This is a genomic window from Streptomyces sp. CY-1, assembly GCF_047218265.1.
Classification (GTDB): Bacteria; Actinomycetota; Actinomycetes; order Streptomycetales; family Streptomycetaceae; genus Streptomyces; species Streptomyces niphimycinicus.
This window is the reverse complement of record NZ_CP178393.1, coordinates 799987-1030672: the sequence shown is the minus strand read 5'-3', so window position 1 is coordinate 1030672 and position 230686 is coordinate 799987. Positions and strand designations below refer to the sequence as shown.

The 230686-nt window shown below is 72.1% G+C and carries 157 protein-coding genes and 5 pseudogenes (2 of these 162 running past the window's edge); 86 read left to right on the top strand and 76 right to left on the bottom strand.

What is annotated here, in order from left to right; genetic code table 11:
• The 4 genes in view from ACK1X7_RS04475 to ACK1X7_RS04460 are tightly spaced (at most 32 nt apart) and all read left to right on the top strand, a layout consistent with a single transcriptional unit that may run on beyond the window.
• Nucleotides 1-1541, top strand: partial view of a protein kinase domain-containing protein gene (locus tag ACK1X7_RS04475; protein ID WP_398161056.1) — the 3' portion only. The gene continues 1099 nt to the left of window position 1, outside the view; 1541 of the gene's 2640 nt are visible here — the last part of the coding sequence; the start codon falls outside the window, past its left edge; the stop codon is at nucleotides 1539-1541.
• A complete protein-coding gene (locus tag ACK1X7_RS04470) occupies nucleotides 1538-3196 on the top strand; it encodes a hypothetical protein (RefSeq protein WP_390795679.1) in 1659 nt (552 codons plus the stop codon). The genes ACK1X7_RS04475 and ACK1X7_RS04470 overlap by 4 nt, the downstream gene beginning before the upstream one ends.
• Nucleotides 3193-5262, top strand: a complete 2070-nt coding sequence (locus tag ACK1X7_RS04465) for an AAA family ATPase (RefSeq protein WP_413114658.1) — start codon at nucleotides 3193-3195, stop codon at nucleotides 5260-5262. The genes ACK1X7_RS04470 and ACK1X7_RS04465 overlap by 4 nt, the downstream gene beginning before the upstream one ends.
• Before the next feature lie 32 nt (nucleotides 5263-5294).
• Nucleotides 5295-5843 carry an FHA domain-containing protein gene (locus ACK1X7_RS04460; protein WP_385152419.1) on the top strand — a complete coding sequence of 183 codons (549 nt, stop codon included), beginning with the start codon at nucleotides 5295-5297 and terminating at the stop codon, nucleotides 5841-5843.
• A gap of 52 nt (nucleotides 5844-5895) precedes the next feature.
• Here the strand turns inward: ACK1X7_RS04460 and ACK1X7_RS04455 are convergent, their stop codons facing one another.
• The 3 genes from ACK1X7_RS04455 to ACK1X7_RS04445 are packed head-to-tail and all read right to left on the bottom strand — an operon-like array spanning nucleotide 5896 to nucleotide 10978.
• Nucleotides 5896-6522: an RES family NAD+ phosphorylase gene (locus ACK1X7_RS04455; RefSeq protein ID WP_382947832.1), complete on the bottom strand. Its 627-nt coding sequence runs from the start codon at nucleotides 6520-6522 to the stop codon at nucleotides 5896-5898.
• A gap of 26 nt (nucleotides 6523-6548) precedes the next feature.
• Nucleotides 6549-7229 (bottom strand): hypothetical protein, encoded by a 681-nt coding sequence (locus tag ACK1X7_RS04450; RefSeq protein ID WP_385152413.1) that lies wholly within the window; start codon nucleotides 7227-7229, stop codon nucleotides 6549-6551.
• The gene (locus ACK1X7_RS04445; protein ID WP_413114657.1) at nucleotides 7226-10978 is read right to left on the bottom strand and encodes a CHAT domain-containing protein; all 3753 of its coding nucleotides are present in this window, start codon (nucleotides 10976-10978) and stop codon (nucleotides 7226-7228) included. Before ACK1X7_RS04445 ends, ACK1X7_RS04450 begins: the two co-directional genes overlap by 4 nt.
• A 330-nt stretch (nucleotides 10979-11308) precedes the next feature.
• Here ACK1X7_RS04445 and ACK1X7_RS04440 point away from each other — a divergent pair, with 330 nt between their 5' ends.
• Nucleotides 11309-12196 carry an MHYT domain-containing protein gene (locus ACK1X7_RS04440; protein WP_385152407.1) on the top strand — a complete coding sequence of 296 codons (888 nt, stop codon included), beginning with the start codon at nucleotides 11309-11311 and terminating at the stop codon, nucleotides 12194-12196.
• 153 nt (nucleotides 12197-12349) lie between these two features.
• On the opposite strand, the gene ACK1X7_RS04435 is transcribed toward ACK1X7_RS04440, so the two are convergent.
• Together ACK1X7_RS04435 and ACK1X7_RS04430 are read right to left on the bottom strand one after the other, a co-directional pair.
• The gene (locus ACK1X7_RS04435; RefSeq protein WP_413114656.1) at nucleotides 12350-13486 is read right to left on the bottom strand and encodes a carboxylesterase/lipase family protein; all 1137 of its coding nucleotides are present in this window, start codon (nucleotides 13484-13486) and stop codon (nucleotides 12350-12352) included.
• The gene (locus ACK1X7_RS04430; protein ID WP_385158313.1) at nucleotides 13477-14373 is read right to left on the bottom strand and encodes an MBL fold metallo-hydrolase; all 897 of its coding nucleotides are present in this window, start codon (nucleotides 14371-14373) and stop codon (nucleotides 13477-13479) included. Before ACK1X7_RS04430 ends, ACK1X7_RS04435 begins: the two co-directional genes overlap by 10 nt.
• 88 nt (nucleotides 14374-14461) lie before the next feature.
• On the opposite strand from ACK1X7_RS04430, the gene ACK1X7_RS04425 reads away from it, so the two are divergent.
• Nucleotides 14462-17254 carry an ATP-binding protein gene (locus ACK1X7_RS04425; protein WP_398161044.1) on the top strand — a complete coding sequence of 931 codons (2793 nt, stop codon included), beginning with the start codon at nucleotides 14462-14464 and terminating at the stop codon, nucleotides 17252-17254.
• Here the strand turns inward: ACK1X7_RS04425 and ACK1X7_RS04420 are convergent.
• Nucleotides 17229-18215, bottom strand: a complete 987-nt coding sequence (locus ACK1X7_RS04420; RefSeq protein WP_413114655.1) for a sensor histidine kinase — start codon at nucleotides 18213-18215, stop codon at nucleotides 17229-17231. The genes ACK1X7_RS04425 and ACK1X7_RS04420 overlap by 26 nt on opposite strands.
• A gap of 202 nt (nucleotides 18216-18417) precedes the next feature.
• Here ACK1X7_RS04420 and ACK1X7_RS04415 point away from each other — a divergent pair, with 202 nt between their 5' ends.
• On the top strand, nucleotides 18418-18855 hold the full coding sequence (locus tag ACK1X7_RS04415) for a TIGR03618 family F420-dependent PPOX class oxidoreductase (protein WP_385157982.1): 438 nt from the start codon (nucleotides 18418-18420) through the stop codon (nucleotides 18853-18855).
• Between the two features lie 19 nt (nucleotides 18856-18874).
• Here ACK1X7_RS04415 and ACK1X7_RS04410 read toward each other — a convergent pair whose 3' ends face one another.
• The 4 genes from ACK1X7_RS04410 to ACK1X7_RS04395 form a co-directional block, all read right to left on the bottom strand.
• Nucleotides 18875-19930, bottom strand: coding sequence for a lipoate--protein ligase family protein (locus tag ACK1X7_RS04410; RefSeq protein WP_390795453.1), 1056 nt, complete (start codon nucleotides 19928-19930; stop codon nucleotides 18875-18877).
• 90 nt (nucleotides 19931-20020) lie between these two features.
• Nucleotides 20021-20497, bottom strand: coding sequence for a hypothetical protein (locus ACK1X7_RS04405; RefSeq protein WP_385144961.1), 477 nt, complete (start codon nucleotides 20495-20497; stop codon nucleotides 20021-20023).
• 186 nt (nucleotides 20498-20683) lie between these two features.
• Complete coding sequence (locus ACK1X7_RS04400; RefSeq protein ID WP_385144963.1) at nucleotides 20684-21070, bottom strand: tautomerase family protein; 387 nt, start codon at nucleotides 21068-21070, stop codon at nucleotides 20684-20686.
• 106 nt (nucleotides 21071-21176) lie between these two features.
• Entirely contained in the window at nucleotides 21177-21740 is a 564-nt protein-coding gene (locus ACK1X7_RS04395; RefSeq protein ID WP_364012469.1) for a TetR/AcrR family transcriptional regulator, read from the bottom strand.
• 110 nt (nucleotides 21741-21850) lie between these two features.
• On the opposite strand from ACK1X7_RS04395, the gene ACK1X7_RS04390 reads away from it, so the two are divergent.
• The gene (locus tag ACK1X7_RS04390) at nucleotides 21851-22411 is read left to right on the top strand and encodes a GNAT family N-acetyltransferase (protein WP_216340572.1); all 561 of its coding nucleotides are present in this window, start codon (nucleotides 21851-21853) and stop codon (nucleotides 22409-22411) included.
• Between the two features lie 50 nt (nucleotides 22412-22461).
• On the opposite strand, the pseudogene ACK1X7_RS04385 reads toward ACK1X7_RS04390, so the two are convergent.
• Nucleotides 22462-22713, bottom strand: a pseudogene (locus tag ACK1X7_RS04385) (methyltransferase domain-containing protein); the annotation flags it as partial.
• Nucleotides 22714-22828: 115 nt separating this feature from the next.
• Here ACK1X7_RS04385 and ACK1X7_RS04380 point away from each other — a divergent pair.
• A complete protein-coding gene (locus ACK1X7_RS04380; protein WP_385144967.1) occupies nucleotides 22829-23251 on the top strand; it encodes a DUF4186 domain-containing protein in 423 nt (140 codons plus the stop codon).
• Nucleotides 23252-23255: 4 nt separating this feature from the next.
• Here ACK1X7_RS04380 and ACK1X7_RS04375 read toward each other — a convergent pair whose 3' ends face one another.
• Entirely contained in the window at nucleotides 23256-24647 is a 1392-nt protein-coding gene (locus ACK1X7_RS04375; RefSeq protein WP_390795455.1) for a 2-oxoadipate dioxygenase/decarboxylase family protein, read from the bottom strand.
• A 280-nt stretch (nucleotides 24648-24927) separates the two neighbouring features.
• Between ACK1X7_RS04375 and ACK1X7_RS04370 the strand changes: the two genes are divergently transcribed.
• The 8 genes from ACK1X7_RS04370 to ACK1X7_RS04335 all read left to right on the top strand — a co-directional run bounded on the left by ACK1X7_RS04370 (nucleotide 24928) and on the right by ACK1X7_RS04335 (nucleotide 33316).
• Nucleotides 24928-25974, top strand: coding sequence for a tetratricopeptide repeat protein (locus ACK1X7_RS04370; protein ID WP_385144969.1), 1047 nt, complete (start codon nucleotides 24928-24930; stop codon nucleotides 25972-25974).
• Nucleotides 25971-27095, top strand: a complete 1125-nt coding sequence (locus tag ACK1X7_RS04365; protein ID WP_385144971.1) for a polyprenyl synthetase family protein — start codon at nucleotides 25971-25973, stop codon at nucleotides 27093-27095. Before ACK1X7_RS04370 ends, ACK1X7_RS04365 begins: the two co-directional genes overlap by 4 nt.
• Nucleotides 27096-27289: 194 nt before the next feature.
• A complete protein-coding gene (locus tag ACK1X7_RS04360) occupies nucleotides 27290-28225 on the top strand; it encodes a fumarylacetoacetate hydrolase family protein (protein ID WP_385144973.1) in 936 nt (311 codons plus the stop codon).
• 159 nt (nucleotides 28226-28384) lie between these two features.
• Nucleotides 28385-29011 carry an alpha-ketoglutarate-dependent dioxygenase AlkB gene (locus ACK1X7_RS04355; RefSeq protein WP_385144975.1) on the top strand — a complete coding sequence of 209 codons (627 nt, stop codon included), beginning with the start codon at nucleotides 28385-28387 and terminating at the stop codon, nucleotides 29009-29011.
• 79 nt (nucleotides 29012-29090) lie between these two features.
• Nucleotides 29091-29687 carry an HD domain-containing protein gene (locus ACK1X7_RS04350; protein ID WP_413114654.1) on the top strand — a complete coding sequence of 199 codons (597 nt, stop codon included), beginning with the start codon at nucleotides 29091-29093 and terminating at the stop codon, nucleotides 29685-29687.
• A gap of 217 nt (nucleotides 29688-29904) precedes the next feature.
• Entirely contained in the window at nucleotides 29905-30339 is a 435-nt protein-coding gene (locus ACK1X7_RS04345) for a septal ring lytic transglycosylase RlpA family protein (RefSeq protein ID WP_413114653.1), read from the top strand.
• Between the two features lie 185 nt (nucleotides 30340-30524).
• A complete protein-coding gene (locus tag ACK1X7_RS04340) occupies nucleotides 30525-32468 on the top strand; it encodes a serine/threonine-protein kinase (RefSeq protein ID WP_385144979.1) in 1944 nt (647 codons plus the stop codon).
• On the top strand, nucleotides 32465-33316 hold the full coding sequence (locus ACK1X7_RS04335; protein ID WP_413114652.1) for an FHA domain-containing protein: 852 nt from the start codon (nucleotides 32465-32467) through the stop codon (nucleotides 33314-33316). Before ACK1X7_RS04340 ends, ACK1X7_RS04335 begins: the two co-directional genes overlap by 4 nt.
• Before the next feature lie 30 nt (nucleotides 33317-33346).
• Here ACK1X7_RS04335 and ACK1X7_RS04330 read toward each other — a convergent pair whose 3' ends face one another.
• Nucleotides 33347-35872, bottom strand: a complete 2526-nt coding sequence (locus tag ACK1X7_RS04330) for an ABC transporter permease (RefSeq protein WP_413114651.1) — start codon at nucleotides 35870-35872, stop codon at nucleotides 33347-33349.
• 203 nt (nucleotides 35873-36075) lie between these two features.
• On the opposite strand from ACK1X7_RS04330, the gene ACK1X7_RS04325 reads away from it, so the two are divergent.
• Together ACK1X7_RS04325 and ACK1X7_RS04320 are read left to right on the top strand one after the other, a co-directional pair.
• A complete protein-coding gene (locus tag ACK1X7_RS04325) occupies nucleotides 36076-37392 on the top strand; it encodes a sensor histidine kinase (RefSeq protein WP_385144985.1) in 1317 nt (438 codons plus the stop codon).
• 20 nt (nucleotides 37393-37412) lie between these two features.
• On the top strand, nucleotides 37413-38138 hold the full coding sequence (locus tag ACK1X7_RS04320) for a response regulator transcription factor (protein WP_385144987.1): 726 nt from the start codon (nucleotides 37413-37415) through the stop codon (nucleotides 38136-38138).
• Between the two features lie 32 nt (nucleotides 38139-38170).
• On the opposite strand, the gene ACK1X7_RS04315 is transcribed toward ACK1X7_RS04320, so the two are convergent.
• Entirely contained in the window at nucleotides 38171-39127 is a 957-nt protein-coding gene (locus tag ACK1X7_RS04315) for a LysR family transcriptional regulator (RefSeq protein ID WP_385144989.1), read from the bottom strand.
• 201 nt (nucleotides 39128-39328) lie between these two features.
• On the opposite strand from ACK1X7_RS04315, the gene ACK1X7_RS04310 reads away from it, so the two are divergent.
• On the top strand, nucleotides 39329-40024 hold the full coding sequence (locus tag ACK1X7_RS04310) for a type 1 glutamine amidotransferase domain-containing protein (protein WP_413114650.1): 696 nt from the start codon (nucleotides 39329-39331) through the stop codon (nucleotides 40022-40024).
• Nucleotides 40025-40084: 60 nt separating this feature from the next.
• Here ACK1X7_RS04310 and ACK1X7_RS04305 read toward each other — a convergent pair whose 3' ends face one another.
• On the bottom strand, nucleotides 40085-40687 hold the full coding sequence (locus ACK1X7_RS04305; RefSeq protein ID WP_385144993.1) for a TetR/AcrR family transcriptional regulator: 603 nt from the start codon (nucleotides 40685-40687) through the stop codon (nucleotides 40085-40087).
• 150 nt (nucleotides 40688-40837) lie between these two features.
• Here ACK1X7_RS04305 and ACK1X7_RS04300 point away from each other — a divergent pair, with 150 nt between their 5' ends.
• On the top strand, nucleotides 40838-41962 hold the full coding sequence (locus ACK1X7_RS04300; RefSeq protein WP_413114649.1) for an FAD-dependent oxidoreductase: 1125 nt from the start codon (nucleotides 40838-40840) through the stop codon (nucleotides 41960-41962).
• Nucleotides 41963-41994: 32 nt separating this feature from the next.
• On the opposite strand, the gene ACK1X7_RS04295 is transcribed toward ACK1X7_RS04300, so the two are convergent.
• Entirely contained in the window at nucleotides 41995-43020 is a 1026-nt protein-coding gene (locus ACK1X7_RS04295) for a LacI family DNA-binding transcriptional regulator (protein WP_413114648.1), read from the bottom strand.
• Between the two features lie 249 nt (nucleotides 43021-43269).
• Here ACK1X7_RS04295 and ACK1X7_RS04290 point away from each other — a divergent pair, with 249 nt between their 5' ends.
• Complete coding sequence (locus tag ACK1X7_RS04290) at nucleotides 43270-44052, top strand: TIM barrel protein (RefSeq protein ID WP_390795462.1); 783 nt, start codon at nucleotides 43270-43272, stop codon at nucleotides 44050-44052.
• A gap of 92 nt (nucleotides 44053-44144) precedes the next feature.
• Nucleotides 44145-45167, top strand: a complete 1023-nt coding sequence (locus tag ACK1X7_RS04285) for a Gfo/Idh/MocA family oxidoreductase (RefSeq protein ID WP_390795463.1) — start codon at nucleotides 44145-44147, stop codon at nucleotides 45165-45167.
• Nucleotides 45168-45171: 4 nt separating this feature from the next.
• Here the strand turns inward: ACK1X7_RS04285 and ACK1X7_RS04280 are convergent, their stop codons facing one another.
• From ACK1X7_RS04280 to ACK1X7_RS04240, 9 genes are read right to left on the bottom strand one after another with little or no spacing between them, the layout of a single operon-like run.
• On the bottom strand, nucleotides 45172-45915 hold the full coding sequence (locus ACK1X7_RS04280) for a class I SAM-dependent methyltransferase (protein ID WP_390795464.1): 744 nt from the start codon (nucleotides 45913-45915) through the stop codon (nucleotides 45172-45174).
• Nucleotides 45916-45932: 17 nt separating this feature from the next.
• The gene (locus ACK1X7_RS04275) at nucleotides 45933-47186 is read right to left on the bottom strand and encodes an MFS transporter (protein ID WP_385145007.1); all 1254 of its coding nucleotides are present in this window, start codon (nucleotides 47184-47186) and stop codon (nucleotides 45933-45935) included.
• On the bottom strand, nucleotides 47183-47674 hold the full coding sequence (locus ACK1X7_RS04270; RefSeq protein ID WP_385145009.1) for a pyridoxamine 5'-phosphate oxidase family protein: 492 nt from the start codon (nucleotides 47672-47674) through the stop codon (nucleotides 47183-47185). Before ACK1X7_RS04270 ends, ACK1X7_RS04275 begins: the two co-directional genes overlap by 4 nt.
• Nucleotides 47671-48879, bottom strand: coding sequence for a PLP-dependent aminotransferase family protein (locus ACK1X7_RS04265; RefSeq protein ID WP_385145011.1), 1209 nt, complete (start codon nucleotides 48877-48879; stop codon nucleotides 47671-47673). The genes ACK1X7_RS04270 and ACK1X7_RS04265 overlap by 4 nt, the downstream gene beginning before the upstream one ends.
• On the bottom strand, nucleotides 48876-50633 hold the full coding sequence (locus ACK1X7_RS04260; RefSeq protein ID WP_385145013.1) for a non-ribosomal peptide synthetase: 1758 nt from the start codon (nucleotides 50631-50633) through the stop codon (nucleotides 48876-48878). Before ACK1X7_RS04260 ends, ACK1X7_RS04265 begins: the two co-directional genes overlap by 4 nt.
• On the bottom strand, nucleotides 50617-52011 hold the full coding sequence (locus ACK1X7_RS04255) for a condensation domain-containing protein (RefSeq protein ID WP_413114647.1): 1395 nt from the start codon (nucleotides 52009-52011) through the stop codon (nucleotides 50617-50619). Before ACK1X7_RS04255 ends, ACK1X7_RS04260 begins: the two co-directional genes overlap by 17 nt.
• A complete protein-coding gene (locus ACK1X7_RS04250) occupies nucleotides 52008-53072 on the bottom strand; it encodes an LLM class flavin-dependent oxidoreductase (RefSeq protein ID WP_385145017.1) in 1065 nt (354 codons plus the stop codon). The genes ACK1X7_RS04255 and ACK1X7_RS04250 overlap by 4 nt, the downstream gene beginning before the upstream one ends.
• A 4-nt stretch (nucleotides 53073-53076) precedes the next feature.
• Complete coding sequence (locus ACK1X7_RS04245; RefSeq protein ID WP_078638652.1) at nucleotides 53077-53790, bottom strand: class II aldolase/adducin family protein; 714 nt, start codon at nucleotides 53788-53790, stop codon at nucleotides 53077-53079.
• Between the two features lie 9 nt (nucleotides 53791-53799).
• Nucleotides 53800-55131 (bottom strand): SUMF1/EgtB/PvdO family nonheme iron enzyme, encoded by a 1332-nt coding sequence (locus ACK1X7_RS04240; protein ID WP_390795468.1) that lies wholly within the window; start codon nucleotides 55129-55131, stop codon nucleotides 53800-53802.
• A gap of 735 nt (nucleotides 55132-55866) precedes the next feature.
• Between ACK1X7_RS04240 and ACK1X7_RS04235 the strand changes: the two genes are divergently transcribed.
• Nucleotides 55867-56964, top strand: a complete 1098-nt coding sequence (locus tag ACK1X7_RS04235; RefSeq protein ID WP_413114646.1) for a LacI family DNA-binding transcriptional regulator — start codon at nucleotides 55867-55869, stop codon at nucleotides 56962-56964.
• Here ACK1X7_RS04235 and ACK1X7_RS04230 read toward each other — a convergent pair.
• The 8 genes and pseudogenes from ACK1X7_RS04230 to ACK1X7_RS04195 form a co-directional block, all read right to left on the bottom strand.
• Nucleotides 56958-57896: a carbohydrate ABC transporter permease gene (locus ACK1X7_RS04230; protein ID WP_385149595.1), complete on the bottom strand. Its 939-nt coding sequence runs from the start codon at nucleotides 57894-57896 to the stop codon at nucleotides 56958-56960. The two genes, ACK1X7_RS04235 and ACK1X7_RS04230, sit on opposite strands and share 7 nt — an antisense overlap.
• A gap of 7 nt (nucleotides 57897-57903) precedes the next feature.
• Nucleotides 57904-58854 carry a carbohydrate ABC transporter permease gene (locus ACK1X7_RS04225; RefSeq protein ID WP_390795469.1) on the bottom strand — a complete coding sequence of 317 codons (951 nt, stop codon included), beginning with the start codon at nucleotides 58852-58854 and terminating at the stop codon, nucleotides 57904-57906.
• 31 nt (nucleotides 58855-58885) lie between these two features.
• Entirely contained in the window at nucleotides 58886-60193 is a 1308-nt protein-coding gene (locus tag ACK1X7_RS04220; protein ID WP_385149601.1) for an extracellular solute-binding protein, read from the bottom strand.
• Nucleotides 60193-62085 (bottom strand): glycoside hydrolase family 2 protein, encoded by a 1893-nt coding sequence (locus ACK1X7_RS04215; RefSeq protein WP_385149604.1) that lies wholly within the window; start codon nucleotides 62083-62085, stop codon nucleotides 60193-60195. The genes ACK1X7_RS04220 and ACK1X7_RS04215 overlap by 1 nt, the downstream gene beginning before the upstream one ends.
• 123 nt (nucleotides 62086-62208) lie before the next feature.
• Nucleotides 62209-62442, bottom strand: coding sequence for a hypothetical protein (locus ACK1X7_RS04210; protein WP_043236480.1), 234 nt, complete (start codon nucleotides 62440-62442; stop codon nucleotides 62209-62211).
• 86 nt (nucleotides 62443-62528) lie between these two features.
• The gene (locus ACK1X7_RS04205) at nucleotides 62529-63545 is read right to left on the bottom strand and encodes a hypothetical protein (protein WP_398161020.1); all 1017 of its coding nucleotides are present in this window, start codon (nucleotides 63543-63545) and stop codon (nucleotides 62529-62531) included.
• Nucleotides 63546-64433, bottom strand: a pseudogene (locus ACK1X7_RS04200) (sulfatase-like hydrolase/transferase); the annotation flags it as partial. It lies immediately after the preceding gene.
• Nucleotides 64434-64454: 21 nt separating this feature from the next.
• On the bottom strand, nucleotides 64455-65645 hold the full coding sequence (locus tag ACK1X7_RS04195) for an ROK family transcriptional regulator (RefSeq protein ID WP_398161018.1): 1191 nt from the start codon (nucleotides 65643-65645) through the stop codon (nucleotides 64455-64457).
• A 326-nt stretch (nucleotides 65646-65971) separates the two neighbouring features.
• On the opposite strand from ACK1X7_RS04195, the gene ACK1X7_RS04190 reads away from it, so the two are divergent.
• Nucleotides 65972-66739: an NPP1 family protein gene (locus ACK1X7_RS04190; RefSeq protein WP_385149613.1), complete on the top strand. Its 768-nt coding sequence runs from the start codon at nucleotides 65972-65974 to the stop codon at nucleotides 66737-66739.
• Between the two features lie 70 nt (nucleotides 66740-66809).
• Here the strand turns inward: ACK1X7_RS04190 and ACK1X7_RS04185 are convergent, their stop codons facing one another.
• The 4 genes from ACK1X7_RS04185 to ACK1X7_RS04170 all read right to left on the bottom strand — a co-directional run bounded on the left by ACK1X7_RS04185 (nucleotide 66810) and on the right by ACK1X7_RS04170 (nucleotide 69971).
• The gene (locus ACK1X7_RS04185) at nucleotides 66810-67280 is read right to left on the bottom strand and encodes a hypothetical protein (protein WP_413114645.1); all 471 of its coding nucleotides are present in this window, start codon (nucleotides 67278-67280) and stop codon (nucleotides 66810-66812) included.
• A gap of 49 nt (nucleotides 67281-67329) precedes the next feature.
• Nucleotides 67330-68382 carry an alpha/beta fold hydrolase gene (locus ACK1X7_RS04180; protein WP_385149639.1) on the bottom strand — a complete coding sequence of 351 codons (1053 nt, stop codon included), beginning with the start codon at nucleotides 68380-68382 and terminating at the stop codon, nucleotides 67330-67332.
• Between the two features lie 128 nt (nucleotides 68383-68510).
• On the bottom strand, nucleotides 68511-69065 hold the full coding sequence (locus ACK1X7_RS04175; protein WP_385149619.1) for a DoxX family protein: 555 nt from the start codon (nucleotides 69063-69065) through the stop codon (nucleotides 68511-68513).
• Between the two features lie 51 nt (nucleotides 69066-69116).
• Nucleotides 69117-69971, bottom strand: coding sequence for a polysaccharide deacetylase family protein (locus tag ACK1X7_RS04170; protein ID WP_390795473.1), 855 nt, complete (start codon nucleotides 69969-69971; stop codon nucleotides 69117-69119).
• Between the two features lie 160 nt (nucleotides 69972-70131).
• Between ACK1X7_RS04170 and ACK1X7_RS04165 the strand changes: the two genes are divergently transcribed.
• Complete coding sequence (locus ACK1X7_RS04165; protein WP_385149625.1) at nucleotides 70132-71793, top strand: APC family permease; 1662 nt, start codon at nucleotides 70132-70134, stop codon at nucleotides 71791-71793.
• On the opposite strand, the gene ACK1X7_RS04160 is transcribed toward ACK1X7_RS04165, so the two are convergent.
• On the bottom strand, nucleotides 71774-74350 hold the full coding sequence (locus tag ACK1X7_RS04160; protein ID WP_390795474.1) for a polysaccharide lyase family 8 super-sandwich domain-containing protein: 2577 nt from the start codon (nucleotides 74348-74350) through the stop codon (nucleotides 71774-71776). The genes ACK1X7_RS04165 and ACK1X7_RS04160 overlap by 20 nt on opposite strands.
• A 195-nt stretch (nucleotides 74351-74545) precedes the next feature.
• Here ACK1X7_RS04160 and ACK1X7_RS04155 point away from each other — a divergent pair, with 195 nt between their 5' ends.
• The 4 genes from ACK1X7_RS04155 (at nucleotide 74546) to ACK1X7_RS04140 (ending at nucleotide 78142) form a co-directional block, all read left to right on the top strand.
• Entirely contained in the window at nucleotides 74546-75214 is a 669-nt protein-coding gene (locus tag ACK1X7_RS04155; RefSeq protein ID WP_385149630.1) for a GntR family transcriptional regulator, read from the top strand.
• Between the two features lie 65 nt (nucleotides 75215-75279).
• Nucleotides 75280-76041 carry a 4-carboxy-4-hydroxy-2-oxoadipate aldolase/oxaloacetate decarboxylase gene (locus tag ACK1X7_RS04150; protein WP_413114644.1) on the top strand — a complete coding sequence of 254 codons (762 nt, stop codon included), beginning with the start codon at nucleotides 75280-75282 and terminating at the stop codon, nucleotides 76039-76041.
• Nucleotides 76038-77099, top strand: a complete 1062-nt coding sequence (locus ACK1X7_RS04145; protein ID WP_413114643.1) for a 4-oxalomesaconate tautomerase — start codon at nucleotides 76038-76040, stop codon at nucleotides 77097-77099. The genes ACK1X7_RS04150 and ACK1X7_RS04145 overlap by 4 nt, the downstream gene beginning before the upstream one ends.
• Nucleotides 77100-77260: 161 nt before the next feature.
• Nucleotides 77261-78142, top strand: a complete 882-nt coding sequence (locus ACK1X7_RS04140) for a triphosphoribosyl-dephospho-CoA synthase (RefSeq protein ID WP_413116843.1) — start codon at nucleotides 77261-77263, stop codon at nucleotides 78140-78142.
• Here the strand turns inward: ACK1X7_RS04140 and ACK1X7_RS04135 are convergent.
• Nucleotides 78139-78789 carry a TetR/AcrR family transcriptional regulator gene (locus ACK1X7_RS04135; RefSeq protein WP_398159739.1) on the bottom strand — a complete coding sequence of 217 codons (651 nt, stop codon included), beginning with the start codon at nucleotides 78787-78789 and terminating at the stop codon, nucleotides 78139-78141. The two genes, ACK1X7_RS04140 and ACK1X7_RS04135, sit on opposite strands and share 4 nt — an antisense overlap.
• 117 nt (nucleotides 78790-78906) lie before the next feature.
• Nucleotides 78907-79080 (bottom strand): hypothetical protein, encoded by a 174-nt coding sequence (locus ACK1X7_RS04130; RefSeq protein ID WP_361510994.1) that lies wholly within the window; start codon nucleotides 79078-79080, stop codon nucleotides 78907-78909.
• Nucleotides 79081-79356: 276 nt separating this feature from the next.
• On the opposite strand from ACK1X7_RS04130, the gene ACK1X7_RS04125 reads away from it, so the two are divergent.
• Nucleotides 79357-80565: a glycoside hydrolase family 64 protein gene (locus ACK1X7_RS04125; RefSeq protein WP_390795852.1), complete on the top strand. Its 1209-nt coding sequence runs from the start codon at nucleotides 79357-79359 to the stop codon at nucleotides 80563-80565.
• A 17-nt stretch (nucleotides 80566-80582) separates the two neighbouring features.
• Nucleotides 80583-82049, top strand: a complete 1467-nt coding sequence (locus tag ACK1X7_RS04120; protein WP_413114642.1) for a glycoside hydrolase family 76 protein — start codon at nucleotides 80583-80585, stop codon at nucleotides 82047-82049.
• A 16-nt stretch (nucleotides 82050-82065) separates the two neighbouring features.
• Here the strand turns inward: ACK1X7_RS04120 and ACK1X7_RS04115 are convergent, their stop codons facing one another.
• Nucleotides 82066-82974: an NADP-dependent oxidoreductase gene (locus ACK1X7_RS04115; RefSeq protein WP_385157905.1), complete on the bottom strand. Its 909-nt coding sequence runs from the start codon at nucleotides 82972-82974 to the stop codon at nucleotides 82066-82068.
• A 562-nt stretch (nucleotides 82975-83536) separates the two neighbouring features.
• Between ACK1X7_RS04115 and ACK1X7_RS04110 the strand changes: the two genes are divergently transcribed.
• The 3 genes from ACK1X7_RS04110 to ACK1X7_RS04100 all read left to right on the top strand — a co-directional run bounded on the left by ACK1X7_RS04110 (nucleotide 83537) and on the right by ACK1X7_RS04100 (nucleotide 86861).
• A complete protein-coding gene (locus tag ACK1X7_RS04110) occupies nucleotides 83537-84421 on the top strand; it encodes a LuxR C-terminal-related transcriptional regulator (protein ID WP_413114641.1) in 885 nt (294 codons plus the stop codon).
• A 95-nt stretch (nucleotides 84422-84516) separates the two neighbouring features.
• Nucleotides 84517-85122 (top strand): GOLPH3/VPS74 family protein, encoded by a 606-nt coding sequence (locus ACK1X7_RS04105; RefSeq protein ID WP_390795850.1) that lies wholly within the window; start codon nucleotides 84517-84519, stop codon nucleotides 85120-85122.
• 161 nt (nucleotides 85123-85283) lie between these two features.
• Nucleotides 85284-86861, top strand: coding sequence for a class I adenylate-forming enzyme family protein (locus ACK1X7_RS04100; protein WP_385156374.1), 1578 nt, complete (start codon nucleotides 85284-85286; stop codon nucleotides 86859-86861).
• A gap of 137 nt (nucleotides 86862-86998) precedes the next feature.
• Here ACK1X7_RS04100 and ACK1X7_RS04095 read toward each other — a convergent pair whose 3' ends face one another.
• From ACK1X7_RS04095 to ACK1X7_RS04055, 9 genes are all read right to left on the bottom strand, one after another.
• Complete coding sequence (locus ACK1X7_RS04095) at nucleotides 86999-88273, bottom strand: cation:proton antiporter (RefSeq protein WP_413114640.1); 1275 nt, start codon at nucleotides 88271-88273, stop codon at nucleotides 86999-87001.
• A gap of 13 nt (nucleotides 88274-88286) precedes the next feature.
• A complete protein-coding gene (locus ACK1X7_RS04090; protein ID WP_413114639.1) occupies nucleotides 88287-89777 on the bottom strand; it encodes a cytochrome P450 in 1491 nt (496 codons plus the stop codon).
• Nucleotides 89774-90907: an alpha-hydroxy acid oxidase gene (locus ACK1X7_RS04085; protein WP_385156365.1), complete on the bottom strand. Its 1134-nt coding sequence runs from the start codon at nucleotides 90905-90907 to the stop codon at nucleotides 89774-89776. Before ACK1X7_RS04085 ends, ACK1X7_RS04090 begins: the two co-directional genes overlap by 4 nt.
• A gap of 9 nt (nucleotides 90908-90916) precedes the next feature.
• Nucleotides 90917-92521 (bottom strand): NAD(P)-binding domain-containing protein, encoded by a 1605-nt coding sequence (locus ACK1X7_RS04080; protein ID WP_385156362.1) that lies wholly within the window; start codon nucleotides 92519-92521, stop codon nucleotides 90917-90919.
• A gap of 183 nt (nucleotides 92522-92704) precedes the next feature.
• Nucleotides 92705-92899, bottom strand: coding sequence for a ferredoxin (locus ACK1X7_RS04075; protein ID WP_361513519.1), 195 nt, complete (start codon nucleotides 92897-92899; stop codon nucleotides 92705-92707).
• A gap of 33 nt (nucleotides 92900-92932) precedes the next feature.
• Nucleotides 92933-94162, bottom strand: coding sequence for a cytochrome P450 (locus tag ACK1X7_RS04070; protein WP_413114638.1), 1230 nt, complete (start codon nucleotides 94160-94162; stop codon nucleotides 92933-92935).
• Between the two features lie 85 nt (nucleotides 94163-94247).
• Complete coding sequence (locus ACK1X7_RS04065) at nucleotides 94248-94901, bottom strand: TetR family transcriptional regulator (RefSeq protein WP_385158591.1); 654 nt, start codon at nucleotides 94899-94901, stop codon at nucleotides 94248-94250.
• Between the two features lie 180 nt (nucleotides 94902-95081).
• The gene (locus tag ACK1X7_RS04060; RefSeq protein WP_390795846.1) at nucleotides 95082-95741 is read right to left on the bottom strand and encodes a response regulator; all 660 of its coding nucleotides are present in this window, start codon (nucleotides 95739-95741) and stop codon (nucleotides 95082-95084) included.
• 15 nt (nucleotides 95742-95756) lie between these two features.
• Nucleotides 95757-96938: a sensor histidine kinase gene (locus ACK1X7_RS04055; protein WP_390795845.1), complete on the bottom strand. Its 1182-nt coding sequence runs from the start codon at nucleotides 96936-96938 to the stop codon at nucleotides 95757-95759.
• A gap of 159 nt (nucleotides 96939-97097) precedes the next feature.
• On the opposite strand from ACK1X7_RS04055, the gene ACK1X7_RS04050 reads away from it, so the two are divergent.
• Nucleotides 97098-97337, top strand: a complete 240-nt coding sequence (locus tag ACK1X7_RS04050; protein ID WP_385157923.1) for a hypothetical protein — start codon at nucleotides 97098-97100, stop codon at nucleotides 97335-97337.
• A gap of 44 nt (nucleotides 97338-97381) precedes the next feature.
• On the opposite strand, the gene ACK1X7_RS04045 is transcribed toward ACK1X7_RS04050, so the two are convergent.
• Complete coding sequence (locus ACK1X7_RS04045) at nucleotides 97382-99961, bottom strand: alpha-L-arabinofuranosidase C-terminal domain-containing protein (RefSeq protein ID WP_413114637.1); 2580 nt, start codon at nucleotides 99959-99961, stop codon at nucleotides 97382-97384.
• A 106-nt stretch (nucleotides 99962-100067) separates the two neighbouring features.
• Entirely contained in the window at nucleotides 100068-101075 is a 1008-nt protein-coding gene (locus ACK1X7_RS04040; RefSeq protein ID WP_390795843.1) for a LacI family DNA-binding transcriptional regulator, read from the bottom strand.
• A 112-nt stretch (nucleotides 101076-101187) separates the two neighbouring features.
• Between ACK1X7_RS04040 and ACK1X7_RS04035 the strand changes: the two genes are divergently transcribed.
• From ACK1X7_RS04035 to ACK1X7_RS04020, 4 genes are all read left to right on the top strand, one after another.
• Nucleotides 101188-102342: a Gfo/Idh/MocA family protein gene (locus ACK1X7_RS04035; protein ID WP_390795842.1), complete on the top strand. Its 1155-nt coding sequence runs from the start codon at nucleotides 101188-101190 to the stop codon at nucleotides 102340-102342.
• A 146-nt stretch (nucleotides 102343-102488) separates the two neighbouring features.
• Entirely contained in the window at nucleotides 102489-103502 is a 1014-nt protein-coding gene (locus tag ACK1X7_RS04030) for a permease (RefSeq protein WP_398160996.1), read from the top strand.
• Nucleotides 103499-104233 (top strand): TIGR03943 family putative permease subunit, encoded by a 735-nt coding sequence (locus tag ACK1X7_RS04025; protein WP_385155502.1) that lies wholly within the window; start codon nucleotides 103499-103501, stop codon nucleotides 104231-104233. The genes ACK1X7_RS04030 and ACK1X7_RS04025 overlap by 4 nt, the downstream gene beginning before the upstream one ends.
• A gap of 135 nt (nucleotides 104234-104368) precedes the next feature.
• A complete protein-coding gene (locus tag ACK1X7_RS04020) occupies nucleotides 104369-105379 on the top strand; it encodes an alpha/beta hydrolase (protein WP_413114636.1) in 1011 nt (336 codons plus the stop codon).
• 91 nt (nucleotides 105380-105470) lie between these two features.
• Here ACK1X7_RS04020 and ACK1X7_RS04015 read toward each other — a convergent pair whose 3' ends face one another.
• The gene (locus ACK1X7_RS04015) at nucleotides 105471-107204 is read right to left on the bottom strand and encodes an IlvD/Edd family dehydratase (protein ID WP_385155508.1); all 1734 of its coding nucleotides are present in this window, start codon (nucleotides 107202-107204) and stop codon (nucleotides 105471-105473) included.
• 317 nt (nucleotides 107205-107521) lie between these two features.
• Here ACK1X7_RS04015 and ACK1X7_RS04010 point away from each other — a divergent pair, with 317 nt between their 5' ends.
• The gene (locus tag ACK1X7_RS04010; RefSeq protein WP_385155511.1) at nucleotides 107522-108262 is read left to right on the top strand and encodes an SDR family NAD(P)-dependent oxidoreductase; all 741 of its coding nucleotides are present in this window, start codon (nucleotides 107522-107524) and stop codon (nucleotides 108260-108262) included.
• A 17-nt stretch (nucleotides 108263-108279) separates the two neighbouring features.
• Here the strand turns inward: ACK1X7_RS04010 and ACK1X7_RS04005 are convergent, their stop codons facing one another.
• A complete protein-coding gene (locus tag ACK1X7_RS04005) occupies nucleotides 108280-111267 on the bottom strand; it encodes a SpoIIE family protein phosphatase (RefSeq protein WP_390795840.1) in 2988 nt (995 codons plus the stop codon).
• Nucleotides 111268-111423: 156 nt separating this feature from the next.
• Between ACK1X7_RS04005 and ACK1X7_RS04000 the strand changes: the two genes are divergently transcribed.
• The 5 genes from ACK1X7_RS04000 to ACK1X7_RS03980 all read left to right on the top strand — a co-directional run bounded on the left by ACK1X7_RS04000 (nucleotide 111424) and on the right by ACK1X7_RS03980 (nucleotide 116747).
• Entirely contained in the window at nucleotides 111424-112620 is a 1197-nt protein-coding gene (locus tag ACK1X7_RS04000; RefSeq protein ID WP_385155517.1) for an acyl-CoA dehydrogenase family protein, read from the top strand.
• A 33-nt stretch (nucleotides 112621-112653) separates the two neighbouring features.
• On the top strand, nucleotides 112654-113112 hold the full coding sequence (locus ACK1X7_RS03995; RefSeq protein ID WP_385155520.1) for an RrF2 family transcriptional regulator: 459 nt from the start codon (nucleotides 112654-112656) through the stop codon (nucleotides 113110-113112).
• A 33-nt stretch (nucleotides 113113-113145) separates the two neighbouring features.
• The gene (locus ACK1X7_RS03990; RefSeq protein WP_385158797.1) at nucleotides 113146-114237 is read left to right on the top strand and encodes an IS630 family transposase; all 1092 of its coding nucleotides are present in this window, start codon (nucleotides 113146-113148) and stop codon (nucleotides 114235-114237) included.
• Nucleotides 114238-114292: 55 nt separating this feature from the next.
• Nucleotides 114293-115501 carry an IS701 family transposase gene (locus ACK1X7_RS03985; protein ID WP_413114635.1) on the top strand — a complete coding sequence of 403 codons (1209 nt, stop codon included), beginning with the start codon at nucleotides 114293-114295 and terminating at the stop codon, nucleotides 115499-115501.
• A 154-nt stretch (nucleotides 115502-115655) separates the two neighbouring features.
• A complete protein-coding gene (locus tag ACK1X7_RS03980; RefSeq protein ID WP_385158797.1) occupies nucleotides 115656-116747 on the top strand; it encodes an IS630 family transposase in 1092 nt (363 codons plus the stop codon).
• Nucleotides 116748-116791: 44 nt separating this feature from the next.
• Here ACK1X7_RS03980 and ACK1X7_RS03975 read toward each other — a convergent pair whose 3' ends face one another.
• Entirely contained in the window at nucleotides 116792-117514 is a 723-nt protein-coding gene (locus ACK1X7_RS03975; RefSeq protein ID WP_413114634.1) for a TetR/AcrR family transcriptional regulator C-terminal domain-containing protein, read from the bottom strand.
• Between the two features lie 98 nt (nucleotides 117515-117612).
• Between ACK1X7_RS03975 and ACK1X7_RS03970 the strand changes: the two genes are divergently transcribed.
• Nucleotides 117613-119319, top strand: a complete 1707-nt coding sequence (locus ACK1X7_RS03970) for a CocE/NonD family hydrolase (protein ID WP_413114633.1) — start codon at nucleotides 117613-117615, stop codon at nucleotides 119317-119319.
• A gap of 125 nt (nucleotides 119320-119444) precedes the next feature.
• Here ACK1X7_RS03970 and ACK1X7_RS03965 read toward each other — a convergent pair whose 3' ends face one another.
• The gene (locus ACK1X7_RS03965; RefSeq protein WP_413114632.1) at nucleotides 119445-120431 is read right to left on the bottom strand and encodes a D-2-hydroxyacid dehydrogenase; all 987 of its coding nucleotides are present in this window, start codon (nucleotides 120429-120431) and stop codon (nucleotides 119445-119447) included.
• A gap of 418 nt (nucleotides 120432-120849) precedes the next feature.
• Here ACK1X7_RS03965 and ACK1X7_RS03960 point away from each other — a divergent pair, with 418 nt between their 5' ends.
• The 5 genes from ACK1X7_RS03960 to ACK1X7_RS03940 all read left to right on the top strand — a co-directional run bounded on the left by ACK1X7_RS03960 (nucleotide 120850) and on the right by ACK1X7_RS03940 (nucleotide 126897).
• Complete coding sequence (locus tag ACK1X7_RS03960; RefSeq protein ID WP_385150203.1) at nucleotides 120850-122217, top strand: MFS transporter; 1368 nt, start codon at nucleotides 120850-120852, stop codon at nucleotides 122215-122217.
• A 67-nt stretch (nucleotides 122218-122284) separates the two neighbouring features.
• Nucleotides 122285-122950 carry an HAD-IA family hydrolase gene (locus ACK1X7_RS03955; protein ID WP_385150206.1) on the top strand — a complete coding sequence of 222 codons (666 nt, stop codon included), beginning with the start codon at nucleotides 122285-122287 and terminating at the stop codon, nucleotides 122948-122950.
• A 48-nt stretch (nucleotides 122951-122998) separates the two neighbouring features.
• Nucleotides 122999-124393 carry an NAD(P)/FAD-dependent oxidoreductase gene (locus tag ACK1X7_RS03950; RefSeq protein ID WP_385150209.1) on the top strand — a complete coding sequence of 465 codons (1395 nt, stop codon included), beginning with the start codon at nucleotides 122999-123001 and terminating at the stop codon, nucleotides 124391-124393.
• Between the two features lie 96 nt (nucleotides 124394-124489).
• Nucleotides 124490-126094, top strand: a complete 1605-nt coding sequence (locus tag ACK1X7_RS03945) for a PucR family transcriptional regulator (RefSeq protein WP_385150212.1) — start codon at nucleotides 124490-124492, stop codon at nucleotides 126092-126094.
• The gene (locus ACK1X7_RS03940) at nucleotides 126091-126897 is read left to right on the top strand and encodes a class I SAM-dependent methyltransferase (protein ID WP_385150215.1); all 807 of its coding nucleotides are present in this window, start codon (nucleotides 126091-126093) and stop codon (nucleotides 126895-126897) included. The genes ACK1X7_RS03945 and ACK1X7_RS03940 overlap by 4 nt, the downstream gene beginning before the upstream one ends.
• Nucleotides 126898-126959: 62 nt before the next feature.
• Here ACK1X7_RS03940 and ACK1X7_RS03935 read toward each other — a convergent pair whose 3' ends face one another.
• Complete coding sequence (locus ACK1X7_RS03935) at nucleotides 126960-128420, bottom strand: PucR family transcriptional regulator (protein ID WP_385150218.1); 1461 nt, start codon at nucleotides 128418-128420, stop codon at nucleotides 126960-126962.
• Nucleotides 128421-128531: 111 nt separating this feature from the next.
• Here ACK1X7_RS03935 and speB point away from each other — a divergent pair, with 111 nt between their 5' ends.
• From speB to ACK1X7_RS03895, 8 genes and pseudogenes are all read left to right on the top strand, one after another.
• Nucleotides 128532-129494 (top strand): agmatinase, encoded by a 963-nt coding sequence (gene speB / locus ACK1X7_RS03930; RefSeq protein WP_385150221.1) that lies wholly within the window; start codon nucleotides 128532-128534, stop codon nucleotides 129492-129494.
• Complete coding sequence (locus tag ACK1X7_RS03925; protein ID WP_385109532.1) at nucleotides 129487-131028, top strand: purine-cytosine permease family protein; 1542 nt, start codon at nucleotides 129487-129489, stop codon at nucleotides 131026-131028. Before speB ends, ACK1X7_RS03925 begins: the two co-directional genes overlap by 8 nt.
• Nucleotides 131029-131035: 7 nt before the next feature.
• Complete coding sequence (locus ACK1X7_RS03920) at nucleotides 131036-131680, top strand: cyclase family protein (protein WP_361512267.1); 645 nt, start codon at nucleotides 131036-131038, stop codon at nucleotides 131678-131680.
• 26 nt (nucleotides 131681-131706) lie between these two features.
• Entirely contained in the window at nucleotides 131707-132114 is a 408-nt protein-coding gene (locus tag ACK1X7_RS03915; protein ID WP_385150224.1) for a YybH family protein, read from the top strand.
• A complete protein-coding gene (locus ACK1X7_RS03910; protein ID WP_385150227.1) occupies nucleotides 132111-133559 on the top strand; it encodes a gamma-aminobutyraldehyde dehydrogenase in 1449 nt (482 codons plus the stop codon). The genes ACK1X7_RS03915 and ACK1X7_RS03910 overlap by 4 nt, the downstream gene beginning before the upstream one ends.
• 167 nt (nucleotides 133560-133726) lie before the next feature.
• Nucleotides 133727-134239: a GNAT family N-acetyltransferase gene (locus tag ACK1X7_RS03905; RefSeq protein ID WP_385150230.1), complete on the top strand. Its 513-nt coding sequence runs from the start codon at nucleotides 133727-133729 to the stop codon at nucleotides 134237-134239.
• Nucleotides 134240-134370: 131 nt separating this feature from the next.
• Nucleotides 134371-135351 (top strand): annotated as a pseudogene (locus ACK1X7_RS03900) (alpha/beta hydrolase family esterase); the annotation flags it as partial.
• A gap of 256 nt (nucleotides 135352-135607) precedes the next feature.
• Nucleotides 135608-135919: pseudogene (locus ACK1X7_RS03895) on the top strand (SAM-dependent methyltransferase); the annotation flags it as partial.
• Nucleotides 135920-135922: 3 nt separating this feature from the next.
• On the opposite strand, the gene ACK1X7_RS03890 reads toward ACK1X7_RS03895, so the two are convergent.
• A complete protein-coding gene (locus tag ACK1X7_RS03890) occupies nucleotides 135923-137752 on the bottom strand; it encodes a ricin-type beta-trefoil lectin domain protein (RefSeq protein ID WP_413114631.1) in 1830 nt (609 codons plus the stop codon).
• A 254-nt stretch (nucleotides 137753-138006) separates the two neighbouring features.
• On the opposite strand from ACK1X7_RS03890, the gene ACK1X7_RS03885 reads away from it, so the two are divergent.
• A complete protein-coding gene (locus ACK1X7_RS03885; protein ID WP_385150235.1) occupies nucleotides 138007-138708 on the top strand; it encodes an alpha/beta fold hydrolase in 702 nt (233 codons plus the stop codon).
• A gap of 107 nt (nucleotides 138709-138815) precedes the next feature.
• Here ACK1X7_RS03885 and ACK1X7_RS03880 read toward each other — a convergent pair whose 3' ends face one another.
• The gene (locus tag ACK1X7_RS03880) at nucleotides 138816-139460 is read right to left on the bottom strand and encodes a hypothetical protein (protein WP_385150239.1); all 645 of its coding nucleotides are present in this window, start codon (nucleotides 139458-139460) and stop codon (nucleotides 138816-138818) included.
• Nucleotides 139461-139923: 463 nt separating this feature from the next.
• On the opposite strand from ACK1X7_RS03880, the gene ACK1X7_RS03875 reads away from it, so the two are divergent.
• The 7 genes from ACK1X7_RS03875 to ACK1X7_RS03845 all read left to right on the top strand — a co-directional run bounded on the left by ACK1X7_RS03875 (nucleotide 139924) and on the right by ACK1X7_RS03845 (nucleotide 157439).
• Nucleotides 139924-141597 (top strand): ABC-F family ATP-binding cassette domain-containing protein, encoded by a 1674-nt coding sequence (locus ACK1X7_RS03875; RefSeq protein WP_413114630.1) that lies wholly within the window; start codon nucleotides 139924-139926, stop codon nucleotides 141595-141597.
• 435 nt (nucleotides 141598-142032) lie between these two features.
• The gene (locus tag ACK1X7_RS03870) at nucleotides 142033-149265 is read left to right on the top strand and encodes an SDR family NAD(P)-dependent oxidoreductase (protein WP_413114629.1); all 7233 of its coding nucleotides are present in this window, start codon (nucleotides 142033-142035) and stop codon (nucleotides 149263-149265) included.
• On the top strand, nucleotides 149262-153782 hold the full coding sequence (locus ACK1X7_RS03865) for a beta-ketoacyl synthase N-terminal-like domain-containing protein (protein WP_413114628.1): 4521 nt from the start codon (nucleotides 149262-149264) through the stop codon (nucleotides 153780-153782). The genes ACK1X7_RS03870 and ACK1X7_RS03865 overlap by 4 nt, the downstream gene beginning before the upstream one ends.
• Nucleotides 153779-154120, top strand: coding sequence for an acyl carrier protein (locus ACK1X7_RS03860; protein WP_385151882.1), 342 nt, complete (start codon nucleotides 153779-153781; stop codon nucleotides 154118-154120). Before ACK1X7_RS03865 ends, ACK1X7_RS03860 begins: the two co-directional genes overlap by 4 nt.
• Nucleotides 154121-154123: 3 nt before the next feature.
• A complete protein-coding gene (locus ACK1X7_RS03855) occupies nucleotides 154124-155065 on the top strand; it encodes an alpha/beta fold hydrolase (protein ID WP_385151886.1) in 942 nt (313 codons plus the stop codon).
• Entirely contained in the window at nucleotides 155062-156336 is a 1275-nt protein-coding gene (locus ACK1X7_RS03850; protein ID WP_413114627.1) for a glycosyltransferase, read from the top strand. The genes ACK1X7_RS03855 and ACK1X7_RS03850 overlap by 4 nt, the downstream gene beginning before the upstream one ends.
• Nucleotides 156333-157439, top strand: coding sequence for a class I SAM-dependent methyltransferase (locus ACK1X7_RS03845; RefSeq protein WP_385151893.1), 1107 nt, complete (start codon nucleotides 156333-156335; stop codon nucleotides 157437-157439). The genes ACK1X7_RS03850 and ACK1X7_RS03845 overlap by 4 nt, the downstream gene beginning before the upstream one ends.
• A gap of 107 nt (nucleotides 157440-157546) precedes the next feature.
• Here the strand turns inward: ACK1X7_RS03845 and ACK1X7_RS03840 are convergent, their stop codons facing one another.
• The 5 genes and pseudogenes from ACK1X7_RS03840 to ACK1X7_RS03820 form a co-directional block, all read right to left on the bottom strand.
• Nucleotides 157547-158341 (bottom strand): SDR family NAD(P)-dependent oxidoreductase, encoded by a 795-nt coding sequence (locus tag ACK1X7_RS03840; RefSeq protein WP_385151896.1) that lies wholly within the window; start codon nucleotides 158339-158341, stop codon nucleotides 157547-157549.
• Nucleotides 158342-158503: 162 nt separating this feature from the next.
• Nucleotides 158504-161032, bottom strand: a complete 2529-nt coding sequence (locus ACK1X7_RS03835) for a beta-glucosidase (protein WP_413114626.1) — start codon at nucleotides 161030-161032, stop codon at nucleotides 158504-158506.
• Between the two features lie 154 nt (nucleotides 161033-161186).
• Nucleotides 161187-161948 (bottom strand): annotated as a pseudogene (locus tag ACK1X7_RS03830) (GNAT family N-acetyltransferase).
• 132 nt (nucleotides 161949-162080) lie between these two features.
• A complete protein-coding gene (locus tag ACK1X7_RS03825; RefSeq protein WP_385155841.1) occupies nucleotides 162081-163217 on the bottom strand; it encodes an amidase domain-containing protein in 1137 nt (378 codons plus the stop codon).
• A gap of 155 nt (nucleotides 163218-163372) precedes the next feature.
• Nucleotides 163373-164596 carry a cytochrome P450 gene (locus ACK1X7_RS03820; RefSeq protein ID WP_385155844.1) on the bottom strand — a complete coding sequence of 408 codons (1224 nt, stop codon included), beginning with the start codon at nucleotides 164594-164596 and terminating at the stop codon, nucleotides 163373-163375.
• 173 nt (nucleotides 164597-164769) lie between these two features.
• Between ACK1X7_RS03820 and ACK1X7_RS03815 the strand changes: the two genes are divergently transcribed.
• Nucleotides 164770-165378, top strand: a complete 609-nt coding sequence (locus tag ACK1X7_RS03815) for a TetR/AcrR family transcriptional regulator (protein WP_385155848.1) — start codon at nucleotides 164770-164772, stop codon at nucleotides 165376-165378.
• A gap of 86 nt (nucleotides 165379-165464) precedes the next feature.
• Here the strand turns inward: ACK1X7_RS03815 and ACK1X7_RS03810 are convergent, their stop codons facing one another.
• On the bottom strand, nucleotides 165465-165929 hold the full coding sequence (locus ACK1X7_RS03810) for a hypothetical protein (RefSeq protein WP_385155851.1): 465 nt from the start codon (nucleotides 165927-165929) through the stop codon (nucleotides 165465-165467).
• A gap of 122 nt (nucleotides 165930-166051) precedes the next feature.
• Between ACK1X7_RS03810 and ACK1X7_RS03805 the strand changes: the two genes are divergently transcribed.
• Entirely contained in the window at nucleotides 166052-167536 is a 1485-nt protein-coding gene (locus ACK1X7_RS03805; RefSeq protein ID WP_385155854.1) for a helix-turn-helix domain-containing protein, read from the top strand.
• Between the two features lie 179 nt (nucleotides 167537-167715).
• On the opposite strand, the gene ACK1X7_RS03800 is transcribed toward ACK1X7_RS03805, so the two are convergent.
• On the bottom strand, nucleotides 167716-168675 hold the full coding sequence (locus tag ACK1X7_RS03800) for a DMT family transporter (RefSeq protein WP_398160372.1): 960 nt from the start codon (nucleotides 168673-168675) through the stop codon (nucleotides 167716-167718).
• Nucleotides 168676-168881: 206 nt separating this feature from the next.
• On the opposite strand from ACK1X7_RS03800, the gene ACK1X7_RS03795 reads away from it, so the two are divergent.
• The 5 genes from ACK1X7_RS03795 (at nucleotide 168882) to ACK1X7_RS03775 (ending at nucleotide 176650) form a co-directional block, all read left to right on the top strand.
• On the top strand, nucleotides 168882-169901 hold the full coding sequence (locus ACK1X7_RS03795) for a glutathione S-transferase family protein (RefSeq protein WP_413114625.1): 1020 nt from the start codon (nucleotides 168882-168884) through the stop codon (nucleotides 169899-169901).
• A 464-nt stretch (nucleotides 169902-170365) separates the two neighbouring features.
• The gene (locus tag ACK1X7_RS03790) at nucleotides 170366-170584 is read left to right on the top strand and encodes a type A2 lantipeptide (protein ID WP_216345195.1); all 219 of its coding nucleotides are present in this window, start codon (nucleotides 170366-170368) and stop codon (nucleotides 170582-170584) included.
• A 105-nt stretch (nucleotides 170585-170689) separates the two neighbouring features.
• Entirely contained in the window at nucleotides 170690-171496 is an 807-nt protein-coding gene (locus ACK1X7_RS03785; RefSeq protein WP_385155866.1) for an HlyD family efflux transporter periplasmic adaptor subunit, read from the top strand.
• Complete coding sequence (locus ACK1X7_RS03780; RefSeq protein WP_390794580.1) at nucleotides 171493-173775, top strand: NHLP family bacteriocin export ABC transporter peptidase/permease/ATPase subunit; 2283 nt, start codon at nucleotides 171493-171495, stop codon at nucleotides 173773-173775. Before ACK1X7_RS03785 ends, ACK1X7_RS03780 begins: the two co-directional genes overlap by 4 nt.
• 1 nt (nucleotide 173776) lies before the next feature.
• Nucleotides 173777-176650: an NHLP bacteriocin export ABC transporter permease/ATPase subunit gene (locus ACK1X7_RS03775; RefSeq protein WP_398160375.1), complete on the top strand. Its 2874-nt coding sequence runs from the start codon at nucleotides 173777-173779 to the stop codon at nucleotides 176648-176650.
• Between the two features lie 15 nt (nucleotides 176651-176665).
• Here ACK1X7_RS03775 and ACK1X7_RS03770 read toward each other — a convergent pair whose 3' ends face one another.
• On the bottom strand, nucleotides 176666-178234 hold the full coding sequence (locus ACK1X7_RS03770) for an MDR family MFS transporter (RefSeq protein WP_385151777.1): 1569 nt from the start codon (nucleotides 178232-178234) through the stop codon (nucleotides 176666-176668).
• 227 nt (nucleotides 178235-178461) lie between these two features.
• Here ACK1X7_RS03770 and ACK1X7_RS03765 point away from each other — a divergent pair, with 227 nt between their 5' ends.
• Both ACK1X7_RS03765 and ACK1X7_RS03760 read left to right on the top strand, forming a co-directional pair.
• Nucleotides 178462-180153, top strand: a complete 1692-nt coding sequence (locus ACK1X7_RS03765) for a phospholipid carrier-dependent glycosyltransferase (RefSeq protein WP_390794578.1) — start codon at nucleotides 178462-178464, stop codon at nucleotides 180151-180153.
• Between the two features lie 348 nt (nucleotides 180154-180501).
• Nucleotides 180502-181017 carry a CAP domain-containing protein gene (locus tag ACK1X7_RS03760; RefSeq protein ID WP_385151771.1) on the top strand — a complete coding sequence of 172 codons (516 nt, stop codon included), beginning with the start codon at nucleotides 180502-180504 and terminating at the stop codon, nucleotides 181015-181017.
• Between the two features lies 1 nt (nucleotide 181018).
• Here ACK1X7_RS03760 and ACK1X7_RS03755 read toward each other — a convergent pair whose 3' ends face one another.
• Complete coding sequence (locus tag ACK1X7_RS03755; protein WP_390794577.1) at nucleotides 181019-181702, bottom strand: TetR/AcrR family transcriptional regulator; 684 nt, start codon at nucleotides 181700-181702, stop codon at nucleotides 181019-181021.
• A gap of 90 nt (nucleotides 181703-181792) precedes the next feature.
• Between ACK1X7_RS03755 and ACK1X7_RS03750 the strand changes: the two genes are divergently transcribed.
• Both ACK1X7_RS03750 and ACK1X7_RS03745 read left to right on the top strand, forming a co-directional pair.
• Entirely contained in the window at nucleotides 181793-182752 is a 960-nt protein-coding gene (locus tag ACK1X7_RS03750; protein WP_390794576.1) for an NAD(P)-dependent alcohol dehydrogenase, read from the top strand.
• Nucleotides 182753-182889: 137 nt separating this feature from the next.
• Nucleotides 182890-185157, top strand: a complete 2268-nt coding sequence (locus tag ACK1X7_RS03745) for a HelD family protein (protein ID WP_413114624.1) — start codon at nucleotides 182890-182892, stop codon at nucleotides 185155-185157.
• Nucleotides 185158-185231: 74 nt separating this feature from the next.
• On the opposite strand, the gene ACK1X7_RS03740 is transcribed toward ACK1X7_RS03745, so the two are convergent.
• Nucleotides 185232-186032, bottom strand: a complete 801-nt coding sequence (locus ACK1X7_RS03740; RefSeq protein WP_385151762.1) for a TetR/AcrR family transcriptional regulator — start codon at nucleotides 186030-186032, stop codon at nucleotides 185232-185234.
• Nucleotides 186033-186122: 90 nt separating this feature from the next.
• Here ACK1X7_RS03740 and ACK1X7_RS03735 point away from each other — a divergent pair, with 90 nt between their 5' ends.
• The gene (locus ACK1X7_RS03735) at nucleotides 186123-187259 is read left to right on the top strand and encodes an FAD-dependent oxidoreductase (RefSeq protein ID WP_398160379.1); all 1137 of its coding nucleotides are present in this window, start codon (nucleotides 186123-186125) and stop codon (nucleotides 187257-187259) included.
• Between the two features lie 137 nt (nucleotides 187260-187396).
• Here the strand turns inward: ACK1X7_RS03735 and ACK1X7_RS03730 are convergent, their stop codons facing one another.
• Nucleotides 187397-188914 (bottom strand): glycoside hydrolase family 28 protein, encoded by a 1518-nt coding sequence (locus ACK1X7_RS03730; protein ID WP_398160380.1) that lies wholly within the window; start codon nucleotides 188912-188914, stop codon nucleotides 187397-187399.
• Between the two features lie 202 nt (nucleotides 188915-189116).
• Between ACK1X7_RS03730 and ACK1X7_RS03725 the strand changes: the two genes are divergently transcribed.
• The 4 genes from ACK1X7_RS03725 to ACK1X7_RS03710 all read left to right on the top strand — a co-directional run bounded on the left by ACK1X7_RS03725 (nucleotide 189117) and on the right by ACK1X7_RS03710 (nucleotide 196034).
• The gene (locus ACK1X7_RS03725) at nucleotides 189117-189581 is read left to right on the top strand and encodes an SRPBCC family protein (protein ID WP_385151753.1); all 465 of its coding nucleotides are present in this window, start codon (nucleotides 189117-189119) and stop codon (nucleotides 189579-189581) included.
• 224 nt (nucleotides 189582-189805) lie between these two features.
• Nucleotides 189806-191785: a beta-N-acetylglucosaminidase domain-containing protein gene (locus ACK1X7_RS03720; RefSeq protein WP_413114623.1), complete on the top strand. Its 1980-nt coding sequence runs from the start codon at nucleotides 189806-189808 to the stop codon at nucleotides 191783-191785.
• Between the two features lie 109 nt (nucleotides 191786-191894).
• On the top strand, nucleotides 191895-193214 hold the full coding sequence (locus tag ACK1X7_RS03715) for an NAD(P)/FAD-dependent oxidoreductase (protein WP_413114622.1): 1320 nt from the start codon (nucleotides 191895-191897) through the stop codon (nucleotides 193212-193214).
• A gap of 132 nt (nucleotides 193215-193346) precedes the next feature.
• Complete coding sequence (locus tag ACK1X7_RS03710; RefSeq protein ID WP_413114621.1) at nucleotides 193347-196034, top strand: SMI1/KNR4 family protein; 2688 nt, start codon at nucleotides 193347-193349, stop codon at nucleotides 196032-196034.
• A 71-nt stretch (nucleotides 196035-196105) separates the two neighbouring features.
• On the opposite strand, the gene ACK1X7_RS03705 is transcribed toward ACK1X7_RS03710, so the two are convergent.
• Nucleotides 196106-196699, bottom strand: a complete 594-nt coding sequence (locus tag ACK1X7_RS03705) for a TetR/AcrR family transcriptional regulator (RefSeq protein ID WP_385149221.1) — start codon at nucleotides 196697-196699, stop codon at nucleotides 196106-196108.
• A 135-nt stretch (nucleotides 196700-196834) separates the two neighbouring features.
• Between ACK1X7_RS03705 and ACK1X7_RS03700 the strand changes: the two genes are divergently transcribed.
• The gene (locus ACK1X7_RS03700; RefSeq protein WP_385149224.1) at nucleotides 196835-198025 is read left to right on the top strand and encodes a cytochrome P450; all 1191 of its coding nucleotides are present in this window, start codon (nucleotides 196835-196837) and stop codon (nucleotides 198023-198025) included.
• Nucleotides 198026-198030: 5 nt separating this feature from the next.
• Complete coding sequence (locus ACK1X7_RS03695; protein ID WP_059148357.1) at nucleotides 198031-198246, top strand: ferredoxin; 216 nt, start codon at nucleotides 198031-198033, stop codon at nucleotides 198244-198246.
• 21 nt (nucleotides 198247-198267) lie between these two features.
• Here ACK1X7_RS03695 and ACK1X7_RS03690 read toward each other — a convergent pair whose 3' ends face one another.
• The 5 genes from ACK1X7_RS03690 to ACK1X7_RS03670 form a co-directional block, all read right to left on the bottom strand.
• Nucleotides 198268-199131, bottom strand: coding sequence for an SAM-dependent methyltransferase (locus ACK1X7_RS03690; protein WP_385149228.1), 864 nt, complete (start codon nucleotides 199129-199131; stop codon nucleotides 198268-198270).
• 152 nt (nucleotides 199132-199283) lie between these two features.
• Nucleotides 199284-199487 carry an MbtH family protein gene (locus tag ACK1X7_RS03685; protein WP_382947424.1) on the bottom strand — a complete coding sequence of 68 codons (204 nt, stop codon included), beginning with the start codon at nucleotides 199485-199487 and terminating at the stop codon, nucleotides 199284-199286.
• Nucleotides 199488-199550: 63 nt separating this feature from the next.
• Complete coding sequence (locus tag ACK1X7_RS03680) at nucleotides 199551-200807, bottom strand: MFS transporter (protein WP_385149231.1); 1257 nt, start codon at nucleotides 200805-200807, stop codon at nucleotides 199551-199553.
• Nucleotides 200804-220858 carry a non-ribosomal peptide synthase/polyketide synthase gene (locus ACK1X7_RS03675; protein ID WP_413114620.1) on the bottom strand — a complete coding sequence of 6685 codons (20055 nt, stop codon included), beginning with the start codon at nucleotides 220856-220858 and terminating at the stop codon, nucleotides 200804-200806. Before ACK1X7_RS03675 ends, ACK1X7_RS03680 begins: the two co-directional genes overlap by 4 nt.
• 11 nt (nucleotides 220859-220869) lie before the next feature.
• A protein-coding gene (locus ACK1X7_RS03670) for a non-ribosomal peptide synthetase (RefSeq protein ID WP_413114619.1) crosses the window boundary here: on the bottom strand, nucleotides 220870-230686 show its 3' portion. It continues 8819 nt past the right edge of the window; the window shows 9817 of its 18636 coding nt (coding positions 8820-18636); its start codon lies off the right edge, out of view — the gene reads right to left on this strand; it ends in the stop codon at nucleotides 220870-220872.

Sequence of the window (230686 nt, the reverse complement as noted above, 5' to 3'; positions counted from 1 at the left end):
TCACCGACCACCGGCTGCGGCTGCTGTGCAGGGGGCTGCTCACCCGCGACCCCGACCACCGCTGGGGAACCGACGAGGTGGCGCAGTGGCTAGTGGGCGGCTCGCCGCCGATCGCCCCCTGGGAGGCGGGTACGGCCCCCGGCGCCTCGGACCCGGATGACGCCCCGGACATCGAGCCGTTCGCCTTCCTCGATGAGCGTTACACCAGGCCGAAGCAGCTCGCCAGGGCGTTCAGCGAGAACTGGCGGCCCGCCCGGCAGCTCCTCTCCCGACGGCGCGGCCGCGCCGAATTCACCCGCTGGCTACGGCAGTTCGAGGGCGCCCCCGACCGCGACGCGGGTGAACTGGCGGCGCTGCTGGACCTTCTGGAGCCGCAGCCCCCCGCGACTCCGCCACGTGAGCCGAAGCCGGTCACCATGGTGCGGCTGATCTCCTGGCTCGGCCCCACCCTCGACGCGTCCTACCGCGGGGTGCCGCTGGACCACGCGGGGCTGGGGGAGCTGCTGCGGGAGGCCGGGCGCGGCGATGAGTTCGCCCTCTCCGTCGTGGCGGATCTGCGGGACCACACCATCCTGCCGCTGCTGGACTCACGGCCCGGCGGCGATGGGCTCGCCGAGGTGCAGCAGCGCTGGCTGACGGCCCGCTCCCGCTGGCAGCACACCGTCGACGAGGTGCTCCACGAGTCGCCCCGGCTGCGCGACCACCGCGCCGAGGTGCGCGCCGCCACCCGGCTCGACCGCTCCCGGCTCGCCGCCCTCCTGTCGCTCGCCGCCGCCCCCGCCGCGCACCGGCGCAGGCTCCAGGAGCGGACCGCCGGCATCCAGGCCGCGCTGCCGCAGCCGGTGGCCTGGTACGGGCGGCTGCTGCGCGACCCCGACGATCTGGTGCGGCTGCAACTGGCCGAGTGGCTGGCCGGATTCGCCGAGCAGGAGTCCTCGGAGACCCAGGGGCGGCTCGACGGCGAGCGCGCCCTCCTCCGCCAGGAGCGCGATCTGGACGTGGCCACGCTGTGGGTGCGCAGACAGGACATGCTGCCCACCCTCGGCTGGGCCCTCGGCGGGGCCGTCGCCTTCGTCTTCCCGTGGATCTTCGTGATCGGCCTGGGCGATCTGGTGGGCTGGCCCGCCCAGCGCGCGGTGGTGACGGCGTGGATGCTGGCCGTCCCGGCGGCCGCCGCCGTCCTGGCCCTGGAGCTGTGGACGGCGTACCGCATCGGCAGCCCCGGCTACCACCCGGACCGGTCCCTGGCCGGGCTCTTGATCGACCGTGCGCTGCCCGTGGCCCGGTTCATCCGCCGCCCCGGCTCCCGCTTCCCCGTCCAGGGCCTGCTGATCCTCCCGGTCATCGCCCTGTTGTGGGCCACCGTGGCATACGCCCCCTGGGTGTGGCCGCTGGCCACCGTGGCCGTCCTCATCTGGTGGACCTGGCACCGACTGCGGTGCTGGCGCCGCTATGTGGCGGAGCTGCGCGGCCGGGACGAACGGCACCGCCCCGGCCACCCGAGGGCGGCCGCCCCGCCGACGCCAGGGAGGCTCATATGAGTTCAGGACAGGCGATCGCCAGCATCGGCGATGTGATGCCGGATGTGTACTTCCCCCCGCCGCCGACCGTTGAGACCATCCAGCACACGGTCCCCGACACCGTCACCAACACCATCCCGAACACCGGAGTGCCGCACCAAGCGGTCCAGGGCACCGGGCTGTCGGACCACTTCGGCACCCAGGCCGGGCAGCACTTCGCCGACGCCGTGCACCACACCACCGGCCATGCGCTGAACGCCGCCATGGACCAGGTGCACGACCTGATGGTGCCCGCCCTGATCGGCCTCGGCTCGCTCAGCGGGGCGCTGCTCGTCGGCCGCGCCACCATGGCCGGGGCGCAGGTGCTCGCGGCCGCCGCCATCCGCGCCGCCGAGGACCAGGCCGAGCTGCGCCGACAGCAGTTGAACGCCCGGCAGGCCGCCGCGTGCTGGCGGGACGCCGCCTTCGCCGCCGTCCGGGCCAACGCCCGTATCGACACACTGCGCGCGCGGATACGGCGGGCCGGCCCCGACGGACCACCGGAACCGCCCGACCTGCCACCGCCGCTGGCCCTGACGGGCAAGAAGCTGGACGAGGCATGGCGGCAATTGGCCGACACCGACCGCCGGTTGCGCCATGCGGAGGCCGCCTACGCACGGGCCACGATGGAGGCGGCCGCCCGCCCGGTGGCCGGAGCGCACCCCGAGGACACCGGCTGGCACGCCACCCTGCGCGCCCGCCGCCGCCAGGCGCTGGAGGCGTACGAGGAGGCCGGCACCGAAACCGAGGCGCGCGGTTCGCTGCCGCAGCCGCCGCCCGCCGCCACCGTGGCCCCCACCGAGGAGGAGGTGCTGAGGCTGGGCGCGGACCTGCTGGCCAGGCTTCCGCGGAATGTGTCGGTGGCCGACTACCGGCTGGTGGAGGAGCGGGTCGCCGTCGCCGCGGAGGTCGCCGCCCGGCGGCCCACCGCGGCCAAGCGCCATCTGCGGGAGGCCGCCGCGTTCGCCGAGCGGATGACCCGCGACGCCGAGCGGCGGCAGGAGACCGAGGAGTGGGCCGCCCAGCAGCTCGCCTTCCTCCGCGACGACCACCCCGGCACACCCGGTGGCGGCCACTTCGGCACCCCCGTTCCGCTGCCCGACGCCGGGGCGGAGATCGCGGTTCTGGAGCGCTTTCTGTACCAGGGCGGGACATTGACGGAGGCCGAGCGCGTCCGCGTCGCGGCCCGCGTCGGCGAGTGGGTCGACGCGTATCAGCGGATGTACGCCACGGAGGTGATCCGCGCGGCGGTCCGGCGGTCGGGTCCCGAGACGGCCGGATGCACCACCTCCGGAGCGGTGCAGATCATCGACTGGACCCCGCCGGGCTGGGGGGAGGAGCACTGGCTCCGCGTCAGCGTGGACGCCGGGGGCACCGCCCGGGTCGCCACCATGCACCGCGAGCGCGACCCCGCCGAGGAGACCGACGACGATCTGGACCTCGACCGGCAGCGGTGCCGTGAGGCCCCCGAGCATCTGGGGAAGCTGCGCGAGATGGCCGAACGGGCCGGGCTCAGCGTGCCGTTCGACTTCGGCAGGCCACCCGCGCGGCCCGTCCGGCGCACGGCGGACCGGCCCGCTGACGACCGCCGCCCCGGACCCAAGGCCCGCCGCCGTGACCAGGAGAGGCAGTCATGACCGAGCCGGTGACGTCCCCGGGCCGCGACGACCGCAGGCTCCCGGCCTTCGCCGAGGAGCTGGTCGGCACGCTCAGCGTCCAGTCCCAGTACGTTCTGCACGGCAGCATCCGGGACATCCACCTCGTCCGCCACGACAAGGACCCCGACGAGGGCGGCCCCGAGACGACCTACGACGATCACCACACCCTCACCGAGGTCCTGTGGAACGCCCTGTGGCAGGAGGGGTACGAGGCCCTGATCCGCTTCGACATCGCGGACGGCTTCACCGTCGTCGTGGGCCCGGCGGCCCAGGAGGTCCGCGAGCTGCTGCACGGGCGGGACGCCGCCAGGCCCGGGCGCGCCCGGCGCGCCGACACCCCCGTCCACCTGGCCGACGCGGAGCGGACGCTGCGCGACATCGTCACCGGCTGGAAGCAGCGGGGGCGGCAGCAGAAGACACCGGACGGCCGGCCTCGCACGGACCCGGCACCGCGCCAACAGCCCTACCGGGTGGCGTTGTTGATCGACTACGCCGCCCGGATCCCCACCGATGTCACCCGGCTCAGCGATCCGGAGCGGGACTTCTTCCTCAACTGTCTGAAGCTGGCCGAGGACGCGCGGCCGATCTCCTCCCCGGGAAGCGGACGGTTGCTGTTCAACCCCGTGATCTGGCTCGCCGACGGGGAGCGCGATCTGCCCACCTGGCTGGTCGCGGGCAGCGAACGGGTCCGTACCATCGGCATCCCGCTGCCCGACCTGGGCAGCAGGCGGCGCATGGCCGAGCTGCTGGCCGAGGAGCACACCGCCGCGTCCGCGTCCGAGGGCGAAGAGGACGGCGGGCCGGTCCGGCTCGCCAAGCGACAGCCGCTGGACGAGCACGATATCGACACCTTCGCCCGGGCCACCGCCGGGCTGACCCTGCGCGCGATGCGGGAGAGCGCCCGTATGGCGCTCGACCGAGGACTGTCGTTCGCCGAGATGCGGGACGCGGTCCGCGTCTACCAGCTCGGCGTCAAGGACAACCCGTGGCAGGCGGACTACATCCGCAGGCAGATCAAGAAGGGCGAGGCGGATCTGCGGGCGCGGGTGAAGGGCCAGGAGAAGGCGGTCGGCAAGACCCTCGACATCCTCAAGCGCGCCGCGCTCAGCCTGTCCGGCGCCCAGGCGTCCCACCCCGGCAGCCGGCCGCGCGGTGTGCTGTTCTTCGCCGGGCCGACCGGCACCGGCAAGACCGAGCTGGCCAAGTCGGTGGCCAAGCTGCTGTTCGGCACCGAGGACGCCTGTCTGCGCTTCGATATGAGCGAGTTCTCCGCACCGCATTCGGTGGACCGGCTGCTCGGCGCACCACCGGGATATGTGGGCTACGAGGCCGGTGGCGAGCTGACCACGGCGGTGCGCAACGACCCGTTCCGGGTGGTGCTGTTCGACGAGATCGACAAGGCCGACAAGGGTGTGCTCGACAAGTTCCTCCAGGTGCTCGAGGACGGCCGGCTCACCGATGGGCAGGGCGTCACCACGTACTTCAGCGAATGCGTGCTGATCTTCACCTCCAACCTCGGGGTCAGGAAACGGCCCGGCGAGGGCGGACGCGCACACGAGGGGCGGGTGGCCGAGCCCGGGATGCCGTACCACCAGCTCGAGGAGATCATCCTGGCCAATGTGAAGGAACACTTCGTCGAGGAGATCGGCCGCCCGGAGCTGATGAACCGGCTCGGCGGCAATGTGGTGGTCTTCGACTACATCGACGCCAAGGTGGCCGCCGAGATCTTCGACTCGCAGGTGGGCAACATCCAGCGGGTGCTGCGGGAGGAGCAGGGGGTGCATCTGCGCCTCTCGGATGAGGCGCATCGGGCGCTGTCCGCCTACTGCACGGCGGATGTCGACAACGGCGGCCGGGGGATCGGCATGCTGCTGGAGACGCATCTGATCAACCCGCTGGCACGGGCGCTGTTCGACCAGGAGCGGCTGGCGGGCACGGCGGTCACCGTCACCGGTGTGCGGCCCGCCGGGGACGGAACGGTGGCCCTGGACCTGCGGGTCGTGCACACGGGGAACGCGGATCCCGGTCCCGGGGACGGCCGATGAGCGAGAGGCCCACTCCTCCGGGGTGGGCTCGTGTGCCGGACGGCGAGGAACTGGAAGCACCGGAAGAAGCGGAGACGGCGCGGACGCCGGGCGAGGCGCCGGAGCCCGGCCCGACGGCGGAGCCCGCACCCCGGCCCGCGCCGGGCCCGGCCGGTGTCGAGGTGTCCGCGCCCTGCTGGAACTGCCGTGCGCCGGTGGCCCCCCGGGACGCCCGCTGCGCGTCCTGCGACCGTACGCGCACCCATGTGCTGCTGGTCTGCGCCGAGCCCTGTCTGGAGCTCCGGCACGGCCCGGGCCCTCCGCTGCACATCGGCCGCCACCCGGACTGGGCGCCGCGGACCGCCGCCGCGTTCGCGGGCTGGAACAAGGTCTCCCGGCGTCATGCGTCGCTCACCGTGGAGCCGGACGGAAGCGCCTGGGTCGAGGAGCCCGCCGAGGGCTCCCGCAATGGCACGTATCTCAACGGCGCCCGGATCGCGCCCGGCGTGCGCACCCCCGTCCGCGACGGCGACCAGCTCCGGCTCGGCCAGCGGGTCGGCTTCGCCGTACGGCTGTACGGACCGGGGCCCGGCACCGACTGAGCCGGTGCCGGGTGGTGTCGCGGGGCGGCGACCCCCGGGCCGCCCCGCGTGCTCATGCCCGCGCACCGGGCGGAATGACGACCGCCCGCAGCGGCGCCAGCAGCCGGTTGGCCTCGCCCGCCCCCTCGAACGTGCCCAGGTTGTGGGCCTGGCCGGGCACCGCCTTCAGCGGCTCCTCCCCGCAGCGGTCGCCGAACAGCACCATGGCGGGGTGCGGGCGGTGCCGCCGCGACTGCCACACCAGCCCCTGGGCGTCCGGCACCTGGCGCCGGATCTCCCGCGCCCAGGCGCGGGTCTGCGCGTACTCGTCGGTCTCCAGCAGCCAGGAGGTCTGGAACACCGCGGCCAGATCCTCCTCCCGGACCAGCCGCACCAGGACCAGATCCTCGGTCACCCGCACCTTGGACAGCGAGCGGGTGGCCGCCAGCGCCCACGGCACCTGACGCCGCGCCTCCGGCCCGGTGAACTCCATGTCCCGCAGCATCACTTCGGCGAGGGTGGTGGCCGGTTCCACGGCGGCGTACAGATAGGGATACCGGTCCTCGGCGGTGGCGTCGAAACGGTTGCCACCGAAGAAGGAGTGCGCGGGCTTCGGGTTGAACTCGGTGCAGGCGTAGGCGGTTTCATGGCACCTCCACAGCTCGGTGCCCGCGCTCAGGGTGAACAGGTTCGGGCTCATGCGCGCGCCCTCGGGGGGCGCCTGCCTCACCATCCGCCGTCTCCCAACAGCGCGGCGGCGGCTTCGGTCAGCCGTGCGTCCGGCACCTGCCCCACCAGGGCGGCCGGTGCGTCGCGCAGCCAGGTGTTGCCGCCGAGCCACCAGTCCGCGGCGCCCCAGGGGTCCTGGTCGGACAGCAGCATTCTGTTGATCCGCTGCACCACCGGCCGTGGCTCACCGGTGTCCGGGTCGAACTGGAAGTCCGGGTAGCGATCGCCGCGCTCCGGGTCGGAGAGGCGGATGAGCCCGGCCCCGGCGGGATTCTCGGCGGCGGCGCCGGTGAGCCGCTCCGGCCCGCGCGCGGGGGCGGTCAGCAGCCGGTCCCGTACGGCCCGGGCGATCTCGGCGCTCGCGGGGTCCAGCGCCGGCCAGTCCACGGACTCCAGCAGCCGGATCAGCTCGGCCAGCCGGTCGGCGTCCGGCAGGACCGCGGAGGGAGCGGCGCCCCGGAACTGGTCCAGCTTTCCGCGCAGTTCGTTCTCGCGGGGGAGGGGCCGCAGCGCCAGTCGCACCTCCCGCAGCGCGGCGCGCACGGCCCTGGCGTCGTCTCCGGCGGCCCGCAGCCGCAGCACGCTGTCCTGGAACCCGCTGAACTGCGCGGCGGTCAGCGAGGCGCGGATCTCCGGCAGATGCCGGCGCAGCAGCTCCAGGAGATCGTCGGTGGTCATGGCTGTCGTCCTTCCGCGGATGCGTGGGGAGCGGGATTGCCCTGGTGGATGAATCCGGCCCAGGAGACGATCCGGGCCAGGCTCCCCGTATCGCTCTGCGTCTCGGCCAGCAGAAGGCCGGTCAGCCCGGGGACGGGATGGCGGTCGTGGTCGAGCATCCACAGTTGGGCGGCGCGCAGGGCGTCCGGCGGGGCCAGTCCGGCGACGGTCAGATGGTGGTGGAAGACCACCATCAGCGCGGCGGACGCGCTGTCCGAGACCTTCCACCGCGAGCCGACCACATCCGTGGCGCCACGCGCCAGCAGTGCGGTGGTCGGGGTCAGCGCCTCGTCGTGGTCGCGGCTGCTGAGGTCCGTCTCGCAGGCGCTGAGCACGATCAGCGGCCCGGTGGCGGCCCGTTCGCCGGCGGGCACGTCGAGAATGCGGGTCACCGTCAGCCTGCCCGGGGCCGCGATGTCCGCGGGGTCCTGGGCGTCCTCGGGCTGCGGGGCGTCTTCGGGGTCCGGACCGGCCAGATGGAGGGCCGAGTCGGTGGGCCGCAGCCCGGCCAGGCCGTGCACCACCAGATGCAGCAGCGAGGCGGCGGGCTCGGCCGGGCCTCCGGGGAGGTGGGAGAGCACATCCTCGGGGGTGCCCAGCGCGTTCTCGGGCGCGTCCTCGTGCCAGCCGTAGAGCAGGGCCGTGCTGTAGTACGCGGTGCGAAGGGCCGACACCTCGTCCTGCGCCCACGTCAGATCCCCGCTCGGGTCGGCCACCAGCACCGCGCGCTCGCTCGCGGGCACCCGGCCGCGCCGGGCGGCCCGCAGGAACTCACCGCCGGACGCGGCGTACGAGACGACCGCGTCTTCGCAGGCGTAGCTGTACGGACGCCGCGCACCGGTCCGTGGCCCGGGGAGGCGGGCGGCGTGCCAGGGAACGGCACCGAGGTTGCCGCACGGCACGAGGACCAGCCGGACCGGCTGCGTGGCGTGTTCCCCATGCCCCTCCGCCCGGGCGTCCTCCAGCGCGTCCAGTACGGGGGCGAGGACGGCCGGGCCCGCCCAGTCGCACAGCCCCTCAAGCGCCGCCTCCCAGCGCCGATGCGCCTCGGCGTACGCGTCCATGCCGTCCCCGGACACGGCGGACCGCCGGGCGCCCGCGTCCAGATAGCACTCCAGCGGCTCCCGGCCGGACGCGCCGAGCCCCGGCAGCGCCAGCGCCGTCGGCTCACCGGCGCTCCGCACCAGGACGGCCACGCCGTCGGCGGTGTCCCGCCCGGGCACCAGATACACCAGGGCGTCGGTGCCGGTGGCGCACAGCCCCTCCCGCAACTCCCCGATGCCGGGGGCGCCGAGCAGCCCGCGCAGCGGCGCCTCGCCGCTGTCCCGCCGCAGCACGTCCAGCGCGCGGCGGCGCAGCCTGCTGGGGATCTCGACGCCGGGGGCGGCCCCGGCCGACATGACCCGCGCGAGCGCGCTCCGGACCTCGTCCGGGGTACCGCCGCCGATGCCCGGCGCCACTCCGCCGCCGATGCCCGGCGCCACTCCGCCGCCGATGCCGGGCGCGACTCCGCCACCGACGCCGGGCGCGACTCCGCCGCCGGTCGGCGCGGTCCGGGGCGGGAGGTCCCGTACGGCGGTCCGCCACTGCTCGGCCAGCTCCGCCTCGCCCCGGGCGGCCAGTTGCTCGGGGACCCCGGCGGCCGCGGCCGCGGCCCGCAGCACCAGGCCACGTCCGTTCTCCAGCGACGCCACGGCCTCCTCGATCCGGCCGTCCACGGCGGCCCAGTGGGCGGCGAGCAGCCCACGGCTGGCCCCCGCCCTGGCCACCTCCAGGCCGTGCTCGGCGCCCAGTTGCAGCAGTACGTCCTCGGCCAGCACCCACAGCGAGGCATGGGCGGTGGCGACGGCCGCCCCCGTGTCATCGCGCTCCCGGTCGTCGCGGAGCCGGTACGCCTCGGCCAGCTCCCACAGCAGCTTCTGCCGGATGGCCGGGCTGGTGCGCTCGGTCAGTTCCCGCCTGGCCTGCTCCAGCTCCCCGACCGCCTCCTCCAGGGCGGAGCGCTCGCCGGTCGACCTGTGGATGGTGAGCAGCGCCATCCCGATGCCCTGCCGGATCCACACTCGCTGGTCGGGGGTCGAGGCGGGGCCGTCCAGGGCCCGGCGGGCCCTGGACACGGCCTCGGAGACCCGTACGGGATCCGGTTCGATCATGGAGACGAGGGCCAGCAGTGGCGCGCATTGCGCGTCCATGAGGGGCTGCGCGAAGGCCGGGAGCCTCGGGTGGTTCGCCGCCTCCTCGAAGTAGGCCACGCCCGCCCGCAGCGCGGGGATCCCGCCGTCCAGCGTGGCCAGGCACAACTGGGCCTGACCGAGCAGGAAGAGCACCAGGAATTGCCATTCGCTGCTCTCGCCGGTCTCCTCCAACAGGTCGAGCAGCTCGTCCAGCAGACCCTCCAGCGTTTCGGCGTCCCGCTCGTCCAGCGCTTCGTCGAGGCGCAACTGGAGGTGCATGCTCCGGGAGCACAGCCGTAGCCCCTCCGCGCCGGGCCCGGTCGCGTGTGCGGAGTCGAACACCGCGGAGGCGGGGCCGAAGAGCGCGTCGAGGCGGGCACGCGCCTGGTCGCGGTCGGTGAGGTTGCCGCCCAGGATGTTGGCCGCGGTGAGCAGTCCGGGCGAGATGACCCCGGCCATCCAGTCCACCCGTCCGGATCCGGTACCGGCGGCGGTGCCGATCAGCTCGGCCGCCTCGGCCAGCCGGTCGGCGTCACCCGTGCGCACGCCGTGTGCCATGCGGCTCATCGCCGCGCGCATCGCGGTCTCCGCCTCCTCACCGGCCGGCCCCTTGCTCACCTCATCGACCAGGGCCTCCAGATCCTCGGCCCGGACGGTGCCGGGCACTTCGAGCTCCAGCATGAGGGCGGCCTGAGCGAAGGTGAGGGCGGTCTCCTCCGCGGTGAGCTCCTCCAGCCGCTCGGTCTCATCGCCTCCGCCCGCCCCGGCCGCGGCGAACTCGGTGACCAGCCCGCTCAGGGCCCGTATCAGCGGGGAGTCGCGGTCCGGCATCCGCTCCGCCAACTGCGTGGCCAGGTCGGCCATCTGCTCGAAGTCCCCGGAGCGGGCGGCGGCGGGCACCCGCTCCAGGGCCTCGGCCGCCCACGACAGGGGTTCGGCCATGCCCTCGGGCAGGGTCGGCACCAGGTCGGTCAGCAGCCCGCGCAACTCGGCCAGATCGGCGGTGAGTTCGGACTCGCCCACGACCACCTGGCGGCCCACGTCGAAGGATTCGAGGAGGCGGGACAGCGTGCCGTCCCATCCGGCCATCATGCCGGGCGTCAGCAGCAACCGCACCAGATGGAGGGCGGAGGCCCGCTCGTCCGCTGGGTCGAGCGTCCCAGGGGCGCGCGCCGCCCTCAGTACTCGCAGGCCCCGGCTCCGGTTGTCGACCGTGGGGTTGCGCCGGTAGCGCTCGGCGTACAGGCCGCCGAGCCGGGCGCGCACGGTGCACAGCAGCGCGTCCCCGTCCGGCACGGCCGCCGCCAACGCGGCCTCCAGCTCGTCCAGTTCGGCGATGAAGCGGTCGAGCGACGCGGGGTCGGCGTCGGCGGGCGACTGATCGCCGTCGGACCGGTCCTTGGCCGCCGGGCCGTCGGACGAGCCCTCGGCCGCCGGACCGCCCGGCGGGGGCGGGGGCGGGACGATCCACGCCAGCGCGTCCGCCGCGGCTCGTTCGGCTCGGTCGCGTAATGCCGCGAGATCCCTGCTGTGCATGAAACGTCCCCCTTCGTCATGCCCCACTCATCATCCGCCCGTCCGCGCGAGCACAGGAGCCCTTTGATCGCTCTTCCCGGAAACCGCCCGGAAGACGTCCGCGAATCGCCCAGTCGGATACGCGTGTTCGGGGTCGCGCGGGAACTCCCGCCCCGTGGCCAAGGCGAAAACGGACATGGGGTGAATGATGCGACATGCTGTCACGCCCGGTGAGGCACCTTTATCGATGCGTGACCAAATGTGTGGGTGGCGTGCTTGCGCGCGCCCTACTCTCGCCGGTGACTCAACGTTTCTGCACAGAATTCCCGCGGCGAGAAGGGCGGAACGTACATGTACGGGACGATCGACGGGTTCAACTACGGGGCCACCACCCCGCTGGCGGCCTACCTCATGGCCTGTCTCGGGGGAGCCCTCGGCTTACGCTGCACCGCCCGTTCGGTACGTACTCAGCGTTCCTGGAAGCCGGGCTGGCTCGCGCTCGGCTCCGCGTCGATCGGCTCGGGCATCTGGACGATGCACTTCATCGCCATGATGGGGTTCCATGTGAAGGAGACCCCGGTCGGCTTCGACATACCGATCACTCTGCTCAGCCTTCTGGTGGCGATCGTCGTCGTCGGCATCGGCGTCTTCATGGTCGGCTACCGGGGCGTTTCCCCAGGGGCGCTGTTCTCGGCCGGTGTGTTCACCGGACTCGGTGTCGCGGGCATGCACTACATCGGTATGTCCGCGATGCGCATGCAGGGGCATCTGGAGTACTCCGTGCCGACCGTCCTGCTCTCCGTTCTGATCGCGGTCGTGGCCGCGACCGCCGCCCTCTGGGCCGCCGTGACCATCCATGGTTTCCGCGCCAGCCTGGGATCGAGCATGGTGATGGGGGTGGCGGTGACCGGGATGCACTACACGGGCATGGCCGCGGTCAGTGTGCGGCTCGACGATGTGCTCGGCGCCTCCGTGGGCGGTAACGCACCGGCTTCGCTGATCCTCCCCATGCTGATCGGCCCGGTGGTCTTTCTGGTGATCGCGGGGACCATCATCATGTTCGATCCGCTGCTGGTCCTGGGCGAGGGGGAGTGGAACGAGAAGAAGTCGGACAGCTCGCGCCTGCCCCCGCCGCCACCTCGGCCGGTCTGGCCGGCCCGGCCGCCGGAGGACCACATTCAGGCCCCGGCGAGCCGCCCGGCCCCGCCCCACAGCGGTCAGGAGTACGGCGGTTGGTGACGCCGTGGCCGGTCGGCCGGTCCGGGGCGCGACGAGGCGGCCGTGACTCACCCGCGGCGCGGACACCGATCCGCCGCCATGGCCGTCTCACCACGCCCCGTGGGCGCTAGGGTCCTTCTGGCGGATCTCCGTGGGAGATCCGCCAGAAGGACCCTAGTGGAACCGGCGCGTCCCCGACCAGCCCGGATCCCCGGTGGTGGCGAACCGCACCCAGGCGCCGTGCATCTCGGTGGCCAGCGACGGCGGGATGTCCGGTCCGAGCAGTCCGTTCGCCGTACGGAGCGCGGGCAGAGCGGTGTTGTCGAACACGAACGGGAGCTCAGCGGTGTGGCACGCGCCGAATGGCCCGCCCCGCCAGTCGAAGTCGTAGCCGAACACCTTGTCGTAGCGGGACACCAGCCGCTCACGGGCGTCGCGGAACATGGCATCGATGCCCGCGCTGTGTTCCGGCCGCTGGTAGAGCAGCGACTCCTGGGTGTTCGTGCCCACCAGCAGATCCACCGGATGTGGCGGGGCCACCTCATCGGGCTCATCGAGCACCACACCGAGCGGTGAGAGCCTCGGACCCAATCCGGGCAGGCCGGCGAGCGCGGACAGCAGACGCTCGTCGGGGATGGCGGCGAACGCCTCGGCCGTGGCCGGAACGCCCAGCCGGTCGGCCAGGGCCCCGGTCGTCTTCGCCGCCTCCGCGCCGGTCAGGGTGTGCAGCCCACCGCTCTGGCTGATCGCACCCCGGAACAGCCCGGCGGCCTCGGGAGTCACCAGCAGCGCGCTGATGATCATCCCTCCCGCCGACTGCCCGAACACCGTCACCCGGTCCGGGTCCCCGCCGTAGTCCGCGATGTGCTCGCGCACCCACCGCAGCGCCGCGAGCACGTCCAGCAGACCCCGGTTGCGCGGCGCGCCCGGCAGATCGAGCCAACCCGGCGCGCCCAGGCGGTAGTTGAGGGTGACCAGGACCACGCCGCCGCGGGCGAAGGACGTCCCGTCGTACAGCGGCGCCTGGCCGGTGCCGGAGAGGAAGCCGCCGCCGTGCACGAAGACCATCACCGGGGCGTTGCCATCGGTCCGGGGGGTCCAGACGTTGACCGTCAGATAGTCCTCGCCACGTACCCAGCCCTGACCCAGCACCGGGCTCAGATCCAGCGCGAACCGCCGCTCGGGCACCGGAGCCGTCGGCCCCGGCCCATCGGCGCCGGGCGCACCGTGTACGGGAGTCGGCGCAGCGAACCGCGCGGCGCCGGTCGGCGCGGCGGCGTACGGGATGTTCCGGAACACGCTCACCGCCATGCCGCCCACTCCTTCACCGCGAACCGCTCGCCGTCTCGCCGCACCTCGGCCGCGCTCGCGCCGGGGAGGTGCGCGGGGAAGAGCAGCGCGCCCTGCTCCGCGGCCTCTCCCAGCACCCGGCGCCGGGCGACCCGCGCCCGGGGCTCGTCCTCGTCGAAGCAGGGGCAGGCGTCCGGCTCCACGATCTGTAGCGGGCTGTGCAGCAGATCGCCCGCGAAGATCGCCCGATCCGTACCGGACCGCAGCCGCACCACACAGGAGCCGGGGGTGTGGCCGGGGGCGGGCTCGAGGCGCAGTTGGGCGTCGATGTCGTAGTGGTCGCCCTCCCACAGCACGGTCTGCCCGGCCCGGTGGACGGGGGCGACGCTGTCCTCGAACACGTTCGCCATCCGGGGGCCGGAGCGGGTCCGGTGCCCGTTCTCCGGGTTCCAGTAGTCGAAGTCGGTCCGGGTGAACACATACTCCGCGTTGGGGAAGGTCGGCCGCCACTCACCGTCCGTCCACGAGGTGTTCCATCCGACGTGGTCCCCGTGCACATGGGTGCAGATCACCAGGTCCACATCGGCCGGGCGGACCCCGGCCGCGGCCAGATTCCCGAGGTAGTCCGTGTGCAGATGGTGGAAGTGCGGCACATCCGGCCGCTCCCGGTCGTTGCCGATACCCGTATCGATCAGGATCGTCCGGCCCTCGCTGCGGAGCAGCCAGGTCTGGATCATCGTACGTACCTCATCGGCGGCCGGATCCAGGAATTCGGGCGCCAGCCAGCCCTCGTGCGCGCGCCAGTGCTCCATGGCCACGTCGGGAAAGATGAAGTCGCGCGGCAGACCCCTCGGGGCCACCTCTACCACGCGGGTGATCTCGACGTTTCCAAGCGTGATGGTGTCCATGACTCCAGCCTGCGCCCCGGCGGGCGCCGGCGGTATCCGTCATATGACTGCACCAGGGGCTGACTGCACCACGGGCTAGAGTCGAGGGATGACCATGGTCGGGCGGGAGAGCGAGAGCGCGGCCGTACTCGGTCTGACCAGCGGTGTGCTGATCCTCACGGGGGAACCGGGTGCGGGCAAGAGCACCCTGCTCGGCCTCGCGGCGGATCGCCACCGGGGCCGGGTGCTGCGGATGACGGGCAGCGAGAGCGAGGCGAACCTGACGTTCGCGGGGCTGCACCAGTTGCTGCGGCCGGTGCTGGGCGAGACCGCCGGGCTGTCGGCCCGGCAGCGGTCGGCCCTGCTCGGCGCCATCGGCCTGGGGGACGCCGAGCCCCACGACACGGGCCTCGCGGAGGCCGGGCCCCACGGCACGGGCTTCGGGGACGCCGGGCCCCACGACACCGGCCTCGGAGACGCCGAGCCGCACGACACCGGCCTCCGACAGACCGAGTCCGGCGGTGTCGAGAGCGGACACGGCGGCCCGCCCGACCGGTTGCTGCTCGGCGTCGCACTGCTCAATCTGCTGTCGGACCTCGCCCGGCGATCGCCCGTCCTGGTGGTCGCCGACGATGTGCAGTGGATCGACGCCGGCTCGCTGGAGCTGCTCGCCTTCGCCGCCCGGCGCATCGGCGACGAACCCCTCGCCGTGCTGGCCGCGGCCAGGGACACGGCGGGTGAGGGCACCCGGGGCGGGGCCACGGCGCCGTTCTCCGGCTTTCCCCTGCGCACACTGGGCCCGCTGGACGCGACCGCGGCGGGCCTCCTGCTGGACCGGCAGCCGCATCCGCCGACCGGCCGCGGCCGGCTGCGCATCCTCGACCAGGCCGCCGGGAATCCGCTGGCGCTGGTCGAACTGGCCCGGGCGAACGGCGCCTGCGGCGCGGGCTCGGCCGACTCCGCCGAAGCGGAGCTGCTGCCGCCCACCGACCGCCTGATGCGGGTCTTCGCCGCCGACCTCGAAGCCCTGCCCGAGGCCACTCGGCAGGCGCTGCTCCTGGTCGCGGCGGACGACCGGGCGGTGGCGGGCCGGGTCGAGGCGCTGGCCCCGGCCGAGGCCGCCGGACTGCTGCGACTCACCGGTGGCGGCCACGACGGCTGGCGCGCCCGCTTCCGGCATCCGCTGATCAGGTCCGCGATCTACCACTCCGCACCGCTGGCCGCCCGCCGTCGGGCCCACCGCGACCTCGCCGCGCTGCTCGGCGCCGAACCCGACCGCCGCGCCTGGCATCTGGCCGCCGCCGCGGAGGGGCCGGACGAGGAGATCGCCGCCGCCCTGGAGGAGTCGGCGGCCAGGGCCCGGGGGCGTGGCGGATACACCGCCGCCACCACCGCGCTGGAACGTGCCGCCGAGCTGAGCCCCGGGCGCCGCGACCGCGCCCGCCGTCTGGTGGCCGCGGCGGGTGTGGCGGTGTCCACCGGCCAGCCGCACTGGGTGCGCGGGCTCGCCGCGCGGGCCGTGGAGCTCACCGACGACCCGGCGCTGTCGGCCGAGGCATCGCTGCGGGTGGGCCAGGTGCTCACGCTGAGCACGGAGCACGACGCCGCGCTGTCCCTGCTGCTGCGGGCGGCGGAGGATCCCGGGCTGCGCCGGGTCGCGCTCGCCTCCGCGTCGGTGGCGGGCTTCTACTCGGGCGACGAGGAATACCGCCTCGCCGTACGGGCCCGGGCACAGGACGATCCCTGGACGCTGGCGGTGACCGACCCCACCGCACACCGGTCCGAGCGGGTGGCGGCGATCCCGGCGCTGGTCGAGCGGGCGGACGGCGACCCCGCCAGGCTGATCTCGCTCGGCGCCATGGCCTGGTTGCTCGACGAGACCGCACTCGCGGTACGGATCTTCGACGACGCCCTCCACCGCTGGCGGCTCGGCGGCACCCTGCCCATCGGGCTCGGCTGCTCGGCCGGTTGGGCGTATCTGGACCACGGGCTGTGGGCGCAGGCCCGTACCGCCGCCGTGAACAGCAACTCCGCGGGCGCCGGGCTGCCACACCTCGACGCCGCCGCACGGTCGCTCGAAGCCGCGGCCCTCGCGCTGACCGGCCGGACGGACGAGGCCCGCACCGCGGGCTCCGCCGCGCTGGCCCTCGTCGACCCGCACCGCAGCCGCGCCGTCGCCGTCCGGGCCAGGTGGGCGATGGGCATGGCTGCGGTGGCCGACGGTGACCACGTCGGCGCGTACGAACAGTTCCGCCTGCTGTTCACGGCCGACGGCGACCCCGTCCACTACGCGTGCTCCTTCCCCGGAGTCGCCGAACTGGCCGCCGCGGCCGTCCGCACCGGCCACGGCACCGAGGCCATCGCCATCGTGGAGCGCACCGCCGACCGGCTCGCCGAGGACCCCTCGCCCCGGATCCGCATACTGATCCACCGCGCCCGTGCGCTGCTCGACCCGGCACATGCCGAGCCGCACTTCGCCGCGGCCCTCGCCGAACCCGAGGGCGGCCAATGGCCCTTCGAACGCGCACAGCTTCTGCTGGACCACGCCGAATGGCTGCGCCGCCGCCACCGCATCACCGAGGCCCGCCACCAGTTGAACACCGCGCTGGAGACCTTCCGCCGCCTCGGCGCCCGCCCCTGGATCGACCGCACCCAGGCCGAACTGCGCGCCGCCGGGATCGAATCCGCCCCCACCAGCCCCGACGCCCTGACCTCCCTGTCCCCGCAGCAGCAGCACATCATCCGCCTGGCGGCGCAGGGCCTGAGCAACCGTGAGATCGGCGAACGGCTCTTTCTCTCCCCCCGCACCGTCGGCTCGCACCTCTACCGAAGCTTCCCCAAACTCGGCGTCACCGCCCGCTCCCAGTTGCGCGATCTCATCGAGGCGTCCTGCCCGTCGTAGTGGCGGTGGCCGCACGGGCTCCCGGCGATCGCCACCGGCAGGGCAGCTCCACCGCGACGACCGTCGGCCCGCCCCGCGGGCTCGTCACCGTCACCGTTCCATCGAGCGCGGCGACGCGGCGGCGTATCCCGAGCAGTCCGGAGCCACGTCCGGAGCCACGTCCGGAGCCACGTCCGGAGCCACGTCCGGAGTCGCCTCCGTAGTCCCGTCCGGAGTCATCTCCGGAGCCGAGCCCGGGGGAGCCACCTCCGGAGCCACTCGTCTCGTCGGCGCCCGATACGCCCGTGACGGCCTCGGCGCCACCTCGTCCCTCGTCGCGCACCGACACACCCAACCCGCTCGGTGTCCGGGTCAGCCGGACCTCGGCCCGGTCGGTGCCACTGTGCCTCGCCACGTTCGCCAGCGCCTCCGCCACGACGAAGTACGCGGCCGTCTCGACCGCCGCCGGCGCCCGTATCCCGTCCTCCAGACCGTCCATCCGCACGGTGACATCGAGCCCGCTGTTCGCGGCGAGCGCCCGTACCGCCCCGGCCAGGCCACGGTCGGTGAGGACCGGCGGATGCATGCCACGCACCACCTGGCGCAGCTCGGTCAGCGCCTCTTCGGCCAGGTCCTGCGCGTCGTCCAGCATCCTGCGCGCCGCCGTCGGATCCCGGTCGTAGGCCCGCTTCGCGAGGCCGATCCGCAGGGACAGGGAGACCAGCCGCGCCTGGGTGCCGTCGTGCAACTCCCTTTCGATACGGCGTAGTTCGGCACCGTGCGCGGCGATGGCGCCCGCCCGTGTTTCCGCCAGCTCCGCCACCCGCTCGGTGAGCCGCGCCGTGTCCGTGGCCGCATCCGTATGCGCGTCCGTGTCCATCGGGCCGGGCCGCCGACGGCGCAGATACGAGCCGAACGCCAAGGCGAGCGTGCACACCAGCAGGGCCATGGCCCGCACCGCGTGCCGCATCGTTCTCCCCATGCCGACGAGGCTAGAAGACCGGCCGGACGCACGCGGGAGAGCGAGCCGCCCCATCGACGGTGGAGCCCGCTACACCCCCGCCCCGGCGGCGAGCCCACGCCCGCCCGCGCGGTCCGGGATTCACCGGCATGGACGCATCAGGGTGCGGTAGCGCGCCGAGGAAGCCATGGTGGACGGACCGGTCCGCCGAGAAAGGCACCCGATGACGGATCTTCAGGAAGTGGACCGCATCGCCACGGCCGACCACCATTTGGCGGTCGTGACGACGACGCGCGCCGACAGCTCGGTCCAGGCATCGGTGGTCAACGCCGGGATCATCGGCCATCCGGTCTCCGGTGAGCAGGTGGTCGCCTTCGTCACCTACGGCCGCGCCAAACTCGCCCATCTGCGGGCACGACCGCGGGCCACCCTGGTCTTCCGCGCCGGATGGAACTGGGCCGCCGTCGAGGGCCGCACCGAGATCGCGGGGCCCGACGACCCGTTCCCCGGGGTCGATCAGGAGCGTCTGCGGCTGCTGCTGCGCGAGATCTTCACCGCCGCGGGCGGCGCGCACGACGACTGGGGCACCTACGACCGGGTGATGGCCGAGCAGCGCCGCGCCGCGGTCTTCGTCCACCCCGAGCGCGTCTACAGCAACTGACCCCCGAGGGCGGCCCTGGTCACGGCACCCGTGATGTCCACTCCGGCGAGCCGAACTTCCCGGCCGCCAGCAGCCGCGCCGCCGCCGACTCCTCGTCCGTCACCTTGCCGTCCGTGAGCCCGTACCGCCCGCGGAACGCGGCCACCATGCGGTCGATGACGGCCGGGCGCGGCAGCCCGGTCTGGCGGCGCAGCGGGTCCACCCGCTTGTCGGCGCTCGCGATGCCCTTGCCGGACAGCTTCTCCCGCCCGATGCGCAGCACCTCCACCATCTTGGCGGCGTCGATGTCGTACGACATGGTCACGTGGTGCAGCACCGCACCGCCGTGTGCCGCGATCCGCTTCTGCGCGGCCCCGCCGACCTTCCCGGCCTCCGTCGCGATGTCGTTCAGCGGCTGGTACCACGCCTTGACGCCCATCTCGCCCAGCGCGCCCAGCACCCAGTCGTCCAGATAGGCGTAGCTGTCGGCGAAGGACAGGCCGGAGACGAGCGACTGGGGGACGTACAGCGAGTACGTGATGGTGTTGCCCGGTTCGACGAACATCGCCCCGCCGCCGCTGATCCGCCGGACGACCGTCACCCCGTGCCGCTCGGCGCCCGCCGGGTCGACCTCGTTGCGCAGGGACTGGAAGCTGCCGATGATGACCGCCGGACGGTCCCATTCCCACACCCGCAGCGTCGGCGGCCGCCGCCCGGCGGCCACCTCGTCGGTCAGCACCTCGTCCAGGGCCATGTGCAGCGCCGGATCCTGTGGCCCCTCGTGGATGAGCTGCCAGTCGTAGTCCGTCCAGTCGGTGGCACGGGCCACCGCCCGCCGCACCGCGATGCCCACGGCCTCGGCGGAGAAGCCGAACATCACGGTGTCCGCGGGCAGTGCCGCCTCGATGCGGGCGGCGAGCGCCTGCGCGTCCGCGTCGGTGGGCGCGCCCTCCAGGGCCCGGTCGATGGCGTGCAGCGCCTCGTCCGGTTCCAGGAAGAAGTCGCCCGCGACCCGCACCCCGCGCAGCACGCCGTCGTGGACTTCGAGATCCACGACGACCAGCTTGCCGCCCGGCACCTTGTACTCACCGTGCATGCCTGCACCGCCTCCTGTTTCCGCCCCGGCGCTCTCGATCATTATCCCGCGCCGGGGGCGGCTTCGGTCGGCACCGGTGATCCGGCGGGGTCAGGCGCCCGTGGTCGAGCCCGGCCGGACGATCATGAGAATGGTCACCGTCGCCCACAGCAGGTTGAACGCGCCTGTGAACATGGCCAGTTGGGCGGTATCGGCCCGTTCCAGGGCCTTGCCCCCGCCGAGGCTGTCGATGAGCTCGTCCTGGCGGGGCAGGACGAAGGCGACCAGGACGCCGGCGGCCGCGGCCGTCAGCGCGATGGAGGCGGTGAGCCAGCCGCTGCTGAGGACGCCCATCACGGCGGCCGTGGCGAATCCGAAGACGGGCACGGTGAGGCCCAGCTTGGCGTAGACGCGGCAGATGCGGTGCAGAAGCCGGACCGTGCCCAGGTCGGCCTCGCCCTCGGCGGCTGTCGCCGCGGCAGCGTGGGCGTTGCGGGCCGCGGGCGGGAACATGCTGGCCGCGACGGTGACGGGGCCGATCGCGACGATGGCGGCCAGGACATGCAGGGAGAGCAGGATCTTGGTCATCGGGTGGTGTCCGGCTCCCTTTCGAACGTGGCAGGCACCGCGTCTCCTTCCGAGCGTGGGGCGGCTGGTGCGCGCCCCACGCTAGGGAGTCGCGAGAAGATCACCCAGGGGCTGGAACGACAGAAGTCAACGGATTCTCGCCAAGTCGGTCCCATCGGTCACCGGTGTGGAGACAGGGGAAGGTGGTCATCCGTCGATGTACTGCGCCACCCCGTGGCCGAACGACCAGTCGGCCGACTCGTTCTCGGTCAGGGTGATGAAGACATTTCGCGGCTCGGTCCCCGCGTACTCCTGGGCGAGCTCGGCGATCCGCCGGTACAGCGCCTGCTTCTGTTCCGGTGTGCGCCCCGAGCGCATCGTGAGCGCGATGTAGACGATGCCGTTGTCGCGGGGCACACCGAGGTAGTCGTCGTAGCGCAGTATGCCGCTGGTGCCGTCATGGCTGGTCAGGACCTGGAACCGGTCGTTGGGCGGGAAGCCGATGGTTTCCACCAGGGCGTCGTGCACGGCACGGCCGAGCGCGTCGAGCCGGTCGGGGCCGGCCCGCAGCGCGTCGATGCGGACGAAGGGCATGTCGGGGCTCTCTTTCGGGCGAGTCGGTCGGCGGAAGGTCACGGGCTCAGGGGCCACGGGCTCAGAGGACATGGGCTCAGCGGGCATGGGCTCAGCGGGCATGGGCTCAGCGGACATGGGCGGTGAGCAGGCCGAGCGCTCCGTCCATGGCCCGGGCGTACACCTCGGCCGAGTCGGCGGCGCGGGCCAGCACATAGCCGCCCTGCAACACCGCGACCAGCGCGGTGGCCGTGCTCGCCGGGTCGAGCCCGGTGTCCAGCTCGCCGTTGGCCCGGCCCTCCGCCAGCAGCCCGGCCAGCCGGTCGGTGAGCCAGGCGAAGGTCTCCTCGACCGGTCGGCGCAGATCCGGATCGGCCATCACATCCGGGTCCTGGGTGAGGCGGCCGACCGGGCAGCCCTTCAGGGCGTCCCGCTCCCGCCGCAGATAGGCGCTGATCCGCTCGACCGTGGTGCCGGGACCGCTGAACTCGGCCTCCGCCCTGCCCCTCAGCTCCTCGGCGCTGCGGCTGATCGCGGCGAGCGCCAGATCGGGCTTGCCGCGGAAGTGGTGGTACATGCTGCCCTGGCCCGCTCCGGATCGCTCCTGGATCGCCTTCGGGCTCGTGCCCACATAGCCGCGCTCCCACAGCAGCTCGCGGGTGCTTGCGATGAGTCGCTCCCGGGTGTCCATGAGGCAAGATCATACATACTAGTAGGTACAAATTGAAGCGCGCGGACGGCCCTCTGGGTGAGAGGATCACGCCGTACTGGGTGGGCTGGACCGGACGGTGGAAGGTGACGATGTACGCGATATCCCTGGGCGACGACGGTGCGGAGCTGCGCCCGCTCGAGCCGTGGCAGGCCGAGGAGTTCCTTACGCATATGGACCGGGGACGGGAATCCATCGGCCGGTACATCCCGCTGGCGGACGCCGTCTCCGACCTGGAGTCGGCCCGGGCGTTCCTCCAGGGATACGCGGACAAGGCGGCCTCCGACACCGGGCGGATCTATGGCATCTGGACGGACGGCAAGCTGGTCGGTGGAGTCCTCTTCCGGACGATGGACATCAACCAGGGCACCGCGGAGGCGGGTTGCTGGCTGGAGCCCTCGGCGGTGGGCAAGGGGCTGGTGACCCGGGCCTGCCGCGTGATCATCGACTGGGCCGTCGAGGAGCGGGGCATCCACCGCGTGGAGTGGATTGCCGCCGCCGCGAACGAGGCCAGCATCGCCGTGGCCCGGCGGCTGGGGATGACGAAGGACGGCGTGCTGCGGGAGAGCTATCTGCGCCGGGGCGAGTGGCAGAACAGGGAGATCTGGTCGGTGCTCGCACCGGAGTGGCGGGCGCACCGGAAGCCCTCCTGAACGGCGGCCCGGAAACCGTCCTGAACCCTGCGTCATGCACGCTGACGGCGGGGTCGGCGGGCAACGGTGATGCGCGCCACCTCCAGCATCCCCACCCCGGGGTCCAGCCCGCACAGCCGCCCCTCGTGCCCGTCCTCCCGCGCCCTGCGCAGCAGCGCGCCCGTTCCGCACCCCACGTCCAGGACGGAGCGGGCGGACATCACCAGGGGCAGGTAGAACGTGAAATCGCCGCGCTCGTCCCAGGGGCAGAACAGGTCGTACAGCGCGGCCAGCCGGCGATCGGAGAACTGTGTGTCCACCATGGCCGTCACAGTGCCCGTGGCCCGGCGGAGCCGCAAGGCCCGGCACCCGTCCGCGGCGTCGTGGGCGGGCCGTCCTACGATCGAAGGGGGCCCTTGCCGTCTCCGGGAGTTCTCGATGCCCGACCCGATGCCCGACTCGTCCGATCCGACGCCCGACTCGTCCGACCCGATGCCGGAATCGCTCGACCAGCGGCTGGAGACCATCGCGCGCCACCCCTTCCGTGCGAAGTTCCATCTGCGTGGTCGTGATCGGGCCACGGCCGAGCTGAATGGCCCGTCGACGATGCGCTGGCACGCGTACGACCTGATCGCCAAGCGGCTGGCCCCCGCCGAGCCGTACAAGGACGGCAAGCAGACGCCCTACCGCGGCCACCCCGTGTTCGTCGCCCAGCATGCGACCGCCACCTGCTGCCGTACCTGCCTCGAGCGCTGGCACCGGATCCCCAAGGGACGGGAGCTGAGCCGCGCGGAGCGGGCGTATGTGGTGGGGGTGATCTGCCGTTGGATCGAACGCGAGGTGGCGGCGGGCGGACGGTGAGGGATCAGCCCGGGACGCCGTCGAGCCCCAGTTCGCGGGCGGCGCGCGCGAGGGAGTCGTTCTGCTGCCGCGCGTAGAGCGCGAAGGGGTCCAGGACATCACGGCCGATGGCGCCGGAGAGCCATGCCGCGTCGTGGGCGGTGCCCTCCTGGCCGTTGTCCCGTACGCCCTCCCCGCTGAGGTTGGACTGGAAGATGCCGGCGGCGGAACGGGGCAGGAAGTCCTCGTAGACGATGGGCTCGGCCCGCAGCCAGCCCCGTTCCAGCAGTTCGCCGAGGGTGGCGGGCGGACGGCTGCCGTCGCGCGGGCGGTCCGGTGCCATGTGGTAGGTGAACCACCCCAACCCCCGGGCGGCCAGCTCCCGTTCGGTGTGGGGCAGATGCTCCTCCCATACGCCGCGGGCCAGTTCGCCCCGGTCCACCCCGGGGTGGCGGGCCACTTCATGGTCGACGAGGGTGAGCAGCCGGTCGTACAGGGCACGGCCGTCGTGGGTGAGGGCGATACCGCGGGCCTCGACCTCGCCGAAGCGCACCCGCAGGGCGCCGGTGGTGACGCCGCCGTCCGCGAGGCGCATCGCGCGGGGTTCGTCGAGGGCGCGGAAGGAGGTCTGGCGCAGCAGGACGTCGGGGCCCTTCCAAGCCGGTGGCCCCTGGATGGTGTCGATCATCCGGATGCCGCGGTCGGTCATCCGCCGGTAGAGCTCGTCGATGTCCAGGACACGCGGGGTGAGGTGGTTGATGTGGGTGCTGCGGACACCGCCGATGTCCGCGGCGACGGCGGAGATCCTCTCCAGGGTCTCGTACCAGACCTTGTCCACCGGCTCGGGTGACAACTCGAAGGCGGACACGGCGAGGTGGAGGAAGCGCTCGGCGCCCTCCTCGGGCAGCCCGTGCTCGGCCGTCGCACGGTCGGCCAGGGCGAGCAGCTCCGGCGGGAACAGCTCGCGGCCGGCCAGGAAGGTCTCCAGCCGGGAGCGCAGATCGGCGTCGAAGAACCGCGGGTCGGCGGTGGTGAGCAGGGAGGTGAAGACGCGGAAGGGGTTGCGCGCCAGCTCCTCCCCGTCCACCGGGCGGAAGGCGGTCGAGACCACGGGGACCGCGCTGGCGGCGGCCTCGCGCAGATCGTAGAAGCCGACCGGGTGCATGCCCAGGGCGCCGAAGACGCGGGCCACCTGCCCCAGCTCCTGAGGTGTTCCGACCCGGATGGCGCCGTGGCGTTCGGCGGTCACCCGGCCGATGGACCCCAGACGCTCGGCGTCGGCGCCCCGTGCGCGCAGCACGTCCTCGTTGACCTCGCGCGAGACGTCCACGAGCGTGGTGTACGCGGGGACTTCCCGGCCGTACATGTCGGAGAGCCGTGCCGCGAAGGCGGCGCGCAACTGCCACTGGCTGACCATGGGTGAATTCTGCCTTTCCGTCGGGGACGTGCCGGATCGGGGCGGGGATGCCGAGCCCGGTCCATAAGTTTTTTGCCACCCGCGGAGCCGATCGGTAAACCTCTCCGGCCCCGACCGCGTCTTGATCGGCAACGGACGCACAGCACCGGTGACCTTGGCAAGGCCGGTTTCCTGTCATCTATACACGACATGTATACATGGACTGCATACTCGCAGTGTATGCACTCGGTGTATAGCGGACAGCCGTGTGCTCCTGGGAACAACAGACGGAAAGGCATCCATGTACGGCAAAGCATTCGCTCCTGAGTACCAGGGCTCCCTCACCACCCTGTCTGTGAACTCCTCGCTGGTCGACGTGCTGGCGGCGGGCACCGAGCAGTTGCGGGCGGCCGAGCGGGGCGGCTCCCCGGGCGAGGCGGCCCGTGCGGGGCTCGCGGTCGCCGAGGCGCACCGGAGGCTGGGGCAGGTGGGCGAGGCCGACCGCGAGTGGAAGGCCAGTTACCGTGCGGCCCGTGCGGCGGGGGACGTCGGAGCGATGGCGTGGGCGCTGTGGAGCGGAGGCACGCTCGCCCGGCAGCGGGGCGCGCTGGCGCTGGCGTGGCGGCTGCTCGGACTCGCGGCCGAATTCGGCGAACGCGGCGGGGACATCGTCGTCCGTGGCTACTCGCTGGCCGGGATGGCGGAGACCGGCCGCATCCAGGGCGACTACGAGGCCGTGGGCGCGCTGCACGAGCGGCTCCTCGCCGAGGCACGCAAGCGCGGCGAGGCACGGCACACCGTATGGGCCCTGGAGGGCATCGCCCAGATGCACCGCAACACCGGGTCGTACGACTCGGCCTACGCGATGTTCCAGGAGGCCGCGGAGATAGCCGCGGGCGCCGACGACCGGCGCGGACACGCATGGGCGCTGCGCGGCATGGCCGACATCGTCTCCGTACGCGACGGGGATGTGGAGCGCGCACTGGAGCTGCTCTCCGGGGCCGAACTGACCTGCCGCGAGATGAACCTGGTGAGCGCGCTCGCGTACAACCACAAGATGCGCGGCAATGTGTTCTACCGCGCGGGGCGTTACGAGGAGGCCCGCGCGATGTACGAGCAGGCCCTGGAGGAGTTCCGCGATATGAGCGAGCCGCGCGGCGAGGGTCTCGCCCGGCTCGGGCTCATCAAGTCCCTGGCCCGGCTGGGCCGCGACCGCGCCCGGACCGACGAGGACCTGACCGAATTGGCCGCCGTGCTGGAGCGGATCGGGCTGCGGCACGCCCGCCGGATGGTGGACCGTGCCCGGGAGGAGTTCGGCCTCACGGAGGCGATGGAGGTGGCACTGTGACGACGGCGTTCCCCGTGCTCCTCGGGGCATACGAGACCACCACGGCTGCGCACGAGCCCACCGCGACCACGGACGGAACCGCCGCGACCGCCGGCGAAATCCTGCACCGCTGCCGGGAGTTGGTGCGCCCGGCGCTGACCGAGACGGTCGGCCGGCTGCACCCGTGGGTCGGCGAGATGGCCGCGTACTCCTTCGGCTGGTGCGATGTGGGCGGTACGCCCGCCGAGGGAACGGGCGGCAAGGGCGTGCGCCAGGCACTGGCCGTGCTGTGCGCGGAGGCCGCCGGGGCATCCGGCGAGGCTGCGGTGGCCGGAGCGGTGGCGGTGGAGCTGGTGCACACCTTCTCGCTGCTGCACGACGACATCATGGACGGCGACCAGACCCGGCGTACCCGCCCCACCGTGTGGAAGGCGTACGGGACCGGCCCGGCCGTGCTCGCCGGTGACGCCCTGTTCGCGCTGGCCGTGGAGGCACTGGCCGCTGTGCCCGGCGCCGGAGCCGCGGCCGCGGTGCGGCGCCTGAGCGTGGCCCTGGGCGACCTCGTCCGCGGCCAGGCGGACGACCTGCTCTTCGAATCGCGCCCCTGGACCGGCCCCGAGGCGGTCGGACCGGAGGAGTACCGCACGATGGCCGAGCACAAGACCGGCGCGCTGCTCGGCTGCGCCGCCGCCCTGGGCGCCGCGCTCGCCGGGGCGCCGGAGAGCACCGCGGCCACCCTGGACCGGGCCGGACGGCATATGGGCGTGGCGTTCCAGGTGGCGGACGACCTGCTGGGCATCTGGGGCGACCCCGCGGTCACCGGCAAACCCGTCCACCGCGATCTGCGGCAGCGCAAGAAGACCTTCCCCGTACTCGCCGCCCTGAGCGCCCGCGGCCCCGGCGCCTCGGCCGCCGGGCAGTTGGCCACGCTCCTGGAGGAGTCCCCGGACACCCCGGACGACGCCACCACGCGCCGGGCCGCCGATCTGGTCGAGCGGGCCGGTGGCCGCTCGGCGGCCTTGGCGGAGGCCGACCGTCACATCGCCGCCGTGGAGAGGTGCCTGGACGGTCTGCCGCTCGCGCCTCGCGCGAGCGCGGAGCTGCGCACCCTGCTGGGCTTCCTCGCGCGGCGCGACATCTGACCTGGCGGGGGATGGCGCGCCCCCTTGCGACGGATGCGCATGCCACTCGGGTCCGCGAAACCCTAGGCGACAGCGGGGTGCTCCCGCTGATGTTCGTGTACTTCGCCGCCATCGCGGTGGCCGGCGTATGCGCGGTCACCGCCCTCCGGGGGTAGAAGGTCCGACTACACCGTCACGAGAGGAGAGGACGACACATGACACGCATCGTGCGCTTCGCCGATGACGCAGGGACCGTCCGGACGGGAGTGGCCGACGACACCGGCGGGGTACGAGCCTTCCCCGGAGCGCCGCTCATCGCCGAGCTGCTGCGGCTGCCCGTGGCGGAGCTGCGGGCCCTGGTGGAGAACACCGTCGCCGGACCGGCGGCCGTCCATGAGCCGGACGTCCTGCCGCTGCCGCCGCTGGACGGGCTGATGGAGCTGTGGGCGGCGGGGGTGACGTATGAACGCTCGCGCGAGGCCAGGGTGGAGGAGAGCACCGAACAGTCGGTGTACGAGCGGATCTACGACGCCGAGCGCCCCGAGCTGTTCTTCAAATCGCCGCCCTGGCGGGTGGTGACCGACGGCGAGCCGATCGCCGTACGGGACGACTCCGCGCTGAACGTCCCCGAGCCCGAACTGGCGCTGGTGCTCAACCGGCACGGCGAGACCGTCGGCTATCTCGTCGCCGACGACGTCAGCTCACGGTCCATCGAGGGCGAGAACCCGCTCTACCTCCCCCAGGCCAAGATCTACGCCGGAAGCGCCGCCGTGTCCCCGGCCATCGTGCCCGTGTGGGAGATCGACGCGCCCGACGCGCTGGACATCACCATGGCGGTATGGCGCGACGGCGAGGCGGCCTACCGGGGGTCCACCTCCACCGCCGCGTTCCACCGCACCCCGCAGGGGCTGGTGGACCATCTGTGGCGCTCCCAGCCCTTCCCCGACGGCGCCGTGCTGTCCACCGGCACCGGCATCGTGCCGGCGCTCGACTTCACCCTCCACGCCGGGGACGTGGTGGAGATCTCCATCGAAGGGGTCGGCACCCTGCGCAACCCGGTACGGGCCCGGCAGTCCGACCTGGACTGGCTGGTGGAGGCCATCAACCATCCGCTGACCCGCCGGGCCCACCGCAGCGCCTTCCCGGAGTGATCCGCCGCCGCGGCGGCGGCGTACGGGACCGCCGTGGCCACCGGCGCATTCCGGTCGCGTGGCCGCTGACCTGCGGTGTCACCGCCGAAGCAGCCACGGTCGGGTCCTCCGCGTCCATGCTGTAGAACGTTTGCTCGATTACGCGGGTACGCTGCACATATGGGTGCGTATCTCCAAGGCTCGCTCTTCGACCAGACCGACGACATCGGTCTCGGCTCGCTGCGCGGGATGCGCAGGACCGAGCTCGGGTCCGGGGCCTGGATCGATCTGCTGCCCGGGTGGCTGAGGGGAGCGGACGACCTGTTCTCCCGGCTCGTCGCCGAGGTCCCCTGGAAGGCCGAGCGGCGGCACATGTACGAGCAGGTGGTGGACGTCCCACGGCTGCTGTCGTTCTACGGCGCCGAGGACCCGCTGCCGCACCCCGTCCTGTCCGAGGCCCGGGAGGCGCTCTCCACGTACTACGCCACCGAGCTGGGGGAGCCCTTCACCACGGCCGGGCTGTGCTACTACCGCGACGGCCGGGACAGCGTGGCCTGGCACGGCGACCGCAACGGCCGCGGCGGAAGCGAGGACACCATGGTCGCCATCCTGTCCGTGGGCGCGCCCCGGGACCTGCTGCTCCGCCCGCGTGGCGGCGGCAGCGCCATGCGACGGCCACTCGGCCACGGCGATCTGCTGGTGATGGGCGGCTCCTGCCAGCGGACCTGGGAACACGCGATCCCCAAATCCTCCCGCGCCACCGGCCCGCGGATCAGCATCCAGTTCCGCCCCAGCGGCGTGCGATGAGGCCGACTGCCTGGCCACCCGACCACCCCGGCCACGGCCGTCCGCCGTCCGTCCCCGCCGTGATTGTTACGCTGCGGCGGTGATTCCGCCGACCGTCGACGAGGCGCGTGCGCTGCACGAGAAGTACGCGCCGACGCGTGCGGCCCTGGACCTCGTGTACACCCACTGCGAGATCGTCTACCATATCGCGGAGCAGCTCATGGCGCGCGCCGGGCTACGGCTCGACGCCTCCCTCGTTCGCGCGGGGGCGCTGCTCCATGACATCGGTGTGTATCGGCTCTACGATCACACGGGCCGGCTCGACGAGGGCGGCTACATCCGCCACGGAGTCCTCGGCCACGAGATCCTCCGTCAGGAAGGCTTTCCGGAGCCCCTGTGCCGCTTCTGCTCCCACCACACGGGCGTCGGCATCACCCGGGACGACATCCGCGCACAGAAGCTGGATCTCCCTGCGGCCGACTACACGGCCGACACCACCGAGGAGCAACTGGTGATGTACGCGGACAAGTTCCACAGCAAGACCTCGCCACCGAAGTTCCTCACCGCCGACTCGTACGCCACCCATGTGCGGAGATTCGGCGGCGCCAAGGTCGATGGATTCCAGCTTCTGCGCGAGCGGTTCGGCGAGCCCGACCTCACGTCCCTCCAGGCGCGGTACGGCCACTCGCCGGGCTGAGCCTGGGCTCGGGCGCGGCTGGTTTTGGTCCAGACCATTGACACCTATGGCTCGGGGCGCTGTCATGGGGGACCGTCAGCTCTGGAGCGTGCCCTCAGGCGGACGCCCTCGGGTGGATGCCCCCATGTGGATGTCATGGTCACCGCCGCGGCCGGCTGACGAACGGCCCACCCGCGCTCACATCACACCACCACAACCCGAAGTGAGGTTCTCCGCCATGCGCAAGGGAAGGCTGATCGGCCGAGTGGCGGCCGCCGCCGTCGCACTGACCGCCGTGCTGGGTGTCGCCCCGGCGAGCACCGCCGCGACCAGCGACACCCCGCCGGCCGGTGAGAACTGCTGGGCGACGCACTACGGCTACATACCCCCCGGCGCCTATACCGCCAGCGGCGAGCTCTTCGACAACACCGCGGACACCGCGGCGACTTCTCTGAGCCGCGATCCGCAACTGCCGTTCGGGACCAGGGTGAAGGTCACCAATGTCGCGAACAACGCGTCGCTGGTCGTACGCGTCAACGACCGCGGCACCTTCGCGTGGACCCCGTCGGTGCCCAAGTGCCTCGACCTGACCGACGGGGCGTACGCCCGGCTCGGCGGCGTGCTCAACCCGGACTCCGGCCACATTGTGGTCAAGGAGGAGATCGTGCCATGAGCCGATGAAGGCGGCCGATTTCACGCCGTACGACGGCCGGGTGCGACCGTCGTACGCCGGAGGCTTCCCTCTTTCCGGGGGCCATCCACCGGAAGCGCTACCCACCGACGTCAGGGGCAAGTACTCTCCGTGGCGACACGGGAACGTGATAGGTGCGATGAAACGGGGTAGCGGGGGTGCGGGTGATGGCGGAGGCCGGTGACCGGGTCGCCGACCGATATCTCCTCCAGGAGCCCATCGGGAGAGGCGGAATGGGCGTCGTCTGGCGGGCCCACGATGAGCTGCTGGACCGCCAGGTCGCGGTGAAGTGTGCCCGTCCGGACGACGACCGCGCGGCGCTGCGACTCACCAACGAGGCACGCAACGCCGCGCGGCTGCACCATCCGCATATCGTCTCGGTGTTCGACTTCGTGGAAGAGAGCGAAGTCTGCTGGATCGTCATGGAGTACGTGTCCGGAGGCAGCCTCGCCGACATGGTGCGCGACCGTGGTGCGCTCACCCCGGAGGAGGCGGGCTCCATCGGCTGCCAGATCGCCACCGCGCTGGCGAAGTCGCATGCCGAGGGCGTGGTGCACGGCGATGTCACCCCGGAGAACGTCCTGATCACCGAGGACGGCGTCGCCAAGCTGACCGACTTCGGCATCTCCCGGGCGCTGTGGAGCGAGGCCACCATGACCCGGACCGGCGGGGTGCGCGGCAAGCCGCCGTATCTGCCGCCCGAGGTGGCCAGGGGAGAGGCGGCCGACCGGAAGTCCGATGTCTTCTCCCTGGGCGCGACGCTCTACGCGGCGATCGAGGGACGGTCCCCGTACGGCGAGGCATCGCACCCCATGGCCTATGTGGCGCGGGCCATCGAGGGCTATATCGAGACCCCGCACCGGGCCGGTCCGCTGGTGGACCCGCTCAGCGCGCTGCTGAACGTGGAGCCGAAGCGGCGCCCCGCCGCCGATCAGGCCGCACGGTTGCTGCGGCGGGTCGCCCCGTCGTCCCCCCACCTCGAACACATCGAGGACACCTACGAGGACCCGCACGACGGCGACACGCTGGACCGCACCCCGTTCACGATGCGGCTGCTGCCGCCGTCGGTGCGAGGGGCATGGCGCCGTCCCACCCGCCGGGTGGTGATCACCGCGACCGCGGTGGGCACCGCCGCGGCCCTGGTGGCCTGGGCCGCCCTCGTGGGCCCCTGGGGCGACGGGCACTCCGACGAGAGCGGCCGGTCCGGGCAGGACGGCGGGCGTGGCGCGTCCGGTACGGGCGACGCGCTGTCACACGCGGGACGGGCCGGCACCGTGGGCGACGCGCGGACGGCCGACCCCTGCAAGCTGCTCAACGCCGCATCGCTCAGCCGCTTCGGCGAGACCGTCATCGACCCGGACTACGGCGAGATCGACCGATGCGATGTCCTGCTGCACGGCGAAAGCGGCGATGACATCGCGGATGTCCAGCTCAACTTTGACGCCGACCCGCCGGAGCCGGGCGGCGATGTGCCCACCCGAAGGATCGGCAACGTCACCGTCGGCGCCTTCCAGCGCGAGGGGGACGAGTGCGTCCGGAACATCGCGTCCGCCGACCGGAAGCAGATCTGGATCATCACCGAGCGGCTGGACACCCCGGCGCCCGACCCGTGCCAACTGGGCGACGCCGCCACCGACTACGCGGTCAGTGTGCTGGACCGCGGCCAGGTCCCCCGGCGCTCGGGGCAGCCGGTCGCGAGCTCCCTGGTCCGCGGAGACGCATGCCGGCTGCTGGACGGCGACGAGCTCGAGCGGATCGCCGGTATGCGGGTGAAGGACCGCGACCCGGGCTTCGGGAACTGGCGGTGCGAGTGGGCGGACAGCTCGGACGACGCGGGAGTGGAGCTGGAGTTCACCCGGGACAATGAATTCTCCCCGGAGGACGGGCAGCGGGCGGAGATCGACGGGAAGCTGAGCTCCGTGTCGCCCAAGGAGTGGGACGACGACTCATGCCTCGTCCGGATGCTGCACCGCTCGTACCGCGACTACCTCGGTGACGACACCGTCGAGTTGATGTCGTTGAACGTCTACGGGCCGAAGCCCACCAAAAAGCTCTGCCGGACCGCCAAGGCGCTCGCCGCCACGGCCGCGAAGAAACTCCCGAGCTCATGACCACACCCCCCGGCAGCGACCGCCGCACCACCGGCCGGGCCCCCGCCGCCCGCCACCCCGCCACCGGCCGTCACGCCGCGGGCGGCCGCCTCCTGCCCGCCGCACACGGCAGCCTGGCCCGCGGTGTGACCGCGCCGGTGCCGGGCACCGCCTTCGCCCTCTCGCTGATCGGTGGTATGACCCTGGGCCCCGGCGACGGCCGTGAGCTGCTCTTCGGGCGGAACCGCCCCGAGGTGCACGTCTGCGTGGGCGAGGACGACCCCCAGGTCAGCCGCTGCCAGGGCAGACTGACCCACCGCCACGGCCGCTGGTGGGTCGCCAACAGCGGCCGGCTGCCCCTGCGCTTCCCGACCCGGCTGCTCTTCACGGGCGAGGAGCCACTGCCCCTCGAAAGCGGCTACACCCCGCTGTTCGTCCGGGGCTCGCGCGACCGCGAGCATCTGCTGGAGGTCTTCGTCAGCGGCCCCGAGGCCGAGCGGCCCGTAGCCCTGCCCGGGGAGGTCACCCGCCCGCCCCGGGTATGGGTGCTCACCGACGAGGAGAAGCTCGCGCTCGTCGTCCTCGGCCAGCGGTATCTGCTCCACGAACCCCGGCCGCAGCCCCTCACCTGGAAGGTGACGGCCGCCCAGCTCGCGGAGTTGCGCCCCGGCGAGGGCTGGCGGGAAAAGCGCGTCGAGCACCTGGTCAACCGGGTCCGCATGATGCTGTCGCGGGACGGAGTGCCCTGGCTGACCCGCGAGGAGGTCGGTGAGCCGGTCGGCAACGCGCTCAACGACCACCTCATCCGCGCCCTGATGATGTCGACCACGCTCGTCCCCCCGGACCTGGCCCTGATCGACGCCGCCTGACCGCTCACCCCGCGCCCGCCGCCGCACCGGTCATTCGGTGTCCGCGCCGATGGCCTCCAGCATCGGGAGGCGGGCTGCCTGACGCCCCGGCCAGAGCGAGGCGAGCACACCGATCGCGGCGCTCGAGAAGAAGAAGAGGGCCGCCCTGTCCCATGGGATGACGAGCGGAACGACCTCCTGGCCGAGGACGGCCGCCGCGCCGATGGCCGTACCGGCGACGACACCGAGCGCGGAGCCGAAGAGCGAGATGGTCACCGACTCCAGGCGCAGCACCGATCCCACACCGGCGCGGTCCAGCCCGATGGCCCGTAGCAGTCCGATCTCCCGCACCCGCTCGAAGACGGCCATGCCCATGGTGTTGACCACCCCGAGGGCGCCGATCAGCACGGTGACGCTGAGCATGGCGTACATGATGTTGAGGAACGGCGCGGACCGCGCGGTGGCGGCGGCCCTCGCGTCGGCGTGGTCCTGGACGAGCAGTGCCGGGTTGTCCAGGGTGCGCCGGATCTCGTCCTGGAGCGCGGCGGTGCGGCCGGGGGCGGCCTTGACCAGGACCGAGCTGATGGTCGGCCGGTCCTCGGCGCCGGCCGGACGCGGCAGGGCGCGGTCGGAGACGAGGGCGGGGGTCAGATCGTCCGGGCCGTCGTAGATCGCCACGACGGGCAGGCTCGTCGGAGTGCCCGGCTCACCCGAGCTCGCGCCGGTGAAGCTGCCGGTGACGCGGGAGCCGAGCCGCCAGCCGCGGGCGGCGGCCAGCTCCTCGGTGACGGCGATGCCATGGCCGAGGCGGTCCAGCGAACCCTCGCGGACGGAGAGCGATGCCGCACGTTCCACCGCGGCGGGGTCGACCGCGGTGACCGCCAGGGACGGCTTGTGCGGGACGTCGAGGTAGGTCTGGATGATGGGTGTGACGGCCTCGGCGTCGGTGAGCCGCCCCACCCGGGCCGCCGTGTCCTCGCCGATCTCCCCGAAGTCGACGGCCGTGATCCGCAGGTCCGAGGTCATGGAGCTGTCCACCTCCTGCTCGTCGAAGCGGTTCAGGGAGGTGACGGCCACGGTGACGGCGGTGACCATCGCCAGGCCGACCATCAGAGTGGTCGCCGTGGCCGCCGTACGCCGTGGATTGCGGCGGGCGTTCTCCACCGCCAGCTTGCCCCGGATGCCCGCCAGCCGGGTCAGCGGGGAGCGCAGCAGCCCGGTGACCCCCAGGGCGAGCAGCGGGGTGAGGACGATCAGGCCGACCAGCAGCAGGGGCACGGCACCGAAGAGGAGGTTCGGCTCGCCGATTGCGGCGGCGACCAGCAGCGCTCCGCACGCGGTGACGATCAGCCCGATGGTGTTACGGCGGCGCAGCGATGCGGCGGTGGACGGCTGGACGGTCCGCAGCGCCGCCACCGGCGGTACGGCCGCCGCCCGGCGGGCCGGGACGTAGGCGGCGAGGACGGTGACGCCGATGCCGACGGCGAAGGCCGCGATGAGCGCCTTGGCGGACCACGCCTGCACGGTGGCGCTCCCCACACCGGAGGCGTCGAACAGGCTGCCCATCAGGTTCGCGGCACCGATGCCCAGCCCGTAACCGAGGGCCGAGGCGGCGGTGCCGACCAGGGCGGCCTCGGCCAGGACCATCCGCATCACATGGCTCCTGGTGGCGCCGACCGCCCGCAGCAGCGCGTGTTCCCGGGCACGGGCCGCGCTGAGCATGGTGAAGGTGTTGGCGACCAGGAAGGTGGAGACGAACAGGGCGACACCGGCGAAGCTCAGCAGCAGTGTGGTGAGCTTGTCCGTGTCCTGCTCGGAGGCGGCGCCGGACTCCAGCTCCGCGCGGGTGGCCGCCCGCAGGCCGGACGGCAGCAACTTATGTGCCTGCTGGGCGAGTTGGACATCCGTCGTGCCGTCTGCGGCGGTCAGGGTGATCGCCGAGTAGCCGTTCGGCGTGGGGGCGAAGTGCCGTTGTGCGGTGGCGGTGTCGAAGGCGGTGAGCGTACCGCCGGAGTCCACACGGCTGTCATGGGCGGTGAAGACGCCGACCAGCCGCGCGTCGCGGGCCGTGCCGCCCACGACGATGCGCACCTTGGCGCCCACCCGGTACCCGGCGCGCTCGGCGGTCCGCCGGTCGACGGCGATCTCGTTGGCGCCATGGGGTCCGTGGCCCGCGGTGAGCGGATAGCGGACGTCCTTGCCGCTCTCGTCGGGCACATAGTTGACGCCCGCGGCCTGGTGGAGATCGCCCACCAGAGTGCCGTCGGAGCCGACGAGGAACGAGGGGCCCTCCACCACACCGCGTGCCGCGGCCGCCGAAGGCAGCGCCCGCAGCCGTCGCAGAAGCGCGTCATCGAGCGGGTGTGCTTCGGAGGAGCCCGCGGCAGAGGAGTCCGCGGTGATCGAGACGGACGCATCGGGCTGGGAGTTGGCGTGTGCGCGGTTCACGGCCGCCTGGACGGAGTCGCCGTAGAGCAGCGACCCGGTCACGAAGGCCACGCCGAGCACGATGGCTAGGGCGGGCATCGCGAAGCGGAGCCGATGGGATCGGAGGGTGCGCAGAGCGGTGCGGAACATCGACTGCCTTCGGAAGGGACAACGGTCGGAAGGGGCGTGGCGGATCGCGCTCGAGCGCTCTCCGGCCGCCCCGGATGCCATCCTTCGCGAGAGCGCGGCGCGGCGGATCCACCGGATTGCCGAAGCGATCCGCGTACCTTCCCCGGCTTCCTCGGTCGAAAGTCTGATGTGGCGACGGCGGCCGGGCCGTAGCGTGACCTGCCATGATCTCCGATTTCCGGTCCAGCTTCCGGCCCCTGTCCGGGTCCCGCTTCCGTTTCCGGCATCTGTGGCTGGGCCTGGTCGGCGTCAGCCTGGTCGTCCTGGTGGTCCTGGAGGGGCTGAACGCGCCGCATCCGGCGATGGCCGCGGCGACGATGGTGTCCGGGGTGCTGTGCCTGGCCGCGCTCGCCGTGCCGGAACGCCTCCTCGCGCGCTGCGCCATCGGCGCGGCGGCCGTCTCCTGCGCGCTGACCTTGGTGGAGGCGCAGCTCTCCCAGCGTCCCCCGAACACCCCGGGCCTGGTGGAGCTGGGTGTGCTGCTGCTGCTCATCACCCGCGCCGTGCGGCGCTGCCCGCCCCTGCGAGCGGTCGGGCTGGTCGCGGGATCCACACTCGCCGCCGTGGTTCTTCCCCTGCGGATCGAGGAGAGGAACAGCAACCTGCTGAATCTGATCGCCGTCATCGCGGTCTGCGCCATGCCGTTCATGGTGATGGTGGGGCTGTGTCTGCGTCTGTACGACACGCTGCGGGAGCGGGAGCGCGAAGCCATCCGGCAGGGGCAACGCCTTGAGCACGCACGGGAGTTGCACGATTTCGTAGCCCACCACGTGACGGCGATCGTCGCCCAGACCAAGGCCGCGCGCTTCACGGCCGCGGCCGGGCACACCCAGTCCCCGGAGGACCTGGACCGGATGCTCGCCCAGATAGAGCGGGCCGGATCCCAGGCGCTGGGGTCGATGCGCGCCATGGTCTCCAGCCTGCGGGACCACACCACCGCCTCCGCCACCACCCGGCCCACGGGCGATCCTGCGGGGCTGCGCGGGCTGCGCGACCTCACCGAGGAGTTCTCCGAGGTGGGGCCGCCCGCCGAGCTGGCCCTCGCCCCGGAACTCGCCGACCGGCCGCTGCCGCCCGGCATCCTCACCACCGTCCACCGGGTGGTGCAGGAGTCGCTGACCAATGTGCGCAAGCATGCCACCGGGGTCGGCCGGGTCGAGGTGCGGATCGGTGTGCGGCCCGGCGCCCCGGAGCAACTGGAGGTGTCGGTCGTGGACGACGGGCAGGGTGGCGCCTCGCCCGCCGCCGAGCGGTCGGTCGAGGGGAGCGGCTACGGTCTGGTCGGCCTGGCCGAGCGGGTCGAGAAGGTCAATGGGCGTATCACCACAGGGCCACGGGACGGCGGCGGCTGGCACGTCGTGGCGGTCCTCCCGCTGAACAAGGCGGATAGGGCGGACAGCGCGGACAAGGCGAACACGGCGGACAGCGCGTACGCGGCGATCCTGGGCAAGGTGGCCCCGAACGTGGCCTCCTCCGGCTGACGGCCCGCGCGCCTGCGATCATGCATGACATGACGATCCAGGTGCTCATCGCCGACGACCAGGAGATGGTCCGTGCCGCCTTCCGCATGATTCTCGACTCCCAGCCGGATATGCGGGTGGTCGCCCAGGCGGCGACCGGTGTCGAGGCGGTCGAGCAGGCCCGCCGGCTGCGGCCCGACGTCTGCCTCCTGGACATCCGCATGCCCGAGCTGGACGGTCTGGAGGCCACCCGGCTCCTCGCCGGGCCCGATGTGCCGGACCCCCTCAACGTCCTCATCGCCACCACCTTCGACCTCGATGAGTACGTCTACCGGGCGCTGCGCAACGGCGCGTGCGGCTTTCTGCTCAAGGACGGCGCGCCCGGCCTGCTCACCGAGGCGGTGCGGGCCGCGGCCTCGGGCAACTCGCTGATCTCCCCGTCGGTGACCGTCCGTCTGCTCGCGCACATGGGCCCCCACCGCGACCGGTCGGCCCCCTCCGAGGCCCGTCCGGCCGGCCGGGGGACGGTCGGGCCGCAGGGCCTGATCGAGCCGCTGACCCAGCGGGAACGCGAAGTGGTCCGGCGGGTCGCCCGCGGTCGTACCAATGAGGAGGTGGCCGTCGATCTGCATGTCACCCTGTCCACGGTCAAGACCCACCTCGGCAACGTCCAGCGCAAGCTGGCCGCCCGCAACCGCGTCGAGATCGCGGCCTGGGCCTGGGAGCACGGCATGGTGGACCAGTCCTGGACGAGTGGTGGCGGGTGACCCGCCCGGCGGTATTCCCTGATGTGCGCGCGCTACCAGGTGCGGGCAGCGCGCTGAAGGCGCTCGCGGACCCGGGCCACGTCCGGGTTGGCGTCGGCCCCCGGCCGCTGTACGAGGAAGAGCGTGTTGAGCGGCGGCTCATCGGGCTCGTGGAGCAGAACGAGCCCGCCGGATGTGAGTTCGTCCTGGCAGAGGTAGCGGGGGAGCACGCTGTAGCCCGCGCCCGCGGCGACGGCCGACACGGCCCCGCGCAGGTCCGGCACGGTCACCGCGGCCTGGGCGGTGAGCCGCTTGCCGAAGACATTGCGCCAGTACCGGCGGGCGATGGGGAGGTCCTCCGCGTAGGTGATCAGCGGTACATCACGGACGGCGGCACACGGCCCGTCGGCCGCCAGCCGCTCCCCGATGCGCCGGGCCCAGCCGGGCGAGGCGACCAGCACATAGTCCTCGTCCGCCAGCGGCAGCGCGGTCAGCGCCCGGCCGCCGGGGCGTCTGGTGGAGATCACGAGATCGTGGTGTCCGGCGCGCAGCGCGTCCAGCAGCGGATCGGTCAACCCCATCGTGATCCGCAGCCGCAGCCCCTCGGCGACCAGCGAGGCGAGTGCGGGCAGGGCGCGGGCGCACAGCAACTCGGCCGGCCCGGCCAGATGGACCGGGACGGCGCTTCCGGTGAGTACGGTGCTCCGGCCGCCGAGGGAGGCGAGGGCGTCGAGTGGCCCGGCGATCTGCCCGGCCAGATCGTGGGCGAGGTGGGTGGGTTCCGCACCGCGCGGCAGCCGGGTGAACAGCTCGCGCCCGGTCTGCTGCTCCAGCGTGCGGATCTGGGCGGTGACGGTCGGCTGGGAGAGCCCGAGCAGCGGCGCCGCGGCGGTGAACGAACCGGAGCGGTAGACGGCCAGAAAGGTGCGCAGCAGATTCAGATCGGCATGCGGCGGCATCCGCCCACCGCCGATGACGAGGTCGCCGTCCTGGTGTGCTCCGTCCTCCATGCCGCCCAGCATAGAGAGGCGCACGGCTCTTCCTTCCATCGGAATCCCGATGGCGACGATCGACTCACCTATTGGCATTTCGATGCCCAGTGGATCTACCTTCGAGCACGCCGCCAGGACGGCGGCGACACAAGGGGGCGGCAACGCCCCAGGAGATCCCAGCGATCACCGTACGGCGGGTGATCGCATCGAGGAGTGAGCATGGCGAGGATCCTGTTCGTGATGACCGGTGCCGACCAGTGGACACTGGCCGACGGCACCAAGCACCCCACCGGCTACTGGGCCGATGAGGCCGTTGCCCCCTACGAGGCGTTCAAGGCCGCGGGCCACGAGATCACCGTGGCCACCCCCGGCGGCGTCGTCCCGCCCGTCGACGCCGCCAGCCTCAGCCCCGAGGCCAACGGCGGCCCGGAGAACGCCGCCAGGATCAGGAGCGTCGCCGAGACCGCCGCCGAGTTCCACGCCCCCATCGCGCTGAGCGAGGTGCGCCTGGACGAGTACGACGCCGTCCACGTCCCCGGCGGCCACGGCCCCATGGAGGACCTCGCGGTCGACGCCGACGCGGGCCGGATCCTCACCCAGGCGGTACGCGGCGGTATGCCGGTGAGCGTGGTCTGCCACGGCCCGGCCGCGCTGCTGGCGGCGGTCACCGAGGACGGCACCCACGCCTACGCCGGCTACACCATCACCGCCTTCACCAATGAGGAGGAGACGATGGCCGGCAACGCCGACAAGGCCAAGTGGCTTTTGCAGGACCGCCTGACCGAGGCGGGCCTGACGGTGCGCGTCGGCGAGCCCTTCGCACCGCATGTGGAAGTCGACCGCAATGTGATCACCGGCCAGAACCCGGCCTCCTCCGGCCCGCTCGCGGACGAACTGCTCAAGAAGCTCGGCTGACCGCTCATCCCTCGTCCCCGTCCACCGCACCGGTGGACGGGCCGTGGTCCGGACAACCGGCTAGGAGCTAGGGGGCGCGGAGGGCTTGGTCGGCGGTTGCCAGCCCTGGGTGAGGATGTCGAAGATCGCGTCGACCGCGGCTCGGCGGTCCTGCCGGCCGCGGGCCAGGGTCGGGATCTCGAGTACGAATCGGGCAAGGGTCACACATGCGAGGTCGTCGTGGTCGACGCCGAACTCGTCGGCGATGGCCGCGCCGAGGCTGTCGGTGTGCCGGGTCCACATGTGTTCGGCATATGTGCGCAGTGCCGGTGTGGAGTCCACCAGGTTGGTGAACTCGGCCATCCGCGGATGCGCCGTGATCGGCAGCCAGGAGTCGAGGACATGCTGCCGGAGGGCGTCGAGGATGCTCTGACCGGCGGCTCGTTGCCGCACCGCCGCGTTCAGTTGCGACTCCCGGTCCTGCTCCTGGTCGAATACCAGCGCTTCCTTGCCGGTGAAGTGCTTGAACACCGTCGTCGTCGACACATCGGCCGCGTCGGCGATGTCACGGATGCTCACCTGGTCGTAGCCACGCTCCAGGAAGAGCTGTAGCGCGGCGTCGGCGATCGATTGGCGGGTGGCCGCCTTCTTGCGTTCGCGGCGGCCGACGGGGGGCTCGGTCATGGCTTGAGCATATCCGATAGTTGCATCGAGGGCTAAGTTGACTCGTTGCACTTTTCTACTGGGTCTGCTTTTCTGAGGTCGGCGAGAACCCGAGCGGCACCTCTGCCTCGGCATGCTCCTCGCCCCTCTTCGCCGGTGAAAGGAACCACCATGACCTCTCCCGAACCCGCCCATGCCCGCATCAGCGTCATCGGTGCCGGGCCCGGCGGTCTGACCTGCGCCCGCATCCTCCAGCAGCGCGGCATAGCGGTCACCGTCTACGACCGCGAGTCGGGCCCCGGCGCGCGCAACCAGGGCGGCACCCTCGACCTGCACGCGGACAACGGCCAGATCGCCCTGCGCGAAGCCGGTCTGCTCGACGAGTTCTTCAAACTGGCCCGCCCCGAGGGGCAGGAAATGCGCAAGATCGACCCGGCCGGCGCGATGACGTTCCATCACGTCCCGCAGGTCGACGAGCTGTTCAAGCCGGAAATCGACCGCGGCCAACTGCGCACCCTGCTGCTCGACTCCCTGAAGCCGGGAACCGTGCGGTGGGGCCGCGCCCTGGACAGGGTCGGCGGGCCCGCCGACGGACCGCGGCAGTTGTCCTTCGCCGACGGCACGACCATCGAGACCGACCTGGTCATCGGCGCCGACGGTGCCTCTTCCCGGGTGCGCCCGGCCGTGTCCCCGGCCGTCCCCGAGTACACCGGGGTGAGCTTCCTGGAGGCATGGTTCTCCGACGTCGAGAACCGGCACCCCGACATCGCCGAGCTGGTCGGCTCGGGCAGCGCCGGCGCGGCCGACGGCGACCGCGGCCTGTTCGCCCAGCGCAACAGCGGAGACCACATCCGCGTCTACATCATCCGGCGAGCCCCGGTCGACTGGCTCGCCATGAGCGGCCTGACCACCGACGACACCGACGGCATCCGCGCCCTGCTCCTCGACGAGTACGCCCACTGGTCGCCCCGTATGCGCCAGATGATCAGCACCAACGACGGCCCCTACGTCGACCGCCCGCTCTTCGCCCTCCCGGTCCCGCACACCTGGGAACACGACCCGACGGTGACCCTGCTGGGCGACGCCGCCCACCTGATGCCTCCGCTCGGTGTCGGCGTCAACCTCGCCATGCTCGACGCGAGCGAACTCGCCCTCGCCCTCGCGAACGCGGCCACCGTCGACGACGCCATCCGCGGCTACGAGAAGACCATGCTTCCCCGCTCCATCGAGATGGCCAGGGCCCTCGAAGGCGGCGCCGAGCACCTGCTGTCCGCCGACCTACCCGACGGCTTCTGAAGGCAGAGGTGAAACGGCCCAGTTGTCGCGTCTCAGGTGGGCCCGGCCGTCGTGCCCCGGATGACGAGGTGCGGGGCGACCACGGCCTCGTCGGTGGGTGTCCGCTCGCCCTCCAGGCGGGCGATGGCTCGGCCGACGGCGAGTTCGGCGAGACGGGGGATGTCCTGGCCGACGGTGGTGAGGTTGATATGGGCCAGACGAGCCAGATGGCTGTCGTCGAAGCCGATGACGGAGACCTGGTCGGGGACGGAGACCCGGGCGCGGAGGAAGGTGTCCAGGACGCCGGTGGCGGAGCGGTCGTTGAAGGCGAGGACGGCCGTGGGCAGGGGAGTGGCGTCGAGGAGGGCGTGGGCGCCCGTGGCGCCGTCCTCCTCGGTGAGCCCGCCGGGCAGGACGCGGACGCGGTCGGCGAGGCCGTGGCGGCTCATGGCGGTGCGGTAGCCGCGGCGCCGGTCGGCGGCGCCCGGTGCCCTGCCGCCGTCGATATGGGCGATGTCGCGGTGGCCGAGGGCCACCAGGTGGTCCACGGCCTGGCGGGCGCCCTCGTCATCGGCGGTCCGGACCACCTCCACGCCCGGGGCGGTCCCGCGCAGCCGCCGGGCCACGGAGACGACCGGGAGCTGTCCGGCGAGTTCGGCCAGCCGCGCGGCCGGGGCCTGCGGGCCGAGCAGGATCAGGGCCTCGCAGCGGTCGGCGAGCAGCGCGTCGGTCGCCCGCTGCTCGCCACGACCGGCGGCCACGGCGCTCAGTGCGATCTGGTACCCGGCGGGCTCCGCCACCGCGTAGATGCCCTCCAACAGGTCTGAGTGGAAGGGGTGCTGGAGGCCGAACTGCACCCCGAGGAGATGGGACCGGTGGCTGCGCAGCAGCCGGGCCCGGGCGTCCGGCCGGTATCCGATCTCCCGTGCCGCATCGAGGACCCGCTCACGGGTGGCGGCACCGGCGCCCTTCGCGTCCCGCATCACGATGGAGACCAGCGCCGTGGACACGCCTGCCCGCGCCGCCACGTCCGCGAGGGTGGGGCGCTTCCCATGGGGGACGGCCGGCGTCGGTGGCACCACTGGTCTCCCTGGTCGAGATGTCGTCTTCGGGCGGAGCGGGACGGTCGGCGTTTCGCCTTACGGGCGACGATCGTAGCCCAGGCCGCGATGCGTGGCGCCCGACTTCTGTAACGTTCTAGTCATTCGGTCGTCGGCCCTTGACAGGGGTGGCCGGTGGCTGGCGTACTGCTGCTCGTTCACTAGAACGTTCTAGTGACTGGAACGTTCTAGTTGGTGTCGGGGTCGTCGTAGAGAGGGCGAGCAGCGATGTACACGTTGGCGGTTTGCGCCGAGATGGTCTTCCGGGATCTGCCGGTCCAGGAACGGGCACGGCGCATCCACGACGCCGGCTTCCAGGTCGAGATCTGGGACTGGAGCCGACACGATCTGACCGCCCTGGAGCGGACCGGCGCGGTGTTCTCCTCGATGACCGGCCATCTCCGCGGCAGCCTGACGGACGAGGACGGGGCGGCCGAACTCCTGCGCACCGCCGAGGAGTCGGTCAAAGTGGCCGAACGGCTCGGCTGCCCCCGGCTGAATCTGCACGGCACCGGGCTGGACGGCGACGGCCTGCCGGTGGTGCCGGTGGCGGGCCCGGCCACCGGCCCGATGTGGATCGCCGCCCATCGCACCCTCACCCGCCTCGCCGAACTGGGCGAGCGCGCCGGGGTCACCTTCACCCTGGAGAACCTCAACACCGCCGTCGACCACCCCGGAGTGCCGTTCGCGACGGCCGCCGACACCCTGGCCCTGGTCGCGGCCGTGGACCGGCCGGGCCTGCGGATGAACCTGGATCTGTACCACGCGCAGATCGGCGAGGGAAACCTGATCGAGCTGGTCCGCCGGGCCCATGGCCGGGGCCTGATCGGCGAGATCCAGGTGGCCGACGTACCCGGCCGCCGCGAACCGGGAACCGGGGAGATCAACTACCCGGCCCTCGCCCGAACCCTCGTCGACCTCGGCTACGAGGGCACCGTGGCCATGGAGGCATGGGCCTCCGGCGACAGCGACCTCGCCCTGGAGCGCTTCCGCTCCGCCTTCACCCGCTGACCGACCTCGCAGGCGCGACACCGTACCGCCCTGACCGCACCCGTTCTCACCCGTTCCCGCTACGGACCTCACGGAATCAACGGAGCATCCGCATGACCACGCGACACCCCCTCCCCGTCGGTCTCATCGGCGCCGGCCGCATGGGCTCCTTCCACGCCGAGACCCTCGCCCGCCGTCTCCCCGGCGCCCGTCTCGCGGCCATCGCCGACCCGGCCCCGGGCGCCGCCCAGGGGCTCGGCGACCGGCTGGGCGGCACCACGGCGTACACCGAGATAGCCGAACTGCTCGCCGACCCCGGGATCGAGGCGGTGGTCATCGCCACCCCGGCCCGCACCCACGCCGGGCTGGTCGAGGCAGCGGCCCGGGCGGGCAAGGCCGTCTACTGCGAGAAGCCCATGGCCGTCACCCTCGATGAGGCGGACCGCGCCATCGCGGCCGTGGCCGACGCGGGCGTCCCTCTCCAGGTGGGCTTCAACCGCCGCTACGACACCGGCTTCCACGCCGCCCACGAGAAGATCCGCGCAGGCGCCATCGGCACCCCGCAACTGCTGCGCTCGCTCACCCGCGACCCCGAGCTGGCCGATCCGGGCCGCATCCCGCCGTGGACCATCTTCCTGGAGACCCTCATCCACGACTTCGACACCCTGCGCTATCTCAACCCCGGCGCCGCGCCCGTCGAGGTCTTCGCGTTCGCCGACGCCCTGGTCCGCCCCGACTTCAAGGACCGCGGACTGCTCGACACCGCCGTGGTCACCATCCGCTTCGACAACGGCGCCCTCGCCACCGCCGAGGCGAACTTCCAGGCGGTGTACGGATACGACGTCCGCGGTGAGGTCTTCGGCTCGGCCGGCATGCTCACCATGGGCGACATCCGCCGCAGCCATCTGACCGCCTACGGCCCGGACGGCATCGGCGCCGCATGCGTCACCTATGACCAGGATCTCTTCCACGACGCCTACGTCGCCGAACTCGCCGACTTCACCGAGTGCGTGCGCACCGGCCGCGCCCCCTCAGTCACCGGACAGGACGCCCGCGCCGCCCTGTCCGTCGCGCTCGCGGCCATCGAGTCGGTCACCACCAACGGACCCGTCCGGGTCGGCGACACCGCGGCGTAGGCCCTCACACCGCCTCGGCGGGCTTCCGGTAGACCACGACATATCCGCCCTCCGCGGTGAAGGGCGTCCGAGACCAGCCGTCCCAGCGTCCTTCCAGCCGGAGGCCCGCCAGCCGTGCCATCAGGTCCAGCTCGGTGGGCCAGGCGTAGCGGAACACCATGGGGTACAGCTTCGTCCCGCCCTCGGTGATGGCGACGTACTGCCGGTTGACCGTCTGCGTCACCCGGTCGAACTTCGAGACCCGCAGCACCACCTGGTCGAGTGCCACATGAAGGGCGTCGCTGGCCTGCGGCTGGATCAGCCGGTGCGGATCGGGGACGAACACCTGGAGGACGAAGGCGCCACCTGGGGCCAGCCGCGCGGCCACGTTCTGGAAGCAGCGGATCTGGGTCTCCTGGTCGCGCAGCAGGAAGAACGTGTGCTGGACGGCGTAGACGAGGTCAAAGGCCCCCTCGACGGCGGCCTCCGCGAAGTCGCCCTGGACGGCCCGCACCTGGGCGCTGCCCGGCTTGTCGGCCATCTGCTGGAGCATGACGGGGGAGGCGTCGATGCCGGTGACCCGCACCCCCCGCTCCGCCAGCGGCAGGGCGACCCGCCCGGTGCCCACGCCGAGTTCCAGCGCATGGCTAGGTTTGGCCACGTCCACGAGGAACCCCACCGCCGCGTCCTCGTCCTTCGCGGCCGGCCAGCCGATGGCGTCGTGGTCGGTCATGTGGTCGCCGTAGGTCGATGATTCGTATCCCTGCACGTGCGCACTCCTTAAGGCTATGCGACTCGGCGCGGGCCCAGCAGGCCCTTGGCGGCGAACGGAACGAGAACGAGAGTGCATGCCGCGGAGAGCAGCAGTCCGCCGCGCGCACCGAGCGCGCTCACCAGCGGGCCGCTGAGCGGCAGGCCGATCGGGGCCGCCAGCGTCGAGCCGGTGGTCCAGAGCGTGATCACCGGCTGCTGCTCATGGGGCGGGAGCTCCGACTGCACAAAGGTGTAGGCGATGGGTGTGAACGGGGCGTAGATGAGTCCGCCCAGGGCGAAGGCGCACATCGCGACCGGCCCGGAGGGGGCCAGGGCGAGAAGCACCACCGAACCGCCCCACAGCGCGATGACCGCCACCAGGACGGCCTGCTGGTGCAGTTTCCGCAGGAAGCCGGTGAGCGCCCCGCCGAGCAGCGCCCCGGCGCCGAAGGCGGTCCAGATGATGCCCAGGGTGTTTCCGTCCCCGTGGAGATCTCCGTTGACCAGCACGGGAAGCGCCACTTCCACCGGCATATAGGAGAGATTGAAGAAGAAGACCACGAAGAACAGCCGGGCGGCCACGGGACGCAGCCGCAGGATCCGCCACCCGGACTCCGCCGATCGCTCCGCCCGGGGCGCTCTCGGCTGTGGCGGCACGACGAGCGCGACGGCCGCGAACAGCAGGAGGAAGCTGAGCGCTTCGAGGAGGACGGCCACGTCCGCTCCGAACGCGACCGTGACCGCGCCGCCGACCGCGGGCCCCACGACGTAGAGCGCCAGGCTGTTCGCGAAGCCCAGCAATCCGTTGACGGTGAAGAGCTCGCCCTTCCCCGCCATACCGGTGGCGACGAGGCGCCGGCTGCTGGACGCCGTCTGATGCAGGACGGACCCCAGGAGCAGCGCCACCACCAGGAACCCGATGTCGATCCGGTCGGCCATGGCGGCGAGGCCCACCACCGTGAAGAGGACGGTGCGCAACGCGCTGTCGGTGATGACCACGGCCCGGGTGGGCAGTCGCAGCCGTCCCAGGCCGATGCTGAGGGCGAGCACGGTCGACAGCACATACGGTGCGGTCATCACCAGGCCGACCGCCACGGGGGCGGAGAGCTGCCCGTGATGGCGTAGCGCCAGCAGCGGAAGGGCGATCAGCAGGATGCCATCGCCCACGCTGGAGAGCACATAACCGGCGAGCAGTACGGCCAGCCGCGGGTTCCCCGTCAGCACCTGGCGGTAGGACCGGTGGCCGGCGGCCCCGCCCGCCGTCTCGTCCGTGGTGTCCGTGCTCATGGGCGGTCCGTTCGCGCTTCGCCGGGCGGGCGGAAGGACAGGTCCGCGATCCACAGGGTGTCGGGCACCAGCAGGGCCCAGCGGGTGCCCCGGGCGGACTGGTCGCCGCGCAGGCTGAACCGGGCGTCCCACAGCTCCTCCCGCTCGCCCAGGTACCGGGTGAGCTTGCGGCGGCCCCGGTCCGTGTCGAAGTCCACCACCCGGCCGTGGCCGCGGGCGATGACCTGGTGAACGGTGCCGGTCGCGAGGTCGCACGAGTCCACCACGAGTTCGAAGACCGGGTCGCGGGCCAGTCGCTCCGCCAGCCGGGCCCAGGGGCCCGTGAGCACCCAGAAGGCGTGGTCCTCCCACAGGAACCACACGGGCCGCACCCGTGGGCCCTCGGTGGCCAGCCGGGCCACCAGGGGCCGGGCCAGGAACGCGGCCACGTCGAACGGGGCCTTGTCGAGGCCGGGGAAGGTTCCGTCGTCGTCCCTGGTGAGCTTCATGAGCGAGGTTCCTTGCGCAGGGTCCGCCACGCCCGTTCCAGCCGGGCGACGCCTTCGACAATGTCCTCGGCGCGGGTGCAGGAGAAGGACAGCCGGAGGGTGGACGGGTCGGGTTCGGTCGCGTAGAAATCGGTCCCCGGTACGAAGGAGACACCTTCCTCGACCGCGGCGGCCAGCAGTTCGGTGGCGTCGGCGCCCCCGGGCAGCCTCGCCCAGACGAAGAAGCCACCGTGCGGCACCTCGAACTCCAAAGCCCCCTCGAAGGAGCCGGCCAAGGCGCTCACCAGTGCGTCGCGGCGCTTGCGATAGAGATGACGGGAGCGCTCCAGCCGGGTGGCCAGAAAGCCGGGCTCCTGGACGAGCTCATGCACCACCTGCTGCATCAGAAGCGAATTGCCCAGGTCGGCCGCCTGTTTGAACTTCATCAGCACATCGGTGAGAAACGGTGGGACGACCAGATGGCCCAGACGCGCCGCGGGGAAGAGCACCTTGGAGAAGGTACCCATCCGTACGTCGGAGGCCGCGGCGGCAGGCCGGGGCGCGACGGTGTCGTAGCCGAGATCCCGGTAGGGGTCGTCCTCGACGAGGACACAGCCGTACCGCTGGGCGAGGGCGGCCAGCCGGTGCCGGTGCGCGGTGTCCAGGGTGGCGCCCGTCGGATTGGCGAAGGTGGGGACCACATAGATGATTTTGGCCCGTTCCTCCACCGACAGCGCCGCCTCGAGCCGGTCGAGACCCTCGTCCGACCCCAGGGGAACGTCCACCACCCGGGCCTGGAAGAGACGGAAGACCTGTAGCGCTCCCACATAGCTGGGCCGGTCCACGAAGACCACGTCCCCGGGATCGAGCAGCGCCTTGCACAGCAGATCCAGGCCCTGTTGTGAGCCATGGGTGAGAAGCACCTGCCCCGCGTCGACCGGACGGCCGAGCTCGGCGGACTCCCGGGCCGCGATCCACGACCGGAGCTCGGGCAGCCCGCTCGCGTCGCCGTACCGCAGCGGCAGACCGCCCTGGCTCAGCAGGCGGGTGGTGACGTCGGCGAACTCCTGATGGCAGTAGGTCTCCGGCGCCGGGCTGCCGGCCGCCAGCGCGATCACATCGTGGCCGTCGGTCAGCCGGAGCACGGCGCCGACGGCGGAGTCCGCGAGCTGGTCCGTACGGCTCGCCAGAGCCGGAAGCCTGCTGGGCGCGTCCGTGAAGGTCACCGGGGCTCCTCCCCGCCGTCGCTCGCGGCCGTACAGATCCGGCGTGGGGTCCGCTGACGGAAGATGAGGGTGTAGGGGACGTCGATGCCGTGCCGTTCCAGGAGGGACTGCCGCACCCGGGCGACGCCCATGGAGTCCCCGCCCAAGCCGAAGAAGTCGTCGTGGGCGCCGATGTCCGCGCGGCCGAGGACTTCCCGGAAGATGTCGATGACCCGCTGCTCGGTCTCGTCCCGCGCCGCGGCCCGGTGACCGCGGAACACGATGTCCGCCGTGGGTTCCGGGAGCCGGCCGCGGTCCACCTTGCCGCTGGACAGCAGCGGCAGGGAGGGGAGGCGCACCAGGACGCCGGGCACCATCTGCGGGGGCAGCCGCCGGGCGACCGCGTCGATCACCTCATCGGGGGCCGGCCGGTCGTCGTCCGTGACCAGATACCCCACCAGCCGTGGCCGCTCGCCGTCGTGGACCCGGATCGCGGCCGCGGCCCCGGTGACCCCGGGCGCGGCGAGCAGCGCGGCCTCGACGGCCGCGAGGTCGACGCGGACACCGCCGACCTTCGGGTCGTCGTTCAGCCGGCGGACGAATTCCACCCGCCCCCGCTCGTCGACGCGCACCAGATCGCCGGTGCGGTACAGCCGCCGTCCGCCGCCGTGGAACGGATCGGGTACGAAGCGCCGTGCGGTCTGTTCCGGGTCGCCGAGGTAGCCGCGGGCCAGTCCGACACCGCCGATGAACAGCTCCCCGACCTCCCCGTCGGGCACCGGGGCCAGCGCCTCGTCGAGCACATGGACCCGGGTACCGCGGATCGGACGGCCCACGGAGGGGAGACGTCCGGTGGAACCCTCGGAGGGGCCGAGCCGGGCCGCCAGGCGGACGCTGGACGCCTCGGTGACACCGTAGGAGTTGACGACCTCGAAGGGCAGCCCGCGGGGCCAGACCCGTAGCTGCTCACCGCCGGTCACCAGCAGGCGCAGCGGGCAGTCGGCCGGCCAGGGGACGCCGAAGAGCCGTTCCGCGAGCCCGGTCACCACGATGCTCCAGGTCACCTCCTGGTCCAGCAGCCAGTCACGCAGCGCCCCCGGCTCGCGGACGTGGCCTTCGTCGGAGACGGCGATGGCGGCGCCCGCGGTCAGCGGAGTCCACAACTCCCATCGTGAGATGGCGAATCCGGGGGAGGCCAGCCAGCCGCTGCGGTCCTCGGGGCGGATCGAGAAGGCGTCATGGGACCACCGCGCCTCGTTCACGATGCCCGCGTGGGTGAGGGCCACCGCCTTGGGACTGCCGGTCGAGCCCGAGGTGAAGTAGACGCAGGCGACGGCGCCGTCCTCGCCCTCCGGAGCCGGGGGCAGACCGGCGAGTGGCCGGTCCACGGGGGGATCCGCGACCTCGCTGATGGTCAGCCCCGGGCCCACGGTCAGCCGCACCCCCGCGATCCGCAGCATCTCCGCGATCCGGGCCGGGGGCAGATCGGTCGCCAGTGGCACATAGACGCCACCGGCCTTCCACACGGCGAGCGCGGCGATCACATGCTCGGCGGAGCGTGGCGCGCCGACCCCGATGGTCATGTCGCGAGCCGCGCCCCGCGCCATCAGGGCCTGGGCCAAGTCCGCCGCGCGCCGGTCGAGTTGGCGGAAGCTGAGGACGGTGTCGCCCTCGATCAGCGCCGGGCGGTCCGGCCACCGTAGTGCGGCGTCGCGCACCAGGTCGTGGGTGCGGGCCGGACGGCCGGGTCCGGGCGGGTCAGCGGCCGCTGTCATGCCACACCTCCCCGATCCGCGTCCCGGGATCCTTGAGCATGTGTTCCAGGTTCCGGCAGTGGCGGTCGACGTAGCGCTGGGCGCTGCTCGGGGTGAAGACCGCGCGGTTGTACGTCAGCTCGCCCTCCAGTCCGGTCGGGCCGGCGTAGAGGGTGGGCACCACGTTCTGGCCGTAGACATGCGCGTACCGATCGGCGTCCAGCTCGATGGGATAGCAGGTCTCCCTGGTGAAGTCGAAGGGACTCACCTCGGCGTCGCCGATGCGCTCCGGCGGGCCGAGGTCGGCGTTGAGGACGCTGCCGCGCACCCACACGTGGTACAGCGCCCTCGCCGGCCAGGGCCGTCTGGCCGTGAAGTCCGGGTCGATCGCGTCGGCGATGCGCGGATACGGCAACTGGTTGTCGTAGGCGTCGAGCGCGGTGTCCCTGACGTGTTCCAGAAGCTCGCCGAAGGTGTGCTCGGGGCGCACCTCGACCGGCAGCAGCACCAGATCGGCGAAGTGCCCGACCGTATGCGGATCCGGTTTGAGCTCCAGACGGGTCAGCGTGGATCCGACCACGACGCGCCGTGCCCCGCAGAGGTCCGCGAGGGCGGCCGCATAGGCCGCGACATGGATCAGATAGGGGGTGACGCCCGCCCGGCCGCGGAGCCCGGCGAGGGCCTGCGGATCGGCCTCGGCCCGGAACGGCGTCGTCTCCCGAAGGAAGACCGGTGGTGGGGCCGCGGGGTAGTCGGTGCGGACGTCGAGCGGGGCGGGCGGGGGGCTGAGCACCCGGCGCCAGTGCTCCAGGCGCCGGTCGGCGTCCGCGGGCGGGCGGGCGGCCCGCCGCACGAAGTCGCGGTACTGCTCCTGCCGCGCCGGAGGGGCGAGCCCCTGGTACGCCTCGGCCAGGTGCCGGACGACCAACTGCACCGAGGGGGCGTCCAGCACCAGATGGGCGGCGGACAGGACCAGCACATGCTCGGTCGGGGAGCGGCGCACCAGCGTCGCCCGCCACAGCGGGCCGCGGACATAGTCGAAGAGGCGGTGCTCCTCGGTGCCGGCCACCAGCTCGCAGTAGGTGTCCTGATCCTCCGGTGGCATGCCGGAGAGATCCACCAGGGCGAGGAGGGGCGGGTGCACGTCCTCCGCGTCCCGGACATGGGTGCGGGGTGCGGTGCCCAGGTCGCTGAGGCAGGTGCGCAGGGCCTCGTGCCGTCGGTGGACATCGGCCAGCGCCCGGTCGAGCCGCCCGGTGTCCAGGGGGCCGCGCAGCGTGAACGCCAGACAGACATTGGTCCTGGTCAGCGCCGCGTCGTCCGGGTTCATGAAGCGCATGCTCTCCCAGATCCACTCCTGCTGCGGACTGAGCGGAACCGGTTCGCCGGACGCGGTCATACACCCTCCATGAGCTCGGGCAGCACGCGCTCCCCGAGCAGCCGCACCGCCCGCATGGCCTCGGTGTGCGAGACGGACCCGAACCGCAACTGGAGGCTCAGTTCGGCACCGGGGTAGAGCTTGCCGATGCGGCGGATGGTGGCGGCGGTCTCGGCCACCCCGCCCACGATGATGTTGTCGGCGGCCATCAGACCGGCCACCGTGGTCGTGCGGGCCGCCTGTTCCATGCGCTCATAGCCCTGGTACTGGTCCGAGGTGATGCCGCGCCAACTCCCGTAAGCCTCAAGCTGTTTGGCCCGGTACGCGGCGTAGTGCTCCTCGGCTCGCGCCACCGCCTCGCCCTGGCTCTCCGCCACATAGCAGTGGTAGCTGACATGCAGCCGGAAGTCGGGGGAGTGGCCGTGCTCGATCCGGGTGGCGCGGTACAGATCGAGAAGTCCGGTGAGCTTCTCATGGCTGGCCACCACCGGGATGATCATGAGGTGGTACCCCTTGGACGCGGCCCAGGTGAAGGTCTCCGGAGAGGTGGTGGCGGCGATGAACACCGGTGGCCGGGGCCGCTGTGCGGGGCGGGGCAGCATCGCGGGCAGCGGGCCGAAGCGGTGGAAGCGGCCCTCCCAGCGGAAGCCCTCGTCCGTCCACAGCCGCTCGACGGCCTCGACGTTCTCCTCCAGCAGCGCCCGGCTGTCGGCCATGTCCACCCCGAACGCCTCGAACTCCGAGGGCAGGAACGCCCGGCCGAACCCGGCGTCGAGGCGGCCGTGGGAGAGGTTGTCGAGGACCGACAGTGAGGCGGCCAGCTTGATGGGGTGGGTGAACGCCGGGGTGACCGCCCCGGTCACCAGCCGTACGCGGGTGGTCCGCCGGGCGATGGCCGACAGCAGTGCCACCGGGTCCGGGCTGTATCCGCCCCACTCGTGGAAGTGGTGCTCGACCAGCTTCACATGGCTGAAGGAGAGCCGGTCGGCCAGCTCGCTGAGCTCGATGATCTCGTCGTAGAACCGCTCGGCCGGCATCTCGCCGGGGCCCACGGTGGGCAGGAAGTTGAGCCCGACCTTCATGGTGTCACTTCCCGCGCCGGCAGGTCGTCTCGTACAGATTCCGGTACTGCCGGTCGGCGAATTCGAGCTTGGCCAGCGCGCGTCCGGTCTCCAGGGCCGTCTCGTGCGGGATCAGCCGCGGTGTGCCGACGGCCTCGGCCATGAGCTGGGACGCGGCGGCCCGTTCCATCACGATGAACAGCCAGATCGCCTCGCCCAGGGAGCGGCCCCCGGCCAGGAAGCCATGATTCTGCATGATCACGGCAGTGCCGTCGCCCATGGCCTCGATGACCTCCTTGCCCTCCTGGCGCGCGTTGACCAGACCGGTGAACCGGTCGTACAGGCCGTGCCGCCGGTAGAGGACGCAGGCGTCCTGGGTGATCGGATCGAGCAGTCGGCCCAGGGACGACCAGGTCTTGCCGTACATCGAATGGGTATGGGCGAAGGCCACCAGGTCCGGCCGGTTGCGATGCAGTTCACCATGGAGCGGGTCCACCGAGGGATTCAGCTCGCCCGAGCCCTCCAGGACGGTGCCCTGCGCCCCGACGAGGAGCAGATCGTCGACCCTCACATGGTGGAAGTCCAGACCGAAGGGATTGACCCAGTAGGCATCCGGGTCCTCCGGGTCGCGCACGCTCACATGGCCCGCGATGCCCTCGCTGTAGCCCAGCTCCGCGAGCAGATGGATCCCCTCCACCAGAGACTGCCGCAGCACATCGCGCTCGCCTCGGTCCGGCATGGTGCAACCTCACTTTCCAGAAGCGTCGTATACGCAGCGAAAGCCGACTTCGTTGTGCCGGTCGGTGAGCAGGTCCTTGCCTCGGTAGAAGGTCGACAGGCAGACCGGAGGCGAGGTCCACGTCCCACCGCGCAGCACATGGAAAGCCTCGGGACGGTTCATGAATTCCTGGCCCGAACGCCCCTTGAAGAAGGGGGCCATATCGGCCCGGGTGAAGAAATTGGTGCGGGTGAGCTCCCAGACGTTCCCCGCCATGTTGAGGACGCCGTAGGGGCTCGCGCCGGCCGGATGGGAGTCGGCCGCCGCCACCGGGCGCTCGGGCCAGGAGACGGTCGTGGTGACGAGCAGCTCCTCCAGTTCCGCGAGATTCCGGATGTCGTCGCGGCCGTATGCCGTGAAGACGCTTTGTGCCTTGTCATTGCTCCATTCGTCGCCCCATGGGTAGATCCGGCCGTCGGTTCCGCGGGCGGCCTTCTCCCATTCGTTCTCCGAGGGCAGCCTGCCTCCGGCCCAGCGGGCGAACGCGTAGGCGTCGTACCAGTCGACCCCGACCACCGGGAAGTCCGCCCCGTTGAACCGGGGATCGTGCCAGTGCGCCGGGGTGTAGTCCTTGCCGTCGGGCTCATCGGGGTGGGCGAACTCCCTGGAGCCGCCCACCGCGTCGAGGAATTCCGCGTACCGGGCGTTGGTCACCGTGGTCCGGTCGATGTAATACGCGGGAAGTTCCTCGGCGCGCAGCGGATTGTCGGTGTTGTCCATCTGGAAGGGGCCGATGTCGTTCACCCGGGCCCCGGCGATGAAGGGCCCGGCCGGAATGAGTACGGCATCGCGCAGGTCCGGTTCGCGTCTGGCGGAGTCCACCGTGGCCCGCAGCCGGGCGAAGTGGCGGTCCTCCAGCTCGCGCAGCTCGTCCGGATCGGTGGAGTCGAAGAAGTCGAGGAGGGCGCGCTTGGTGAAGGCGGCTCCGCAACCCACGGGTTTGCGGGCGTAGGCGGGCTTGGTGAAGTTGCTGGGCCAGCCGGAGATGCGGATCATATGGGCCACCGCCTCCGGCACCCGGTGCTCTCCGGCGACCTTGATGGCGGTGAAGGCCACCCAGTCGACGTCGTCGTGGATCGCCTCGGTGATCGCCGTCCGTGCCTCGGGCGCGTCGACGAACCGGGCGCCGAGGGTCTCCACGGCGAGGCGTCTGACGTTCCAGTCCCGGTGCCCGACCGCCCACTCGGCCAGTTCCTTCGGCGAGAGGTCGCCGTCGGCGGCATCGGTCAGCGCCTTTTCTATCCGCTGGATCCGATCACGATACTCCTGGCCTTGAAGGGAGTTTATCGATTCCTCGTTCAAGAGTCCGTGCAGCAATGTCCCACCCACCCTCGTACACACTGCCCTGACGGGGTGCCGGGCGAATACGGAGATCCGCCCGGCACCCCTTACCTATCGGTCGCGGCGATTACCACTTCGTCGCGGCCTCACCCGCCTCGCGGGAAGCCAGGAAGTCCTCGGCTGTCATCCTCAGTCACCTCCATTCGCTCGCCGGTCGGAGTTTTCCAAGCCACGCGCACAGCGTGGCCACTCATGGGCGCCCGAGGGCGCGGTGACGAGAAGGTCTCCCGTTTCAGAGATTCCTGAGAGATGCGTACCGGCCGTGATCGCACCGGACCGGGATCTTGCACTGACGGGCGCTGTGGGTCAGCAGCGCACCATGCTCATCTGCATCTTCGAAAGAGTCCGAGGGGATCGGACCCCCAGGAAATCAGTGGCACTACACTTCCTCCGTTGCGTGACGTCCAGCATCCGCTCGGGGAGTCGCATGTACACCTCACGGCACTATAGGCATCCGTCACCTCCGTCACAACGGATGTGAGCCCAAAAGTTTTTCGGCTTTGTGTAATCTTGGTGTTCGAGCTGAATTGAGTATTCCATTCCGGTTGTGTTTCGATCTTCGCGTCACCCGTCCCCCGGGGCGCACCCGTCTCCCGGGAGGCACTCGTCTCCGGAGGGGCGGCCGTCGCCCGAGGGGACGGGGCCCGGGTGGTGCCCGCGATGCGGCCCGCCACCGTCACGCTCTAGGATCGGTCGGTGACCGCCGTGAAACAGCAGACCACCAGGGATCAAGCGGCACCGGGGCGGAAGCGCTCGGACGGTGCCGGCCGCAGCGCCACCGTCAAGGACGTGGCGACGCTCGCCGGGGTCTCCCCGAAGACCGTGTCGAATGTGATCAACGGCTTTGTGCATGTGTCCCCGGCGACCCGGGAGCGGGTCCAGCGGGCCATCCTGGAGCTCGGCTACCGGCCCAACCGGGTGGCCCGCAACCTCCGCCGCGGCAGCACCGGCATGATCGGGCTGGTCCTGCCCGAGCTGGACGTCCCGTACTTCGCCGAGCTGGGACGCCACTTCCTCACCACGGCCGAGGAGCACGGCCGCACCCTGCTGATCGAGCAGACCCTCGGTGACCGCGAGCGGGAGGCGGCGGTGATCCACGGGCTGGGCGACCAGGTCGTGGACGGCATGGTGGTGAGCCCGCTCGCGCTGCACGGCAGCGCGCTCGCGAACCATCTCGACACCGTGCCGCTCGTGCTCATCGGCGAGCGCCCCAGCGGCGGCCTCGCCGACCATGTGGTGATCGACAACGTCGCCGCCGCGCAGCAGGCGGTGAGCCATCTGGTGGCCGGCGGGCGCCGCCGGATCGCCGCCATCGGGGTGCAGCCCGAGCCGTACATCGGCACACCGCTGCTGCGCAGGACCGGCTACCGCCAGGCGCTGGAGGAGGCCGGGCTGCCGCTGGACCCCCGGCTGGAGCGGGAGACCCCCCGCTACCACCTGGCCGAGGGCGCCCGGGCGATGGCGGCGCTGCTCGACCGGGCCGAACCGCCGGACGCCGTGTTCTGCTTCAACGACGCGCTCGCCCTCGGCGCCCTGCGCACCCTGTACGAGCGCGGGCTACGGGTGCCGGACGACATGGCCGTGATGGGCTTCGACGACATCGAGGCCGCGCGGTACAGCACCCCGAGCCTGAGCAGCGTGGCACCGGACAAGACCGCCATCGCCCGGCGCGCCATCGATCTGCTGCTGGAGCGGATCGAGGCACCGGACCGCCCGCCCCAGGAGGTCGTCGTCGGACATACCCTTCACGTCCGCGAGTCCACCGAGGGCGGTGTCGCCCGGATCGCTCACTGACCTCCCAGACCCGTGGTGGCCACCGACCTCACGATCTGGCGCTGGAACAGCATGAAGACGATCAGCAGCGGGATGGAGCCGAGGATCGAGGCGGCCGACTCCTGGGCGTTGCGCAGCCCGGTGGAGTCCTTCACGGTCGACAGCCCCACCGGCAGCGTCATGAGCTGCGGATCGCTGGTGCTGATGAACGGCCAGAGGAAGTTGTTCCAGGTGTTGATGAAGACGAATATCCCCACGGCCGCCAGGATCGGCCGGGACAGCGGCAGCACCACACTCCAGAACACCCGGAAGCTGCCCGCCCCATCGATCCGGGCCGCCTCCTCGAGCTCACGCGGAATGCCGTCGAAGAACTTCTTCAGGATGAACACCATCGCGGGCGCCACCACTTGCGGCAGGATCACCGCCGCATAGGTGTCGACGAGGTTCATCGCGAGCATCTGCCGGAAGAGCGGCACGATCAGGATCTGCGGCGGCACCATGATCGAGGCGATGGTGACGGCGAAGAGCACGCGGCGGCCGCGGAAGAGCGTACGCGAGAAGGCGTACGCCGCCATCGCCGAGATGGTCACGGTGATCGCCGTGACGCATACGGCGATCACGACGCTGTTCACCGCCCACACCGGGAGATTGCCCTGCCCGAGGATGGTCCGATAGGCGTCGAGGGTGAAGCCCGCCTTGGGGATCCAGTCGGCGCCCGAGGCGCTCGCGTCGACCTCCGTCTTGAACGAGGTGTCCACGCCCCAGCCGAACGGCACCAGCCAGATCACCGTCATCAGCGCCAGCGCCAGCAGCGTCAGCACGCGGGGGAGGGGACCCGTTCCGAGCGTGGGGTGCCAGGCACGGCCGCCGTAGCGCCGCCGCCGCACCACCTCCCGGGGCATGGTCGAGCGGGGCTTTCCGGGAGTACGGGGGGAGAGTGTCTCGGTGGTCATGGCGCGATCAGTCCTCCCTGCGCGAGAAGATCTTGAGCTGGGCGAGCGAGAGGATGATGATGATCCCGAAGAACACGTACGACACCGCAGAGGCATAGCCGAGCCGGTAGTTGGTGAAGCCGGTGTCGTAGATGTACTCCAGGATCGGCCGGGTGGCCCCGTTCGGGCCGCCCTTGGTCAGCAGATAGATCTGGTCGAACACCTTCAGCGACGCCATCACCTGCAACACCGCGATCAGCGCCGTGGTCCGGCGCAACTGGGGCAGCGTGACCGACCACAGCCGCCGCCACGCACCGGCGCCGTCGAGCGCCGCCGCCTCGTAGAGGTGGTCCGGGATCGCCTGCAACGCGGCCAGGTAGAGCAGGAAGTTGAAGCCCACCGTCCACCACAGGGTCACCAGCCCGATGGACCACATCGCGTACTTCTCGTCCGTCAGCCAGGCGATCCCGTCCATCCCGAACGTCTGGAGCACGCTGTTGAGCATCCCCCGGTCCGGCTGGAACAGCATGCTCCAGATCTGGTAGACCACCGCCACCGGCAGCAGGTGCGAGGCGAAGAAGGCCAGCCGCCACAGCCACTGACCCGGCATCCCCGTGTACACCAGCAGGGCCATCACCAGGGCGACGATCACGAGCGGGACGGTGGTCAGAACGGTGAACCAGACCGTGTTGCCGAGGGTCTGCCACACCTGGCTGTCGCCGAACGCCTCGGTGTAGTTGTCCAGGCCGACGAAGACGCCGTCACCGTGTCCGGTCAGGCTGGCGTCGGTGAAGCTCATCCACAGGCCGATGCCGATCGGCACGAGGAGGAAGAGCGTGAAGAACACCAGGAAGGGGGTGGCGAAGAGCCACCCGGCGCCGCCCGGGGACCGTCGCCGGTCCGTGGCGGCGGCCCATCGGGATCCGGCGCGCCGGGATCCGGCCGCGGCCCGCCGAGCGGGTGTGGAGACGGAAGCCATCACATCGCTCCTTTCTGCGATTCGGTCGCGATCAGGCCGGATTCGGCTGGGCCATCAGGGTGTTGATCTGGGAGACCATCGTGCGCACCGCACTCGCCGGGGACGACGAGCCGCCGAGCGCGGGATCGAGCGCCTGGCACATCCGCGTCTGGAAGTCCGAGCCGGAGCCCGCGAACCACACGGGCGGGTCGAGCACGAGCTGCTTCGCGGCGCCCGCGTACTCCGACTGCGGACGCAACTTGGCGTAGCCCGCGGACGAGACGGCCGGTGTGTACGCGGGAATGTGCCCCGCCGATGCCCACGTCAGCCCGGACTTGACCAGCTCGGCCACGAATTGGTGGGTGCGCCGCCGGTGCTCCGGATCCGGGTTGTCCTGGTGCGGCAGCACCAGCGCATGGCTGTCGGACGCCCCGGCCGGACGGTCGTAGAAGGTGGGGATGGGGGAGCCGCCCAGCCGGTCCTTGAGCGCCGTCTTGTAGGTGGCCATGTCCCACTCGCCGGAGAAGATCATCGGGGAGCGGCCGTTGGCGAAGGAGGCGATCGCCGTCTGGACGTCCATGGTGCGGCTGTCGCGTGCCAGGTCGGTCATGAAGCGCACCACCTCGACGGCGGTGTCCTCGTCGATCTCGGCCCGCTCGCCGGTGAGGTCGAAGGTGGCGCCGGTCTGGCTGAACAGCGTCCAGAACATCCGCCAGCCCATCGCCGCGTCGTTCGCATGGCCGAAGACCGGCCCGAGCTTGCCGGTGTCCTTGCGGAGCTTGTCCATCAGCTCCAGGGCGTGCTTCGGCGATTCGAAGGGCACGAGTTGCCCGTCGCCCGTGAGCAGACCCGCCTTGTCCATGACGTCCCGGTCGAAGAAGACGACGAAGGGGTGGGTGTCCAGCGGAATGGCGTACGGGGCGCCCTCGTACAGACTCCGCTTGACCAGCGTCTTGTTGAGGTCGTCCTGCTTCAGGCCGAACTCCGCCAGCAGATCAGTGTCCCAGGGGTCGAGCAGACCGCCGGGGGCGTAGCCCGCCAGCCGGGTCAGGTGCATGATCGCGACATCCGGCGAGCGGCCGCCGGCCGAGGCCATCGCCAGCTTGGTGTAGTACGGCGGGCCCCAGTCCAGCACCGTCGTCCTGACCTTGAGATCCGGGACGCGCTTCTCCACGTTCCGGGTCATCGTCTTCATCAGTTCGCCGTCGGGGCCGGTGAACAGGGTCCAGTACTGGATCTCGTCGGCGCTCGCCACGCTCCCGGCGATCGATCCGCAGCCGCTGAGCGCGGACGCCGATATGGCGGCGCCCGCCCCGTACACCGCGCCTCTCAGCAGACCGCGCCGTGACAGACCGCTCATCACTCCTCCTCACCGGCGGGGCGCTCGAAGGCGGCGGGGCGCTGCTGGGCCGCGCGCACCCGCGCCACGTCGAGCTTGCTGCTCCGGTCGAAGCGGTAGACGCCGTTCTGCTCCTGGAAGACATCGGTGAGCTGGGTGTAGCAGTAGCCGAACATCAGGGGGTCGTCGAGCAGCGCCGCGGTCAGCCCCGCGAAGCGCGTGTGGAACTCCTCCTCGGTCCGCGGCCGCTCGCCGTAGCCCCAGGACACCTCGCGGTCGTCACCGGCCGCGGCCTCCGCCTCCTCCGGATTCCACCAGATGCCGCCGAACTCGCTACAGAAGTAGGGCTGGCCGCGGTACGGCAGCGACCACACCGCGTCGGTGTCCCGCTTGCCGGGGTTTCCCCGGTTGTCGGGGTTGAGGAACGGCTCGTCCTTGTCCAGCCCCGCCATCTGGCGGCGGAACGCCTCCGGGTCCTGTTCATAGCTGTGCGAGTCGTATACGTCGGTCTCGGCCACGCGGTGGGAGTAGCCGGAGGCGTCCAGGACCGGTCGGGAGGTGTCGGCGGCCTTCGTGGCCAGGAACATGCCCCGGGTGACATCGTCCAGGACGGTCTGCCGGTCGTGGAGTTCCTGGTGCGTCTCGTTCAGCGGACACCAGCCCACGATGGACGGATGGGAGTAGTCCCGCTCCACGGCCTCCAGCCACTGCGCGACGAATCCGGCGGTGGGCTGCTGGTTGTCCCGGGTGGTGCGCCCGGTGCCGGCTCCCCAGTCGCCGAACTCGCCCCAGACGAGATAGCCGAGCCGGTCCGCGTGGTGCAGGAACCGCTCCTCGAACACCTTCTGGTGCAGCCGCGCCCCGTTGAACCCCGCGGCCAGCGACAGCTCGATGTCCCGGACGAGCGCGGCGTCGTCGGGCGCGGTCATCAGCCCGTCGGGATACCAGCCCTGGTCCAGGACGAGCCGCTGGAAGACGGGGCGGCCGTTGAGCAGCAGCCGCTTGCCGTCGATGGCCACCGACCGCAGCCCGGCGGTGCACTCGGCGCGGTCCACCGCCTCGCCGTCGGCGTCCAGCAGCTCGATCCGCACCCGGTACAGATGGGGGTCCTCCGGGGACCACGGCCGGTGCCGGTCCTCCGGCAGCGCGAGCACCATACGGGGTGCCATATCGAGGTCGGCGCGCACCGTCGCCTCGGCCACCGTCTCGCCGTCCGCGTCGCTCACCCGGGCCGTGAGCCGGTGGCCGGGGCGGTTGGTGCTGAGCGGGAGTTCGAGGTGGAAGGCCCCGGACGCGAGGTCGGGGGTGATCCGGGGCCTGCGCAGATGGACCTCGGACACCGGCTCCATCCAGACCGTCTGCCAGATACCGGTGGTGCGGGTGTAGTGGCAGTCGCTGTTGGCGTACTCGGTGGCCTGCTTGCCGCGCGCCTGAGGGCCGTGCCGGGCGTCCCGGGCCCGAACCACGAGCACCACCTCGGTCCCTTCACCGGCCGGGTCCGCCACCTCGCCGAGGTCGGCGGTGAAGGAGGTGAAGCCACCGCTGTGCCGGGCCACTTCGCGGCCGTCGGCCCAGACGGTGGCGTCGTGGTCGACGGCCCCGAAGTGCAGCAGCACCCGTCGGCCGGCCCAGTCCGCCGGGATACGGACCGTGCGCCGGTACCAGACCGCAGGGTGGAAGTCGGTGTCACCGATCCCCGACAGCTCGGACTCGGGGCAGAACGGGACCAGGATCCGCCCGTCCAGCTCCTGGTGCACCAGACCGCGTTCGAGTCCACTGTCACCGGGGTCGAACGCGAACTGCCAGGTGCCGTTGAGATTGAGCCACTTCTCGCGGACGAAGCCGGGACGGGGATATTCGGGTCGCGGAACGGCGTTCGACACGTCGGGCGAGGGGATGTCGGTGTGAGCCATGGGGTCTCCGGGGCGGGGCGGGGAATCGGCCGGGCAGGGGTATGCCATCACCCGTTTACATCGTTGTAAAGGTCCCGCGCACCATCTTTTACGGCGACCTCGGGCGGCCGCCGGTGGGCGTGGCTAGATCTCGCCCTTCTTCACCTTGTACAGCTCGATGTCAGTGTTGGCGAAAAGGTGCACATAGCCGCAATTCCAGCAGATCAACCCGGTGGCCGATTCATTGGCCCAGCCGAACTTGAACAGCTCCATACCGGTGCTGTTGAGCTTCACCTCGCGGTCCCGGAAAAGGTCGCCCTTGCAGAACACACATGTGATCCACACGTCCCCGATCGCCGCACGTACAGGCTTGGCCACGCTCGCTCACCTTCTCCGGCCGCCGAAGCGGCCCCCGTCACGCATCAACAAAGTGATCAGCATAGGACGGGGGCTCGCCCGGAAGGTCAGCGGCGGTAGGTGCGCACGTAGTCGAAACGAGCGAGGGCGCCCGCGGTGTTCTGCGCGACCAGCCCGATCCTGAGCCTGAGCGACGTCGGCAGGGTCCAGACGCCGGTGTGGACCCAGTGCGCACCGTCCGTGCTGGTGGCGGCGCTCACCTCGGTCTCGTCCCGCGCGGTGTCGGCGTGGTATGACAGCCGCATCCACAGCGTGTCCGCGGGCGGACCGCCGAACATCGGCCCGTAGGCCACCGGGGTCGGCGGTGTGGTGGGGCGCTCGCCCTCCTTCGCGAACTCCGTGACGTGCGTGGTCTTCCCGTCGGTGTGGCTCACCGGGAGCACCGCGTGCACCAGCTTCAGATAGCGGTCGTCGTTCCCGTAGAGCACCAGCCCGGCCTGCTGATTGGTCCGCCCCGGAGCGAAGCGGAGCCTGGTCTCCACGGTGTAGTCGCCCGGGGGAGCGTCGCGGGTCAGCACCGACGCCGTATTGGTGCCGAGATACAGCTCGCCACCCTGAGTCGGCCAGGGAAGGGCGCCATCGGCCATCGTGACCCCGGACGCCGGGCCGCGCACCCATGACCACGGCGAATCCGCGGTGGTGCCGGGGACGGTGGTGGTGTCGAAGTCGTCGCTGTAGGCGGGCAGCAGCGGGCCCGGCAACCGCTCGGGGACGCGGGTGGTGACCGGTGTGTGGAGCGCCGCGGCGCCCACGTTGTCGGCGTCCGCCCCGGCGCCGCGGGCGGCGACACCGACCTTGCCGGGGCGGACCGCCGCCGCGGGCAGCGTCCGCTCCTGGGTGGCCACCGCGTACCACAGACCGTCCTTGCCCCGGATCATCACCGGGTCGGGGAAGGCGTCGACCACTCCCGCCGTCAGGGGGTTGTGGTACGTGGGCGCCTCGCGGGCCGTCGTGGTGTCCTCCGTCGCCGGGCGCGCGGCGGCCGTCGCCCGGGCCGCGGGCAGCAGCCCGGCCAGCAGTGCGCACAGCAGCGTGGTGACGAGGGTGCCAGGACTTCGTCTCATCTACGGGGTCCCTTCCGGCTCGAAGGAGCTCAGGCTCGGGTCGTAGTCAAGGTCCCCGATGTCGAACATCGGGGTCATCCAGTGGTAGAAGTTGTCGCCGCGCTCGCGCAGCAGGTCGTACAGGCGGCGCATCAGGCGGCGGCGCACGGGCAGCAGCTCGGGGTGCCCGTAGCGGTTGGTCAGCTCATGGGGGTCGGTGTCCAGGTCGTACAGCTCGTTGACCGACTCGGGGTTGACGATGAGCTTGTGGCGCTCGTCGCGGATCATCCGCTGCGGATACGGGAAGTGGTGGCCGTGGAACTCGGCCAGCAACTCGGTGCGCCACCGTGGATGTTCGCCCCGCACCAGCGGCACCAGGCTTCGGCTGTCCACGGCCGGTGCGGTGTCGCAGCCCGCGAGGTCCAGGATGGTGGCCGTGCAGTCGGTGAGGCTGACGAACTCCTGGCGGACCTGCGGAGCCGCCCCGGGGACGCGGATGATACCGGGGATGCGGTAGATGTCCTCGTACATCGCCGGGCCCTTGTCGTGCAGCCGGTGGGCGCCGGTGAACTCGCCGTGGTCGGCGGTGAAGAACACCGAGGTGTCATCGGCCAGCCCGAGTTCGTCGAGGCCGGTGAGGATGCGCCCGATCTGCTCGTCGATCAGCGTGACATAGCCCCAGTAGACCGCGATCAGCTTGCGGGTCACCTCGATCGGGATGGTGTCGAAGGTCCAGTGGGCGCTGTAGTTGCGCTGCACCGGTGGCTTTCCCTCGAAGGTCTCGGCGATCGAGGCGGGCAGCTCCACCAGGCCGGGGTCGTAGGCGTCGAAGTACGCGTCGGGCAGCAGATACGGCAGATGCGGCCCGAAGAAGTGGGTGGCCAGGAAGAACGGCCGCCCGTCCGCGGCTTCAGCCCGGGGCGGGCCGGATCAGCCCGGACGGGCCGGGTAATGGCTGAGCAGGGGGGATTCATGCAGGACAAGGGCGATGGCGCCCAGCGCGCCACCGGCCTCGCCGAGCGTCGCCGGCCTCAGGTCCACACGGTCCCGTGAGATCGGCATGATGTGTGCGCGCAGCGCCCGTTCGACCGGCTCGAAGAGCGGTGTGCCGGCCGCGGCCAGTTCGCCACCGAGCACGATCACCCCGGGTCCGACCGCGTTGCACACCGCCGCCAGCACGGTGCCGATATGGACGGCGGTCGCCTCCAGCGTGCGCAGCGCCACCGGATCGCCGGCCTCCAGCGCCCCGAGGAGCGCGGCCAGGCCGTCCGCGTGTCCGCCCGCGCGGCGGTAGGCGGCGAGCACGGCGCCCACCGAGGCCACCGTCTCCAGGCAGCCGGTGGCGCCGCACGAACATCGCCCGTCGCCCGACTCGACCGCGATATGGCCGAACTCGCCGGACAGGCCGTACGCCCCCCGGTGCAGGGAGCCGCTCACGACCAGCCCGCCGCCCACACCGTGCGACAGCCGCAGATACAGCACGTCCTGACCGCCCGCCGCCGCGCCCCAGGTGGCCTCGGCGAGCGCGGCGAGCCGGGTGTTGTTGTCCACCAGCACCGGGGCCTCGAAACGCTTGCGCAGCAGGGCGGGCAGATCGGCGGAGGGGCAGGGTTCCGGCGGCCCGGAGTCGGGATCTGAGACCGGGCCGACCACACCCACCCCGATGGCGTTCAGCGCGCCCAGCCGCAGGGCGCCGTCGGCGAGTGTGCCGACCAGCCGCTCGGCCAGGGTGATCCGCTCCTCCCAGGGCAGTCCCGGGTCATGCGGTTCACTGGCCGAGCCGATCACCTCGTGTGCGACGTTCACCGCGGAGACATGCACCGCCCGGCGGGCGAAGTCGATACCGATGGCCTGGCCCGCGCTGGGGTTGAGGGTCAGCGCCTCCACCGGCCGTCCCCGGCGGCGCGGGGCCGTTTCCGGCGCCGTGGCGACTACGGCGCCGCTCTCGATCAGCTCGGTGACGATATCGCTGAGGGTGGTCCGGGAGAGTCCGCTGTGCTGTCCCAGTTCGGCCCTGCTGAGCGGGCCGTGTTTGCGCAACAGCTCCAGTACCAAGTCTTCGTGGCCCCGCCGCAGCCGGGCCAGCGGGCCGTCCTGATGGGGGTGCATGCCGAACAGCATGGGCACGCCACGCTATTTCGTCAACGCCCCGGAATAAAAGAAGGCTCAGGTGTCGCGGACGGTCCGGAGGCCGGGGTCGTCGGTGGAGCCGTCGGGTGTGTGGAGGCGCGGGCGGCAGCGCGGCAGCGGTTTCGCCGGAAACCCTCCGCGGGCCCGCCACCGCCGCCCCCTCCTGGGCGCCACCCCACTTCACCTGCTATAGCTGTTGGCTGACTCTTCATCACGGCGACATCTCCCGCCGCCGCTCAAGGAATGCGATCATGCTGACCTGAGCATGCCAACCACCCCCCTCGTGGTGCCACGCCGCGGTCGTTCAGGAGGACGCAGTGAAGAAGAGTTCGCGGATCCGTAGGGGATCCGCCATCCTCGGCAGCGCCATCGCGCTCGTCGTGGCCTTTCCGGGCAGTGCGCTCGCGGACCCGCCCACGGCGCTGCCCGCCAACGCGGACGGCACGGAGCAGACGTTCCAGCCGGCGTTCGACTACGACACCGACGGCTGCTACCCCACCCCCGCCATCGGGCCCGACGGGACCATCGCGGGCGGGCTCAACCCGAGCGGTGCCCTCAACGGCCAGTGCCGCGACTCCTGGGACCTCGACAACACCAACGGATACTCCCGCTCCAAGTGCAACAACGGCTGGTGCGCGATCATCTACGGCCTGTACTTCGAGAAGGACCAGGCCGTGGCCGGGAGCGGGCTCGGCGGACACCGCCACGACTGGGAGCATGTCGTGGTGTGGGTGCAGGACAACGAGGCCAAGTACGTCGCCACCTCGGCCCACGGCAACTTCGACATCTACAACCGGGACCAGATCCGCTGGGACGGGACCCACCCCAAGGTCGTGTACCACAAGGACGGCGTGAGCACCCACTGCTTCCGCCCGGCCAACTCCAACGACGAGCCGCCGGAGAACCACCACCAGACCTGGCAGTACCCCGCGCTGGTCGGCTGGAACGGCTACCCCGCCGGGCTGCGCGACAAGCTGAGCCAGGCCGACTTCGGCAGCGCCACCCTGGGCCTCAAGGACAGCACCCTCGCCTCGCACCTCGCGAAGGCCAAGCCGTCCGAGATCCCCTTCGACCCGAACGCGTGAGCGGCACCGCCCCGGGAGGCGGCGTGGCATCACCGCCCGCGCCTCCCGGGCCGGTTCGGCCCAGGAAGGGTCAGCGCCGGGCAGGCCCGGCCGGCGGCGGCTCGACCTCGAGGTAACGGTGGCGGCGCGGCCCCCGGTACTCCAGCGCGTCCCAGCCCAGCCGCCGCAGCACGGCCGCACAGTTGCGCAGCGCGTCCTCCGCGGCGTACCCGGCACCACTTCCCGGCGGCCCCAGCCACTCGACCCGCACCACCCCGGTCCGCTCCGCCGCGCCGAGACAGTATCCGGTCGCCGTGCGGCGGCCGTCCGCGTCGGTGGCCGACGGCGGAACGCCGGCGGCCTCCAGAGCCAGGGCCACGGCCCGCACCGGCTGCCGCCGCTCCCACTCGGCGGGCACACCCTCGGGGTCGGCGGCGTCGGCGTTCATCAGCCGGCGGATCTCCAGCAGTCCCTCGAACGCGGTTCGTACCGCGGCCCGGCGGCCCCGGTCCTCGCCCTCGGGGACCCCCGTGGCGCCGGTGGCCACCTCGAACTCCGCCATCCCCTGCCCCCTTCGGACGTGGCGGCCGGTGGCCCGGCGGCGGCGTTCATCAGCGCCGTCGCAGACCGTCGGCCTCGACCACGGCATCGGCGAAGGCTTCGGGAGCCTCCTGGGGCACATTGTGGCCGATGTCCTTCAGCGTCCGGTGGGCGTACGGACCCGAGAACTTGTCCCGGTAGGAGGCACCGCCCCCGGCGGGGGTGAAGGGATCGCGCCCGCCGTCCAGCGTGACCGTGGGGACGCCGATGACGGGGCCCTTGGCCAGGCGCCGCTCCAAATCGTCGTACCGGGGATCACCCGCCGCGAGCCCCAGCCGCCAGCGATAGTTGCGGATCACGATGCGGACATAGTCCGGATTCCGGAAGGCGGCGGCGGTGCGCGCGAAGGTGGCGTCGTCGAAGTGCCATGTCGGCGAGTTGAACCGCCAGACGAGCCGCGCCAGTTCACGCCGGTACTCCGGATTCTCCAGCCCCAGCACACCCCGCTGCGTGGCGAAGTAGTACTGATACCACCAGGCCCATTCGACCTTCGGCGGCTGCGGCTGCTTGTTCTTCTCCCGGTTGGTGATCAGATAGCCGCTCACCGAGACCAGGGCCTTGCAGCGCTTCGGCCACAGCGCCGCGACGATGTCGGCCGTGCGCGAGCCCCAGTCGTATCCGGCGAGGATCGCCCGCTCGATCCCGAGGGCGTCCATCAGGGCGAGGAGATCGAGGGCGAACACCGACTGCTGGCCGTCGCGGAACGTCCGGGGTGACCGGAAGCGTGTCGTCCCATAGCCGCGCAGATAAGGGACCACCACCCGATACCCCTCGGCGGCCAGCAAGGGCGCCACCTCGACATAGCTGTGGATGTCATAGGGCCAGCCGTGCAGCAGGACGACCGCGGGGCCATGGGCCGGACCGGCCTCGGCGTAGCCGACGTTCAGCTCCCCGGCCTTGATCTGCCGCAGGGCGGCGAAGGACGTATGCGGCCGCGCGGACGGCGTCCGCCGCTCCTCCGGGGCGTCCCCCGCGGCCTTGGCCGAGCCGGTGGCGCGGACGGCGAACGGCGCCCCGACCGCACTCGCGCCCACCATCTTCCCGAAGCTGCGCCTGTCGAACATCCGCACCCTCCACCAGTGCGACCGCTCCCGGGCCTTGGCATCCACCATGGCGCACGGGTGCGACCCTCGCACGCCGTACGTCACCTGCCGGAGAGGTGATACACGAGGGCGAGGGGGAGGGGCGTGCTCTACTCGGCCAGCTCCTGCTCGTCGATGAACCCCTGCTCCTCGGCGAGCTCCCGCTCCGTGGTCACCGCGATCCGGCGTCTGATCACCGCGGCCGCCGTGAGCGCGCTCATGGTGAACGCCGTCGCGATCAGCCACGGCTGGTCCAGCGCATGGCGGGTGAGGTGATCGAGCGAGTAGCGGCCGGGCCCCGCGATCCCGAGCGCCGCCGACGAACATCCCAGCAGGGCGGGAAACTCATAGCCCCCGGACTGGGCGAAGAAGCCGGCCGGCGCGTTCACCGACACCGCGCCCGCCATCGTCCCCGCGGCCGCCGCCCCGGCCGCGGGAGTGGCGAAGCCGAGCGCGAGCAGCAGCCCGCCGCCCGCCTCGCCCAGCCCGGCCGCCAAGGCACTGGCGCGCCCCGGACGGAAGCCCATCGCCTCCATGGCCTGGGCGGTACGGTCCAGGCCATCGCCGCCGCACCAGCCGAAGAGCTTCTGTGTGCCGTGCGCGGCCAGCACCCCGCCCACACCGAGGCGCAGTGCGAGCAGTCCGAGATCCTTGCGGTGGTGCATGGGGTCTCCTCCGCTCCCGTATGGGCACACCACGGGCGGCCGCCCGGCGTCTCACCCAGTCTCGGTACGCATCCCGGGGCCCGCTGTCGTTGCTACGCCATCGGAGTGCATCAGCTCCGTCGTGGTGACCGCGCGCAGACCGCGCCCGCGCAGACCGTCGAGGACCGCGGGCAGCGCGGTCAGCGTCCCGGTGTGACCGAAGTGCAGACTGACCACGGAACCGGCGCGGACCTGGCCGAGGACCGCCTCCCGCACCGCGTCCGGCCCCGGGTCCTGGAAGTCCCGGGAATCCACGTCGTAGGAGAGGACGTGCGGGTACCCGGCGCGGGCCGCCAGACGGGTCACGAGGTCCGTGGCGGTACGGGCCCGCGACGGACGGAACCAGCTTCCGATGGTCCCGGTGAGGCGGCGCAGCCGGTCGGCGCATTCGGTGATCTCCGCGTACGCCTCGTCGGCGGGCAGTGCGCAGACGGCGCGGTGCCGCATGGTGTGGTTGCCCAGTTCATGGCCGCCGTCCAGGACCCGCCGGGCCAGCTCCGGATGCTCGTCGAGCCAGGTGCCGACGGCGAGAACGGTGACCCGGGCCCCGGCCCGCTCGGCCTCGGACAGCAGCGAGCGGGCGAGCTCCGCGTCCCCCTGGCCGTGGAAGGTGAGGGCCACCGCGCCTCCGCCGCGCGGGCCGTGGGCGATCTGGGGTGGCAGTCCGCGGAAACGCACCGGTCCGCGCGGCGCGGCTCCGGCGGGCGTGGCCCGGTCCGAGGCCGCACCGGAGGAGGGCGTCTCGGCGGGACCGGCCGGTCTGGACGACGAGGACACGGCGTGGTGGCCGCAGCCGACGCCGCACGTCGTGGCCGCCACGGCACCGCTCGCGGACCGCAGGACATCACGGCGGGAGGGAGAGGACACCTGAAGCATGAGAACACGCCCCTGGCCGATATGCGGCGATTTCTCGCTGGTGAGGTGTGTTTTTCCGTCGATCGCCGGGCATGGCCATCGGCCCTCACCCGTGCGCGGCCATGGGCTCGCACCGAGGTCCGGGGCGCGTCGGGGGCGGCCGTCGGCACGCATGGCACGCTGGGCCTTTGTATGTTCATGCACCACCGAGGAGACGAGCCACGTGTCGCAGAACCACCCACCGGAGTCCATCGCCGCCCCGGCGGTGCTCGCCGAGGAGCGACGACTCCATAAGGACCTCGGATTCTGGGGCCTGACCGCGATCGGGTTCTCCAACATCCTGGGGTCCGGGTGGCTGTTCGCGGCCATGTACGCCGCCCAGACCGCCGGCCCCGCCGCCCTGCTCTCCTGGATCGCGGCGGGTGTGCTGTGCGCCCTGATCGCGTTGGTCATGGTGGAACTCGGCGCCACCCGCCCGGAGGGCGGCGGCACCGTGCGCTGGCCGCTGTACGCCAGCGGACGGCTGGTCGGCACGATGATCGGCTGGTCCGTGCTGCTCTCGGTGGGCGGTACGGCGGCCGAGATCAGCGCGATCATGCAGTACGCCGCACACTATCTGCCGGGGCTCTACAGCGGTGGCACACTCACCGTCTCCGGGCTCGCCGTGGCCGTGGCGCTCAGTGTCGTGCTGACGGTGTGCAACTGGTTCGCCGTGCGGATATTCGCCCGGCTGAACAACCTCATCTCGGTGTTCAAGGTCATCGTCCCCGTTCTCACCATCGTCGCGCTGTTCCTGTCCGGCACCCACTCCGGACGCCTCACCGACCACGGCGGTTTCGCGCCGTACGGCTACGCGGCCTGCCTGACCGCGCTCGCCGGTGGCGGCATCGTGTACTCCGTCAACGGCTTCCAGGCCCCGCTCGACTTCTCCGGGGAGGCGCGCAATCCGCGCCGTACCGTCCCGGCCGCGGTGCTCACCGGCATCGGCCTCGCCGTGCTGGTCTACCTCGGGCTCCAACTGGCCTTTCTGTTCACGGTGCCCGAGTCGCTGCTGGGCCACGGCTGGAAGGGAGTCAACTTCGAGTCGCCCTTCGGACAGCTCGCCCTGGTGCTCAATCTCCACTGGCTGGCCACGCTGCTCTACGCCGACGCCGTGATCTCACCGGGCGGATCGGCCTATGTGGGCGTGGCCATCGACGCTCGCCATACCTACGCCCTGGCCAAGAACGGGCTGCTGCCCCGCTTCTTCATGCGCATCCACCCCCGGTCCGGGGTGGCGCGCCGGGCGCTGCTGCTCAACCTGGCGGTCATCGTGGTCTTCATGCTGCCGTTCGGCGGCTGGCAGGACATCGTGAGCGTGATGGGGGACATGTATCTGCTGATCTACGCGGCCTCGGCGGTCGCCGTCGCGGCGTTCCGGGCGCACGACCGCGAGCGGGGAGTGACGCGGGCCGAGGGCCGGGTGCCGGGGGTGCGCTGGATCGCACCGGTGAGCTTCGTGGTGGCCAGTGAGTTCGTCTACTGGTCGGGCTGGCACGATCTGCGGCTCGCGCTGCCCTTCGTACTGCTCGGCGCGGTGTTGTTCCTGTTTCAGCGTCGCGAGGACGGCGGTGCGTCCCTGGGGGAGGAGCTGCGGCGCGGCGCCTGGCTGGTCTTCCATCTGGCGGCGCTGACCGTGCTGTCGTGGCTCGGCACCTTCGGCGGTTCCGCCCGCCTCCCGGCGCCGTACGACACCGTGGCGGTGGGCGTCCTCGCCCTCGCCGTGTTCGGGTGGGCGGTCCGCGCGGGCGCCCGGCATCTGCGCGCCTCGCAGGTCAGCGCAGTGTCGCCGTGAAACTCCGGCCGTAGGCGTGGCGGGTGGTGACGACGATCCGGGTGCCGCCGGGCACCCGGCCCACCCGGACACCGTCGTCCGCCGCCACGGCCCTCATCCTCCGGCCCCGGATGACGACGGACACCGTGTCGCGCTCGGTGGTCGGATCGGACACCGCGATCGCCAAGGCGCCGTCCCGGGCTTCCCGCAGGAGCACCGAGCCGGGTCCGCGCACCGCCAGCCGCCCGGCGCGATGGGTGCCGGGGGCGAAGGCGTTGAGCGCGGTGATCCGCAGACCCCGGTGGGCCACGGCCTGTAGCCGGGTGGTGTTGGCCAGGACGGTGAGCGGCCGACGGGCGTAGGCGCCCAGTTGGCGTTCGGTGGCGCTTGGCACGAGGGCGTACGCCATCGAGGTGTGCGGCGTCCCGGCCGGCCGCTCCACCGCGACGGCGAAGAGCTGTTTGGTCACCGGGAGGTCGGGGTTGGCGAGACGGACGGCGCGGCGGCTGCGGGTGACGGTATCGAGTGTGACCGTGGGCGGCGGCCCGTCGAGGAAGACATACCCGACCGAGGCGGCCTGGGTGGCATTGGCGTACCGCAGCCACGCGAGCGGGGCCGTGCCGGTGCCGGACCAGGGCGCACCGCCGCGGAGCCGCCCGGTGAGGGCGAGGGTGTCCGAGGGGGCGGCGATCCGGGTGTCGAGGGTCGTCGTCACCGCGCGGCCGGCGGCGTCGCCGACCCCCGCGGCCAGCACCACGATCTCGTCGTCGAACAGGAACCACGACTTGGTGGCATCGGCGTCGCGGTACACCACGAAGTCGTCGGGGAGGTCGCCCGCCTGCTTCGCGGCGTACGCCACGTCATCGGACTGGACGAGCCCCGCCACACCGTACGCGCCCAGGGCGGCGCCACCGGAGAACGGGTGGGTGCCGCGCGGGAAGTAGACATAGGTGTTCTGCGTCTCCGACGAGGAGGTGAAGCCACGTTCGGGGTTGTCGTACCAGAGCGTGCCGTACAGCTCGGGGACGGTGCGGCGGGTCTCCACGGGGGCGGTGACACCGGCGAGGCGGTGGGGCGGGACGGCGGTGAGGTAGTCGATGCCGAACGCCTGGGTCTGGTCCTGGCCGGAGAGATACAGATGGTGGGCGCCGTCCCCCTGGAACCAGGGCATCAGGTTCTCGCCGCTCATGTACTCGTATCGGCTGATCCTGGAGGAGCTGCGGGCCAGGGCGAAGGCGTAACCGGGGCGCCGGTGGACGGTTCTGTCCATCGCGTTGAACGCGAGATGGCGCTCGGCGGGGCCGAGGTCCCGCGCCGGGATCGAGGAGTCGGCCAGGATGTCGGCGTAGCGGACGATGCTCACCGGGGACACGAACGCCGAAGGATCGAGCGTGGCCTTGGAGGTCTGCCGCAGATACGAGACATAGCCCTTCAGCGCTGTGACGTCGGCGCCGGTGGCATGAGCGGACAGGCCCACCACGGCCTCCACCACCTCGGCGGCGTCCGCGTACCCCGTCGCCGGGCGGGACACCCCGCGCCCCTTGACGATCTCCATCAGCCAGCCCTCGAAGATCAGCGGGGCGAAGCCGTCCACCACCCACCCCTGGGCGACGCGGACCAGCCGGTCGTCGGTGGTGTAGCCGGTGCCGTCGAGCATCTTGATGGTCTGTACGACACGGGTGAGCAGCCCCTTGCCGTAGGAGCCCGTGTAGGCCACGGAAGCGTGCTGGATGAAGGAGCCGTCGGCGTAGAAGCCGTCGGTGACACCGTGCCGCAGCGCGTACGGGTCGATCGTGGCCAGGACGGTCAACTGGTCGGCGATGGCCTTGGCGATCCGGGCGTCGTCGCCGAGCACGGCGCCCTGGAGGATGCGGTTGGTGGTGATGTCGGCGAGGTTGGCGCCGGTGTGGAAGCGTGAGTCGAGGTCGACGTCACCGGCCTTGCCATTGCGCAGATACGCGTCCATCGAGGCGACGTAGGCGGCGGCCAGTTCGGGCCGGTAGGCGGCGAGTTGGTCCACGAGCAGCGCAAGGATCTTGCTGACGTGGGTGGATATGCCGATCTCCCAGGTGAACCAGTTGCCGTAGTAGCCCTTCGACTGGTCGCCGTAGTAGCGCTCATGGAGCCATATCAGGCCGTCGATGACGCGCCGCTGGACACCGGTGTCACCGTGGAGCCCGGATGGTGTGCCGTCTTCCGGTGTGCGGGTGGCGAGGGCGATCTCGTAGAGGTACTGGAACGAGGTGATCAGGTTGGGATCGCTCGTGCCCAGTGCGAGGCCCTGGAAGAGCTCGCCCTGCCCGGCGCGGTCCATCGCGGTGAGCCGGGAGCGGGCGGTTGTGGCGATGGCCGCGAGTTTGGCGCGGACCTCGGGGCGGGTGCCCACCTCCCGTGTTCCGGCGAAGACGGCCACGGTGTTGTCGATCAGCCGGGTGTGAGCGGGCCCGGACGCATCGCCCTCCGCCGTCGCACCGGATGCGGCCGGATGTCCCGCCGCCCGTGCGCGCAGCGGCAGGGCCATGGCCGACAGGGTGGCGGCAGGGAGCGTGGAGACGAGGGTACGACGCGAGAGAGGCACGGGAATGCTCCAACGGTCGACGGGGTCCGATGGGGAACCGCCGCACCATTCAAGCAACCCCGGCCTCCCCTGTCACGAGACCGGAATCAGGGGAACGCGAGCCGATCTATGTCGCCAATATGGACAACAGAATCGTTGACAATCTTGTTGGCCTAGATTTACCTTCGACAGGCACTCACTCAGGGAGGGCACGCAATGCCGAAGGAAGCTCGTCCAGGCACCGGAGAGCAGGCGAAGCAGCATGCGATGGAGCGGCTGCGGCAGGCGATTTTGCGCGGGGAGATGGCACCGGCCCAGCGGCTGGTGGAGAACGAGCTCGCCGAGCAATTCGAGGTGACACGGGCGAGCATCCGCGCGGCGCTGATCGATCTGGCGTCCGAGGGCTTGGTCGAGCGGATTCGCAACCGTGGTTCACGGGTGCGGGTGGTGAGCGTGGAGGAGGCCGTGGCCATCACCGAATGCCGCATGGTCCTGGAAGGGCTGTGCGCCGCCAAGGCGGCTGTTCAGGCCGGCGAGGAGCAGTTGACCGAACTGGCCGACCTGGGCACGGCGATGTCCAAGGCGGTCGCCGACGGCGAACCGCTGACCTACTCCGACCTCAACCACCAACTGCACGCCCGCATCCGGGAGTTCTCCGGCCAGCAGGTGGCGGTGGAGCTGCTGGAGCGGCTCAACGCACAGCTTGTCCGCCATCGGTTCCAGCTCGCGCTGCGGCCGGGGCGTGCCCAGCGGTCCCTGGGTGAACACCTGGCCGTGATCGAAGCGATCAGGGCCAGGGACCCACGGGCGGCCGAAGCGGCCGTCCGGGCCCACCTCACCAGTGTGATCGACGCCTTGAGCGAAGCGCCGGCGTCGACGCCGTGACCACATGGCGCGGGGCTCGCGCCGCGGGGTGGGTCACCGACCTGTCCAGCAAGAAGAGATCAGCAATGACGCACGGTAACGCGGGCGACGCACTCGCTGCCGCACGGCCGGCCGGTGTGATCGTCACCGATCCGCCACGCGCCGGGGCCGAGCATGTGGACGCCCTGGGGGCGTATGGCGTGGCCACGGTGCACGAGGCCATGGGCCGTACCGGATGCCTCGGCCCCGGGCTGCGCCCCGCCCAGCAGGATGTGCGCATCGCGGGCACCGCGGTCACGGCGCTGTGCCGGCCCGGCGACAACCTGATGATCCACGCGGCGGTCGAGCAGTGCGCCGAGGGCGACATCCTCGTCGTCACCACCACCTCGCCGTCCACGGACGGCATGTTCGGCGAGCTGTTCGCCACCGCGCTCCACCACCGCGGCGTCCGCGGCCTGGTCATCGACGCCGGGGTGCGCGACACCGCCGAACTGCGCGCGATGGGCTTCCCCGTATGGTCGGCGGCCGTGTGCGCGCAGGGCACCGTCAAGGCCACGGCCGGATCCGTCAATGTGCCCGTGGTGGTGGGCGGGCAGTGCATACGCCCCGGGGATGTGATCCTCGCCGACGACGACGGGGTGATGTGCGTACCGCGCGAGTCCGCCGCCACGGCCGTCGAGGCGGCGAAGGCGCGCACCGCGAAGGAGGAGGCCACCCGGACCGCCTTCGCCGAGGGCCAACTGGGCCTGGACCGCTACGGGTTGTGGGAGACCCTCGACCGGCTCGGGGTGCGGCACCAGCCGTACGCCGAGCGTGCCGCGCACGCCCGCGGCGGGACCGCCTCATGAGCGGGCCGAAGGGGGTGCGCTGCATGCTGATGCGCGGCGGCACCTCCAAGGGCGCCTATTTCCTCGCGGCGGACCTGCCGTCCGACCCCGGCGACCGTGACGATCTGCTGCTGCGGATCATGGGCAGCCCCGATCCACGGCAGATCGACGGCCTCGGCGGAGCGCACCCCCTCACCAGCAAGGTGGCCGTCGTCTCCGCCTCCCAGGGGCCGGACGCCGATGTCGACTATCTGTTCCTTCGGATCGGTGTGGACCGGGCCGAGGTCTCCGACCGGCAGAACCGCGGCAACCTCCTGGCCGGGGTCGGCCCCTTCGCCGTGGAACGTGGCCTGGTCGCCGCCCGGGACGGGCGGACACCGGTGCGGATCAGGATGGTCAACAGCGGTGACCACGCCACCGTGACCGTGTCCACCCCGGACGGGCGCGTCGATTACACCGGCTCGGCCGGGATCTCGGGCGTACCGGGATCCGCCGCCCCGCTGGTGATCGCTTTCCAGCAGGGCAGCGGCCCCCTGCTGCCCACCGGCCACGCCCGTGACGTCATCGACGGCACCCCGGTGACCTGCGTGGACAACGGCATGCCGACCGTGCTGATCGCCGCGTCCGTCCTGAACGTCACCAGCCATGAGGATCCCGGCGAGCTGGAGGCGGACCCGGTGCTCGGCGCCCGGCTCCAGGAGATCCGCCGGGAGGCGGGCCGATTGATGAGCCTGGGCGATGTCAGCGCCACGACCGTGCCCAAGCTCAGCCTGCTGGCCCCGCCCGCCCACGGTGGCACCGTGATGACCCGCACCTTCATCCCGGTCCGCTGCCATACGGCGATCGGCGTCCTGGGAGCCGCCAGTGTCGCCGCCGGGCTGTGCGTCGAGGGAAACGTCGGCGAGGAGGTGGCCCGGCTCCCGGCGGCGGGGAAGCGGCTGCGCATCGAACACCCCACCGGCTTCCTGGACATCGACACGGCCGTGGACAACGGAGCCACGCCCGTGGCGCGGGGCACGGCGGTCGTACGCACCGCGCGGAAGATCTTCGACGGCACGGTCTTTCCCCGTCCCGACTGATCCGCCGCCCCGTCGCGCCCCCCCCGCTGCCGGGTCGCCCCCCCACCCCGGCGCCCGGTCGCGACCACATCACCTCTCCTCTTCGGCGCACGCCGCACAGCGTGGTCACAGGAACGTCCCATCTCGCTGAAAGGTTCGCCCTCTAGCCTCCGGGCATGCCCATGACGCGCTCCACGGATGAGGCACTGGCACGGGCCGCCGTGCTCGCCTTGATCGCCCAGGCGGAGCTGACGCCCAAACCGGGCCTCGCCGACACCCGCGATCTACAGGCCCGCGCCACCGGTGCGGATCTGCTCGCACTGCGCTGGTCGGCCAAGGCGCTGGCACCCGGCTTCGCGGCCATGGCCGCCGCCGCCCGCCGTCCCAGGGAGCCGTCCCGGGCGCTGCGCGAGGAGCTGGGTGCCATCGGCCGCTGCGCCGAGTGGACGATGGCACGGGCCGGTGGCGGTGCGGCCACCGGTCCCCTCCACCATGGCGCGCTGTGGGTGACGGGCCTGCTGGTGGCCGCCGCCGCGCTGCGGCCCGGCGCCGGGCCCGATGAGGTGACCGCCACCGCCAAGCGGATAGCGGACCAACCCGACCGTGGCGCACCCCGTCGGCCCTCACCGGGCTCGCATGTCTCGGCCACCTATGGAGCGCCGGGCGTGCGCGGTGAGGCACGGGCCGCCTTTCCCCATGTGCGCCGCGCCCTGGACGCCCTGTCCCGGGCGCGTGCCGCGGGGGCCACCGAGACCCAGGCGCGCCTGGACGCGCTGCTCACCGTGATGAGCACCCTCCAGGACACCGGTCCGCTGTACCGGGCGGGCCCGCCGGGCCTCCGACGGGTCAAGGAGGGGGCGCATGCCGTGCTCGAGGCGGGCGGCGCCGCCACGTCCGAGGGAGCCGCCGCCCTGGCCGCGCTGGACGCGGACCTGCGTGAGCTGGGCATCGCGCCGCGCGGAAGCGCCGTACTACTCGCGGGGGCCCTGTTCCTGGACGGTCTCCCGGCACCGGCGGTCATGGGCTCGCCCGTGCTGCGCGGCCTATCGGCTGACGGACGTTAGTCGTTCGCCGGTGGTGTCAGGCCGTGGCGGTGGAGGAAGGCGTCCACGAGCCGGTCGGTGAAGTCCTGGCCGACGGGTTCGTCGGTCACCAGCACGCGGTAGTAGAGGGGGCCGATGAGCTGGTCGGTCTCGGCGGTCAGGTCCAGGCCGGGCGGCAACTCGCCGCGCTCCATGGCCCGTTCCAGGGGGAGGCGGTCGCGGCGGCGCTGGTCGTCGAGGTACCGGGACCGGAAGTCCCCGGCGAACGCCGGATCGTGCCGCGCCTGGGCGACCAGGGCCTTGAAGACGGCGCCGGAGTCGGACGCGCCGAGGAACCCGGCCAGGTCGCCCAGATAGCTGCGCAGATCCAGGGCGAGATCACCGCGGTCGCGCACGGGCAGGTCCTCGGCCACATCCTGGAGGAAGGCGTCCATGAGGATGTCGGTCTTGGTGCTCCACCAGCGGTAGATCGTCTGCTTGGCGACCCCGGCCCGGGCGGCGATCCCCTCCACGGTGACGCCCGCGAAGCCCTTTTCGGCCAGCAGGTCGTCCGCCGCGTTCAGCACCGCCAGCCGGGCCTGTTCACTGCGCCCGTGGCGGTTGCCGTGGTGGCGTGCTGCCGGTCGGGCGGTGCCGCTCGTCCCGGCGGTCTGTGTCGCGCGTGCCATCTCTCGCCTCCCCGGTCAGGATAGCCGCAGCCCAAGATCACTCCGCCCGCATGGCTGAGCCCGCCGACCGGTGGGACATGACCGGCGGGCGGGCCCGGGCGCCGAGAGGGGTGGTGGCTAATCCCATCGTTCCCCTTCGGCCTGTGAGGGAGTCGTCCTCTGTACGTCGGGGTGGCCGGTGTCCCGTTCGTCGTCGCGCTCGCCCTCGGCCTGTGAGGGGGTCGTCCACGGCACGTCCGGGTGGCCGGTTTCCCGTTTGTGTTCGGCGTGGGAGGGGGCTGGCTCGGTCATGTGATGCCTCCGCTCCTAGTGCGGACGATGCCGATTTTACGCCTGAATGTCCAGGTTGGTGCAGTGTGGCCGGGTCGGCAGGGGGCATGCGCTGAAGTCGCCGACAGGAGTCATGGGCTGAAGTCGGTCGTGATGTTGGTCGTGATGTCGGTATGTACATGAGTATGTCTAGACCAGTGTCATGTTCACTGCCATGATGACCCCGCACCCCCTCAGCACCATGAGCCCCCCATTCCCCCCGCTGACGCGGCCGTGCCGCCGCGCGAGAGGTGATGTATGTCCAGACGCGTCTCCACCCGATTCCGGACCCTGCCCTGCTGGGCCTCAGCCCTGCTGCTCGCCCTGGGCATGACCGCACTGGCCCCCGAGGCGTCCGCCCGGTCGGCCGTGCCGAGCACGATCCCGCTGAAGTTCACCAACAACTCCGGGCGCGGCGACCAGATCTACGTCTATACGATCGGCACCCTGCTCTCGACCGGCCAGCAGGGCTGGGCCGATGCCTCCGGGACCTTCCACCCCTGGCCCGCCGGCGGCAACCCGCCGACCCCGGCCCCCGACGCGTCGATCGCCGGTCCGGCCAATGGCCAGGCCCTGACGATCCGCATCCCGAAGCTCTCCGGCCGGGTCTACTTCTCCTACGGCCAGAAGCTGGACTTCCGGCTCACCACCGGCGGCCTGGTGCAGCCCGCCGTGCAGAACCCCTCCGACCCCAACAGGAACATCCTGTTCAACTGGAGCGAGTTCACCCTCGACGACTCCGGCCTGTACATCAACAGCACCCAGGTCGACATGTTCTCCGCGCCGTACGCGGTGGGCGTGCAGGGCGCCGACGGCGGCGTGAAGAGCGCCGGTCACCTCAAGCCCGGCGGCTACAACGGCGTCTTCAACGCACTGCGCGCCCAGCCCGGCGGCTGGGCGGGTCTCATCCAGACCCGCCCGGACGGCACCCTCCTGCGGGCCCTCGCGCCCGGCCACGGCATCGAGGCGGGCGGCCTGCCCGCGAACACGATGGACAACTACATCAACCGGGTGTGGCAGAAGTACGCCGGCTCCACCCTGACGGTCACGCCCTTCGCCGACCGGCCGAACACCAAGTACTTCGGGCGGGTATCCGGCGACGTCATGAACTTCACCAACGGTGCCGGCGCCGTGGTCACCAGCTTCCAGAAGCCGGACTCCGACTCCGTCTTCGGCTGCTACAAGCGCCTGGACGCGCCCAACGACCAGGTGCGCGGCCCCATTTCGCGGACCCTGTGCGCCGGCTACAACCGCACGACCCTGCTCACCAACTCCAACCAGCCCGACACCAGTGACGCCGGGTTCTACACCGACGCGGTGACCAACCACTACGCCCGTGCGATCCACGCCCAGATGGCCGACGGCAAGGCGTACGCCTTCGCCTTCGACGACGTGGGCCAGCACGAGTCGCTCGTCCACGACGGCAATCCGCAGCAGGCGTCCATCACCCTGGACCCCTTCAACTAGACGGCAGGAGGCATGGCATGAGACGCACCAGACCGCTGCGCACCCGCCTGGCCGCCCTCGCCACCGGAGCATTCGCCCTGCTGGCCACGCAATTCCTCCCGGCCACGGCCCAGGCGGCGCCGTCCGCCACCATCTGCAACAAATACTGCGACACCCGTGACCCGGCGCTCGCCCCGCAGAGCCGCAACCCCGTGACCGCCACCCTCTTCTCCCGCTCCATCGCCCTGCACTTCGACGACGCCGACGCGATGGGCTGGGCCTCCATCGACAACGGCAGCCCCGGTGACGAGGTGTGGCTGGACCGCTCGTTCGACGGCGGCCGTAGCTGGTCCTCGGGCAGCCGCCTCGGCAACACCGCCATCCCGTCCGGGCAGCGGGGCTGGCGCACCCTCATGTACAACGTGGACGACTGGGGCGCCCATGGCGTCGGCGCGCTGCGGGCCTGCGGCAAGGCCGGCGACCGTCCCGACATCGCCTGTACGCCCTGGGCCCGTACGACCTGGAACGCGTGGGACCGCCGTACGGCCGCCGCCACCGCGCAGATGGGGTTCTACTCCTACGGCACCGGACTGTTCTCCACCACCGGCTGGTGGAACTCGGCCAACGCCCTCACGGCCGTCATCGACAACATCCGCGTCACGGGCATGCGCAGCTATGAATACGCGATCGCCCGCACCTACGACCTCAACCTCGGTGCGCAGGGCGGGCAGTTCCGCAACGACTACATCGACGACACCGGCTGGTGGGGCCTGGCCTGGATGGCGGCCTACGACCTCACCGGTGACTCCCGCTATCTCGCCACCGCCCGCGCCGATGCCGACTACATGGCCTCCTACTGGGACTCCACCTGTGGCGGCGGTGTGTGGTGGAGCACCGCGAAGACCTACAAGAACGCCATCGCCAACTCCCTCTACCTCCAGTTGAACGCGGCTCTGCACAACCGGATCCCCGGCGACACCGCCTATCTCCAGCGGGCGAAGGCGGAGTGGTCCTGGTTCCAGGGCACCGGCATGGTGAACGCCTCGAACCTGGTCAACGACGGCATCGACCTGGGCACCTGCGAGAACAACGGCCAACCGGTGTGGTCCTACAACCAGGGCGTGCTGCTCGGCGGCCTCGCCGAGCTGCACAAGGCCACGGGGGATGGTTCCGTGCTGGATACGGCCCGCCGCATCGGAACCGCCGCCACCACGTCGTCCCAGCTCAACACGGCCGATGGCATTCTCAGGGACCCCTGTGAGACCGGCGACTGCGGTGCCGACGGCCCGTCGTTCAAGGGCGCCCATGTGCGGGGGCTGGCCAAGCTGGACGCGGCCCTGCCCGACCACCCCTTCACGGCCTATCTGAAACGGCAGGCGGACCGCGCCTACGCAGCCGACCGCAACGCCCTGGACCAGTACGGACTGCGCTGGTCAGGACCGCTGGACAAGACCGACGGGGCGCGACAGCACAGCGCACTCGACCTGATGAACGCGGCCCCCTAGACCCGGGCAGCGCCCATCAGGGCCGCAGTACGAGCTTGCCGCGGCTGTGGCCGGTCTCGCTCTGCTCATGGGCCTCGGCGGCGTCCGTGAGCGGGAAGCTCCGCACGACGGGCACCCGCAGCCCGCCCTCCGCGGCGAGCCGGGCGTAGCCGGCGATGGCCTCCAGGGGGCGGTTGCCGCCGCCCCCGGAGAACGTGACACCGAGATCGGCGGCCGCGGGGTCGGCGATGGTGACGATGCGGTCGGTCGTGCCGCCCCGCAGCTCGATCGAGACGGGCAGGGCACCCTGGCCGGCCGCGTCGTAGACGGCGTCGACACCACCCGGGGCCACCGCGCGCACCCGGTCGGCCAGGCCCTCGCCGTACGCCACGGGGATCGCGCCGAGCGAGCGCAGATAGTCGTGGTTGGCGGGGGAGGCGGTGCCGATGACGGTGGCGCCCCGGGCCACCGCGAGCTGGACGCCGACCCCGCCGACCGCACCGGCGGCCCCGTGCAGCAAGAGCGTCTCGCCCTCCGCGAGCCGCAGCAGGTCGAGCACGCGTGCCGAGGTCTCGGTGGCCACCGGCAGCGCGGCGGCCGTCTCCCAGTCGAGCCCGTGCGGCTTGGGCGCGACATCGGTGGCCAGGGCGTACGGGGCGTAGGCGCCGGTGTCCGTCCAGCCCAGTACCTCGTCGCCCACCGACCAACCGGTGACCCCCTCGCCGACCTCGTCGACTATCCCGGCCGCCTCCGTACCGGGGATCGCGGGGAACGCGGCCGGGCCCATCTGCGGCATCCAGCCACGGCGGATCTTGTAGTCGATCGGGTTCACGCCGGCGGCCATGACCTTCAGCCGCACCTGTCCGGGACCCGGATGGGGCTCCTCCGTCTCCTTCAGCCGCAGCACCTCGGGGCCGCCGTACTCCTCGTAGACGATCGCCTTCATGTCTCTCACTCCCGTCAGCCCGTCAAGAGGGCGTTTGTACCGACAACGCCATCCTCGGCCGGGACATGCCCCTCCCCGGCCGTTCCTCCGGCCAGTTCCGCCTGGCCGAAGGAACGGCCGGGGCCGCGAAGAGGGCCCATTACGCTGACGGACATGGACCTCACGGCCGCAGTCGATGTGATCCGGGCGCCCCTGGGCGAGATCCTGCCGCGCCTGTCGGACGCCCTCTCCGAGGCGATTGCGCACCGGGCGCTGGCCGAGCTCTCCGGCAACTGCCCGCATTCACCGTTCAAGACCCATGGACACCCGCCCGGCGACCCCGGATCCGCCATCACCACCGTCGAGATGGCCGCCCTCTCCCCGGCGGCGCGCGCCGAGGGAAGCTGGCAGGGCCGGGCGCGGATGGCGGGCGCCGAGGTGCCCGTACTGGCCCTGTACAGCGACGCCACCGCGCGGGGCGCGCTGCTCGTCCTCGTCCTGACCCAGGAGACCCCCGTCCCGGCCGGATCCGTGGCGGCCGCCCGTGCCCTGTGGGACCTGGTGACCGCCGCACCGCGACCGGATGGCGGTAGAGGCGGTCCCCGGGACGCTGGCCCAGTCGCGGGCCGCGGCCGCGGCCCGGGCCACGGCCATCACCGAGCTCGTGGACGCCCACGGCGCCGCCCTGTCCGCCCCGCTCGGCGTGTTGCGCCGGCGCGATCTGGACGACCCGACCGCCCGGGCCCGCGCGGTGGACCTCGCCGTCACCGCCCTGGCCGAGCTGCGTGACCGCACCGACCGGGATCAGGCGCTGGTGGAGGAGTCGGCCGGGGACGCCTTCGCCCGGCTCGCCGAGGCACTGCGCCCGGTGCTGCGCGAAATTGCCGTACGGCTCGACCTGGGCCCGCCCGGCACCGAGGAGGGCGCCGACCGGCTGCTCCCCGCCGATGTGGCCAATACGGCCCGCGCGGTGGTACAGGCCGTGGTGCACGCCATGCTCGACGATCAGGGCCCGGGCCAGGACGGCGCGCCGCGCCCGGTGCGCCGCGTCCACGTCGGCTGGAAGGTCGGCGACGGCGAGTTGCGCGCCACCGTACGGGACGACGGCCCCGGCGTGCTGCGGCGGACCGCGCTGGACGCCCGCCGGGTCGGCGAGCGGCTGTCCGCGCTGGGCGGGCGGCTGGACGTGGACGCGGTCCCGGAGTGGGGCACCATGGTGACGGCCACCGTGCCGCTGGGCCCGCCGCAGCCGGCCCGCAAGGATCCGCTGTACGTACTGGGGGCGCGCGAGCTGGAGGTGCTGGAGCAGTTGGCCCGCGGGCGGCGCAACCGGCAGATCGCCCAGGAGCTGCACATCAGCGAGTCGACGGTGAAGTTCCACGTGGTGAACATCCTGGAGAAACTGGGGGTCACCTCGCGTGGCGAGGCCGCCGCGCTGGCCCACACCTGGGGTGCGACCGGTTCCTGAGCGGCCGGTGACAGGGCGGACACCGCGGGACACGTCGGCGGACAGCCCCGCCCTTGGGACGTATCGTTGCTGAGGGACGGCGAGCGGAGCGTTTCATGACCACACCGCGGGACCTGTTGATCGTCACCTTGGACGTGGCGCCCATGCGCCCCCTGGAGCGGGGCGATCTGTCGCTCGCGCTCGCGGGAGCCGAGCTGATCGACCTCCTCGACGCCGAAGCGCTCGGCATCGAGGACGACCGCATCGTGCCGGGCCTGTGCCCGCCGACCGGGGACCGCCTGCTGGACGAGGCCGCGTCGTCGTTCGTCGGCCGGCCGCCGTACGAGCCGGTGGGCGACTGGCTGTGGCGCAGAGGCCGCGGTCTGTCCCCGGCCTATCTGGACGCCCTGGAGTCCGCGGGACAGATCACCCGGCGACGCCACGGCTGGCTGCCGCTCCGCGCCGGTGAGGCGGTGCCGGTGGACTCGGCCGCCCGCCGCCACGCGATGGACCGCTGGGCCTCCGACGAGCCAGTCCTCGCCTCTCTCGCGGCGGCCATCGGGGTCCGCGAGCAGCCCGCCGGAGACGCCGCGGGCGCGGCCGGCGACGCGGCCGTGACCGTGCTCGCCGCCGTCAACGACGCCGTGATGGAGCTGGAGGCCGAACGGCAGCGGCGGGCCATCGAGGAAGCGGCCTTCGACAACATCTGGCGCGGCGAATGACCGTGTGACGGGGGCGGGCGCCGGGAGCAGGGGCGGCCGCCGCCGGGTGCGCCGCACCGCCGCCGATGAGCCCCAACTCCGGCCCCGGGCGGGCCGTGCCACCGTATCGTGTCGGGTGATCCACCACGTCCCATTGGGCACACCCCCGAACGGAGACGCACATGGACACCTCAGCCGGAGCGCCCGGCCGCAGAACCCCCCACGGCGACGCCGAGCCCGTCCCCGCGCCCTTCCCCCAGGCCCTCATCGACGCCTTCCGCGCACAGCCGGAGCCGCCCGCCTTCGAACACCGGTCGCGCGTCGTGCCGCGCGGCGAGGTGCTGGAGCTGATCGGCCGGTGCGCCGACGGACTGCGGGCGGCCGGACTCGGCCCGGGGCGGTCGGTCGCGGTGGCCACCGATGTGACGCCCGAGGGCTTCGCCGTGCTGATGGCGGCCTACCTGCTGGGCTGCCGGGTGACGGGGCTGCGGCCCGGCATGACCCCGGCCCATCTCGTGTACGTCCTCTCCGACGGAATCGACGCCCTGGTGGCCGACGAGACCGGTGCGACCCCCGAACTGCTGGACGCGGCGGGCGGGGTGACCGTGTTGCGGCTGGGCCCGGACCTCCTGGCGGCCCACCCGAAGGCCACGGGGGAGCTGACCGCCCAGGGCCGTTCCGAGGACATCGCCATGGTGACGCTGACCAGCGGCAGCACCGGACGCCCCAAGGGCTGTACGCAGACCTACCGTTCGCTCGCCCTCAACTGGGCCTGGCAGCCCGCGCGTTGGACCGAGCGGACGGAGCGGCTCGCGGCGGGCTATGAGCGATATCTGCTCTTCGGCACCCTGACCAGCGCGGTGATCTTCGAGCATCTCGGGGTCTGCCTGCTGGGTGGCGGCACCGCCGTCATCCCCGATCCGCCACTTGTCTTCCCCCAGGTCTTCGAGCGCCACCGGATCACCGCATGTCTGATGACCGTGCCCCGGCTGCACCATGTGCTGGATGTGCTGCGCACCGACCGCGTCGACACCGGCAGCCTCCGGGTGCTGCTCGTGGCCGGTTCCCCACTCGCCCCGCACCGGCTCGCGGAGGCGGCCCGGAAGCTGGGCCCGGTGGTCCACCAGGGTTACGGGCAGACGGAGACCGGCATGCTCAGCCTGCTGACCCCGCACGACCTGGCCCAGTGGCCGGACCAGGTGTACGACTCGGTGGGCCGGGCGTGGTCCGGGGTGGAGCTCGGTGTCCGCGACCTCGAGGGCCGGTCGGTGCCCACCGGGGCCACCGGCGAGATTTGGGTGCGCACCGACTCCGCGATGGCGGGCTACTGGAAGGACGAGGAGCAGACCCGGGAGGTCCTGCGGGCCGGGTGGGTGCGCACCCGCGATATCGGACACCTGGACGAGCACGGCTTTCTGCGGCTGACCGGCCGGGCCCGGGACGTGGTCATCGTCAACGCGATCGTGCACTACGCCGGGGCGATCGAACGCGCGCTGGCGGCCCATCCCGATGTCGACCAGGCGTATGTGGTGGGCGCGCCCGACGAGCGCACCGGCGAGGCCGCGCACGCCTTCCTGGTCCCGGCCGACGGCCGTGCGCCGGACCTCGACGCGGTGCGCGCCCTCGTCGCGGCGGAGTTGGGGGAGGCGAGTGTCCCCGCCACGGTCACCGTGGTGGCCGAGGTGCCCGTGGCACCGAGCGGCAAACCGGACAAGCGGGCGCTGCTTTCGCGGGTCGCCGGGCCGCTCGGGACGGTGTGAGGGTGCGGCTCCGCCCGTTCGGCGGGGGAGCGCCGGTACCCGCCGGGCCGGGGGCGGCCGTCCACCCCGGCTGACGCACCGCGACGTCCCGGCAGGCCCGTGGCATGCCGGGACGTCTCCCGTGCGGAGGGTGGCGCTCAGCCCCCGGCCGGCACCGCCGCCGCGGTGCCACTCGGTTCCCCGGCCGCCGACTTGGCGTCCCGGCGGTCCAGCCAACTGAGCACCGGGACCGTCATCACCGTGGTCACCAGCGCCACCAGGACCAGCGCCGCGAACAGCTCATCGCCGACGATCCCGGCCGACAGCCCGATGTTGAGCGCGATGAGCTGCATCAGCCCGCGCGCGTTCATCAGGGCGCCGACCCTGACCGCCACCGCACCCGGCTCCCCGCACAGCTTGGCGGCCGCCCAGCAGCCGCCGAACTTTCCGGCCGACGCGACCACGACACAGGCCGCGCCGAACGCCATCACGGCCGGGTCGGCGAACACATCGAAGCGTGTGTTCAGACCGGAGTAGGTGAAGAACATCGGCACGAAGATGACCTGGGTCGCGCCCTGGACGGTCCGCACCACCCGCTCGGACGCCTCGTGGCGGGGCATGGCCAGCCCGATGGAGAACGCCCCGAAGACGGCGTAGAGCTGAATGGTGTCGGTGAACCAGGCGCCGCAGAACAGCACCGCGACCGTGAACAGCAGCCGGGTCTCGTCGCTCAGACCCGGACTGGTCACGATCCATGCCAGCAGCCGCCGCCCGACCAGGAACAGGACGGCCACGAAGAGCAGCGAACCGCCCAGCGCCTTGACGATCGGGCCCGTCTTCTCCGAAGCCACGCTGAGCACCCCGGCGAGCAGGAGCCAGGCGGCCGCGTCGTCGGTGGCCCCCGAGGCGAGGGACAGCGAACCGTGGCGGGTCCCGGACAGCCCCCGCTCGGTGATGATGCGGGCCAGCATCGGAAAGGCGGTGATGGCCAGGGCCACTCCGACGAAGGCCGCGGTCACCCACACCGAGACCCCGTCGACGAAGATGCCGACATGGCCATGGGACACCAGGGTCAGCCCCACGCCCAGCAGCAGCGGGACCACCACCCCGGCGGCGGAGACCGTCACCGCGGTTCCGGCCAGCCCCCGCCCGGCGTGGGCCCGGAATTCGTAGCCCGCGTGGAACATCAGCGCCACCAGGCCGATCTGCCCCGCCACGTACAGCACCGGCTTGAGCTCCGGCGGGAAGACCGCCTCCGAAGCGCCCGGCGCCACCAGCCCGAAGAGCGACGGGCCGAGCACCACACCGGCGATCATCTCCCCGACCACCGGCGGCTGGCCGAACCGGCCCGTCACCAGCACCACCAGACGGCAGGTCAGCAGGATCACCACGGTGGCGATGAAGAAGGCGGGGGCGAGCTCTGTGGGAGTCATCGTCTCACCCTCCTCATCGGTGGCCGGCGACGGCGGGCGCGGCGGCGGAGTCGGCGGACGCGGTGGCGAAGTAGCTCCGGCACAGCCCCTGGCGCCGGGCGTCCCACACCATGTAGCCACCGAGCACCAGTTGGGTGAGGCTGCGGGGGATCGCCCCCCACCGGTCGCCCAGCCGCATCCCCGCGAGCCTGGCCGCCCGCCTGGCCGGTCCCCAGGCCGCCGGGGTCCGCCCGGTGGCATGCGGGATCAGCAGACAGGGGCCGCGGCTGGGCAGCGACCGGGTGTGCTCGGCGGTGGACGCCAGCCGGAAGCGCCGCAGGACCTCCTCGGCCGCGACCCGCATGGTCAGCACGGCGAAACCACGGGCCGGACAGGGCCGGTTGGCGGTCACACCGAACGGGATGAAGGCGGCGGGCCGGGTGTCCGCGGACAGCCAGCGGCCGGGGTCGAACCGCTCGGCTGCGCCGGCCCCCGACCGCTGATACTCGGGGTAGTTGAACAGCAGGACCGAGCCCGCCGGTATCGGGGGTCTCCCGGCCCTGGGGATCTCCCCGGTGGTGATGCGGTGGGCCACACCGAACAGCGGGAAGTGCTGGAGCGTCTCGTTGATGACATGGTCCAGATAGTCGGCGTCCTCCTCGCCGGACAGCAGCCGTTCCTGGACCGGCTGATGCGTGGCCAGGGCCAGCAGCAGATGGGCCATCGCCTCCGACGTCTGCACCACGGCGGTGTTGAAGAAGGTGCCCTGAAGGTAGTACGCCCGCTCCCGCTCGGTGAGCAGCGACGGCAGCGGCACCGGCGGGGGAGCGCTCGCCAGCCGCTCGCGCAGATACGCGGTGAGCCGGTCCCGCCGGTCCATATGGCGCAGGCTGGTGCACTTCAGGGCGCTGACCACGTCCTCGGCGTTGCCGACGATGAGATCCCGGACCCGGCGCGGGCACGGTTCGCGGAAGACCACCTCGTAGTAGACCTCGGCCCACACCGGCATCATCAGATCGCGCAGTCTCACCCGGTGCTCCCGGGTGCCGAACCCGCCGCTCCCTTCGTCGAGTTCATCGAGCACCCGCCGGGTGCAGCGGCCGACCAGTTCGGTCCACCGCTCCCGGGAGAGCCCGGCGAGGATCTGCCGGGTCGTCCTGGCCACCTCGTCGTACCGGGGGCCGGGTTCCAGATGCTCCTGGTGGACCTCGGGACCGGGGGCGAGCCAGTACCAGAAGAGATCGGACAGGGCGGCGCCCCGGCTGCGGCCGTTCGCGGCCGGATGCCCGTAGACCCGCTTGAACTCCTCGACGGGCACCTCACGGCCGGGCGCCGGAATGCCCTCCTGACCATTCACGCGGGCGAACAGGCGCACCCGCAGGGCGGTCACCAGCCGGGGCAGCCAGTACGGCAGGCCGGCCGTCAGCGCCACGGCCGCCGCACCGGCGACCGGCCATCCGGGGCGGCTCGGCCGTCTGGCGAGGCTGGGCCGTCTGACACCGCTCGGCCGTCTGACGCCGCTCATGAGACCGCTCCACCGGGCCGGGCGGCGTCCGCGCCGACGCGGGGGAGCGACGGCGGTCCCCAGGCCGGGGCGCGCACCAGATCCGGGGTGAGGTCCTGGACCCCGGAGGCGCCGCACAGCGCCAGGGCGTGGTCCAGCTCCTCGCGCAGCAGCTCCAGCAGCCGCCGTACGCCCTTCTCGCCGCCCTCGGCCAGGGCCCACATCACCGGCCGGCCGATGCCCACGGCGCACGCGCCGAGCGCCAGCGCCTTGACCACATCGGTGCCCCGCCGCACACCGCCGTCCAGCACGATCGGGATCCGTCCGGCGACCGCCGCGTGGATCTCCGGAAGGAGTTCGATCGTGGCGGGTACGGTGTCCAGTTGACGGCCCCCGTGGTTGGACAGCAGCAGCCCGTCGACACCATGGCGCACCGCCAGCCGGGCGTCCTCGGGGTGCAGGGCGCCCTTGAGCAGGATCGGCAGCGAGGTGAGGCCGCGCAGCCAGTCGATGTGATTCCAGGAGATCTCCGGTGACATGGCGATCGGGCGCACCCGGTCGCCCTCGCCCGGATCGGCCATATGCTCGCAGCGCAGTCCGGCCGGCAGGTCGAGGAAGCCGTTGCGCAGGTCGCGCTCGTGCGCGCCGCGCACCGGGGAGTCCACGGTGACCACCAGCGCGGTGCACCCGGCGTCGGTGGCCCGCCGCACCAGGGCCCGGGTGAACTCCAGGTCGGGCTGGAGGTAGAGCTGGAACCACAGGGGCGCCGGATCGCCATCCGCACCGGCGCCACGGGTGGCATCCGCGATGGCCTCCACCGCCACCGTGGAGGCCATGCTCACGATCATGATCGCGCCGGCCGCCGCGGCGGCACGTGCGGTGGCCAACTCACCGTCGTCGTCGAGGAGTTTGTGGAAGGCGGTCGGTGAGAGCAGGACCGGCGTACGCGCACGGCTGCCCAGCACCGTGATGTCCAGCGCCCGCTCGGTGTTGCCCCGCAGCACCCTGGGCAACAGCCGCAGCCGCCGGAACGCCTCTTCATTGGCCCGTACGGTGATCTCGTCCCCCGCGCCACCGGCGATGAAGTCGGCGTGCACGGGATCGAGTCTCGTCCGGGCGGCGGTTTCGAAGTCCTGGACGGTCATCAGCATGGGGCGGTGTCACCGCCCCATGCCGGTGGGCCGTGCGTCCAGCTCACGCGCGAAGAACTCGACCAGCGGGGCGTGGTGGACCTTCGGGTGGTTCCACTCGTTCTCCAGGTTCTCGGCCATGTGGTGGGTGCCGAGGAGTTCACCGCCCCGGAAGTGGCGGAGCACCGGATGCAGATAGGAGGCGTCGAAGGCGTCCCCGACCGAGTTCTGCGCCGCCCGGCGCACCGTGATGTCGAAGGGGTCGACCTTGTCGTGGTCGGGGCCGTACTCCAGGGTGACGAGGAAGTAGTCGGCGCCCGCGGTCAGGGAGCCTTCATGGGCGTAGGCGACCGGCACCTCCTCGTGGTAGCGGCTCTGGCCGCCGTCCGTCGTGACCAGCAGGTCGCCGATCACGCCGAACTGCTGCCACAGCGCGGAACTGCGGTTGACCCGCGCCACCACGGCGTCCGCCAGCGCGGACGGATCGGTGGGCAGTGGCTCGTGCGGCCAGGGCCGGTCATGGTGGCGTTCGTCGAGGACGCGGCTCAACGCGCGTACGGCGTAACGGAATCCATGGATGAAGCCGCTGGTGGACTTCTTGAAGTCGCGCTGCTGGGTGAGGGTGCCGGCGAAGTACAGACCGGGCACGTTGACCGACTCGTACGCCGGTGTGAGGGCCGCGAAGCGGTCGTTGATGACCAGCTCGGGGCGGCATTCGGGGTCGAACGGCGAGGCGTCGAAGCGGAATCCGGTGCACACGATGATCCGGTCGTAGGTCAGCTCCTTCACGACCTCGTTCGCCCGGGAGAAGCTGAACCGCACACGGTACCGGCCGCCGTCGCCCGGCTCCTGCTCGATCGACAGCACATTGCCGTCCAGCACGGCGTTCTGCGATTTGAGCTGGTAGGTGTCGAGGAAGTTGTTGTTGACGGCGCGCAGATGGCCCACGTAGTGGGTCTTCCACGCGAGCCGCAGGGAGTGCGGTCCGGCCACATGGATGACGGCGGCCGTCTCGATGAGGTTGTCGGCCGTCTCCAGCGCGGAGTTGCCCTTGCCGAGGATCAGGACCCGCTGGTCGATGAAGTCGTCGGGGTCCACCGAGACGGTGGGGTAGTCCTCGGTGGTCTCGATACCCGGTACATCGGGGATATGGGGGAGGCTCACTCCGGTGGCCATCACCAGCCGGTGGCTGTGGTGTTCCTCGCCGTGCTGATCGGTGACGGTGAAGCCGCCGTCGTCGCGGCGGATCCGCACCGCCCGGGTGTCATAGGCGATGTCGAGGCCGAACGCCTCGGCGAAGTCGGCGAGATAGCGCACGAAGTCATCGGCCTGCGGGAAGTAGCGCTTGGAGTAACGGGTGAACAGCAGCTCGGGATCCGGGGACAGCAGCGAGTTCCAGTCCATCCGGAGGTTGAACTCGGGGTCGTCGATGCCGGTGTGCACCTTGTTGCTGGAGATCAATTGGCGGTGGCGGGGGAACGTGCGGAAGAAGGTGCCCGGCCCGCTTCCGGCTTCCAGGATCCGGTAGCGATGACCCGCCGCCCCCAGCAGTTGCCCGAGCTGGAGCCCGGCGGGGCCGGCGCCGATCACCAAGTAGTCAAGGGGGCCGGAAGAGTGGAGAGATCGATTGTGCACAGTGCCTTCCTTCCAGGAGCGCGATGCCGTGGGAAAGCCGTGACAATTTTCTTTAATTCTCAATAACCACTTTAGTGAGCCGCCGTCAACTTCAACAACAACGAAAACAGGCCAGTGAGATCGTCGGCGGAGGCGGATGAGCCCGCCTCCGCCGACGACATCACGGATGCCCGGGCGCGGTCGTCAGTCCTGGATCTCGATGGCCAGGGCCGGACAGACGGCCGCGGCGTGCCGGACGTCCTCGGCCTGCCCGGCCGGGGGCTCGGCGTTGAGCAGCACCACGACGCCGTCCTCGTCGCGCTGGTCGAAGACCTCCATCGCGGCGACCACACACTGGCCGGAAGCGACACACTTGTCCTGGTCGACGGTCACCTTCATGAGCTTCTCCTTTTCATGAGCTTCTCCTTTTTGTCACCAGGCCACGGGCAGTTCGTAGACGCCGTAGACGGATCCGTCGTGTTTGAACGGGATCCGCTCCAGCTCGATGGCCGGCCGCAGCGTGGGGATGCGGCGGTAGAGGGTGTTGTAGACGACCTGGAGCTCCATCCGGGCCAGTGGCTGGCCCAGGCACTGGTGCACCCCGAAGCCGAAGGCCACATGGCGGCGGGCGTCGCGCCGCAGGTCCAGCCGGTCGGGCTCGGCGAACACCCTGGGGTCCCGGTTGGCGATGTCATTGGCCAGGATCAGCCCCTCGCCCGCGCGGATGACCTCCCCGCCGATCTCGATGTCCGCCATCGCCACCCGGCGCCGCCCGCTGTGGGTGATGTGCAGATAGCGCAGCAGCTCCTCCACCGCCGAGGAGATCAGCTTGGGGTCGTCGGTCTCGCGCAGCAGGGCGAGCTGATCGGGGTGTTCGAAGAGGGCGAGGGTGCCGAGCGCGATCATGTTCGCGGTGGTCTCATGTCCCGCGATCAGCAGCAGCACACCCATCTGCGCCGCCTCGTCGCGGGCCAGCTCGCCCGCCGTGACCCGCCCGGCCAGTCCGGACAGCAGATCGTCGAGGGGGTGGGCGATCTTCTCGGCCATCAGGTCGTCCAGATAGCCGATCAGGTTCCCATGCGCGGTCGACCGCTGCTCGGGCGTGACGTTCCGATTGATGATGACCTTGCTGTTCTCCTGGAAGAAGTCGTGGTCGGCGTAGGGCACTCCGAGCAACTGGCAGATGACCAGCGAGGGCACCGGCAGGGCGAACGCCTCCACCAGGTCCACCGGGTTCGGACCGGCCAGCAGCTCGTCGATCAGATCGTCCACGATCTTCTGCACACCGGGCCGCATCGCCTCCACCCGCTTGATGGCGAACGGCGCCGTCACCATCCGCCGCAGCCGGGCGTGCTCGGGGTCGTCCTTCAGGATGAAGCTGACGCCGGTGCCTCCGGGCGGCATCGGGGCCTGCCGGGGATAGCCGGGCCGGTTGATGTCGGCGCTGACCCTGGCGTCGCCCAGCAGGGCCCGCTGATCGGCGTACCGGGTCACCAGCCACGGAGTGCTGCCGTCCCACAGGCTGACCTTCGCCAACGGGCCCTCCTGCTGCATGTCCCGCAGCCCCGGGGGCGGGTCGAACGGGCAGCCCGCCGCCCTGGCCATCGGAAACTCCGGGGCCCGCGCGGCGTGTTCGTCCACCGGATTCACTGTGCTGGTCATCGCTCCCTCAATTCGTTGAGGCGTGTGGTGGAACCCCCGTTGTCCCCCGACGGCCCGTATGGACCGCTGATGTGCGGAGCCGCGCTCAGCGGGTGACGGGCCCCAGCCACAGCCCGACGATGCCGTCGATCAGGCCGGTGGCGGCGTCGTGCCAACTGGACCGGGGCGTGGCGGTGTTCTCGGCGAGCGCGCGCTCCCGCTCGGCGCACATGTGCAGGATCAGATTGCGCGCCATGGCGCCGCGCTCGAGGTGCACCTCGAGCGGCAGCTCGGGAAGGCACCGGTTGAACCCTTCGAGGGTGTGCCGCAGCGCCGGGGAGGCCAGGGACTCCTCGGTCATGATCTCGTGGAGCGCGGGATCGGTCATCACCTGGGCGCAGAACCGCGCGTACCAGGTCGGGCCGGGCAGCTCCGCCAGATGCTCGAGGACCGGGCGCACCAGACAGGCCACCCAGTCCCGTACGTCGGTGGAGTCGCCGATCTCGCCCAGCAGCCGCTCGCGCAACCGCTCCACCTGCTCGGCGTGTTGCCGGGCGATCGCCCGTACCAGGTCGGCCTTGGTGCCGAAGTGGTAACCGACCGCCGCGTTGTTGCCCTGTCCGGCGGCCTCGCTCACCTGGCGGTTGGAGACCGCGTACACCCCGCGCTCGGCGAACAGCCGCTCCGCGGCGGCCAGGATCGCCTCTCGCGTGGCATCGGCCCGTTCGTGCCGTACGGTCCGGCCCGCCACGGTCACCACCTCACCGGCACGAGCGGCGGCTCGCCGTTTCCTCGATCCACGACGCTCTCCCTCGGTCCGGGGTGGTCATCGACATGATCAGGCAACCCCATGGGCTACGTTAAGTCAACCGACTGATTTAAGTCAGGGTGTCATCGGAACCGCGCGCACCACCGCTAACGCCCGGGGGAGGGGCGTCGGTCAGCCGCCGTCCGACTCACCGGCGTCGTGGACCAGCAGGGCGATCTGGACGCGGTTGTTGAGGTCCAGCCGGGTCAGGATGCGCGACACATGGGCCTTCACCGTCGGCAGCGCCAGATGCAGCTCCCGGGCGATCTCCGCGTTGGAGCGGCCACCCCCGACCGCCCGGGCCACCTCCCGCTCCCGCTCGCCCAGCAGCGCCAGCCGGGCCCGGGCGGCGGTGGCCCGGTCCGCCTGCCCGCCGCCCGCCACCTGCTCGATGAGGCGGCGGGTGACGGCGGGGGAGAGCACCGGATCCCCGGCGGCCACCGTCCGGATGGCGGCGGCGATGTCCCGGGGCGGGGTGTCCTTGAGAAGAAACCCGGCCGCCCCGCCGCGCAGCGCCCGCAGCACATGCGCGTCGGTGTGGAAGGTGGTCAGCACCAGCACCTCCGGGGCGCCGGGCCGGGCCCGCAGCTCGGTGGTGGCGGTCAGGCCGTCCACACCCGGCATCCGGATGTCCATCAGCACCACGCCGGGCCGGTGCGCGGCCACCAGGGCCGGTACCTCCGCCCCGTCGGCGGCCTCCGCGACGACCTCGATGTCCGGGGCGCCGCCCAGCATCAGCCGCAGCCCGGCCCGTACGATCGCGTCGTCGTCCACCAGCAGGACATGGATCACCCGCGCCGTCCTCCCTCACCCCTGGCCCGCGGCGGACACCGGGTCCGCCGCAGGCCAGGGTAGCCAGGCGCGGACCCGGAAACCGTCGTGGGCCGGACCCGCGCTCAGCTCGCCGCCCGCCAGCCGGGCCCGTTCGGCCAGCCCGATCAGCCCCTGCCCGCCGCCCTCGGTACCGGCGCCGTCCGTGGCCGCCCCGGGCGGCGGGGCGTTGTGGACCTCCACCGTCAGCCGGTCCGCCGGGCCTCCGGCCACCCGCACCGTGACCGCCGCGCCGGGCGCGTGTTTGCGCGCGTTGGTCAGCGCCTCCTGGACGATGCGGTACGCCGTGCGCCCCACCACGGGCGGCGGGACCGGGGCGTCGGGCGGCCCGGTCAGCTCGATCCGGCCGCCCGCCGCCCTGGCCTCCGCCACCAGCCGGACCAGATCGGCCAGTTCGGGCTGGGGCCGCTCGTCCTCCGCCGGTCCCGCGCGCAGCACTCCGATCACCTCACGCAGATCGCTCAGCGCCAGATGGGCGCTCTCCCGGATCACCCCGGCGGCCTTTCCGATCTCCTCGCGGGGTGCCTTCGTGTGGAACTCCAGCGCCCCCGCGTGCAGGCTCAGCAGCGTCAGCCGGTGCCCCAGCACATCGTGCATCTCCCGCGCGATCTCCTCCCGCGCCTCCCGGCGGGCCCGCTCGGCCCGCAACTCCGCGTCCGTCTCGGCCAGTTCGGCGCGCTCCCGCAGGGAGGCGATCAGTTGCTGCCGGGAGCGCCGGAACAACCCCCATCCGATGGCCCCGGCGATCAGTGCGAAGTACGTCAGCGCCGAGCTCTTCCGGTCCCCGGACACCTCCGGCAGTTGCCACAGGAAGGCGGGAAGCGGTACGAAGGCCACCGCCGCCACCCACGCGGTGGCCCGCCACGGCCGGGTCGCGGCCACCGTGAACACCGCCACCATCGCCGGACCGGTGAGATGGTGCGATACCTCGCTGCCCGCCAGCAGCAGCGCCACCGCCAGCGCCACCGGCCACCGCCGCCGCAGCAGGACCGTCGCACACCCCAGCCCGCCGATCACCTGATCGGCGGTCAGCCACAGCGGATCGAGGTTCTCCTCGATCGGCAGGGACCGCGAGCCGGCGGCGGCGAAGCAGGCGGCGAAGAGCATCAGCCCCAGATCGGCTGCCCAGTCCCGGCGGGTGCGGTGGATGCGGCGCATGTCCCGGAAATCTACGCGGACCGGGCGGGTGAGCGGGGGTCCGTGCCGCGAGCGGATACTTAAGTACCACTTCTCGCCGGCGGATGGTGTCCTTTGGTCATCGCCGTTGCCGCCTTGTGCCCGATCCGCCGCCCGGTGCGGCCCGCCTAGGTTCGGGCCATGACATCCACCAAGTCCACACCCCCGCTGACCGCCGTGTCGCATCTGCTCTGCTTCACCCTCGTCGTCGGCGGGGGAAGCGGTCTGTTGCATGAATGGTGGGGCTGGCTCCGCTTCATGGGTTTCGTCCGCTTCCTCGTCCCCGACGGCTATGAGGTCTACAGCTATGTCGTGATGGTCGTCCTCGGTCTGGCGGTGGGCGCGGCGGGCGATGCGATCGGCGGTCGAAGCCGAAGGTGATGCCGCGGCCGGTGACCACCCCGGTCACCGGCCGGGAGCCCGTCTCACTTCCGCGTGGCGATCCGCATGAACGTGATGGAGTTCGCCGGGAAGGTGTGACTGAAGGTGGTGTCCACACCGTCGAGCGTGGAACTGCTCGGTTTGATGGGCTGATCGGTGGCGGTGTTCACCGCGTCCGGGTCGCCCTGGAGCGTGGTCAGCCGGGCGGTGCGCCGGACCTTGACGCCCTGGCCGAGGTCGATACGGGTGCGGGCGGCCGTGTCCTGGGCGTTGACGACCTTGACGATGAGCTCGCCGGTGGCCTTGTCGCGCGTCACCACCTGGCGGAACGGCTCGGCGGCCTTGTCATCGGTGAACGCGCCCCATTTCTTCCCGTCCAGGTACAGCGTCACCTGCCGGCCGCGGACCGCGATCCGCATGTCGTACGCCCGGCCGGTCTCGATCTTGGTGCCGTCCTCGGCCATCGTCTGCTTGGCGCCGTCGGTGGCCTTCTCCACGGCGGACCGGGTGTTGCCCCAGCCACCGAGGTTCCACCAGTAATAGTTGCCGGTGTCCTTGACCCCGAAGGCGATGAGGAAGCCCTCGCTGCCCGCGCGCTTGGTGGCCTTGAGCCTCAGGTCGTAGTTCTGCCAGCCGCTGTCGCCCGCGGTGACCATGGTGTTCTCGGCGCCGGTGTCGGATTGCACATACGCGTCGTCCCGCACCTGCCAGGAGCCGGTCCCGGTGGCCTTCGTCCACTTGCCGTCGCCGCCGGAGAAGTCGTCGCTCAGCAGCGTGGCCCCGTCCGCCGAGGTGACCTGGACGTCGTCGTACGCGGCGCTGGTGGCCCAGGTGGACAGGCCGACGGCGCCGGTGATCGGGCCGGAGGGGAGGGACGGGGTGGCGGACGCCTGGCTCGGCACGACCTGGTCGCCGACGTTGTTCATGAACAGCCTCTGGGTCTCATAGCTGGTCGAGCCCCAGGCGGTGGCGTTGTCGTGCCAGATCAGATCCGGCCGCCACTGGACGTAGTCCTTGTTGGCCAGCAGCGGGGCGTAGGCGGCCATCTTCACCACATCGGCGTTGCGCTCCAGGCCGGTCATATACGCTGCCTCGGCGAGGGAGTTGCCGAACCTGTTGTCCTGTGAGGCATATTCGCCGAGGAACACCTTCGGGCCCTGGCGGTCGTAGGAGTCGTAGCGCGTGTTGTTCTCCAGGAACCACTGGGGGCTGTTGTAGTAGTGCTCGTCGACCATCTTCACCTCGGCGGCGCGGTTCAGCTCCCATGCGCGGTCGAAGGTGGCGCCGCTGTCGTCGGGCCCGGAGTTGCTGATCACCGTGATCTCCGGATGCTTCGCCTCGATGGCCTTGCGGAACTCGGTGAAGCGCTCGAAGAAGGCGTCGGGGAGGTTCTCCTCGTTGCCGACCTCCAGCCGGTTCAGCCCGAAGGGCTTCGGATGTCCCATCTCCGCGCGCTTCCTGCCCCAGGTGGAGGTCACCGGACCATTGGCGAACTCGATCAGATCGAGGGTGTCCTGGATATGCCGCTTCAGCAGCTCCGGGTCGTCGGTGGCCTTGTTCTGGCCGCAGCCGGTGACGAGGGCGGGCACCACGGGCAGCGGTGTCGCGCCGATGTCCTCGGCGAACTGGAAGTACTCGAAGTAGCCGAGGCCGTAGGACTGGTTGTAGCCCCAGAAGTTGGCGTTGGCGGGCCGCTCCTCGACCGGGCCGACGGTGTCCTTCCACTGGTAGGACCGCTTGCGCTCCCAGTTCGGCGCCTCGTACGCCCGGTGGCTGCCGGTGTTCACCAGACAGCCGCCGGGGAAGCGCAGAAAGCCCGGCTTCAGCGCGGCGATCTTCTCCGCGAGGTCCTTGCGCAGCCCGTTCGGACGGCCCTTGTAGGTGTCCCGGGGGAAGAGGGAGACCATGTCCAGCCGGACGGTGCCGCCGCCTCCGGCGGTCACCGCGAGCCGTCCGGTGGTGTCCGTGGCGCGCGCGGTGAGCGTCCCGGTGTACTTCGTCCAGCGGTCCCCGCGCACGGTGGCGCGCAGTGGCGTGGCGAGCGCGGTGCCGCCCGAGGCGGTGTGCAGGCCGATCGTCAGTGGGGTGCCCGAGGGGTTGTCGGTGCGGGCCCACACCGAGAAGTCGTATGTCTTTCCGGCCTGGACCGCGATGCCGGTGTTGTATCCGGCGTTGGTGACGCCGTATCCCGCCCCGGCGCCACTGCCGTTCCCGCGCAGATCCAGTCGCAGGTAGTTGCGGTTCTTCCCGCCCAGCCGCGCCTCGTCGTTCACCACCCGCGCCGTGCCGGTGGCGCCGCCGGTCGTGGTCTCGGTCCACGAGGTGAGCGGTGTGTACGAGGCGTGGTCGGCGGTGTCGTATTCGAAGGACCGGTTCTGGACCAGCTCGGCGTACAGCCCGCCGTCCGCGGCGCGGTTGATGTCCTCGTAGAAGACGCCGTACATCGCGTCGTCGATCTCCGGGCCCGCGCGGTCCGGATCGACGGTGATCGAGTAGTCGGTCACGGCCGCGGCGGAGGCTCCGGCGGCGGTGGGGTCGGGGAGCAACGCGGCGGCGAGCGAGGTGGTGAGCAGAGCGCTCAGGGTGAGGCCGAGGCCCGGTCTGACGCGTCCCATTGATCGCATGGCGACTCCTGTACCGCAGAATGTTCGAAATATCGGACACTGCTCAGTACTTCGGACGGACGATAGGCAAGGGACCGATGGGGCGTCAATGGGCGGTGCGCGACGGTCAGTTGGTCGATCGCGGCGACGCGGTCGTACCGCGGACTTCGAGGGCCGGAGCCGTGAGGGCGACCTCGGCGGGGCGGGTGGGGTCGGCGATCCGGTCGAGCAGGCGGCGTGCGGCGCGGCGGCCGATGTCGTGGTTCGCGTTGTCCACGGTGGTGAGCCACAGATGGCGCAGCCGCGCGAGATAGGTGTTGTCGTAGCCGACGAGGGAGAGGTCGTCCGGCACCCGGAGGCCGAGCTCCTCGGCGGCCGACAGGGCGCCGACTCCCGCCATGTCGTTGAACGCGAAGACGGCGGTGGGCCGGTGCGGCGCGCCCAGCAGCCGGACGGTGGCCCGGTAGCCGCCCTCCTCGGTCAGATCGCCCTGCTCCACGGCCGCCGACCCGGCCAGGCCGTGCTCGCGCATGGCCGCCTCGAAGCCGCGGCGGCGCAGCTCGCCCACCACCCCCTGTCCGGCGATATGGGCGATGCGCCGGTGGCCGAGGCCGATGAGGTGCTCGGTGGCGAGACGTGCGCCCAGCTCATCGTCGCCCGCGACGATGTCCACGTGGGGCAGCACGGGCTCGCGGCTGCCCGCGACCACCGTGGGCACCCGCGCGGCCGCCGTGCGCACCGCTGCCGGGTCCGGGAGCGTGCCGACCGCGATCAGGCCGTCGACCCGCAGCTCGGTGAAGGTGTGGGTGAGGTCCTCGCCGAGCCGCCGGTTGAGCCGGCCGTCGGCCAGCAGCGTCCGCAGACCGCTCGCGTGGAGCTGGGAGTTGAGACCGTCGAGCAGCTCCACGAACCAGGGGTTGCGCAGGTCGTTGAGGAGCACTCCGACGGTCCGGGTGCGCCGCTCGCTGAGGCTGCGCGCGGCGGCATTGGGGCGGTAGCCGAGCTCCTCGACGGCGGCCAGGACGGCCTGCCGCTTCTCGGGGCGCACCTGCTCGGAGCCGCGCAGCACCAGGGAGACCAGCGACTTCGACACTCCGGCCCGTTCGGCGACATCGCGGATGGTCGGTGGTCTCATGTTCTGGACCGTTCCACAGGGTGGACGTGGTTGTCAAAGGGCTTGACACCCTGCGGACAGGGCTTCCAGTGTGGGCCGGGAGATTTCTGGAACGGTCCAAAGAAGGGCAGTCATGGTGAGTACGCTCGGGGTCGCCGTCGTGGGATTCGGCTGGATGGGACGGGTGCACACCCAGGCGTACGTCCGGTTGCCGCACCACTTCCCGCAGTTGTCCGTACGGCCCGAACTGGTCGCCGTCGCCGACGAGGTGCCCGGCCGGGCCGAGGAGGCCGCCGGGCGGTACGGCTTCGCCACCGCAGCCCGGGACTGGCACGAGGTCGCCGCCGACCCCCGCGTCCAGGCCGTGAGCATCGCCGCGCCGAACTTTCTGCACCGGGAGATCGGCATCGCCATGGCCCGGGCGGGCAAGCACATCTGGATCGAGAAGCCGGTCGGGCTCACCGCCGACGACGCCCGCGCGGTCGCCGCCGCCGTGGCCGAGGCCGGGGTCCAGGGCGCGGTCGGCTTCAACTACCGCAACGCACCCGCCGTCCAGACCGCACGCGCCATGATCGCCGCCGGGGAGATCGGCACCGTCACCCATGCCCGCGTCCGCCTCTTCAGCGACTACGCCGCCCACCCCGAAGGTGCCCTGACCTGGCGGTACGAACGCGCCCGTGGCGGCAGCGGAGTGCTGGGCGACCTCGCCTCCCACGGGGTGGACCTGGCCCGTTTCCTGCTCGGCGAGATCGACGCCCTGACCGCCGACACCGCCGTGTTCGTGCCGGAGCGGGCCCGCCCCACCGGCGCCACCGCCGGACACACCCGGGCCACCGGTGGCGAGCTGGGCCCGGTGGAGAACGAGGACTACGTCTCCTGTCTGCTGCGCTTCGCCTCCGGCGCCCGTGGGGTGCTGGAGGCGTGCCGGGTCTCGGTCGGCGAGCAGAACACCTACGGCTTCGAGATCCACGGCACCAAGGGCGCGCTCTTCTGGGACTTCCGGCGCATGGGCGAACTCGGCGTCAGCCACGGCACCGCCTACCAGGACCAGCCCGTCTCCACCGTGTACATCGGCCCCGGGCACGGCGAGTACGCCGCCTTCCAGCCCGGCGCGGCCAACAGCATGGGCTATGACGATCTGAAGGTGATCGAGGCGTACCACTTCATGCGCTCCATCGCCGAGGACACCGCCTACGGCGCCACTTTGGACGACGCCGTGCACAGCGCCACCGTGCTGGACGCCATGGCTCGCTCCGCCGAGCGGGGCACCTGGGTGAACCCCGGCTGAGCGGAACGGCGCGAGGACTGCCGGATCGTGGCGGGCACAGGACATCCGGCTCATGGGCGGGAACGGTGAGCACACGGGGCCGTACCGGCGTACTGGAAGGGGCGGGGAACCGCGCACGCACCCTCGACGCCGGAGGTACCTCACCCGTGAGCACCACGACCAAAGCGGCCCCGCCCGGGGCCGGCCGCCGCGACGCGGGCGAGCCCCGGGGCGGGCGGTTCGACTCGTCCCTCGGCCTGATCATGCTGCTGGTCCTGGTGGTCACGGCGCAGGGGCCGATCCGCCGGGCGCTGTCGGCTCCGGTGACGCAGAGCTGGATGACCGTGTTCGTCGCGGTGGTCCTCCAGGCCCTGCCCTTCCTCGTGCTCGGGGTGCTGCTGTCCGCGCTCATCGCGGTGTTCGTCCCGCCGTCGTTCTTCGCCCGCGCGCTGCCGCGGCGGCCCGCCCTCGCGGTGCCGGTGGCGGGGGTGGCCGGGGCGGTGCTGCCCGGCTGTGAATGCGCCTCGGTGCCGGTGGCCGGGGCGCTGGTGCGCCGGGGCGTCACCCCCGCGGCGGCGCTGGCGTTTCTGCTCTCCGCCCCGGCGATCAACCCGATCGTGCTGACCGCCACCGCCGTCGCGTTCCCCCGCGACCCGGAGATGGTGCTCGCCCGGTTCATGGCCAGTCTGCTCGTGGCGTGTGCGATGGGCTGGCTGTGGCAGCGGCTGGGGCGGGCCGACTGGCTGCGCCCACCGGCCCGCCCCTCCTTCCACGGCCACGGCAGGGGCGCCGCCTTCTGGGCGTCGGTACGCCACGATGTGATGCACGCAGGTGGTTTCCTCGTCGTCGGCGCGATGGCCGCGGCCACCCTCAAGGCCGTGGTGCCGGCGAGCTGGCTGCGCGGCGCCGCCGATGACCCGGTGGTGTCGATCCTCGCCCTGGCGGTGCTCGCGGTGCTGCTGTCGATCTGCTCCGAGGCCGACGCCTTCGTGGCCGCCTCCCTGTCGCAGTTCTCGCTCACCGCCCGGCTGGCGTTCCTGGTCGTCGGGCCGATGATCGACCTGAAGCTGTTCGCCATGCAGACGGGTACCTTCGGGCGCGGGTTCGCGCTGCGGTTCGCGCCCGCCACCTTCGTCCTCGCCGTGCTGATGTCGGTCCTGGTCGGGGCGGTGCTGCTGTGAACCGGAAGGCTCAGGCGATCGTGCTGTTCCTCATCGGCGGGGCGGTGCTGCGGGCCGGATTCACCGGCCTGTATCTGCGCTATGTGAAGGCGGGGCTGCGCCCGTTGCTCCTCGCGGCCGGTGTCGTCCTGATCGCGGCCGCCGTGGCCACTCTCTGGTACGAGCGGCCGCGCACGGCCGATGGCGACCCGCACCGGGAGGAGGGCGACGGCGGCCACACCCACCGGGAACCACGGGTCTCCTGGCTCCTCGTGCTCCCGCTGTTCGCCCTCATCCTGGTGGCGCCGCCCGCGCTGGGCTCGTACACCGCCATGCACACCGGCACGGCGCTGCAACGCCCCTGGGGCTTCCCCGCGCTTCCCGCCGGTGATCCGCTGAAGCTCAATGTGGCCGATTACGCGGGCCGCGCGGTGTACGGCCACGGGCGCTCCCTGGAGCACCGGAGGATCGAGGTCACCGGCTTCATCGCCCTCGACGGCCACGGCGCCCCCTACCTCGTCCGCATGGCCCTCAACTGCTGTGCCGCCGACGCCCAGCCCGTCAAGATCGGGCTGACCGGACGGATCCCGCCGGTGCTGCAACCCGACACCTGGCTCCAGGTCACCGGCACCTACACCCGCAAGCGGACCAAGGACCCGGTGGGCGGTGGCGCCATCCCGTACCTCGAGGTCAGCGGCTCCCGGCCGGTCCCGGCCCCGCACGATCCGTACGACGAGAGCTGGAACGGCTGACCGCCCGGGTGGCTCCGCCGAACCCGCCGCCGTGCCGCCACCCGGCCGGTAAGATCGTCCGCGCGGCGGCCGCTCTTCGGGCAGTGGGCGGTCGGCGACGGGGGATTCACGTCAACACGACTCTGGGAGCCGACCATGGCGAACACCTCCCCCGACCCGGCGGCCACGGCGCCGCTCGGGCCACCGCCGCCGTTCGACCCGGAGCTGATCGCGCCACTCGCGGCCATCGGCGAGATACTGCGGCCCGGCGGGTCCGGGGCGGATCCGGAGGCGGGGGACGGCCAGGGCGTGCCCGGTATGGGGACGCTGACGAACGAGGATCTGGAGCGCGACGGGGCCTTCCTGGTCGAGGAGCGGTCCGTGCCCGGCCCGGCGGACGCGCCGGAAGTCTCGCTGCTGATCTGCCGGTTGGCGGACGCGGCCACTCCCACACCGGCGCTGTACCACATCCACGGCGGCGGCATGACGGTCGGCCACAACCGCCTGGGTATGCCGGAGTTGCTCGACCTCGCCCAGGAACTGCGGCTCTCCGTGGTGTCCGTCGAATACCGCCTGGCGCCGGGGACCCGGCATCCGGGGCCGGTCGAGGACTGCTACGCCGGGCTGCGCTGGACCGCCGAACACGCCGAAGAGCTGGGCATCGACCCGGGGCGCATCGTGGTCGTGGGCGGCAGCGCCGGTGGCGGCCTCGGCGCGGCCGTCACACTGCTGGCCCGGGACCGCGGCGGCCCGGCCCCGATCGGGCAGTTGCTGATGTGTCCCATGCTGGACGACCGCAACGACACCCCGTCCGCCCGGCAGATGATCGGGATCGGGGTGTGGGACCGCGCCGCCAACGAGGCCGGATGGAGGGCGCTGCTCGGCGACGCACGCGGGGGCGAGGACGTCTCGCCGTATGCCGCGCCCGCCCGTGCCACGGATCTGTCCGGACTGCCGCCCGCGTTCATCGACGTCGGCTCGGCGGAGACCTTCCGCGACGAGGACGTGGACTACGCCAGCCGCATCTGGCGAGCGGGGGGATCGGCCGAACTGCACGTCTGGTCCGGTGCCTTCCACGGCTTCGACGGCATGGCACCGGAGGCCGCCGTCTCGCGGGACGCACGGGAGGCGCGGCGGCGCTGGCTGCGCAGGCTCCTGGCTCACTGACGGCGGCCGTGCGCGGGCCGTACGGACGGCCCGCGCACGCCCACCGCGGGAACGAACTGACCGCCCGTCGGCGGTGTGCCGTGCGAGAGGGTCAGTGGGACTCGCGGGGCACCTCGTGTCCGCTGGAGCCGACCAGGAAGTCCAGGTCCAGCCCCTGGTCCGCCTGGAGCACATGCTCGGTGTAGAGCCTGCTCCAGCCCCGGGCGGCGACCGGCGGCGGGGGCTGCCAGGCGGCCCGTCGGCGCTCCAGCTCCTCCTCGGCCACCTCCAGGGTGAGCGCTCGCGCCGGGACGTCCAGGGTGATCCAGTCGCCATCGCGCACCAGCGCCAGCGGGCCGCCGACCGCGGACTCGGGGGCCACATGGAGCACCACGGTGCCGAAGCCGGTGCCGGACATCCGGCCGTCACATATCCGCACCATGTCCTCGACACCCTTGCGCAGCAACTTGGGCGGCAGCACCACATTGGAGACCTCGGGCATGCCCGGGTAGCCACGCGGGCCGCTGCCCCGGATCACCAGCACGGTGTCCTCGTCCACCGGCAGGTCCTCATCGGCGTGAACGGCGATGTAGTCCTCCGGTGTGTCGAACACCAGGGCCCGGCCGCGGTGTTGGAGCAGGTGGCGGGAGGCGGCGGACTGTTTGATCACCGCGCCGTTCGGCGCGAGATTGCCGCGCAGCACCGCGGTGCCGGTGCCTGCTTCCTGGAACGGGTCGTCCAGTGTCCGGATCACCTCACGGTTCCAGCACTCGGCGTCGCCGACGTTCTCCGCCACCGTGCGCCCGTTCACCGTGGCCGCCTCCGTGTGCAGCAGCCCGCCCAGCTCGCGCATCACCACCGGCAGGCCCCCGGCGTAGCAGAAGTCCTCCATCAGGAACCGTCCGGAGGGCTGGAGATCGACCAGTGTGGGCACCTCCCGGGCCAGCGCGTCGAAGTCGTCCAGGCTCAGCGGCACTCCCAGCCGCCCCGCGATGGCCAGCAGATGGATCACCGCGTTGGTGGAGCCGCCGATGGCCGCGTTGACCCGTATCGCGTTCTCGAACGCCGCCCGGGTCATGATCTGCGACGGCCGCAGATCCTCCGCCACCATGGCCACGATCCGCTGCCCGGCGCGCTGCGCCGTCTCGTACCGCCGCGAGTCCACCGCCGGCCAGCTCGCCGAATAGGGCAGTTGCATACCGAGCGCCTCGGCCATCGACGCCATGGTGGACGCGGTGCCCATGGTCATGCAGTGCCCGTTGGACCGGGCCATGCAGCCCTCGGCGAAGAAGCACTCCTCCTCGGTCATCCGCCCGGCCGCAAGCTCGGCCTCGAACCGCCAGACCTGCGTGCCGGAGCCCACGTCCCCGCCCCGGTACTTGCCGTTGAGCATCGGCCCGCCGGTGACCATGATGGCCGGCAGATCGACGCTGGAGGCGGCCATCAGCAGACCTGGGGTGGTCTTGTCACACCCGGACAGCAGCACTACACCATCCAGCGGATTGGCCCGTATCAGCTCCTCGGCCTCCATGGCCAGCAGATTGCGGTACAGCATCGCGGTGGGCCGCATCAGCGTCTCGCCCAGCGCCATCGCCGGGAACTCCAGCGGAAAGCCACCGGCCTGCCAGACCCCGCGCTTCACCGACTCCGCCACCCGCTGAAGATGGCTGTTGCAGGGCGCCAGCTCCGACCACGTCGTGGCGATGCCGATCACCGGACGGCCGTCGAACACCTCCCCGGAATAGCCCTGGTTGCGCATCCAGGACCGGTAGACCATGCCGGACCGGCCCTCCGCACCGAACCAGGCCGCACTGCGCCGCCGACCGTGTGTTCCCGTGTCAGTCACTTCCGCACTCCCTCTGGCGAACGGTCACCAGGGCGACATGGCTGGTTGACGATGTTTCCCGCACCCCCGCAGTACAGCAAAGACGAGCGCCACGCGGAAGATCGTGTCCGCCGCGGGGTCGGGGCCGGGGTCGTCCGGAGTCGGGGCCGTGGTCGTCCGGGGCCGGGGCACCAGCGGATATGGCGTCACATCACCGGGTCGCCACGTCCGTTCAGCCTCAGGGGCGGCGAGCCGTCCGGCCCAGCGTGGGCGGGTGCGGTAATCATCCGGTGGGTGCGGTGTGGATGAGTTTCCGGAATACGGTGAGGAGTGTCCGCATGAGTGGTGAGCTGTCCGGAGCCACGGCCCTGGTCACGGGTGCCACGGCGGGGATCGGCCGCGCCGTGGCGCTGGGCCTGGCGGCGCTGGGGGCCGAGGTCGTCGTGCACGGCCGGGACGCGCGGCGGGGTGCGGAGGTGGTCGAGGAGGTGTCCGCGGTGGGGGCCACGGCCAGGTTCGTGGCGGCGGATCTCGCCGAGGCCGACGATGTGCGGCGGCTGGCCGATGAGGCCGGAGAGGTGGACGTCCTGGTCAACAACGCCGGTGTCTACCGGTTCGCGGACACCGCCGGGACCTCGTCCGAGATGTTCGACGTCCATATGGCCATCAACGCCCGCGCACCGCTTCTGCTGGTCGGGCGGCTCGCACCGGGGATGGCGGCTCGGGGCCACGGGGCCATCGTCAACCTCAGCACCATCGCCGCCGGTGGCCCCGCCCGCAACGCCGGGGCGTACGGCGCCTCCAAGGCCGCGCTGGAGCTGCTGACCCGGGTGTGGGCCGATGAGTTCGGCGGCCGGGGAGTGCGCGTCAACGCCGTCCGTTCGGGCCCGGTCCGTACGCCGGGCACCGCCGAGATGGGGGAGGAGGCCCTCAGGACCGTGGCGCGGGCCACGGTTCTGGACCGACCCGCGGCGCCCGAGGAACTCGCAGAAGCCGTGCTGTTCCTGGTCTCCTCGCGGGCGAGCTATATCACCGGCGCCATCCTGGAGGCCCGGGGCGGCGAGCCCGCCATCGGCTGACGCGGGCCGATGGATTTCTACACCGCGCCGCCGTACACGATGGGCTGTTCCGTCCAGATGCACTTGCCCTCGGCGGTGTAGCGGGTCCCCCAGCGCTGCGAGAGCGCGGAGACCAGTTGCAGCCCCCGCCCGCCCTCGTCCGTCTCGGCGGCCCGGCGGATCCGGGGAGTGGTGGAGCTGGCGTCCGAGACCTCGCAGATCAGCGATCTGCCACGGATCAGCCGGAGCCGGGTCGGGCCCCTCGCGTGCCGCACGACATTGGCGACGAGCTCGCTCACCAGCAGTTCGGTGGTCATGACGAGATCGTCGAGATCCCATGCCTCGAGCTGTTCGCGGACATGGGCGCGGGCGAGACCGGCGGCCACCGGGCCCTCCGGCAGCGGCCACCCGGCGGTGTTCCCGGAGGGCAGTCCGTGGAGCCGGGCGATCAGCAGGGCGGTGTCGTCGGCGGTCAGCCGCTGGGCGGGCAGCATCGTCCCGACCAGGAGGTCACAGAGCCGGTCGAGCCGGTCGCGGTCCTCTCCGTGCTCACCGCCCGCTTCCCGGCCATTGGTGCGCGGAAGGCGCGGCGGACAGGTGAGCAGCCGGCCGTACTCGCTGGTGAGCACCTGGGTGCACTCGGCGATGCCGGTGTCGATATCGCGCGCCGCGGACTCCACCAGACCGTCGGTGTACAGCACCAGCAGACTGCCGTCGGGCAACTGGAGATCCACGGTGGAGAACGGGGGCTCGGCGGCGCCCAGCGGCGGATCGGGCGTCGGGTCGAGGCATTCCACGCCCCCGTCGGGGCGCACTATCAGGGGCGGGGGATGACCGGCGCGGGCGAGGGAGCAGCACCCCGAGACGGGGTCGTACACCGCGTACAGACAGGTGGCGAAGGAGTCGTCGCCCAGATCGCTGACGACCTCGTTCAGATGGGCCAGGACCTCCTCGGGAGGCAGCTCCAGGTTGGCGAGCGTGTGCACGGCGGTGCGCAGCCGCCCCATGGTGGCGGCCTCGGCCAGACCGTGGCCCATCACATCGCCGATGACGACGGCCACCCGCTCCGCGGACAGCGGAATGACGTCGTACCAGTCGCCGCCGACGTCCGTGCCGCTGCTGGCGGGCAGATAGCGGACGGCGGGGGTGAGGGCGGCCGGAGAGGGCAGGGCCCGGGGCAGCAGACCGCGCTGGAGCGCCTGGGCGCGGGCATGCTCGGCGTCGTAGAGGCGGGCCCGGGCCAGCGCCTGGGTGATCACGCCGGTGAGGGCGGTGAGCAGGGTGCGCTCCTCATCGGAGAACCGGCGGGGCTCGGCGAAGGAGACGATGCACACGCCGATGGTGACTCCCGAGGCGATCATGGGCAGCACTGCCCATGCTTCCTTCCGCGAGAGGGCGGGCCTGCCGACCAAGTCGGGGAAGAGCCGCTCGTACTCCTCGACTGATGAGATGAAGTAGGGCAGGCGCGAGTTGAGCACATCATTGAGCGGACGGAAGCCCTCGAACGCCGGAATCCCGTCGACCATGCGGAGGAAGACGCTCGGATACCCGACCGCTCCGCCCAGGTGCAGCCGGCCGCCCTCCAGGATCTCGATCAGCAGACCCGCGGCGCCGAACGGCGGCAGCACATGGTCGGCGACGACGTCGACCACGTCCTGAGTGGTCACCGCCTCGGCGAGGGCACTGGTCAACTTGCGTATCCAGGCCGCCTGTTCGGCGCCGGCGCGCTCGGCCTCCGCGCGCCGCGCGGCCTGGTAACGGCGCTCGGTCGCATCGGTGAGATAGGCCGTCAGCCCATCGGGCACGGAGACCAGCCGGATGTGGTACCAGCGGTCATCGGTGGGCCACTGGATGTCGAACCCGGTCGGCCTGCCGTCGGCGGCGGCGCGCCGGCAGTGCTCCTCCAGTTCGGGGACCGTGCCCGCGGGGCCCTCCCAGAGCGGCCTGCCGAGCACCTCCGCGGCCGGGCCGACCAGGCGCTCGGCCTCGACATTGAGGAAGGTGATCCGCCAGTCCTGGTTCACCGCGAAGAACGCGTCGCTCATGTACCGCAGCGCCTGCCCCACCGACTCCCGGGCCATCCGGCTCTCGGTGGTGTCCCAGACCTTCCCGATCATGCGGACGGGCTCGCCGTTCTCGTCGAACTCGAGATGGGCGCGGCTCTGCACCCACCCGCTGGTCCCGTCGGGGCGGCGGACCCGGTACTCGGCCTCGTATCCGCTCCGCTCACGGAGCGACTTCTCGGTGGCGGCCATCACCCGCGGCATGTCCTCGGGGTGGATCAGGTCGATCCAGCTCTCGATCCGCCGCTCGTAGCCGCGGGGGATGCCGAGGAGCGTCAGGCCCGCTTGGTCCCACCACATTTCGCCGGTGCGGATGCCCCATTCCCAGGAGCCGACGTTGACCACTTCCAGGGACTGCTGGAGCACCGAGCCGCCCGGCCGCTGGTGCCACCAGGGGTGTTCGTCGCAGTCGCCGATCCTGCCCGTCGAGTGTGAGAGACGGTGCTCCGTCCAGCGTCCCACCGCCTCGAGGAAGGCGGCCTGTTCCGGGGTGGGCTCCCGAGGGCCGGTGAGGACGGACAGCGCGCCCACCGGACCGTCCGGCCCGGTCAGCGGAACGGAGGCCACCGTGGTCGCCGCCGGCAGGGTCCCGCAGGAGGCGCGGCCGGTCGCCCCGGGCCCGAAGATCTCCCCGGCCGCCGGCAGCCATACGAACCGGCCGTCCCGCACGGCCCGGGCCGGGGCGAGCGGGGCCTCGTCCTGGCGGATCTCCTCCCAGCCTCCGAGGGCGGCCGGCGGCAGCCCGCTGGCCAGGACCAGGCGCAGCGTACGGCTGCCGGCCGGGCCGCAGGACCAGTGCATCAGCCCCGCGAGTCCGCCCAGCTCGGAGACCGCCTGGTCCAGGGCGTGCTGGAGCGCCTCACGGTCGCCCAGCGCGGCGCCCACCGTCGAGAGCAGGGAAAGCCGTTCATCGCCCCATGAGTGGGAGCGCCCGACCGCGTCTGTTTCGCGCCGCTCCTCCATCCCCGGACCTCACCTCATGGAATAGAGCATTCTCGGACAAACGTAGCACTGGCCCATGTCGGGCATCACTCAGTGGACGCTCGTGGCCGAGTTCCCTATTTTCCCTACTGGAAAAATAGGGAATGATGAAGTCCGGCCGGATGGAGGGGAGCGGGCGTGACGGTGGTGGATGCGGTGGCCGAAGCGCCCGACCGCGCCTGGTGGCTGCGGATCGCCGGCGAGGCGGCGGACGACCTCGCCACGGACGCGGTCATCCGCGACCAGGCCGGCAAGACGCCGTACGACGAGGTGGCCCGGTTGCGCGAAGCGGGGCTGCTCACGCTGCTGATCCCCGCCGAGCGCGGGGGCGGGGGAGCGGGCTGGTCCACGGCCTGCGCCGTGGTGCGGAAGATCGCCGCGGCCGATGGCGCGATCGGCCAGGTGCTCGGCTGCCACTACCTGCTGTCCTTCAGTGCCCGCTTCTTCGGCGGGGCCGATCCGGCCGCCCGACTGGAGCGGGAGTCGGCGGCGGGGCAGTGGTGCTGGGGCGGCGGGCTGTCCGCCCGCGAGCCACGGCTGACGCTCACCGCCGGGAGGGACGGCCGGGTGGTGAACGGACGCCAGGGGTACGCCACCGGCGTCCTGGTCGCCGACCGGCTGGCCGTCCGGGCCACCCACGCCGACACCGGTGAACCGCTGGCCGTGCTCGTCGACACCGCCGATCCGGGTGTGGTGTGCGGCGGCGACGACGGGGACACCTTCGGGCAGCGGCTGGCGGCCGGCGGCAGCGTGGAGTTCGACGCGGTGCCGGTCGAGGACGGTGCGGTGCTCGGCCCGCTCTCCTGGGAGGAGGACACCCCGTCGCCCTTCAGCGGTCTGGCCGCGCCGACCGGGCGTCTGGTCTCGGCGCAGATCTGTCTGGGGATCGCGCAGGGGGTGCTCGCCGAGGCCCGCGAGTACACCAGGGCGGTCCACGCGCCCTGGCCCCACACCTCCCCGCGCGATCCGTACGCGCTGACCACCTACGGGGAGCTCACCCTCGCCACGCTCTCCGCCGTCGCCCTCGCCGACCAGGCGCTGGAAGCCCTGGACGGCGGGCTGGCGCGGGGCGAGGACCTGACCGACGACGAATGCGCCGAGATCACCGTGCTCGCCGCCGCGGCCGAGGCCGCCGCCTCCCGGGCCGCCCATGACGCCACCGCCCGCGCCCTGGACGTCGTCGGGGCGCGCTCCGCCTCCTCCGCCTACGGATTCGACCGCTTCTGGCGCAACGCGCGCACCCATACCCTCTACGACCCCGTCGCCCACCGGCTCCACGAGGTCGGGGACTACTTCCTCAACGGCGAGCACCCCCCGTTCACCCTGCCCTTCTGACGGCCCGCCGCGCCGGTGGCGGATAATCACGGCATGCGGATCTCGGCGAAGGCGGACTATGCGGTGCGGGCGGCGTTGGAACTGGCCGCGGCGGGGGAGGACGTCTCCGTCAAGGCCGAGGTGATCGCCGGTGCGCAGGGCATCCCGCACAAGTTCCTCGAAGGGATTCTGGGCGATCTGCGCCGGGGCGGCCTGGTGGCCAGCCAGCGCGGGGGCAACGGCGGCTACCGGCTGGCCCGCCCGGCGGACACCATCAGCATCGCCGAGGTGATCCGGGTGGTCGACGGTCCCCTGGTGTCGGTGCGCGGAGTGCGCCCGCCCGAGCTGTCGTACTGCGGACCGGCGGAGTCGCTGCTGCCGCTGTGGATCGCGGTGCGGGCCAATGTGCGCAAGATCCTCGGTGAGGTGACCCTTGCGGAGGTGGCCGCGGCACGGCTGCCCGGCGATGTCCTGGGCCTCGCCGAGGACCCCGAGGCATGGACCAATCCCTAGTGACCTGAGTCGGAGATTTGTCGTTAGTTGGGTATGAGTCGTCCGGGTCCGAAGATTCCGCCGTTGTTACTGACTGATGCCCAGCGGGCGGTGCTGGAGGGGTGGGTGCGTCGTCGTACGACGGCCCAGGCGTTGGCTCAGCGGTCGCGGATCGTGCTGGAGTGCGCGGAGGGCCACTCGATCATGGAGGTGTCGCGTCGGCTGCGGGTCGCCCCGGACACGGTCCGCACCTGGCGACGGCGCTTCCTAAAACATGGCCTGGACGGCTTGTCCGACGAGTCGCGGCCCGGCGTTCCACGGAAGATCACTGATGCCGATGTCGAGCGTGTGATCGTCAAGACGCTGGAGGAGACCCCGAAGAACGCAACCCACTGGTCCACCAGGTCGATGGCCGCGGCCACGGGGATGTCGCAGTCGGCCATCTCGCGGATCTGGCGGGCGTTCGCCCTGGCACCGCACCGCACACAGACGTTCAAGCTGTCCACGGATCCGCTCTTCATCGACAAAGTCCGCGACGTGGTCGGGCTCTACCTCGACCCGCCGGAGAAGGCCCTGGTCTTGTGCGTGGACGAGAAGTCGCAGATCCAGGCGCTGGACCGCTCGCAGCCGGTCCTGCCGATGATGCCCGGCGTTCCCGAACGCCGCAGCCACGACTATGTCCGGGCCGGCACCACCACCTTGTTCGCCGCTTTGGAAGTGGCTACGGGGAAGGTCATCGGCTCCCTGCACCGCCGGCACCGGGCCGTGGAGTTCAAGAAGTTCCTGGCCAGGCTCGACAGGGAAGTTCCGGCGGGTCTCGGCGTGCACCTGATCCTGGACAACTACGCGACCCACAAGACTCCCGAGGTCAAGAAGTGGCTGCTGGCACACCCTCGCTTCCACCTGCACTTCACGCCCACGAGCTCCTCCTGGCTGAACCTGGTCGAGCGGTGGTTCGCCGAACTTACACAGAAGAAGCTCAGGCGCGGCGTCCACCGCTCGGTCCAGGCTCTCGAACGCGACATCCGGGCATGGCTGGCCGACTGGAACGAGCACCCGCGACCGTTCATCTGGACGAAAACAGCCGACGAGATCCTCGACAAAGTCGCCGCCTACTGCCACCGAATCTCTGACTCAGGACACTAGTAGTGCTTTGTTAGCCGGTCTTGTCACGTTCGGTGTGTGGTAGTTCGCTGGTTGTATGAGGGCTGGGGAGCTTGCCGCGTGTCGGGGCCGGTTAGAGGAGTTCGCTTCCGAGTTGTTCGCACCGTTGGTGCGGCGGGATCAGCGCGAGAAGGGCTCGCTGTACGTGCGGGGGCTGCTGCTGGACGGGCGGCGCAAGTCGATGCAGCCGATGGCTGAGCGGCTCGGGGCGGACCATCAGCAGTTGCAGCAGTTCATGACGTCCTCGACCTGGTCGGTCGGGGACGTGCGGGCCAGGCTGGCGTGGCGGGCCGTGCGGGTGGTCCGTCCGCAGGTGTGGGTGGTGGACGACACCGGCTTCCCCAAGGACGGCACCGCCTCGCCGGGGGTGGCCCGCCAGTATTCGGGCACTTTGGGCAAGGTCGGCAACTGCCAGATCGGCGTCAGTGTCCACGCCGCTTCCGACACCGCCTCGTGCCCACTGTCCTGGCGGCTGTTCCTGCCCACTGCATGGGACACCCCCGAGGCAGCCGCACGCCGCAGGGCCTGCCGGATCCCCGATGGCGAGCACCACCGCCCCAAGTGGGAACTCGCGCTGGAGATGCTCGACGAACTCGACGGCCATGGCCTGCGGCCCGCCGCGCTGGTCGCCGACACGGGCTACGGCGCGAACGCCGGCTTCCGGCACGGTCTGGAAGCCCGCGGGCTGGCCTATGTCCTTCAGGCCAAGGGCGAGATGACCGCTCATGCGGAAAGTTCCGAACCCCACCAGCCCGCCTACGGCGGTCTCGGGCCCCGCCCGCTGCCCCGCTACCGCACCCGCCCACTGTCCCTACGCGACCATGTGCTGGCCGCTGGACGCCACCACGGCCGGACCCTGACCTGGCGCAAGGGCTCCAAAGCCGCCATGAGCTCGCACTTCGTTCTCCTCCACGTCCGCCTCGCGGGCCGGCGGCCCAAACCGGCCGCCGACGGGACGATCCCGCTCACCTGGCTGATCGCCCAGTGGCCCGAAGACGAGACGGAACCGGTCAAGTACTGGATCTCGAACCTGCCCGCCGACATCCCCGCGAAAGATCTGGTCCGCCTCGCGAAGTCCCGGTGGCGGATCGAGCACGACTACCGAGAGATGAAGACCGTCCTGGGGCTGGACCACTTCGAGGGCCGCTCCTTCACCGGCTGGCACCGGCACGTCACCCTCGTCACCGCTGCCCACCTGTTCCTGACCGAACAACGGAGGAGCCCAAAAGTCCCTGCCAGGGCCTGACCCTCTACCAGGCCCTGGACCTCCTCCAACACCTCATCGCCACCTGGACCGGCACCTGCCCCACCTGCCAACAGACCGTCCCCTGGCAGCCCTACGACACCACCTAACAAAGCACTACTAGTGACCTGAGTCGGAGATTTGTCGTTAGTTGGGTATGAGTCGTCCGGGTCCGAAGATTCCGCCGTTGTTACTGACTGATGCCCAGCGGGCGGTGCTGGAGGGGTGGGTGCGTCGTCGTACGACGGCCCAGGCGTTGGCTCAGCGGTCGCGGATCGTGCTGGAGTGCGCGGAGGGCCACTCGATCATGGAGGTGTCGCGTCGGCTGCGGGTCGCCCCGGACACGGTCCGCACCTGGCGACGGCGCTTCCTAAAACATGGCCTGGACGGCTTGTCCGACGAGTCGCGGCCCGGCGTTCCACGGAAGATCACTGATGCCGATGTCGAGCGTGTGATCGTCAAGACGCTGGAGGAGACCCCGAAGAACGCAACCCACTGGTCCACCAGGTCGATGGCCGCGGCCACGGGGATGTCGCAGTCGGCCATCTCGCGGATCTGGCGGGCGTTCGCCCTGGCACCGCACCGCACACAGACGTTCAAGCTGTCCACGGATCCGCTCTTCATCGACAAAGTCCGCGACGTGGTCGGGCTCTACCTCGACCCGCCGGAGAAGGCCCTGGTCTTGTGCGTGGACGAGAAGTCGCAGATCCAGGCGCTGGACCGCTCGCAGCCGGTCCTGCCGATGATGCCCGGCGTTCCCGAACGCCGCAGCCACGACTATGTCCGGGCCGGCACCACCACCTTGTTCGCCGCTTTGGAAGTGGCTACGGGGAAGGTCATCGGCTCCCTGCACCGCCGGCACCGGGCCGTGGAGTTCAAGAAGTTCCTGGCCAGGCTCGACAGGGAAGTTCCGGCGGGTCTCGGCGTGCACCTGATCCTGGACAACTACGCGACCCACAAGACTCCCGAGGTCAAGAAGTGGCTGCTGGCACACCCTCGCTTCCACCTGCACTTCACGCCCACGAGCTCCTCCTGGCTGAACCTGGTCGAGCGGTGGTTCGCCGAACTTACACAGAAGAAGCTCAGGCGCGGCGTCCACCGCTCGGTCCAGGCTCTCGAACGCGACATCCGGGCATGGCTGGCCGACTGGAACGAGCACCCGCGACCGTTCATCTGGACGAAAACAGCCGACGAGATCCTCGACAAAGTCGCCGCCTACTGCCACCGAATCTCTGACTCAGGACACTAGGGCCTGTCGTTTGGATCAGACCCTAGCGGCCTCCCGCCACCGCGTTACGACCCGGCGTCCAGCCCGTCGACCATGCGGTCCAGCAGACGGGCGAACGTGGCGTCGAGGGTGAGCGGGCGGGCGGGGGTGGAGAGGGCCTCCGCGAGCTCCGGGTGGTGTCCGTCGGCGGCCACCGAGGCGAGGTACCGGGCATCGGCGGCGGCCCGGTCGGGTGAGTCGGCGAGCGCGGCCTGAGCGATCTCATCGGCGACGAGCCCGGCGACGAAGCCCGTGATCAGGCTGAACACCTCCAGCTTCGCACCGCCGTCCAGCGCGGTGGGCCGCAGGACGGCGAGCGCGTGTTCCACGAAGGCCAGGGTGTTGGGCCCGAGGGACCAGCGGCGGTTGAACAGCGCGGCGGGCAGCCAGGGGTGGCGCAGCATCAGGGCGCGCTGGGCATGGGCGATGGCCTTCAGATCGGCGCGCCAGTCCCCGGTCGGCGGGTCCGGTGGGGACAGCTCGCCGTTGACCTGGTCGACCATCAGCCGCAGCAGTGTCTCCTTGTCGGGGGCGTAGCTGTAGAGCGACATGACCCCGGCGCCGACCTGTGACGCCACCCGCCGCATGGTGACCGCGTCGATTCCCTCGGTGTCCGCCAGGGCGACGGCCGCGGCGGTGATCGCCGCACGGCTGAAGGCGGGTTTGCGCCCCTTGCGGGGCTGCCGGGGGCTCTGCCACAGCTCCTGGGGGTCGACGCCTCCGGCGCCGGACCCGTCACCGCGAACCACGACCTGATCGCTCCTTCCCGCCATGGCGACTTGCGGAATCCATCCAAGCATCTACTATTCTCGTACGTGGTACGGGAACGCAGGGAGGGGAACGCGGGATGACGACACCTACGCGTGATGGCGGGTCGGGGACCACCGACGGAGCGGCCGCAGCCGCCTGGGTCGCGCCTTCGGGCCGGCCGCCGCTGGCGGCGCGGATGATGCGGGCGACCTGGCGCGGCCTTCCGGCCAAGCGGTACGAGGCCGGATGGGAGCCGGACCTCGGGATGCCGGCCGCCGACGGCAGTACCCTCCGCGCGGACCACTACTTCCCGCGCGCCGAGGGCGACTTCCCCACCCTGCTGGTGCGCTCGCCCTACGGCAGGGGAGTGCCCTGGTCGCCCATGTACGGGATGCTCTTCGCCGAACAGGGCTTCCATGTCGTCCTACAGAGCTGCCGCGGCACCGGTGGCTCGGGCGGCGAGTTCGACCTGTGGCGCAATGAGGCGGCCGACGGCCGGGCCACCGTGGCGTGGCTGCGGGACCAGCCCTGGTTCAACGGCGCGCTGGGCACCATCGGCCCCAGCTTTCTCGGCTATGTGCAGTGGGCGCTCGCCCTGGACCCGCCGCCGGAGCTGCGGGCGATGGTGGTGCAGGTCGGGCTGCACGACCCCCATGCCCTGTTCCACCGCGGCGGCGCGCTCCAACTGGAGAACGCCCTGCTCGTCGGCTCCGGCATGAACTCCCAGCACCGGGGGTTCGGCCCCTTCGTACGGGCCACGCTGCGCCTCCGGCGCCATCTGAAGCACATCACACGGACGCTGCCGCTGCGCGGATCGTATGTGCGTGGCCTCGGGGGTGAACTAGCCTGGCTGGACGGCGTGATGTCCCATCCGGACGCCGGTGACCCGTTCTGGAAGGGCGCGTCCACCGGTGGCGCCGCCGACGGCCTGCACGTCCCCACCTGCCTGATCAGCGGCTGGCAGGACGCGCTGGTGGACCAGACCTTCGAGCAGTACGGCAGGCTGCGCCGGTCCGGCTGCGACACCTCCCTGCTCGTCGGCCCGTGGACTCACGCCTCCGCGCTCCAGGGGGGCTGGCCGGAGGTCTTCGCCGAAAGCCTCGCCTGGCTGCGCGCGCATCTGTGCGACGACCCCTCGGGGCTGCGTGCGGCCCGGGTGCGGGTGCACATCGGCGGCCAGGAGCAGTGGCGGGACCTCGACGACTGGCCGCCGTCCCCGGACACCGTCCCGTGGTACCCCGCGGAGGGCGGGCGGCTCACCCGCCAGCCGCCCGAGGCGTCCGCCTCACTGGCCTCCTTCCGCTACGACCCGGCCGACCCCACCCCGTCCATCGGCGGGCCGCTGCTCTCGCCCACCTCCGGGAGCCGTGACAACGCCGATCTCGAGAAGCGCCCCGATGTGCTGACGTTCACCGGCGAGCCGATGGACGAGCCCATGGACGTCCTCGGCCCGGTCGCGGCCCGGCTGCGGATCTCCACCGACACCGGGTACGCCGATGTCTTCGCCCGCCTGTGCGATGTCGACGAACAGGGCCGTTCGGTCAATGTGTGCGACGGGCTGATGCGGCTGCCGACCGGGCCGGGGCAGCCGGTGGAGATCACCGTGCCGATGAGCTCCACCGCCCACCGCTTCCTGCCCGGCCACCGGGTCCGGCTCCAGATCAGCGGCGGCGCCCACCCCCGTTACGCCCGCAACACCGGGAGCGGCGAGCCGGCGCTCGACGCGACCACCCTCACGCCCGTGCGCATCACCGTGCACGGGGCCTCGGCGCTGGACCTCCCGGTGGTCGGCGCCGAGCGGTGAGCCGGTGACTGGCGCGCGCGGGGGGCGCGCCAGCCGCCGGTGCACACCGCCGCCCGGTGCCGGGTGTCCGCGCGGCACCGGGCGGACACCCGGCCGCGGTCGGGAGCCCCGCCACGGCGGGCCTCCTACCGTGGCCGGGCCGGATCGTCCACCACATAGCCGAGGGCCTTGTCGACCACATTGCGCAGCGGACGGCCCTCGCTCCGCCGGATCAGATTGTCGAGGAACAGCTCGCCCAGGTCACCGCGCCAGTCGGTCACCTCGCCCGCGGTGTGCGGGGAGACGATGACGCCCGGCATCTCCCACAGGGGCGATTCCACGGGCAGCGGCTCGTGGGTGAAGACATCCAGCGCCGCCCCCGCCAGCCTGCCCTGCGCCAGTGCGTCGACGAGGGCCTGCTCGTCGACCAGCGGGCCCCGCCCGACGTTGACCAGCCGCGCACCCCGTTTCATCGCCGCCAGTACGGGCGCGTCGACCATGCCACGGGTGGCGGGGGTGAGCGGGGTGGCCAGGACCACGTAGTCCGCCTCGCCCAGCGCCTCGCGCAGGGTCGCCGAGCCGTGCACCACGCCGAAGTCCGGGTCGCCGGTCCGCGGTGTGCGGCCGGCGCCGCCGACCCGCATGCCGACCGCGCGCAGCAGACGGGCGACGGCCCGCCCGATGGAGCCGGTGCCCCAGACCAGGACCGTACGGTCGCCGATGCGCTCGCTGTCCGAGGGCCGCCACTCCCGGCGGCGCTGATGCTCCCAGGTGCCGGGGAAGTCCTTGGCCAGGGAGAGGATCAGCCCCAGGACGTACTCGGCGATGGGCCGGTCGTAGACGCCCCGCGCGTTGGTGAGCACCACCTCGGGATTGCCGGTCAGCGCGGGAAAGAGAAACGGGTCCACCCCCGCCGCCGCCACATGGACCCAGCGCGGCGCCTTCGCCGGATCGCCGGGCCAGGCGGTGGCCACCGCGGTGGACAGCGGCCACCACGCGAGCAGGGCGTCCGCGCCGGGGAGGAACAGCGGCAGCTCCTCCTCGGTGGCGTACACCGTCTCGGCGAGGGACTCGATCCGCGCCCGGTTGGGCGGCAGATGGTCCCGGTACAGGACGACCAGCCGGTCAGCCACATCCGGCTCCCACAGCGGCGACCGCGGTGGCGACCGCGGCGGTGGCATCGGTCATGACGGGTCTCCCACGGGCGTGACGGGTACGGGCGGACGCCTCAAGCGTGACCGCAGCCACGCCGGTGGACAACGGACAGAGTGTCCACCCGATGACGAGGGACGGAACACGGTGGACGTTGACGGTGGCCGCCGCCTGAACCAGGGTGATGGCCAGCCGGAACGCGTCACCGGTCGCTCCGGAGCCCATCCCCGTCCCCGGGCCACACCTCGCCCACCGAGCGGTTCCCCCGCCGCATGCGCCCCGACCGCGTACACCACCGTGCGTGCCCACCGAATGCTTGACACACGATGCCCGCCACCCCGCCACCCCCGGCATCGGCCCGCGCCGCGGCGCCCCTCCTCGTCCCCAGGAGAAGCAAGCATGTCCCTTCCCAGAACCTCCCGAGAGCCCCTCCAGAACTCCTCGCCCACCCTGGACAACGCCCCCGTCACCGCCTTCCACCGCAGGATGGTCCTGGTCGCCATGGGCGGTCCGTTCTGCGACGGCTATCTGCTCGGCATCATGGGGGTGGCGCTCAGCCTGATCACCCCGGCCCTGGCCCTGGACACGCTGTGGACCGGGCTGGTGGCGGCGTCCGTCCTGGTGGGCGTCTTCCTCGGTGGCGTGGTGTTCGGCCCGATCACCGACCGGGCGGGCCGCCACTTGATGTATGTGCTCAACCTGGCCGCGTTCGTGATCGGCTCCGCGCTCCAGTTCTTCGTCACCGAGGCGTGGCAGTTGCTGGTGCTGCGGCTGTTCATCGGCATCGCCATCGGCGCCGACTACCCGATCGCCTCGGCCCTCACCACCGAGCTGGTGCCGCGCCGGATGCGTGGCCCCGCCCTGTCCGGGCTGGTCCTGGCCTGGTGGGTCGGCTACGGGGTCAGCTACTGGGCCGGGTGGCTGCTGCTGGGCACCGGCGACGACGCATGGCGCTGGATGCTCGCCTCCGGCGCGGTCCCCGCCGTGCTCTTCCTCCTCCTGCGGGCGGGCGTTCCCGAGTCGCCGCGCTGGCTGGCGTCGCGGGGACGGGTGGAGGAGGCCAGGGAGGTCGTACGCCGTCACCTCGGCCAGGAGGTCAGTGCCGAGGAACTGCTCGTCGAGTCCCGCCCGGACCGGCGCGGCGGCTCCGGCCTGGGCAATCTCGCCGAGATGTTCCGCCGCGGCTACGGGATCCCCGCACTGTTCTGCTCGGTGTTCTGGATCTGCCAGGTGGCCCCGGCCTTCGCGGTGCGGTCCTTCCAGCCGCAGATGCTGGAGTCCTTCGGGGTGACCGGCACCTTCGGCGCCAGCGCGCTGATCACCACGCTCGCGGTCGCCGGAACGGGCCTCGGACTGGTCGTGGTCAACCGCATCGGCCGGCGTCCGCTGCTCATCGGCAGCTTCCTGTGCATCAATGTCTCCCTGATCGCGCTGATCGTGCTGCCGCTGCACTACGCGGCCCTGGTGGTGGCCCTCTTCGCCGCCTTCCAGTTCTTCGAGGCCGCGGGCAGCGGACTACAGTTCGTCTATCCCAGCGAGCTGTTCCCCACCGATCTGCGGGCCACCGGCGTCGGGGTCGCCACCGCCATGAGCCGGGTGGGCTCCGCCTCCAGCACCTTTCTGCTCCCGATGGCCACCGCCGACCTCGGGGTCCGCGGCACCCTCGCCATCGGGGTGGCGATCACCCTCATCGGTCTGGTGGTCTCCGTCCTCCTCGCCCCCGAGACCAAGGACCTCGGCCTGGCCGAAGCCAGCAGCCGCGCCTGACGCCCCATCACACATTCACTTGACGACCTCTCAAAACACCCGCCGTCACCTCGGAAAGGACGCGCCCATGCGCAAGCTGGTCTCCTTCGACTGCTACCGCACGCTCATCAACTTCGACACCCGCACCGCCACCCACGAGATCGTCAAGGACCGGCTCGCCGAACTCGGCGTCGACCCCGAGCAGTTCCACCACGACGCGTATGTGATGCGCTTCCAGGGCGTTCTGGACGAATACCTGCCCTACCGGGAGATCGTCCGCCGCACCCTGCGCAACGTCATGACCCTGCACGGCCTGGAGTACCGGGACGAGGACGGCGAGGCACTCATCGAGGCCATCAAGAAGTTCACCCCCTTCCGCGAGGTCCCCGACGCGCTGCGCCGCCTCAAGGGCGAATACGACATCGCGATCCTCTCCAACAGCGAGGACGACCTGATCGCCTACGCCGTCGAGGCGCTGGGCGTGGACTTCGACCATGTGCTCACCGCCGAGCAGGCCGGTGCCTACAAGCCGCTCCCGCAGGCGTTCGAGTACCTCATGAAGGCCACCGGCCGCGGCCCCGAGGACATCATCCACACCGCCCAGGGCTGGGAGTACGACATCATGCCGACCAAGCGCTACGCGGGCATGCGGCGGATCTGGGTGAACCGCTACGGCTTCCCCGGCTCGCCCGCCTTCCAGCCGTACGAGGAGATCAAGGACCTGTCCGAGCTGCCCGGACTGCTCGGGGTCTGACCCCCGCCCCGGCCACTCCCGCCACCGCCCACCCCGCGAAGGGAATCCATGACCGCCACCACGGCCGGCCGCCCGGCGCCGGTCAACGGCCGCGTCGCCCACTGGTTCGCCGAACTTCCCACCCCGCGCCCGGCGTTGCCCGGCGACCGCGACGCGGATGTGTGCGTCGTCGGCGCCGGACTGACCGGGCTGTGGACCGCGTACTACCTCAAACACGCCGACCCCGGTCTCCGGATCACCGTCCTGGAGGCCGAGTTCGCCGGATTCGGTGCCTCCGGCCGCAACGGCGGCTGGGCCTCCGGACTGATCCCCGGCGCCCGCGACCGGATGGCCAGGGCCTATGGCAGGCCCGCGGTCCTGGACTGGCAGCGGGCCATGAACGAGGCGGTGGACGAGGTGATCGACGTCGCCGCCCGCGAGGGCATCGACGCCGGCATCGTCAAGGGCGGCACCCTGCGCGTCGCCCGCACCCCCGCCCAGGCCACCCGGCTGCGCCACAAGGTCGAACAGGACCATGAGTGGGGGGTCGCCGACTCGGTGCTGCTCACCCCCGCCGAATCCGCCCACCGCATCCGCGTCGACGGGGTCACCGCCGCCGCCTTCACCCCCCACTGCGCCCGGCTCCAGCCGGCCGCCCTGGTCCGCGGCCTCGCCGACACCGTCGAACGGCTCGGTGTCACCATCCATGAGAAGTCCCCGGTCACCGCCATCGAACCGGGCCGTGCGATCACCGCGCGGGGCACCGTCCGGGCCCCCGTCGTCCTCCGGGCCACCGAGGGGTTCACCGCGTCCCTCAAGGGGTTGCGGCGGGCCTGGCTGCCCATGAACAGCTCCATGATCGTCACCGAGCCGCTGCCCGCGCGGATCTGGCGGGAGATCGGCTGGGAGGGCCGGGAGACCCTCGGCGACACCGCCCACGGCCATATGTACGCCCAGCGCACCGCGGACGACCGGATCGCGATCGGCGGCCGCGGGGTGCCCTACCGCTTCGGCTCGCGCACCGACCACCAGGGGCGGGTCGGCGAGCGGACGATCGGCCAGCTCATCGGGACCCTGGAACGGATGCTGCCGCAGACGGCCGGGGTCCGGGCCGACCACGCGTGGTGCGGGGTGCTGGCCGTGCCCCGCGACTGGTCCGCCACCGTCGGCCTGGACCGGGCCGGCGGGCTCGGCTGGGCCGGCGGATACGTCGGCCACGGAGTCACCTCCACCAACCTGGCCGCCCGCACCCTCACCGATCTGGTCCTGGAACGCGACACCCGGCTCACCCGGCTGCCGTGGACCGGCCACGCCCCGGGCACCTGGGAGCCCGAGCCGTTCCGCTGGCTGGGGGTGCGCGGCCTGTATGTCGCCTACCGCCTCGCCGACCGCCATGAGGCGGGCGGACGTGTCCGTACCTCACCCATCGCCACCATCGCCGACCTCATCGCACGCCGCCCGTGAGGCCGCCGGCCGCCGCGTCCGGGCCCCGTCCGGTGGCCCTGGGCGCGGTGGCCCGGCTCTGCGATGATGAGCGGTATCCGGAGGGAGTCCGTCCAGATGCCGTTGCTCACGGTTGCCGACGTCCTGCGCCTTCCCGTCATCGTCGCGGGACTTCCCCGTGTCATGGCCGGTGAGGGGCAACTGGCCCGTGCGGTCCGCTGGGTGCATGTCACCGAGCTGCTCGACCCCGCCTCGTTCCTCGAAGGCGGAGAGCTGGTACTGACCACCGGAATGCCCCAGCCCAACGACCCCAGCCGGCTGCGCGGCTATGTGGACCAACTGGCCGACATCGGCGCCGCGGGGCTCGTGGTGGAACTCGGCCGCCGCTACCAGCAGGTGCCACCGGACCTGGTGGCCGCCTGCCGCGCACGGGACCTTCCGCTGATCGTCCTGTCCCGTGGCATCCGCTTCATCGAGGTGACCCAGACCGTCCACGCGCTGATCCTGGACGCGCAGGGCGAGCTGCTGCGCCGCTCCCAGCAGGTCCATGAGATCTTCACCGCGCTGACGCTGCGCAACGCGGAGCCGAAGGAGCTGGTCCGCGCCGCCGCCGAGCTGATGGACCGCCCGGTGGTCCTGGAGAACCTGCTGCACCACGCGGTGGTCTCCGGTACGGCGGGCGGCACGGCCGGCAAGGTCCTGGAGGCGTGGCCGCGCCGCTCCCGTGCCACGCCGACCCCCGACACCGCGGGGGCCAGCGGACCCGAGGACTGGCTGGTGGCGCCCGTCGAGCACAACGGCAGGCGCTGGGGGCGGCTGGTGGCGCTGCCGGACGCGGCCGCCCCCGCGGCCGACCCGGAACACACCATGATCCTCAGGCGCGCCGCCACCGCGCTCACCCTGGCCCGGCTGACCGGCCACACCCAGTGGGACCGCCAGGCCCACACCTGCGCGCTGCTGGAACTGCTGCGCTGGAGCTACCGCGGCCGCACCGAGGCCCGCATCCGCATCGAGGCCCTCGGCATACCCGTCGTCGGCCACCGCCTCATCGCCCTCGCCATCGGCCACCACGGCGCCGCCGCCGACGAGGCGGGCCTGGACGACCGGCTCGCCGACGCCCTGCGGGACTCCGGCATCCGGGCCCTGGTGGGGCGGCTCTCCCCGGACCGCACCGGGGTGCTGCTCGCACTGGCCCGGGCCAGCGCCTGGCAGCCGGTGGTGGAGCGGGTCAGCCGGCTCACCGAGGAGACACTCGGCGGGCCGGCGGTGGTGGCGGTCGGACCGGGAGTGACGGAGATCGACCAGGTGGCCCGGGCGTTCCGGGAGGCCGAGGAGGTCGTGGACGCCATCGGCCCCGGCACCCCGCACCGGCCCTTCCATGTGCCCTCCGACATCGGACTGCCCGAGCTGCTGTACGCGCTCCGCGACGACATCCGTGTGCAGAAGTACGTCGAGCACCAGTTGGGCAGGCTGATCGAGTACGACGAGCGGCATGCGGGCGATCTGCTGAGCACGCTGCGCCACTACCTCGCCGCGGGCAACAAGTCCATCGCCGCCAAACAGATCGGCCTCTCCCGCCAGGCGTTCTACCAGCGGCTGCACACCATCGAACGGCTCCTCGGCCGCGACCTGGAGTCCGGTGTGCAGCGCACCCAGCTCCATGTCGCCGTCACCGCCCTGGACACGCTGACGGCGGCCGGCGCGGGAGGATGGGAGGCATGACATCCGAGACCGGCTATCTGCTGGACAACCGGCAACGCGAGGCCGGGCGGCGCTTCGACGCGCTGGCCGAGCTCTTCGACCCGTGGACCCTCGACCACCTCGACCGGCTCGGCCTGACCGCCGGTTGGCGCTGCTGGGAGGTGGGAGCGGGCGGCCCCTCGGTGCCCACCGCCCTCGCGGAGCGGACCGGGCCCACCGGACAGGTGCTGGTGACCGACATCGACACCTCCTGGCTGACGGAGCTGTCCGGCCCGGCCGCCGCCCCGATCGAGGTGCGGCGCCATGACGTGGCCCGTGATGAGCCACCGGGCGGCGGCTTCGACCTCGTCCACGCCCGGCTGGTGCTGGTGCATCTGCCCGACCGGGCCGAGGCGCTGCGGCGGATGGCCGAGGCGGTACGGCCGGGCGGGTGGCTGGTGGTGGAGGACGCCGACCCGGCGCTCCAGCCCCTGGCCTGCCCCGATGAACGCGGCCCGGCCGAGGAGCTGGCCAACCGGATCCGCCGCGGATTCCGCGCGCTGCTCGCCGAGCGCGGTGTGGACCTCGCCTTCGGCCGCACTCTGCCCGCCCTGCTGCGCGGCGCCGGGCTGCACGACGTCCGCGCCGAGGGCTGCTTCCCGCTGACCTCCCCGGCCTGCCGGGAGCTGGAGGCGGCCACCGTGCGTCAGCTCCGTGGGCGGCTGGTGGCGGGCGAGCTGGCCACCGAGGGGGACATCGAGCGCCATCTGGACCATCTGCGCGGCGAGGGGATGGATGTCACCACCGCCCCGCTCATCACCTGCTGGGGCCGGCGCCCCCACTGAACGGATGGCGGGGCCGTGCCGGGGTGCTCAGCCCGACTGAGCGGATGAAAGGGCCGGAGTGCTCAGTCGAGGAGGCCGAGCTGTCCCGCGGCCCGGATCGCCAGCCAGACCTCGGCGAACGCGCCGGTGCTGGACAGATCGCGGCCGGTCAGCTCGCTGAAGCGGCGCAGCCGGTAGGCCAGCGTATTGGGGTGCACATGGAGCGCCGCCGCGGCCTCGTCCGTACGGCGGTCGCGCTCCATCCAGGTGCGCACCGACGGCAGCAGCCGTGAGCCATGCCCCGCGTCGTAGCGCTGCGCCTCGCCCAGCACATGCTCGACCAGGTCGGTGAGGGCGGCCGGGTCGTCGGGCAGCCAGCGGCCGGTGACATCGTCGCCGTACCGTACGAGGGCCCGGCCGGACGCGACGGCGTGGGAGGCCGCCCACAGCGCCTCGCGCTGGGCGATCCGCAGTGGCGTGCCCGGGCTGAACGGGCGGCTCATCCCGGCGGCCACACCGGACAGCGACTCCACCGCGTCACCCAGGCCCGGTGAGCCGAGCAGATAGCGGTCCTCGCCGCGCTTGAGCAGCAGACACGGCTGATCCTCCAGCGCCCGCAGCACGGCGTCCTCGGTGACGCCCCGGACCACCGCCAGCACGGTCTCGCCCTCGATGGAGTGGCGCAGCAGATGGCGCCGCGCCACCGCGGGTTCGAGCGCGCCCTGGAGCAGCTCGGCGAGGATCTCCGCGCCCTCGCGGCGCAGCGTCTCCCGTTCGGTACGGACCATGGCCACCTGGAGGGCGGCCACCGTGGCGATGTGCTGCACCACGGCGAGCCCCGCCGGGCGGGCACCCTCCCGTTCGAAGGCGATGAGGAAACCCGCCGGGCCACCGGGGGAGGGGACCGGGAGGGCGAAGCCGCCGGGGATGGTCGGCGGTGCGTCCGCCGAGCCGGGGATCACCGAGGTGTCGGGCGCGGGCACACCGGGCAGCAGCGGACGGCCCTGGGGGGTGCACAGATAGATGTCGTAACCGGACAGCTTCTCCAGCCGGCCGAAGAGCGTGGCGGTGTCCAGATTCTCCGAGGTCAGCCAGCGCAGCGCGCCGAACACCTGAAGCTGGGCGCCGAGCCGGTGGCGGGCGTCCTCCTGGACGGCGGCGGCCACTTCCTGCGCCACCGCCATGAACGGCACGGCCAGCGGGATCTCCAGGACCGGCATGCCCCGCTCCTCGGCGGCGTCGAAGAACGCCCGGCGCAGCGGGGGCATCCGCAACTGGGCGGAGACGGCCAGGGCGGCCACCCCGGCGTCGTCGAGCCGCTCCAGATAGCCGCGCTGTCCGGCCGCCGAACGGGGCATCGCTATCCCCGTCGTCATGATCATTTCGGAGCCGAGCAGCCACGGTGTCGGGTCGTCCAGCTCGCTCACATGGGCCCAGGACACCGAGCGGTGCAGCCCGGCGCCACCCGCGATCAGACGTAGCTGGAGGGCCGGATACGACAGCAGATCGTCGACCGTCACACCCTGCTCTTTGTTGTTCACCACAAATCGAGCCTAACTCTTTGTCCCAGCAACGATTGTCGCGCGGTTCCTCCGCTGTGCAGACTCGCCCGACCGGACCCCACCGGCGCACGTGAAGAAGGGACTGCGAGAACCATGACCGAACCCCGAGGACCCGTCGACTCCTCCCGGGTCCCGCGCTTCGCCGGCCCGGCCACCTTCGCCAGGCTGCCCCGCCTCGACGAGGTGTCCGGCGCCGACGTGGCCGTGGTGGGTGTCCCGTTCGACGGCGGTGTCTCCTACCGCCCCGGCGCCCGCTTCGGGCCCGCCGCGGTCCGCGAGGCCAGCCGGCTGCTGCGCCCCTACCACCCGGGCCTCGATGTGTCGCCGTTCGCCGCCCAGCAGGTGGCCGACGCCGGTGACATCGCCGTGAACCCCTTCGACATCGGCGAGGCCATCGAGACCATCCAGGACGCCGCGAACGGCCTTCAGGCCGACGGCACCCGCCTGGTCACCATCGGCGGCGACCACACCATCGCGCTCCCGCTGCTGCGCGCCGCCGCACAGCGGCACGGCCCGGTCGCGGTACTGCACTTCGACGCGCACCTGGACACCTGGGACACCTACTTCGGCGCCGAGCACACCCACGGCACCCCGTTCCGCCGGGCCGTGGAGGAGGGCGTCGTCGACACCTCCGCCCTCTCGCACGTCGGCACCCGCGGCCCGCTGTACGGCAAGCAGGACCTCACCGAGGACGAGAAGCTGGGCTTCGGCATCGTCACCTCGGCCGATGTCTACCGGCGCGGCGCCGACGAGGTGGCCGACCAGTTGCGCCAGCGCATCGGCGACCGGCCGCTGTACATCTCCATCGACATCGACTGCCTCGACCCGGCCCACGCCCCCGGCACCGGCACCCCGGAGGCGGGCGGCCTGACCTCGCGCGAACTCCTGGAGATCCTGCGCGGACTGGCCGGCTGCCGCCTGGTCGGCGCCGATGTGGTGGAGGTGGCGCCCGCCTACGACCACGCGGAGATCACCTCGGTCGCGGCCTCCCACGTCGCCTACGACCTGATCAGCCTGCTCGCGCTCCAGGGGAAGCGGGAGGAGACGGATGAGTGATTCCCCGGCGCTGACCGAGGTCGAGAGCTACGGGGTCGAGCGCATCCCCGACGCGGACCGCAGCGCGACCCCCTTCGACCTGTTCCGCGTGGCGTTCGGTGGCGCCAACACCTTCGCCACCTGTGTGCTCGGCGCCTTTCCGATCCTCTTCGGACTCTCCTTCTGGCAGGGCCTGGCGGCGACCGTGCTCGGCGTGGTGGGCGGCTCCCTGATCCTCGCCCCGCTCGCGGTGTTCGGCCCGCGCAACGGCACCAACAACGCGGTCTCCTCCTCGGCACACCTGGGGGTCCACGGGCGGATCGTCGGATCCTTCCTGTCGCTGCTCACCGCCATCGCGTTCTTCTCCATCTCGGTGTGGTCCTCCGGCGACGCGTTGGTCGGCGGCGCCCACCGGCTGATGGGCGTGGAGCAGAACGACGGGGTGTTCGCCCTCGCGTACGGCATCTTCGGGCTGCTGGTGCTGACGGTGTGCGTGTACGGCTTCCGGTTCATGCTCTTCGTCAACAAGATCGCGGTGGTGGCGGCCTCGACGCTGTTCGTCCTCGGCTTCTTCGCCTTCGTCGGCGACTTCGACCCCGGCTACCAGGGTTCGTTCGCCTCGGTGTCCACGGCCGGATTCTGGCCCGCGTTCATCGGCTCGGCGCTGATCGTGCTGTCCAACCCGGTGTCCTTCGGCGCCTTCCTCGGCGACTGGGCGCGCTACATCCCCGCCGACACCCCGCGCCGGAAGGTCGTCACGGCGGCGTTCGCCTCCCAGATCGCCACCATCCTGCCGTTCTTCTTCGGCCTGGCCACCGCCTCGATCATCGCCAAGAAGGCCGCGCCGTACATGGACGCGGACGCGCCGAACTACGTCGGCGGGCTGCTGGCCATCTCGCCCGGCTGGTACTTCCTGCCGGTGTGCCTGCTCGCGCTCATCGGCGGCCTGTCCACCGGCACCACCTCGCTCTACGGCACCGGCCTGGACTTCTCCAGCGTGTTCACCCGGTTCAGCCGGGTGCAGGCCACGCTGTTCGTCGGGGTGCTCTCGATCGGGTTCATCTTCCTCGGCCGGTTCGCCGCCAATCTGTCCCAGTCCATCTCCACCTTCGCCACCCTGATCATCACCTGCACCGCCCCGTGGATGATCATCATGGTGCTCGGCTATGTGACCCGGCGCGGCTGGTACGACCCCGATTCGCTCCAGGTGTTCAACCGGCGCCAGCGCGGCGGCCGTTACTGGTTCCACCACGGCTGGAACTGGCGTGGCATGGGCGCCTGGCTGACCGCGGCGGTGCTCGCCCTGATGTTCGTCAACGTCCCCGGACAGTACATCGGCCCGCTCGGCGATCTGGCCGACGGCGCGGACATCTCGCTGCCGGTCGGTCTCGCCACCGCCGCGCTCCTCTATCTGACACTGCTGTGGATCTTCCCGGAGCCGCGCGAGGTGTACGGGCCCGAGGGGCCGCGGCTGGTCCGCGCCTCGGACGCGCCCGTGCCGCCGATCACCACCGAGACCGGCGCGCCCGTGACCGCGGTGGCGGAAGGGGCGTGAGGCCGCCGTGCGACTGATCGACCTGTCCGTACCCGTAGCCACGGGAATGCCGGTCTACCCCGGCGATCCGCGGGTGACCATCGCCCCGGCGCTGAGCGCCGCCGCCGACGGGGTGAATGTGCTGCACCTGGACATGGGGTCGCAGTCCGGCACCCATGTCGACGCGCCGTTCCACATCGACGACGCGCTGCCCACCCTGGATGAGCTGCCGCTGGAGCGCTTCTGGGGCCGGGCCGTGGTGGTGGACGCCCGTGGCGCGGAGCCCCGGACCCCGCTCGGGCCGTCCCTGTTCGAGGGGCGACCGCGGGCCGGCGACATCGTGCTCGTGGCCACCGGCTGGTCGCGGCACTGGGGCGGCGAGGACTACCTCGCCCATCCGTATCTGACCCGGGAAGCCGCCGAACTCCTGGTGGCCGCCGGGATCCGCACCGTCGGCATCGACGCGCTGAGCGTCGATCCCACCCCCGCCGACGACTTTCCCGCCCACCGGATCCTGTGCGGCGCCCACGCCGTCATCGCCGAGAACCTCACCGGCCTCGGCCCCCTGCTCGACGCGCAGACGGCGGGAGAGCCCATCGAGGTCTCCCTGCTGCCGCTGCGGCTCCCCGCGGCCGACGGCGCCCCCGTACGGGCCGTGGCCCGCGTCGGCTGAACCATCCACGCAAGGAGCATCACCCCATGAACGACGAGGTTCTCCGGGCCGCCGACGCCGTGGTGGCGGCGTTCGGCGAAGGCCGCCTCGACGACTACTTCGCGGCGTTCGCGCCCGATGCCACGTTCGTCTTCCACACCACCTCCGAACGGCTCAACTCGACCGCGGAGTACCGGGCGCTGTGGGACCGCTGGGTCGCGGAGGACGGCTTCCGTGTCCTGGCCTGCGCCTCCACCGACCGACTGGTCCAACTCCTCGGCGATACCGCGGTGTTCACCCATCTGGTGAAGACCACGGTGAGCACCACGGCCGGTGAGGAGACCACCCGCGAGCGGGAGACCATCGTCTTCCGCCGTCAGACCCCCGGCCACTGGCTGGCCGTGCACGAACATCTCTCCGCGGCACCCGGCACGAGCATGGAGACGGAACGATGAGCGAGCTTCTCGTCCTGCGCAACCACATCGACGGCGCGTACACCGATGCGGCCGACGGCCGCCGCCTGGAGGTCACCGACCCCGTCACGGGCGAGGTGTACGCGTCCTCGCCCCTGTCGGGCGCCGCCGACGTCGACGCCGCGATGGCCGCCGCCGCGGCGGCCTTCCCCGTCTGGCGCGACGCCACCCCGTCCACCCGGCAGAAGCTGCTGCTGAGGATCGCGGACGCGGTCGAGGCCCGGGCCGAGGAGATCGCGGACGCGGAGTGTCGTAACACCGGAAAGCCGCGCGCCCTCACCCTCACCGAGGAGATCGCCCCGATCGTCGACCAGATACGGTTCTTCGCGGGCGCGGCCCGGATGCTGGAGGGCCGCTCGGCGGGCGAGTACATGGAGGGCCTGACCTCGATCGTCCGGCGTGAGCCGATCGGGGTGTGCGCGCAGGTCGCACCGTGGAACTACCCGCTGATGATGGGCGTGTGGAAGTTCGCCCCGGCGCTCGCCGCGGGCAACACCGTCGTCCTCAAGCCGTCGGACACCACCCCCGCCTCCACCGTGCTGCTCGCGGGCATCATCGGCGACATCCTCAAGGAGATGGGCCTTCCGGCCGGTGTCTTCAACGTGGTGTGCGGCGACCGCGAGACCGGCCGGCTGATGGTCGAGCACCCCACCCCGGCGATGGCGGCCATCACCGGCTCGGTGCGCGCGGGCATGCAGGTCGCCGCGTCGGCCTCGAAGGACATCAAGCGGGTCCATCTGGAACTCGGCGGCAAGGCCCCGGCGGTGGTCTTCGAGGACGCCGATATCGCGGAGGCCGTGGAGGGCATCTCGCTCGCCGGATTCTTCAACGCCGGACAGGACTGCACCGCGGCCACCCGGGTCCTGGTCCACGAGTCGGTCCATGACGCGTTCGTGAGCGCGCTCGCCAAGGCCGCCGCGGCGACCAGGACGGGTGGTGGCATCGACGACGAGGAGGTGCTGTACGGGCCGTTGAACAACGCGGGCCAGCTCGCCCAGGTCTCCGGCTTCATCGAGCGGCTCCCCGCCCACGCCACGGTCGAGACGGGTGGCCACCGGGTCGGCGACAAGGGCTTCTTCTACGCGCCCACCGTGGTCTCCGGGCTCAAGCAGGACGACGAGATCATCCAGAACGAGGTCTTCGGCCCGGTCATCACCGTCCAGCCCTTCCGCGACGAGGCCCAGGCCGTGGCGTACGCCAACGGCGTGGAGTACGCCCTGGCCTCGTCGGTGTGGACCAAGGACCACGCCCGCGCGATGCGGATGTCCAAGGCCCTGGACTTCGGCTGCGTCTGGATCAACACCCATATGATCCTCGCCGCCGAGATGCCGCACGGCGGCTACAAGAAGTCCGGCTACGGCAAGGACCTCTCCGCGTACGGCTTCGAGGACTACACCCGCGTCAAGCACGTCATGACGGCCCTCTGACGTCCGCCGCTCTTCCGGCCCTCAGTACCGCGCCGCACCGATCCGCACCGATCCGGCGCGGTGCTGAGGGGAAGACGGCCGCTCGGGCCGACCACGCGCCTGTGCACGAGCCGTCGCGGAAGCCCTGTTCGGCCCGCTCGGGACCGGCCCGACTAGCCTGGTGCGATATGAGCGAGATGACACTGCGCCGGGCCCATGTCTCCGACCACGGGACCATCGTCGAGTGCGTGCGGAGCTGGTGGGGCGACTCACGCACCCCCGAGCAGGCGCGCGAGCTGTCGTTGTTGGTGCCCAGGCTGTTTCTCCAGTTCTTCTCCGGCACCAGCCTGGTGCTGGAGGACGGGGACGGGATCAGGGCGTTCCTCGTGGGCTTCCACGCTGCGGACAACGACGCCGAGGCGTACATCCACTTCGTCGGGGTCGACCCCCAACTGCGCGGACAGGGCGTGGGCGGCAGGCTCTACACGGCCTTCTTCCAGCGCGCCGCCGAGGCGGGCCGCCGGGAGGTGCGCGCCATCACCTCGCCCGCGAACACCGGATCCGTGGCCTTCCACCGAGCCATGGGGTTCACCGTCGAACCGGGCGATCGGGAGATCGACGGCCTTCCCGTGCACAGCGACTACGACGGCCCCGGGCAGCACCGGGTCTGCTTCCACCGGCGGATCGCCGTTCAGCCGTAGCGGACGCGAGGGCTGGGCGGACGCGAGGGGTTGACGGTGGAGGAGTGGTGTCCTACACCGATATGGGAGCGCTCCCATAGCTGCCGAACGAGCCGCTCCCTTCACCGTCACAGTCCAGGAAGGACAGCCGCATGAACCCCACCCCCGCGTCCGCGCGAACCACGCGGATACCCGGACGGCGCCGAAGGACACCGAGGTCGCTGGCCGCGGCGTTACTCGGTGGCGTACTGCCGCTGCTCGCCTCACTGTTCCTGCTGGCCCCGACGCCCGCTGCCGCGGCCTCGCTCACCGAGGTCACGGGCTTCGGCACCAACCCGAGCAACCTCCGCATGTACGAGTACGTGCCGAACAACGTCGCGGCACGGCCCGCCGTCCTCGTGGCGGTGCACTACTGCACGGGCTCGGGGCCCGCGTTCTACTCCGGCACCGAGTTCGCCTCGCTGGCGGACCGCTACGGCTTCATCGTCATCTACCCCTCCGCCACCAGAAGCGGCGCCTGCTTCGACGTCTCCTCCCCGCAGGCACTGCGCCACGACGGCGGCAGCGACCCGGTGGGCATCGTGTCGATGGTCCGCTACGCCCAGCAGCGCCACAACGCCGACCCCAACCGCGTCTATGTCACCGGCGCCTCATCGGGCGCCATGATGACCAACGTCCTGCTGGGCGACTACCCGGATGTGTTCAAGGCGGGCGCGGCGTTCGCGGGCGTGCCCTTCGGCTGCTTCGCCACCACCGACGGATCCGGCTGGAACAGCGCCTGCGCCAACGGCACCATCACCAAAACACCCCAGGCGTGGGGCGATCTGGCGCGCGGCGCCTACCCCGGATACCAGGGCGCCCGGCCGAGGATGCAGTTGTGGCACGGCACCGATGACGGCACCCTGCGCTATCCGAACTTCGGCGAGGAGATCAAGCAGTGGACCAATGTGCTCGGGGTGAGCCAGAGCCCCGTCCTCACGGACCGTCCACAGCCCACCTGGACCCGCACCCGCTACGGCGCCACGGGCAACCAGGCCCCCGTCGAGGCGATCAGCGTCCAGGGCACGGGACACTCCCTCCCGGCCGCCGGTATGGCCGCGCGGGCCATCACCTTCTTCGGCCTGGACGCCGGCTGACCTGCCGACCGGCTGACCGGCCGGGACAACGATGAGAAAGGCACCGAGGGGCCGGTTTCCCCGGCCCCTCGGCGGCCTTCCACGGATGCGCGGACGGCCGCTTCCCACGGCCACGGAGAACACTTCCGCCCCCTCGTCCGCCATCCCTCCGGCGGCCACCAGCGCCCTTGCGGCGTGAAGCCTGACCTGGCGTTACGCCGGGTCCGCGCCTATGTTTTCCCCCTCGGGAAGGGGAGCGCGTGGACCGGAACATCCGAGGCACCGTCGGCCGTCCAGGAGTCTCATGACGTCGTCCACCGTGTGCTTCGCGGCGGGCGCGATGGGCTCCGAACTTCCCGACGATGCCTTCTACCGCCAGTCCGCGCTCCACGGTGGCCTCGCCTACACACCCGAGTCCCTGCGCTGGATCTTCTCCGAGCTGACCGAGATCGAGCTGCGCCGCATGAATGACGAACCATCCGACTCCCCGCTTTTCGGGGAGCCGTTCCTGTGGACAGCCCTCTTCCGCCGCGCCACGCAGGCCCGGAGCACCGTGGTCCGAGGGCGGCGATGCGCAGGCCGATGATGGTCACCGCGTCGGGGCGGGCCCCGATACGGACACATCGGCCGAGGCGTCGGCGTGGCCGGTGGTCCACCGCTGGTCGTTCCGGTCGTCGGCCGAGCGCAGCTCGACCTGGCTGTCGGGGTCGTCGCCGTCCGGGGTGACGGCGAAGTCCGGTGCGATATGAGGGCGTATCAACCCCTGGCGGTCGACCACGAACCGCAGGTTCTCGCCGTTGTCGCCCTCGGCGGAGGAACACGGCCAGATGCCGACACCCCGTTCGGTGTCGCCACGCGAGTCCAGGCAGAAGTGGGGGTCGGCCTCGGTGTGCAGCAGCCCCTCGGAGTCCAGCCGCCACCGCTGGGTGTCGGTCCCGGCGCACCGGGCCAGGACGGCGTCCGTGCGCTTCTCCAGCCGCTGGTCGCGGATGTCCAGACAGAGCCCGGATTCGGCGTTGATCACCGCCGTGTAGGTGTCGCTCGGAATCGGGGCGCCGGGCGGCGGGGCGGTACTCGGGGAAGGCGTGGCGGGGGCGGTTGTGGACGGTTCGGTCATGCCACCGGGGTTCGGCGGTTGCTGTGGTCGCCGCGTCGGGGTCGGGGGATCCGTCGTCGGCTGAGCCGAAGGAGGCGAGGGGGTGGCGGTGGCGGACGCGGGCGGAGGTGTGTTCGTGCGACCGGCCGGGGTCATGTCGTCCCCGCCGGACACCAGGACCGCGACCGTGGCGGCCACCGCCGCCGCGGCCGCCACCACGATCAGCGCGGTCATCGCGGGCGGCCGGGAGCCCGTCCAGGCCGGTCGGCGCCACCGGCCCGCGGATTCACCGTCCATCGGCACGTCAGGCACGTTCGGCGCGTTCGGCACGACGCCAGCGTCCCCGGCGGCCCCCGTGACTCCGGGGACCCCCGCGGTCTCGGCGGGGGCATACGGCGGCGGGGGAGCGGGGACCAGCGGTGGGTCCGGCTGCCGCGGCTGCGCGTGCGACGGCGTCGCCGATCCCACCGAGGGCAGACCGCTGACCGGCCCCGCCGTGACGTAGGCCGCCCCGCCCCACCCCAGGAGCCCGTCGGCGAGCACGGTCCGGGGATCCTCGTCCATCCGTATCAGGTCGCCGTACACCCCGGCACACGATGGGCAGGCGGACAGATGGCGGTCCAGGTCGTCGCAGCGCCGGGGGCTGTCCGGCCGTACCGCCGCCTCGATCAGGCCCCGGAACCCCTGGCAGGTCTGCTCGCCGCCACGCTCCAGATGGGTCCGCAGCCACGCCTCGCGCAGAGCGCTCCGTGCCGTCTCCCGGAGCGTGGGGACGGTGTGCGGCGCCAGCCCCGCGAAGGTGGCCACCGCCGTGTCGAGATCCTCCTCCACCACGCTGTACCACAGGACATCACGGGTGCGCGCCGAGAGAGTGAGGAAGCCACTCAGCATGGCCGAACGCTCCCGCGACCTCCGGTGTCCGGCCTCGCGGTCCGCGGTGACACCGGAGCGGCCGAGCCACTCGGCGAACGTGGGGTCCAGCCTCTCCGCCCGGTTGCCCTCCGCCCAGGTGGCGGCCACCCGCTGGACGAGCAGCAGCAGATGGTGCCGCCATGGTCCCCAGGGGTCGATACCGCGACAGGTCTCCTGCGCGGCGAGGCCGAAGGACAGATCGGCGAGCTGGTCGGCGTCACTCCGGGTCCTGGTGCAGAGCCGGGCGTAGGACAGCACCGCCGACAGGTGGCGCTCCCGCAGTTGCTGCGTGGCCGGGAGGGCGGTGGGCGCCCCGCAGCGGATCCGCTCGGTGAGTTCCGCGTCGGACAGTTGGGCGTACGGCCGCTGCCCGGCGGTGGCATCGGGCTCGGTTCCGTGCTGGTCGGTCACCCTCGCGACTCCTCGCGTCACCGGCAGTGAGACGGGTGCCCATAGTGGTGGAGTGCGTGGGTGCGGGTAAAGGCATCCGGCAGGAACTCCCTTGAGACGACAACTAATTACGGTCAGTGGCGAGTGTGGAGTTCAGCCGTGAGCGGGGCCCGTATGCCTTTCGAAGCCCGTTCCGAAGCCCGTTGAGCCGAGGTCGCCGGAGGCTTACCCGAAGGGTCGGGGCCGTTGTCACACCCCCGCGCTACCTTGCCGCCATGACGGAATTCGTACTGGTGGCGGGCGCGTGGCTGGGGTCGTGGGCATGGGACGGGGTGGTGCCGGAGCTGCGGGCGGCCGGGCACGGCGTCCATGCCCTCACGCTGTCCGGACTCGCCGAGAAGCAGGGTGTGCGGGCCGGGCAGCAGACCCACGTCCAGGACATCGTCGGCGAGATCGAGCGCCTCGATCTGCGAGATGTGGTTCTGGTGGGGCACAGCTATTCGGGTATCCCGGTCGGTCAGGCCGCCGAGCGCATCGGCGACCGGCTGGCCCATGTGGTGTTCGTGGACTCCAACGTTCCGGCGGACGGTGAGTCGTTCCTGTCGGCCTGGCCCGGTGGGCGGGCCATGGTGGAGGCGTCGATGGCCGCGAACGGCGGCTTCTGGGCGCCCCTGGCCGAGGCCGACTTCCGCGGTCAGGGGCTCACGGAGGAGCAGATCGCGCGGATCGTGGGCGGCTCCACGCCGCATCCGGGCGCCACACTGTCCGAGCCGGCCGTGCTGGCGCGCCCGCTCGGCGGGCTGCCCGCCACGTACATCAAGTGTCTGCTCGACGGCCCCGAGCCGACGGACGACGTGGCCGAGCTGCTGAAGAGCGAGCACTGGCGGCTGGTCGAGATGGACACCGGCCACTGGCCGATGTTCTCCCAGCCGCGCGAGCTGGCCCGGATACTGCTCGGGTGTGCCGGGGCATCGTGACGCCGCACCCCGTCTGACCGGGTCCCGGGCGGTGTTCGCCCGGGACTCCGGCCACCTCGATCGCGTCAGGCGCGGGCCAGTCGTGTGCTACCGCGCCGCCGGTGCGGTCACTCGCAGCCGTACCGCCAGTTCCACCCCACGAAGGTGTGCCGCAGCTCCACATCGAAGCGGCAGCTCGCCGTCCCGTCGGCCTTCAACTGGACGTAGGAGTGGTGGGTGTTGTTGTACCAGTCGCCGGTCGGATCGAAGACGCCCTGGTACGCGAAGTCGGCGTGTGCCTCGGAGTTGACCTCGGCGCAGTCGGTGGCGCAGTCGTCCTTCGCGGTCTGCGAGGTGAGCGACCAACCGGCGTCCCACGGCTCGCGGTTCCACTCCTGGGTGGCCGTCGTGCCGCCGGTGGTGACGCGGCCGTTCGCCGTGTCCCACGAGGAGGCGGTGTACAGCCCCGTCATCCGGATGTTGCAACAGTCGTACATCTCGTTCCAGCCACGCAGCTTATGCCCGGCGGCGGCGGTGCGGGCCGAGCCCGCCGATGCCGGGCCGCGCTGGACGGAGACCGGCTCCGGCTTGCAGTCCGCGCCTATGGTGATCTGTCCCGAGACGGACTGGCCGGGCGCCGGAACCGGAAGCTCGCCGGTCAGCCGGACACCGTCACAGGACTTCGGCGCCGGGTCGGACTCCTGGGCCGTGGCCACCGTCGTACCACCCAGGAATGCCACCAGGGAGACGGCCGACACGGCCGCGATGCTCAACCGGCTACTCACTTCTCACGCCCTTTGAATCCGATGCGATCCGAAACGGGCAGCGCGCCTCGGAACCGGTGCGCCGCCAGGTCACGCGGGTGATCGTAACGGCGGTCGGCCGCGGAAGCGGGGGGCGCGGGAAAGGTTGGCAGGAAGGTGGCACCGCGGCCCCGTCCGGCCGCGCACACGACATCACCCACCACGGCTGCGCTACACTTCCGGGGTCCTGTTGTCTCCGATAGAGGTGGACGTTGCGTATCTGAGGTTCGCGATCATCACGCGGTACGGCACAAGCCGTAGCCCGTCACGTCGTAGTCGGCCTTCTCGCCGCCCGTGACCCGTGTGAATGCGACCTCGGTGCATCAGCCGTCCCTCACCCTTCGGAGGGCCGCACCCGTTTTCCCGGCTTGGTCGCCGCGTGGTGCTCGCATACGTAGCCCCTTTTCACAGCGCTTGCGAATGCGAGAACACCATGGCAGCAACCCCCACCCCCAGCGCCTCCGTGACCTGCTCGGCCCTGTCCTTCCAGTGGCCCGACGGCACGAGCGTCTTCGACGGGCTCTCGCTCGGCATCGGACGGGGCCGCACCGGCCTCGTCGGCACCAATGGCAGTGGCAAGTCCACCCTGCTGCGGCTGATCGCCGGCCGGCTGCGTCCCGCGCAGGGGTCGGTGACCGTCGGCGGGAGCCTCGCCTACCTTCCGCAGAACATCACCCTCGACACCACCCTCCGCGTCGACCAGGCACTGGGCATCGCCGAGCGGCGCGCAGCCCTGAGCGCCATCGAGTCCGGAGACGTCGACGAGGCCCACTTCGAGACGATCGGCGACGACTGGGACGTCGAGGAGCGGGCCCTGGCGACACTGGGCTCACTCGGGCTCGGCGATGTCGAATTGGACCGCACCGTCGGCCACCTCTCCGGCGGGGAGACCGTACTGCTGCGCCTGGCCGCCCTGCTCCTGGAGCGCCCCGATGTCCTGCTGCTCGACGAACCCACCAACAACCTCGACCTGTTCGCACGGCGGCGGCTCTACGGCGCCGTGGACTCCTGGCGCTCCGGTGTGCTGGTCGTGGTCAGCCACGACCGTGAGCTGCTGGAGCGGGTGGATCGCATCGCCGAACTGCGGTCCGGGTCGGTGACCTGGTACGGCGGCGGCTGGTCCGCCTACCGGGAGGCGCTGGCCACCCAGCAGGAGGTGGCCGCGCGGATGCTGCGGGTCGCCGAGGCGGATGTGCGTCGGCAAAAGCGCGAACTGGAGGAGACCCACATCAAACTGGCCCGCCGTCAGCGGAACAGCAAGAAGATGGACGTCGAGCGGCGGGCCCCGAGAATCGTCGCCGGTGCCCGCAAGCGGTCCGCGCAGGAGTCCGCCGGAAAGCTCCGCGACCTCCAGGAAGACCGCCTCCACGAGGCGCGCGAACGGCGTGAGGAGGCCGCCGAGGCGGTCCGCGACGACGCCGAGATCCGGGTGAGCCTGCCGCACACCGCCGTGCCCGCGGGCCGCACCGTGCTCAGCCTGAGTGAACTGCGCCCCCGGTACGGCGCGTTGCGCGAGGCCACCCTCCATGTGCAGGGGCCCGAGCGCATCGCGCTGGTGGGGCGCAACGGAGCGGGCAAGACCACACTGCTGCGCACCCTCACCGGCCAGCTCGCCCCGCTCTCCGGGGAGGCCACGGCGTTTGTGCCGCTGCGGTTCCTCCCCCAGCGGCTGGATGTGCTGGACGACGAGCTGAGCGTGGCGGCGAACGTGGCGCGCCGGGCGCCCGGGATCACCGACAACCAGATCCGCTCCCAGCTCGCGCGCTTCCTGTTCAAGGGGGCGCGGGCGGAACAGCCGGCCGGCACCCTCTCGGGTGGCGAACGTTTCCGGGCCGCCCTCGCGGCCACCATTCTCGCCGCACCGGCCCCGCAGTTGCTGCTGCTCGACGAGCCGACCAACAACCTCGACATGGCCAGTGTGCGGCAACTGACGAGCGCGCTGGACTCCTACGAGGGCGCGCTCGTGGTCTCCAGCCACGATCTGCCGTTCCTGGAATCCATCGGCATCACCCGGTGGCTGCTGGTCGGCGAGGAACTGCGGGAGACGGGCGCCGACGAGGTCCGGGATCTGCTCGAGGCGTCGTCCGCGACGGAGGTGACCGACTGATACCGGCCCGGGCGGATGGCCCGCGTGGCCACCCGCCCGGGCCGCCCGAGAGGCGTGGCCGCCCGCCCGGGCCGCCCCGCAACTCCTGCCTGTACACGAAATTCGCGACAGCGAAATCAGGATCCGGAGTCCGCGCAGGTTAGGCGCAAGCAAGGTTCACTCATGCGCCCCGGCATACCTTCGGCAGCGATCTCTTTCACCTGAGATATATGAACGTTTAACAGAGGGGGAGGAGGTGGCGACGCCACCGATGTCTTCGCGGCTGGCGAGAATCAGCCCGTCGCGGCACAGGCTTGCGACTGCTTGTTGACTCTTCAGTAATGAAGTGGCTAATTTCAGCCCGCGCCGTTTCGCGGGATTCCCGTGCCATACGTTCGACATGCGTTGCCCGAATTATCTCCCTTTCCTGCTGCGCTAGCGATTTTCGGAGAAAACATGTCATCCGCCGTGGACGCCGGCGATCTTGTCATCGGCATCACTCCCTTCGGGGAACCGGACGCCAGACTCGCCGCAGCGGTCAGCCGCGCCGGCGGTCTCGGCGTTCTCGACCTGGGAACAACGGGCCGCGAGGCCCGCCAGGCGTGGGAGGACATCGGCGAGTGGGTGGCCGACGGACGGTACGGGGTGCGGGCCGCGGCGGGCTGCCGCCTCACCCCCGCGGACCTGCCGGACGCCCCGGCCACCGGCGGCCCGGAGGGCGGCGCGTCCGGTCCGCATACGGTGGTGCTCGGGGTGGATTCGCCCTGGCCGGTGGAGGCCGTCTCCGACCGCTGCCGTGTGCTGGCCGAGGTCACCGACCTGGACGAGGCGCTCGAGGCCGTCCGTGCCGGAGTGCACGGGCTGATCGCCCGGGGCAGTGAGAGCGGCGGGCGGATCGGGGCGTTGGGCACCTTTGTCCTGCTCCAGCGGCTCCTCGCCGACCCCCGGGTGCCCTTACCGGTGTGGGCCTGCGGCGGCATCGGCCCACACACCGCCGCGGCCTCCGTACTCGGCGGCGCGGCCGGGGTCGTGCTCGACACCCAACTCGCCCTGCTCGCCGAATCGGGGCTCCCGGAGGACCGGGCCGCCGTCATCCGCTCCATGGACGGCTCCGAGACCACCGTCCTCGACGGGCGCCGCGTCCTGCGACGCAGGGGGCGCGCCACGCAGCACATCCAGCCAAGTCTGACGGTGGGTCAGGATGGCTTCCTGGCAGCCCAGTTCGCCGAGCGATGGCGGGATGTGGGCTGCACCGTCCGGGGCATCACCGACGCCATCCGGGAGGCCGCGCACGAGGCCGTACGGAACGGCTCCGCCGTCACCGCGCTGCGCCCCGGCGCCCCGCTGAGCACCCGCCTCGGCACCCGGCTGCCCATCGCACAGGGCCCGATGACCCGGGTCAGCGACCAGGGAGGGTTCGCCTGCGCCGTCGCCGCCGGGGGAGCGCTGCCGTTCATCGCGCTCGCCCTGGCCGGACGTGAGCAGGCGCGCACCATGCTGGAGGAGGCCGCGGCCGCGCTGGACGGCCGCCCCTGGGGCGTCGGGGTTCTCGGCTTCGCACCCGAGGAGATCAGGAACGCCCAGCTCGAGGCCGTACGGGAGATCCGCCCCAGCCACGCCATCATCGCGGGCGGACGGCCGTCCCAGGCCAAGGCGCTGGAGCGGGACGGCATCGCCACCTATCTGCATGTGCCCTCGCCGGGGCTGCTGCGCCAGTTCCTCCAGGCCGGGGCCCGGCGGTTCGTCTTCGAGGGCTCCGAATGCGGCGGCCACGTGGGGCCGCGCAACAGCTTCCCGTTATGGGAGGCCCAGATCGCCGTCGTCGAGGACTTCCTCGACGACACCGCGCACGACCCGCGTCGTACGGCGAACACCGACGGCATCGACGGGACCGACGCGGCCGACAGCACAGACGGGACCGACGGCGCGGGCATCGAGATCCTCTTCGCCGGGGGAGTGCACGACGAACGCTCCGCCGCGATGGTGGCCGCGCTCGCCGCCCCGCTCACCCGGCGCGGCGTCGCCATCGGCTCGCTGATGGGCACCGCGTATCTCTTCACCGAGGAGGCGGTGGCACACGGCGCCGTACAGCCACTCTTCCAGCGCCACGTGGTGGCCGCCGAGCACACCGTGCTGCTGGAGACCGCCCCCGGCCATGCCACCCGCTGCGTGCCCAGCCCCTTCACCGAGAGCTTCGACACCGTCAGGGAGCGGCTGCGGAACGAGGGCCTGCCGGACCGGGAGGTCTGGGAGCGGCTGGAGCGGCTGAATGTGGGACGGCTGAGGATCGCCAGCAAGGGCATGGACCGCGGGTCCGATGGCGCGTTGACTTCGGTGGACGAGGAACACCAGCTCAACGGCGGGATGTTCATGGCAGGACAGGTGGCCGTGCTGCGCTCGGCCACCACCACGATCGGCGCCCTGCACCATGCGGTGGGCCCCGGCGCCGCCGACTTCCTCACCGCACGCGCCGAGGCGGTGTGCGAGGGCCTGGGCGTGGCCTCGGACCGAGTGGCTGCCGAGGCGCCCGCGCCACTGGACGTGGCCGTGGTCGGCATGGCGTGCATGTTTCCGCAGGCGCCCGACCTCGCCTCGTTCTGGGCCAATGTGGTGGGCGGTGTGGACGCCGTCACCGAAGTGCCCGCCGAGCGCTGGGACCCCGCCGTCCACTACACGGGCGACAAGGACGGCGCCTCCGCCTCCAAATGGGGCGGCTTCCTGCCCCCTGTCCCCTTCGACCCGCTGCGCTACGGCATCCCCCCGGCCTCGCTCGGCAGCATCGAACCCGTTCAACTGCTGGCCCTGGAGGCCGCCCGCCGGGCCCTGGACGACGCCGGGTACGGCGCCCCCGGTGACGGTGGCCGGACCTTCGACCGCTCCCGCGCCTCCGTGGTGTTCGGCGCCGAGGCGGGCAGCGATCTGTCCAACACCCAGACGCTCCGCGCCGTCCTGCCGCGCTATGTCCGCGAGGTGCCGAGGGACCTGGTGGACCAGTTGCCCCGGCTCACCGAGGACTCCTTCCCCGGCATGCTCGCCAACGTCATCTCCGGGCGGATCGCCAACCGGCTCGACCTCGGCGGTGCCAACTACACCGTGGACGCCGCATGCGCGTCATCGCTGGCCGCCGTGGACGTGGCCTGCAAGGAGCTGACCGCCGGCACCAGCGACCTCGTACTGTGCGGCGGCGCCGATCTGCACAACGGCATCAACGACTATGTGCTCTTCTCCTCGGTGCACGCCCTCTCCCCGACCGGCCGCTCCCGCACCTTCGACAGCTCCGCCGACGGAATCGCGCTCGGCGAGGGCGTCGCCTGCGTCGTCCTCAAACGGCTGGCCGACGCCGAACGGGACGGCGACCGCGTCTACGGCGTCATCAAGGGTGTCGGCTCCTCCAGCGACGGCCGCTCGCTCGGGCTGACCGCCCCGCGCCCCGAGGGTCAGCGGGCCGCACTGGAGCGCGCGTACGCCAATGCCCACCTCTCGCCCGCCGACGTCGGCCTGATCGAGGCGCACGGCACCGGCACGGTCGTCGGCGACCGTACCGAACTCACCGTCCTCGGCGAGGTGTTCACCGACGCAGGGGCCGCACCGGGGGCGTGTGCGCTGGGCTCGGTGAAGTCCCAGATCGGGCACACCAAATGCGCCGCGGGGCTCGCCGGACTGGTGAAGGCCGCGATGGCGCTGTACACCGGCATCACACCACCGACACTGCATCTGACCAGGCCCAACGAGGCATGGGACGCGGACCGCAGCCCCTTCGCCTTCCACACCCGGGCCCGGCCATGGGCCGCCGCGCCCGCCGAACGGGTGGCCGGTGTCAGTGCGTTCGGCTTCGGCGGGACCAACTTCCATGTGGTGCTGGCGGCACACGGCCGGGGAGCACCACCCGCACAGGGGCTGGACGTCTGGCCCGCCGAGCTGTTCCTCTTCCGCGGGGCCGACCGGGCGGCGGCGCTGCGGGTGGTCCAGGAGACACTCGACCAGCTCATGGCCAATGACACGGCCGGACGGCCATGGCGGCTGCGCGACCTCGCGCTGACCGCCTCCCGGCGGGCCGATGCCGGGCAGGAGCCGGTCCGGGTGGCCGTGGTGGCCGCGGACCTGGACGACCTGGCCGCAGGATTACGGCAGGTGCTCGCGGGCGATCCGCCGGGCCCGGGGCCACGCGGACCGGACGGGCCGCACATCGCCCCGGAGCCGGCCGAAGAGGCCAAGGGGACCGGCGACGCGCCGGAGCGTGGCAAGGTCGCCTTTCTCTTCCCCGGGCAGGGCAGCCAGCGGCCCGGGATGTTCGCCGACGCCTTCGTCACCTTCCCCGAACTCCAGCGCCAGTTGCGCCACGGACGCGCCTACGCCGACGCGCTGTATCCCCCGGCCGCCTTCGACGAGGCCGGACAGACCGCACAGCGCACCGCCATCACCGATACCCGGGTGGCCCAGCCCGCACTGGGAATGGTCGGGCTCGCCGCGTACACCCTGCTGACCTCCGCCGGGGTCCGGCCCGACATGGCGGCCGGACACAGCTACGGCGAACTGGTCGCGCTGTGCGCCGCGGGCGCCCTCGACCCCCGTACGCTGCCGCGGTTGAGCGCCGAGCGGGCGGCCGCCATCCTCGGCGCCGCCGAGGCCGCCGGGGAGGAGCCCGGCACCATGGCGGCCGTGACCGCGCCCCCCGGCGAGGTCGAGCCGGTGCTGCGGGCGGCCGGGCTCGCCGAGCGGGTGGTGACCGCCAACCACAACGCGCCACGGCAGACCGTGATCTCCGGGCCCGAGCGGGACATCCAGGAGGCGGTGCGGCTGCTGCGGGCGGCCGGGCACTCGGTCAAACGGATCCCGGTGGCCTGCGCTTTCCACAGCCCGCTGGTGGCCGGGGCCGGTGCGCGGTTCGCCGAGGCGCTGGCCGTTTATCCGGTGCGGGCGGCCGAGTTCCCCGTCTGGGCGAACCGCACCGCCGCCCCGCACGGCGCGGAGCCGGACGCCATGCGCGCCGAACTCGCCGCCCAGATCGGCGCGCCCGTCCGCTTCGTGGCGCAGATCGAGGCCATGTACGAGGCGGGCGCGCGGATCTTCGTGGAGGCCGGTCCTGGGACGGTGCTCACCCGGCTGGTGGGGGAGATCCTCGACGGCCGTCCGCACCTCGCCCTCGCCTGCGAGGGGCGGCGTACCGGCTCCGCCGGACCGCGGGGTTTTCTCGACACCCTCGCCCGGCTGGCCGTCGCCGGTGTTCCGGTGCGTACGGGCTGGCTGTTCCACGGCCGGGACGCGGTGGCGGCGGGATCCGCCCCGCCACCGAAACGGCCCGGCTGGACGGTCGACGGACACCTGGTCCGCACCGCGGACGGTGAGCTCCTTCCCGGTGCGCTGGCACCGGCGCGACGTGTCATGGAGGCGACGGTGAGCCAGACCGATCGGACGGGTGGCGGCGAGCACGCGGGCAGGGACGCCCTGATCTCGGAGTTCCTCAGGACCAGCCGGGAGATGATCGCCGCCCAGCGCGATGTGCTTCTCACCTACTTCGGCGGGGCGCCGGGCGAACGGCACGGGTCGCCACCGGCTCCGGTCGCTTCGGCCGCACCCTTGCCCGCCGAGCTCGGCCCGGTGGCCGCCGCGCCGGTGGCTGCTGCTGCGGTGGCCGCCACCTCAGGGGCCGCCGCGCCGGTCGCAGCCGTGTCATCCGCATTCGCCCCGCCCGCACCTGCCACCGGGCCCGATGTGCTGCGCGCGGTCTCCGAGATCATCAGCGAACGCACCGGCTATCCGGTCGACATGATCGAACCCGACCTCGACCTCGAAGCCGATCTCAGCATCGACTCCATCAAACGCGCCGAGATTGCGGGCGAGTTGGCGCGGCGACTCGGTGTCGCGGGCGCGGACACCGCCGCCCTGGGCGACGAGGAGCTGGAGGAGCTGGCCAAGGCCCGTACCACCGCCGCCGTTACCGACTGGCTCACCGCCCGCCTCGCCCCCGCCCCCGCGCACTCCGCGACACCGCCCGACGAACCGGAGCCGGTGGCGGAGGAGGCGGCGGCCGAGCCCGAGGCGGTGGCCGTGGCCGAGCCCGTGGCCGAGCCCTTGGCAGTGGCCGGTGTGGCGCCCAAGCGGCTGCGGCTGATGCCCGTGCCGCTCGGCGCACCCGGCGACGGTGCCGCCGCACCGCGCGATCTGACCGGTCGGCGCTTCGCCCTGCTCGGCGGGGAGGGCGACGGGGTGGCCGAGGCGGTGGCCGCCCGCCTCGTCGAGCGCGGTGCCGAGGCCGTCCGCCTCGCCGCCGGGCATCCGCTCACCGAGGACGACGGCCGGGTGGACGGTGTGCTGTTGCTCGATCCGCTGGCCACCTCCGGCGCGCCGGTGCTGCCGGAGGCGTTCACGGCCCTCCAGTCGGCCCTGCGGCGCGCCCCGCACTGGCTGCTGGCGCTCCGCCGCACCGACCCGCTCGCCGCACGCACGGCCGGGCTGCGTGGGGTCTTCCGCACGGTGGCCAGGGAGTACCCGGACATGGTCACCAGACTGGTGGAGTTCCCCGCCGATGCGACCGGGTCCGCCGACGTGGCCGGTGCGGCCGACGTGGCCGATTCCACCGACGCCTCCGGATCCCCCGAAGCGCCCCATTCCCCCGATGGTCCCGATTCCCCCAATTCCCCCAACGCGCCCAGCTTCGCCGACATCGTGGCCGACGGGCTGCTCGACGAGTTGCTCGCCCCGGACCGTACGCCCGTCGTGCTGCGCACCGCGGAAGGGCGGCGCCACCGGCTGGACCTTGTGGAGGCCCCGCTGGGCGCGCTCGCCGCTTCGGGTGCCGGGCCCGCCGGGGACGGCGCGGCGGAGGCCGTCGCGCTCGGTCTGGACCGGGACGCGGTGGTGGTGCTGGTCGGCGGGGCGCGGGGCATCACCGCGCGGTGTGCCGCCACCCTCGCGTCCGCCGCCCGCTGCCGGATCGAGCTGCTCGGCCGTACGCCGGAGCCCGTCGGCCCCGAGGACCCGGCCACCGTCGGGGCCCGCGACGAGACGGCCCTGCGCGCGGCGCTCGCGGCCCGGGGCGGGCTGGGACCCGCCGAGATCCAGCGGGAGGCCGCCCGGATCCTGGCGCGGCGGGAGGTCGCCGCGACCATCGAGGAGCTGACCGCCCTGGGCAGCCGGGTCCGCTATCGATCGGTGGACTTCCGGGACGCCGAAGCGGTGCTCCAGGAGGTGAAGCAGATCCACGCCGACCACGGACGGCTGGACGGTGTCGTCTACGGGGCCGGTGTGATCGAGGACCGGCTGATCGCGGAGAAGTCCGCCGAATCCTTCCAGCGGGTGTACGCCACCAAGGTGGAGGGAGCCCGGACGCTGCTGGACGCGCTGGCGGAGCTGCCCGAACCACCGGCGTTCGCCGTGTTGTTCGGCAGCATCGCCGCCGCCCTCGGCAACCGCGGCCAGGTGGACTACGCGGCGGCCAACGACACGCTGGAGACCCTCGGCGCGCGCTGGCGGGACCGCACCGGCCGACGGGCGCTGACCGTGCACTGGGGCCCCTGGGCACCGACGGGCACCCATGGCGGGATGGTCACACCGGAGCTGGGCCGCGAGTACGCCCGGCGCGGCATCTCGCTCATCGACCCCGAGGAGGGCACGCTGGCGCTGCTGCGCGAGCTGGCCTGGGGCGAGGAGTCCACGGGATCCGTCGTCTACACCGCCTCGGACTGGTGAGGGTGACGGACGGGCAGGCGCATCGGCAGCCGCCGGTGGCCATCGTCGGCATGTCCGTGCTGCTGCCCGGCTCCCCGGACCTGGACACCTACTGGCGCAATCTGGTCGGCGGCGTGGACGCCATCAGCGACGTCCCGGCCGGGCGGTGGGACGCCGGTTTCTACGCCCCGGACGGCGGTGGCGACACACCCGCCGTGCCCGACCGGGTGTACTGCCGACGGGGCGGATTCGTGGACGAGTTCGCCCGGATCGAGGCCGCGCGGTTCGGGATCATGCCGAACTCGGTGTCCGGCACCGAACCCGACCAGCTCATCGCCCTGGGCGTCGCGGCGGAGGCCATCGCCGACGCGGGCGGTGAGGTCCGGCTCCCCGACCGGCAGCGGGTGGGTGTGGTGCTGGGCCGGGGCGGCTATCTCACCCCCGGGCTGGTCCGGCTCGACCAGCGGGTGCGCACCGCCCACCAGCTCGTACGGACCCTCGGTGAGCTGCTGCCCGACCTCGGTCCCGGCCAACTCGACCTCGTACGGGCCGCGTTCACCGAGCGCCTCGGCCCGGACCGACCCGAGGCGGCCATCGGCCTGGTGCCCAACCTCGCCGCCTCGCGCATCGCCAACCGGCTCGATCTGCGCGGCCCCGCGTACACCGTGGACGCCGCCTGCGCCTCCTCGCTCGTCGCCGTCGACCAGGCGGTGGGGGAGCTGGCCTCGGGCCGGTGCGATGCGATGCTCGCGGGCGGGGTGCACCACTGCCACGACATCACCCTGTGGAGCGTGTTCTCACAGTTGCGCGCGCTGTCGCCGAGCCAGCGGATCCGGCCCTTCCATCGCGCGGCCGACGGCCTGCTGATCGGCGAGGGCACCGGTGTGGTCGTCCTCAAGCGGCTCGACGACGCACTCCGCGACGGCGACCGCGTCTACGCGGTGATCCGCGGCACCGGTGTGGCCTCCGACGGCCGCGCCACCGGTCTGGTCAACCCGGACCCGGGCGGTCAGACCCGGGCCGTACGACAGGCGTGGCGGGCCGCGGGCCTCGATCCGCGAGAGCCGGGCGCCATCGGGCTGCTGGAGGCGCACGGCACCGCCACGCCCGCCGGGGACACGGCCGAACTGGCCACGCTGGCCGAGGTTTTCGGCCCTGGTGGCACTCCGGGTGAGACGGCCGTCATCGGCTCGGTGAAGTCGATGATCGGCCACACCATGCCCGCCGCGGGTGTCGCCGGCCTGGTGAAGGCCGCCCTCGCGGTCCACCACGGCCGACTGCTGCCCACCCTGCACTGCGACGACCCCCATCCGGCGCTGGCGGCCACCCGCTTCTCGGTGCTCGGCGCGGCCGAGCCCTGGGAGGCGCCGGTACGGCGCGCCGCCGTGAACGCCTTCGGGTTCGGCGGGATCAACGCCCATGTGGTGCTGGAGCAGCCCCCGGGGCCGGTTGCGCAGCGCGCCACGACCGTCGTCATCGAACCGGAGCGGGTGCTGGCGCTGGCCGCGGACACCCCGGAGCGGCTGGCCGACCTGCTGGCGGCGGACGACACGACCGTACGGACGACGGTGACGGGGCGGGACGCCCGTACCCGGCTGGGCATCGTGGAGCCCACCGCCAAACGGCTCGCGCTCGCCCGGCGCATGGTGGCCAAGGGGCGCCCCTGGCGTGGCCGCAACGACATCTGGTTCACCCCCGCACCGCTGCTCGGCGCGGGCCCGGCTGCCACGGGACCGGCGGCCACGGGAAAGCTCGCCTTCGTCTTCCCCGGCCTCGAAGCCGAGTTCGTCCCCCGCGTGGACGGTGTCGCCGAGTACTTCGGGCTCTCCCGCCCCGCCGGGGACCACTTCGGCGAGGCGGCCCGCGTGGGCGACATCGGCCGCCATGGCGTCGGTGTCTTCGGCGTCGGCCGGCTGCTGGACGCGGCGCTGCGGCGGATGGGGGTCGTACCGGACGCGGTGGCCGGGCACAGCGTGGGGGAGTGGACCGCGCTGGCCGTGGGCGGCCTCTACGCGGGCGAGGAGGTCGACGCCTTCCTCGATTCCTTCGACCCGGACGCGCTGCGGGTGCCCGGCCTGGCCTTCGCCGTCCTCGGCGCCGGTGCGCCACGGGTGCTCGCGGAGCTGGAGGCGCGGGCGGACGGCCGGATCGTGCTCTCGCACGACAACGCGCCCAGCCAGTCGATGGTGTGCGGACCGCGCGACGATGTCGAGGAGTTCGTCCGGGCCCTGCGCGCGGACGGCGTGATCGCCCAGCTCCTGCCCTTCCAGTCCGGTTTCCACACCCCGATGCTGGCGCCCTACCTCGACCCCATCCGAGCCGTGACGGAACGCTTCGAGCTGCTGCTGCCGCCCAGGATCCCCGTCTGGTCCGGAACGACCGCCGCACCGTATCCGGCGACCGAGGCGGAAGTGCGCGAGCTGTTCATCCGCCACCTGCTGGAGCCGGTGCGCTTCCGGCTGCTGACCCAGGCCCTTTACCAGGCGGGGTTCCGCGCGTTCGTCCAGGTCGGCACGGGCCAGCTCGGGTCGCTCATCGGCGATACGCTGCACGGTCGCGACCACCTGGTGGTGGCCGCCAACTCCCCCCACCGCGACGGGGTGTCCCAGCTCCGCCGCGTGGCCACGGCGCTGTGGACGGAGGGGGCGGAGGTGGACCCCACGCTGTCGCGTAAAGCCTCGCGCCCCACACCCACGCTTCCTCCGGTGGCGCTGGACCTGAACGGTTCACTGGTCTCGCTCGGCGAGCCACGCCTGAGCGAGCTCCGCAAAGTGGTGGGCAATCGTTCCTCCCCCGGCTACCGCCGGGAGGTGCCCCCTGGGCGGAACGGGTGGGCACCACCCCACCCGCACCCGGTAACGGTGAGCACACCCCAGGGCGCGTCCCCGCACCCGCACGCTCCTTGGACCGCCGAACTACTCGCCCTGCTGGACGAGACCGCCACCACCGCGACAGCGGTCATCGCGGCGAGCCGCCCACCGACCCCGCGCACCCACGATCTGCGGGTCTCCACCGAGACCATGCCCTACCTCCATGACCACTGCTTCTTCCCGCAACGCCCCGGCTGGCCCGATGAGTCGGACCGCTGGCCCGTGGTCCCGGCCACCACCATCGTCCAGCACCTCATGGACGCGGCGGAGCACACGGCGGCGGAGCACACGGCCGGAGGCGCCGTGGCCGTCGCCGTCCACGGCGCCCGCTTCGACCAGTGGGTGACGGCGGCACCCCCCAGCACCGTCCCGGTCACCGCGACGCCGGCCTCGGCGGGCCACTACACCGTCACCTTCGGCCGCAGCGCCCGCGCCACCGTGGAAGTCGCTCCCCACCACCCCGCGACCCGCCCCACCCCCTGGCCCACCGACCCCGCCACCGAGCGCAGCCCCGACCACACCGCACATCTCGTCTACGCCGAGCGCTGGATGTTCCACGGCCCGGCCTTCCAGGGGCTCACCGCGCTCACCGCGATCGGCGATGCGCATATCCGCGGCACGATCACCACGCCCCCCGCGCCCGGAGCGCTGCTGGACAACGTAGGGCAGCTCCTCGGCTACTGGATCATGGCGACCCGCACCGAACGGACCGTGGTCTTCCCGGTCGGCATGCGCCTGATGCGCTTCTTCGGCCCGCATCCGAGCCCCGGCACACCGGTGGAGTGCCTGATCAGGATCACCTCGCTGACCGATACCGCGCTGGAGGCCGACGCGCAGTTGCTGACCGGCGGTGAGGTGTGGGCGGAGCTGGCCGGCTGGCAGGACCGCCGGTTCGACAACCACCCCGACACCCGCCCCGTGGAGCGCTTCCCACAGCGCAACACGCTTTCCCGGCCCCAGCCGGGCGGCTGGGTACTGCTGCATGAGCGCTGGCCCGATCTGGCCTCCCGCGATCTGATCATGCGTAACCACCTGGGCAGCGACGAGCGCATCGGCTATGAACACCAGCCGCCACGTGGCCGCAGACAGTGGCTGCTGGGCAGGATCGCGGCCAAGGACGCCGTACGGCGATGGCTCTGGGACCACGGCGAGGGCCCGGTCTTCCCCGCCGAGATCGGGATACGCGACGACGGCGAGGGGCGTCCGTACGCCATCGGCGTCCACGGCCGGACCCTGCCCGGACTGGCCCTCGCGCTGGCACACCGGGCGGAGGCCGGGGTCGCCCTGGTGGTGCCGCGCGCACACGGCGCCCCGGGCCCCGGTATCGCCATCGAGGAGGTGGCCGACCGCGACGACCGCGCCCTCGCGACCGCCTTCGGCCGGGCCGCGAAGCAGGCGGTCGCCTCGGCGGAGGGCACCGGCCCGCGCGACCGGCCAGGTGACCTCACCATCGCCGAAGTACGGCCGGAAGCCGATCACTCCGACCCGGCACCGACGACCCGGCTCATTGTCGAGGTGGCGGCCACCGCCCCCGGGCAGCGCCCACGCCGCTACCAGGTCCACTGCATCACCATCGCCAACCCGCCCGGACTGCCGGACCGGGACTACGCCGTGGCCTGGACGACCGGCCCGGACCACCAGGAACAGGACGAGGAGAGCGATCAGTGACCACCGTCAATCAGACCGCCACGGCACCCGCCATCGACGCGCCGTCCGACGACGCACCGGCCGTGCTCGCGGAGATATCCAGGATGCTCCGGACGATGCTCGACGAATACGGCCTCGACGATATCGAGGTCACCATGGAGACCCGCTTCACCCAGGATCTGGAGCTGGAGAGCATCGACCTGGTGGCGCTGGCCAGTGGCCTGGAGGCCCGGTACGGCAGACAGGTCAACTTCGCCGAGTTCGTGGCGGGCCTGGAGCTGGACGAGATCATCGACCTCGCCGTGGGACAGCTCGTCGAGTACGTCGTCCGGAGCCTCAGGGCAGCCGGGGAGAGCTGACCCATGGCAATGATCGACACCGGCCGCGACACCTGCGACGGCACGAGCAGCGGCACAGGCAGCGGCACGGGCGATGACGCGGACCACGCCACGGATCACGACGGTCCGGATACCGGGCCGGACGGCGTCCGACTGCATGTCCAGCGGCTGTCCCCGCCCGACGGCCGTCCGCCCACCGCCACCGCCGTGCTCATCCACGGTCTGCTCACCGACTCCCTCGCCAGTTGGTACTTCACGGTGGCCCCGGACCTCGCCGCCGCCGGGCTGGAGGTGGTGATGTACGACCAGCGGGGACACGGCCGCAGCGAGCGCCCCGGCTCCGGCTACCGGCTGGACACGTTCGTCACCGATCTGGAGCGGCTGCTCGACCGGCTGGACATCACGGGCCCCGTCCATCTGGTGGGCAACTGCTTCGGCGGAACGGTGGCGTTCGCCTACGCCATGCGCCATCCGGAGCGGGTGGCCGGGATCGCGGTGATCGAGGCGAAACCCGCCACCGAGAGCTGGCTGACCGAGATCAGCGGAATCCTCCGGCGCGTCGTCGCCGAGCTGGTTGTGCATGAGGCCGAGTCGCTGGCCTGGGTCAGCGCCAACCGGGGCGCCCACACCGCACGGCTGGCCAAGTCGGCCGCCCGCCTGGTGCGTACGACCACCATCGCCGAGGACGTACCGGAGAGCCGGGTGGTGAGCGAGGAGCAGGTCGGCGCGGTGCGCTGCCCGGTGCTGGCCGTCTACGGCGCCGATTCCGAACTCGCCGGGCAGGAGCGGTGGCTGGAGTCGGTGCTGCCCGGCACCCGGACCGTCGTCCTGCCCGGACAGGGGCATTCGGTCCTTGCCGAGGCGCCCACCCGGATCCGCGAACTGCTGCTCTCCTGGATCCACGGATACGAACCGGACACCGGCGCCCCGGCGGCGGGGGCGGCCGTGGAGGCCGATGTCTCATGAGCGAACCCAGCAGATCGCAGGCAACCCCACCCCACATACCCCGCCGCTTTCTCTTCGTCGTGCCGCCACTGGTCGGCCACGTCAACCCCACCCTCGGCGTCGCGGCCGAACTGACCGCCCGGGGACACCGGGTGGCCTGGGCCGGGATGCCCGAGGTCGTCGGGCGGCTGACCGGGCAGGGGGCGACGGTCTACCGCTGCGCCGGGCCGGTGCTGGGCGAGGGCGGGGCGGGCCGGCCACCGGACGTCCGCGGCCCGGCGGCGCTGAGGTTCCTGTGGGAGCGGTTCCTGGTGCCGCTCGCCGAGGCCATGGCCCCGGGCGTGGCCAAGGCCATCGAGGAGTTCCGCCCCGATGTGGTGATCGCCGACCAGCAGACCGTGGCGGGCGGACTGGTGGCCGAACGGATGGGGGTGCGCTGGGCCACATCCGCCACCACCTCGGCGGAGTTCACGGGCGCGCTGGACGGTCTGCCCAAGGTCGACGCCTGGCTGGCCGGGCAAATGGACGAGATACGGGGCCGGATCGGCGATCCGGCGGGCACGGCCGATCCCCGGTTCTCACCGGAGCTGGTCCTGGCCTTCACCACCGAGGAACTGGCCGGACGGCCGGCCCGGGCGGGTGACCGCATCCGTTACGTGGGGCCGTCGATCGCCGAGCGGCCGGCCACGACGGACTTCCCCTGGCAGTGGCTGGACCCCGCGCGCCCGGCCGTCCTGGTCACGCTCGGCACCGCGAACACCGATGCCGGGGCGCGTTTCCTCACCGAGTGCCGGGCGGCCGTACGGGCCCGTGCCGGTCGATTCCAGACGGTCATCGTCGACCCGGAGGACGTACTCACCCCGGACGTCCTGGATACCCCGGACACCCCGGACGACAAGGACGTCCTGGTGTGCCGTTACGTCCCGCAACTCTCCCTGCTGGAACGGGTGAGCGCGGTGGTGTGCCACGCGGGCCACAACACGGTCTGCGAAACCCTGTGGCACGGCGTACCGCTTGTCGTCGCCCCCATCCGGGACGACCAGCCGGTGGTGGCCGCGCAGGTGGTCGACGCGGGCGCGGGCGTCCGCGTCAGGTTCGGCCGGGCGAGGGCGGCCGGGCTCGGCGAGGCGCTGGACACCGTCCTGTACGAGCCGGGGTACCGCGTCGCCGCCGAGCGCGTCGGGGCCTCGTTCCGCGCGGCGGGCGGCGCCGTCGCGGCAGCCGGACATCTGGAAGCGCTGGCCGCGAAGACCGGTGGCCATGCCACGCCGACTCCCGAGGGGGACCGATGAGCCGCACGTCCGACGCACCACGTACGCCCGCGAAGCCATCGCGCGCCGAGACCGTCGCCGCGCTGCGCCCCCGCTACCAGGCCGATCTGGCGCGGGGCACCGGGCGGTTCTTCGAACCGCGCCGTACCGACTGTCCGTGGTGCGGCTCGACGCGGCTGAAGCGGCGGCTGCGCACCAGGGACCGCTACCAGAGCAAGCCGGGCCGCTTCACGCTCGACGCGTGTGCCGAGTGCCGCCACGTCTTCCAGAACCCCAGGCTGAACGGCGACGGCCTGGAGTTCTACTACCGCGACTTCTATGACGGAATGGGGGAGATCGAGCTCGGCAACCTCTTCGCCGGGCGGGACAAGGTGTACCGGCGGCGTGCGATGTTCCAGGAGCCCTCCGCCGAGCCCCCGAAGACCTGGCTCGATGTCGGCACGGGACACGGCCACTTCCCCGCGGTGGCCCGTACCGTCTTCCCCGGCACCCGCTTCGACGGACTGGACTTCACCGACGGCGTCGAACTGGCCGAGCGGACGGGGCGCATAGACCGGGGCATCCGTGGCAGCTTCCCCGAGCTGGCCGAGGAGAGCCTGGCCGGGGGCTACGACGTGGTGAGCATGTTCCACTATCTGGAGCACAGCACCGATCCCCGCGCCGAACTCCGCGCGGCCCGGCGGGCGTTGCGCCCCGGTGGCCATCTGCTGATCGAGGTGCCCGATCCGGAGTGCTGGTTCGCCCGGCTGCTCGGCCGCTTCTGGCTGCCTTGGCTCCAGCCCCAGCATCTGCACTTCCTTCCGGTGGCGAACCTCCGGAAGGAACTGGGCGCGCTCGGCTTCACCGTGATCGCCGAGGAGCACCGCGCACCGTCCGACACGGTCGATCTGCTGGGCGCCGTATGGCTGTCGCTGAACGCGGTCATCCCGCCCGATGACGCCCCTTCGCTGCCGCGACCGCCCGGCCGGGCGCGCTGGCTGCTGCGCTGCGCGCTGCTGCTCGCGGCCGTCCCCGCGCTGATCCTCGCGACCACGCTGGACCGGCTGTTGCTCAAGCCGCTGGCGGGGTGGGGGAAGGTGTCCAACGCCTACCGGGTGGTCGCCCGGTGCGATGCCCCGATGTGATGCCCCGGCCGGTTCGGCCCCCGCTGGGGTGCCCGCACTGAGGTGCCCCCCGCTGAGGTGTCCCCCGGGCCCCGCCTCGGGGCCCGGAGGAGCGGGTGACGCCCGCGTCAGGGGAGGATCGAGTCGACGTAGCCGCCGTCGGCACGCACGGCTCCGCCGGTGGTGGCCGAGGCGAGCGGCGAGCTGAGGTAGACCGCCATGTTGGCGATCTCCTCGGGCTCGATGAGCCGTTGGAGCAGCGACTGCGGCCGGTACTTGGCCATGAACTCCCGCTGGGCCTCGTCCCAGGGCAGCTCCGGGTCCACCAGTTCGTACACGAAGTCCTCGACGCCTCCGGTGTGGGTCGGCCCGGCGATCAGCGAGTTGACGGTGACGCCCGTACCGGCGGCCTCCTTGGCGAAGCCACGGGTGACCGCGAGCAGCGCGGTCTTCGACATCCCGTAGTGGATCATCTCGGCAGGGATGACGACGGCGGAGTCACTGGCGACGTTCACGATCCGGCCCCATGAGCGTTCCTTCATCCCGGGCAGCAGGCTCCGGATCATCCGGACGGAGGCCAGGACGTTCACCTCGAAATAGCGCCGCCACTCCTCGTCGCTGATCTCCAGCGCCGGAGTGGCCCCGAAGATACCGAGGTTGTTGATCAGGACATCGGCGTCCGGCACGGTGCCGGTGACCTCACGGGCGCCGTCCTCGGATGTGATGTCGCCGGGGGCGGGGATGAACGAGCCGCCCTCCGTGTCCTCCTCCAGCTTCTGGATGGCGGCCTCGACGGACTCCTGCCGGCGCCCGTTGATGGCGACACGGGCGCCCGCCCGCGCCAGGCCGGCGGCGATGGCGAATCCGATGCCCTGCGTGGAGCCGGTGACCAGGGCGGTCCTACCGGAAAGGTCGATCTGCACGGCGCTCCTTCGTCGATGCCTTAATGATTGCGTGCGCCATTAGTTGCACGCGCGTCATACTAGCGTAGTCGTCGTATGCGAAGGCGGCCACGGCCGACGGGACTTCGGCCACGGGCGAGGGGATCTCCGGCCACGGCCAGGGGGCTTCCGGCCACGACCGGTCTAGGCGCCGTGGCGGACCTCGATCTGCCCGCGCAGCCTCGGATCGCGGGAGGAGGAGCCCACTTCCACGGTCCGGCGCCCGGTGCCCAGTACCCAGCCATGACGTTCGGTGTCCCAGGAGGACAGCGTCCGGGCGGCCACCCGCACCGTCACCTGCCGCGCCTCACCGGGCCGCAGATGGATCCGCCGGAATCCGGCCAGGGCCCGCTCGGCCTGGTCGAGCGGCAGCTCGGGGGAGGGCCCCACATACACCTGGGCCACCTCCGCCCCGGCCCGCCGCCCGGTGTTGCGCACGGTGAAGTCCGCCTCCAGCCCGCTTCCGTGTCTTCGCAGCCGCAGCCCCGCATAGGCGAAGGTGGTGTACGACAGGCCGTGGCCGAAGGGGAAGAGCGGCCGCACACCCTCGGCGTCGTACCAGCGATAGCCGACCCGGATGCCCTCGGAGTACTCCTCACGGCCGTTCACCCCGGGGTAGCGCCGGGGGTCCTCGGCCATCGGATGGCGGTCGTCGGAGACGGGGAAGGTCTGGGTGAGCCGCCCGCCGGGGTTGGCGTCGCCGAAGAGCAGGGCGGTGGTGGCGGCGGCGCCCTCCTGGCCCGGGTAGTACATCTGGAGGACGGCGCCGGTGCGGTCCAGCCAGGGCATCGAGGTGCACGAGGAGGTGTTGAGAACCACGGTGGTGCGCGGGTTGGCCTCGGTGACGGCGCCGATCAGCGCGTTCTGATGGCCGGGGAGGGCGATGGTGGTGCGGTCCCTGCCCTCGGTGGCGTCCTCGTGGGCGAAGAGCACCACACTGTGCGCGGCGCGGGCGGCGCGCACGGCCTCGGCGACATCGGCGGCGCGAGTGGCGGAGGTGGTGTGGCGCAGCCGGAAGGTCAGCCCCTTCCCGCCGCCCTTGGCGGTGACCTTCAGCCGGTGCTTACCCGCCGTCAGCGCGACGGCCGCCCGGCGCACGGCGAGCCCGTCCGGGGCGGCGCTGAGGAAGCCACCGGTGAAGTACTCGCCCAGGCCGGGCCGGAACGGGAACAGCTCCTCGCCGTCCAGCAGGACCTTCGGGCGGCCGGTGGGCGGGCCGCTGAAGTGCAGGACGAACGTCCACTCATCGGCCTCGGCGACGGTGAGGGTGCCGTCGTAGCTCCAGCTCTTCCCCGCCGCCACTTTCCGCTCGTCCAGCCCGGTGGCCGGGGAGAGCGCTGCGGCGGGGAGCTTCTTGCCGAACACGTCCTCGCCCAGGGCGTACTCCACCCGGGCCCCCTTCCCGGCGCGCTCGCGCATCGCCTCCAGCGGGCTCGCGGCCTGGTCGGGGACCACATGGGCGCTGCCGCCGCCACTGACGAAGGGGATGGCGCCGGCGGGCCCGACGACGGCGATCGACCGGGCGGCGGGCCCGGTCAGCGGCAGTGTGCCGTGCTCATTGCGCAGCAGGATGCCGCCCGCCGTCGCCACCTTCAGCGCGGTGCGCGCCCCGGCCCCGGGGTCCCGGCCGGGCCGTGGCGGGGCCTCGCCGTCCAGCAGGCCGAAGCGGTCCATGACGGTCAGGACGCGGCCGGCCGCGCGGTCCACCTCGGCCTCCGGTACGGTCCCGTCGGCCACCGCCCTGAGCAGGGCGTCGCCGAAGTACTTGCCGTCGGGCATCTCCATGTCGAGCCCGGCGCCGAGGGCCGCCACGGTGCTGTGGGCGGCGTGCCAGTCGGTCATCACCCAGCCGTCGAAGCCCCAGTCCTCGCGCAGCACACCGGTCAGCAGTGGCTCGCTCTCGCAGGCGAAGGCCCCGTTGACCTTGTTGTACGCGCCCATGACCGCCCCCGCGCCCGCCCGTACGGCCGCCTCGAAGCCGGGCAGCTCCGTCTCCCGCATCGTCCGCTCGTCGACGATGACATCGATCGACTCCCGCTCGTACTCCTGGTTGTTCAGGGCGAAGTGCTTGACGGTGGCGATCAGGCCCTCGCCCTGGATGCCGCGGACCTCCTCGGCCACCAGCTCGGAGGCGAGCAGGGGGTCCTCGCCGAAGGTCTCGAAGTTGCGCCCGGCGTACGGGGTGCGGATGAGATTGACCATGGGGGAGAGCAGCACATCCTGGCCCAGCGCGCGGCCCTCGCGCCCGATGGTGCGCCCGTATTCCCGCGCCAGGGCCGGGTCGAAGGCCGAGGCGAGCAGCACCGGCGCGGGCAGCGCGGTGGCCCGCCGGGTGGCCCGTACCCCGGCGGGCCCGTCGGCGAGGCGCAGCGGTGGAATGCCGAGCCGGGGGACACCGGGGATGTGGCCCGCCTGCCCGAGGCTTCGGGGATCCTTCGCGCCGTGCAGCAGCGAGACCTTCTCCTCGAGCGTCATCCGGCCGATGAGGGAGTCCACCCGGGAGGCCGTGGGACCGCTCGCGGGACCGGGTGCGGATCCCGGACCGGGCGCGGATCCGGGGCCGGAGGCGGGCTCGGCCGCGGCCGCCGGCCATCCGCCCCCACCGGTGGCGGCGACGGCCATCGCCCCTCCCAGGAAGGACAGGGCGGAACGTCGTGACAGGGCGCCCGGCATGGCGTCACTCCATCTCTCGCGGCTCGAAGACGTGTGTGTACGCAGGCGTGCTGACGTTGCTTCGGTGTCCGTCGGGTGAACACCGTGCGGACATCACATCACGGGGTCGGCCGCTCGCCGGTGTGCGCCGGGTTTCGGGATCGAGGTGTCGGGCTCAGCGCGCGGCGATCCGCGCGGCCACGCAGAGGTCCTCGTCGCGGTAGCCGAGGCGGGTGTAGAGCCGTTCGGCGGGGGCGTTGTCGGCGAGCTGCCACAGGGTGCAGAAGCCGTGCCGGCGTACGGCGTACCGGGTGAGCCAGGAGGTCAGCGCCGCGCCGAGCCCCTGGCCGCGCTGCCGGGCGTCGGTCGCCACCGACGCCATCAGCGGGGCGCCGCTGTCCCGCAGGCTGCTCAGGGCGCCGCAGGCCACCAGCCGCCCGTCCTCGTCCCGGATCCCGGCCCACAGGCTGATACCCGAGGAGCCGGGGCCGGTCGAATGGGCCGGGCTGTGCTCCCGGAGGAAGGCCAGCAGCTCCTCGTGATGGTGTTCGCCGAGCTCGACCACCCGCTCCTCACCCGGATGGACGGGCGGCTCGTCCGGTGTCCAGCGGAAGACCCACTCGACCACATCTGCCAGCGGCAGATGGCGGGCGACCAGCGCGTCGGTGCCACGGGGACCGGTGAACTCCCTCACCTCGTCGGGCAGGCGCTGCGCCGCGCCCAGCACCAGCCCGGCGGCGGCCACCGGCTTCCCGACACTCCACACATGGCCCCGGGAGCCGTCGAGCCAGGCCACGGCTCCGGGGCCGGATCAGCTCAGCCGGCCGGCCGGACGTCGGCGCGCCGCGCCGAAACGCAGCAGGGCGGAGCCCGGGCGGTCCTCCAGGCCCTGTGTGAACAGATCCGCGGTGCGGGGAGGGAACGTCGTGGACTGCATCACTTTCGAAGGGGTGAGGAGAAGGGAGGGGCGGTCCACTGTGACATACCGGCCCGGGCCGGGGGCAAATGCGGTGGACCCCGCCCGGGAGGGGCGGGGTCCACGGCCACGGGGAGGGGGAGGGGGAGGGGCTCAGATGCGGTAGGCGTAGTAGGCCGAGGTCGGGTACGAGGCGATGATGCTGGCCACGGACCTCCGGTAGGTGTTGACCGAGTGGTAGGTCAGATACGGCACCCCGCTGGAGCTCCGGTAGGTGACGACCATGGTGTGGTCCTTGGACCCGTCCTTGTCGAAGTCCATCTGCATGACGTCGCCGACGCCCATGTAGTAGACGTTCGCCAGGTTGGTGGCGCGCTTGGAGTCCAGCGTGAACCACGACCACTCGTTGGTGCCCACCCAGGACGTCGACTGGTACGAGGTGTCGTACCACCAGCTCCGGTAGTCCTCGGCGTCACCGGACTTGTTGGCCCAGCCACCGGCCTTCAGGGCCTGGCTGACGAAGTTGGTGCAGTCGCCACCGGCCTCGTTGAACTTCCGGTAGGCGGGGTTGTAGTTCTGCCAGTACTTCTCGGCGTACGAGGCCATCGCCGCGTAGTCGTAGCTTCCGGCGGGCTTCGTCTGCGGCCGGGACGGCACCGAGATGGCGGCGGGCGTCGCATCGGGCAGGTCCGTCGTCCTGGCCGCCACCGGCGCCTTGGCCGGCTCGTTGACCGCCAGCGGGCCGTCGTCGGTCGAGGTGAGGCCGGTGAGCTGCCACTTCCCGTCCGTGGTGGCGGCGAAGCTCAGCCGGTGGTGCGCCTGGAAGCCGGTCGTCGCGGGCTCGTCACCGCGTATCTTCTTGTAGGCCAGCGTGGTGGTCTCGGTGGCCTGGACGGTGGCGTGCCCGGCCTCGACCCGCACCCGGTCCACCGCCACCCGGGTGTCGGCGGATGTGTACGCCTCGCCCAGGGCCGCGAGCCGCGCCTTGCGGGAGCGCAGCGTGGACAGCGCGGTGTCCTCGGTCCGGGTCTGGCCGGCCGACAGACGGACGTTCTTCTCGGCGAGCGGGGCCGCGCGCCGCACCGACTCCTTGGTGTCCAGCAGCGCCGCCGTGCGCTGGGTCAGCACCGCGTCGGCCAGGCGCCCGAAGGACTGCGCGGTCGCGGTGTCCACGGTGCCGGCCGCCGCTGGGCCCTCCGCCGCGCTCGCGGCGGAGGCGGGCAGGACCACGGCGGACAGGGCCGCCGTCAGCACGGCCCCCACGGCGGATCTGAAGGTCGTTGACTTCACGTGTATTTCCCCTCCACACCCCCGGCCCGGACGGATCGGGGTCACCGAATCATCACATGAACTCCGTGTGCGTGGAGGTCATGTGATGATTTCGGTTGTGCGGAGACCGGGCCCGCCCGGCGCCGTGTGCGGAGGCCGGGTCGTGCCCGGCGTTGTCACCAGGTGACGGGCAGTTCATGCGCTCCGTAGATGACCATGTCGCTGCGCATCCGGACCTCCTCCGGGGGCACGGCGAGCCGCAGCCCCGGGAACCGGCGGATCAGTCCGCGGTAGCCCGACACCAGCTCGATCCTGGCCAGATGCTGACCGAGACACTGATGGATGCCGTACCCGAAGGCCAGATGGCTGCTGCGGGGACGCCCGACGTCGAGCGTGTCCGGGTCGTCCACCAGCGCCGGGTCCCGGTTGACCGCCGGGACCGAGACCGCCACGGACTGGCCCGCCTTGATGGTGACACCGCCGACGACCACGTCCTCCAGCGCGATGCGGACGGGGAAGGCGTTGACGATGCTGAGATAGCGCAGCAGCTCCTCGACGGCCGTCGGAAGGAGCGACTCGTCGGCCCGCAGCCGCTCGAACTGCTCGGGCTCGCGCAGCAGGGCGAAGGTGCCGAGGCTGAGCATATTGGTGGTGGTCTCGTGGCCGGCGATCAGCAGCAGCCCCGCGATCCCGCCGATCTCCACGTCATTGAGCTCGTCGACCGCGGTCAGCAGGGAGATCAGATCGTCCTGCGGCTCCTTGCGCTTGGCCTCGACCAGTGTGCGCAGGAAGTCGTCGAGCGCGGTCTTCCCGGCGTCGAACTCCTCGTCGGTGCGGTCCTGGCGGAGCAGTCGCGCGGCGACGGTCTGGAAGAACTCCCGCTCCTCGTACGGCACACCGAGCATCTCGCAGATCACCAGCGAGGGGATGGGGAGGGCGAAGTGCCGCACCAGATCGGCCGGTTTGCCGGCCGCCTCCAACGCGTCCAACTGATTGGCAACGATGTCTTCGACGCGCGCTTCCAGCTCGCGCATCCGCCGCACCGTGAAGTACCGCGTGAGCTGGCCCCGGTAGCGGCCGTGCTCCGGCGCGTCCATGGCCAGGAATGACCCCGCCCCGCTGCTGCGGTCCCGCCGGATCGACTCGGGGACCTTCCGCATCGTGTCGTCGCCACGCCAGCGCTCGGCGCTGAACCGGGAATCCCGCAGCACCTCCCGCGCCTCGTGATATCCGGTCACCAGCCAGCCGGCGCTGCCGCCGGCGAACCTCAGCGGGCTGATCGGTGGCCCGGTGAGCAGCGCACGTGCCGGGTTGACGTAGTCGTCCCGGTCGTTCTGATACGAAGGGAGGTCGTGCACTTCTCGGAGGTCGTCATGGGCGGTGGGCATCGGAGCGTTCACGATGGCTCTCCTTCGTGATTCCTCGAACTTTCCGGGGCGAACTTCCCGGAGCCGTCGGCCGCGGCTTCAATAGGGAACGCTACCGATAGGGTTCCCTACTGAACAGAGGGACGGATCGGCTACCGTACGGATCTGGCCAGGTTTCCGAACAACTGGGGGAGAGGGGCACACCGATGCCGCCGCAGCGGTCAAAGACCGTGGAAGCGCTGATCGTCGGGGCGGAGCGGGCGTTCTCCGAACGCGGCTTCCACGGGGCCTCGATCGGATACATCTGCCAGTGCGCGGGCAGGACCACCGGGGCCTTCTACTCCAACTACGACAGCAAGCTGAAGCTCTTCCTCGATGTCTTCCGGCGGCACAGCGACCGCACCGCCGACTACATCGGGGAGCGGATCGCCGAGATGGACACCGGCCGGGATCTGGCCCCCCAGCTCGCCCGGACCTTCGCCGAGATCTTCAACGGGGAGCATCTGGACACCCGGTGGGTCTTCATCCACCTGGAATTCCGGCTGATGGCGCTCCGGGACGGCGATGCCGCCTCCGCGCTGGTGGAACACGAGAGGCGGTTCAGCCGCCGTATCGGCACCATGCTGGACGGGCTGTTCGACCGGGCCGGGCACCGGCCCGCCCTGCGGGGCACCGAACTGGCGGCGCTGCTCGGCGCGATGACGCGGGGCATCAAACTGGACCGGGGCATCTACGCGATGGGCGGTGTCGACGACCCGCTCTCGACCGACCAGGTGGCGAGCGCGCTGGAGGGCTTGTTCCGCTCGGTGGACTGAGGCCGTGGCCACGTCACGCGCGTCGTCGTCCGCTTGGCCACCGCGGCCGGTGCCCGCCCGCGGTGGCCTGAGTGTTGCCCTGAGGCTCAGCCCGCGCGGCGGAAGCTGTCGACCGGACCGCCGAAGCCGCCCTCGGCGCCCTTCCAGTTGATCGCCAGGGCGTCGTCGCCCTTCATCCCTACGGTGCCCTCGCCCCGTCCTCCGTCGCTGCCGCCCTTGCACGACAGGGTCAGGGAAGGCTTGTCCTCGCCGCCCTTCAGCGTGCCGGTGCAGTCGAGCTTCGGCCCCTTCGCCGTGACCTTGCCGTCCGCGATGGTGAGGGTCTCCAGGGCGTCGTCGGACTTCGCCGCCACGATGGACTTCCAGGACCCCGCCGAACGCTCGATGATCGTGCGCTTGGCCGCCGGGCTCTCATTCGGCGACTTCTGGGCGGCCTGGGTGGCTTCGCCGCTCGGCTTGGAATCCTTCTTCCCGTCGTCGCTGTCTCCGCAGCCGCTGACGACAAGGGCGACGATGACCGAAGTGGCCGCCATATGTACTGCCTTGCGCACGTGATCTTCCTTTCCCCGTTCAATTGGGCATGTCAACCTAACAGCCCCGCCATGGCCCCTACGCAGGGCCCTGGCCTGCGTGGACACTTCCCCATCCGGGGGGAGTGGGGAGGAGTACTGCTGTGGAGGCACGGGCGCACACCGGGCGGCTGGACGAGTTGCTGCACGAGGTGCGGCGGCAGATGAGCCGGGGGGCCGGGGCGGATCCGCGGCCGGTTCTCGACTGGCTGGGACGGCAGATCGACGCCGATGTCGCGCTGGTCGGGAGCGCGGGCACGGTCGAGACCTCCACCGCCCGCTTCCCGCGCCAGATCCTGCCCTCGCTCGAACCGACGCTGTCCCGGCTGGCCGGTGGCCAGATGGCCGCGGCGGCCACCGAGAGCGGCGCGTTTCAGGTGTGTCTGGAAGCGCTCGGCCCGCGCGCACCACGCCCCGTCCTGGTGGTGGCCGGCACCTCGGCGCCCACCCGCGAAGCGGCGTCGCTGGTCTCGCACGCCGGAAGCCTCATCGCGCTCCTGGACCGGGCGCAGGACGCGGACACCACCTTCCGCGGCTATCAGCACAAGGCGCGGCAACTGCGATTCGCCGTGTTCAGCGCCCTGTTGGCGGGAGACCTCACCCTGGCCCGCCGGATGACCACCGGCGCCGTCCCCGCGCTGCTGGACGCCGAACGGCTGCGTATCCATCTGCTGCACTGCCCCTCGGAGGACCGGGACCGGCTGGCGCAGACCTACCAGGACGGATCGGGCTATCACGGCACGGGGCTGATGGTGCACTGCCCGGCCTTCGAGGAACACCTCATCTGTCTCGTCGCCGACGGCCCCGAGGTGACCCAGGGCCAGGGCACCGAGCTGCGCCGCCTGGTGCGGGACAACCCGCACTACGCGCTGGGCATCAGCGGCCCGTATCCGCTCGGCGCGACGGCCGAGGCGTACGGACAGGCCCTGCACGCCCTGGCCGCGGCGCGCCATACGCCCGAGCGGGTGGCCGCCTACCTCGGCCGGACCCCGCTGGTGCCGCTGCTGCCCCACACGGAGGCGGGCACCTGGGCCCGCGCCCTGCTGCGGCCACTGGGATCCACCCCGAGAGTCACCCTGGACATCACCCGGCTCGCCGTCACCTTCCCCCGGTCCGCCGTGGCCCGGCTGCTGGACATCAGCCGCAACACCGTCTCCCACCACCTCGGCCGGGTGGAGACGACCCTCGGCCTCGACCTGGGCGAGGTACGCACCCGGGCCGCCCTCGACCTGGCCTTCTGCCTGGCCGGAGGGCAGCCGGACGGCGGCTTCGGCACCGAGCGCGGGCGGCCGGAGCCCACCCTGGACGAGCTGTTCCGCACCGAGCCCGCACACGCCTGGGCGCGGGAATTCCTCCGCCCGCTCCAAACCACCCGTGGCCGCGATCTGTACGCCACCCTGCGCGCCTGGATCGACGCGAACACCGACGCCCAGCGGACCGCCCGCCATCTCGGTCTCAGCCGGAACACCGTCAGGGCCCATCTGCGGGCCGCCGAACACCTGCTCAGCCGTGATCTGCTCACCACCGGCTCCGGAATCCACGACCTGGTGCACGCACTGCACATCACCGGGCTCCAGCCGGTGGACTGACTGCGCACCGTGCACATATCACAGGCTCGCGCTGCGCACCGTGCACCGTTGCCCGACCCGGTGATCCGCTTTACCGTCACTCCTGCCGCACGGCGCGGGAAACGAGGCCCCGCCGCCCAGTGCGACGCCGGTCTGTATCACCACGAGGGGAGTGATGCAGACCGGCGCCGTACGGTGGCTCACAGCTCCGAGGGCTTCTTTCCCGCGGTGGGCGCGGTACCCGCTCGGGGACGTGCCGGTCCACGTCCCCGGGCGACGGCGAGCACCGCACCCGACAGCAGCACCAGGGCGCCCAGCGCCTGGAGACCGCCGAAGGACTCGCCGAGGAAGAGCATGGCGCACACGGTGTTGATCACCGGGACCATGAACATCATCAAGGACGCGGACGCGGGACCCACCGAGCCCACTCCCCGGTAGTAGAGGAGATTGGCGACGGCGGCCGGGCCGATGGCGAGGAACACCACGTTCAGCCAGAGACCGGTCGGCAGCTCGCTCCAGTGCGTCTCGCCGAGATCGGGTGCGGCGAGTGCCCCCAGCAGCACCGCCCCCGCACACGTCGCATAGGTCGTGGCGCGCAGCGGATCGACACCGGCCAGCACCCGGGGCCCGATGAGCGTGTACGCGGCCCAGCACACCGCGCTGAGCAGATAGAGCAGATCGCCCGTCAGCCGGGTGGCGCCGCCGTGCGCGCTGCCGCCCGCGCCGAAGAAGAACACCACTGCCCCGGCGAGCCCGAGCGCGAGCCCCGCCAGCCGTGCGCCGGAGGGCCGGTCACGGCCGGTGACCAGCAGAAAGGCGCTGGTGAGCACCGGGCTCAGGACGGGGATGAGGATTCCCGCGTCGAGCGAGGGCGCCAGCGACAGCCCCCAGAAGAAGAAGCCGTTGTAGGCGAAGACCCCCAGCAGACCCGCGAGCGCGGCCCGCCCGCCACCGCGCGCCGAAGCGGGGGCGGCCGGTCTGCCGAAGAGCGCCACGGCCGCCAGCAGGGCGATGGCCCCGCCGCCGAAGCGCAGCAGCGCCGCCACGGTGTGCGGCATCTGGGCGACCACCGACTTGGAACTGGAGAAGGCGCTGCCCCACAGCAGCATGGTGACCGTGAGCAGGAGATACGGGCTCTTCCAGCCCTTGTTCTCAGGCATGCCCCGACCCTGGCGCCCGGCCCGGCCGTCAGTCTTGAACGCTGGTGCGCCGACGTAGCACCACCCTGTCCGATCCGTGAGGAATACCCCTTCCCGGGGCGTGGAACCGAGTAGGTGTCATCCGTGGCGCCCAAGCCTCGGAGGGCAACCCGTGACACGGACCGTCCACGACGGTTTCCCGCTTCGGAAGGTGGTAGGTGGTCCCGTTGAACACCGCTGACCAGAAGACATCCGGCGAGCGCGAGGAGTTCCGCCGATCCGGGCCGCACTTCGCCGACCGGATCACCGCCGACGGCCGGGACGGCTGGCCGGTGGAGGCCGGGCGCTATCGGCTGGTGGCCAGCCGGGCCTGCCCGTGGGCGAGCCGGGCGCTGATCTCGCGGCGGCTGCTCGGCCTGGAGCCGGCCCTCTCGCTGGCCATCACCGATCCCATCCAGGACGAGCGGAGCTGGCGCTTCACCCTGGACCCGGGGGACCGGGACCCGGTGCTGGGCATCGCCTTCCTCAGCGAGGCGTACGACGCCCGCGAGACCGGATATCCGGGCGGGGTGAGCGTGCCCGCGGTGGTGGACGTCCCCAGTGGAGTGCTGGTCACCAACGACTTCCACCGGATCACCCTGGACCTCGCCACCCAATGGACCGCCCTCCAGCGCGAGGGCGCCCCGGACCTGTACCCCGAGGCGCACCGCGACGAGATCGACGAGGTGGCGGAGGGGGTCTACCGCGATGTGAACAACGGTGTGTACCGGGCGGGCTTCGCCGAGCACCAGGACACCTACGACGACGCGTACCGGCGACTCTTCGCCCGCCTCGACGAGCTGTCCCAGCGGCTGGCCACGCGCCGCTATCTGGTGGGCGACACCATCACCGAAGCCGATATCCGGCTGTTCACCACGCTGGTCCGCTTCGACGCCGTCTACCACGGGCACTTCAAGTGCAACCGCAACAAGCTCAGCGAGGACCCGGTGCTGTGGGCTTACGTCCGTGACCTCTTCCAGACACCGGGCTTCGGGGACACCGTCGACTTCGACCACATCAAGCGCCACTACTACCGGGTGCACACCAACATCAATCCCACCGGCATCGTTCCGCTCGGCCCCGACCTCTCCGGCTGGCTGACCCCGCATCACCGTGCGGAACTGGGCGGGCGCCCGTTCGGCGACGGCACCGCGCCCGGACCGGTGCCGGACGGCGAGGTGGTACCGGAGGCGGGCCGGGCGGTCTGAAGTCGCACATGTCGCATACCCGTGCCACCACGTCCTGGCATGCGGCCTTGTTCGCCCGGTCTTCAAGTGATCGGCACACCTGTTACACAGACGCCATGTGTGCCACCGGGCTCATGCGCCACCTCGGCCCCGGCCCTGGCGGTCCGCCCCGAAATGACGCGCGTCACATCGCCCGAGGGACGCGATACCTCGTGAGGTCGATGACCTTTCTGTGAGGGAACGGCGTCGGCGAGGTGCACGAATGTGTCCACGGTGTGATCTGAAAGTGGCGGAATGCCCGGTTCCGGACCGTGGGTGATTCGCCGCGTGGCGGACCCCGTGGTTACATCCCTTCCGCGCTCAGGCATTTCACGGAGCCCGGTGTTCTCCGGACCTCCCGTGACCATGCCGCGGGAGCTGATTCCCCTCGGTTCCCGTGCGCTGTTGCAAGCTCAACGAGACGTTCACCCAAGGGAGACGCAACAATGAACAACGCGCCCAAGGTCGCGACCCAGGAGATCTCCGACGCCGAGCTGGACAACGTGGCGGGCGGGATCGCCAGCCCCGTGGGCGACGTCCTCGGCACCGTCGACTCCGTCACCGGCCCGGTGACCGGCGCCCTCGGCACCGTGACCGCCACGGTTGACGGCGTCACCGGCCTGAACACCACCGGCATCGTCGGTGGGGTCGTCGGCAGCCTCTGAGGCTGATTTACCGCTCCCCTGTGCCCCGGGCCTGCCTGGTCCGGGGCACTCGGCGGTCCGCGGCCCCCCTTTGATCACTCCCTTCGCGGCTGAGGAAAGACTCTCGTGCAGTTCCGCCAGCAGGCCCTCTCCAAGCTTCAGTCGGCAGAGGACATCGACCTGCCGGTGCGCTACGCCCGCCCCCAGGGATGGCTGGCACTGGCGGTCACGATGGCGGTCATGGCCGGTGCCGCCGTATGGGCCGTCACCGGCACCGTGTCCAGCACCCTTGATGCCACCGGGATCCTGACCCACGGCCAGGGCAGCTATGTGCTTCAGAGCCCGATCGCCGGCCAGGTGACCTCCGTCCTCGCCCAGGAGGGCAGCACCCTCCCGGCGGGCGCACCGCTGCTGAAGGTCCGCACCACCCGGGGCACCACGGTCGTGCGCACCATCGCGGGCGGCCGGCTCACCACCCTCACCGCCTCGATCGGCTCCGTGCTGAACACCGGCGCCAACGTCGCCTCCGTGGAGCGGGTCGGCCACTCCGGCGATCCCCTGGTCGCGACCCTGTACATCCCCGCGGACCGGGCGGCCTCGGTGCGGCCGGGCGCGTCGGTCGACCTCAGTGTGCAGTCCGCGCCCACGCGGACCTACGGTGTGCTCCGCGGTGAAGTGCGGGCCGTCGGCCGGACCGCCCAGTCGAGCCAGCAGATCGGCTCCTACCTCGGCAGCGAGCAACTCGGCGAGGAGTTCTCCAAGCACGGCCCGCCGGTCGCCGTCCAGGTGCGCCTCAAGCGCAGCTCCGGCACCCGCTCCGGCTATCGCTGGTCGTCCCCCGAGGGCCCGCCGTTCGCCCTCGGCTCCATGACCCTGACCAGCGGCACCGTCCATCTGGCCGACCAACATCCCAGCGATTGGCTGCTCCCGTGACCGCGACCAACCAGGGCGGACCGCCCCGGCCCGCACCCGCCGGAAGCAGCGGAGCGCGCCGCCCCCAGCCGGCCCGCGGACGGCGCCGCGCGCCACGCGGCGGCGCCGGGCCGAGGAAGACCCGGCGCCGGACCGTGCGCACCCCCACCGTGCTCCAGATGGAGGCCCTGGAGTGCGGTGCGGCGTCGCTCGCCATGGTGCTCGCCCACTACGGGCGCCATGTGCCGCTGGAGGAGCTGCGGATCGCCTGCGGTGTCTCCCGGGACGGATCGCGCGCCAGCAATCTGCTCAAGGCCGCCCGGAGCTACGGTCTGCGCGCCAAGGGCATGCAGATGGAGCCCGAGGCCCTCGCGGAGGTCAAGGCCCCGGCGATCCTCTTCTGGGAGTTCAACCACTACGTCGTCTACGACGGCATGGGACGGCGGTTCGGCAAGCGCGGCGTCCACATCAACGACCCCGACAAGGGGCGCCGTTTCGTCCCCGTCGAGGAGTTCGACACCAGCTTCACCGGTGTGGTCCTGGTCCTCGAACCCGAGGAGTCCTTCCGCCGGGGCGGGCGCCGTCCCGGGGTGCTGGGCGCCCTGCCGCCACGCATGCGCGGCACCACGGGCACCCTGCTGGCCTCGCTGCTGGCCAGCCTGCTGCTGGTGGCGGTGGGTGCCGCGGTCCCGGCGCTCAGCCGCACCTTCATCGACACGTTCCTGATCGGCGGCCAGGACTCGACGCTGGAGCCGCTGTTCGCCTCCATGGCCGTGGCGGTGGTGCTCACCGCCGTACTGACCGGCGTCCAGCAGGCGAATCTGCTGCGCGGACGCATCATCTCCTCCACCCTCAGCAGCGCACGGTTCCTGCGGCATCTGCTGCGGCTGCCCGTCACCTTCTTCGCCCAGCGCAGCCCGGCCGACCTGGTCCAGCGGCTGCGCTCCAACGACACCGTCGCCGAAACCCTCGCCCGCGATCTGGCCGCCGCGGCCGTCGATGGGATCGTCGTGGTGCTCTATGCCTTTCTGCTGTGGAGCTATGACCCCCAACTCACCCTCGTCGGCGTCGGGTTGGCGCTGCTCAACGTGGTGGCGATACGGGTGGTGGTGCGGCTGCGGGCCACCAGGACCCAGAAGCTGCGGGCCGACACCGCACGGCTGACCACCACCTCGTACACCGGTCTCCAGCTCATCGAGACGGTGAAGGCCACCGGCGGGGAGACCGGCTACTTCCGCCGCTGGGCCGGACAGCACGCCATCACCCTGGACGAGCAGCAGCGCCTCGGCGTCCCCAGCGCCGTACTGGCCGTGGTCGCCCCCACCCTCGCCACCCTCAACAGCGCCCTCATCCTCTGGATCGGCGGGCTGCGGGCCGTCGAGGGCCATATCTCCATCGGTCTGCTGGTGGCCTTCCAGGCACTGGTGACCCGCTTCACCGCACCCATCACCCGGCTCAACGGAGTGGCCGGACGCATCCAGGACTTCTCCGCCGATGTGATCCGGCTCAAGGACGTGGAGAACTTCCCGGTGGACTCCCTCTACACCCGCGACGAGCCGCGCGAGGACACCCGCCGGCTGACCGGGCAGGTGACACTGGAGAACATCACCTTCGGCTACAGCCCGCTGGACGCACCGCTGCTGCGCGACTTCTCGCTCTCCGTCGGCCCCGGCCGCCAGGTGGCGCTGGTCGGCGCCTCCGGCAGCGGCAAGTCCACCGTCTCCCGGCTCGTCTCCGGCCTCTACGCCCCCTGGGAGGGGGTCATCCGCATCGACGGACAGCGCCTGGAGGACATCCCCCGCGGCGCGCTGGCCGCCTCCGTCTCCTTCGTCGACCAGGACGTCTTCCTGTTCGAGGGCACGGTGCGGGACAACGTGGCGCTGTGGGACCCGTCGATCCCGGACGAGGCGGTGGTGGAGGCACTGCGGGACGCCGCGCTCTACGACGATGTGATCACACGGCGCCCGGAGGGCATCCACTGCCGGGTGGAGCAGGACGGCCGCAACTTCTCCGGCGGCCAGCGGCAGCGGCTGGAGATCGCCCGCGCCCTGGTGCGCCGCCCCAGTGTGCTGGTCCTGGACGAGGTCACCAGCGCCCTGGACGCGCGCACCGAGCAGATCGTCATGGACAACCTGCGCCGCCGTGGCTGTGCGTGTGTGGTGATCGCCCACCGGCTCAGCACCGTGCGGGACAGCGACGAGATCCTCGTCCTGAACCGCGGCACGGTCGTCGAACGCGGACGCCACGAGGACCTCGCCGCCGCCGGAGGCCCGTACGCCGAGCTGATGAAGGAGCACTGACATGGCGTCCGTTCACCCGGCCGCGGCGGTGGCCGCGGACGGCGGCGACGCGGTGGTTCAGGCGCTGGGCGCCCTCGGCACGCCCGTCGACTGCGCCGGGCTGCGCAGCCTCCCGCTGGAGGGCCCGCAGGTGCTCTGGCTCGTCGTCGGCGGAGCCCTCGACCTGTTCGCGGTCGACGCCGCCGAAGAGGGGCAGTGGCACTTCCTCGGCCGGCTGGAGACGGGCGCCGCGCTTCCGGGCCCGGTCGAGGGGCCACGCCACACCCTGCTGGGCCGCCCCTCGCAGGACTGCCTGGTGCGCCGCATCCCGCTGCGCGAGCTGTACCGCCCGGAGGCGTACGACGCGTACGGCACGGACCAGAGCCACGACCCGTACGGCACCTACGGGGACGGCGGATTCCAGGACACCCCGCCCACCCCGCTGGAACACGCCGTGGCGCTCGGGGTCAGCCGCAGCCTCGGCGTCCTCTTCCAGGCCCCGCTGGACGGCGGTGCCGCGCCCGAGGCGGAGGCGGCCGACGAGGACCTGCTCTGGCTGCCGGTGCCGCCCGGCAGTGTGCGCTACGGCGCCGAATACAGCGCCCAGGCCGCCGGTGACCTCCTGATCGACGGCGCGCTGTGGCAGCGGATGGTCAACCAGCAGTACCGCCTCGGCACCGCCGTGGACCGCTGGATCGAGACCATGGAGCGGGCCCACGCGGACCGCACCGCGGCCGGTATCCGGGCCGGTGAGGCCGTGCGCACCCGCGCCGACCAGGCGCTGATCGCCTCCATCGGTGGGCAGCGGCGGGAGCGGCGGCCATCGGAGGAGAGCACCGACGACGCCGTGCACGCGGTGTGCCGCCGGGTGGCGGAGGCCGCCGGGATCACCCTGCCCGAGCCCCCGAGGGGCCGCGCCACCGACGACCGTACGGACCCGGTGGAGCGCATCGCCGCCCACGCCCGGATCCGCACCCGCGCCATCCGGCTGGAGGGCGGCTGGTGGCGGGAGGACGCCGGACCGCTGGTGGGCTACCGCGCCAAGTCCGGGGCCCCGGTGGCGCTGCTGTGGCGGCGCGGCCGGTACGAGGCGGTCAACCCCGCCTCGGGCCTGCGGATCCGCGTCGGCGAAGGCAACGCGGAGGAGTTCGAGCAGCGAGCCGTGATGTTCTACCGCCCGCTGCCCGACCGGCCGATGACGATGTGGCGGCTGATGCGCTTCAGCGTGCGCGGTGCCACCGGGGACGTCCGCAACCTTCTGATCGGCGGGCTGGTGACGGTGGCGCTCGGCGCGCTGGTGCCGCTCGCCACCGGCCAGGTGCTGGGCGGTTTCGTACCCCGCGCCGAGAAGAGCCCCATCGTCCAGATCTCCCTGGCCCTGATCGTCTCCAGCGTCGTCGCCGCCGCCTTCATGCTGCTCCAGAACCTGACCCTGCTGCGTCTCGAGGGGCGGCTGGAGTCCACCCTCCAGCCCGCCGTGTGGGACCGGCTGCTGCGGCTGCCCACCACCTTCTTCGCCCAGCGCTCCACCGGAGAGCTGGCCAGCGCGGCGATGGGCATCAGCACCATGCGCAGGGTGCTGTCCGGAATCGCCCCGACGGTCCTCCAGGCCGGCACCGTGGGCGCGATGAACCTCGCCCTGCTGCTGTACTACAGCGCCTCCCTGGCGCTCGCGGTGATCGCCGTACTGCTGGTGGTCTCCGGGGTCTTCCTCGGAATGGGGCTGTGGCAGGTGCGCTGGCAGCGACGGCTGGTGGAGAGCGAGAACAAGCTCAACAACCAGGCGTTCCAGACCCTGCGCGGGCTGCCCAAGCTGCGCGTCGCCGCGGCCGAGAACTTCGCCTACGCTGCCTGGGCCCGTGGCTTCGCCCACTCCCGCGATCTGCACCAGCGCACCGGGCGCATCAAGAACCTCACCCAGGTGCTGGACGCCGTCTACCTTCCGCTGGTCTCCCTCACCGTGTTCATGCTGCTGGCAGGTCCGGCGCGGGGCAGCATGTCGGCGGGGGCCTTTCTGACCTTCAACACCTCCGTGACCATGCTGCTCACCTCCCTGACGCAGCTCACCAACGCCCTGGTCTCGGTGGTCGCGGTGCTGCCCATGTTCGAGCAGGTCAAGCCGATCCTGGACGAGCCGCCGGAGGTCCGCGGCGGCAGCGCCCAGCCGGGGACGCTCTCCGGTGACCTCCGCGCCAGAAACCTCACCTTCCGCTATGGCGACGACGGGCCGCTGGTGCTCGACGATGTGTCACTGGAGATCCGGCCGGGCGAATTCGTGGCCGTCGTCGGCCCCAGCGGCTGCGGCAAGTCGACCCTGCTGCGGTTGCTCATCGGCTTCGAACGGCCGGTGTCCGGCAGTGTGCTCTACGACGGCCAGGACCTCGCCGCCCTCGACCAGGCGGCCGTGCGCCGCCAGTGCGGGGTGGTCCTCCAGAACGCCCAGCCGCTGGGCGGCACGGTGCTCGACTGCATCCGCGGCGCCGAGCCGTTCACCCCAGAGGAGGCCATGGAGGCCGCCGAACTGTCGGGTCTGGCCGAGGACATCCGCCAGATGCCCATGGGGCTCCAGACCATGATCTCCGGCAGTGGCGCCATCTCCGGCGGCCAGCGGCAGCGGCTGATGATCGCCCAGGCCCTGATCCGCCGTCCGCGCATCCTCTTCTTCGACGAGGCCACCAGCGCCCTGGACAACGAGACCCAGCGCATCGTCATCGACAGCACCCGCCGCCTCCGCGCCAGCCGGCTGGTGATCGCACACCGGCTGTCGACCGTCATGGACGCCGACCGTGTGCTGGTCATGGAGGACGGCCGGATCGTGGAGCAGGGTGCCCCGGCCGAGCTGATGGCCCTCCCGGGCGGAAAGCTGCACGAGTTGGTGCGGCGCCAGATGAGCTAGTGAGGCCATGCGGTGCTAGGGGGCGGCCGGGCTGGCGGCCTCCTCCTCGGCCTTGTGCGCCGGGGCCACCGGTCCGGACCTGCCCCGCAGCGGAACCTCCTGGACGCACAGGGCGGCGATGAACGCCACCGTGCAGACGACGGCCGCGGTCAGGAAGATCTGCTGGGTGCCGGTGGCGACCGCCTGGAGATAGCCGTCCCTGGCGGCCCGCGGCAGCCGGGCCAGCGCCGCCGGATCGGGCCGGACCTCGCTCGTCTCCACCCCGGCTGGTGCGTGGCCCTGGACGGCGCTGGTGAAGAGCGAACCGAAGACCGCGACGCCCAGCGAGCCGCCGATGGTGCGGAACAGGGTGACCGACGCGGAGGCGGCCCCCATGTCGCGCATCTCCACACTGTTCTGCGCGATGGTGGTGACCATCTGCATCTGGCAGCCCATGCCCGTGCCCACCAGGGCCATGAAGCACCCGGTGGCCGTGCGGGAGGTCGTGGTGTCCATGGTGGCCAGCAGGAACAGACCGACGGCCATACAGACAGTGCCGACGATGGGGAAGATCTTGTACCGGCCGGTGGCGGACATGACCTTGCCGCCGACCTGGGACATGATCACCACGGGGATCATCAGGGGGAGCAGCAGCAGCCCGGAGCGGGAGGCCGAGACACCCTGGACGGTCTGCTGATACAGCGGCAGATACAGCGAACAGCCGAACATGACCACTCCGCCCACCAGGATCAGCGAGGACGCCAGGGCGAAGTTGCGGTGCCCGGTGAAGATGCGCAGCGGCATGAGCGGTTCGGCCGCGCGCCGCTGCCGCGCCACGAAGGCGGCCACACCCACCCCGGCCAGGGCGAACAGGCCCAGGATCTGCCATGAGGTCCACGGATAGGTGGAGCCGGCCCAGGTGGCGGCCAGGGTCAGGGCGCAGACGGTCGTCGTCATCACGGTGATGCCCGGCCAGTCGATACGCGCCTTGGCACGGGTGGCGGGCAGCCGCAGCATGAGCTGACACCAGACCAGCGTGAGGACGCCGAGCGGCAGATTGATGAAGAAGGCCCAGCGCCAGCCGAGATGGCCGGTGACGAAGCCGCCGAGCAACGGGCCGCCGATGGTGCCGATGGCCATGATGGAGGCGGTCATGCCCTGGTAGCGGCCCCGCTCCCGGGGCGGTGCCAGCGAGGCGATCAGCGCGAAGGCGCCCGCGCCGATCCCGCCCGCGCCCAGGCCCTGAAGCGCCCGGAAGGTGATCAACTGGGTCATCGAATGGGCCGCGCCGGACAGCGCCGAGCCGAGTACGAAGACGACGACGGCGATCAGATACATGTGCTTGCGGCCGTACAGATCGCCGAACTTGCCCCAGACAGGGGTGGAGGCGGCGGTGGCCAGGGTGTACGCGGTCACCACCCAGGAGATGTGCTCCAGGCCGCCGAGGTCGCCCACGATCGTCGGCATCGCGGTGCCGACGATCGTGGAGTCGAGCATCGACAGCAGCATCGCGAGCAGCACACCGAGCAGGGCCGGACGGACGTTCTTCGGGACGGTCTCCGGCGGGGCGGGACTGCCGGACGGCGGTGCGTCGGATACCGACATGGCTGATCACTTCCTTCTCAACGCGCTCGGCGCGGGGGTGCTCAGGCGGGCCCCGATCAGAAGAGCACACCGGACAAAAATCCCCGAAGCCCTCCGCGAGCACACGCTGCGGATGCACTCCGACGGCCAGCACGACCCCCGGATGCCACGGTCCGGATTGCGGAGTTCGCTCAAGTTTCCCGGCGGCTGCCCTATGCGGTGGCACGAGGGCGTTAGCGTCTGTCGCTATGCGGTGGGCGGGCGTGATCGACAGCGTGACCAGGACCGTCGGCGGGCCGAAGGGCCGGTGGGCGGCGGGGCCGGGGCGGCACCGGCGGTGGCTGGTGGTGGCCGCCGTCGTGGCGCTCCTGATTCAGATGGCGGTCGCGATGGTCACCACGGCGGTGGAGCAGACGCCGACCATCGACGAGCCCGTGTACGTCGGCACGGCGGTGGACTCCCTGCACCATCACCGGGTGCGGTACAACCCCGAGCATCCACCGCTGGGCAAGCTCATCATCGCGGCGGGGGTGGCCGTCGCGCGCCCGCACCTGGATGCCGACTTCGCCGGTGACCAGACGGCGCTCGGACGGCATGTGCTCTACGAATCGGGCAACGACCCCTGGCGGCTGATGCTGTGCGCACGGCTGCCGATGATCGCACTGACGCTGCTGTTCGGGCTGGTGGTGTTCGCGTTCGCCCGTGAGCTGACCGGACCCGTGGGCGGGGCGGTGGCGCTCGCCCTGTACACCTTCTCGCCGGACATCATCGCGCACGGTTCCCTCGCCACGCTCGATGTACCGGCGGCCGGTTCTCTGCTGACGTCGGTCTGGCTGCTGTGGCGGGCACGACGGTGGCCACGGCTGTGTCTCCCGCTCGCGGGAGTGGCGCTCGGCGCGGCCCTGGCCACGAAGATGAGCATGCTGGCGGCGGTGCCGGTGCTGCTGCTCCTGGCCGTGCTCTCGGTCTGGTACGCCCGGCGCACCCACGACCGCACCCCGCGCGGCCATGCGCGGTCCCTCGCGATCGGAGTGGCGGCGGCGGTGGCCGTGGCACTGATCGCGGTGGCCGTGGTGTGGGCCGTCTACTTCGTGGTCGACCCCCGGCTGCGCTGGACGCCCACCGGACCGGTGCCGGTCGTCCACGGGCTGCGCGGGCTCGCCGTCGACCTGCTGCCGCTGCCGGAGGCGTACCGCGACGGGATGCGTGTCCAGTTCGGCTTCGAGCACGACACCTGGCATGGCTTTCTGCTCGGCCGCCGCTACCTCGGGTCGCTCTGGTACTACCTGCCCGTCGCGCTGCTGGTGAAGACGCCCCTGGGCATGCTCGCGCTCTGGCTCGCCGGGACCGTCGTGCTGCTGGTGGTGCCCCGGCTGCGGTCCGCCGCGCCGTATGTCCTCGTCCCGGCGGCGGTGCTGCTGCTCGCCGCCCTGGACGGGGCCCGCAACCTCGGGGTGCGGTACGCCATCTTCCTGCCGATGTTCCTGGCGGTGGCGGCGGCCGGGCTGATGGCCGTGCGGCGGCGCTGGGCGTACGGCGCCACCCTGGCGCTGGTCCTGTTCGTCGCGGTCAGCTCGCTGCGGACGTATCCCTACTATCTGCCGTACTCCAACGAGGCATTCGGCGGCCCGTCCCGGACCCATCTGCGGCTGCATGACTCGAACGTCGACTGGGGGCAGGACCTGGGGCGGCTGGCCGACCGCCTCCGGGAGCGCTACCGGGGCGAGCGGATCTGGCTCGTCTACAAGGGCAGCGGTGTGCCGTCCGCCTACGGCATCCACGCGTCCGACCCGCGCCGGGCCCGCCCGGAGGAGGTGCGCGGGCTGCTCGTGGTCTCGGACTCCTCGATCGCCCAGGCCACCGGCCGGCTGGCGGCGCTGATCGAGGGCAGTGAGCCGATCGACGAGGTCGGCCACTCGATCACCATCTACCGCCGCTGACCACCCCTGTCATGTCATGACATCTCTCACACCGGGCGCCGTCGTAAAGGGGGCGTAGCGGAGCATATCGACTAGCCGACATAGTGGGTTTATCTTCTCTGTCGGAAATGGCCGGTTCCATGCCCTCGCGATCCCCGGTGCTCCGGGCCCGTTGTCCACTCGCCTGGTTGCCGCGATTTCTGATGGGGTGTCGGGCCACCTGAGCGCTCCCCGGAACCGGCTCTGCATGTCTCGCCGCTGATCGCAAGCGCCGTCCTCGCTACGAACCCTTGTAGTACGAACATGTGTGTTGCCCCGCGTGGCGACGGCTCCAAGAATGACGGGCCTCAACCGAGTGTGAGGTCACGTATGAGCAAGCACCGCAACAGCACGACGCCCCGCCGCAAGATAGCCATCGCCGCCCTCGCGGTGGCCGCCGTGGGCGTTCCCTCGGCCGCGATGGCACAGTCCGCCACCGCGGGCTCCACCTCCGCCACTTCCGCGGCCGCCACCGACCAGCAGGAAGTGGTCGATCTCGTCAACAGCGAGCGCAGCAAGGCCGGTTGTAAGCCGCTGACCGTGAACGAGAAGCTGGCCAAGGCCGCTCAGGACCACAGCGAGGACATGGCGGCCCACAGCGATATGTCGCACACCGGCTCCGACGGGTCCTCCCCGGGCGACCGGATCGAGCGCGCGGGCTACTCCTGGAGCACCTACGGCGAGAACGTGGCCTACGGCTACGAGTCGCCCAAGAGCGTCATGGCGGGCTGGATGTCCAGCCCCGGCCACAAGGCCAACATCCTGAACTGCGACTTCAAGGAGATCGGCGTCGGCGTGGCGCAGCCCGGCCACTACTGGACGCAGGACTTCGGCACCGCCCGATAGCTCATCCCCCGGATGTCCGGGGCAACCGGCCCAGCCCCAGCGGGGCGGGTGGCGGGAGGGGGCGGGCCGGTTCGGCCCGCCCCGCCTCGAAGGACCGCAGGAGGTGGGCCACCAGCCGCCGGGACGCGGCCGGTGCCGTTGCCGCGTCGCCGATGACACCTCTGTTGGCCAGGAAGACGAGGCTCAGGTCGGACACGTCGAAGTCCTCGCGCAGCCGCCCCGCGGCCTTGGCGCGCCGGACCACCTCGGCGAAGCCCTCTTCGAGCCGCAGCCGCTCCCGCTCGAAGCCGACCGCGTCGGGAAACGACGACAGCAGGGCGTCGTTGAACTCCCGGTCCTGCGTCTGCGAAGCACACACCGTCTCGATGGTCCGGCGGAAGGCCCGCCACGCGTCGTCGTCGGCCAGGGCGTCGTCGACGATCGCCGAACAGACGGCGAACTCGTCCGAGAACACCTCCGTGACCAGCGCCTCCCGGGTGGGGAAGCGCCGGTAGAGCGTGGCCACCCCGACCCCGGCATGACGGGCGATGGTGGCCATCGGCACATCGAGCCCACGCGAGACGAACAGCGCCCGGGCCGCCTCGAGGACGCGCCGGCGATTGGACGCCGCGTCGGACCGCAACCCCGGACTTCCGGTGTCCCGAACACCGGTGCCGGGCGCTATCTGAGAGACGTGAGCAGGCATGTTTCTCACCTTACGCCGACCGGGCGGTTTCCCCCTTTGCGCGCATTAGCGTGGCGACAACCCCGATGTGCGAAAGGGACGATGAGGGCGATGAGTGAGATGCGCGCGGCGCGGTACGACCGGTACGGACCTCCCGAGGTGCTGTACGAGGGCACCCGGCCCAAGCCGGTGGCCGGTCCGCGGGAGGTGCTGGTGCGGGTGCACGCCACGAGCGTGAACGGTGGCGAGCTCTTGGGCCGGGCGGGCAAGCTGAAGCTGGTGACCGGGCGGAAGTTCCCCCAGGGCACCGGCATCGACATCACCGGGGAGATCGCCGAGGTGGGTTCCTCCGTGAGCCATCTCGCGGTGGGCGACCGGGTGTGGGGGGCGACACCGCGCGGGACGTTCGGGGCGGCCGCCGAGTACGTGGCCGTCCGGCCACGTCAGCTCTCCGTCGCGCCCGAGGGTGTCGATCTGATCCGGGCCGCTGCCCTGCCCGGAGTCGGCACCACGGCCATCACGGCGCTGCGCGACAAGATCGGCCTGAGGAGCGGCGAGCGGCTGCTGGTGCGCGGGGCGGCCGGCGGCGTCGGCAGCGTCGCCGTGCAGCTCGGACACGCGCTCGGCGCCCATGTCACCGGGCTCGCCGGAGCGAAGGCGCTCGACCTCGTCCGGGAGCTCGGCGCCGATGAGGCGCATGACTACCGGACCACCGGGCCTACCGCCCTCGGCCCCTTCGACGCCGTACTGGACACAGTGGGCACCGGGCTCGGCGCGTACCGAGAGCTGCTGTCGCCCGGCGGTCGCATGGTGTCCATCGCCTTCGACGCAGACCGTCCGCTGTCCTGGCTGGGCTTCATCCTCCTCTCCACCGTGCACGGCTCACGGCGGGTGCGGGCCTTCTCCGGCAATCCCACGCATGAGCTCTTCGCGGACCTTGCCGCGTATGTGGAGAAGGGGGCCATCCGGCCGGTCATCGACACCGTCCATCCGCTCTCCGGCGTGGCAGCGGCCCACCGCGCGATGGAAGCCGGCGGTGTGCGCGGCAAACACGTCATCCAGGTGGTGTGAGGCCATAAAACAGAGAAACGCCCCGGCCGCCTTGACGGCCGGGGCGTTTCTCGGCGTATATTGGGGATTTCCATGTGCTCATGAATTTATGGCATACGGAAACCTGATGAAGTCATCGTATCCCGGCGGGAGTCGAATTGTCAAACGAGGAATGGGACCGTGAGCAAGAATTCCTTGATCTGCTCAACGGGCGCCTCGCCGAGCTCAGGGCACGAGCCGAGGAGTCGGTGACCGAAGCGCTGTCCCTGGAGGGCACCACCTTCCAGGCCCGGCTGGAGCGCGATGTGCTGGTGGCCGAGCGGTCCGGTCTGCTCGCCGCGTTCGAGGCGGGGGAGCGGGGGCTGTGTTTCGGTCGGCTGATGTTCCGCGACGGCCGTGACCACCACATCGGCCGCATCGGCATCCGGCGCGATGACGAGGACCGCACCCCGCTGGTCATCGACTGGCGCGCCGATGTGGCACGTCCGTTCTATCTCGCCACCGGACACACCCCCATGGGACTGCGCCGCAGGCGCCACATCACCACCGAGGGCCCCAAGGTCACCGGGTTGCACGACGAGATCCTGGATCTCGCGGACATCATACGGACCGGGCATGAGGGGTCCGACGCGGACGCCGTACTGCTCGCCGCGCTCGATGCCGCGCGCACCGGCCGGATGCACGACATCGTGCAGACCATCCAGGCCGAACAGGACCAGATCATCCGCGCCCCGCACCACGGCGTCCACGTCGTCGAGGGCGGCCCCGGCACCGGGAAGACCGTCGTGGCGCTGCACCGCGCCGCGTATCTGCTCTACGCGCAGCGGGAGTCGCTGGCCCGGCGCGCGGTGCTGATCGTCGGGCCCAACCCGGCGTTCCTCGGCTATATCGGGGAGGTGCTGCCCTCGCTCGGCGAGACGGGTGTGCTCCTCGCCACGCTCGGTGAGCTCTTCCCCGGGGTGACGGCCACCGGCACCGACACCCCCGAGGCCGCCGAGGTCAAGGGTCGCGCGGAGATGGCGGATGTCCTGGCCCGCTTCGTACGGGACCGGCAGACGCTGCCCGACCCCGCGATCGTGATCGACCACGACGACGGCGAACTGGTGCTGGACAGGGACATCGCGTCCGAGGCCGGCCACAAGGCCCGGGAGACCGGGCTGCCGCACAACCTCGCCCGCCCGCACTTCGCGTTCCGCGTCATCGACGACCTCACCGATCAGCTCGTCGACCGGATCGGAGCGGACCCCTACGGCGGGCCCAACCTCCTCGGCGCGGACGACGTCGCCCAGCTCGGCAAGGCGATCGCGGTCAACCCCGAGGTGCATGCCGCCATCGAGCTGCTGTGGCCGTCCCTCACCCCGCAGCAGCTCGTGGCCGACTTCCTCAGCGACCCCGTCCACCTCTCCGACGCCGACGCCGCCGCGATCCGCCGCACCGACGGCGAATGGACCCCCGCCGACATCCCGCTGCTGGACGAGGCCGCCGAACTCCTCGGCCACGACGACTCGGCGGCCCGCGCCGCCGCGGAGGCCGAGCGCCAGGAGCGCATCGACTACGCACAGGGCGTGCTCGACCTCTCCTACGGCTCCCGCACCCTGGAGTTCGAGGACCGCGACGACGAGGAGTCGGAGGTGCTGGCCGCCCATGACCTCATCGACGCCGAACGGCTGGCGGACCGGTCGGAGGAGCGCGACCACCGCAGCGCCGCCGAACGCGCCGCCGCCGATCGCACCTGGGCCTTCGGCCACATCATCGTGGACGAGGCCCAGGAGCTGTCCGCGATGGCGTGGCGGCTGCTGATGCGGCGCAGCCCGACCCGTTCGATGACACTGGTCGGCGACCCGGCGCAGACCGCGGAACCGGGCGGCTGCGGCTCCTGGTCCACGATCCTGGAGCCGTACGTGGGCGACCGCTGGGAGCACACCCGGCTGGGCGTCAACTACCGCACCCCCACCGAGATCATGGAGATCGCGGCGCGGGTGGCCCGCACCGTCGACCCGGCCTTCCAGCCGCCGCGCTCGGTCCGCGCCACGGGGGTACGGCCCTGGGCGGAGCACACCGGCGATCTGCCCGGTGCGGTGGCCGCGGCCGTGGCGCGGGAGACCCGCAGCGAGGGCCGTCTCGCGGTGATCGCCCCGGGGGAGCGCCATGACGCGCTGTCAGCCGTCCTCCCGGAGGCGTCCACCGGCCGGTCCCCGGACCTGACCAGCGCGGTGGTGCTGCTCGACCCCCGGCAGGCCAAGGGGCTGGAGTTCGACACGGTGATCGTGGCCGAGCCCGCGGAGTTCGGCACCAGCGACCTCTATGTGGCACTCACCCGCGCCACCCAGCGGCTGGGCGTGGTGCACACCGGGCCGCTGCCGGAGGGGCTGCGCGATCTGACCGACCCGTCCTCCCCGCCGCGTACGGGCGTTCCCGGTCGGTGAAGCCCACCACCTGACGGTCGTCCACCGGCACCGTCATCCGCGGACCTCGCCGCCGGACCCGCACGTCCGACCAGTCACCGACCCGGAAGGGGCGGGTGCCGGTGGCCAGGACCGCTCACGCTCGGTGGCGGGACCAGCCCCTGAAGCAGCAGGGTGAGGGTGAAGGTGAACCGGTCGTGTCCGGTGCCCGAGGTGAGCTCCCGCGCATGGGCGACGGTATGGGGGAACAGATCGGGCGGCAGCATCCGAAGCCGTTCCTCGATCTCGGCGCGGTCGATCACACGGCCGTCGACGTCCTCACCCTGCCGCCGGGCCGCGGCCGCCTCCAGGCAGTAGCCCGTGATGTAGAGGAAGGCCGCGTCGCCGGCCCAGGCCGCCTGTTGGGCGGGCGCGCCACTGGCGAGCAGGATCGCGAGCATCCCCTCGCCGACCCGCAGAGTCGCCAGATCGGCGGGCACCACGGTGAGCGCGGCCTGCGCGATACCGGGGTAGCGCAGAAACTGATCGCGAAGCTGTGCGCACACGTCCATGAACTGCTCCCGCCAGCACGCGGGGTCCGGTGCGGGGAGGGCGACCTGGGAGCACAGCCTGCCGATGAGCAGGTCACCGAGCTCCGCCCGGTTGCGCACATGCGCGTACAACGAGGCGGGGCCGGTCCCGAGCCTCGTCGCGACCATGCGCATCGTCAGGTCCTCGAAGCCGCCCGCCTCGACGGCCTGGAGAGCGGCGTCGATGACGCGCTCCACCGTGATGGGGGTCTTCTCCCGGGCGGCGGCCCGGCGCGCTCCGGATTCCGAGTCGGCGTTCCTGGCCGAGATCAGCGCCGCCCACTGATCCCGGGAGATTGCGTCACGTGCTGCCCGTCGTCCTGCCACGACGCCACCCTACCCGTTGACGAACAATGATCGCCAGTAGAACAATGTTCGTCGTAGGGTGGAAGGCGAACCACCGCGAAAGGAATCACCGTGACGACCTCGGTCTCGATCATCGGCGCCGGCCTCGGCGGGCTCACGCTCGCCCGGATCCTGCACCTCCACAACATCCCCGCCACCGTCTACGAGGCGGAGAAGTCCGCGGGCGTCCGCACCCAGGGCGGACAACTCGACCTCCACGAAGAAGACGGCCGGCTCGCCCTGGAGATGGCCGGGCTCACCGAGGAGTACCGCTCGATCATCCACCGAGGCGGCGGAGCACGACGTGTCGTCGACGAGCAGGCACGCGTGGTCGTCGATCGGCCGGACGACGGCTCCCTGGTACGGCCGGAGACACTGCGCGGTGACATCCGTCGGATCCTGCTCGAATCACTGCCGCCCGGCACGGTGCGATGGGACAAGAAGCTCGTCTCGGCGACCCCCGTCGGAGACGGACGACACCAGATGTCGTTCATGGACGGCTCGTCGGCCGTGTCCGACGTCCTCGTCGGCGCCGACGGGGTCTGGTCCAGGGTCCGGGCGCTCCTGTCGGACGAACGGCCGGTGTACTCGGGCATGAGCTACGTCGACACCTACCTTCACGACGTCGACACGGCCCATCCGCGCGTGGCCGGCCTCGTCGGGAACGGCGCCCTGTACGCCCTGGTCCCGGGCAAGGGATTCCTCGCCCACCGTGAAGCCGGTGGCGTCGTCCACACCTATGTCGTGCTGCACCGCCCGGTGGAGTGGTTCGATGCGATCGACTTCACCGACGCCCCGGCGGCGAAGGCACGGGTGGCGGCAGAGTTCGACGGCTGGGCACCGGAACTGCTGGCCTTGATCACCGACGGCGAGTCCGCACCCGTCCTGCGCAGCATCTACGAGCTGCCGGGCGACCACCGCTGGGACCGGGTCCCCGGCGTCACACTCCTCGGCGACGCGGCACACGCGACCGTCCCCGGAGGAGACGGTGCCAATCTCGCGATGCTCGACGGCGCCGAACTCGGTACGGCGATCGCGGCCCACCCCGACGACATCGAGCAGGCCCTCGCCGACTACGAGAGCGGAATGTTCCCCCGGAGCCGGAAGGCGGCTGCCGCCGCCCACCGCACCATCGACTTCATCTTCGGCGCCAACGCCCCCGCCGGGGTCATCAGCCTGTTCTCGGCAGACGAAAGCACCTACGCCTGAGCCATCGCACCCCGGCGTCCGCCGCGCCGCGGCCGGCCTACACCCCCCATGGGGAACCCGCCGAGCGGGTGCTGCGCCGCTGGTGGCGGGGGTGACGGGGGGTGTGGTCAACTGCCCTCGGTCGTAACGAGCGTCGGTTATGACGAGCAGTTCTCGCTGGATCCGCTGGTGCTCACCCGCAGCGCGCCGCCGGAGGTGTTGGCGCTGTCGGCGAGGCAGTAGCCGGACACGTTCTGGAGGATGACGTCCGCCGGGCTGTCGCTGCCGCGCTGTGCGGTGAACCGGTTGAAGCGCAGCGTGGTCCCGGAGTTGGCGATGACCGCCGGACGGCCGTCGTTCTTGGCGAACTTGACCGAGCTGTCGTTGAACGTGATGTGGTCCGCGTTGTGCAGATACCAGCCGAAGGCGGGACGGGTGCCGATGCTCTTCGGGTTGTAGTCGTCGGAGTCGTTGCTGGGAACACCGGTGGACATGGTGCCGTTGCCGCCGGGCACGGTGAGATCGACATGGTTGAAGGTCACACCGCTGATGTGATTGCCACCGGACTCGCCCCACAGTGTCGGGCTGAAGGAGGGGGTGTTACCGGTGCCGGTGATGTTGTCGTAGGTGATGTCGCTGATATGGCCGACTCCCGGATTTCCCCCGCACCGTTTTCTCGTCCCGATCTTCTGCATGATGGGCGAGTGCACATTGGTCATGGTGATGTCGCGGTAGTGCACATCGGAGATGTTGGCGCCGTCCATGGAGACCATGCCGAGCCCGGACTTGTCCGCACCGGTGATGGTGATGCCCTGGAAGACGTAGTCCGTGAAGTCACCACAGGTTTCGGAGCCGAACATCAGGGCGTTGCAGCATTTCGCGGAGAGATGTGAATCGGTCACCCGCACATGGCCGTTGGGCAGCTTGGCGCCCAGGGCGTAGTCGCTCTTGAAGACGAGAGCGTCATCGTTGGCGGCGATATTGGCGTTGGTGACCGTGACATTGGTGGTGCTGATGATGTTCCAGCCGTCGCGGTCGCTCGCCGTGTCGATGGTGAGGTGGTCCGACGTCACGTTCTTGCAGCCGTTGATGAGGGCCGCGAAGTGGCCACCGCGCCGCAGGGTGATCCCGTCGAGGGTCAGCCCGTCGCAGCGGGTCAGGGAAATGATCTTGTCTGCCTGGCCGGAGTCGGGGTTTCCGGTGATGAGGTTGTCCGCGCCGTCGATGGTTCCCGAGCCGGTGAACCCGATGTCGGTGAGCTTGTCGCCGTAGAACATCGCGTTGTGGAAATGGCTGTGGCCGTAGTCCTGGTAGTCGTCGTTCGGATTGGACTCGGGCTTGTCGTAGGTGTCCGCGCTGGAACCGAGAATCGTGGCCCCGGAGTCAAGCTGGATGGTCACCTTGCTCTTGAGATGGACGGTTTTCTTGGACTTGTACTGTCCCGACGGGAAGCGGACGATCCCGCCCCCGGCGCTGTTGGCCGCCGTGACGGCCTTCTCGATGGCGGCGGAGTCATTGCTCGAACCGTCGGCCTTCGCGCCGTAGTCCATCACGCTGAACACCGGGGCCGCGGTGGCGGCTTCCTCTTGTGCGGGGGCGGCGGTCGCCTGGGGCACCTGCGATAACCCGAAGACGGCGGCGAGTGCGAGCGCCGCGCCTGCGGCGAGTCTCTTCATCTCTCGTTCTCCTTCTCCTGTGGAGCCGTGGAGATCCGACGTGTTGTTAGGTCTGGACCTATTTGACCTGCAATGATCCCCTTGCTGGGGCGGTATTCCTCGATGCGGGCCAGGAAAGGTAGGACCTCTCTCCTCTGTGGAAAGTAACAGGCGGATGCGAGCTGTCAATGGCCTCCGGCCGCCGATCACCTACGATCCCGCTGTGGCCCACTTCCGTATCCAGCGGCGCACCCCCCTGCCCGTCGGCGAGACCTGGCGACGGCTCACCGACTGGCCGCGCCACGGCGCCCATGTACCACTGAGCGGTGTCACGGTCCATCCGCCGGGGCCGACCCGGGTGGGCACCGTGATCGTGGTGCGCACCGGCGTCGGCCGCGCGGGATTCGACGACCCCATGGAGATCGTGCGCTGGGACCCACCCGCCGATGACACTCCCGCCGGTGACCCACCAGAAGATGACACTTCCGGCATCTGTAGGTTGGAGAAGCGCGGCTCGGTGGTCCTCGGATGGGCCGAGATCGAGGTGCGCCCCCGGGGTGGCGGGTCCGAGGTGGTGTGGCGCGAGGAGCTGCGGCTGCGGGGGCTGCCCCGGCTGTTCGATCCGCCCACGGTCTGGTCCGGCCGGCTGCTCTTCGGCCGTGTGGTCGACGCGCTGCTCAAGGACTGACGGGCACGCCGTTCCCGCCGGCCCCGGCTCCCAAACCGCCCGCCCCGCACGGCGACCGACGACCGGCGCCCGGCCCGATCATCCGCGCTCGGCGCTGGGTAGGGTTACGCCGAGCCCCGCCGGGGCTCGTACCGCGCACGGCACACCGCACACGCACGGCATCACCGCACGGCACCGCACCGCCTGCCCCCGAAGGCCACCGAACGCCACGGAGAAGATGTCCCATGCGCAGTCGCTCCAGCACCCTGGCCAGCGTCACGGTGTTGTTCACCCTCCTCGCCCTGCTGCTGCCCACCGGCGTGGCCGCTACCGCGGCCACTGCCGCCGCCCCTGGGCCGCTGCCGGTCGTCACCCCGCACCCCCAGGAGATGTCCCGCATCGGCGCGGACATCCATGTCCGCGCCCGCGTCCGCCTCGTCGTCGCGGATGGCGTGGACCGTCCGACACGTGATCTCGTCACCTCCGTGCTCCGCCGCGCGGGGGCCTCGCGGATCCAGGACGGCCCCGGGCCGAAGCTGACCGTGACCGTCGGCCGGATCACCGACGCACGGGTGGTGCGGGCGCTTGGGGCCGCCGGGGGCCAGGTGCCCGCCCGGCTCCCCGCCGAGGGCTACGCACTCGCCGCCGGGCGCGCCTCGGTGGCGCTCGCCGGCGCCGACTCGGACGGGACGTACTACGCGGCGCAGACGCTGCGTCAGTTGGTTTCCGGCCACCGGACGATCGCTTCCGTCTTTGTCGCGGACCATCCGCTGATGCCGCTGCGCGGGGTGATCGAGGGCTTCTACGGAAGCCCCTGGACCCATGCCGAGCGCATGGACCAGTTGGCGTTCTACGGGGACGTCAAGATGAACACCTACATCTACGCGCCGAAGGACGACCCCTACCACCGGGAGAAGTGGCGCGAGCCGTATCCGGCCGCCAAACTCGCCGAACTCGGCGAGCTGGTCCGGCAGGCCACCGACCACCATGTGCGGTTCACCTTCGCCGTCTCCCCGGGGAATTCCATCTGCTACAGCGACCCCGCCGACATCGCCGCGCTGGAGGCCAAGCTGGACGCGGTCTACGACCTCGGGGTGCGCAGCTTCTCCATGCCGCTGGACGACATCAGCTACACCCGCTGGAACTGCGAGGCCGACCGCGCCACGTACGGAGACCCCTCGTCGGAGGCGGCCGCCGAGGCGCAGTCCGGCCTGCTCAACGCGGTGCAGAGGGAGTTCCTCGACCAGCGGGCGGACACCAGGCCGCTCCAGATGGTGCCGACCGAGTACGGGGATGTCACCGACACGCCGTACAAGCGCGTGCTGCGCGAGCGGCTGGACGCGCGGGTCGAGGTGATGTGGACCGGAACGGATGTGGTGCCGCCACGGATCACCGTCGCCGACGCGGAGCGGGCCGCGGCCGTATGGGGGCGCAAGGTCTTCGTCTGGGACAACTACCCGGTCAACGACTACGGCCAGGCCGAGGGCCGGCTGCTGCTCGCTCCGTACGACGCCCGCGAGCCCGGTCTGCACCGGCAGCTCTCCGGCCTGGTCCTCAACCCGATGAACCAGGCCGCCGCCAGCAAGGTCGCCCTCTTCGGCGGGGCGGACTTCGCCTGGAACGACACCGGCTACGACGCCACCCGCACCTGGCGGGCCGCCGCCCGCCACCTCGCCGGGGACGGTCCCGGCGCGCGTCCGGACCGTACGGCCGCCACCGTTCGCTCACTGCTGGCCTTCTTCGACACCCAGCATCTCGCGCCCACCTTCGGCGCCGAACCCTGGCAGCCGCAGGCCCCCGAACTCGCCGCCCGGCTCGACCGGTTCCACACCGCCTGGGAGGCGGGGCACGAGCGAACGGCCCTGCGGGAGCTGCGCCCGTACGCCCGGCTGCTCGCCACCGCCCCCGAGCGCATCCGGGCCGGTGCCGCCGACCGTGGCTTCGTGGCGGACTCCGCGCCCTGGCTGGACGCGCTGTCGCTGTGGGGGAGCGCCTTCGAGCGCACCCTGGACGCGCTGGGCGCCCGTCTCGACGGCCACGAGGCCGAGGCCGCGCGGTGGTTCGCCGAGGCGGCGTCGGACGCGAAGCGCGCCGGGGAGATCCGCACCATCCCGGGCGAGACCCGCCCCGAGGGCCCGGTGCGCATAGCCGACGGGGTGCTCGACACCTTCATCGCCGAGGCGGCCAAGGCGCCCGAGGCCGCCGAGCCCTCCCAAACCGCCTGAGCCTTCGAAGGTCTGCATTCTCGCGAAGATGGTGACGCTCGGATGATTCTGCACTACGCTCCGTAGTATGGGGGTACAGGGGGAAAGTACCGGACGAGGGACCGCGGTGGTGATCGGCGGAGGTCTCGCCGGGATGCTGGCCGCATGGGCGCTGCGCGGATATGCCGAGCGCATCGTCATAGTCGAGCGCGACCGCTATCCCGAGCGGCCCGCGTTCCGCTCGGGTGTTCCGCAGGGGCGCCACGCACATCTGCTGCTGGAGGCCGGGCATCGGGCGCTGGAGGCGCTGATGCCCGGTGTGCGCGAGGAGTTGACGGCCGCCGGTGCGGTGCGCGTGCCCATGTCGGGCGTGCGCTGGCTGAGCGCGGCCGGGTGGCTCGCGGAGTACGAGAGCGAGGTCGCGTTCCTCTCCTGCACCAGACCGCTGCTCGACCATACGGTGCTGCGCCGGTTGCGCGGCGAGCCCACGGTGCGCTGGCTGGAGAACACGGACGTCGTCGGGCTCCTCGGCGCACCGGGCGAGGTGACGGGCGCTCAGGTCCGGGCGCGTGGCGATGCCCGCGCGGAGGTGCGCGAGGTGCGCGCGGAGCTGGTGGTCGACGCCTCCGGGCGCACCTCCGCGCTCCCCTCCTGGCTGGCCCGGCTGGGCTGCCCGCCCGCCCCCGAGGAGCGCGTCGACGCGGGCGTGTCCTACGCCAGCCGGCTCTACGATCGCCGCGCCGGGCAGGATCCGGACTTCGCCGCGCTCTATCTACAGACCAAGGCCCCGGACGCGCCGAGGCTCGGCGTGGCGCTGCCCGTGGAGGACGGCCGGTGGATCGCCAGCCTCGGCAGCATGCGCGGAGCGCAGGCCGAGCCCGGCGCGGCCGGTTTCGACCGGCAGTTAGGTCTGCTGCGGGACCCGAGCCTGCGCGAGCTGCTGGCCGATGCCGAGCCCGCCGGTGCGGTCCGCGGCTTCTGGCCCGGCCCCGGTGTGCGGCGGCACTACGAGCGCCGGGCGCCGCGCGGCCTGGTGGTCATCGGCGACGCCGTGTGCACCTTCAACCCGGTCTACGGCCAGGGCATCACCGTGGCCGCGCTCGGCGCCCGAGCCCTGCGCGCCGCCGCCGAGCGCCACGGCGGCATCGGCCACCGTACGGCGCACACCGCCCGTAAGGGCATCGCGGCCGCCACGAACACCGCCTGGATGCTGTCCTCCAGCGAGGATGTGCGCTTCCCCGCCACCACGGGCGGACCCGCCGGAATGTCGGTGCGGGCCCAGCACCGCTATCTGGACCGGGTCATGCGGCGCGCCACCGTCGACCCACGGGTCTGCAAGGCCCTGCACGAGGTGATGTCGCTGGTCGCCGCCCCCACCGCGCTGATGCGACCCGCAGTCCTGGGAGCCGTGCTGCGCGGGGGAGGGAGCGGCCGACCCACATCCCCCTAGTGATCGTCGCGGCGGCCGGACGCTGCTGGTGGACCGCCCTAGCATCGACAGCATCCGGGTGTTGAGGCCACCCGCACCCCTGCCCCGACGACACGTCAACGGACGTCCACACGGCCCCATCAGGAGCACAGCGTGCGAGCGACATTCGCGGATTTCACCATCGATCCGCCTCGATTCGGCAATGGCACGGCCCGCTACGAGCGATGCCATCCCGACCGTGACCGCCTCGCGATCGGCGCGGGCGGCCGGGTCGAACTCGACTTCGCGCTGGACGACGGCGAACTGCCGGAACAGCTCACACTGGCCCTGATCGCGCGGGTCTCACCGCTGGGTGAATCACTAGGATGCGCGCCGATCGACATCACCGTCAACGGGCATGCGGTGATCGAGCAGTTCACCGTGCCCGGCGGCGCCCGCCCCCGGGAGGTGGCCTTCGCGGTTCCCGGCGAGGCGCTGGTGGCGGGCACCAACACGCTGTGCGTCCGCGGCTGCGCCGAGGCCCGCGGCCTGCTCTGGCTGTACCGGATCACCGTCGAGCCCTCCCGCATCTGCGCCCGTATCCACCTCATGGCGGAGGAACACCCCGCCGAGGCCGCGGTGTGCGTCTACCGCACCGAGTGGCGCGCCCCGGGCTCCGCCGAATGGCGGCCCGCCCCACGGCTGCTGGTCCATCTCGACCGGGGCGAGGGCTCGCTCCCCGCCCGGCTCGCCTGGCGCGGACAGGACGGCGCGGAGGCGTCGATCGGCTTCCAGCCGGCGATGACGGAGTTCTACGGACACCGCCGGGCCGCCGACGGCACGCTGACCGAGTACCGGGGGACGCTGGAGGGCCGCTCGGCCCTCCGGGACAGCGCGCTGGAAGAGGTGATGCACCGCTTCCGTACGGAGGAGGGCGGTGCGTCCGGGGGCGGCCGCCACCTCCGCCAGGAGCTGCGCCTGCTGATAGAGGACGGGGGGCCGCCCGTCGAGCGGGTGATGTGGGGCGACCCGTCGGGGCACTCGGTCACGGTGTCGCTGCTCGCTGCCGAGCCCGGTCCGGAGGCGGAGGTGACCGACCTGGTCACCAGGGTCCGGGCGCACAGCGAGTTCACCGAGGCGGGCGAGGTCGCGGAGAACCTGCTGCACGACTCATGGCACAAGTGGCTGGGCCATGGCGGCCGCGCCTGGCTGGAGTTCACCCTGCGGCGGCCGGTCGCCGTCGGCCACTACGTCCTGACCTCGGCGAACGACGTCCCCGGCCGCGACCCCAAAGACTGGACCCTCAAGGGCTCGAACGACGGGGAGCACTGGGTGGACCTCGACTCCCGCGTGGAGGAGAGCTTCGCACATCGCCATCAGCCCCGGGGGTTCACCGTCCCCGCCCACACGGCCTACGGCCGCTACCGCCTGGAGATCACCCGGAACGCGGGGGAGGACCATGTCCAGCTCTCCCAGGTCCGGTTCTTCACCTCCGCCCCCCATCCGAGGGGCTTCATCGGCCACTACCAGCGGGCGGGCGAGGCACCGACCGGATACCGCGGCACATCCCTGTCGGCCACCCCGGGGCCGGAGTCGCCGAAGGAGCTGCCGCGGACCGTCGAGCAGTGGCGGTCCTATCTGGCGGAATACAGCGCGGCCATCCTGCGGGTGGCCGACGACGAGGACCTGAGCGGGGTCGGCGACGATCAGCGGGCGGCCGGCTGGCTCGGGTTCGAGGGCGCGGACGAGGAGAGCGTCCTCGCCCTGGAGGAGCGGCTCGGCACCCGGCTCCCGCCGAGCTACCGGGCCTTCCTGGGCGCCTCCGACGGTTGGCTGAACATCAGCCCGTTCATGTGGCGGATGCGTGCGGCCAAGACCGTCGGCTGGCTCCGCGAGGCCGACCCCGAGACCTGGAGCGTCATCCGCGGCGGCGAGGGCGAGGACTGGGACGACACCGCGTTCATGGACCGGGCGCTGCTGGTCTCCGAGGAGGGCGACGCCCAGCACTGGCTGCTGGACCCCGCCGATGTGTCCGAGGACGGGGAGTGGGCAGCCTACATCTGGGCGAGCTGGTATCCGGCCCTGGGCGACCGGCACGCCTCGTTCGCCGAGCTGGTCGCCGAGGAGCGCACCGGTTTCGAGGACCAGGCGGCGATGGAGATCCGCATGGCGCGCCCCGGGAGCGCCGGGGAGCTGGTGGCCGAGGGCCGGGCGCAGGCCCTGCGGGGCGAGGTGCGCAAGGCGATGGCCACCTTCGAGCAGGCCGCGGTCAAGGGCTCGGGCGCCGGCGCGTATCTGGGGATCATCCTCGGGGCGTTCCTCGACATCAGCGTGGCCCACCACTGGATCCGCAACCGGGTCCTGGGGGACCCGCATGTGATCGAGGTGATCGGCATGGAGCAGATACGGGCCGAGGCCGCCCCGCTCTATCTGCGCTGTGCGGCCGAGGAGTGGACCGGCGCCCCCGGTGGCTATGTCTCGGCCCTCGGCGACATCCTGCCGCGGCTCCCGGACGGCGTGGACGGTGTCGTGGGCGCGGGCGGGGTGTCCGCGGGCGGCGCCGCCACCGAGGGCGACGACACCGCCGCCTGGGTGGCCAGGGCCGCCGCCTTCGTCCCCCCGGCCCTGCCCGAATCCCGCACCTTCCAGCAGGCTCTGGACCTGGCCAGGGCGCTGGCCGACCGGGGCGCCATCGATCAGTCCTGGGCCGTGATCGAGGCCGCCCTGCCGCACTGGCACTCCGACTCCCCGCACCGCATCGCCCCGGTGGTCCTCCTCACCGATCCGGCGTTCCGCGAAGTGATCACCCCGGCCCGGGCCCGTCGCGTCGTCACCACGCCCCGGGGAGAGTTCCGGGAGTAGGCCCCGCCCTTTGCCGGCCTGCCGTCCTACGGCCCGCTTTCCCACGGCCCGCTCTCCTATGACCCGTGCTCCTACGGCCTGCCGTCCGCCGCCGGAAGGCCGTCCAGGAGGGTGCCGAGCGCGGCCGTCACCAGCGCGCACACCTCGTCCGGGTCCGCGTCGGCCAGCGGCTCCTTGCCCACCAGCACCCGCATCATCCCTATGCCGAGCAGCCAGGACAGCGCCAGATCCGCCCGCAGCTCGCGATTGTCGGCGCTGGACAGGGAGGCCAGCACCCGCGCGTAGTCGTCGCTGATGGCGCGCACGGCCGTACCGATCTCGTCGCCGCTGTCCACCGAGCGCAGCAGCGTCGCCAGCGCGCGGGTGCCCGGTTCCTTCGCGCCATGGCCCAGCAGCCCGCGCAGGGCCGTCTCCGGCAGCTCATGGGGTGGGGTGGTGCGCAACTGCTCCTCCCCGTTGTGCGCGATCACCTCGCCGAACAGCGCTCTCTTCGAGCCGAAATAGCGGAACAGCAGCGCCTGGTTGACGCCCGCGCGATCGGCGATGTCCCGCACCGTCGCCCGTTCATAGCCCCGCTCGGCGAACAGCGCCGCCGCGGCCTCCATCAGCCGCCGACGTGTGTTCCGCGCATCCCGCCGCTGTCCCTCGGACACGGTCGTCCCCATCACGACACACCCCTCTCGTCAGCTTGCGGCGATGTACCCGTCGGGCCGTCGGATCAACGGCGCAAAGGGGCCGTTGACCGTACCAGCCGACGGCTCCTACGTTTGTAAGCACGTGCTTACGCAAGGGAGGTCACGGTGACCACAGCGGAGACGACACCCCTCACCTATCCCTTCAACTCCTCCGACGGGCTGGCGCTCAGCGAGGCGTACGAACAGGCCAGGAACCGCACCGGATTACTCCGGGTGTGCTTGCCCTACGGCGAGCCCGCCTGGCTGGTCACGCGGTACGCCGACGCCCGGATGGTGCTCGGCGACCGGCGCTTCAGCCGTGCGGAGGCGCTCCACCACGACGAGCCACGGCAGTCCGAGGGCCGGCGCGACAGCGGCATCCTGACCATGGACCCGCCCGACCACACCCGGCTGCGCACCCTCGTCGCCAAGGCGTTCACCGTCCACCAGGTGGAGAAACTCCGCCCCTGGGTCCGGCAGTTGACCCATGATCTGCTCGACGACCTGGAGGCGGCGGGGCCACCGGCCGATCTCGTGGACCGCTATGCCCTGCCCATTCCGGTCGGGGTCATCTGCGCCATGCTCGGCGTCCCGGAGGAGGACCGGCCGAAGTTCCGGATCTGGAGCGACGCCGCGCTGTCCACCAGCTCGTTGACCGCCGAGGAGTCCGCCCGCAACACCGATGAGCTGCGCGCCTATATGGCCGGGCTGATCGAGGTCCATCGCAGCAGCCCCCGGGACGACATCATGACCTCGCTGATCGAGGCGAGGGACGCGGGCGACCGGCTGTCCGAGCTCGAACTCGTCGATCTGTGCGTGGCCATCCTGGTGGCCGGGCACGAGACCACGGCCACCCAGATCCCCAACTTCGTACTGACGCTGCTGGAGCACCCGCAGGAGCTGCGGCGGCTGCGCGAGAACACCGATCTGCTGAACGGTGCCGTCGAGGAGCTGCTGCGCTTCGTCCCGCTGGGCATGGGGGCCTCCCAGGCCCGCTACGCCACCGAGGACGTCGAGGTGGGCGGCACCCTGGTGCGCGCCGGGGAGCCCGTGCTGGTCGCGGTGGGCTCGGCCAACCGCGACGCGCTGCGCTTCGATACGCCGGGCACCCTGAACGTCGCCCGCCCCGCCGGCCAGCACCTCGGCTTCGGCCACGGTGTGCACCACTGCCTGGGCGCGCCGCTGGCCCGTCTGGAGCTCCAGGAGGCCCTCGGCGCGCTGATCGCCCGTTTCCCGGAGCTGCGGGTGGCCGGGGATGTGGAGTGGAAGGGCCAGATGCTGGTCCGCGGGCCCCGTGTCATGCCGATCGCGTGGTGAGCGGGATGACCTGGAAGGCGGAGATCGACCCTGGCCGGTGCATGGCGTCCGGCATGTGCGCCGGAATCGCCCCCGACCTGTTCGTCCTCGACGAGGAGCACGCCCGGCCGCGACACGAGGAGGTCCCGGAGGAGGAGCGGGTGCTGGACGCGGCGGACTCCTGTCCCGCGCTGGCGATCACCATCCGCGACGGCGCCACGACCGTCGGACCGCGTCCCTGACCCCTGCCCGGGAACCCCGCGTCAGGACTTCTGGGCGACACCCGCCCAGAAGGACACCTCTTCGTCGGTCACATCGCCGGTCTCCACCTTGGAGTCCGTTTCGGCCAGGTCGGTGCGCCACCGGTGCGGCACCTCCAGGCCCGGTTCGGCCAGCTCCAGCCCGGCGAAGAAGCGTTCCACCTCGTCCCTGGTGCGGATCTTCCCCGGGATGCCCCCCTTGTTGTAGATCTGCACCGTCTTCTGGGTGGCCTCGGGGTCGAAGTCCGGGGTGATGTGGCTCAGCACCAGATAGGAGCCGGGGGCGAGCGCGTCGACGAGCTGCCGCACGATCTCGTACGGGCCCCACTCGTCGGGGACGAAGTGCAGCAGCGAGACCAGGCTCAGCGCGACGGGCTCGGACAGGTCCAGCACCTCGGTGAGATCGGGCGAGGCGAGGATGTTCCCGGGCTCGGTGACGTCCCCGTGCACATAGGCGGTGCGGCCCTCGGGGTGACTCTTGAGCAGGGCCTGGGCGTGGGCGAGGACGATGGGGTCGTTGTCCACGTAGACGACCCGGCAGTCCGGGGCGATTCCCTGGGCGACCTCGTGCAGATTGGGCCGGGTGGGAATGCCGGTGCCGATGTCGAGGAACTGGCGGATGCCCCGCTCGGCGGCGAGGAAGCGGATCGCGCGGTGCATCCAGGCCCGGTTGGTCCGGGCGGCGATCATGACACCCGGCCAGAGGGTGAGCACCTTGGCCGCGGCCTCACGGTCGGCGACATAGTTGTCCTTGCCGCCCAGGAAGTAGTCGTACATCCGGGCGCTGTGCGGTCGCCCCTGGTTGAGGGGGGTGTTGGGGGGCTCCGGCCCGCTTCCGGTCTGGGATGCTACCCCTTGCGCGGTCACGTGGTGTTCTCCTCCGTATCCGGGCGCGATCGCTCGCGTCCGCGGCCGACTGTTCCCAGGATGGTAAACCGCCCGCCGGTACGGGGAAGTTGAGGGGCCCGGTCGCGGCCGGCGCCGTTACGCGCCGACCGCGCCGCCCGAGGACGCCCCGGTCAGGAGGCCCCGTTGGCCATGCGTTCACGCAGGCTGCGCGGTCGCATATCGGTCCACACCTCGTCGACGTACGCGGAGCACTCGTCCTTGGTGCCCTCCTTGCCGACGGGGCGCCAGCCCTCGGGCACCTCGAGGTCGGCGGGCCACAGCGAGTACTGGTCCTCGTCGTTGCGCAGCACCTGGAAGCGGGCGTTGTCGTCCATGGTCGTTCTCTCCTGTCGGTGATCGGTCGGATGGGAGATGGTCGGTGAGGTAACGGATGGCGGTCAGTCGGCCTTCGCCGGCTGCCCCTCCTCATGGCGCCGGGACAGCGTGCGCAGGGTCGGGCTGGCGGTGGCCAGGACGGCCGCGGCGGCCATCCCCGCCGCGCAGAGCAGGATCGCCCGGTCGCCCGGCACGATCTGGGCGAGCGATCCGCCCAGCGCGGGACCCGCCGCGCCCGCGGCACCGCAGGCCAGCACGAGTGTGCTGGTGAGCCTGCCGCGCAGCTCGTCCGGGGTGCGCAGCAGTTGATCGGTCATGATCGCGGTGTTGGCCGTCGGCGGGAACAGTGCCATCAGGGCGAACAGCACCCCGATGAGATAGCCGCTGTCCATCAGCACGGTGACCGGGGCGCACACGGCCAGGGCCCAGAACACCGCGACGATGGCGCCGTACGAGCCCAGCTTCCGGTACAGCACGGGCGCCACCAGCGCGCCCGCCACCCCGCCCACCCCGAGCATGGCCGCCATCACGCCCACCTCCCCCGAGGGCACCCCCCGGGACTCGGCGAGCACGATGACGACGAGATAGAAGGCGCTGAAGAACAGGTTGAGCACCACCGCGCACGCCACGGTGACCCGGATCCTGCGCTCCCGCCACACCCACCGCAGTCCGGCGAGCGCCTCATGGCCCAGCGGGCCCACCCCGCCGGGGGGCCGTTCGCGCCGGGGCAGCCGGACGAAGAGCAGCGCGACGAAGGAGAGCGTATGTGTCACGGCGTCCACCAGGAAGGGGACGAACCGCCCCACGGCGAAGAGGAATCCGCCGGTCGCGGTGCCCGCCAACTGACCCATCGAGGCACGTGCCGTGTTCATCGCCACCGCAGTGGGCAGATGGTCGTCCGCCACCAGGGCGGGCAGTGACGCGTTCTCCGCCGGTTCGAAGAGCGCCGCGCTCGCCCCGAACACCGCCGCCACGGCCACCATGTGCCAGACGGTGGCCGCACCGGCCCACACGGCGACCACCAGGCTGATGGCGGAGACCGCCTGGGCCGCCTCGCAGCCCAGCATGATGGCCTTGCGGTCATAGCGGTCCACCAGGACACCGGCCGGGAGCCCCACCACCATCTGCGCGGCGGCGATGGTGCCCATGACCAGACCGGAGGCGGCGGCCGAGCCGGTGAGCGCGAGGACCAGCAGCGGAAACGCGATCACCGCCGCGTGGAAGCCGAACTCCGAGAGCGCCTGACTGCCCCACAGCAGCCGGTAGTCCCGGTTGCGCGAGAGGGGAACCGGCACGGACACCGGCGGGGCCGCGGTCATACGGCGCCCCGGCAGTCCTCGGCGATCCGGCGCAACGCCTCCGCGAAGTCCCCGGCCACCGCCTCCACGGTCGCCTTCTCGTGCACATCGGGGCGGTAGCGCCAGGTGAAGCCGAGCCGGCCGTCCTGCACCGCGCCCACCACCTCCAGCAGATGGGAGCCGCCCTCGCGCGGATCGTGGTCCTGGCCGAACGACCCGTGCTCGGCGTGCACCAGTCCGCCCTGCGACTGCGCCGACCGGGCGTCCCACTGGCCCAGGTAGTTGAACACGATCTGCGGCCCGGCGCCGTGACGGGACAGCCGCTCGCGCAGCTCGGGCGGGCCGAAGGCCCGTAGCGCCCCGAAGCCGAAGCCGTTGCCGGGTACGGTCCGCAGCCGCCGCCGGACCGACTTGACCAGACCGCGCCAGTCGGCCGGGCCGCCCTCGGGGATGTCCGGCAGCTCGAAGGAGACCGGGTACATGGTGGTGAACCAGCCCACCGTACGGGAGAGATCGACCCCGTCCAGGATGTCCTCGCGCCCATGGCCCTCCAGCTCCACCGAGACCCGCTCCTGGCCCGTCCAGCGGGACAGCGCCAGGGCGAGGGCGGCGAGCAGCACATCGTTGATCCGGGTGCGATAGGCGGTGGGCGCCGAGCGCAGCAGCGCCTCGGTGTCCCGCTCGTCGAGCTCGACCGGCACCGTACGGATCTCGGCCCCCGGCGCGGCCACCTGATGGTCGACCGGCAGCGGCCGGGCGTCGAGCGTCCCGCACCAGTGGTCGGCCTCATGGTCCAGGGCGCCGCCCGCGACATGCTCGGCGAGCCCCCTCGCCCAGTCGCGGAAGGCGGTGGTCCTGGAGCCGAGGTCCACCGGTTCGCCCCGTACGCCCTGCTGATAGGCGATGTCCAGATCGTCCAGCAGGATCCGCCAGGACACCCCGTCGATGACCAGATGGTGTGCGGTCAGGAAGAGGAACGGCCGCCGGCCCGCGCCGAAGCGGAACAGCGCGGCCTTCAGCAGCGGCCCCCGGCCGAGGTCGAAGTCCGCGTGGAGCGCGTCGGCCGCCTTCTCCATCGCCGCGTCCGCCTCCCGCGCCGCCAGACCGGACAGGTCATGGCGGTCCAGGACGGTGACGTCGGCCTCCGGTTCCGGGACGTGGCCGCGCCACTCGCCGCCGTCCTCGGTGAACCGGGTGCGCAGCGCGTCATGGTGGACCAGAAGCGCGGCCAGCGCCCCCTCCAGCGCCTTCTCGTCCGGTTCCTGGTGCAGCTCCAGCAGCGTGGACTGGTTGAAGTGGGGTGGATTCACGGTGTGGGTGGCGAAGAACCAGCGCTGGATCGGGGTGAGCGGAAGCGATCCGGTCACCGGCTCCGCACGGACCTCGTCCCGCTCGGCCGTGGCCACGGTGGCGAGCGCGGCCACCGACTGATGGGCGAACAGATCCTTGGTGGTCAGCCGGAGCCCGGCCTGGCGGGCACGGGAGACCACCTGGATGCTGAGGATGGAATCCCCGCCGAGGTCGAAGAAGTTGTCCTCCACGCCCACCCGTTCCAGACCGAGCACATCCGCCCAGATGTCCGCGATCCGGTGCTCCATCGGAGTGCGCGGGGCGACATGGCCCGCACCGGAGGTGACGGGCGCCGGATCCGGATCGGGCAGGGCCCGGCGGTCGACCTTGCCGTGGGCGGTGAGCGGAAGGGCGTCCAGGATGGCGAACGCGGAGGGCACCATATGGGACGGCAGGGTCCGCCCCAGGACCTCGCGCAGCGAGGCGGCGGTCGGCGCGGCGCCCGGCGCCGGGACGACATAGCCCACCAGGCGCTTCCCACCGGAGGGCTGCTCCGGAGTCGGGGCGGTCTCGCGTACGGCGACCACCGCTTCCCGTACCTCCGGGCCGCTCCGCAGCGCGCTCTCCACCTCGCCGAGTTCGATCCGGAAGCCCCGCACCTTGACCTGGTCATCGGCCCGGCCCAGGAACCTCAGCTCACCGTCGCCGGTCCACCGCACCACATCGCCGGTGCGGTACATCCGGCCGCCGGCGGGGCCGAACGGGTCGGCCAGGAACCGTGCGGCGGTCAGCCCCGGACGGCCCAGATAGCCGCGCGCCAGACCCGCGCCCGCCACATACAGCTCCCCGGCCACGCCCACCGGCACCGGGCGCAGCGCCTCGTCCAGCACATAGACCCGGGTGTTCGGGATCGGCCGGCCGATCGGCGGCGCCCCCGACCCCGCCGTGAGCGACCCGGACCAGGTGCTCACCACCGTGGCCTCCGTCGGGCCGTAGGAGTTGACCAGGCGCCGGCCCGGCGCCCAGCGGTCCACCAGCTCGGCGGAGCAGGCGTCACCGCCGACGATCAGGGTGCGCAGCTCCGGCAGCCCCGCCCGCCACGCCGCCTCCGGAACGGTGGCCAGCGCGGCCGGGGGGATCAGCGCATGGGTGATCCGCTGCCCGCCCAGCACCTCGGCCAGCCGCTCGCCCAGCAGGGGGCCCTCGTCACCGATCATCAGCGTCGCGCCACGGGGCAGCGAGACGCACAGCTCCAGGACGGAGGCGTCGAAGCTGGGGGAGGAGAACTGGAGCACACGGTCCCCGGCCCGCACGTCGTAGTGCGCGGCCGCGGCCGCCGAGAAACTCGCCAGCCCGGCATGGGTGACCACGACCGCCTTGGGCACACCGGTGGACCCGGAGGTGTAGATGACATACGCGGGATGGTCCGGCGTCAGGCCACGGCCGGGTGGTGGCCCGGCGGGACCGTCCTCGGTCCACACCGAGGCCGCGTCGTCGAGCACCACCGAGGGCGCGGCGTCCCGCAGCATGAACGCCACCCGCTCCTCGGGGTAGCCGGGGTCGACCGGCAGGAACGCACCGCCCGCCTTCGCCACGGCCAACTGCGCCACCAGCATTTCCAGCGAGCGCGGCAGCACCAGCGCCACCAGCCGCTCCGGCCCCACACCCTGGCCGATCAGCCGGTGTGCCAGCCGGTTCGCTGCCGTTTCCAGCTCGGCGAAGGTGAGATCGCCCTTCCCGTACCGTACGGCCGTGGCGTCGGGGGAGACGGCCGCCTGCCGCTCGAACAGCTCGCGCAGCGTGGCCGGGTCCACCTCCCGCCGGGTGTCGTTCCACTCGACCAGGGTGCGCCGCAGTTCGGCCGGGGTGGTCAGCGGCAGCGCGCCCACCGGCCGCCGCGGATCCTCGGCGATCCCGGCGAGCAGCGTGCGCAGGGCCGTGCCCATCCGCTCCACCGTCGAGGCGTCGAACAGATCGGTGCTGTAGCCGATCAGCCCGCGCAGCACGCCTCCCTCGGCCTCCGCGAACTCGAAGGTCAGGTCGAAGGCGGCGGTGTCGGTGTCCAGCTCCACATCCGCCAGCTCAAGACCGGGCAGCTCCAGGGCCCGGCCCGGGGCGTTCTGAAGCACCACCATCGCCTGGAACAGCGGTGTCCGGCTGGTGTCCCGGACCGGCCGCACCTCGTCCACCACCCGCTCGAACGGCACCGCCTGATGGGCGAACGCGTCCAGGACGGTGCCGCGCACCTCGGCCAGGAAGTCGCCGAAGGGGGCGTGCGGATCGACCGTGGAGCGCAGCACCAGCGTGTTGACGAAGAAGCCGATCAGCCGCTCCACCTCGGGGCGCTCCCGACCCGAGGTGACGGTGCCCACGGCGATGTCCCGCCCGCCCGACAGCCGGGCCAGCAGGATCTGGGACGCCGCCACCAGCGTCATGAACAGGGTGGTTCCCCGCGCCTGCCCGAACTCCTTGAGACGCAGGCTCACGTCGGCGGGCACCGCGAACTCCGCGGTCGCGCCGTACTTCGTCCGCACCGCGGGCCGGGGCCGGTCGGTGGGCAGCTCCAGCGGCGGGACCCCGGCCAACTGGCGGGTCCAGTAGGCCAGTTCCTCATCCGCGCGGGGAGCGGTGAGTTCGGCGCGCTGCCAGGCGGCGAAGTCCGCGTAGTGCACCGGCAGCGGGGGCAGCGTCGAGGGCTCGCCGCTCAGCGCCGCCCGGTACAGCTCCCGCAGATCGCCGGTGAGCACACCGGTGGACCAGCCGTCGGTGATGATGTGATGCAGCGTCAGGCTCAGCACATGTTCCTGGGCGCCGAGCCGGATCAGCCCGGTCCGCAGCAGCGGTCCGCGCCGCAGATCGAACGGGCGCGCCCGTTCGTACGCCAGCAGCTCCACCAGCTCCGCCTCCCGCCCGTCGGCGGGGAGGTGGGACAGATCGTACGGGTCGAGCCGGATCTCCCGGGGTTCGTGCACGATCTGCACCCCGCGGCCGTCCACCGCGTCGAAGGTGGTCCGCAGCGACTCATGCCGCGCCACCAGCGCGGTCAGCGCCGCGCCGAGCGCCTCCACATCGAGGGCTCCGCGCATCCGCAGCGCCAGCGGGGTGATGTACTCGGCGCTGTCCGGCGCGAAGGAGTCCAGGAACCAAAGACGTTGCTGCGGATACGACAGCGGCAGCTCGCCGTCCCGGGCCACCGGTGTGATCGGGGCGGGCCGGTCCCCGGCGCGGCCGTCCGCGCCACCGAGCGCCTCGGCCAGGGCGGCGACGGTCGGATGGGTGAACACCAGGCGGGGTGAGGGCTCCACCCCGAGCACCTCCCGCAGCCGTGAGGTGAGCCGGATGGAGAGGATCGAGTCGCCGCCCAGCTCGAAGAAGTTGTCCAGGGCGCCGACCCGTTCCACCTCCAGCACCTCGGCCCACACCGCCGCCACGGCCTGTTCGGCCCCCTCGCGCGGTGCGCGGTAGGGCGTGCGGCGGATGTCCGGGCCCGGGGCGGGCAGCGCCGCGCGGTCCAGCTTCCCGGTGGGGCCGAGCGGCAGCGTGTCCAGCGGGACGACGGTGGACGGCACCATATAGTCCGGGAGCCGCTCCGCCGCGTACGCCCGCAGCCGCGCACCGTCCACCGCCCCGTCGCCACCGGCCACCACATAGGCCACCAGCCGCTTCCCGCCGGGACCGCCGCTCCGGGCGACGACCGCGACATCCGCCACCTCCGGATGCCCGGCCAGCACCCCCTCAACCTCGCCCGGCTCGATCCGGAAGCCACGGACCTTGACCTGGTCATCGGCGCGGCCGAGGAACTCCACCGTGCCGTCCGGCCGCCGGCGCGCCAGATCGCCGGTGCGGTACATCCGCTCCCCGGCGGGCCCGTACGGATCGGCGAGGAACGCCGCGGCGGTCGGACCGGGACGGCCGAGGTAGCCACGCGCCACCCCTTCCCCGGCGATGAAGAGCTCCCCGACCACACCCGGCGGCACGATCCGCAGCCGCGCATCCAGGACGTGGACCCGCGTGTTGTCCAGCGGCCGGCCGATCGGCACCACCTCGGGCACCTCGTCGGCGCGGGACATCGGGAAGGACGTGGCGAAGGTCGTCGTCTCGGTCGGCCCGTACCCGTCCACCACGGTCAGCCCGGGGCAGCGCTTCAGCACCCGGCGCACCGAGGCCGCGGGCACCACATCGCCGCCCGTCCACACCTCGCGCAGCCCCGCGAAGCAGTCCGGCGCGTCCTGCGCCAGCAGCCGGAACAGCCCGGCGGTCAGCCAGAGTCCGGTGATCCCCTGCCCGGCCACCAGTCGGCGTACCGCAACTGCGTCCAGCTCGCCCGATGTCACGACCAACCGGCCACCGCCCAGCAGCGGCACCCACATCTCGTAGGTGGCGGCGTCGAACGCCACCGGCGAATGCAGCGGCACCCGCTCATGCCCGCCACCGGCGAAGGCACGGTCCAGGGCGAGCGCCGCCACATCGCGATGGCGCACCCCCACGGCCTTGGGCACCCCGGTCGACCCGGAGGTGAACATCACATACGCCAACTGGTCCCGGTGCACCGGCACCGCGTGTGCGAGCGGCTCGCCCTCCCGCGCGGCGGCCACCTCCTCCGGCGTCAGCACGACCGCGGCGCCCGCCTGGTCCAGCAGCGTCCGCCGCCGATCGCCCGGGGCGCGGACGTCCACCGGTACATACACCCCACCGGCCCTGACCACCGCGAGCTGGGCCACGACCAGCTCCACCGACCGGTCCATGAGCAGCGCCACCCGATCCTCCGGCCGCAGCCCGGACCGCACCAGATGTCCGGCCAACCGGCCCGCCCAGTCGTCGAGTCGGGCATAGCTGAGCGAGGTGGCGCCGTCGGTCACGGCGACGGCGTCCGGGGCACGGCGGACCCGCTCGGCGAACAGCTCGGCCAGCGAACCCTCCGGCAGCGGCCGGGCGGTGGCATTCCACTCGCCCATCGCCCGCCGGCGCTCCGCCGACGTCAGCAGCGGCAGCTCGTCCAGCGACCGTCCGGCGCCGTCCGCGATCCCGGTCAGCAGCGTCTGGAGATGGGCCGCCGCCCGCTCCACGGTGGCCGCGTCGAACAGCGCCGGATCGTAGGCGATGTCGAAGCCCAGCCGGTCGCCGAGATAGGCGCGCAGGCACAGCGGGAAACTGGTGGAGTCCTCGGCCCGCACCTCCCGGACACGGATCCCGGCACCGGCCGCCGACGCCTCGTCGAAGGGGTAGTTCTCGAACACCACCATGCTGTCGAAGAGCGCCGCACCGGCCGGAAGCGCGCCGAGGGCCTGGATCCGGGGGAGGGCGACGAAGTCGAAGCGGCGGGACTCGCTCTGCTGCTCCTGAAGCTCCCGCAGCCACTCCACGACCTCACGGCCGCCCTCGGCCACGGCCCGGGTGGGGACCGTGTTGATGAACATGCCGACCATCGTCTCCACGCCCGGCAGCCCCTCCGGACGGCCCGAGACGGTGGTGCCGAACACCACATCGCGCTCACCGCCGTACCGCGACAGCAGCAGCGCCCACGCCCCCTGCACCACCGTGTTGACCGTCAGCCCGCCGTCGCGCGCCGTCTCCCGCAGCCGGGCGGACACCTCATCGGTCAGCTCCAGCCGGGTCAGCGCGGTCGAGGTGGTGCGATGCGCCTCCCGGGGCGGCCGGTCGTACGGCAGCGGCGTGCGGGCGCCGAACCCCGCCAGCACCCCGCGCCAGTGGCGCTCCGCCCGCTCCTGGTCCTGCCCGCGCAGCCAGCGCAGAAAGTCCCGGAAGGGGCGGCGCGCGGCCGGCCGCGGTGTGCGTCCGGCGACGAGCGCCGCGTAGGTCTCGCACACCTCGGCGAAGATCTGCCCGGTGCTCCAGCCGTCCAGCATCAGATGGTGTGAGGTCCACACCAGCATGACCTCGTCATCGGGCAGCCCGGCCACCGCGATCCGGCTCAGCGGGGCCGAGGTGAGTGCCATCCCGGCGGCGCGGTCCTCGGCCAGCAGCAGGCCCAGCGCCTCCTCCCGCGCGGACGGCGTCAGCTTCCGCCAGTCCAGCCGGACGGTGGGCAGCTCGGCCTGGCGGTGGACGAGCTGGACGGGCTCGGCGAGCCCCTCCCAGCGGACGGAACTGCGCAGCACCGGGGTACGGTCCACCACCCGCTGCCACGCGTCGGCGAAGGCGTCCGGGTCGGCGATCCCGCCGATCCGGATGGCGATCTGGTCGAAGTAGGCGCCACCGGTGGCACCGCTGTCCACGAGGCCATGGAAGAGCATGCCGGCCTGGAGCGGGGTCAGCGGATAGACGTCCTCCACCGCGCCGCCGTCACCGGCGATCAGGTCCACCTGGCGCTGGTCGAGCCGGGCGAGCGGGAAGTCGGACGGCGTGCGCCCGCCCGCGCCGGGCTCCGCGCAGTGCGCCACGATCTCCTTCAGCGCGGCCAGACAGTCGTCGGCGAGCCGGCGCACGGTCGCCTCGTCGTACATCCGGGCCGGATAGCTCCAGCCCAGCTCCAGACGGCCGTCCTGGACCGCGCCGGTGACCTCCAGCAGACATGGCCGGGTCTCCCCGGGCGGGGCGTCCTGGCCGGTCACGGGGAGGGCGGCGCGGTAGAGGCCGGGGGCGGCGCCGTCGTCGTCCGCCGCCACATCCCACTGGCCGTGGTAGTTGAAGACGATCTGCGGCGACGGGCCGTCCCGCAGCTCCCCGGCCGGGGAGCCCTCGGGGGCCAGCTGGCGCAGCGCTCCGTAGCCGAGCCCGTGGTGCGGGACGGCGCGCAACTGCTCCTTGACGGACCGGAGGGTGTCGCGCCACCCCGCCTCGGCGTCGACGGCCAGCGCGAGCGGGTATTCGGAGGTGAACCAGCCGACCGTACGGGAGAGATCCAGGTCCTCGAAGAGATCCTCGCGGCCGTGTCCCTCCACGCCGATCAGCACCGTGTCCCCACCGGTCCAGCGAGCCAGGCTCCGGCCGAGCGCGCCCAGCAGCACATCGTTGATCCGCGTCCGGTAGACACCCGGGACCTGGCGCAGCAGCGCCTCGGTCTCGGCCCGGCCGAGGACCGTGGTCACCGTGGCCGCCGTCTCATGGGTGTTGGGGCCCTCGCGGTCGACGGGGAGCGCGGCGGGCGCGGACCGCGCCACGCCCGTCCAGTACTCCAGATCGCCATCGAGCCCGCCGGAGCGCACGTGTTCCGCCAGCCGGGCGGCCCACCGGGTGAAGGCGCTGCTCGCCGGGGGCAGGGTGGCCGGGCCGCCGGCGGCGGCGCGGCGGTAGGCGGTCTCCAGATCGCCGAGCAGAACACGCCAGGAGACGCCGTCCACCACCAGATGGTGGGCGGTGAGCAGCAGCTCGGACGGCCGCCCGGGGCCGAAGGTGAACAGCAGCACCCGCAGCACGGCCCCCTCGGCGATGTCCAGCCCCCTCTGGGCCGCGACCGTGGCCTCCCGTACGGCGGCGCCGCGCGCCGCGTCGTCCAGACCCGACAGATCGTGCCGCTCCAGGACACCGGCGGGGGCGGCGGGCAGAACCTCCTGCCGCCACCGCCCGTCGACGGCCAGGAAGCGGGTGCGCAGCGCCGCGTGCTGCGCCACCAGGGCGTCCACCGCCTGCCGCAGGGCGGCCTCGTCGAGGTCGCCGGTGAGCTCCAGCCGGTGGCTCATGGTGAAGTGGTGCCGCTCGCCGGGCCGCCGCCCGTCCAGATACCAGTGCTGGATCGGGGTCAGCGGCGCCGCTCCGGCCACCGCACCGGCGGGCTCCGGAAGCGGCTGCCGCTCGGCGGTCTCGACGCTCAACGCGAGTTCCGCGACGGTCTGGTGGCGGAAGACATCCTTGGAGGTGAGGGTCAGCCCGGCCTGGCGGGCGCGGGAGACGATCTGGATGCTGAGGATCGAATCGCCGCCCAGGGCGAAGAAGTTGTCCTCCACACCCACCTGGGGGATGCCCAGCACCTCGGCCCAGACGCCCGCCAGCACCGTCTCGGCGTGGGTGCGGGGTGCCACATACGGCGAGCCCTGCTCAGGCCGGTCGGGGGGAGCGGGCAGCGCGCGCCGGTCGACCTTGCCGCTGTCGGTGCGGGGCATCCGCTCCAGCGTCACGAAGGCGGCCGGGACCATGTAGCCGGGCAGGGTGCGCTTGAGCCGGGCGCGCAGCTCCACCGGACCGGGGAAATCGGCGGCCGAAGCGGGCGAATCGGCGGCCTCATCGGGCGAATCGGCGGCCGGGTCGGTGGAATCGGCGGCCACCAGATAGGCCACCAGCCGCCGGTGGCCGGTGTCCTCACGGGCCACGACCACCGCCTCCTGGATCGCCGGATGGTCCAGGAGCGCGGCCTCGATCTCCCCGGGCTCGATCCGCAACCCACGGATCTTGAGCTGCTCGTCGGCGCGGCCGAGGAACTCCAGCGCCCCCTTGGCCGTCCAGCGCGCCCGGTCGCCGGTGCGGTACATCCGGCTGCCGGGAGGGCCGTACGGATCGGCGACGAAATGCCCCGCGGTCAGCCCGGGGCGGCGCAGATAGCCGCGGGCGACCTGGGCCCCGGCCAGATGGAGTTCACCGGGGATACCGGGCGGCACCGGCCGCAGCGCGCCGTCCAGGACGTACGCCCGCAGATTGCGGCCGGGCCGTCCGATGAGTGGGCGCTCGCCGAGACCGGCCAGATCGCCGTAGACCGCGTCCACGGTGCATTCGGTGGGCCCGTAGAAGTTGTACGCCGCCACGCCAGGCACCGCGCGCAGCTTCCGCCACAGCGCAGTCCCGAGGGCCTCGCCGCCCACCATGACGATCCGGGGGCGGTGGCGGCCCCGGGCGAACAGCCCGGCCGCCATCAGCTCATGGAGGTACGACGGGGTGAGGTCGACGAAGTCCACGCCATGGGCGTCGATCAGCGCCACGAGTGCGGCCGGGTCGAGCCGTACCGCGTCGTCGACCAGGTGCACCTCCTGGCCGGCGGCCAGGAACACCGCGCCCTCCCAGGAGGTGTCGAAGGAGAACGCGGCGGTCAGCGCCGCGCGCAGCGGACGGCCCGCCTCGGCCCGGTGCGGTGCGATGAGCTCGGCCGCGTGGTCGAGGCAGAGGTTGACCAACTGGCGGTGTTCGACGGCGACGCCCTTGGGGCGGCCGGTGGACCCCGAGGTGTAGGTGATGTACGCGGTGTGCCCGGGGAGCAGCGGGGAGAGCCGGTCCGCGTCGGTGGGATCGGTGTTCGGCAGCCCGTCCAGGGGCGCGTCCCGCAGGACCTCGGGAGTGAGGACGACCTCGGGCGCCGCGTCCTCCAGCAGGAATCGCGCGCGCTCGGCCGGCAGTTCGGGGTCGACGTACAGGTGCGTACCGCCCGCCTTGAGGACGGCGAGCAGGGCCACCATCAGATCGGCGGTGCGCGGCAGCCTGACCGCCACCACCTTCTCCGGACCCACGCCGAGGGCGATCAGATGGTGGGCCAGCCGGTTGGCGCGGGCGCCCAGCCCCGCGAAGTCGTAGGTGGCGTCTGCGGCCACCAGCGCGGTGGCGCCCGGGGTGCGGGCGGCCTGCTCCTCGAAGAGACGGGGGAAGGTGGTGTCCGCCACCGCGAGCGCGGTGCCGTTCCACTCCTCCAGCACCGTCCGCCGCTCCCCGGCGGTCAGCAGCGGCAGCTCGCCCACCGGCAACCCGGGGTCCTCGGCAACCGCTTCCAGCAGCAACCGCAGTTGGCGGGCCATCCGCTCCACGGTGGCCGCGTCGAACAGGTCGGTGTTGTACTCCACGAAACCGGTCAGGGCGCCGAGGTGCTCCACGAAGTCGAAGCTCAGATCGAAACCGGCGGTCCGGCCGGGAACCCGGACGGCCTCCACGCTGAGACCCGGCAGCTCCGGCACCTCCGCGCCCAGATTGTGCAGCGCCACCATGACCTGGAAGAGCGGAGTGCGGCTGGTGTCCCGCTCCGGCTGGAGCGCGTCCACGATCCGCTCGAACGGCACGTCCTGGTGGGCGAAGGCGTCCAGTACGGTGCCCCGCACCCGGGTGAGCAGCTCCTCGAAGGGCTGGTCGGCCTCCACCCGGGTGCGCAGCACCAGCGTGTTCACGAACATCCCGACCAGATGCTCCAGTTCGGGGCGCTCCCGTCCCGAGGTCACGGTGCCCACCGCGATGTCCTGCCGGCCCGACCAGCGGGCGAGCAGCACCTGGCAGGTGGCGAGGAGCGTCATGAAGAGGGTGGCATCGCCGCGCCGCCCGGCCGCGCGCAGCCGCTCCACCAGCCCGGCGGGCAGGGTGAACTCCAGCAGCGCCCCGCATCTGGTCTGCACGGCCGGCCGCGGACGGTCGGTCGGCAGCTCCAGCGGCGCCAGCTCGGCCAGCCGCGCCCGCCAGTACTCCAACTGCGGCTCCACCGCCGCCCCGCCGCCGAGCGGATCGCGCTGCCACGCCGCGTAGTCGGCGTAACCCAGCGGCAGCGGGGCGAGCGCGGGCGGCCGTGCCATGACCGCCGCGCCGTACAGCTCGCTCAGATCGGCGCCGATGACGGCGGTGGACCAGCCGTCCGTGACGATGTGGTGCATCGTCAGGGTGAGGACGTGCTCCTCGTCGTCCAGTCGGATCAGGGACGCCCGCAGCAGCGGGCCGGTGCGCAGGTCGAAGGGGGTGGCGCCCTCTCGTTCCAGCAGTCGCTCCAGCTCCCGCTCGCGGTCGGCCGCGGGACGGGCCGTGAGGTCGTGCGAGGGCAGCGCCACCGGGTACGGGTCGTGCACCCGTTGCACCCCGCGGCCGTCCACCTCGGCGAAGGTGGTGCGCAGCGGCTCGTGCCGGGCCACCAGTCCGTCCAGGGCGGTGCGCAGGGCGGCGGTGTCCAGGCGGCCGCGCAGCCGCAGCGCGAACGGCGTCACATACTCCGTACCGCCGTCGTCGAAGGAGTCCAGGAACCACAGCCGCGCCTGTGCGAAGGACAGCGGCAGTTCCCCGTCCCGTGGCACGGCCGGGATGGTGTCCGCGCTCCCGGGGATGGTGTCCGCGCTCCCGCCCTCCTCGGGCGCGGTCAGCGCGGCGGCGAGGTCGGCCACGGTGGTGTGGGTGAACAGGGCGCGCGGGGTGACGTCCGTGCCGAAGGCCGTCCGCAGCCGGGAAGCCACCCGGATGGCCAGGATCGAATCGCCGCCCAGGGCGAAGAAGTCGTCCGTCGCCCCGGCCTCCTCGACCGGGAGGACCTCGGCCCACACCCGCGCCACCGTACGTTCGGCCTCGGTGCGCGGGGCGATCCGCTCGGCGCTCGCCGCGAAGCCGTCCGGGCCGGGCGCGGGCAGCGCGGCCCGGTCCAGCTTGCCGTTGACGGTCAGTGGCAGCGCGTCCAGCGACAGGAACGCCGCCGGAATCATCTGCGCGGGCAAGGACCGCTGGAGGAACTCCCGCAGCTCGGCGGCGTCCGGTGGCGCGGCCGCACCGGCGGCCACCACATAGGCCACCAGCCGCCGCACCCCGGGCTGGTCCTCCCGTACGGTCACCACCGCGTCGCCCACCCGCGGATGGGCGGCCAGGGCGGCCTCGATCTCCCCGGGCTCGATCCGGAAGCCGCGGATCTTCACCTGGTCGTCGGCGCGGCCCAGATACTCCAGCTCCCCGTCGGCGGTCCACCGGGCCCGGTCGCCGGTGCGGTACATCCGGCTCCCGGCGGGCCCGTGCGGATCGGCCACGAAACGGGACGCGGTCAGCCCCGGGCGGCGCAGATAGCCCCGGGCCAGCCCGGCCCCCGCCACATACAGTTCGCCCACCGCCCCCGGCGGCACCGGCCGAAGACCCTCGTCCAGCACATACACCCGCAGGTCGGGGATGCCGGTGCCGATGGCGCTTCCGGTGGCCACCACGGCGGACGCGGTGGCGCGGTCCAGCGGGGCATAGGTGACATGCACGGTGGTCTCGGTGATCCCGTACATGTTGACCAGCACCGGCGCGGTGTCCGGATGCCGCGCGTACCAGCCCGCCAGCCGCCGCGCGTCGAGCGCCTCCCCGCCGAACACCACCCGGCGCAGGGCGAGCCGGGCCCCGGGGTTCTCCTCGTCCGCGCGCATCAGCCCCTGGAAGGCGGACGGTGTCTGGCTGAGCACCGTCACCCGCTCGTCCACCAGCAGCCGCAGGAACTCCTCCGGGGAGCGGGAGACGGCGTACGGCACGACCACGAGCCGGCCGCCGTGCAGCAGCGGCCCCCAGATCTCCCAGACGGAGAAGTCGAAGGCGTAACTGTGGAACAGCGTCCACACATCGCTCGCATCGAACGAGAACCACGCTTGGGTCCGGGAGAACAGCCGGACCACATTGGCGTGCGGGATCACCACGCCCTTGGGCACACCCGTGGACCCGGAGGTGTAGATGGCGTAGGCGGGGCTGTCGGGCAGCGGCCCCGAACCGGCCGGGACGGCGGCGGGCAGGCCCTCCAGATCGGCGATCAGGGCGGGGTCGTCCAGGCACAGCCGGGCCACGGCGGTGTCCTCGTCCAGCCGCGCCTTCAGGGCGGCGGTGGTCAGCAGGGCGACCGGTTCGGCGTCGGCGAGCATCCGGGCGATCCGGCCGGACGGCTGGTCCGGGTCGAGCGGCAGATAGGCCGCCCCCGTCTTCAGCACCGCCACGATCGCCACGATCATCTCCGGCGAACGGGGCAGCGCCAGTGCCACATACCGCTCCCGCCCGGCGCCCTCGGCGATGAGCCGATGCGCCAACCGGCCGGCCCGCGAGTCGAGTTCGGCGTACGACAGCGATTCCCCGGCGCAGGAGACGGCGATGGCCCCGGGGGTGCGGGCGGCCTGCTCCTCGAACAGCTCCACCAGGGTCCGCTCCGGCGTCGCAGGGGCCGCGCCGCCGCCCCACTCCACCAGGATCCGCCGGCGCTCCTCGCCGGTGGTCCACGGCAGCGCCCGCAGCGGACGGTCGGTGTCCGCCGCGATCGCCGTGAGCAGCAGGCACAGCCGGTCGGCGAGCGCGGCCGCGGTCCGGGCGTCGAACAGCCCCGGGTCGTAGCCGAGATCGAAGCCCAGCCGGTCGGAGAGATGCGCCCGCAGACTCAGGCCGAAGTTGGTCGCGTCGACGGATTGCACCTCGACGATCCGCAGCCCCGCCTCGCGCGCCGAGGAGTCGTCGAAGGGGTAGTTCTCGAAGGCCACCATGGAGTCGAAGAGCGGGGTCCCGGCGGGTAGCTCGCTCCAGCCCGACACCTGCGCCAGCGAGACGGATTCATGGCGCCGGGACGCGGACTGCGCCATCTGGAGCTCCCGCAGCCAGTCACCGGTGTGCCGGGCGGCGTCCACCCGGACCCGGGTCGGCAGGGTGTTGATGAACATCCCCACCATCGACTCGACCCCGGCCAGCTCCGCCGGACGGCCCGAGACGGTGGTGCCGAAGACCACGTCCTCCACACCGCCGTACCGGGACAGCAGCAGCGCCCAGGCACCCTGCACGATGGTGTTGACGGTCAGGCCGCCGCTCCGGGCCGTACGGCGCAGTTCCTCCGACACCTCGCGGGTGAGCGCCACCGCCACGGTCGCCGAGGACCGGGCCCGGTGGGACTCCACGGCCACGCGATCGCGGGGGAGCGGGGTCGGCGCGGTGAAGCCCGCGAGCAGCTCCCGCCAGTGGTGCTCGGCCTCCTGCCCGTCCTGCCCGGCCAGCCACTGGAGATAGTCGCGGAACGGCCGGCGGGCGGGGAGCGCGGGGGCATGGCCCCGGGTGGCCGCGGTGTACCGCTCGCACACCTCGGTGAACACCTGCGCCAGGCTCCAGCCGTCCAGGACCAGATGGTGCGAGGTCCAGATCAGCGCCACGCGGGCGTCGGTCAGCCGGGCGATGGCCAGCCGCATCAGCGGCGGCGCGGCCAGATCGATGCCCAGGGCCAGGTCCTCGGCGCGGAAGCGCTCCAGCTCGGCCTCGCGCCGCTCATCGGACAGTCCGCGCCAGTCCAGCAGGGTCACGGGCACCTCGGCCCGGTGGCGGACGATCTGGAGCGGCCGCTCCACATCCTCCCAGACGACACCACTGCGGAGCACCGGAGTGCGGTCCACCGTCTCCTGCCAGGACCGGGCGAACGCCTCCGGGTCGCGGATCCCCTCCAGGGTCAGCACGGCCTGGTCGAGGTAGACGTCCTCCGCGCCGCCGACCAGCCGGTGGAAGAGCATGCCCTCCTGAAGCGGCGTCAGCGGATAGACATCCTCGATCTCCCGTCCGTCGCCCACCAGCCGGTCGACCGCGGCCTGGTCCAGCCGGGCCAGGGGGAAGTCGGACGGCGTCCGGCCGCCCGCGCCCGGTTCGTCGCAGTGCGCCACGATCTCCCGCAGCGCCGTGAGCATGCCGTCCGCGAGCCGCCGCACGGTGGCCGCGTCATGGACCCGGTCGGAGAACAGCCAGGTCAGCTCCAGCTCTCCGTCCGCCACCACGGCGGACACATCGAGCGGATACACCGAGGGCTCGTCGGCGGCCAGATCCCGCCCCAGGCTCTCCCCGGTGAGCGTGAACGCGCCGCCGTCCCCGCCCGAGCCCCACTGGCCGTGGTAGTTGAAGCAGATGCCCGGCAGTGGCGCGTCGGCGAGCGCCCGCGCGGGGGAGCCCGGGGCGCTCAGATACGCCAGCGCCTCATAGCTCAGCCCCCGGTGCGGCAGCGCGCGCAACTGCTCCTTGACCGACCTCAGCACCGCTCCCCAGCCGCCTGCGGGCAGCGTCAGCGCCACCGGGTACTGCGTGGTGAACCAGCCCACCGTCCGGGACAGCTCGACGGCCGCGTCCAGCTCCTCACGGCCATGGCCCTCCATGGCCACCAGCACCCGGTCCTCGCCCGTCCAGTCGGCGAGCACCCGCCCCAGAGCGCCGAGCAGCACATCGTTGATCTGCGTCCGGTACACCCCGGGCACCCGGCGCAGCAGCCCGTCGGTGACCTCGCGGTCGAGCGTCACGCGCACGGTGTGGGTGGACCCGGCCGTGGCTGTGCCCGGGTGGTCCACCGGAAGGTCCGCGGCACCCGCCTGACGTACGCCCTCCCAGTACGGCAGATCGCCGTCCAGCAGCCCCTCCCGCACCTGCTCGCCCAGCCGGTGGGCCCAGGTGGTGAAGGCGGTGGAGGCGGGCTCCGGGCGCACCGGCTCCCCGGCGGCGGCCTGCCGGTAGGCGCTCTCCAGATCGCCCAGCAGAATGCGCCACGAGACGCTGTCCACGGCCAGATGGTGTGCGGTGAGGAAGAGCCGCGGCCGGACCCCCGCCCCGCGCCGGAGCAGGGCGCCACGCAGCAACGCCCCCGTGGTCAGGTCGAGTTCGGCGCGGGCGGCCTCCGCGGCCACCTCGGCCGCGGCCGTCTCCTCGGCCCCGTCGAGCCCGGCCAGATCGCGGCGCAGCAGCAGCGGCCCGTTCGCCACGCCGTCCGCGAGCTGCCGCCACCCGCCGTCGTCGTCCTGGACGAACCGGGTGCGCAGGGCCGGGTGGTGCGCGACCACTGCGTCCAGCGCGGTCTCCAGCGCGCCCTCGTCCAGCTCGTGCGGCAGATCGAGGACCATCGACATGGTGAAGTGGCGCAGCGGGCCGTGGGTGGCGAAGAACCACTGCTGGATCGGGGTGAGCGGGGCCGGACCCGCCACGTCCACCGCCTCGTCGGCGGGGGCGTCGGGCGCGCTGCGCGGCGTCACGGCTGCGGCCAGCTCGGCGATGGTCTGGTGCAGGAAGACATCCCGCGAGGTGAGCGCGAGCCCGGCCCGGCGGGCGCGGGAGACGATCTGGATGCTGAGGATCGAATCGCCGCCCAGCTCGAAGAAGTTGTCGCTCACTCCCACCGTTCGGGCGCCCAGCACCTCGGCCCAGATCCGGGCGAGCTCCCGCTCCGTCTCCGTGCGCGGGGCCTCGGCGGCCCGCTCCGGCCGGTCCGCGTCGAGCCGTGGGGCGGGCAGCGCCCGGCGGTCCAGCTTGCCGCTGGCGTTGAGCGGCATGGCGTCCAGGGCGACGAAGGCACCGGGGACCATATGGCCGGGCAGCGTGCGCCCGAGGGCCGCGCGCAGCTCGGTGGAGGCGGGCGGCTCACCGCCCGGCGCGGGCACATAGTAGGCGGCCAGTCGCGTGTGGCCGCGGTCGTCGGTCACCGCGACGACGGCCGCCTCGGCGACGGCCGGGAGATCGAGCAACGCCGCCTCGATCTCGCCCGGTTCGATCCGGTGGCCCCGGATCTTCACCTGGTCGTCCGCGCGGCCGAGGCAGTCCAGCTCCCCGTCGGCGGTCCAGCGGGCCAGGTCGCCGGTGCGGTACATCCGGCTCCCGGCGGGCCCGTACGGATCGGCCACGAAGCGGGACGCGGTCAGCCCGGGACGGCCCCGGTACCCCCGGGCCACCTGCTCACCGGCCAGATACAGCTCACCCGCCACCCCCACCGGCACCGGCTTGAGACGTGAGTCGAGCACATGGGCGCGCAGATTGCCCAGCGGCCGGCCCACCACCGGCCGCCCGGCGCCGCCGATCCGGGCGGCGAGTGCGTCGATGGTGCACTCGGTCGGACCGTAGAAGTTGTACGCCGTCGTGCCCGGGGCGTCCGCCAGCCGCCGCCACAGCGACGGGCCGAGCGCCTCGCCACCCAGCATCAGCACCCGCGGGCGGTGCCGGGGGTGGTCCAGCAGCCCGGCCGGCAGAAGCTGCCGCAGATAGGAGGGGGTGAGGTCGAGGAAGTCGATACGGTGCTCGGCGATGCGCTCCACCAGCGCGGCCGGATCGAGCCGGGTGGCCTCGTCGATGAGGTGCAGCTCATGGCCGTCCGCCAGCAGCAGCAGCCCCTCCAGCGAGGTGTCGAAGGAGAACGACGCGGTCAGCGCCGCGCGCAGCGGCCCGCCGCCCGCCTCCGCCACAAAGCCCTGCCGGTGGCTCACCAGCAGATTGACCATCGACCGGTGCTCCACGGCCACCCCCTTGGGGCGGCCGGTGGAGCCGGAGGTGTACAGGACGTAGGCGGCGCTGTCGGGGTGGAGTGCGGCGGTCCGGTCCGCGTCCGTGGGATCGGCCGTCGGCAGGGTGTCCGGGAGGGCGAGCAGGGCGGCCTCGTCGAGCACCAGCACCGGTTCGGCGTCGGCCAGGAGGAACGCGAGGCGCTCGGCGGGGAGTTCCGGATCGAGGGGCAGATGGACCCCGCCCGCCTTGAGCACCCCCAGGATCGCCACGACCATGTCGGCGGTCCGGGGCAGCTTCACCCCGACGACGCGCTCCGGTCCCACACCTTGGGCGATCAGATGGTGCGCCAGCCGGTTGGCGGCCGCGTTCAGCCCCGCGAAGTCATAGGTGGCGTCGGAGGCCACCAGCGCCGTCGCATCCGGGGTACGGGCCGCCTGCGCCTCGAACATCGCCGGGAACGTGGCCGGTTCGACCGCGAGCGCGGGGCCGCGCCCGGCGGCCGTCATCCGCCGCCGCTCGCCGTCCGTGAGCAGGGGCAGCTCCCGCACCGGCCGGTCCGGATCGGCGGCCACCCCGTCGAGCAGCACCAGCAGATGGCCCGCCATCCGCTCGGCGGTCGCCGTGTCGAACAGCTCGGTGCTGTACTCCAGCAGCCCCCGCAACTCCGCCCCATCCGGCCCGGATTCGACGAATTCGACGCTGAGGTCGAAGGTGGCCGACCGCCGGGGCACATCCACGCTCGCCGCTTCAAGACCGGACAGCCGGGGCGCGCTCCGCGGGGCGCTGTGCAGCAGCACCATCACATCGAACAGCGGATTGCGGCCCGCCTCCCGGCGCGCCCCCACGGCCTCCACCAGCCGCTGGTACGGCGTCTCGTCATGGGCGAAGGCGTCCAGCACCGTGGCCCCGGCGTCGGCCAGCAGCTCACGGTAGGTACGGGCCGTGTCCACCGCGGAGCGCAGCACCACCGTGTTGACGAAGAAGCCGACGGCGCGCTCCAGTTCGGTGCGGCCACGGCCGGAGGTCACGGTGCCGATGGCGATGTCGTCCTGCCCCGACCAGCGGGCGAACAGCCCCTGGCAGGCGGCGACCAGCGCCGTGAACAGCGTGGTCCGCTCCCGCGCGGCAAGCGCGCGCAGCCGGTCCGCGGTGGCGCGGTCCACGGTGAACTCATGGACCGCCCCCGCCGAGGTGGGCGCCGCGGGCCGGGGCCGGTCGGTGGGCAGCTCCAGCGGGACGACGCCGTCCAGCCGCCCCTTCCAGTAGTCGAGCTGCCGGTCCAGCGCGGCCCCCGCGAGCCGCTCCCGCTGCCACACGGCGAAGTCGGGATACTGCACCGGCACCGGAGGCAGCGGCTCCGCGGCGTACAGCGCGCACAGCTCGTCCTGGAGCACCCCCATCGACCAGCCGTCGGTGACGATGTGATGGGCCGTGAGCAGCAGGATGTGCTCGTCCTCGGCCAGGCGGATCAGCAGCGCCCGCAGCGGCGGGCCGGTCCGCAGATCGAACGGCCGGGCGTACTCGGCCGGCAGCAGCCGGTCCAGCGCCCCCGGCTCCCGGTCCGATCCGGTGAGGTCGGCCACCGGCAGGGGGACGGGCGCCGCCGGGCGCACCACCTGGACGGGCCGCCCGTCGCTGTCGTCGAACGTGGTCCGCAGCGCCTCATGGCGCTCCACCAGGGCGTCCAGCGCCCCGGAGAGCGCCGCCACGTCCAGAGCGCCGGTCAGCCGCAGCGCCAGCGCGCTGTTGTACCCCGCCTCCTCCGGCTGGAGGGTGTGCAGAAACCACAGCCGTTCCTGGGCGAAGGACAGCGGCAGCGGCCGCGCGCGGTCCGCGCGGGGGATGGCGTCGGCGCGCCCGGCCTTGCCCGCGAGGCGGCGCCGGAGCGCCTCCCGCAGCTCCTCGGGCAGCGCGGAAGCGCGATCGTTCCTCGAAGACGTCATGTCGTCCTTCCTCACCGGTCGTCGTGGTCGCTGCCGCCGGAAGCGGCGTCTTCGAGTTCGCGCAGGATGTGCTCCTCGACCAGGTCGGCGAGGGCGGAGACGGTGCGCGCGGTCAGAATGTCCCGCGGGGTCAGATCGACGGCGAACGCCTCCTTGGCGCGGGAGGCGATCAGCAGGCTGCGGACCGAGTCACCGCCCAGGGCGAAGAACTCGTCCTCCGCGCCGACCGGCGCCACCCCCAGCACCTCCGACCAGATCTCCGCGATGACCTCCTCGGTGGGGGTGCGCGGGGCGACATGGCCGGCCGGTGCGGTGGCGGCGGTGGTGCCGGGGCCGGGCGCGGGCAGCGCCGCGCGGTCGGTCTTGCCGTTCTCGGTGAGCGGCAGCCGGTCCAGCACGGCGAACGCCGACGGGACCATCGGGCCCGGAAGCGTGCGGCCCAGATGGGTGCGCAGCTCGGTGTCGGCCGGGGCGGCGGCCCCGGGCGCGAGGACCAGATGGGCCACCAGCCGGCGCACCCCGGGCTCGTCCTCCCGCACCGTCACCACGGCCTCCGCGACGGCGGGGTGGCCGCACAGGGCGGTCTCCACCTCACCGGCCTCGATGCGATGACCGTGCAGCTTGAGCTGGTGGTCGACGCGGCCCAGATGGTGGAGGCGGCCCCGGGCGTCGTAGCGGGCGAGGTCGCCGGTGCGGTACATCCGGGAGCCGGGCGGTCCGAAGGGGTCGGCGAGGAAGCGGGAGGCGGTCAGCCCGGCGCGGCCCAGATAGCCGCGGGCGAGCGAGGGACCGCTGACCCACAGCTCGCCGGGCACCCCCACCGGCACCGGGCGCAGCCGCGCGTCGAGCAGATGGACGCGGGTGTTGGGGATGGGCCGCCCGATCGGCGGCGGGGCCCCGTCGGCGTCGAGCGGCTCGGACCAGGTGGCCACGACGGTGGTCTCGGTCGGCCCGTACGCGTTGATCATGCGGTGGTACGGCGCCCATCGGGCGGCCGGTTCGGCGCCGCAGGCGTCCCCTCCCACGATCAGCGTCCGCAGATCGGGCAGCTCCCGTTCGGTGCCGGCGGGCAGTGTCGCGAGCGCGGCGGGCGGGATGAGGGTGTGGGTGATCCGCTGCCGCCGCAGGATCTCCGCGAGATGGCCGCCCAGCAGCGGGCCGGGCTCGGGCACCACCAGGGCAGCCCCGGACGGCAGCGCCATGCACAGCTCCAGGACGGAGGCGTCGAAGCCGGGCGAGGAGAACTGGAGCACGCGGTCGTCCGGCCGCACCTGGAAGTGCTCGGCCTCGGCGGCGGCGAACCCGGCGATCCCGCGGTGGGTGACGACCACTCCCTTGGGGGTTCCGGTGGACCCGGAGGTGTAGATGACGTAGGCGGGGTCATCCGGGTGGACGGCGCCGAGGCGGTCCTCGTCCGTGGGGCGGTGCGCCGGGCGGTCCGGGGCCCGGACCTCGGAGGCCCGCTCGATGACGAGATGCGGGGCGGAGTCCTTGAGCATCAACTCGATGCGCTCGGCGGGGTAGTCGGGATCGATGGGCAGATAGGCGCCCCCGGCCTTGGCCACCGCGAGCCGGGCGACGACGGACTCCACCGACCGGGGCAGCACCAGCGCGACGATCCGCCCGGGGCCCACGCCCTGCCCGATGAGGTGGTGGGCGAGGCGGTTGGCCCGGCCGTCCAGCTCCGCGTAGGTCAGCCGCAGCCGCAGGGAGTCCACCGCCACCGCGCCCGGGGCGCGGTCCGCCGCCGCCTCGAACAGCTCGGCCCACGTCGCCTCGGGCACCTGCCGGGCGGTGTCGTTCCAGTCCACCAGGAGCCGGTGGCGCTCGGCGGCCGGGAGGACGTCGAGTTGGTCCAGCGGCAGCTCGTCGGGGGCCGCGGCCAGCGCGCCGAGGAGATGGGTGAGCCGGTCCGCCAGCGCCTCGGCTGTGGCCTCCTCGAACAGCCGTGGATCGTAGCCGAGTTCCACCGACAGTTCGGATCCGGGCGAGACCACCACGGTCAGCGCGTAGTTGGTGGACTCCAGGGCGTTCAGATCGCGCACCCGCAGCCCGTGCTCGGCCGCGGCGGAGCTGTTGATGGGGTAGTTCTCGAACACCACCAGGCTCTCGAAGAGGTCCATCCCGGCCGGGAGTTCGCTCCAGCCCCGCAGCTCGGCCAGCGGCACATGGCCGAAGCCGCGCGCGTCCGCCTGCTCGGCCTGGAGCTCCCGCAGCCAGGCGGCGGTCCCCGCGGCGCCCGCCACGGCGCACCGCACCGGGAGGGTGTTGATGAAGATGCCGGTGATGTCGTCCGCGCCGGGCAGCTCCGCAGGCCGCCCGGAGACCGTCGTCCCGAAGCAGACATCCGACTCGCCGCTCAAGCGGGATACGAGCAATGCCCAAGCGCCCTGGACGATCGTATTCATGGTGAGCCGGTGCCGCCGGGCGAAGTCCTGGAGGGCGGCGGTCTCCTGCTCACCGAGCCGGTGGGACAGCCAGTGCGAGGACCGGGTCGCGATCTCCGGCGTCGGCCTGCGGTCATAGGGGAGGGGAGTGGGAGCGGTGAATCCCTCCAGGGCCTGCCGCCAGTGCGCCTCGGCGCGTGTGTGGTCCTGACGGCCGAGCCAGCCGACATAGTCCGCGAACGGCCTGCGGGCCGGCAGTCTCGGCTGCTCACCGGCGGCCAGGGCAGCATGCGCGGCGAAGACATCGCCGAGCACCTGGAAGACGCTCCAACCGTCCAGCAGCACATGGTGGAAGGTCCACAGCACCCGCACCTCACCGGGCGAGAGCCGGGCCAGGGTGACGCGGAGCAGCGGGGCCGCGGTGAGATCGATCCCGCGGGCGCGGTCCTGCTCCAGCAGCCGCTCCAGCGCGGCCGTGCGCTCGTCCTCCGTGCGGCCGGTCCAGTCCAGCTCCTCGACCGGTACGACCGCGGTCCGGCGCACGACCATCAGCGGCTCGGCCACATCGTGCACCACCACCTCGCCGCGCAGCACCGGGGTGCGGTCCACGACATGCTGCCAGGCGGCGGCCAGCACCCCGCAGTCGGCGACTCCGTCCAGGACGAAGGTCGCCTGCTCCACATAGAGCCCTTGGTCCCGCTGGGCCAGCGCGTGGAAGAGCAGCCCGGACTGGGTCGGGGTCAGCGGATGGATATCGGCCACGTCCCGGCCGTCGCCCGCCAGCCGGTCGACGGTCGCCTGGTCCAGCGCGGCCAGCGGGAAGTCCGAGGGCGTCCGCCCGCCCGCGTCGGGGCGGGTGCACAGCCGCACGATCGCCCGCAGCTCCTCCACCATCTCCTCGGCGAGCCGGCGCACCGTGGCGCGCCGGTGCAGCGACCGGGAGTAGGACCAGTTGAGTTCGAGCCGGCGGTCCGCCACCCGGCCGATCACATCGAGAAGATGCGGCCGGTCCGCCTCGGGGCTCATACCGCCCTCCAGCCCACCGGTCAGGGCGTGCAGCAGACCATCGGCCGCGGGCGGCTCCCAGTCCTGCTGCCCGAGGTAGTTGAAGCTGATCTTCGGGGTGGCGGGGAGGCCGGACGCGGCGGCGCCGGACAGATGGCGCAGCGCGCCGTAGCCCAGGCCGTTTCCGGGGATCGCGCGCAGCCGCTCCTTGACGGCCTTCAGCGTCCGCTCCAGCCCCCAGCCGGCGGGTGTCTCCAGCGCGACGGGGTACATGCTGGTGAACCAGCCGACCGTACGGGACAGATCGACGCCTTCGAAGATTTCCTCCCGGCCGTGCCCCTCCAGGGCCACCGCCACCCGGTCCCGGCCGGTCCAGCGGGCCAGCACCCGGCCCAGGGCGCAGAGCAGGACGTCGTTGACCCGGGTCCGGTACGCGCCCGGCACCTCCTGAAGCAGCAGACGGGTCTCCTCGGCGCCGAGCCGGACGGTCACCTCCTCCTCGAAGGCCGCGGTGCCCGGGCCTTCGCCGTCCGTGGGCAGGTCGGTGCAGCCGTCGGTGGCCGCCCAGTGGTCGCGCTCCGCGTCGAAGCCCCCGGCGGCGGTGTGCTCGCTCAGGCGCCGCGCCCAGGTGCGGAACGACGTGGTCTTGGCTCCCGGTTCCACCTCCCTGCCCGCGGCGAGCTGCCGGTAGGCGGTGTCCAGGTCCTCCAGCACGATGCGCCAGGAGACGGCGTCGACCACCAGATGGTGTGCCGTCAGCAGCAGCACGGGCCGTTCGCCCGCGCCCCGGGTGAAGAGCGCCGCGTGCAGCAGTGGCCCCCGGGCCAGGTCGAACCCGGCCCGGATCCGCCCGGCGGTCTCCCGCATCACCGCGTCCCGCCGCCCCGGCGGCACGGAGGACAGATCGTGGAGGTCCAGCACCGGCTGGTCCTCCGGCGGGGCGTTGTGCTGGCGTACGGCGCCGTCCTCGGTCCGCTCGAACCGCAGCCGCAGGGCGTCATGGTGGGTCACCACCGTGGACAGGGCGGCCCGCAGCGCGCTCTCGTCCACCGGCGCGGTCAGCTCGGCCGACACCGACTGGGTGAAGTGCCCAGCCGTGCTGGGCAGTTGCTCGAAGAGCCAGTGCTGGATCGGGGTCAGCGGCACCTCCCCGACGACCGGGTCCTGCTCATGGGCGGTCACCGTGGCCGGGGCCTCCCGCGCGGCCGTGGCCAGGTCCGCCACGGTCTGGTGGACGAAGAGATGGCGCGGGGTCAGCTCGATACCGGCCCGCCGGGCGGCGGAGACGATCTGGATGCTGAGGATGGAATCGCCGCCGAGGGTGAAGTAGTTGTCCTCCACGCCGATCCGCTCCACCCCGAGGACCTCCGCCCAGATGGCGGCCAGGGCCTTCTCGGTCTCCGTGCGCGGCTCCACATGGCCGGTGGCGCGCGCCGCCCAGACGGGGGCGGGCAGCGCCCGCCGGTCCAGCTTGCCGCTCGACCCCAGCGGCAGCCGGTCCAGGACGACGATGGCCGAGGGGACCATATGGTCCGGCAGGCTCGTGGTGAGGAAGGCGCGGATCGCGGCGGAGTCGACCGGCGGGGCGCCGGGGACCTGGACCACATAGCCCGCCAGCCGCTTGTGACCGCCGGTGTCGACGACGGCCGCGGCCGCCTCGGCGACATCGGGGTGGCGCGCCAGCGCGGCCTCGACCTCGCCCAGTTCGATACGGAAGCCACGCACCTTGACCTGGTCGTCCGTTCTGCCGAGGTACTCCAGTTGCCCCCGCTCGTCCCAGCGGACCAGGTCGCCGGTGCGGTACATCCGGCCGCCCGCGGGGCCGAACGGATCGGCCGTGAACCGCTGCGCGGTCAGCCCCGGCCGGCCGAAGTACCCCCGGGCCAGGCCCGGCCCCGCCAGATACAGCTCGCCCGGCACACCGACCGGCACCGGCCGCAACCGCGCGTCCAGGGCGTACGCCCGGGTGGCGGCGACCGGCGCGCCGATGGGCGGCGTGCGGTCGGGATCGGCGGGGTCGCAGGTCCAGGCGGTGGCGTAGACGGTGGCCTCGGTGGGCCCGTAGATGTTCGCCACCCGGCAGCCGGGAATGGCCGCCCGGACCTCCTGGACGGTGCGGGCGGCGAGCCCCTCGCCCGCCAGCACCACGGTGTCGGCCGTCACCGAGACCGACCCCTTGCCGAGCACCTGCCCGAGCGCCGAGGGCACGGCGCTGATCAGGCTCGCCGTCCAGGCTTCCGTCCGCTCGGCCAGGGTGAGCAGATCGCGCACGATCTCGACGGCGCCGCCGGCCAGCAGCGGGCAGAGGATCTCGAAGACCGACACATCGAAGTTGAGGGAGGTCGAGGCCACCACATGGGAGAGCCCCTGGGCGCCGAACTCCTCCCGCGCCCACGCGGCCAGCGCGGCCACGCTCTCATGGGCGACCACGACGCCCTTGGGCGTACCGGTCGACCCCGAGGTGTGGATGGCGTACGCCGGATGGCCGGGGTCCAGCGGGCGGCGCCGCTCGGCGTCGCAGATGTCCTGCGCGGGCAGCTCGGCCAGCCGCCGGTCGAACTCCGGGTCGTCCAGCAGGATCCGGCCGCCCGCCCCGGCGGGGATCCGGTCCGCCACGTCCCCGTTGGTCACCACCGTGTCCGGGGCGATGTCGCCGAGCATGAAGGCGATCCGCTCCGCCGGATACGCCGGGTCGACCGGAAGATAGGCCGCCCCGCTCTTGAGCACCGCCAGCACGGCCACCACCAGCTCCGGGGTGCGCGGCAGCGCGAGCGCCACGAACCGTTCCGGTCCGGCGCCCGAGGCGATCAGCAGCCGGGCGAGCCGGTTGGCGCGCTCGTTCAGCTCCCGGTAGGTCAGCCGTCCGCCGTCGCCCATCACCGCCACCGCGTCCGGGGTACGGGCCGCCTGCGCCTCGAAGAGCGCGGGCAGCACCGCGTGCGGTGCGGCGGCGACCGGGCCGCTGAAGCGGTCGAGGATCCCGCGCGTCTCGCCCTCGCCGATCATCGGCAGATCGTCCAGTTGGCGCTCGGGATCGGCCGCCATCTCCTCCAGCAGCGTGCGCAGACACCTGCCCAGCCGCTCGATCGTCGGGGCGTCGAAGGCGGCGGGGTCGTAGTCCAGTGAGATCGACAGCCGCTCCTCGGGCGCCACCACGACGCTGAGCGCGAAGTTGGTGGGCTCCACATCCCGCTCCTGCCGGATGCCCAGGCCGTGGGCCGTGATGGCCTCGCTGTCGAACGGGTAGTTCTCGAAAACCACGATGGAGTCGAAGAGGCTCACCCCGCCGGGCACCTCGCTCCAGCTTCCCAACTGGGCCAGCGACACCGACTCGAAGAGCCGGGCCTCCGACTGCGCCGACTGGAGCTCCCGCAGCCAGTCCAGCAGCCTGCTCCGCCCCGCCACCCGGACCCGGGTGGGGATGGTGTTGATGAACACCCCGACCATGGACTCGACCCCCGGCAGCGCGGCCGGCCGTCCCGAGACGGTGGTGCCGAAGCACAGGTCCTCGGCCCCGCTGTACCGGGACAGCAGCAGCGCCCAGGCCCCCTGCACCACCGTGTTCATGGTCAGCCCGCCCCGCTGCGCCGTGCTACGGAGCAGGGCGGACTCCTCGGCGCCCAGGGTGACCCGGTGCGAGCCCGACGAGGCGGTGCGGTGCGCCTCCGACGCGGGCCGGTCGCGCGGCAGTTCGGTGGGCGAGGCGAATCCCGCGAGCGCCGTACGCCAGTACCGCTCGGCCTCCGCCCGGTCCTGCTCGCCGAGCCAGCCCAGATACTCGCTGAACGGCCGGCGGGCGGGTACCACGGGCGCCCGGCCCGAGGTGAGCGCCGCATACCGCTCGCAGACCTCGTCGAAGACCTGTGCCGCGCTCCAGCCGTCGAGCAGCACATGGTGGAAGGTCCAGACGATCCGGACCTCGTCGGCCGACAGCCGGATCAGCACCAGCCGCATCAGCGGCGCCGTGGCCAGATCGATCCCCTCGGCCCGGTCCTCGGCGAGCATGCGGAGCAGCTCGGCCTCGCGCCACTCCTCCGGCCGCTCCGTCCAGTCGTGGTGGACGATGCGGAGCGCCGCGCCGCGCGTCACGACCTGCAACGGCTCCGGGGTCTCCGCCCACACCAGATGGGTGCGCAGAATCGGATTGGCGTCCACCGTGTGCCGCCACGCCGTGCCCAGCGCCTGCGGATCGCGCGCCCCGGTCAGTGTCAACTGGACCTGGTTGACATAGGTGTCCGATGCCGGATCCAGCAGCCCGTGGAACAGCATCCCGGCCTGCGTCGGGGTCAGCGGATAGATGTCCTCCACCGCCCGGCCGTCGGCGGCGATCCGGTCCACCGCGGCCTGGTCCAGCCGGGCCAGCGGGAAGTCGGACGGGGTCCGGCCGCCCGCCGCGGGGTCGGCGCAGTGGCCGATGATCTCCTCCAGCGCGCGCAGCATCCCCCGCGCCAGCCCGGCCACCGTCTCCTCGGAGTGCGTGCCGGAGCCGTAGTACCAGGTGATCTCCAGGCACCGGAGCTCCACCCGGCCCACGACGTCCAGCAGATGGGCCCGGACCGTGTCGGGCGCGGCGTCGCCGCCCAGACCGTCCCGTACGGTGCGGACGAGACCGGTGTCCCCGGTGTCCTCGGCCGTGGCCGACCAGTCGAACTGCCCGAGGTAGTTGAAGCTGATGCCGGGCTCGGCCGCGTCCCGGAGCCCCGAGGCGGGGTCGAGATGGCGCAGTGCGCCGTAGCCGACGCCGTGCGAGGGAACGGCTCGCAGTTGCTCCTTGACGGACTTGAGCGTCTCGCCCCAGCCACCCTCTGCAAGGTCCAGGGCGACCGGATACAGGCTGGTGAACCAGCCGACGGTGCGGGACAGGTCCACCCCGTCCAGCAGATGCTCCTCCCGGCCGTGGCCCTCCAGGTCCACGGCGATCCGGCGCCGTCCGGTCCAGTCGCCGAGCACCCGGCCCAGCGCCGCGAGCAGCACATCGTCCACGCGGGTGCGGTAGACCTCGGGGACCTGCCGCAGCAGCGCGTCGGTGCGCTCCCGGTCCAGCCGGACGGTGACCTGGGCCATGGACCCCACCGTGTTGTCGCCCTCGCCGTCCACCGGCAGCGCGGCCGCGCACTGCGCGGTCACCGCCCGCCAGTGGGGGAGTTCGGCGTCGAAACCGCCGGTGGCGGTGTGCTCGGTCAGCTTGTGGGACCAGTCCCGCACGGAGGTGGTGCGCGGGCCGAGGTCGGCCCGCCCGCCCGAGAGCAGTTGCTGGTACGCGGTGTTCAGATCCTCCAGCAGCACCCGCCAGGAGACGCCGTCGACCACCAGGTGGTGGGCGGTCAGGAAGAGCGTCGGCCGCTGCCCGTCTCCGTGCTGGAACAGCCGCGCGGCCAGCAGCGGTCCCCGTGCCAGGTCGAATCCGGCCTGTGCCTCCGCCATCGCCGCGTCCTCGGCGGCCCGCCGCTCCGGCCCGAGCCCCGACAGGTCGACCTCCCGTAGGAGCGCGGGGCTCGTCGTCTCCGGCGGCGGGCAGTACTGCCGGGGGCTTCCATCGGCCCCGGGCTCGAACCGCATGCGCAGCGCGTCATGGTGGACCAGCAGCGCGTCGAGCGCCGCGCGCAGCGCGGGGAGGTCCGGATCCCGCTGGAGTTCGACGACCACGGACTGGTTGAAGTGGCCGGGCCGGGCCGTCCGCATCCCGAAGAACCAGTGCTGGATGGGGGTGAGCGGCACCTCGCCGGTCACCGGCCCGGTGTCGGCTGCGGGCGCCGCGGTCGGGGTGGTGACGGTGGCGAGGGAGGCGATAGTGGGGTGCCGGAACAGCTCCCGGGGGGTGAGGGCCAGCCCCGCCTGCCGGGCGCGGGAGGCCACCTGGATGCTGAGGATCGAATCCCCGCCCAGATGGAAGAAGTTGTCCTCGGCGCCGACCCGCTCCCGGCCCAGCAGCGTGCCCCAGATCTCGGCGAGGGTCCGCTCGGTGTCCGTACGGGGCACCACATATCCCGCCGTTCCGGCCGCGTCCGGGTCGGGCGAGGGCAGCTTGCGGCGGTCCACCTTGCCGTTGCGGGTCAGCGGCAGCGCGTCAAGCGTGACGAAGGCCGAGGGCACCATGTAGTCGGGCAGCAGGCCGCCCAGGAAGGCGCGCAGCTCCCCGGCGCCCGGCACCTCGGCCCCGTGGACCGGCACCGCATAGCCGGTCAGCAGCGTGCGGTCGCCCACGCGGGCGAGCGCGACGACCGCCTGCGCCAGGGCCTCGTGGCGGGCCAGCGCGGCCTCGATCTCCCCCGGCTCGATGCGGAAGCCCCGGACCTTGAGCTGGTCGTCGGCGCGGCCCTGGAAGCGCAGTTCACCGTCGTCGGTCCAGGCCACGATGTCCCCGGTGCGGTACATCCGGGAGCCGGGCGGCCCGAACGGATCGGCCACATACCGCTCGGCGGTGGCGCCGGGACGG

Bases quoted from the DNA above. Each gene is read 5' to 3' on its own strand.
- ACK1X7_RS04470 (WP_390795679.1), top strand. From the start codon at position 1,538: ATGAGTTCAGGACAGGCGATCGCCAGCATCGGCGATGTGATGCCGGAT.
- ACK1X7_RS04465 (WP_413114658.1), top strand. From the start codon at position 3,193: ATGACCGAGCCGGTGACGTCCCCGGGCCGCGACGACCGCAGGCTCCCG.
- ACK1X7_RS04455 (WP_382947832.1), bottom strand. From the start codon at position 6,522: ATGAGCCCGAACCTGTTCACCCTGAGCGCGGGCACCGAGCTGTGGAGG.
- ACK1X7_RS04450 (WP_385152413.1), bottom strand. From the start codon at position 7,229: ATGACCACCGACGATCTCCTGGAGCTGCTGCGCCGGCATCTGCCGGAG.
- ACK1X7_RS04445 (WP_413114657.1), bottom strand. From the start codon at position 10,978: ATGCACAGCAGGGATCTCGCGGCATTACGCGACCGAGCCGAACGAGCC.
- ACK1X7_RS04440 (WP_385152407.1), top strand. From the start codon at position 11,309: ATGTACGGGACGATCGACGGGTTCAACTACGGGGCCACCACCCCGCTG.
- ACK1X7_RS04435 (WP_413114656.1), bottom strand. From the start codon at position 13,486: ATGGCGGTGAGCGTGTTCCGGAACATCCCGTACGCCGCCGCGCCGACC.
- ACK1X7_RS04430 (WP_385158313.1), bottom strand. From the start codon at position 14,373: ATGGACACCATCACGCTTGGAAACGTCGAGATCACCCGCGTGGTAGAG.
- ACK1X7_RS04425 (WP_398161044.1), top strand. From the start codon at position 14,462: ATGACCATGGTCGGGCGGGAGAGCGAGAGCGCGGCCGTACTCGGTCTG.
- ACK1X7_RS04420 (WP_413114655.1), bottom strand. From the start codon at position 18,215: ATGGGGAGAACGATGCGGCACGCGGTGCGGGCCATGGCCCTGCTGGTG.
- ACK1X7_RS04415 (WP_385157982.1), top strand. From the start codon at position 18,418: ATGACGGATCTTCAGGAAGTGGACCGCATCGCCACGGCCGACCACCAT.
- ACK1X7_RS04410 (WP_390795453.1), bottom strand. From the start codon at position 19,930: ATGCACGGTGAGTACAAGGTGCCGGGCGGCAAGCTGGTCGTCGTGGAT.
- ACK1X7_RS04405 (WP_385144961.1), bottom strand. From the start codon at position 20,497: ATGACCAAGATCCTGCTCTCCCTGCATGTCCTGGCCGCCATCGTCGCG.
- ACK1X7_RS04400 (WP_385144963.1), bottom strand. From the start codon at position 21,070: ATGCCCTTCGTCCGCATCGACGCGCTGCGGGCCGGCCCCGACCGGCTC.
- ACK1X7_RS04395 (WP_364012469.1), bottom strand. From the start codon at position 21,740: ATGGACACCCGGGAGCGACTCATCGCAAGCACCCGCGAGCTGCTGTGG.
- ACK1X7_RS04390 (WP_216340572.1), top strand. From the start codon at position 21,851: ATGTACGCGATATCCCTGGGCGACGACGGTGCGGAGCTGCGCCCGCTC.
- ACK1X7_RS04380 (WP_385144967.1), top strand. From the start codon at position 22,829: ATGCCCGACCCGATGCCCGACTCGTCCGATCCGACGCCCGACTCGTCC.
- ACK1X7_RS04375 (WP_390795455.1), bottom strand. From the start codon at position 24,647: ATGGTCAGCCAGTGGCAGTTGCGCGCCGCCTTCGCGGCACGGCTCTCC.
- ACK1X7_RS04370 (WP_385144969.1), top strand. From the start codon at position 24,928: ATGTACGGCAAAGCATTCGCTCCTGAGTACCAGGGCTCCCTCACCACC.
- ACK1X7_RS04360 (WP_385144973.1), top strand. From the start codon at position 27,290: ATGACACGCATCGTGCGCTTCGCCGATGACGCAGGGACCGTCCGGACG.
- ACK1X7_RS04355 (WP_385144975.1), top strand. From the start codon at position 28,385: ATGGGTGCGTATCTCCAAGGCTCGCTCTTCGACCAGACCGACGACATC.
- ACK1X7_RS04345 (WP_413114653.1), top strand. From the start codon at position 29,905: ATGCGCAAGGGAAGGCTGATCGGCCGAGTGGCGGCCGCCGCCGTCGCA.
- ACK1X7_RS04340 (WP_385144979.1), top strand. From the start codon at position 30,525: ATGGCGGAGGCCGGTGACCGGGTCGCCGACCGATATCTCCTCCAGGAG.
- ACK1X7_RS04335 (WP_413114652.1), top strand. From the start codon at position 32,465: ATGACCACACCCCCCGGCAGCGACCGCCGCACCACCGGCCGGGCCCCC.
- ACK1X7_RS04330 (WP_413114651.1), bottom strand. From the start codon at position 35,872: ATGTTCCGCACCGCTCTGCGCACCCTCCGATCCCATCGGCTCCGCTTC.
- ACK1X7_RS04325 (WP_385144985.1), top strand. From the start codon at position 36,076: ATGATCTCCGATTTCCGGTCCAGCTTCCGGCCCCTGTCCGGGTCCCGC.
- ACK1X7_RS04320 (WP_385144987.1), top strand. From the start codon at position 37,413: ATGCATGACATGACGATCCAGGTGCTCATCGCCGACGACCAGGAGATG.
- ACK1X7_RS04315 (WP_385144989.1), bottom strand. From the start codon at position 39,127: ATGGAGGACGGAGCACACCAGGACGGCGACCTCGTCATCGGCGGTGGG.
- ACK1X7_RS04310 (WP_413114650.1), top strand. From the start codon at position 39,329: ATGGCGAGGATCCTGTTCGTGATGACCGGTGCCGACCAGTGGACACTG.
- ACK1X7_RS04305 (WP_385144993.1), bottom strand. From the start codon at position 40,687: ATGACCGAGCCCCCCGTCGGCCGCCGCGAACGCAAGAAGGCGGCCACC.
- ACK1X7_RS04300 (WP_413114649.1), top strand. From the start codon at position 40,838: ATGACCTCTCCCGAACCCGCCCATGCCCGCATCAGCGTCATCGGTGCC.
- ACK1X7_RS04290 (WP_390795462.1), top strand. From the start codon at position 43,270: ATGTACACGTTGGCGGTTTGCGCCGAGATGGTCTTCCGGGATCTGCCG.
- ACK1X7_RS04285 (WP_390795463.1), top strand. From the start codon at position 44,145: ATGACCACGCGACACCCCCTCCCCGTCGGTCTCATCGGCGCCGGCCGC.
- ACK1X7_RS04275 (WP_385145007.1), bottom strand. From the start codon at position 47,186: ATGAGCACGGACACCACGGACGAGACGGCGGGCGGGGCCGCCGGCCAC.
- ACK1X7_RS04270 (WP_385145009.1), bottom strand. From the start codon at position 47,674: ATGAAGCTCACCAGGGACGACGACGGAACCTTCCCCGGCCTCGACAAG.
- ACK1X7_RS04260 (WP_385145013.1), bottom strand. From the start codon at position 50,633: ATGACAGCGGCCGCTGACCCGCCCGGACCCGGCCGTCCGGCCCGCACC.
- ACK1X7_RS04255 (WP_413114647.1), bottom strand. From the start codon at position 52,011: ATGACCGCGTCCGGCGAACCGGTTCCGCTCAGTCCGCAGCAGGAGTGG.
- ACK1X7_RS04250 (WP_385145017.1), bottom strand. From the start codon at position 53,072: ATGAAGGTCGGGCTCAACTTCCTGCCCACCGTGGGCCCCGGCGAGATG.
- ACK1X7_RS04245 (WP_078638652.1), bottom strand. From the start codon at position 53,790: ATGCCGGACCGAGGCGAGCGCGATGTGCTGCGGCAGTCTCTGGTGGAG.
- ACK1X7_RS04230 (WP_385149595.1), bottom strand. From the start codon at position 57,896: ATGACCACCGAGACACTCTCCCCCCGTACTCCCGGAAAGCCCCGCTCG.
- ACK1X7_RS04225 (WP_390795469.1), bottom strand. From the start codon at position 58,854: ATGGCTTCCGTCTCCACACCCGCTCGGCGGGCCGCGGCCGGATCCCGG.
- ACK1X7_RS04220 (WP_385149601.1), bottom strand. From the start codon at position 60,193: ATGAGCGGTCTGTCACGGCGCGGTCTGCTGAGAGGCGCGGTGTACGGG.
- ACK1X7_RS04215 (WP_385149604.1), bottom strand. From the start codon at position 62,085: ATGGCTCACACCGACATCCCCTCGCCCGACGTGTCGAACGCCGTTCCG.
- ACK1X7_RS04205 (WP_398161020.1), bottom strand. From the start codon at position 63,545: ATGAGACGAAGTCCTGGCACCCTCGTCACCACGCTGCTGTGCGCACTG.
- ACK1X7_RS04195 (WP_398161018.1), bottom strand. From the start codon at position 65,645: ATGCTGTTCGGCATGCACCCCCATCAGGACGGCCCGCTGGCCCGGCTG.
- ACK1X7_RS04185 (WP_413114645.1), bottom strand. From the start codon at position 67,280: ATGGCGGAGTTCGAGGTGGCCACCGGCGCCACGGGGGTCCCCGAGGGC.
- ACK1X7_RS04180 (WP_385149639.1), bottom strand. From the start codon at position 68,382: ATGTTCGACAGGCGCAGCTTCGGGAAGATGGTGGGCGCGAGTGCGGTC.
- ACK1X7_RS04175 (WP_385149619.1), bottom strand. From the start codon at position 69,065: ATGCACCACCGCAAGGATCTCGGACTGCTCGCACTGCGCCTCGGTGTG.
- ACK1X7_RS04165 (WP_385149625.1), top strand. From the start codon at position 70,132: ATGGCACGCTGGGCCTTTGTATGTTCATGCACCACCGAGGAGACGAGC.
- ACK1X7_RS04155 (WP_385149630.1), top strand. From the start codon at position 74,546: ATGCCGAAGGAAGCTCGTCCAGGCACCGGAGAGCAGGCGAAGCAGCAT.
- ACK1X7_RS04150 (WP_413114644.1), top strand. From the start codon at position 75,280: ATGACGCACGGTAACGCGGGCGACGCACTCGCTGCCGCACGGCCGGCC.
- ACK1X7_RS04145 (WP_413114643.1), top strand. From the start codon at position 76,038: ATGAGCGGGCCGAAGGGGGTGCGCTGCATGCTGATGCGCGGCGGCACC.
- ACK1X7_RS04140 (WP_413116843.1), top strand. From the start codon at position 77,261: ATGACGCGCTCCACGGATGAGGCACTGGCACGGGCCGCCGTGCTCGCC.
- ACK1X7_RS04135 (WP_398159739.1), bottom strand. From the start codon at position 78,789: ATGGCACGCGCGACACAGACCGCCGGGACGAGCGGCACCGCCCGACCG.
- ACK1X7_RS04130 (WP_361510994.1), bottom strand. From the start codon at position 79,080: ATGACCGAGCCAGCCCCCTCCCACGCCGAACACAAACGGGAAACCGGC.
- ACK1X7_RS04125 (WP_390795852.1), top strand. From the start codon at position 79,357: ATGTCCAGACGCGTCTCCACCCGATTCCGGACCCTGCCCTGCTGGGCC.
- ACK1X7_RS04120 (WP_413114642.1), top strand. From the start codon at position 80,583: ATGAGACGCACCAGACCGCTGCGCACCCGCCTGGCCGCCCTCGCCACC.
- ACK1X7_RS04115 (WP_385157905.1), bottom strand. From the start codon at position 82,974: ATGAAGGCGATCGTCTACGAGGAGTACGGCGGCCCCGAGGTGCTGCGG.
- ACK1X7_RS04110 (WP_413114641.1), top strand. From the start codon at position 83,537: ATGGCGGTAGAGGCGGTCCCCGGGACGCTGGCCCAGTCGCGGGCCGCG.
- ACK1X7_RS04105 (WP_390795850.1), top strand. From the start codon at position 84,517: ATGACCACACCGCGGGACCTGTTGATCGTCACCTTGGACGTGGCGCCC.
- ACK1X7_RS04100 (WP_385156374.1), top strand. From the start codon at position 85,284: ATGGACACCTCAGCCGGAGCGCCCGGCCGCAGAACCCCCCACGGCGAC.
- ACK1X7_RS04095 (WP_413114640.1), bottom strand. From the start codon at position 88,273: ATGACTCCCACAGAGCTCGCCCCCGCCTTCTTCATCGCCACCGTGGTG.
- ACK1X7_RS04090 (WP_413114639.1), bottom strand. From the start codon at position 89,777: ATGAGCGGCGTCAGACGGCCGAGCGGTGTCAGACGGCCCAGCCTCGCC.
- ACK1X7_RS04085 (WP_385156365.1), bottom strand. From the start codon at position 90,907: ATGCTGATGACCGTCCAGGACTTCGAAACCGCCGCCCGGACGAGACTC.
- ACK1X7_RS04075 (WP_361513519.1), bottom strand. From the start codon at position 92,899: ATGAAGGTGACCGTCGACCAGGACAAGTGTGTCGCTTCCGGCCAGTGT.
- ACK1X7_RS04070 (WP_413114638.1), bottom strand. From the start codon at position 94,162: ATGACCAGCACAGTGAATCCGGTGGACGAACACGCCGCGCGGGCCCCG.
- ACK1X7_RS04055 (WP_390795845.1), bottom strand. From the start codon at position 96,938: ATGCGCCGCATCCACCGCACCCGCCGGGACTGGGCAGCCGATCTGGGG.
- ACK1X7_RS04050 (WP_385157923.1), top strand. From the start codon at position 97,098: ATGACATCCACCAAGTCCACACCCCCGCTGACCGCCGTGTCGCATCTG.
- ACK1X7_RS04045 (WP_413114637.1), bottom strand. From the start codon at position 99,961: ATGCGATCAATGGGACGCGTCAGACCGGGCCTCGGCCTCACCCTGAGC.
- ACK1X7_RS04040 (WP_390795843.1), bottom strand. From the start codon at position 101,075: ATGAGACCACCGACCATCCGCGATGTCGCCGAACGGGCCGGAGTGTCG.
- ACK1X7_RS04035 (WP_390795842.1), top strand. From the start codon at position 101,188: ATGGTGAGTACGCTCGGGGTCGCCGTCGTGGGATTCGGCTGGATGGGA.
- ACK1X7_RS04020 (WP_413114636.1), top strand. From the start codon at position 104,369: ATGGCGAACACCTCCCCCGACCCGGCGGCCACGGCGCCGCTCGGGCCA.
- ACK1X7_RS04010 (WP_385155511.1), top strand. From the start codon at position 107,522: ATGAGTGGTGAGCTGTCCGGAGCCACGGCCCTGGTCACGGGTGCCACG.
- ACK1X7_RS04005 (WP_390795840.1), bottom strand. From the start codon at position 111,267: ATGGAGGAGCGGCGCGAAACAGACGCGGTCGGGCGCTCCCACTCATGG.
- ACK1X7_RS03995 (WP_385155520.1), top strand. From the start codon at position 112,654: ATGCGGATCTCGGCGAAGGCGGACTATGCGGTGCGGGCGGCGTTGGAA.
- ACK1X7_RS03990 (WP_385158797.1), top strand. From the start codon at position 113,146: ATGAGTCGTCCGGGTCCGAAGATTCCGCCGTTGTTACTGACTGATGCC.
- ACK1X7_RS03985 (WP_413114635.1), top strand. From the start codon at position 114,293: ATGAGGGCTGGGGAGCTTGCCGCGTGTCGGGGCCGGTTAGAGGAGTTC.
- ACK1X7_RS03980 (WP_385158797.1), top strand. From the start codon at position 115,656: ATGAGTCGTCCGGGTCCGAAGATTCCGCCGTTGTTACTGACTGATGCC.
- ACK1X7_RS03970 (WP_413114633.1), top strand. From the start codon at position 117,613: ATGACGACACCTACGCGTGATGGCGGGTCGGGGACCACCGACGGAGCG.
- ACK1X7_RS03960 (WP_385150203.1), top strand. From the start codon at position 120,850: ATGTCCCTTCCCAGAACCTCCCGAGAGCCCCTCCAGAACTCCTCGCCC.
- ACK1X7_RS03955 (WP_385150206.1), top strand. From the start codon at position 122,285: ATGCGCAAGCTGGTCTCCTTCGACTGCTACCGCACGCTCATCAACTTC.
- ACK1X7_RS03950 (WP_385150209.1), top strand. From the start codon at position 122,999: ATGACCGCCACCACGGCCGGCCGCCCGGCGCCGGTCAACGGCCGCGTC.
- ACK1X7_RS03945 (WP_385150212.1), top strand. From the start codon at position 124,490: ATGCCGTTGCTCACGGTTGCCGACGTCCTGCGCCTTCCCGTCATCGTC.
- ACK1X7_RS03940 (WP_385150215.1), top strand. From the start codon at position 126,091: ATGACATCCGAGACCGGCTATCTGCTGGACAACCGGCAACGCGAGGCC.
- speB (WP_385150221.1), top strand. From the start codon at position 128,532: ATGACCGAACCCCGAGGACCCGTCGACTCCTCCCGGGTCCCGCGCTTC.
- ACK1X7_RS03925 (WP_385109532.1), top strand. From the start codon at position 129,487: ATGAGTGATTCCCCGGCGCTGACCGAGGTCGAGAGCTACGGGGTCGAG.
- ACK1X7_RS03915 (WP_385150224.1), top strand. From the start codon at position 131,707: ATGAACGACGAGGTTCTCCGGGCCGCCGACGCCGTGGTGGCGGCGTTC.
- ACK1X7_RS03910 (WP_385150227.1), top strand. From the start codon at position 132,111: ATGAGCGAGCTTCTCGTCCTGCGCAACCACATCGACGGCGCGTACACC.
- ACK1X7_RS03905 (WP_385150230.1), top strand. From the start codon at position 133,727: ATGAGCGAGATGACACTGCGCCGGGCCCATGTCTCCGACCACGGGACC.
- ACK1X7_RS03885 (WP_385150235.1), top strand. From the start codon at position 138,007: ATGACGGAATTCGTACTGGTGGCGGGCGCGTGGCTGGGGTCGTGGGCA.
- ACK1X7_RS03875 (WP_413114630.1), top strand. From the start codon at position 139,924: ATGGCAGCAACCCCCACCCCCAGCGCCTCCGTGACCTGCTCGGCCCTG.
- ACK1X7_RS03870 (WP_413114629.1), top strand. From the start codon at position 142,033: ATGTCATCCGCCGTGGACGCCGGCGATCTTGTCATCGGCATCACTCCC.
- ACK1X7_RS03855 (WP_385151886.1), top strand. From the start codon at position 154,124: ATGGCAATGATCGACACCGGCCGCGACACCTGCGACGGCACGAGCAGC.
- ACK1X7_RS03850 (WP_413114627.1), top strand. From the start codon at position 155,062: ATGAGCGAACCCAGCAGATCGCAGGCAACCCCACCCCACATACCCCGC.
- ACK1X7_RS03845 (WP_385151893.1), top strand. From the start codon at position 156,333: ATGAGCCGCACGTCCGACGCACCACGTACGCCCGCGAAGCCATCGCGC.
- ACK1X7_RS03835 (WP_413114626.1), bottom strand. From the start codon at position 161,032: ATGCCGGGCGCCCTGTCACGACGTTCCGCCCTGTCCTTCCTGGGAGGG.
- ACK1X7_RS03815 (WP_385155848.1), top strand. From the start codon at position 164,770: ATGCCGCCGCAGCGGTCAAAGACCGTGGAAGCGCTGATCGTCGGGGCG.
- ACK1X7_RS03800 (WP_398160372.1), bottom strand. From the start codon at position 168,675: ATGCCTGAGAACAAGGGCTGGAAGAGCCCGTATCTCCTGCTCACGGTC.
- ACK1X7_RS03790 (WP_216345195.1), top strand. From the start codon at position 170,366: ATGAACAACGCGCCCAAGGTCGCGACCCAGGAGATCTCCGACGCCGAG.
- ACK1X7_RS03775 (WP_398160375.1), top strand. From the start codon at position 173,777: ATGGCGTCCGTTCACCCGGCCGCGGCGGTGGCCGCGGACGGCGGCGAC.
- ACK1X7_RS03770 (WP_385151777.1), bottom strand. From the start codon at position 178,234: ATGTCGGTATCCGACGCACCGCCGTCCGGCAGTCCCGCCCCGCCGGAG.
- ACK1X7_RS03765 (WP_390794578.1), top strand. From the start codon at position 178,462: ATGCGGTGGGCGGGCGTGATCGACAGCGTGACCAGGACCGTCGGCGGG.
- ACK1X7_RS03760 (WP_385151771.1), top strand. From the start codon at position 180,502: ATGAGCAAGCACCGCAACAGCACGACGCCCCGCCGCAAGATAGCCATC.
- ACK1X7_RS03755 (WP_390794577.1), bottom strand. From the start codon at position 181,702: ATGCCTGCTCACGTCTCTCAGATAGCGCCCGGCACCGGTGTTCGGGAC.
- ACK1X7_RS03750 (WP_390794576.1), top strand. From the start codon at position 181,793: ATGAGTGAGATGCGCGCGGCGCGGTACGACCGGTACGGACCTCCCGAG.
- ACK1X7_RS03730 (WP_398160380.1), bottom strand. From the start codon at position 188,914: ATGAAGAGACTCGCCGCAGGCGCGGCGCTCGCACTCGCCGCCGTCTTC.
- ACK1X7_RS03720 (WP_413114623.1), top strand. From the start codon at position 189,806: ATGCGCAGTCGCTCCAGCACCCTGGCCAGCGTCACGGTGTTGTTCACC.
- ACK1X7_RS03705 (WP_385149221.1), bottom strand. From the start codon at position 196,699: ATGGGGACGACCGTGTCCGAGGGACAGCGGCGGGATGCGCGGAACACA.
- ACK1X7_RS03695 (WP_059148357.1), top strand. From the start codon at position 198,031: ATGACCTGGAAGGCGGAGATCGACCCTGGCCGGTGCATGGCGTCCGGC.
- ACK1X7_RS03685 (WP_382947424.1), bottom strand. From the start codon at position 199,487: ATGGACGACAACGCCCGCTTCCAGGTGCTGCGCAACGACGAGGACCAG.
- ACK1X7_RS03680 (WP_385149231.1), bottom strand. From the start codon at position 200,807: ATGACCGCGGCCCCGCCGGTGTCCGTGCCGGTTCCCCTCTCGCGCAAC.
- ACK1X7_RS03675 (WP_413114620.1), bottom strand. From the start codon at position 220,858: ATGACGTCTTCGAGGAACGATCGCGCTTCCGCGCTGCCCGAGGAGCTG.